Here is a 230,686-nt window from a genome sequence, read left to right on the forward strand (position 1 = left end):
AATACTGGCCGGTGCTGACGCCGGCGAAAAGCGATCCGCCCGATCCGTGGGATTTGCGCCCGCTCGATCTGGCGTCCGAAGGCAGCCCGCTGGTGCAACTGGCCGAAAAAATTGCCGGTGAGATTGATGGCTGGCTTAAAAGCGGAACAACGCTACCCGGCCATGATGCCCCGATCAGCCCCGGCGACATCATGATCCTGCTGCCGCGGCGTGAACCGTTTGCCAGCGAGATTATCCGCAGACTGAAAGAACGTGGCGTGCCGGTAGCCGGTGCCGACCGTTTAAAACTGGCCGATCAGATCGCGGTAATGGATCTGATTGCGCTGGGCCGTTTTGCCCTGACACCGGATGATGATCTGACGCTGGCGGCGCTGTTGCGCAGCCCGCTGATCGGGCTTTCCGAAGATGCACTGTTCACCCTGGCCCATGCGCGCGCCGGGCGGTTATGGGCCGCGCTGGAAGACCGCAGGGCAGACGACGTCTATCGCGACGCTTATGACTTTCTCGCCGAAATTCGTAAGCGGGTCGATAGCGAACCGCCGTTTGAATTTTACGCCCGCACCCTGAACGACAAACGTCAGGCCATGCTGGAACGACTGGGATCGGAAGCCGCCGACGCCATCGCCGAATTCCTCAATCTGGCTTTGGCTTACGAACGCAATGCGCCACCGGCACTGGAAGGTTTTCTGCATTGGTTTTCGCGCGGCGGGGCCGAGGTTAAACGCGACATGGATCGCGGCCGTGGCGAAGTGCGGGTGATGACCGTGCATGGCGCCAAGGGGCTGGAAGCCGATATTGTTTTCCTGCCCGACACCACACAGGTTCCAACCGCCCGCGGCGACAGTCTTCTGTACACGGATTGTATCCCTCTTTTTCCCACCCCTGAAAAAACCGCCCCCGTCAGCGTGCTGAACGCCAGAGAGGCGCGCCAGAACGAAGGCTTGCGCGAAAGGCGGCGTCTGCTCTATGTCGCGCTGACCCGCGCCAAGGAAAAGCTGATCGTCTGCGGCTTCGAGAATAAGCGCGGCACGGCCGAGGCTTCGTGGAACAAACTGACCGAGGCGGCGGCAAAAACCCTCTGCAGTGATACGGACGGGATCTTGAGCCTTGGCGCAGCGGGCACCACCGCCACAGTCACATCGGTATCGGCAGCGATACCTTCAGCCTCAGCCCCCCTGCCCGACTGGGCCCACAGCGTGGCCCCGGAAGAAGCGCCCAATCCCTATCTGCTGCGGCCATCGGAAGTGGCCGGGGCCGACGAGCCACCCGCCAAAAGCCCGGCAGGTGGGGCCGAGGCCGCCAAGATGCGCGGCACACTGGCCCACGCCCTGTTCGCCCATCTGCCCGAAATTGCGCCCGCCGAACGCGAGGCCGCCGCCCGGCGTTTTCTGGCCGCACGCGGGTTCGGCGGCGACGATGGCGAGGCCCTGATCCATCAGGTGCAGGCCGTGCTGAACGCACCGGACTTTGCCGACGCCTTTGCCCCCGGCAGCCGGGCCGAAGTCGCCCTGATGGCGGAACTGCCTGAACTTGCCCCCAATGCCCGCATTCATGGCCGCATCGACCGGCTTGCCGTCAGCAAAACCCATGTCTTGATCGTGGATTTCAAGACCAACCGCCGCCCGCCCAAATCTGCCGACAAGGTTTCGCCGCTCTACACCACCCAGATGGCGCTCTATCGCATGGCAGCGCGGAAAATATTCCCCGGGCGCGAGGTTAGCTGCGCCCTGATCTGGACCGAGGGGCCGGTTTTGATGCCGCTTTCCAATGCCTTACTCGATGGGCAGGTCGAAACCATCGCCGCAAAGCTGAAACCGGCAGCGGACAAGGGTGCTTGACGAAGCCACTGGGGCTTCCTAAGTAAGAACCGTTCTATTCGGGCCTCTGGCCCACATGGACCCAACATATAGGGTCTGCACACGAGGAAGTTTCCATGTCCGCACCGATCAAAATTTCCGATGCTTCGTTCCAGGCCGATGTGCTGGATGCCAAAACCCCTGTGCTGGTCGACTTCTGGGCTGAATGGTGCGGCCCGTGCCGCCAGATCGGCCCGGCGCTGGAAGAAATCGCCGGCGAACTGGAAGGCAAAGTCATCATCGCCAAGATCAACATCGACGAAAGCCCCGAAACGCCCCAGAAATATGGCGTGCGCGGCATTCCCACCATGATGCTGTTCAAAGACGGCGAAGTTGCCGCCACAAAAGTTGGCGCCGCCCCCAAATCCAAGCTGAAAAGCTGGATTGAAGGCGCACTGTAAGCCAACCTTCTCCGGAAAGATAAAAACCGCCAGGCTGCAAAGGCTGGCGGTTTTTGTTGGGTGGGATATTATCCCAACAGGCGAAAATAGTCCAACCCGGCCGCTTTACGGTCGAAGGTTACTGTCGTGCTGCACCCCCGCGATACATGCACAGCACCGATTAAAGCATCAGCGAAGTCGGCATTGTCCTGCACGACGCACCGCAGCGCTTTGCGCGCGGACGCCTCATCCTCCAGACGGATTTCGCTTGTACTGAACAACGCTTCATAGGCAGTGGCTATCTGGTCACGTTTAAAAGCGTAAACGCTTTGCAGCACCCAGAACGTTTCAGCCAGCACAATGTTACTAACGAAAGCCGGATCACTGGCCGAACAATTCTTCGCCAGAAACTGCAAGGCTTTGTCAGCTTGCGCCGCATCATCGGCGGTTAACAGACGAACAAGAACATTCGTATCTAGACCTATCATTTCTCAAGGCCTACCTTAGGATGCAGCACGGCGGCAACCTGACGTGAAGCCTGATCGATTTCGTCCAGGCTTTTCGCGGCCATATCTGCACGGTGCAGAATCCCAAGCAAACCCGTTAGCCCGGTTTTCTTGGGCTTTAAAACGACACGATCACCGTCAAGCTCGGCCTGTAATACGCCGCCAGCCACGATGCCCAGCCGCGTGCGCATATCCTTAGGCAGCACAATCTGACCACGCTCGGAAACCGTTAAATCGAAACCACGTTTATCGGGCGGCGTCACGAAATAACGCGTGGCCTTGCCTTCCTTTACTTTGCGCAGACCATACCCTTTGGCTTCGAGCCGCCGCAGGACATTGTATTGCGGACCACCGGTAGCGGCGATGACCTCGTCCATCGTTGCGCCGTGTGTAAACATTTGCTCGGCAATCTTGGTACCTGAATTAGTATTAGGCATAGTATTTATCTCCTTTAATACAGAAGATACTACTACCTAAAAATCATACCGTCAAGTAGTCCGTATCAGCCGTTATCCTTCAGCACCACACCGGCAAGGTGCAGCGAGCCACAGATCAAAATCCGTGCCGGGCTGCCATCCTGCTGCACCAAAGCGGCGGTACGTGTCATCGCCGCCTCCAGACTATCGGCGGCGGCGGCATCAAGCCCGGCGGCGCGGGCCTCGCCGCACAGGGTCGCGGCATCGCGCGTGGCGCTGTCGCCCGCAATGGCGACGGTTTCGACATGACAGGCCAGGCCCTGAAACGCCGCAAAATAGCCGGTGGAATCCTTGGTGTTCAGCATCCCGCTGATGAGATAGAGCGGTTTGGGGCTGCGGTCGGCGAAATCGGCCATAGCACGGGCAACCGCCGCAGCACCATGCGGATTATGGCCACCATCGAGCCAGATTTCGGCCCCCGCCGGGGCATGGCTGACCAGACTTCCGCGCGTCAGCCGTTGCAGACGGGCGGGCCATTCGACCTTTTGCAGCCCCTTGGCAATGGCGTCTTCCGCAGCCCAATCCAGACACCGCAACGCCGCAATGGCGCTGGCGGCATTTTCGAACTGGTGATGGCCATAGAGGCGCGGCGGCGGCAGATCGAGCAAGCCTTCGGTATCCTGATAGACCATGCGGCCATGCTCGGCCATCACGGTGAAATCCTGCCCATAGACAAAAGCCGGGGCGCGTTTGCGATCAGCCTCGGCCAGAATAACCTCGAGGGCTTCATCGGTCTGCGGCGCAACGATCACTGGCACCCCCGGCTTGATAATGCCGGCTTTTTCACCGGCAATCGCCGTGATGGTGGTACCGAGGAATTCCGCGTGATCAAGCCCGACCGGCGTGATCACCGAGGCGGCCGGCGTGATGACATTGGTGGCATCAAAGCGCCCGCCAAGACCCACTTCCAAAATCAGCGCATCGGCTTTGGCGCGTGAGAAAGCCAAAAAAGCTGCCGCGGTGGTGATTTCAAAAAAGGTAATCGGCTGCCCCTGATTGGCCGCTTCGCATTCGGCCAGCAGATCGGCCAAAGCATCTTCGCCAATCAGACCATCAGGCAAACGAATGCGCTCGTGAAAGCGCACCAGATGCGGCGAGGAATAGACCGAAACCCGTTTACCCGCCGCTTCCAGCATGGCGCGGGCAAAGGCGCAGGTCGAGCCTTTGCCATTGGTGCCCGCAACATGGATGATCGGCGGCAGTTTCTGTTCTGGATGCCCCAGATCGGCCAGAAGCCGCATCACGCGATCCAGCACCAGGTCGATCTTTTTGGGATGCAGCATCAGAAGACGCTGCAATATGGCATCGCTGTCGCCCACCATCATGGCGTGGCGCCGGTGGCTTTCACAACTTTGGTCAGGGTGATTTCCTGCGGCGGCAACCGGGTATGCGGCAAAGACCGGTTCATCATCAGATGGGTCAGGCGCGAAATGGTCTCGCGCAGGTCCTTACGCGGCACCACCATATCGACCATACCATGGTCCAGCAGATATTCGGCGCGCTGGAACCCTTCGGGCAACTGCTCCCGCATGGTCTGCGCAATGACGCGTTGCCCGGCGAAACCGATAAGCGCCCCCGGCTCGGCAATATGGACATCGCCCAGCATGGCATAAGACGCCGACACACCACCGGTGGTCGGATCGGTCAGCACCACGACATAGGGCAGATGGGCTTCATGCAGCATATCGACCGCAACGGTAACGCGCGGCATCTGCATCAGCGACAGCATACCTTCCTGCATGCGTGCGCCACCCGAGGCGACGAACAGCACGAAGGGGCGGCCTTCATTGACCGCAGCAATCATGGCACGCACCAAAGACTCGCCAACGGCAAGGCCAAGCGATCCGCCCATAAAATCGAAATTCTGCACCGCCACCATGATCGGCAGGCCATCCAGCGTGCCGCGCGCTGCACTTAAGGCATCAACCCGGCCAGTCTTGGCCCGGGCTTCGCGCAAGCGGTCGCTGTAACGCTTCTCGTCACGGAATTTCAGCGGATCAGCGACCACCTCGGGCGGGGTCAGCTCGTCATAGGCGCCCGCGTCGAAGATAGCGGCGAACCGCTCGGTCGCACCGATGCGCATATGATGACCACAGCGCGGGCAAACGCTCTGCGCCGCCGCCAAATCGCGGTGGAAGATCATCTCGCCACAGGCGGGACACTTACGCCAGAGATTCTCGGGCGTGTCGGAATGCCCCCCCATCCAGCTTTTGATGCGGGGACGAACAAAATTGGCTAGCCAGTTCATACTTCTATTCTACCGCCAAACATTACGTGTGGGAAGCTTTACTGCGGACGGCGAGCGGCATGAACCGCCACAGCCAGGCGAACGCAGAAGGAAAGCACGTCATTTACCCTGTCATCCTGTGGGCGATCAAGCCCCGCCGCCAGCTTCTCGACAATGGCCGAACCGATCACCGCACCATCGGCAACGCGGGCGATAAAGGCCGCGTTTTCTGGGGTTTTGATGCCAAAACCGACCGCCACCGGCAGACCACTGGCCGCCTGAAGCCGTTCCACCGCGCTGCGGACTTCGTCTTCGGCAAAGTTTTTGGTGCCGGTGACCCCGGCAATCGAAACATAGTAAAGAAACCCGCTAGCACCGTCCAGAACCTGCGGCAGGCGCGCTCCGGTGGTGGTCGGGGTAGCCAGACGGACGATGTCCAACCCGGAAGCCGCTGCCGGAAGGCGCAGCACGGCATCTTCCTCGGGCGGCAAATCAACGACGATCAACCCGTCAACCCCGGCTTCCGCGGCATCCTTAACGAACTTGGCCGTACCATAAGCATGGATCGGGTTGTAATAGCCCATAAGAACAATCGGGGTTTCATTGTCTTTCTTGCGAAAGCCCCGCACCAGATCGAGCACCTTGAGCATGCTCATCCCCGCCGCCAGCGCCCGCTGCGACGAGACCTGAATCACCGGACCATCGGCCATCGGATCCGAGAAGGGCACACCCAGCTCGATCAGGTCGGCACCGGCATGGGGCAGACCTTCCAGCAGCGCCGCCGTGGTATCGCCATCGGGATCGCCCGCCGTGATGAAGGGTACAAAGGCAGCGCAGTCTGCAGCCTTCAGCGCGGCAAAACGTTTTGCGATACGGCTCATATTTCTTCTCCCAGCGCCTTGGCGACCGAAAACACATCCTTGTCGCCACGCCCGGACAGGCACAGTGCGATGATCTTATCCTTGGCCATATCCCGGGCAATGCGCATGACATGTGCCACGGCATGCGAGGATTCCAGCGCCGGAATAATGCCTTCCAGCCGACTTAACGTGGTGAAGGCTTCCAGCGCCTGCTTGTCGGTGATGGCGAAATACTGCACCCGACCAGTATCCTTGAGCCAGGCATGTTCCGGCCCGATGCCGGGATAATCGAGCCCGGCGGAAATCGAATAGGCTTCGGTGATCTGCCCATCGCGATCCTGCAACAGATAGGAACGCTGGCCATGCAGCACACCGGGCGAGCCCTTGGTCAGCGAGGCTGCATGATGTGGGGTATCAACCCCTTCACCCGCCGCTTCGATGCCGTGAATCTCCACCGACGGATCATCGAGGAAGGGGTGGAACAGACCGATGGCGTTCGAACCGCCGCCGACACAGGCGGTGATCAGGTCGGGCAGACGGCCTTCACGTTCGAGCATCTGCGCCTTGGTTTCGTTGCCGATCACGCTTTGGAAATTGCGTACCATCATCGGATAGGGATGAGGGCCGGCTGCCGTGCCAATGATGTAGAAGGTATCCTGCACATTGGCGACCCAATCACGCATCGCCTCGTTCATGGCATCTTTCAGCACCCGCGAACCGGATTTGACCGCCTTGACCTCGGCCCCCAGCAGACGCATGCGGAAGACGTTGGGCTTCTGCCGCTCCATATCAATCTCGCCCATATAGACGGTGCAGGGCAGATTGAAGCGGGCCGCCACGGTCGCGGTGGCAACGCCATGCTGACCGGCGCCGGTTTCGGCGATGATACGGGTCTTGCCCATGCGCAGGGCCAAAAGCACCTGCCCCAGGCAGTTATTGATCTTATGCGCGCCGGTGTGATTGAGGTCCTCGCGCTTGAGATAGATCTTGGCACCGCCCAGATGCTCGGTCAGACGCTTGGCGAAATAGAGCTGGCTTGGCCGACCAACATAATATTTGAGTAGCCCATCGAGTTCAGCATGATAGGCCGGATCAGCTTCAGCCGTAGCATAGGCCTTCTCCAGATCCAGGATCAGCGGCATCAGCGTTTCGGAGACGAAACGACCACCATAAGCGCCGAAATGACCGTCGGCGTCAGGACCGGTACGATAGGAATTGAGCGGAACGTCAGTCACGGGAGTTGCTTTCAGGGGTTAAAGAGATGGCAGGAGTTATGTTACGGGCTGCGGCAACAAAAGCCGCAATTTTATCCGGATCTTTGACACCCGGGGCAGTTTCCACGCCGGAAGAAACATCGACCATCGCAGCCCCCGCGGCGTGTGCGGCGGCGATGACGTTGGTGGGGGTAAGCCCACCGGCCAGCAGCCAGGGGCGGGGAAAGTTCCGCCCACTGAGGATATTCCAGTCAAACGCAACACCGTTACCGCCCGTACGCACCGCCCCCTTGGGCGGGCGGGCATCGAACAGCAGCATGTCGGCGGCCTGCATCAGCGCCGCAGCCCCATCCAGATCGGCCGCTTCGGCAACCGGCACCGCCTTGATGATCTGCACACCAAACCGGGAGCGGATGTCGCCGATGCGATCAGCACTTTCCTGACCATGCAACTGCAGATAATCCGGCGCCACGGCGGTCAGCACCGCATCGATGGCCGCATCGTCTGGATTGACCATCAGCGCCACCAGACGCAAACGCCCGCGCATCAGACCGGCCAGCGGCGCAGCCTCGGCCACACTGACATTGCGCGGCGATCTGGCATGGAAAACCAGTCCGGCGAAATCAGCCCCGGCGGTTAGGACCGCCTCGGCCGTCGGCTGGCTGTTGACCCCACAGATTTTAACCAGAAGGCTCATGATTTAAGGCTTATGACCGTGTGGCGAGGGGAAATCAAGCAGACGCGCCCGCACCTATCGCGCCACGAGAGGATTGGGCGCAATCACAACCCACAATTTAGCTTGTAAGCACCCTGCGTTAGCGCGGTTCCTGATCGGTACGCCAATGATCGACGAAGCGTTTCAGCTCGGCATTATTCTCGGGCAGCACAATCATCACCCGGGCATAAAGATCGCCTGCCGGCGCGCCGTCATGCGCCGGAATACCTTTGCCTTTTAAGCGCATCACCTTGCCGGAATTAGAACCGGCCGGAACGCTTAAATAGACCTTGCCGGTCAGGGTTTCGACCGGCACCTTGGCCCCCTGCACCGCTTCGGTCAGACTGATCGGCAGATCGCATTTGAGATCATTGCCATCACGGCTAAACAGCCCGTCGGGGGCCACCTTAACATCAATCAGCACATCGCCGGCAATACCGCCCGCCACGCCCTGACCGCCGCGCCCCTTGATGCGGATCTGCTGGCCGTCACGCAAGCCGACCGGAATGCGCACATCAATCTCGGCCCCATCGGGCAGCCGGATGCGCTTGGCCCCACCACTGGCAGCATCCCGGAAGCCGACTGTAACGGTCATTTGATAGTCCTGACCGGGACGCGGACGACCGCGACGGCCGCCACCAAAACCAAAGCCGGTGAACATACCGCCACCGCCCATGATGTCGGCAAAAACGTCTTCGGGCCGCTCATAGTGCTGCCCGCCACCGCCGAAACCACCGCCAAAGCCGCCACCACCGAAACCTTGGGCGCGGGGATTGCCGTCGCCATCGATACGACCGCCATCAAATTCAGCCCGCTTCTTGGTATCGCCCAAAATCTCGTACGCGGCGCTAACTTCCTGGAAATGCCGCTTAGCCGCCGCACCGTTGCCGGCCGCGTCGGGATGGTATTTCTTGGCCAGGGTGCGAAAGGCCTTCTTGATTTCGGCTTCGCTGGCGCCTTTGGCAACGCCTAGAACTTCGTATGGATCTTTCATGGGCTTAATATAAGGGGTTCAGGGGTAAACTGTTAAGAGGGCTAAACGACAAGCAACGCAACCGGCAGGCGTCACACGTTTTTCAGTGTACCGGCATCTGAGCCAGTGTGCGGGCAGACTGGGTATCCCCTGCCGCGGCTGCCATGGCCAGAAAATTCCGCGCCTTGATCAGATCAACCGGGACCAGCTTGCCTTTGCGATAGATCTCGCCCAGCTCGGCAGCGGCCATGGGCTGGCTCGGCGCAGCGCGTTCCATCCAGATCAGCCCGGTTTTGACGTCCCGCTTGCCGCCATCGCCCGCAATCAGCATCTGGCCCAGATTATAGGCCGCCGAGGAAAGCCCGCCATCAGCTGCCTCGGCAAACAATTTGCGGGCTTTGGCGGGATTCTTCGGTACTCCCTGACCGGTGCGCAGCATCACCGCGACATTACGCAGCGCCGCCAGATCATCATTCTTAATGCCATCCCATAGATGAAAGGCCGTCGCATAATCACCGCCATCATAGGCAGCAAGACCATGGTCAAAGTCGGCCTTGACCGAATCAGGATTACTGGCGCAGGCGGCCAGCAATACACCGGTAAGGGCCAAAACGGGGGCACGACGTGCCAATATCCGAAGCAGAGTAGTCATGACGATGAGCTTACTGTCTTTTACCGGCGACGCGAAGATGCTATGCGATGAAGCATGAACCAACCTGGCACTATTGACGAGGGCGGCATTGTTGCCGCGCAGGATCCGCTGGAAATCTTCGCCAACTGGCTGAAGGAAGCGGAAAAGACCGAAATCAACGATCCGACCGCGATGGCGGTGGCAACCGTTGACGCATCCGGCCTGCCCGATGTTCGCATGGTACTGCTGAAAGCCTATGACGCACGCGGGTTTGTCTTTTACACCAATACCGAAAGCGCCAAAGGTCAGGAACTGACCGGCCACCCGCAGGCGGCCTTAAATTTTCACTGGAAATCCCTGCGCCGCCAGATCCGTGTGCGTGGCCCGGTCGAGCTGGTGACGACGGAAGAAGCCGACGCCTATTTTGCCAGCCGTGCCAAAGACAGCCAGATTGGTGCCTGGGCTTCAGCCCAGTCCCGCCCGATGGAGGGCCGCTGGATATTTGAGCGCGAGATCGCCAAATACGCCCTGAAATATGGCCTGGTGAAAGTACCGCGCCCGCCGCACTGGACCGGCTATCGTGTCCGCCCGGTACAGATCGAGTTTTGGCGCGACCGCCCCTTCCGATTGCATGACCGGCTGGTTTACCGTCGCGCAAACCTTGACGCGCCATGGTCAACGGAAAAGCTCTTCCCCTGAGTATACTGTGTACCATCACAGTAATATTATACGAACTTTATCATATTAACCCTCTCCTTTGAGAAGCGGGGCTGCAATAACTTACCTTTAACCCTTGGTTAAGGTATACAACCTAAACTTGGTAAGCTATGCTATTTAAAGTTATTTACGCAGCCTATTGTGGCACAAACCCGCCCTTAATGAACGGGCGATAAAATGCCATCCAGGGATTGCGGCCGGGGGGAGGGCGGGACCACCCCGGCGCAGGTCTGGTAAGGCTGGCATATGGCGGGGTACAGGCCATCACTGCTGAATGTTTGGCGGGGGGAAAGCCGGCGATATCGGTTTTAAGAGGGGTGTAAACATGGCGCTGGCGGTAAATGCAGGCCGCAAAGTTGCAGCGGCAGAGGACGGACCAAGCGAACAGATGGCTGGCGTCGGCAGCACAGGCCTTTTTGATTATATCCAACGCATCCAGGAGATCGACGAGATCGACGATATCCTGCTGGCGCTGCAGGATCGTCTGGCTCAGTTTGGTATCAGTTATTTTGTCTTCGCTTCGGCGGTGCGCAACACCGAAGATTTCAAACGCGGCATCATCGCCGCCCGCTTGCATCCGCAGTGGGCCAAGCGTTTTTTTGCGCAGCAGGATGCCGACGAAAACCCACTGTTATCGGGGGCGCTGTGCAATTCCGAACCCTTGTTCTGGCACGAGATCAAGATCAAACCTCAAATGGTGTCGAGTGCGGCGGCAGCTCACCTCATCCGGATTTACCGTGACGCGCGCAGCTTTGGTTTAAGCAACGGCTTGTGCGTGCCGGTCTATTATCCGGGGCGCGGATTAATCCTCGGCCATTTTGTTGGCACACGGATCATCCCGACACCAGCAACGCGGGTCAGCGTCCACGCCATGGCGCTGTACACCTGCAACCGCCTGATGCGGCTGAGCGAGCGGGATCAACCCAAAACCTCACTGCTCACCGCGCGCGAGGCCGACTGCCTGGCCTGGGCCGCACAAGGTAAAACAGATTGGGAGATTGGTGAAATACTCGGTATAAGTGAAAACACTGTGCACTGGTATATCGAGAACATCAAACGCAAGCTTGGCGTCAGCACACGCATTCAGGCGGTGGTGAGTGCCATTCAGGATGGTGCGATACAGGTCTGAGTTATTTATTTCTTGCCCACCCGATTGGGGGGGACGTCAGCCGGGAACAAATGTGTCAACCTTGCTCTCAGAAGGATAGGAGCAAGGCAATGGCATTCTTGGAAAAGACGGACATGCCATCAAGTGGTGGCGGCGGAAACGACCAGTCCAGCACACGGGAATTGGTTCTCGTAATTCTGGAACAGTTGTCCATTAGCTTCGACAAACTCTCGTGTCTGGATGAGGCTTCGCCTCATTTGGAAAAGCTAATGACGATTGCCTGCCGGTCACAATTCCACTGACACCACGCGCAAGGATTTGCGCCCCCTCAGAAATAACGGTTTTCGTCCCGCCCGATTTCACGGCGGGACTTTTTTTGCCTCGTAATGCCACCACCCCGGCTCCGGCAGCACTCCTGCGACATTTTGGACAGCTATGGAACGTAAGAATTGGGTGAAATTGCATCACAACAGCAGGAAAATACAGACAGATCATAGGGTTCTGGTTGACGAAGCGGACCGGCTCTGACAGGGTTAATTCGTCGGAACGGGATTCGACCCTATTGCATAGGTCGATAGTTCTCTCGGGGGCATTGGGATGATTAAATCCGAACTAGTTGCGCGTCTGACGGCTCGGTATCCGCATTTGTATCACCGCGATGTGGAGCGGATTGTCTCCACGATGCTTGATGAGATTACCGCGGCCTTGGCCAAGGAAAATCGCGTCGAATTGCGTGGATTTGGTGCGTTTTCGGTCAAGGTGCGGCCATCGCGTATGGGGCGTAATCCGCGCACCGGTGAACCGGTTGCGGTTGAAGAAAAACGGACGCCGTTTTTCCGGACTGGCAAGGAACTGCGCGAGCGGCTCAACGGCAAGGACGCCTGAGCCACCTTTGGCGACCACGCTCAGCATAGACACCTGAAATACCGTATCTTACGGCTGGCGAATAGCGGGCCGATGTGTCTGTGTGTCTGAAACAGAAAAGCGAATTCCCTCCATCAATGCTAGCCCCAGCACGGCCAGACCGAAGGCCAGCAATACGATGACCGAAGAGAGAATATAGGTCTGCCGGATCTTGCTTTCGGCAGCAATTTGCCGGTCGTAGCTGAGCTTTATTTCATCATCGCGAATAACCGCGATCATGTGCTCAATCTTGACACGTTCCGCCCGCAAGGACAGATCGATCGAGGCGTGGGTCACCACCTCGCTGTGGGCAGCCTTCAAGGATATCAAGACCGAGAAGTCGGCCAGCCGACGCGAAACAAAGGTATTAAGTTGCCCCAGCCGTGCAGCCTCTGGCGGGTTGTCCGCCAGAGTGGCGTTGAGCCGGTCGAGGGCCACGCGCAACCGTGCCGATTGCTCGCCATAAAACTGTACGAACACCTCCTGCCCGGACAAGGCATACCCGCGCAGTGATAATTCGGTCGAAAGAAGATTACTGTCGACATCCGCCAGATACCGCAGCGCCTGATTGGAGCGTTGACTGGCTTGCCCGAGCTGGCGCAATTCGGAGATGTTGGCGCCCATCAAAACCATACCGGCGATCAGCATAACGATCGCGCCAATCAGCATTTCAACCCCAGCCGCGCGCAAATGGCCACTGCGGACGTGGTACTTGATGGTTTGCCAGAAACTGATACCGGACAGCATAAAAAACCTGGTTCGTCGACCGGACCACTTTACCCGCCGAATACTAAAGCTTCGTAATGAGCGCCTCTAGAAACGAGATGCCCCCCGGATGCCGCCGCCATGATAATAGATCGGGGAAACCTTCTCTGTGTCATCCGCCTGACCTTTGCGGCCGATTGTGCCAGAAAAAAACAGCCCGAGCAGTCCCAACCCAAAAGACACGATAACAACCCCGGCGGAGAGGATGAAGGTCTGCCGGGCCTTGCTCTCGGACGCCTGTTGGCGTGCCACCACCCGCTTCAGTTCCTGTGTCCGCATGACAGATAGCATTTTCCCGGTATCCATACGGGCCTGACGAACCTTGGCATCCATCACCATATCCGTGGCCGGATTTGCCCTGGTCGGCTTAAAGACGATCAGGTCAGCAAACATTTTTTTGCGTCCCTCGGCAAAACCACGTAAGCGCTGCAAGACGGCGACATCTTCCGGATACTCGGCCAGCAGAACCGACAAATCCGCCAATCCATCTTCGACACTTTTCATACGCGTGCGGTGACGCCAGATGAATTCAGCCTCGCCAGTGGCGGCAAAGCTGCGCATCGATAATTCGCTGGCCAGAATATTGGTATCGACATCGCTCATTTTGAGCAGCGCCTGATAGGAACGCTCGGTCGCCAGACCAAGGCGATGCAGCGCGGACATATTCGCCCCCATCAGTAGCATGCCGCTCAGCAGCAACACCAAAGCCGCCGCCACCATTTCGGTACCAGCGGGTCGTAAATGGCCACAGCGAATGTGGTGGCAGATAGTTGTCCAGAAGCTGGTTTGTGCCGCCATGCGACATCATCCCATTGATGCGGCGCTCAGCTTACGGTCAAGGTGCTAATGCTTGGTGTAATGGTAGATTACTAAAAACGTCTATTTGTAGGGAAATAGTAAGCAAGCATCACCATAGGAATAGAAACGGTAGCCCTTGGCAATGGCTTCAGCATAGGCCGCGCGCATGGTCTCAAGCCCGGCAAACGCCGACACCAGCATGAACAGGGTCGAGCGTGGCAGATGGAAATTGGTCAGCATCATATCCACGGCGTTAAAACGGTAACCGGGGGTGATGAAAATATTGGTATCACCACTGAATGGTTTAATCCCGGTCGTATCGGCAGCGCTTTCCAGCGTCCGCACCGACGTGGTGCCAACCGCCACAACCCGCCCGCCCGTGGCGCGAACCGCATTCAGCCGACCGGCAGTTGCGCCATCGATATGGGCCCATTCCGAATGCATTTTATGGTTAGCCGTATCGTCAGTGGAAACCGGCAGAAACGTCCCGGCCCCAACATGCAGCGTGACAGTTTCGCGCCCGACGCCTGCAGCACCCAGCCGGTTAAACAGTTCCGGGGTAAAATGTAAGCCCGCCGTCGGCGAGGCCACCGCCCCTTCATGGGCGGCATAGATGGTCTGATAATCGGCCTTATCCTGCGCATCGGGGGCGCGCTTGCCAGCAATGTAGGGCGGCAGCGGCATATCTCCCTGCAGGGCGATGGCGGCATCAAGCGCCCCCCCCGCCAAGGTAAAGGCAATTTCGATCTCGCCAGCCTCATGGATCGCGGCCACTGTCGCGTCAATATCGGTCCCAAGGGTTAGGCTATCGCCCAGCGCCAGCCGCTTGGCCGGTTTGACCAGCGCCGCAAAACGATCCGGGGCCAAACGCCGGATCAGGGTGGCTTCAATCTTGGCCCCGGGGCCATCCGCGCTGCGGGGAGCGCGCCGGCCCTTGAGCCGGGCCGAGATCACCTTGGTATCATTGACCGTCAGGCAGTCGCCGGGCTTTAAAAAGTCCGGCAGATCGCGGACATGGGCATGGACCAAGGGCGCGCCGGGGCGCACCACCAAAAGGCGCGCCGCATCGCGGGGGCATGCCGGGCGAAGCGCAATGCATTCGTCCGGCAGATCAAAATCGAAATCGTCAACCTGCATGGCGGTGGGGATTAGCCGCTTACAGACCGCAAAGCAACCAGTCCCACACGAGCAAGCCCACAGGACTTAGGCAACCAGAACGCGATACCCGGACTGGGTTGCCAGGGCGTCCTTAGTCAGCAGCGCCTCAAAATAGGCAATGGTGAGCTGCAAACCGAGCTCGATTGGCGTACGCGGATGCCAGTCGAGTTGCGTTTTGGCCTTGGTAATATCGGGTTGGCGCTGTTTGGGATCGTCCGTCGGCAGCGGACGGTAAATGATTTTGGAGCGGCTGCCTGTCAGCTCGATCACCATTTCAGCCAGTGAACGGATAGTGCGCTCGTCCGGGTTGCCGATATTGATTGGGCCCGTGATGGCATCGGGGGATTCCATCAGCTTCAGCAAGCCATCGACCAGATCATCGACATAGCAGAAAGAACGGGTCTGGCTGCCGTCGCCATACAGCGTGATATTCTCGCCGCGCAAAGCCTGCACGATGAAATTGGACACCACGCGCCCGTCATTGGGGTGCATCCGTGGTCCATAGGTATTGAAGATACGGGCGACCTTGATCTTGAGCTTTTCCTGACGCCAGTAATCGAAAAACAGCGTTTCAGCGCAGCGTTTACCTTCATCATAGCAGGCGCGCGGCCCGATCGGATTGACGTTGCCCCAGTAATCCTCACGCTGCGGATTGCATTCGGGATCGCCATAAACTTCAGATGTCGAAGCCTGCAGAATCTTCGCCTTGGTGCGCTTAGCCAGCCCCAGCATGTTGATGGCGCCATGAACCGACACTTTGGTGGTCTGCACCGGATTGAACTGGTAATGCACCGGGCTTGCCGGACAGGCGAGATTGAAGATCTTATCAACCTCGACATAGAGCGGAAAGGTCACATCATGGCGCATCAACTCGAACTGCGGATTGTCGAGCATGCTGGCAATATTGCGTCGTGATCCGGTGAAGAAATTATCAACACACAGCACTTCGCTGCCTGCGGCGAGTAAACGCTCACACAAATGCGACCCAATGAAACCGGCGCCTCCGGTAACGAGAATGCGGCTGTCGATTGTCATGCTTTCTGCCTCTTTCCGATGCTGCCCTTACCCTCTATGCACAGACCGGGCCTAATACCGAAAGCGTTGATTCAAAACGCGAATACGCGTTAGTAGGTAATACTTACGGCAGTTTTGCCGGGCATGCTACGCCCCCATCGGAAAAATCTGCCGGGCAAACGTGGTTTTAGAACACGCTATGAAAGGCGGACCGAGGATGCCCCACAACAAAACGCGATTCAGAACGATTTACAGATTTTTAACCACCTTCCCTTGCGAAAAACCCTTTCACTCTTATCATCTTGATTTAACACTTTGATTCGCCGCGCGGGGCGGCATGCGCGAGGGGTTGCCGGGATGAGTCCCTTATTGGGACACAATAACAGGCCTGGCGTTTTTCCGGCTTGTAGCACAAAGCGGCGGCTATGGGCTGGAGCCGCTGTGCTTGCCCTGTCGGCGGCACCAGCCTGGGCGGGTGACTTTGCGCTGTCGGCGTCTGACCCTGTGGTCTTGCTGGTAACCGGCGGCACGGTTTCGCTGGCGATTGCGGCCGGTCTGTGGGCCCTGGCACAGCAACGCGTAACACGCCGCTTACAACGACAATTACAGTCTGTCGGGGCGCGGACCCGCGCCCTGATTGGTGAGCGTGATGCCCTGCTTGGCACTGCGCGCGAAGCATTGATTGTCTGGGGCCGTGACGGTCGTGGCACGCTGTCGTTCAGCGGCGCCGAAAAATTGCTTGATGAATGCCTCAAAGGGGCCGAAGCAACCGAATTATCGACTGCCATTGACGCCCTGAGTGATCAGGGTACGGCTTTTGCCATGACCGCCCACGATGAAGGGCGGCGGCGCATCAAACTGCGCGGGCAGGCGGTGGGTGGCATGGCCGCGGTGTGGCTTGAAACCGAAAACGCCCTCACGCTTGAAACCCTCGACTATCGGCTAATCCTCGACATGCTGCCGACGCCGGTGTGGTTGCGCGACCGGGCGCAAAAACTGATCTGGGGTAACCGCACCTTTTTGTCGGCAACCGGGGCCAGTGATATTGACGCGGCGGTGCTGGAACAAATGGCCCTGGATAAGGGCGAACGCGATCTGGCAATCCAGGCATACACCCAAAATCAGGTGCAGACGGCAGAACGGCGCACCGTCATCGGCGGCCAGCAGCGCGCCCTGATGCTGACCGAAGTCCCGGTAGATCTGGGTGTGGTCGGCACCGCCAATGATGTGACCGAAGTTGCCGCCAGCGCCGCACGGCTGCAGCAGCATATCGCCGCCCACAGCGACACACTCGACAAGCTGGCCACAGCGGTTGCGATTTTCGATGCCGATCAACATATCAGCTTTTTCAACCGCGCTTTCACCAGACTGTGGGACATTCCTGCGGTGTGGCTCGACACCCACCCGACCGACAGTGAAATTCTCGACCGCCTACGCGAAGAACGCAAACTGCCGGAACAGCGCGATTACCAAAGCTGGAAGGCCGAGCGGCTCAAGATGTTCCAGACCGCGCATGATTACGCGGCCGAGGAATTGTGGCACACGCCGGACGGCAGAAACTTACGCGTAATGGTCCAGCCACACCCCTTTGGCGGCCTGACCTTCCTGTTCGAAGACGTTACCGAACGCATCTCGCTGGAAAGCTCGATCAATACGCTGGGCAAAGTGCAGTCGGCCACATTAGATTCTTTGCGCGAGGGCGTGGCGGTGTTTGGCCCCGATGGGCGACTGAAACTGCACAACGCCGCCTTTGCCGAGATCTGGGGTCTGACCGAAAAGGATCTTGGGGGCGAGCCGCATATCCGCACCATTGCCGCAGCCTGTGCCGCAAAATTCGCTACCGAACCGATGTGGGAACAGCTGATCCAGGCGGTTGTTTCGGAAGATAGCGGCTCGAATGATTTCGGCGAGATCGAGCGGACCGACCGTACCATCTTATCGCTGCGGCTGTCGCAATTGCCCGACGGGGCCAAGCTGATCACTTTTGCCGACGCCACCGCGCGCATACGCATTGAAGGCGTGCTGCGTGAACGGGCCGAAGCCCTGGAAGCGGCTGACCGGCTCAAATCCGACTTCATTAAACATGTGTCGTACGAGTTGCGCACACCACTCAACACCATTCTGGGCTTTGCCGAACATCTGTCGTCGGAAGTGCCGGGCGTGCTCAACGAACGCCAGCGCGAATATATGCAGGCGATTGTTTCAAGCTCGAATGCGCTGAAGGATCTGGTCAACGATATTCTGGATCTGGCGCTGGTCGAATCCGGCGCGCTGCGGCTGGAACTGACGCGCATCGACCTGACCCAGCTGCTCACTGATATTGCGGCCCATGCCCGCGAATGGGCCGCCAAGGCCGGGCTGACGCTGGAACTTGAAGCCCCCGAACCGGCGGGCGATTTCTTTGCCGACGAACGGCGCATCAGTCAGGTGATCTACAACCTGCTGTCCAATGCCATCAAATACACGCCCAAGGGCGGCAGCATCGTGCTGGGCGGCAAGATTGATGGTGAGGATGTGCAGCTGTACGTCCACGACAATGGCCCCGGCATTGCGCCCGAACTCCGCGCCAATGTGTTCGAGCGCTTTGCCGCCAAGGGGACCGAGGAAAAACGCGGCGGGGCCGGGCTCGGGCTGGCGCTGGTCAACCGCTTTATCGAACTGCACAATGGCTGGGTCGAAATCGAAAGTGGTGATGGCACACAGGTGCGCTGCCACCTGCCGCGCCGACTGCACGACAACATGCCGCCCGAAAGCGAACCACCAGCTCGCGCAGCGGAATAGACCGCCCGCGTAAAGCGATGCGAACCGCTTACAGCTTGCGGATATCCGTGCAGCCACCAAGCGCGCTATGGAACAGGCGAAAATCACCCGCGGTGACCGGCCCCAACTCGGTTGATTGTGCCGCATAGGCATAAAGTGGAATTTCGTCAGCCTGCACGGCGGCGCTTTGCGCGGCGGTACGACAGAACAGCCGCAGCGTTCCCGAGGTGTGCGGCGTAAACAGGATCAGCAACCGCCCACCGGCCGCAATATTACGCGGTTCGGATTTCTCGACGGTCTGTCCACTGACAATCACCGCGGCGACGGTAACCGGCCCCCCGCTATTGCGGCCCCAGATCACCACGGTGCCATCCAGTAGAAAATAGGCGATCACAACGAGCGGCAGCAGCACAACCAGTATTGGGAAAATGAACTTTTTCGGCACAGGACACTCCACATTATGAGCGCCTTTTATGGCATCATTGACCGCAGGACGCCATTGACGGCGAAGGGGAACTAAACTAGAACAGAAATCAGGCGTTTCGCATTTGTTCGCCTTCTCAAGGTATCTCTTCTCATGGGGGCAGCATGTTGACCCGCAAACAATATGAACTGTTAATGTTCATCCACGAACGCGTGCGCGAGTCCGGTATCCCCCCCTCGTTTGACGAGATGAAGGACGCCCTCGACCTCAAATCCAAATCGGGTATTCACCGCCTGATTACGGCGCTGGAAGAACGCGGATTCCTCAAGCGGATGGAAAAGCGCGCCCGCGCCATCGAAATCATCAAGCTGCCCGACAATGTTTCCGAAACCCTGCGCCCGGCGGTCAGCCGCAACCAGGTTCAGCGTATGAGTCCGCCGCGCCAGCCTCGCGGCGATGCGCGCACACCGGAAAACCGCGCATCAGAAAATCGTCTCGCAGACACCCGCATTGGCGGCACCCCGCGCCATACTGCGCTGGAGGGGGACAGCATTTCCGTGCCGATGGTCGGCAAAATCGCCGCCGGTATGCCGATTGAAGCCTTACAGAACAAAGTCGCTGATATTCCGGTGCCCGCTGGCATGATCGGTTCGGGCGAACATTATGCTTTGGAAGTCGCCGGGGACTCGATGATCAACGCCGGGATTCTGGATGGCGATACCGTCATCATCCGCCATGTCGACACCGCCAACAATGGCGACATCGTCGTGGCCCTGATCGGCGGGACAGAAGCAACCCTGAAACGGCTGCGCCGCCATGGGGCCTCGATTGCGCTCGAAGCCGCGAACCCGGCCTATGAAACCCGGCTGTATGGTGCTGATCAGGTCCAGGTTCAGGGCAAGCTGGTTGGGCTGTTACGCCACTACTGAACGGGCAATTTTATCGGTGCCATGGCATAGACCAGGGCCGCACACCGCGACGTGCGGCCACGGACACCATTCTAATTTGGGGCGTGAACCAAACGGCATAACCGCCACCATCCAGCACATCAAAGCGATCAATCACCAGCGGGGCGGAACACAGCCAGTGAGCGGGCACCATGCTCACCACGATACGGGCATGGGCGCAATCTTCTGCCAACGCATCGACGCGCGTATCAAAAGCCATCACACGGCCATCATAAGTCGTGGCGAGGCACCCCAGATCATCACAGCGCACGCCGCGACTGTCGCTTACCGCGTCGGGAACATCGCGCGGATCAGCCTCGCGCCTAAGCCAGTCAGCCGCGGCATAACGGTCTTTAGGCTTTTGCAAAAAGATCAACGTACCCTGTCGCCCCCGCACCGCCACAGCACCGAAATTCTGCGCCACCAACAGATCAGGCGGGCGCACGGTCAGTGACCAGCAGATACCGCCAGCAATGGCGATCAGGCCAAACCAGCGCCAGCGTTTAAGCCACAGCGCGCACCACAGAAAACCGCCCATCACCGCGATCAGACTGACCAGTGGCCACACCGGCGCCAGACTGCCCGCCCCCGGCATCGCCGCCACCCAAAAGGCAATCGCGCTCATCACACCAACGCCCTTGCCCATCAGCCACAGGGGGGCAGCCTCCAGTCCGAAAGGCATCGCCACCATCGCTGCGGTAGCCGCTGGCATGATGATAAAACCCACCACCGGTTCGGCCAGCAGATTAGAAATCAGGCCGTATTGTGATGCCCTATTGAAATGAAATATCGCAATCGGGGCAGAAACCAACCCAGCAATCAGACTTACAGCAACAATACCACCAGCATAGCGCAGCAATTTCAGCGGCCAGATCGTTTCAGTCGGATGGTGTCGCCGCCGAGCGGCCAACCACTCGGCAAGTGCTATCAGACCAACCACAGAGGCAAACGACATCTGACAGCCCGGATCTGCCAGACTTTCCGGTTCGATAAGTAGAACAATGGTCGCCGCCAGTGCCACCGAACGCATTGACAAAGCGGGCCGATCGAACAAAATGGCGCAGAACATGGTGGCCAGCATGATTTCAGAGCGCACCGCAGGCGGGTCCGCCCCGCTGATAGCGAGATAAAACGCCGACCCGGCCAGCGCCGCCACGGCGGCCCATTTCTTTATGGGATAGCAGAGCGCAACGGTCGGCAGCAGCGCCAGTAACGCCCGGATCACCCAGAAGAAGATCCCCCCTGCCAACGCCAGATGCACGCCGGAGATCGACAGCACATGGGTCAGGCCGGAATTGCGATAGGCTTCCTCGGTTTCCGGTAAGACCCCGGCCCGCTCGCCGGTAATCAGGGCAGCGGCAATTGCCCCGGCATCGCCCGGCACGGCGGCAGTGATCCGCGCCGTCATGCGGTCACGAAGCCGCTCCAGCCCGGCGCTGGTACTTTCCCACAAGGTCAGGGCGCGGGGCGGCGGCACCGGATGCGGCCTGCCATAGCTATAGCCCGTCGCGCCGATGCGCCGGTAATACGCCCAGCGGGCAAAATCATAATCGCCCGGCATAGCGGGCCCCGGCGGAGGCATCAGCATGGCGGTCAGCCGCACAAAGCTGCCCGGAGCGGGCAGATCCTGGCTATAGCGGACGCTGACCCGGATGCGCGCCGGTGTCTGATTATCAGATGTCCGATAATGCAGCCGCCGGATCGGTTCGGGGGCCAGCAGCAGGCGCATCCCGTCGCCGCGCGGTTCAGCGGCCACCACCCGGGCGATCACCCGCAGCGGCCCGAACGACGCCCCCAGCACCGGGGCGGCCACCATATGGGTGCGCAGGATGGCCGCCGCAAAACCCAGACACAGCGCCGCCACCAGCAGAAAGCCAAACCGCCCGCTGCGGCCCCACCATACCGCCACCACGGCCAGCAGAACCGCCACCACTCCGCACCAGCCCGCAGGCTCCAGCGGCAGGGCAAAATAGCACCCCACGCCCGTGCCCAGCGCCACCGGCAGCCACAGCGGCCAGCGGTCATGCTCGGCATACGCTGCCGCGCGCAGGAAACGCACCGCCGCCCACGGCCAACCCAGGGCGGCGCGGATGAGCAACGCCGGATACGACCAAAATCCCCTCATCCGTGCAAAATAGCGCAACACCCACCATAGGAAAGGTGATTTTTGCGTCATCGGACCTACCCCTTGGGCGGGCTGTTTGCTAAACCCGGCGCACAAGGAACCTTCAACGACAGCGATAATGACCGATACAAGCAAGCCCGTTTTGCGTTTTGCCCCCTCGCCCACCGGTATGCTGCACATCGGCGGTGCCCGCACTGCCCTGTTCAACTGGTTTTATGCCCGCCACTGCGGCGGCAAGTTTGTGCTGCGCATCGAGGACACCGACCGCGAACGCTCGACCCCGGAGGCGGTGTCGGCGATCCTGAACGGCCTTAAATGGCTGGGCATCGATTGGGATGGCGAACCGGTCTATCAGTTCACCCGCGCCAGTCGCCATCGCGAGGTGGCCGAACAGCTTCTGGCCATGGGCAAGGCGTATCGCTGCTATGCCACGGCGGAAGAGCTTACCGCCATGCGCGAGGCGCAGAAGAAGGCCGGTCAGCCGATCCGTTATGACGGCCGCTGGCGGGATCGTGATCCGTCGGAAGCCCCGGCCGGTGCGCCCTATGTCGTGCGCTTAAAGGCGCGGCAGGAAGGCGAGACCATGGTCCATGACGTGGTGCAGGGCGATGTCCGCTTCGACAACAAACAGCTCGACGACATGATCCTGCTGCGTTCAGACGGCACGCCAACCTATATGCTGGCCGTGGTGGTGGACGATTACGACATGGGCATCACCCACATCATTCGTGGTGACGACCATCTGAACAATGCCGCCCGCCAGATGCAGATCATCGAGGCGATGGGCTGGCCGGTGCCGGTTTATGGCCATGTGCCGCTGATCCACGGGCCGGACGGGGCCAAGCTGTCCAAGCGCCACGGCGCGCAGGCGGTGGAAGAATATCGCGACATGGGCTATCTGCCGGAAACCATGCGCAATTACCTGCTGCGGCTGGGCTGGAGCCACGGCAACGAGGAGATTTTCTCGACCGCGCAGGCCACCGAATGGTTCAACCTCGACAATATCGGCAAGAGCCCGGCCCGCCTCGACTTCAAGAAGCTCGAGAACATGAACGCCCATTACATCCGCGTGAAAGCCGACGCCGATCTGGTGGCGGTGATTGAAGGCTGGATCGGGCGCGAGGCAACGCCGCGCACCCTGTCGGACACCGCGAAAACGCGCCTGACGGCCGCGATGCCGCTGCTCAAAGAACGCGCCAAGACGGTGGGCGAGCTGGTGCAGGCGGCCGAGTTCCTGTTCAGCGACGGCGCACAAACGCCGGATGAAAAGGCCGCCAAGCTCTTAAGCGATGAAGCCCGCGGGCACTTAAAGGCGTATCTCGCCACCATCGCCACCACACCATGGACGGCGCAGGATCTGGAAGAAGCCGCCCGCGTCTATGCCGAAGGTGCAGGCATCAAACTGGGCCAGATTGCCCAGCCGATCCGGGCCGCCTTGACCGGCAAAACGGTGTCGCCGCCGATCTTCGCCATGCTGGAAATTCTGGGCAAGGACGAAGCCCTCGCCCGGCTTACCGCCCCGGCAGGGTAAAACGGGCCTGATAAGCGGCCAACGGGGTATGGGATAGGCTTTATGTGTGCCCCGCCGATGCAGGCGACCGCCCCACCGGCACGGCCCCAGCCGTGCAAGACGGGGCAGATCCCGGATAACTTTTTTTAAAAGGGGCTGACAGCAGCCCCTTTTTTATGCCCACACCGGTGGTTGGATAGCGCAAAGCAGCATAGCGGCCAGACCACCGGTTTTGTTGCAAACAGAGACATTGCGCGGGGGACCTGTGCGCATGAAACGGTCCCCCCACCCCGCAGACACGCAATAAGATCGCCCGCCCGCGCAATAAATGGTCAAAAAAGCCACATTCAACGGGGCCAAAACCGCCATTTACAGCCCCTTTTCGCACCATCACGCCCCCCTCTCACCGCCCCCCCCCCGACCTCATGCTGAGCCCGTCGAAGCATGAGCTTGCCCGAAGCATGGTCTGCCATCCAGTGCCAGCCAATCCAATCCGATCTGGATGGCTGGCTGGCTCGGTGACCGGTCATGGTGAGGTTGGTGTTGGTGTTTCTGTCATCACCTTACGAAGGTGAGCGGCAGCGAACCTAAGGAAAGGGGACCCAGGTGGGGCGGGCTCATCCTTCGACTTAGCTCAGGATGAGGGGAACAAGAGGAAAACGGCAAAATCATCTTGGGCCACCGGCAAGAAAGAACTAACGTAAGTGGAGAAACTACACCCAAATCCACTATGACAGATATTGATCCCACACTGACACCTCAGGAAGAACACCTGATTAAATGCGTTGCCAAAGGTGTCCCATGGGAACCGCCATACGGATTGTGTGTCTCAGGTGTGTTGGATGACGACAATCCAGAACATGCCAGCCAGTGGCACGAAAGTAGGACCATTCGGACAGAGGTGATACGCTGTTTAGCATTGGGAGAGATATGGCCAACCCAAAAAGAACCCTGGCCGGTTCACGCCAAAGGCATACAAATTCATCACTCGCGCATTATCGGAACACTTGATTTTGAAGAGGCAAATCTTGGGCATAGCCTTTATTTTGAGAAATGCCACATTGACGAAATACCAAACTTCATACAGGCGCAAACAAAGCATTTAAGTTTTCAAGGGACGCATCTTCCAGGCATTAACGCCTGCGGGGTTAAAGTTATAGGTGACGTCTCATTGGATGATGACTTTACCGCTAACGGCCTCGTGGACTTTGATGGCGCGGCTATTAAAGGTCAATTTTCATGCAAGAATGGCCGCTTTAAAAAAGAGGAGAAAACAGCATTAAGTGTTAACTCAGCGATCATTGAAGGCTGTGTTTTCCTAGACGACGGGTTTACGGCAGATGGGCTTGTGGACTTTGTCGGTGCCGAAATACATGGACAATTAAGTTGCGAAAATGGCCGTTTTCATAACGCAGAAAGTGTAGCGTTGAATGCTAACAGTATCACAGTAGACAGTGACGTATTCCTGCGAGAAGGCTTCACCGCCGAGGGAGAAATAAATTTTCTTGGTGCCATCATAGGATCTCACTTTCAGTGCCATGGTGGAATCTTTAGCAATCCGAAAGGCTGCGCTCTTAATCTCCGCTTTGCAGAAATTGGGTCAGCTTTACGCCTAAACTCTTGCCTAGAAAAAGAAGTAAACGAGGAAAGGCTTTGGTCCGCGGCAAAAATCAGCGGCACTCTCGATATGCGGCAGGCAAAGTGCCGGACCTATTCCGATCATAAAGATGCATGGCCCGATCAAGGCAAGCTGCTGCTTGATGGCTTTACCTATGAGCGCTTTGACGAGGGCCCGACGGACTGGGAGGCCAGAAAAGACTGGCTGATGCGGCAGCCAGATGAGCATCTTGGTAAAGCGTCAGGATCAACATTTCGTCCCCAGCCGTGGGTGCAAGCAAGCAAAGTCTTGATGGCAATGGGACATGATGCCGATGCACGAAATCTCGCGTTAGTGCGGGAAATACTGCGCACACATAGTGACAATATTGGCTGGTGGCGAAGGCTCGGTCGCCACATACTCGAATACACTATTGGCCATGGCTACAAACCGTTTCGCACCCTTTGGTGGTCACTTGCCTTGTGCGTGATAGGTTGGCTGACCTTTGCTGCAGCAGGTAATCTTGGCTATATGCAACGCCAGAATAATGATCATGTACCGCCCTATAATGCAATAATCTATGCATTTGATGCGTATCTGCCGGTCGTCGATCTCGGACAGGACAAAGCATGGTTTCCGGTCAACATCCCACACGGCAGCGTACGCGCACTTGCCCCCGATGAAGGTTGGCCGGAATGCACCACGCGACTGCTTCTTGGCCACAACAGTTATCAGAGCACTCAATCACCCCCCACCCGATCCTGTGGTTTTGCCGCCGATACCAGCCTACTTTCTCGCCCCACCAGTTTTGGGCAGTGGCTGTTCCGCCACGGCATTCACCGCTTCCTCTACTGGTCTCTCGAAATCGCAGGCTGGGTGCTAATATCCTTGTTCATCGCCGGAATTAGCGGGTTGATGAAAAAGGAATAGCCGAAGACACCCGCAATAATCTGACATTGCCCGGCTTAACACTTTCTGGATGGCCGGTTCGGTGACCGGTCATGGTGAGGATGGGTGCGAAGGGCCCACCTCATTTCCCACCACCATTTTAAAAACGGGCTATCGTTTAGGGGCAAAATCCCATACCCTGCGCAATGGTGCTGTGACGCGCGGCACCGGGGCCTTAGAAACCCCTCGGTAAGTGGACAATCGCTGACCAATTTCAGCGAAACCTTGACCTATGCGGTCGGGGAGCCTGTGGCGCATGTCCAGGGTTCTTCGGAAGCTAAAGGCCATGGGGACCGTCTTACCGCGGTTTTCTAACTCCCCGACCACCAGGACAAGTGAAGGCAATACCTTTGAGGGGGCGCACCTTAAAGGCCACCCTTCGGGGATTTGTCATGAAACACACCACCACCGCCGGGATTACCTTGCCGTGTGAAGATGTCGTCCCGCCGTCATTGGTCCAAACCGCCTGCGCGCTGATCGACGATAATGCCGAATACGCATCGCAGCGCTTCTTCGCCGCCATGGCCGCGCTGCATCCCGATATACCGGGGCGCTTGCGGCACTTTCTGACCCGGCTGGAACCCAGCGGGGTGCGCCCGCTTTATGGCCACCATCTGACACTGGTGTGGCGGTCCCATCCGGCCCGGCTGGCCCGCATTGCCGCCAACGGTCAGGTCTGGACCGACATCCGCCTTGCCCGCATGCCGCAGGCCGACATCATTCGGCTGGCGCATTATTACGTCAGCGATCTGGCCGACCAGCTCCAATTGAAGGTCGATTGCACCGGAGGCGGCAATGTCTGGTATCTGCGCACGGCCTATGGCGATGCACCCCACATACGGGATTTACGCGACCGGCTCGACATCTGGGCCGGGGCCATCGAACGGCTGACCGCCAGCCTGCAACGGATGTACCCCGAACCGGGGTGAGGCGGATTTTATTGCCCCCCTCCCCCCTCTGCCGGGCACGGGATGAGGGTGCCTGTGATGGCTGGGGGCGCTATAAATAGGGCGGGCGGCCCACCGCCCGCACCATTTCAACCCAGAAGCGTTTTATCAAGTCAAAAGAAGACTTTATTGCGTATCAGTACCAAGATTGCCTAATTTTCATGCCCTGCGCCCGGCAAGGCATGAAATTAGATGACTTGACCTTGGTAACCAATTTATAGTCTCTCTCATCGGATAATTGCATACCGGTCCCATGACCGGATTTGGAGACGAATGATGAGAGAGAGCAAGGCCATTCCCGCCGATCAGGCCACCCTGATCCTCGGGGACAAATCCTATGAATTGTTGACGCTGTCCGGCAGTCTGGGGCCGGATGTCATCGACATTCGCAATCTCTATAAAGAGACCGGCTTTTTCACCTATGACCCCGGTTTCACCTCGACCGCCGCCTGCGAAAGCGACATCACCTTTATCGATGGCGACAAGGGCGTGCTGCTCTATCGCGGCTATCCGATTGAGATGCTGGCGGAAAAATCCTCGTTCCTCGAGGTTTGCTATCTGCTTTTGTACAGCGAGCTGCCGACCGAGCAGCAGATGGGCGATTTCAATAACACCATCACCCACCACACGCTGGTGCATGAACAACTGGCCGCGTTCTATCGCGGGTTCCGACGTGACGCCCATCCGATGGCGATCATGTGCGGCATTGTTGGCGCGCTGTCGGCCTTCTATCACGACTCGGTGGACGTTAACGACAGGGCCCAGCGCGAACTGGCCAGCCACCGGCTGATTGCCAAGCTGCCGACGATTGCGGCGATGGCCTTCCGCTATTCCACCGGCCACCCCTTCGTCTATCCGCAGAACAAGCTCGGTTACACCGAGAATTTCATGCGCATGTGCTTCTCGGTGCCGTCCGAGGAATATGTCGTCAATCCGGTGCTGGCCAAGGCGCTGGACACCATCTTCATCCTGCACGCCGATCACGAACAGAACGCCTCGACATCGACCGTGCGGCTGGCTGGCTCGTCGGGGGCCAACCCGTTCGCCTGCATCGCCGCCGGTATCGCCTGTCTGTGGGGCCCGGCCCATGGCGGTGCCAACGAAGCGGCGCTGAAAATGCTGCAGCAGATCGGTTCGGTCGACCGCGTGCCCGAATTCATCAAGCGCGCCAAGGACAAGAACGATCCCTTCCGCCTGATGGGCTTTGGCCACCGCGTCTACAAGAATTATGACCCGCGCGCCAAGGTGATGCAGAAGCAGTGCCACGCCGTGCTCGACGAGCTGGGGATTGAAACCCCGCTGTTAAAGGTGGCGATGGAGCTGGAACGCATCGCCCTGCAGGACGAGTATTTCATCGAGAAGAAGCTCTATCCCAATATCGACTTCTATTCGGGCATCACGCTGGCGGCGATCGGTTTCCCCACCAGCATGTTCACCGCGCTGTTTGCACTGGCCCGCACCGTGGGCTGGATCGCCCAGTGGAAGGAAATGCTGGAAGACCCGCATCAGAAGATCGGTCGCCCGCGCCAGATCTATACCGGGTCGAAGAAGCGCAACTATGTTCCGATCAAGAAGCGCAAACCCATCGCGGGCTAAGCCACAGCCCCATACGTGCGAAAAGGCGGGAAGAGACCTTCCCGCCTTTTTTGTTGTATTCACAGCACCTTAGCAGGAAACACCCCATACCATCCGACAATAACCACAAAAAATTCATGCGAATATACTACCTAAGATAGAATATAGGGAATATACCCACAGCCGCACGCGGAAATTACTCTGCCTGCTTCCTGCAATTAGGGGTGTATCATGACAAATTATGTCGTTCAGACCGGCAATTGTCTGAATGTCTCGCTCGTCGCCAACGGGGGTACGGGCTACACGTGGGTTCTGACCGCCCTGCCGGCGGGCCTGGGCCTTGTCGATATTACCACCACAGTATCCAGCAAGCTGCCTCTATACGGCGGCCCGGTGACCTACACTTTCACCTTCGCCGGCATTGCCAAGGGCAAGGGCAAACTGGCTTTTGAGCTTTTGCGGGTGTGGGAACCGCAAGACCCTGCGGACAAACAGGAAGACACCGTCGAAATCACGGATTCGCCCGCCGATGCCGCCAAGAGCGAAGCCGGGCGCAACACCTTCGCGCCGCTGGCCTATATCGCCTGCGAAGGCGAGCATGAAGGCAAGGTCGTTCTGCACAGCAGTGCCAATTGCACCACCAAATACGGCGCACCGACCGGCACCGGCGAATGCCGCACACTGTACGGTATGCCGGTTATGCCTTACGGCTTCCCGCCGGTGACCGATTATGGCATCCCGCCGCACCACCAGATCGTGCCGATGTATATCGTCGTTACCAAACCTGAGAAGAAATAATCCGTACAAAGAAATACCTGCCGGGGTTCGCCCCGGCAGCGCCTGTATTTTATCAAAACGAATAGCGCTGTGTCACATTCAGGGGGAGTAAGATGGACAATCCGATTACCGCGGTTTGGGAAATCACCATGGGCTGCAACATGCGCTGCAAGCATTGCGGCTCGTCCTGCGCCAAACCCTTACCAGAGGAACTGAACACAGCCGAGGCGCTGGCTCTGTGCGAAGATATCGGCGATCTCGGCCTCAAATGGATTACGCTGTCGGGTGGCGAACCGCTTATCCGTCAGGACTGGCCGCAACTGGTGCGCGCCTTACGCGCCCGTGGTGTCATCCCCAACATGATCACCAATGGCTGGATGTGTACGGAAGAAATCATCGACACCGCGAAGGACGCGGGGATCGGCACTTTTGCTGTCAGTCTGGACGGGCCGCGTGACGTGCATGACTTCATCCGCCGCGAAGGGGCTTTCGACCGGGCGATCATCGCGATGAAAACGATGGCGGCCAAAGGCATTGATGCTGGCGCTATCACCACGGTGCAGCGCCGCAATATTGACCGGCTTGAAGAAATCTACGACACGCTGCACACCGCCGGCGTAGAGGTCTGGCAGTTGCAGATCGGGCTGCCGATGGGCAACCTCGGCCATGGTGAGAATATCGACATGGTTCTGCCGCCGGAATCCATCGACCGTATCATCGACTTTATTCATCAGCACAGCACCGATCCTGACATGTCGATTTTTCCCGCCGACTGCCTGGGATATTACAGCGTGAAAGAAATCGAAGCCCGCACCCGCGCCAACCGCTCCGACGAACCGATTTCCTGGATCGGCTGCAACGCGGGCAAACGCAGCTTCGGCATTCTGCACAATGGCGACATTCTCGGCTGTACCTCGATCCGCGACCGCAGCTTCATCGAAGGTAATATTCGCGAACGGCCGCTGGCAGAAATCTGGCATGATCCGGAAAAATTTGCCTGGAGCCGCACCATTACCAAGAAACAGCTTAGCGGCCGTTGTGCGGGCTGCGGCTATGGTGATGTCTGCCTCGGGGGCTGCCCCAATACACGACTAACCATGCATCAGTCGATTTATGCCGAGAATGATTACTGTTCCTACAATCTGGCGCTGGGCCGCGCTGAAGCTATTCTCGATACGGTAAGCGAAGCGTCGGAATTGCACCGCATTGCCGATGGGTATCTGCAGGAGGGGGAGTATCAGCTCGCCGCGCTGGCCTTCGAGCGTTATCTGCAACGCCAGCCCAACGATATAGCGGCGCTGGGGTCCTATGGTTTTGCGTCTTACGCGCTGCGTAACTTTGAGACCGCCCGCAAGATCAACGAAAGGGCGCTCGAACTGGCCCCTGACGACATCTATGCCACCAAAGGTCTGGGGGTTGTATTGCACAGTATGGGCCAGTCGGATGCCGGCATTGCTATGCTGCGCCATGCCGTTGAATTGGCGGACCGCAAGGGTGCGGCGGACGCAGAAGTGCTCGACAGCTATCATGACCTGGCTGTGGTCTTCCTGCAGTCTGGCCGAAAAGACGAAGCCCGCGCGGTGTTGGAACGGGTCCGGGACATTGCCCCCGCCTTTGCCACCAGCCACCCCGAGCTCTATCAGGCGGCAGAATAAGCCCTCAGATTCCGGGCAACGCCAAAGGCGGGAAGAAACCTTCCCGCCTTTTTTTTCACACCAAACGCCACGCCATAGCCAGTCACCCGTGCAGCGTGTATAGAGCACCCGCACGGGCGTATGGTCGAAAAGGGCGGCAGCATGGCGGTAAAACACATTGGTATTCTGGTGTTTGACGATGTCGAGGAGCTTGATTTTGTCGGACCCTGGGAAGTTTTTGCCACCGCTGCGAACAAAGCCGAAGCCGCAGGGCTGACCGTCTATCGGCCCTTACTGATTGCGGAAAACAAAGGCCTGCGACGCTGTGCCAAGGCCTTGCGCGTACGACCCGATACCGACATTGCCAGCGCCCCGCCGCTTGCCATTCTGCTGATCCCCGGCGGTCAGGGCACCCGGCGCGAGGTCAACAATCCGCCGCTGCTGGCCTGGATCGCCAAAACGGCCGCCGCGGCAGAATGGGTGACATCGGTTTGCACCGGGGCGCTTTTGCTATGCGCTGCAGGCCCGGCACGGGGCAAAACCGTCACCACGCACTGGGCTTTTGTTGAAGCCCTTAAAGCCCGTGGCGAAGCCAAAGCGGTACGCGATGATTGCCGTTTTGTCCAGGATGGCAATCTGGTCAGCGCGGCGGGCGTTTCCGCCGGTATCGACATGGCATTGTGGCTGGTGGGTCAGCTCTATACACCGGACTTTGCCCGTCAGGTCCAGCGCGCCATACAGTATGAGCCGCAGCCGCCCTACACCGAAGCATAGGAGTCCTTGAATATGTCTTACGGATACAGATTTCAGCGCAGATCGGGCAGCAGCACCGTGCCCCCAGATGATCTGCCACAAGAAAGGCAACGCACCCGCATTGATATCCTTGAGCTGGCGCTGGTCACCTTGCTCTGTGGCCTGCTCTTGGCGGATGCCATCATCCCAGCGTTGCCTGATTGGCTGACGTCTGTCACCATTTTTGTCGCGCTATGTTGCGTGCTGCTACGCCTGAAGCGACGTTGCCATAACAGAGGCACATGGGGAAGCCGGTGAGAATGCTCTCAACAACTATTACGATCTTGCCGTAATTTATTTCTAATTCAGCCGCAAAGGCGAAGCTCAGGCGGGACGTAATCGCGTCCGCGACTTTGCACCGGAGGGGCGTCACAGCGCACCCAGAACTGTATCAGGCTGCAGAATAAAACCATCGGTGAATAGCAAACCAAAGGCGGGAAAACCTCCCGCCTTTTTTTGTTATTTGCAGATGATCTGGTGCTTATGGATACAGTTCCCGGCGCAGATCAGGCACCACGCGGGCCAGCTCGGCCGCAACCTCGGCCGAGAAAATATCGGCCCCCTTGTCACCGATATGGGTGTAGTCGAACACGATGCTGGGCCGCCCCTGCGGGGTTTCCACCACCTCGGTCGCTTTCAGGTCAACCGGGGCTTTGGATTCTTCCGGCGTGGCGCTGATCGTGGTGCCTTTGGCGGCAGCGTCCAGCACATAGCGCGGTGGCAGCATTTCGGCCAGTTTTGTCGCCTCCACCGGCCCCATCTTCTGCACCGCGGCACCGGATACGGCATGCAGATCGACCAGCGGCACCTCCATCTCTTTGGCCACCGTGATCGCGGCATCGGCCCACGGCTTCAGATCATCCTGCAGCGAGCCATCCTTGAACGAGCGGCGCGTCAGCGGCGTCACCAGCACCGGAATGGCCCCGGCGGCGCGGGCCTCTTTGACATACAGGGCCAGATTGGCGGGAAATTCCGTGTACAGATCGGTTGAGCGGCCCGGCTTACCCGGCTGATCGTTATGGCCAAGCTGGATCAGCACATAAATCTTGCTGTAGCCCGGCGTTTTCATTTCCGACAGCGCCAGCGCCCACGATCCTTCGGCGCGATAGCTGAAGCTGCTGCGCCCGCCGCGGGCCAGATTGATGCACGACACGAAGGACGACAGATGATGGGCACAGAAAGCCCCGCCCCAGCCACTGCCGACCTGCATGGTGGAATCGCCGACCAGAATGATTTTCTTCGCATTGATCGGTTTAACCGCCGCGCGTTCGGCCACATCGGTCACGGCGGGCGGCTGGGCCGCCGCTGGCGGGGCGGGCAGATGGGTCGGCTCCTGTGCCAAAGCGGGCAGCAGCATCGCCGCCCCGGCCATCAAAAAATACGCAAAAACGTTCACCAGAATATCCCCCTGTTTTGTTATCCATACCGCGTTATGACACCGGTTACTTTTACCCTATAACACAGGCCCCACTCGCTGTCAGCGGCCCCGCTGCCGGTGCACGAAAACTTGAGCGGTAAGGCCGGGGGTAAGCGCTGACGGGGTGGCAATTTTGCGGCGCGGTAAACTTTTGGCAAACGCACAGCGTTGACAAAATGTGAATGGCGAAAATAACCGCGCAATTCCGGCGATAATACGCACACGGATTTTACCAAGCATTTTAAGGGTGCGGAAACGCTATCCCGCGCCACCACCGCGCAAGCCACGCCCAGCGCCGTATAGTCAGCGCCAGACACCCGTTCACCCCACCCAGGAGAAACCGATGATCCCTGCTGAACAGACCTATGGTTTTTATACCCCGACGGTCGCCCTGATGGGTGTGGGCTGTTCCAAGGATGCCGGTACCCAGGCCAAGGCGCTGGGGGCCAAACGCATTTTGCTGGTGACCGATGCCGGCATGGTCAAGCTGGGCCACGCCGACCGTATCCGCAAACTGCTGGAAGCTGCCGGTCTGGCGGTAACTGTATTTCCCGGTGCCGATCCCAACCCCACCGACAAGAATGTGCATGACGGTTTGGGCGTGTATCAGTCCAATGGCTGCGATGGCATTGTCTCGCTCGGCGGCGGCAGCTCGCATGATTGCGCCAAGGGTATTGGCATTGTGGCGGGCAATGGCGGTCATATCCGCGATTACGAAGGCCTCGACAAATCGGTCAAACCGATGCCGCCGTTTCTGGCGATCAACACCACCGCCGGCACCGCCAGCGAGATGACGCGGTTTTGCATCATCACCAACACCGACACCCATGTGAAGATGGCGATTGTCGACTGGCGCTGCACCCCGACGGTGGCAATCAACGATCCGCTGCTGATGGTGGATATGCCACCATCGCTGACCGCCGCCACCGGCATGGATGCGCTGACCCACGCGATCGAGGCCTATGTCTCGACCATTGCCACCCCGATTACCGACGCCTGCGCCATCAAGGCCATCACCCTGATATCCGACTGGCTGCGCCCCGCCGTGGCCCATGGCGGCAATATCGAGGCGCGCGACCGCATGGCCTATGCCGAATATCTGGCTGGTATGGCGTTCAACAATGCCAGTCTGGGCTATGTTCACGCCATGGCCCACCAGTTGGGCGGCTTCTACAATCTGCCCCACGGCGTGTGCAACGCCATCCTGCTGCCCGAGGTCTGCGCCTATAACCTGATTGCCTGCCCGTCGCGCTATGCCGATGTCGCCGTGGCGCTGGGCGAGGACATCATGGGCCTGACCGATGTCGAAGCGGGCGAGAAGGCCATCGCCGCCATCCGCCGCATGGCCAAAGATGTCGGCATTCCCAAAGATCTGTCGGTTCTGGGCGTCAAGGAACAGGATTTGGAAGTCATGTCCGAGAACGCCAAGAAAGACGCCTGCCAATTGACCAATCCACGCACCGCCACCCTCAATCAGGTGGTCAAGATTTTTCAGGCGGCTTTGGTGCGGGATTAGCCGCCGCATTCTCTCCCCTCCCTGTTGCATCGAAAGACACTGGCCACCCTCAGGGGTGGCCTTTTTTTCGCCCGCAGTCCGCGCCCAGGCGAACGGCGTTCTTGACGAACAGTGTTCGCGCACGTACGCTGCTGGCATGAAAACACCCGCCCCCAGTCGCCGCAGCCGCCCCGCCAAAGCCCCGTTAAGCCGTGACGCCATTGTGGCGACCGGCCTGACGGTTCTGAAGGCGGATGGCTTTGCCGGGCTGACGCTTCGGCGCATTGCCACGGCGCTCGATACCGGCCCGGCCTCGCTCTACGTCTATTTCCAGAATTTTGACGATCTGCGCAGCGCCATGCTGGAAGCGGCGCTCAGCGTTATTCCCGATCCGCCCGCCACCGGGCTGTGGCGTGACCGGCTGAAATCCATACTGGTCGCCTACAGCGAACTGCTGATTGCCACGCCGGGGCTGGCGCAGCTGGCCCTTGCCGCCATCCCGATTGGGCCGAAAACGCTGCATTGGTGCGAAATCATGCTGGCCCTGATGAACGAAGGCGGCGTGCCCGATGCCGTGGCGGCATGGGGGCTGGATTTGCTGATGCTCTATGTCACCGCCGCCGCCGCCGAGACCACGCTGAAGGTCGAACCGGACCGGGGCGTCAGCCGCGTGTCCGCCGCCATGGGGGGGCTGTCGCCGGCGGAGTTTCCCAACATCCACGCCCAGCTGGGGCCGTTGGTCAGCGGCACCAGCGTCGAACGCAGCGCCTGGTCGATTGATGTGATTATCGACGGGCTGATCTCGGCCGAACCACCCAAGCTGGGGTAGCCGCGCCGCCCCATCACGTCTCCTCCCCCGTTACTACGGGGGAGGTGGCTTGCGAGCAGTAGCGAGCAAGACGGTGGGGGCGGTGGTGAGTTTGCCCCCATCCCGCGGGCGCCAAATGCGCCCGCGGACGTCCCCCGCATAAAGCGGGGGAAGAGACGTTTCAAATTGTCCGTACACTGATAACTGTCATTCCCGGCGAGAACGGATTGCGCAGCAATCCGTTTGAGGGAAGGCAAACCAGGTGCATCCGCATTTGCACCTCTGACAAATCACATCACGACATTTTTTGAGATACAAGTGACAGAAACAACTGGATCCCCTTCCCTCGATCTCGCTACCGCTCGCCCTCGCCGGGGATGACAGGTTTGTGCGCGCCACACATTTCCTCCCCCATAGTAACGGGGGAGGAGAAGGATTCACTTCCCCAGAAACTCCACCACGGCCTTTGCTGCCCTAAGGGACGGAGGCTGGCCACCCAGCCCCATGGCCTGCATGGCGGCGTGTTGGTCTGCACACTGACGATCACGCAAAGCCTTATCGGTAAAGCGCGCAATCACCGCATCGCTTAATTTTTCCGCTGTGCAATTGCCCTGAATAAATTCGGGCATCACTTCGGCATCGGCGATCAGGTTGGTCAGGCTGGCATACTTCACATGAATAAACCGGCGCACCAGCGCGGCGGTGATCGGGGCGACGTGATAGCCCACCACGGTCGGCGTGTCCGACAGCGCCAGTTCGGTCGTCACCGTACCCGACGCGGCCAGTGCCACATCGGCGGCAGCAAAGGCGGCGAATTTATCGGCCTCGCCTTCAATATAGTGCAGCGGCGCGGGCCATTCCCGCGTGCCTGCCCGCACCCGGTCCGCCACATGCGGCACCAGCGGAATAAACGTCACCAGCCCCGGCACAGCCGCCGCGACACGCGCCACAGCCGCGCGGAAGGGCTCCAGCAGATGGCTCACCTCGCCATTGCGGCTGCCGGGCAGCACGCCCAGCAACGGCGCATCGGGCGCAATGCCAAGGCGCGCACGCAATTGCGCACCGCCCACCATCTTGGTGGCGCGTTCCACCGCCGGGTGGCCGACAAACACCGATTTCAAGCCATATTTTTCAAAGAACGGCGGCTCGAACGGCAGCAGCGCCAGCACCAGATCAAGATATGTCGCCATCGCTTTGGCGCGATAGGACCGCATGGCCCAGACCTGCGGGGCAACGTAATTGATGATCTTAATCTCGGGCGCGGCCTTGCGAATGCGGCGGGCCACACGCTGGGTGAATTCCGGGCTGTCGATGATGATGACCGCGTCGGGGTTGGCGGCAACGGCAAAGCCGACCACCTGCCCGATCAGGCCAAGGATCTGTGGAATGCGCGGCACGATCTCGATAATGCCCATCACCGAGGTGGCTTCGAGCGGGAATAACGTCTGAAACCCTTGCGCGGCCATGGCCTCGCCACCGACACCGCAGAACTCGACCGCCCCGCCGGTGATCTGGCGTAACGACGCCATCAGTTGCGCACCAAGCAGGTCGCCCGAGGGCTCCCCACACACGATCATCAGACGTAACGGTTTCATGGCTTATTTTCCGCTGTGTGGTCTCACCCTTCGGGCGGGCTCACCCTTCGACAAGCTCAGGGTGAGGGGGGATGAGTAAGACCCGCTTCGACTTAAACACAGACTTCGGGCGGGCTCATACTTCGACAAGCTCAGTATGAGGTCTTTTTTGTTTACTTATTCGGCACCCTCATCCTGAGCCATCCTCCTGAGCTTGTCGAAGGAGGCCAAAACTATCGCCAGCCTATACCGCAATACCGGTGACGAACAGGCCAAGACGGTCGGCGGTTTCCACCACACCGGCGCGGTTCAGGATCAGGGCGCGCCCGGCTTCCACCGCAATGCCCGCCAGCCCGGCGGCGGCGGCATGTTCCACCGTGGTTACGCCAATCACCGGCAGGTCGGTCTTGCCATCCTGAATGGGTTTGACCGCTTTGACCAGCACGCCACGGCGGCGCAGCGCACTGCCCCGGAAATGCTCGGGCAGGGCCGCAATACGGCCCAGCATAGCGTCGGTGCCTTCGGCAGCTTCCACCGCCAGTGCCAGCCCATCGCACACCACGGCCGCCTGACCGACATCCAGCGCCCCCAGGGCGTGGACAATGGCCAGCGCCCTGGCAATGTCCTTGTGCTGATCGGCGGTGGGCTGGTGGGCCCCAATCGGGCCGATGGGAGCCAGCAGGCTTGGTGCGGCCTCGGTCACGCTGAGCACCCGGAAGCCTTTTTCGGAAAAGATCGCCGTCAGGGTATCCAGAATGGCGTTATCGCCCAGCCGGGCCGCCGCCGCGATGCGCGGGGCCACCCGCATACCCAGCAGGTCCAGCTTCAGTTCGGAGAATTTCGGGCGCTGAATTTTGCCGACCATCAGCATTTCGGTGCAGCCCGCATTTTGCAGCGCCTTGATGGTTTTACCCGCCTCGCCTAAGCCCGCCCAAACATGGGGCAAGGCTTCGATGCGGTCATCGGCCGAACCGGTCAGCCCGACGATGAACACATCACGGCCCGCCGCACGGGCGGCTTCGGCCACCGCCAAAGGCAGATCGCCGCCCCCTGCAATAATGCCGAGCGCGCCGGTCATCAGCCTTCCGCCCCGCGCCAGGCCTTGGCGATGGGATGACGGGCCGGGGCCTCGATAAAGGCGATGACTTCGGCCACTTCCGGCACGGTGCCAAATTCGGCCTTTGCGTTTGCAACACGGTCGGCGAACGCGGCATCATCGGCCAGAAAGATCATCTCGAACATGTGGCGCAAGGCATGGATCGAGCTGCGCGGCACCCCGCGGCGCTTGATACCGATCAGGTTGAGGCCCGCCAGCTTGCAGTGCGCGCCATGGGCAATGCCATAGGGGATGATATCTTCATTGGCACCCGACACGCCGCCCAGCATGGCGCCCTTGCCGATACGGCCAAACTGCTGCACCGCCGACAGACCGCCGGTCAGCACATAATCGCCAATGGTGACATGCCCGGCCAGCAGCGTGTTGTTGGCCAGCGTGACATGGTTGCCGATCACGCAGTCATGGCCGACATGGCTGCCCGCCATGAACAGATTGTGCGAACCGATCACAGTGACGCCATGGCCCTTCTGGCTGCCGGAATGCAGCGTCACACCTTCACGGATGACATTGTCTTCGCCGATTTCCAGCCGCATGCCGGTATCGTCATTGCCATGGATCTGGGCTTCGTCGCCCACCACCGCACCGGGGTGGATCAGGCTGCGCGCACCGACGGTGGTTTCGCCCATGACCGTGGCGTGGGGCAGAAGCCGCACGCCATCGCCTAAACGCACTTTGGGGCCAACATACGCGAAGGGGCCGACTTCAACTTCGGCCCCTAAGACTGCCCCATCTTCAACAACAGCTGAGGGATGGATTTTCATATATACTGCCTGTTACTTTTCTTCGGCTTTGACCGGCACCGAAATCATGGCGCTGAACTCGGCCTCGGCCATCAGATTGCCGTCAACATACGCCTCGCCCGCGAAACGGAACACCGGCCCGCGGCGACGGATGGCTTTGACCTTCATTTCGAGCATGTCGCCCGGACGCACCGGCTTGCGGAAACGCGCCTTTTCGATGGTCATGAAATAGACGATGTTTTCACCGGCTTCCTGACCCATCGAATACATCACCAGCGCGCCCGATGTCTGGGCCATGGCCTCGATGATCAGCACACCCGGCATCACCGAGAAGGACGGGAAATGGCCCATAAAATAGGGTTCGTTGATGCTGACCGCTTTAATGCCGGTGGCGCTTTCAAACGGAACAATGTCCCGCAGACGTTCGACAAGCAAAATCGGGGCGCGGTGCGGCAAGAGCTTCTTGATGTCTTCGACATCGAGCTCAATCGGCTGCCCTGCAGTATCAGTCATGTTGGTCTCGCTTCGGTTTCTTGATCAATGCCGCCACGGCATACAATTCGCGTATCCAGTCCATCAGCGGCTTGGCAGGTACGCCGGCGTAATTGTGACCCGCTTCCAGCACCTGACCCGTGGTCAGCGCCGTGCGGCCCGCAAGCTGCGCCCCCGTCCCGATCCGGCAATGGTCGGCAATGCCAACCTGACCGCCGAACACAACGAAATCGCCCAGTTCGCTGGAGCCCGAGATACCGCATTGCGAGACAATAATGCAATGGCGCCCAACATGTACGTTGTGACCAATCTGCACCAGATTGTCGATCTTCGTCCCCTCACCGATCACAGTATCGCTTAAAGCACCCCGGTCGATGGTGGTGTTGGCACCAACCTCAACCTTGTCCTGAATAATAACGCGGCCGAGCTGGGCAATCATGGCGTGGCCGTCAGCCGAGGAGGCAAAGCCAAAGCCCTTTTCGCCGATCACCGCACCGGAAAGGATGGTGACGCGGTCGCCAATATAGCTGTGGCTGATCGTAACATTGGCCCCGATGGCGCAATGGCGGCCAATGCTGACGCCACGGCCAATCACCGTGTTGGCGCCAATCTGGCTGCCGGCACCGATTTCGACGCCCGGCCCGATCACCACACCGGCACCAAAGACCACATCCGCACCGATGACCGCCGTAGGATCGATCGCCAGTGATGGCGCAAAGGCCTTCTCGACATCGGGATAAAACAGCAAAGCCGCCGCGGCAAAAGCATGCTGGACCGAGGCGCAGGGGATCAAAACCGTATTGGCCGGCGCCGTAACCCGCCCCAGATTTTCGGGCACCAGACAGAAGCCCGCGTTGGTTTGGCAAAAATCGCTGGCGGTTCGCTTGCCACCGACAAAAAAGGCCAGCTGGCCCGGCCCGGCACCATTTAAAGCCGCCAGATCGGCGACCGGTGCATCCCCCGGCGCGCCGGGTGGCAGCGCCACGCCAATCGCCTGACACAGCGCCGACAAAGTGAAGGGGCCCAGGTTTTCGTAAAAGCGTGAATCAGCCATGGATCAGTCCATTTTAAACGCCATATGTCTGCTTTGACCGGCGGGTCAAAACAGACACATGTTTTTCATATCCAACGCACTTCTTATGCGAACACGGGAAACCCGTTTTCAGAAAGAAGCCAGATACAACGTCCGTCTTACCTTGCACCCTGGGGTGCACCCGGCTGGGCCGGGGGCGCCGCCAGTTCGACCTTAACCGAGGTCATCTTCATATCCAGACGCTGAATAACCACGCTGGTCATATCGATACCATTAATGCCGAGCAGGACCGAGGAACGATCCAGCAAAATGGTGGCACCACGTTCGCGCATCACGCCCTGCAGAACCGGGCCGAGGGCCTGTTCAATCTGGGACTGGGCCTTCATCACGCCGCCCTGGATCATCGCACCGCGCTTCTGGACCTTGTCCTGAAAGGACGCGACCTTGGTCTCGAAATCCTTAATACGGCGGGCTTTGACATCGGCAGCCAGAATGGCCGACTGCTGCTGAAGGGCGACTTGCTCCTTCTGCAGGCTGGCTTTCTCGGCCTTCAGATCGCCGGAAACCTGATTGTTGAGGGCTTCGACCTGACGCTGCATGTCGTGGCCGACCTTGGATTCGGCCATCACGCGGCGCAAATCGACCATCAGGATGCGGGCCGCCGGGGCCCCGCCCGCGGGCGGTGTGGCCGGTGCGGCCATCGCCGTATCGCCAAGCGCAGCGGCAAAAAACAGACTGCCCAGGAACAACCCAGCCGCAATCAGACGGCGCGAATGGAAACTTGTCTTCATCATGGATTTAGAACCCCGTACCGGCACTGAAATGGATGATTTCCGTCTTGTCGTATTTCGCCTTGGCAATCGGCAGGCCTAAGGCAATCTGCACCGGGCCGAACGGCGACTTCCAGGAGATGGCAATACCGGCAGAGGCGCGGAAGGCAAGATTGTCTTTGATGCACATGCTGGAAGAACATGTCCGGCTGAGGCCCTGGGTCTGGCCCAACGTACCGAAATCGGAGAACAGCGCGAACTTCATACCGTAATCGGCGGGCAGATAGTCGGGCAAGCGAATCTGCGCTGAACCGACAGCATAGAAGTCACCACCGACCGCGCCGTAACTGCCGCTGACCACCGTGTCACGCGGACCGATACCGGCGATCTTAAAGCCGCGGAAATCGTCACCCCCCTTGAAGAAGCGCTCCTGAATCGGCACGGCGGTGCCGCCATAGCCCTGCAGGAAGCCCGAGGACAGCGTCAGCGAACCGACATAGTCATCGCCGATCAGTTTGCGATAGGTGGTCAGTGAGGTTTCCGTCTTGAGGTACTTCATCGTACCGCCGAAGCCGGCCAGATCCTGGTTGAACGAGAACAGATAGCCGGAGGTCGGCTTCATCGCGTCATCCAGCGTGTTGTAATAGAACGAATAGCCGATCGCCGAGGTAACACGGTTACCCACCGCCGAAGTCACGGCGTAAGACGCGCTCGAATAGGCGTTCACCTGACTGAAACGCAGGGTGTAATGCAGACCGACGCTGCCATATTCCGAGGTCGGGAAGCCGATACGGAACGATGCGCCGGTGACGTCACTGCGATAATCGGCCTGATTATACTGGGTGACCATCTTGTAGAGGTCGACACCGGCGGCCAGCGGACGATCCATGAACCACGGCTCGGTATAGCTGACCTGGAACTGCTTCGACACTGTCGACGCCGCGATCGAGGCACGCAAATACTGGCCGCGACCAAACATATTGCGCTCGGTATAGGCCACTTCGCCGATGAACGAATAGCTCGACGAATAACCGGCACCAACCGACAACTCGCCGGTCGAGGTTTCGGTCACCGCCACGTCCAGATTGGTGCGGTCGGGGCGCGAGCCGGTCGAATTCTTGATCGACACATCCTGGAAGAAGCCCAGGGCGCGAATACGGGTGCGCGAACGATCGACCAGTTCACGGTTAAAGGCATCGCCTTCGGTCAGACGCAGCTCGCGACGGATGACTTTGTCGAGGGTGCGGGTGTTGCCGGTGATGTTGATCTTCTCGACATAGACGCGCGGGCCCTGTTCGATATTCATCAGCACGTCGATGGTGTGCTTGTCCGGATCACGGCGCAAACGCAAATTCACATCGGCGTTGGCATAGCCTTTGGTCCCCACGGCGTTGACCAGTGCGTCCTTGGCTTTGCTGACGCGGTCTTCGTCGTACAGGTCGCCGTCTTTGATCTGCACCAGCGGGCGCAACGCCTGCGACGGCAGTTCCTTGACGTGGGAGACAATCTCGACCTTGCCGAAATTGTATTTCTTGCCCTCGTCCACCGTGAAGGTGATGTAGAAGCTCGAATGATCCGGCGTCAGCTCGGCCACCGCCGAAACCACGCGGAAATCGGCGTAACCCTGACTGACATAATAGCGGCGCAACTGCTCGCGGTCATACATCAGCCGGTCAGGATCGTAATTGTCGTTGCTCGACAGAATGCGCCACCAGGCCGATTCTTCGGTGACAACCTTGGTGCGCAGCACATCATCGCTGAACGCCTTGTTGCCCGAGAAGGTGATGCGCGACACGCCGGTCGAAGGGCCTTCCACAACCGAATAAATCAGGTCAACGCGGTTTTGCGGACGCTGAATGATCTGCGGATTGACCGACGCGGCAAACCGGCCATTACGGCGATACAGCTCGATAATGCGCTGGACATCGGACTGCACCTTGGCGCGGGTGAAGACCAGACGCGGATGCAGCTGAACTTCTTTTTCCAGATCCTTGGTGGTGACCTTGGAATTGCCCTCGAAATCGACCTGATTGATGATCGGGTTTTCGGCGACATGCAGGGTCAGGGTGCCATTGTCCCAGGCAATCTTGACGTCAGAGAACAGCCCGGTGGCATAAAGCGCCTTCAGGGCCTTGTCGCCAGCCTGATCGCTGTAGGTGTCCCCCTCGTGCAGGGTGATATAGGACAGCACGGTGGCCGGCTCGATACGCTGCGCCCCCGTCACCGCCAAACGCCGGATAACGCCAAGCACTTCGCTCGACGGTGCCGCCGAAGCCGGCGCCGGCGCGCGGCGCGCGGGCCCGGAGGATTGCTGTGCCAATGCCGCCGCCCCGAACAGGACGAACGCAGAAGCCCCCATCATCAGGGTTGCCACCCCCATACGGGCCGGGGCAGCACATTTTACTGGTGCCTGACGCACACGGGAAAACAGGGAATTTGCGTTCATCAACACGTTTCTAACCTGCCTAAAATCCGAGAAGCGCAATACAAGCGCCCCGGCGTGGGGGAGGAGAATGGGAAAAAGTTGCTACCGGATCAAGTCGTTCAATGTAGCAAAAACCATCAAACCCAAAACCAGCAACAGCCCAACCCTGAAACCGAACTCCTGGACCTGCTCTTTTAGCGGACGGCCCAGCACCAATTCGCATGCATAGTACAGAAGATGCCCACCGTCGAGCAGGGGAATCGGAAAAAGGTTGATTAGACCGATGCTTACAGAAATGAAAGCTATGAGATAGAAAAGATCATAAATCCCGTAAGACGCGGCAGACCGCGCCATCTTCGCCATTCCGACCGGGCCACTCAACTGTTTGGTATCGGCCTGATGCGAGATCATTCGCCACACATATGTCAGTGACATATCGGCGATCCACCAGCACTGGCTGGTCGAGGCAATCGGCGCCCGCCACGGCGAAAGCGGAATATATACCGAGTTTTCCGGGCTGGGCTCGGGCGGGGAAACACCCATCCCCATGGTGCGGATTGCCATGCCAAAGGCGTCTTTATTGTCGATCTGGCGCGGGGTCAGATGGACCGTAAAACTCTGATTTTGGCGATAACTGGGGCGCTGCACGACCAGTGTCATCGGCTCGGTGCGATGCCCGGCAAGATGATGGTCAACCGCGGCATGCAGTTCGGCGAACATGCGGATCTTATAGCCGTCGATGGCGCTGATATGGTCGCCGGGCTGCAATCCGGCCTCGGCCGCCGGGGAACGGGGCGACACCGCCCCCACCGTCGAGGACAGCGCCTTGGCCCCCGGATAGATAAACAGCACCGAAAATAATACGATCGCCAGCAGGAAATTGGCCACCGGACCGGCCACCACGACCAGTGCGCGCGACAGAATCGGCTTGAGGTGGAACGCGACGGCCTTCTCGGCCTCGGTCATCTCGGCGATGGCCTCGTTGTCCGGGGTCGATGCGGCACCGGCATCCCCGACGAATTTGACATAGCCACCCAGCGGCAGCCACGACACCTTCCAGCGCGTGCCTTTACGGTCGTTCCAGCCGAAAATCTCACCACCGAAACCGATGGAGAAGACGTCAACCCCCACGCCGCAAGCCCGCGCCATCAGAAAATGGCCCAGTTCATGGAAGAACACCACGAAAGAGACCACCACCACGAAGGCTGGCAGTCCCAATGGCGCCCAGGTAATCACGTCATGCAGCCAAGCCGACATTCATTCATCCATCCATCACCGACCGGACCGGGCAGCGCCCGGCCGACGGCCCCATTTCAACAAACTGCCGTTACACCATCATCCGCCGGCACACCGCAGCGGCCCGTTCGCGCGCCGCCGCATCCACGGCCAGCACCGCGCTTAAGCTATCCGCCCGGGCGGCAGCATCCGGGCTTTCGTTCAGTGTCCGTTCGACCACGCGGGGGATTTCCAGAAAGCCGATCTTGCGTTCGAGGAAAGCGGCCACCGCCACTTCATTGGCGGCGTTTAAGATTGTGGTCGCCGCCCCGTCCATCCGCATCGCCTCAAGCGCAATGGCCAGCGCCGGGAAGCGCACCGGATCGGGCGTCTGAAAGGTAAGCTGGCCCAGCGCGGCCAGATCGAGCTTACGCGAGCCGGAAATGATGCGTTGCGGCCAGGCCAGCGCGTGGGCAATCGGCGTGCGCATATCGGGGGCCGACAGATGGGCCAGCGTCGAGCCATCGGTATAGGTGACCAGACAATGCACCGTCGACTGGGGGTGGATCACCGCATCAAGCTTTTCCGGCGGCAGATTGAACAGGAAATGGGCCTCGATCAGCTCCAGCCCCTTATTCATCATGGTGGCGCTGTCGACCGAGATCTTGGCCCCCATCGACCAGTTGGGATGGGCCACCGCCTGCTCCGGCGTGGCGGCGCGCATACGCTCGACATCCCAGTCGCGGAACGGCCCGCCCGACGCGGTCAGGGTCACCTTTTCGACCTCGGCCTCGCCCGAGCTGCCATAAACCTGAAAGACCGCGTTATGTTCCGAATCAACCGGCAGCACCAGCGCACCGCTTTTGGCGATGGCCGCGCCGAAGACATGGCCCGCCGCCACCACACATTCCTTGTTGGCCAGCGCCAGCGCTGTGCCGCGCGATACCGCCGCCAGTGCCGGCTCGATCGCCGCCGCGCCGATAATCGCCACCATGGCCATATCGGCAGGGCGCGACGCCGCCGCGATGATGGCCTGACGCCCGGCCGCGATTTCGATCCCGGTGCCGGACAGACCGTCTTTAAGTTCCTGATAGTGGCGTTCGTCGCCGATCACCGCCAGGGCCGGTTTCACGCACTTTGCCTGTTCGATCAACAGCTTGACGTTACTGCCGGCGGTCAGCGCCACGATTGGAAAGACATCCTTGCCATAGGTCTTGCGGGCGGTGGCGACCACATCCAGCGTGTTAACGCCAATCGAACCGGTCGAACCCAGAACCGTCAAACGTCTGGCCAGCACCTCGTCAAGCGAGAGGGCAGAGGCAGGGTGACGACGAGCGGCAAGCGCTTTCATGGGTGAACTCCCAATAACGAATCAAGATTCAGGTGAAAAACAAAAATCGTCACGGCCAGAACGGCAACCGCCGCCAGGGTGGAATCGATGCGATCCAGTACCCCGCCGTGACCGGGGATCAGATCACTGCTGTCTTTGACGCGGAAGCGGCGTTTGAAGGCTGACTCGAACAGATCGCCAACATGGGCCGCCACCGCCAGCCCAGCGCCCAACGCCGCCGCCAGCCCGACCCGGCCGCCGACGATCAGCGCGATCACCACCGCGACAATCGCCGCCGCGGCCACGCCACCGAAGAAACCGGCCCAGGTCTTGTTGGGGGAAATTTTCGGGGCAAGCTTGGCCCCGCCGATCAGATTGCCCGCCACCAGCGCGCCGGTATCGGTGGCCCACACCATCAGGAACAGGCACAGGATCAGCCAGCTGCCATGGGGCAGACCACGCAGCGCCACCAGCGCCAGCGCCGGAATGCCGAGATACAGCGTGCCAGCAGCATGCCATAACGGGTGATTGCGCCGGGCGGCCTGAAAGGCGGCAATGGCGATCACCGCCACGCTTAAGACCAGCGCCGCGGGCCAGATCCGGCCGTAAAACAGGAAATCGGCCAGCGCAAACACGATGGCCGCGATGCTGAAACCGGTGACGCGCGAGGGATGGCCACTGACGATCTTATGCCATTCACGCATCGCCAGCGCACTGGCCAAGGCTGCCAGTGCCGCCACCGACCAGGTGCCGACAAACAGTGCCGCCAGCGCCAGCGCGGCCAGCAGAACGCCAAACACCGGACGGGCGACCCAGTCACGACGCCGTTTCGCGGCCTCGGCAGACAAATCCGCCGCGCCCGCCGGGCTGCTTTCTGAAATGCTCTCGTCCGATCCAGTCACGCTACGGCTTCCGGCAAGGCACCAAAGCGCCGTTCACGCTGGGAAAAAGCCGCCAGCGCCTCCATAAACGCCGCACGACCAAAGTCCGGCCACAGCGTATCGACAAACAACAGCTCGGCATAGGCCGACTGCCAGAGCAGGAAATTGCTAAGCCGCCGCTCGCCCGAGGTGCGGATCACCAGATCCGGTTCCGGCGTGCCTGCGGTGAACAGGCGGCCTGAGAGCATTTCCGGCGTAATGGTTTCGGGATCAAGCCGGCCTTCGGCGGCCTCGCGCGCCAGATCACGGGCGGCAGCGGCGATTTCTTCCTTGCCGCCATAATCAAAGGCAAAGGTCAGATTGAGGCCGTGATTGGCTTTGGTGCGGCCTTCCGCATCCTCGATCATGCTACGGATATCATCGGCCACCCGCGAACGGCTGCCGATAATGCGCATATGGACGCCGCGGCCGATCAGCTCGTCGACATCTTTCTGGAAATAGAGCCGAAACAGCCCCATCAGCGCCCCGACCTCGGTCGGGGGGCGCTTCCAGTTTTCTGACGAGAACGCATAAAGGGTGAGGTTTTCCAGACCAATATCACAGGCCTGGCGCACGACCTCGCGCACAGCCGAGACCCCGGCGACATGCCCCGCCTGACGGGGCAGATGACGCTTTTTCGCCCAACGGCCATTACCATCCATGATAATGGCAACGTGACGCGGCAAGGGTTTTTGGCTGGTGGGGGCCATTCACACTCCACTGTTCACTGAGAACCGGTCGATAGGGAAACACGTTTCCGGCCGTCGCCCGCTACCCGCTACGTCCGCCCACACGACCTGCCTGAAAGCTAGTCCAAAAGGCAACCCATGCTGGCCTGATGCGCCGGTTAATACAAGGCCAGTGCACTACACCTGCATAACTTCGCGTTCTTTACCTTCGAGCATCTTATCAATCTCGCCGATCGCACCATCGGTGAATTTTTGTAGCTCGTCGCCAAACTTGTGCTGCTCGTCTTGGCTGATGTGATGGTCTTTTTCCAGCTTCTTGAGCAGATCCATACCGTCACGGCGGACATTGCGCACGCTGACACGGGCCTGTTCGGCATATTTGTGGGCCAGCTTGACCAGTTCCTTACGGCGATCTTCGTTGAGTTCGGGGATCGGAATCCGCAACAACTGGCCATCGATCTGCGGATTGAGGCCCAGACCGGAATCCCGAATCGCCTTATCGACCGCCTTAACCATGCCCTTATCCCAGACCTGGACCGTGAGCATGCGCGATTCCGGCGCCGATACCGTACCAACCTGCGTGATCGGCATGCGGTTGCCATAGGCCTCGACGTTAACCGGATCGAGCAGCGCAGGACTGGCCCGCCCGGTGCGCAGGCCCGCCAAATCCCCTTTGAGGCCGCTGACAGCGCCCTTCATACGGCGATTATAATCGTCCTTGTCATATGTTGCAGGCATAAATTCCTCCCAATCCGATCAGGGGTCATAGAATTACGCGTAACGCCGCCCGGAACAAGTGTGCGGGCGGGTTATCCGCATAAAAACGTAAAATGCGGCCATCCAGATCAAGCCCCATGAGGCGTCTGGCCAGCCGTGCGATTACTCGCCAGCGATAATTGTCGAACGACCTTCGCTGCGCAGAACGCCCGAGAAAGAACCCGGTTCGTGAATCGAAAAGACCACAATCGGAATACCATTATCGCGCGCCAGACTGACCGCGGCAGCGTCCATCACCTTGAGATCACGCGCCAGCATATCGCGATAGGTCAGCGTGTCATAGCGCTTGGCATTCGGGTTCTTCTTCGGATCGGCGTCATATACACCGTCAACCTGTGTGGCTTTCAGGATCGCCGAGCAGTCCATCTCGGCGGCGCGTAAAGCGGCCGCCGTGTCGGTGGTGAAGAAGGGATTACCGGTACCGGCGGTGAAGATCACCACGCGGCCACGGTTCAGATGGTGAATGGCGCTGCGATGGGTATAGGTTTCGCAGATCATGTTCATCGGAATGGCCGACTGCACAACACATTCGACCCCGATGCGGTTGAGCGCGGCCTGCATGGTGAGGGCATTCATCACCGTGGCCAGCATGCCCATATAGTCGGCGGTGGTACGCTCGACGCCTTTGGCGGCACCGGAAACCCCGCGGAAGATGTTACCGCCACCGATCACCATACAGATCTGGGTTTCGGTCAGCGCGGCGTCTTTAATGTCGGCAGCAATGCGATCAACGGTCGGCATATCGATGCCAAATGCCTGATCCCCCATCAACGCTTCGCCGGACAATTTCAACATCACACGATGGAACTTCGGCGAATTTGACGACATATTTTTCCCTCGGCAGAAACGTCCGCGAAATACGGCGGACAGGTATAGCAGGTAAGAAACCGCCCTGTCTCGGTTAAGACAGGGCGGGGGTAAAACTTCAGTGGCCGGCCAGCTTGCTGACTTCTTCGGCGAAATCATCCGCCTTTTTTTCGATGCCTTCGCCAACCTTGTAGCGAACGAAGCCGGTCACTTCGACCGGGGCACCAATATCCTTGGCGGCTTCCTTCAGCACGTCTTCGATCTTGGCCTTGCCGTCGATGACGAAGACCTGCGACAAGAGCACATTCTCTTCGTAGAACTTGCGCATCGCACCTTCGAGCATCTTCTCGACGATGTTAGCGGGCTTACCGGCGCTCTTCTGGGCGACGATGTCGGTCTGGACCGAACGCTCATGCGCAACGACATCCGCCGGCAGGCTTTCGACCGACACGGCCAGCGGGGCCACGGCGGCAATGTGCATGGCAAGCTGGCGGCCCAGATGGGTCAACTTCGCCTTGTCGCCTTCCGACTTCAGCGCAACCAGCACGCCGATCTTGCCCGCTTCCGGGGTCACAGCGCTGTGGACATAGGTCGCGACCACACCCGGATTGACCGACAAAGCCTGCACGCGGCGCAGGGCCATGTTTTCACCGATCTTGGCGATCAGGTTGGTCAGGGTGAGCTGAACCGTATCGGTACCGGCAAACGGCGCCGCCAGCAGCTTTTCGGCATCGCCATCAACAGTGAGCGCAATCTCGGCAGCCTTCTTGACGAAATCCTTGAATTCGTCGTTGCGGGCAACAAAGTCGGTCTCGGCATTGATCTCAACGGCAACAGCAGCGCCATCTTTGGCGGCAATACCAACCAGACCTTCGGCAGCAGCGCGACCGGCCTTCTTGGCGGCCTTGGACAGGCCCTTCTTGCGCAGCCAGTCGATGGCAGCTTCCATATCGCCGCCCGTTTCGGTCAGGGCACGCTTGCAATCCATCATGCCAACGCCGGTCTTTTCGCGCAGATCTTTGACTGCCGCTGCGGTAATATCCGCCATCACATCCTCCGTCGAATTGGGGTTTTGCGAACGCCACCCGGCCCAGTGGACCGAGTGGCGCCCGAAATCATTGATACAGGTCGATTAAGACGCTGCCACGTCAGTCGCAGCCTCGGCCACCACGTCCACCGGCGCTTCGTCCGGCAGGATGTCGGCTTCGCCGAGGTCAACGCCCGCCGCCAGCTGGCTCTCGGACAGACCATCGATCGCCGCACGGGCAACCAGATCGCAATACAGGGCCAGCGCGCGCGAGGCGTCGTCGTTACCGGGAATGGGGAACGAGATGCCATCGGGATTGCTGTTGGAGTCGAGAATGGCAACAACCGGAATGTTCAGCTTGCGCGCTTCGGCGATCGCGATCGATTCCTTGTTGGTGTCGATGACGAACAGCATGTTGGGCAGGCCGCCCATTTCCTTAATACCGCCCAGCGAACGCTCAAGCTTTTCCTGCTCGCGGGTCAGCATGAGAATTTCTTTCTTGGTACGGCCCGAGGTTTCGGGCGCGCCGAGAATTTCTTCGATGGTGCGCAGGCGCTTGATCGAATTCGAAATGGTCTGCCAGTTGGTCAGCGTGCCGCCGAGCCAGCGGTGGTTGACATAATACTGGGCGCAGCGCTTGGCCGCAGTGGCAACGGTATCCGACGCCTGGCGCTTGGTGCCGACGAACAGAACGCGACCGCCCGCCGCCGTCGTGTCGCGAATGGCCACCAGGGCCTGATGCAACAACGGAATGGTCTGGGTCAGGTCAATGATATGGATGTCATTGCGCGCACCATACAGGTACGGCGCCATCTTCGGATTCCAACGCTGGGTGCGGTGACCGAAATGCGCGCCCGATTCCATGAGCTGGCGCATTGAAAATTCTGGCAAAGCCATGTTCTTACTTTCCTTTTCCGGTTAACCTTACGCGAGGATGTCACCCTTTCGGGCACCGGATGGGGCACGGGGAACACCCCCGCGAACCCGCCTCGCGTGCGGAATGGGCGGGTTATAGGGGCAGACGGCCCCCTGTGCAAGATTGTTTGCGACAGCCGGACGCACAAATTCCACGTCGATTACAACCATAAGCTATTATGAAGTGCATCCAACCAGGACATAGGCGGCATCTGTAATGTGAATGCAGCCCCCCTAGCGTGGATCGAGGATAGTGGGCGGCATGGCATCAACTTGGGGGGAGCCGACTTTTGTCACAGTACCTGCGTTCTAACCGTGAAGTTTCGTTTACCATATCCCGATCTGCCGGAAAAAGCTGGCCGCTGGCGTTGTTGATCGGCACCAGCCTTGCCGGGTTCACCCCCACCTGGGCCAACACAGCCTGGGCCAACCCTGCAGAAACCGCCCCCACGGGCTTCAACCAGTACCATCCGCAGGCCCAGGCCCACCGCATCACTGCGGCCGAGGCCCCGACCATCGACGGCGATCTGTCCGATGCGGTCTGGCGGCAGGCGCCGGTGATCGACCGTTTCTATCAGGTTGACCCAAAGGAGGGCGCACCGGCCAGCGAACGCACCGAAGTGCGTATGCTCTATGACGCCGGGACACTTTATATTGCCATCAAGGCCTATGACAGCGAACCGGGCAAGATTGTTTCCCGCATCAAACAGCGCGATGGCGACATCACCAAGGATGACAGCGTCCGGATTTATCTCGACCCCAACCACAAGGGACGTGACGCCTTTGTTTTCGGCATCTCCCCCTCCGGGGCGCGCTATGACGCCCTGCTGAAGAACAATTACGAATTCCTCGACAGCTGGAACACGATCTGGACCGCGAAAACCCGCATCACCGCCGATGGCTGGCAGGCGGAAATCGCCATTCCGTTCCGCAGCATTTCCTTTCGCGACAAGGGAGACTGGGGGCTGGATATCTGGCGCACCATCCGGCGCAAATCGGAATATGTGCGCTGGTCCAACGTCAACAAAACGCTGGGGGATTACAACATCAGTCAGGAAGGCACGCTGTCCGGCATCGGCGATATCGACACCGGTATTGGTCTGGATGTGCAGGCCTTCGCGCTGGGCCGCTATCAAAACAGTGACAGTGGTAAGGATGGTTTCAGCCTGCGCCCCAGCGGCAACATCTTTTACAAGATCACCCCATCGCTAACCGGCACACTGACCGCCAACACCGATTTTTCCGATGCCCCGCTGGATGACCGCAAGGTCAACACCTCGCGCTTCTCGCTGTTTTATCCGGAACGGCGCGATTTCTTCCTGCAGGACGCCCCGAGCTTTGAATTTGGCGGCGTGCCGCTGTCCGACGATTATAATGCCATGCCGTTTTTATCGCGCAACATTGGCATTCTGAATGGCCATGGCGTCAACATTCTGGGTGGGGCCAAGATTTCCGGCAACGAGGATGGCTATGGCATCGGGGCGCTCAGCGTGCGCACCGCAGGCACGGCAGAAACCGGCGAACAGCAGCTGTCGGTTTTGCGTCTGACCGCGCCGGTGCTGGCCGAATCCAAAGTCGGCATGGTGTTTACCGATGGCGATCCGTCGGGGGCGGCCACCAACCATGTGGCGGGAACCGATTTTCAGTATCTCAACTCGCATCTGTTCGGCGACAAGATCCTGCAGATGGATGGCTATTACGAACGCAGTTTCGACAGTATCAAAGGCGATGGCGACAGCCTTGGCGGTGTCATCTCCCTACCCAACGAACCATGGGGGGCCTATTTCCGCTTCAAGCAGGTCGGGCAGAAATATAACCCGGCGCTGGGCTATGTCTCGTGGAACAGCATCCGCGATTATCACAGCCAGCTGAGCTATGAACAACGTTACAACGACAGCGTATTGCGTTCGGTTACGGTGGTGCCGTTTCTGGAAGGAACCACCGGGCTTGATAACAAGCTGGAAACCTATGATTACGGTATGCTGGTGCAGCTGATCACGGCCGATGCCGACACGCTGCAACTTAAATATTATCACTATGATGATCGTCCGCACAGCGACTATAATCTGCCCCACAGCATTACCATTGCGGCGGGCGAATATTATCAGACTTCGTACTTCGCCGAGCTGACGACATCAAAAGCCCGTCCGATCTATCTGGACATGGTCGCCGAATATGACGCCAATTATTATGACGGGCACCGGCTTTATATCGATACCACCCTCAAGACATCGCCCAGCAATGATGTCGAGTTTGACATCGAACATGTCATGAAGATGATCGAAGTGCCCAATGGCGATGTGACCGTGCATATCGGCATGATCGACGGGGCATGGAACTTCACCCCCGATATGACGCTGCGGGCGCAGTTACAATACGACAATATCAGTCAGGACTTTGCCGCCTCGCTGCGCTATCGCTGGGAATGGCAGCCCGGCACCGAACTTCTGCTGGTATATGGCGAAGACGCCCTGCTGGACGAGGGCTATCATGCCAAGACCTCAACCTTCTCGGTCCGGGTCGGCAAAACGTTTCGGTTTTAAGGCTGAACCATCAGCAGACAGACAAAGGCCGGTTTCACACCGGCCTTTTTTTCTTAAACCGACTCGACCTCCACCACGGCGTATTTTATTTGCGTGATGGCCCCCGGCAGCCTTCGGGCTTAAACCGACTCGACCTCCACCACGCCTGGCAGCCCGCGGAGGGTTTCCTTCATATCCATCGTGACCTGATAGCGTTTGGGCAGCGCGATTTCGACTTCCTCGCCCGTTCCGCCCGGCACAATCAGCGAAACGATTCCCTTGCCCGGCTTACGCAGCTCGCCCGCCAGCGCCGACAGCGACGTGGTATCACTTAAGCGGATGCATAATCCCTCGCCCGCACCGGAGGCCGCGGCATCCAGATCACTGATCGCCAATGCGCGCAGCTTGAGATCCTCGCCCTCCCAATCGGCTGACACCACCACCTGCACCGCGCTGCCTTCTTCCAGCAACGGGCGCGCGGCAATCAGCACTTCGGAAAACAACATGACCTCGAACATGCCGGACGGATCGGACAGCGACACAAAGGCGTAGGGCTGATCGTTGCGCCCGCGCCGTTCGCGTTTATGGATCACGGTACCGGCGAGCACGGCGCGAAAGGCCGAGCGGCGGCGGTCTTCCTGCAACTGGGCAATCGGCACGATACCCAGTCGTTTCAGCGCCACGCCATAGGCATCAAGCGGATGGCCCGACAGATAAAAACCGATGGCGGAAAATTCTTCACTTAAGCGTTCATGCGCGGTCCAGTCCTTGACCGGCGGCAGCCGCAACTCGGCATCCTGCCCGCCACCCGCGCCACCAAACAGGCTGGCCTGACCGCTGGAGCGTTCTTCGGCTTTACGCGCGGCACGGCTTAAAATCAGCTCGGCCGATTCCAGCATCTGTTTGCGGTTGGGATTGAGGCAGTCGAACGCCCCGGCGCGGACCAGATTTTCATACGCCCGCTTGTTGACCATGCGCGGATCAACGCGGGTGGCAAAATCGGCCACCGACTTGAACGGCCCGCCTTCGGCCCGCAACGCCACGACATGATCCATCGCCTGTTTGCCCACGCCCTTGACGGCAGCCAGCGCGTAATAGACCTCGCCCGCGGCAGCATCGCAGGCAAAGGTGGCATCAGAACGGTTGATATTGGGCGGCAAAACCTTGACGCCGAGGCGCTGAGCCTCCTGCCGGAAGACGTTAAGCCGGTCGGTCACCCCGATATCGAGCGACATCGACGCGGCCAGAAATTCGACCGGATAATTGGCTTTCAGATAGGCGGTCTGATAGGCGACCTGGGCGTAAGCGACGGCGTGCCCCTTGTTGAAACCGTAACCGGCGAATTTGGCGGCCTGATCGAAAATCTGATCGGCCACTTCAGGCAGAATATCGCGCTTCTTGGCACCCTCGATAAAACGGGCGCGCTGCTTATCCATTTCGGAGGCGATTTTCTTACCCATAGCGCGGCGCAGCAAGTCGGCTTCACCAAGGGTGTAACCAGCCAGCTCGCGGGCGATACGCATGACGTCTTCCTGATACGTCATCACGCCATAGGTTTCTTTTAAGATCGGCTCCATCGCGGGATGGAGATATTCCGGCGCTTCCTTACCATTTTTACAGGCGATGTATTTCGGGATCGAATCCATCGGCCCCGGTCGATACAGCGCCACCAGGGCGACCAGATCATTGATATGGTCAGGCTTCAGCTTGCGCATCAGATCGCGCATGCCGGTGGATTCAAGCTGGAACACGCCGACGCTGTCGCCCTTGGCCAGCATGTCGAAGCTTTTCTGGTCGGTGAAGTCGAGACTTTGGGCGTCCAGTTCAATGCCACGTTTGGCCAGCAGCTTCTGGGCCGTGGCAATCACTGTCAGGGTTTTAAGGCCGAGAAAGTCGAACTTGACCAGACCGGATTTTTCCGAATCCGCATAGTCGAACTGCGATACCGGCACGTCGGATTTCGGATCGCGATAGAGCGGCACCAGCTGGGTCAGCGGCCGGTCGCCAATCACCACACCGGCCGGATGGGTCGAGGTGTGGCGGTAAAGCCCTTCGACCTTCTCGACAATCGAGAACAGCTTGGGCACCTGCGGCTCGGTCTCGGCAATCTGCTGCAGCCGGGGTTCCATCGCCAGCGCATCTTTCAGCGCGATCGATTTACCCGGCGGGGCCGGGATCAGTTTGGAGATCTTATCGACCAGCCCAAGCGGCATTTGCAGCACGCGGCCCACGTCACGCACCGCAACGCGGGCCTGCAGCGACCCCAGCGCCATGATATGGCCGACTTTATCGGCACCGTATTTGTCGCGCACATAATACACGACTTCTTCGCGACGCTCCTGACAGAAGTCGATGTCAAAGTCCGGCATCGAAACGCGTTCCGGGTTGAGGAAACGTTCGAACAGCAGACCAAAACGGATCGGGTCAATGTTGGTGATGTCGAGTGTCCAGGCCACCAGCGAGGTACCGCCGGAACCACGCACGCCCACCGGAATGCCCTGTGCGCGCGTCCACTTCATGAAGTCGGACACGATCAGGAAGTAACCCGGGAAATCCATCTTGATGATGACATCAAGCTCGAATTCGAGCCGGTCGATATAGACCTGATCTTCGGCATATTTGCCGTGTTTTTCGAGCTTGCGCTTTAACCCGTCAAAGGCCTGCGCCCGAAGCTCGTCCGCCGCGGGCAGGCCCGATACCGGCTCGAATTTCGGCAGCAGCGGATCGCGTTTCTTGGGGCGATAGGCGCAGCGGCGGGCGATTTCAACGGTGTTGGAAATGGCTTCGGGCAGATCGGCGAACAATCTGGCCATCTCGTCCGACGATTTGAACCAATGTTCGGGCGTCAGGCGGCGACGTTCTTCCTGGGTAACGAAATTGCCTTCCGAAATGCACAGCAAGGCATCCTGGGCTTCGTAATAATCCGCCGTCGGAAAATAGACATCGTTGGTGGCGACCAGCGGCAGATCGTGACTATAGGCCAGATCGATCAGCGTGCTTTCGATGGCGCGCTCTTCCGGCATGCCGTGGCGCTGCAATTCGACATAAAGCCGCCCCGGAAACAGCGCGGCCAGCTTTTCCAGCAGCACACGGGCGGCATCGGGCTGATTGGCGTTGAGCAGTTTGCCCACCGGGCCATCCACCGCACCGCCGGTCAGCGCAATCAGCCCTTCGGTGTTGTCCTGAAGCTGGGCCAGCGTGATGTGGGGCCAGTCGCCCTCCTCCACATCCAGATAGGCGGCGCTGATCAGTTTGAGCAGGTTGAGATAGCCCGCCTGGTTCTGCACGAAAATCGGCAGATAGGGCGGTTTGGGCCGCGAGCCTTTGATCTGCTCGTTCGACGGATCAAACGCCACCAGACAACCGACGATCGGCTGAACCCCGTTCTTGCACAGGGTGTCCGCAATCTCGAACGCGCCAAACAGATTGTTGGTGTCGCAAAAAGCCGCTGCGGGCATGTCATAGCCGCGGGCCAGCTTGGCCAGAGTTTTCTGACGCACCGCCCCCTCGAGCAATGAAAACTCGCTCTTCACCCGAAGATGGACAAATTGTGGGGTCTTTTGCTCTGCCATGGCACGCCTTTACCTAATGACGTACAGGTAACGCTGCCGAGAGGCTTTGGCGAGAGCCCGGCACGCCCAAGACCGCCGCATCCACAAAAAGTTTCGTCACCAGCAATCGCAGCAGCACAGTCCTACAGAGATCATAATGGCTCGGCACCGAGCTTTTCCCGCCAGAAACGCTCCCGCTCCACCAGCCATTTCTGCCTGGCAAAGGCGGGCAAACCTTCTTCTGGCTCCTGCAAACATTCCAGAACGTCATAGGATAAACCATCTGCCCCCTGCGCTGCCCAGACCGCCTGCAGGGTGCGGCTCAGAAAACCGCCATTCCGCAGAGAAAATGCCATCTGGTTCTGTTGTGCGGCCATGTTTCGTGACTGCCCGACCCAGATCTGACCGGATGCGGCACAGCGCAGCGCGTAAATCCCTACAACAACATCTCTCTTCTTACAGGCTGCGGCAGCCGCCTTCCGGGCAACACTATCCATAACCACGCTCCTTTTTATCCGGATAAAATTGACAAAGCCATTATTACCCGGATAAAAATACAAAATGCAAGTCAGGATTAGCGCGAAATGCCCGTATTAACCTACACAGCCTTTTGTAATGGTCGCCAGATTGCCACCGGAGCATTGGCTGAAATCGTCACCGCCATCGCACAGGCCGCATCTGCCACCCTCGCCGACGCCGTTCAGGTTTTCACTGACAGCAATGGCGAGATCATCGAACTGGATCTGCGCGGCAGCCCGGCAGAGATTGTCGCCCGTCATCACCAACCCACAGCCGAAGCGCCACCCGCCACCGGCCAGACAGAAGCCACACAGCAAACCGTAACCGGCACCCGGGGGCGGCCGCGTCTAGGTGTCGTACCACGCGAAGTCACTTTACTGCCACGCCACTGGCAATGGCTGAGCGAACAGCCTGGCGGAGCCTCGGTCGCCTTACGCAAACTGGTCGAACAGGCCCGCAAGCAGAGCGAAAGTCTCACCCAACATCGCCACGCCCAGGAAGCCGCGTACCGCTTCCTGACAGCCATTGCCGGAAACCTGCCCGATTATGAAGAAGCCTTGCGGGCTTTATTTGCTGGGGATCGCGACCAGTTCGCATCGACAATGGCATCGTGGCCACCGGATATTGGCCGCTACGCCCAGAAGCTGGCGTTTAACGTTTAACAGCCGACACCCATCCGTATCAGCCGATCACCATGCCGGACGCGGCATTAACCAGAATGTAAGAGGACGCCATAAAAACCATCAGCCCAACGCCCGCCGCCATATCGCGTAACCAGATCATATTAGCCTCCCGTTTTCGATAGTAGGACGCTAGCGTTCATTGTTTGTTCCGTCAAGAACAAAAACGGAACGCGCGGCACTGCAGCGCGGAAAAGCGGCGCGCTGCGACCACATTCATCCAGATATGATGGCGATCACGCAGAAGGGATTTCCCTCAACACGGGTAAAATTCTATTCCGAACAATAAGATAGAAAAAACTGGGATGGGGCAGAGAACATGACACAGCACAAAACCCGCGCAGGGTTTACACGGCGCGATGCGCTGGCGTTCAGCGCGGCAACCTTGGGGGTCAGTGCGGCGGCGGGGGCCGTACAGACCGGCGCGGCCACCAAAGACGCCGAAAGCACGCTGACGCTGTGGTATCAGCAACCGGCCAAAGTGTGGACCGAGGCCCTGCCGATCGGCAACGGGCGGCTCAGCGCCATGGTCTATGGCGGCACGGCGCGCGAAGAACTGCAACTGAACGAGGAAACCCTGTGGGCGGGTGGCCCCTATCAGCCCGCGCATAAAGGTGCCGCCGCCCATCTGGCCGATGTGCGCCGCCTGATTTTTGACGGCAAATACAAAGACGCCGAAACGCTGATTGATGCGGAAATGATGGGCGTGCCGCCGCGCCAGATGTCGTATCAGACTATCGGCAGCCTGATCCTGACCGAGGAAGATGGCCCCGTCACCGGTTATCGCCGCAGTCTGGATCTCGACAGCGCGCTGGCCCGCACGGTTTACAGCCGTGGCGGCGTACGCTTCACCCGCACCTGCCTTGCCAGTCCGGTTGATGATGTGATTGCGCTGGAAATCCGCGCCGATACACCCCATGCGATTGCGTTCAAACTGGGTTTCACCACACCGCAAAAGGCTTCGGTTTCATTCGACGGCACCGACATGCTGCTTTGTGGTGTGAACCAAAGCCAGCAGGGCATCCCCGCCCGCTTACGCTTTGTCACCCGCGTGCGCGTGCTGAACGAGGGCGGCAAGATCGAGACATCCGGAGATACGCTGACCGTAAGCGGTGCCAGCTCTGTGGTGATCCTGATCGCGGCGGCGACGAATTTCAAAAACTACCACGATGTCAGCGCCGATCCCGATGCCATCGCCAAAGCCGTCATCGAAAAGGCGGCCATCAAACCGTTTGACGCGATCAGAAAGGCCCATAGCGCCGAACATCAGCGCCTGTTCCGCCGGGTGCAGCTGCATCTGGGTAGTGGCGCGGATATTCTGCCGACCAATGAACGCATTGGCGCCGAACCGGTGAGGGATGATCCGGCCTATGCGGTGCTATATTATCAGTATGCGCGCTATCTCATGATCTGCAGTTCACGCCCCGGCACCCAGCCTGCGGGGTTACAGGGGTTATGGAACGACAAGCTGAGCGCGCCCTGGGGCGGCAAATACACCATCAATATCAATACCGAGATGAATTACTGGATTGCCGAACCGGGCAACTTACCTGAATGCGTCGAGCCACTGGTGGCGCTGGTCAAAGATATTGCCGAAACCGGCGCAGTCACCGCGCGCGAACAGTATGGCGCACGCGGCTGGGTCTGCCACCACAACACCGACATCTGGCGCGCCACAGCGCCGATTGATGCGGCCAAATACGGCACCTGGCCGATGGGCGGGGCATGGTTGTGTCTGCATCTGTGGGACCATTACGACTATAGTCTTGATACAGAGTTTCTGGCCGGGGTGTACCCGCTGCTGAAAGGTTCCTGCCAGTTCTTCCTCGACACTCTGGTGGCCGAACCCAAGCATGGCTGGATGGTGACCTGCCCGTCGATGTCGCCCGAACACACCCACCCGTTCGGCACCATGATCTGTGCCGGCCCGGCCATCGACACGCAAATCCTGCGCGATCTGTTCGACGCCACGGTAAAAGCGACGCATATTCTGCATACAGATGATGCCTTCGCCGCCGAGGTCACCGCCCTGCGTGCCCGCCTTGCCCCCGATCATATCGGCAAAGCGGGGCAGTTACAGGAATGGCTGGAGGATTGGGATATGGAGGCCGATGACCTTCATCACCGCCATGTCTCGCATCTTTATGCCCTGTTCCCCAGCCATCAGATTTCGCCGCAGGCCACGCCCGAACTGGCGGCGGCGGCGCGCAAATCACTGGAAATTCGCGGGGACGAGGCCACCGGCTGGGGCACCGCGTGGCGCATCAATCTATGGGCGCGTCTGGGCGAAGGCGATCACGCCCATAAAATCCTGCGCTTCCTGCTCGGGCCGCAACGCACCTATCCCAATATGTTCGATGCCCATCCGCCGTTTCAGATTGACGGCAATTTTGGCGGCGCCAATGGCATCACCGAAATGCTGCTGCAAAGCCGGGGCGATACGCTGTTCGTGCTGCCTGCCCTGCCCGCCGCGTGGCCGACGGGATCGGTCAGCGGCCTGCGCGCCCGTGGCGGCATCGGCGCCGATCTGGTGTGGGCCAAGGGCAAACCGACCAAGCTGACACTGACGGCGAAGGCCGACAAAACCCTCACCCTGCACCATAACGGCAAAAAAACGCAGGTCGCACTAAAAGCCGGTAAATCACAGCGCGTTAAGGTGTGATGACGGGGGGCACGACATCCACCGTCAGTGACAGCCATAACGTCTCCTCCCCCGTCGTAACGGGGGAGGTGGCTGGCGTAGCCAGACGGTGGGGGTGAAGACGCGTGTGGGACAGATGCGAAATGCCGAACTGCGAACCACTGCGCAGGCCAAATTTCTGCGTCGGAATATGCCCCATGCCGAAGCGCTGCTGTGGTCCCGGTTGCACCCCCTCCGTCATGCCTTTGGCATGACACCTCCCCCGCATCGCTGGCGCTTGCAGGGGAGGAGAAAAAATTCATCCTTCGACTTAGCTCAGGATGAGGAATTTTCTACCGCACAAAACACGCCCTCATGCTGAGCTTGTCGAAGCATGAGCCCTCATCCCGAGCCCGCCTGAAGAAAGTAAAACGCCCCCTACTGCGCCACCAGCACGCCGTCTTTGAGCATCAAAGCGCGGTCCATACGGGCGGCAAGGTCGCTGTTGTGGGTGGCGATCAGGGCAGCGACGCCTTCGGTACGCACGGCCTTGAACAGGGTATCGAACACGCCTTCCGCCGTTTTGGGATCAAGGTTGCCGGTCGGCTCGTCCGCCAGCAGAATCCGTGGCCGATTGGCCAGCGCCCGGGCAATGGCAACGCGCTGCTGTTCGCCACCGGACAATTGCGCCGGGCGATGGCTGGCGCGATCTGCCAGCCCCATCAGCCCCAGCAGCCGCAGCGCTTCAACCTTAGCCGCCGCCTTGGACTTGCCGGCGATCATCTGCGGAATGACGACATTTTCCAGCGCCGAGAATTCCGGCAGCAGATGATGGGCCTGATAGACGAAACCGATGGTCCGCTGACGGATCATCGTGCGAGCCCGTTCACTGGCGCGGCTGACCGGCTGCCCCTCGATATAAATCTCGCCAGCGGTCGGCGCTTCCAAGAGCCCCGCAATATGCAGCAGCGACGACTTGCCCGCCCCGGACGGGCCGACCAGCGCAACGATCTCGCCCGCCATCAGGGTGGCATTTAAGCCGCGGAAGATTTCCAGCGTACCGGCACCTTCGCGAAAACTGCGGGTGACGGCTTCCAGCCGCAAGGCTTCGGATGCCGCCACGGATTGGCCCATCTCACTCATAACGCAACGCCTCCACCGGATCGAGTTTGGCCGCCCGCCACGACGGATAAATGGTTGCAAGGAAGGTCAGCGACAGGCTCATCGCCACCACGGCGGCCACCTCGCTGAAATCCATTTCGGCTGGCATTTTGCTTAAGAAATACACTTCGGGGTTAAACAGCGTGGTACCGGTCAGCGTCGATAAGGCTTGCCGTATCGCCTCGATATTGGCGCAGAACGCCACCCCGATCAAAAGCCCCACCAGCGTGCCGATCACCCCGATGGAAAGCCCGGCAATCAGGAAGATGCGCATCACCGAACCGCGGCTGGCCCCCATGGTGCGCAAAATCGCAATGTCGGCGGATTTATCTTTGACCAGCATATAAAGGCCGGAAACGATGTTGAGCGCCGCCACTAAAATGATCAGCGTCAGGATCAGGAACATCACATTGCGTTCGATCTGTACCGCATCGAAAAAGGTCGAATCCCGGTCATGCCAGGTGGTCACGCGGGCATAAGGGGCCACCACACGGTTCAGCGCGGGCACCAGATCATCGACCGTATCGGCGTTGGTCGTCATGATTTCGATGCCGCTGACGGCGTTGCCGACATTGAAGAACAGCTGGGCCTCGGACAGCGGCATGAAGATATACATTTTGTCATACTCGCTCATGCCCATCTTGAAGATGCCCGCCACACGATAGGATTTGATGCGCGGCGTGGTGCCAAAGGGCGTCACATCACCCTGCAGCGACATCAGGGTAATTTTCGATCCGACCTCAAGCCCCAGCCGCTCGGCCAGCCCGGCGCCGATCACCACACTGTCGCCACTGTCGAAATTGTTCAGCGCGCCGGGTGCCAGGGTCGAAGACACCATGGAAAAGCTCTTCAGATCCGCCGTCTTCATGCCGCGGACCAGCACACCGGCATTGACATCCCCGGCGCTGGCAACCAGCTGGGCATCAATCACCGGGGTGGCCCGCGTGACGCCGGGCACCTTTAACACATTGGCGGTGATGCGGTCATAGTCGGCAATGCCGCCGCCGACGCCCTGCACCACGGCATGGCCCTGCACGCCCAAGATGCGGGCCAGCAGGTCGTGCCGGAAACCGTTCATCACCGACATGACGATGATTAACACCGCCACCCCGAGCGCAATCCCCACCAGCGAGATGATCGAAATAACCGAAACAAAGCCTTCGGTCTTTTTGGCGCGCAAATAGCGCAGCGCCATCATCCATTCAAAGGGGGCAAAAGGGCGGCTGGCCGCCACGGGGGGGGCAGAATCGGACATTTGGGCACTTTCGGCGAAAGGTCGCTTGCGCTAGTTGTTGTCGCAAGCCTTTTAACGGCCCCACACTGGCATAGCAACGAACGGATTAGTCATGCAACGCGCCCTCAACGTCCCCCGCACCGATTTTCCCGAATGGTATCAAGCAGTTGTGCGTGATGCCGATATGGCCGAAACCTCGCCGGTGCGCGGCTGCATGATCATCAAGCCGTGGGGCTATGGCGTGTGGGAGCGGATTCAGCGCCTCTTGGACCAGCGGATTCGCGACACCGGGCACGAGAACGCCTACTTCCCGTTGTTCATCCCGATGAGCTTCATCGCCAAGGAAGCCGAGCATGTCGCGGGCTTTGCCAAGGAAATGGCGGTCGTCACCCACCACCGGCTGAAAGTCATCGACGGCAAGTTGCAGCCCGATCCCGATGCCAAGCTGGAAGAACCGATGATCGTGCGCCCAACCTCGGAAACCATCATCGGCGATGCTTTCTCGCGCTGGATCAAAAGCCATCGCGACCTGCCGGTGCTGATCAATCAGTGGGCGAACGTGGTGCGCTGGGAAATGCGCACCCGGCTGTTCCTGCGCACGGCGGAATTCCTCTGGCAGGAAGGCCACACCGCCCACGCCACGGCGGACGAAGCGCTGGCCGAAACCATGAAGATGCTGGAAGTCTATCGCGAATTCGCCGAGGGGCCGATGGCGATGCCGGTGATGGCCGGTGAAAAGCCCGCCAACGAACGCTTCCCCGGCGCGGTTTCGACCTTCTCGATCGAAGCCATGATGCAGGATGGTAAGGCGTTGCAGGCGGGCACGTCGCATTACCTTGGCCAGCACTTCGCACAGGCCCAGAATATCCGCTTCCAGAATGATGCCGGTGAAATGGCCTTCTGCCATACCACCAGCTGGGGCGTTTCCACCCGTCTGATCGGCGGGCTGATCATGACCCATGGCGATGATGATGGCCTGCGTCTGCCGCCCGCGCTGGCACCGCAGCAGATCGTCATTGTGCCGATGCTGCGGGGCAAGCCGGAAGATGGCGCGCTCTTGGAATACTGCGACGCGATTGCCAGGGAACTGAAGGGCAAAGTGTGCTTAAGCGAGACCATCCGCGCGCAGATCGATACCAAGTCACAGAAGTCGGCGGAAAAGCGCTGGAACTGGGTGCGCCGTGGGGCCCCGGTGATCGTCGAAATCGGCGGGCGCGATATGGCAAACGGCACGGTGACCTTTATGCGCCGCGATACCCTTCGCGATGGCGACAAGGTTATTTCGCACAACGCACCGCGTGACGAATTCATCAACAAGGCCGCCGATCTTCTGACTGAGATTCAGAATGGTCTGTTCGCCGAAGCCAAAGCCAAACGCGATGCCGCCATCGTCACCGGCATCACCAGCTATGACGATCTGGTGGCCTATTTCAGCGGCGACGAAAACGCCACCAAGGGCTGGGTCAAGGCAAGCTGGGCACGGCCCGAAGGCGCAGAACTCGAAGCCATTGCCGAGAAGCTGAAAGCGTTGAAACTGACCTTGCGCAACGCACCGCTCGACCAGCCGTCAAGCCATGGCAAGTGCCTGTTCACCGGCCGTGACGGCGTCGAAGAAATCTTTGTGGCACGGGCGTATTAAACAAGCCACCCCTCCTCATCCTGAGCCCCACTCCCCTCATCCTGAGCCCGTCGAAGGATGAGCCTGTCGAAGGATGAGTGCCAGAACACACCCCATCCGGTTACCGCCGGGTGGGGTTTTATTTTGCCCACCTTCTCCTCCCCCGTCATTCACGGGGGAGGTGTCATGCCAAAGGCATGACGGTGGGGGCGCGGGCAGCCAGAGCAAAAACCACTTCCCGAACACGCCCCGCAGCTCCCTCAACATCACTAAAAACATCGCGGTTGCTCAAACGCAGAATATGCCAGCCCTGTGCGATCAGAAAATCATTCCGCGACATGTCACGCACAGAAACAGCAACGCTTTCATGAACACTGCCATCGACCTCGATCACCAGACGCGCCGCGACACAAGCAAAATCGACGATAAAAGGGCCAATCGGATGCAGCCTGCGGATATGTAAACCGTGGGAACGGCGCAACCGGGACCACAGCAACGCTTCGGCGTGCGTCATATTCCGGCGCAGAAATTTGGCCTGTGCGGTGCTGCGCTGTTCGTCGTTTCGCATAATGAACCTACGTTTCTCCTCCCCCGTCTTTTACGGGGGAGGTGTCGAGCGATAGCGAGACAGAGGGGGCAAACATCAAGCCCACCCTCAGCCGCGATCACGCCCCCACCGTCTGGCTGCGCCAGCCACCTCCCCCGCAAGCGGGGGAGGAGAACACATCACTTGCAGTGCCAAACGAACCAGTCATCCTTGGCGAGAATGACGATTTTACACCCATAGTTAGTTAACAAAGAAAAGACCGTCAGAATTATCAGAAAAGAAAGCGATAGAAGATTTTGCCGCTCGCCCACCTATAAATTTTATCCCACCCCGCTCCTTAGAATCTAAAATGTACGAGAAACGCGTTTGATGCCACAGCTTATCAAATATAGTCTTATAGTTCGCACATCCCCCCGCGCCAAAAGGCCGGTTGCGTGCGAAGGCCCCGGCGCACATGCTGGCCGGTGCAAGGGGATGCGCCATGGACCCGTATTATTTGACCGATGCCGAGATTGACCGGCTGATTGAGGATGATCTGCCCTATGGCGATCTGACCACGCGGCTGCTGGCCCTTGGCGATCAACCCGGCGGCATCAGCTTTACCGCGCGTGATCCGCAAACCGTCAGCGGCATAGACGAAGCCGCCCGCATCTTCACCCGCCTTGGTGCCACGATGGATTTTGCCATTGCATCCGGCACAGAAGCCCCATCCGGCACGCAGCTGCTCAAAGCCCATGGCCCGGCAGCGGCGCTGCATGCGGGCTGGAAGGTCAGCCAGATTGTGATGGAATGGGCGGGCGGCATTGCCAGCGCCACAGCCCGCATTGTGGCGGCAGCCCGCAGCGTGAGCCCGGCCATCACGGTCGGCGTCACCCGCAAAAGCGCGCCCTATACCAAAAAACTGGCGCTGAAGGCCGTGCTGGCGGGCGGCGGATCGGTGCACCGCTTCGGCCTGTCGGACAGCATTATGCTTTTTGCCGAGCACCGCGCCTTTTTACCCGACGATGTGCCCGCGGCCATCGCAACGTTGCGCGCCCGCGCACCGGAACAATCGATCGCCGTGGAAGTCTCGTGCATAGAAGAAGCGCTCGCCGCCGCCACGGCTGACATTATCCAGCTCGAAAAATTCAGCCCCGAACAGCTGGCCGAACTAAAGGCCCGTCTGCCCAAGCGGGCCGATGGCCGCCCGCTGATTGCCCCGGCCGGTGGCATCACAGCCGCCAATGCCGCCGCCTATGCAGCCGCGGGGGCGGATGTGTTGGTCACCTCCGCCCCGTTCCAGGCCCGGCCAACCGATATTCAGGTCAGCCTTGGCCCGGCCCGCCCCTAGGGTCAGTTTAACGCCGTTACCAGCCGCAGATTGAGGATCGTACCGGCGACATCATTCTGGGCATAGATGTTCTGATTATAGGTCAGCTGCAGCGCCATAGTGTCGAACTGATAGCCGATCAGTGGCCCAATGCCGGAATTGACCACCTTGCAGCCTTTCTTGGCCGCACAGCCCACCGCACCGCTGCCACTGTCATTGGTCAGCTGATTTTCCTGATGCGCCCCAACGCCAAACGTCCATTTGCCGATGGTCTTGGCGACGGTGTAATCGACCGCAATCTGCTGGCCGGAATGATAGTCGGTCTTGTGGTTCTTGAAGTTATAATCGTAATGCGCGCTGATGCTGAGGTTCCAGCCATCCTGCAGCCAGCTGACACCCAGAGACGGCTCCAGCGTCCAGAAGCCGTTACCCGAACCAATGCCGCCACCGCCGGGCGGGTCCGCCGGGGACGAGGTCGCATCATCGGCATACACCGTCAGATTGGTCGCGACGTGGAAATTTTCCGGCAGGGTCCAGGAAAGCTGAAACGGAATGAAGATGGTGTTGAAGGTGCCCCAATGGGCATTGTCCGACAGGCTGGCTGTATTGGGCGATTTGAAATTGGTGTAGTCGAAGGGCTGTGCCACCGCCATTGAAAGATCGGCACCAAAAATCTGATAGCCGGTCTGCCACAACACGACGGGCACCTCGACCAGCACATCAAGCTTATTGCCGGTCTTATGCCCGCCGGGGCCAAACTGGTCATAAGCGGCCCAGTAGTTATGCATCACCCCGTAAACACCCGGCGGCAACGCAGCCCCCGCAGCCATACCTTCGTCGGATCCCCGCAGATGCGGGTCCCACAATTCCATCGCCTGAGCAGATTGGGCCACAGACAGAATGCCAAGAACGGCAACGCTGGCCAGCAAGACGGATTTTGTTAGCATGGGGGGCTCCATTCGTCTGGTATGCGAGGCAGCGAAGGCTGCCCCGCGCGAAGGGGCCATCATCGGCGTTAGGTATCAGATTTCTATGACTTTTCTGCCTGTTTGCGCCTGATCCGGCGACACGTCAGGCCGCCAAAACATGGCAGACATAAACAGGGTGCACCCGCGCTAGCAGAGATTCGCGAAGGTTCGCCGTCAACGGCATGGCAATCTGGCCACATATGCGGCGAAAAGATGGTTAGTGACTGCAAAATTGTTGAAAGCGGGGGCTGCACTTTTGTCGCAGGGCGCGCCATGACAGCGCAGTCAATCTAATCAAAACAAGGGTATAGATTTTGGCCTGCCCAGCCATAAGCCCATACAGGGATTACCGAAATTTCGTGACATCTTTGCAAAACTCCTTTATGTAGTTGCCTCACAAAGCGGACGGGAAGCCATTCCAAAAAAGAACGGCCAAGTTCGGGGAGAGAATTCTGAGGGTTTGATAGAAAAAGGCCGGGTTCGCCCGGCCTTTTTCGTTGTTGACACCTCGGGTTCATTGACCTCATCTGCCCGTCCCACAGTATTCGTGTCGGACACTCCAAATGATCGCAAATTTTTTCGGGCTTGAACCCGGCGCTGCCGCCTTGCGCCGCGAGGTGCTGGCAGGCACCACGACCTTCCTGACCATGGCGTACATCATGTTCGTCAACCCGAAGATCCTGGCCGGGGCGGGGCTGGACGAAGGGTCCTGTTTTGTGGCGACGTGCCTTGCCACCGCGCTGACCACCGCGATCATGGGGCTGTATGCCCGCCTGCCGGTGGCGCTGGCCCCCGGTATGGGGCTGAACGCCTTTTTTGCCTTCACTGTGGTGCCCAGCTTTAACGGCGACTGGCGGTTGGCTCTGGGCTGCGTTTTTCTGGCCGGTGTCCTGTTCGTACTGGTGTCGGTGACCCCGGCGCGCGAATGGCTGATCAACGCCCTGCCCAAAAGCATGAAGCTGGCGATTGCCGCCGGGATCGGGTTCTTTCTCGGTCTGGTCGGACTGTCCGATGCCGGCATTGTCGTGGCCAGCCCCGACACCCTTGTGCAGGCCGGCCATCTGACCGATCCCAAGGTGCTGATTGCGGCCGTGACCTTCATCATCATCTTTGCGCTGGCGGCCCGTGGCGTAGCCGGATCGGTGCTGATCGGCATTGTGGTGGCGACGATTGCCGCGGTGCTGATGGGCCTGCAGCAGGTGCACGGCATCGCCAGCATGCCGCCCTCGCTGGCCCCGACCTTCGGCGCGATGCATTTTACCGGTGCACCAACTGCGGCCATCGCCACCAGCGTCTTTGTCTTTCTGCTGGTCGAGATGCTCGACACCTCGGGCACGCTGACCGCGGTTGCCCATCAGGGCGGGCTGTTCGAGGCCGACGGCAAGCTGAAAAACGCCCGTAAGGCTCTGACCACCGATGCAGTGGGCTCGATCATCGGGGCCACACTGGGCACCTCGCCGGTCACCGCCTATATCGAAAGTGCTTCCGGTATTCAGGCCGGGGCGCGCACCGGTCTGGCCGCGGTGGTGGTGGCGCTTTTGTTCCTTGCCAGCCTGTTTCTGGCCCCGCTGGCCGCAAGCGTGCCGATCTATGCCACGGCACCGGCACTGGTGTTTGTCGCCGCCCTGATGGGGCGCGGCCTGAAAGATATCGACTGGGATGATCTGACCGAAGGCGCCCCGGCCATCCTGACCGCGCTGGCCATTCCGCTGACCTATTCGATTGCGGCGGGGATCGGCATCGGCTTTATCGCCCATACCGGCATCAAGCTGGCAGCCGGACGCTGGCGCGAAGTCAATCCGGCGGTCGCCACCATCGCGGTGCTGTTCGCCATCAAGGTCGCACTGACGTAAAGCCCCCCGAACAGATCAGGGGCAGGATCTATCAATTACAGGGGGCTGCGACAGACGCCGTCAGGTCGTAACGCTGACATTGTTGCCAGCGTCCCATATGGTCGTCGACGAGCTGCCCGATCCCGAGGAATGGGCATCGCCGCCAATGATGCGCTGAGCGGCGGGCGACAGATCGACCGTGTCGGTCACCGTGGTAGACGAGGACGACGAACCCGAGGCGGCCGCCGCGATCTGTGCCAGTGTCTCGTTACTGGTATCGCTGCTGGTGGTGTTGGTGTTCGCCGTCGTGACCGTGCTGCTGGTACTGCTGGTCGAGGTCGACGAGGAGCTGTCGGACGAGGCCGCGGACGCACTGCGCGCCAGCGCCATCAGCGAGGCACGATACTGGCTGACATCGGTATAGGGCGTCGAGCCGGAACTGTCCTGCGTATTGGCCACGGCGTTGTAATAGACCTTTTGTTCCATCGAGCTCATGGCATCGAACTTCTTCAGCTCGGCCTGTGCCGCCGCCGCGATGGCCGCGCTGCTGCTGTCGCTGCTGCTGCTGGCGCTATTGACGACCGAAGCCACCATCTGCTGCAGATATTCTTTCATCACACCAATCGAACTGCGATTGGTCTCCATCCACAGACGCTGGTTATTGGGGTCCATGCCATTGAGCTTGCCGGACAACGACATATCCTGCAGGCCCATATAGGCGCGGAACTGTGATTCAAGATCGTATTTATTGCCGACATTGAGCACCACCGAAGTCAGCGACAGAAACTGCCCCTTGTGCTGCGAAAACATCGACGATGTATCAGCGGCATGTGCAACAGCACGACCGCCGCCCGATGTTGAATCCGAGGAGGTCCCATTGCCAGTCTTGCTGACCGATTGACTAGAGGACTGCATCGCCGCGGCTGCTTCTGCAGTCGCCGCAGCGCGAGAGGCTGCACTTGCACTGCCACTGGACGCCGCAACATTGCTGGCGACCGAGGAACCGGAGGCAGTAGTGGCTGTAATCGCGACACTCATTGCTGTGCCCTTACAGAGAGCTACTATCATACTATAGTATAAAGATATTAACCCATGGTTGCAAGCCTAGACACAAATTATCGCAAATACTCTGGAAACATCCAAAGCACCCGGACACAACCCCAGAAAGAAGTTTACGGTATTTCCGACTTCACAGCCAGGTTAAAACAACCCTGGTGATCGGTTTTTTATTCCAGGCATCATCCGCAGCCCCACGGGCAGCCCGGCGGACGGCTTCCGACAGGGCATCCTCGGTATCGCGCTTCGGCTTATAGCGCCGCAGCGCGGCATCGACCGCATCACGCACCGCCGATTGTACTATTTCGGGAATACCTTCCATGACGAAGGTCGGCTCGGCCGCTATCCGCCCCTTGTCATCCAGCACCAGCGAGATGGCGATCAGACCGGCATAGCTGAGCGAGCGGCGTAAGCGGGCCAGCCCCTCGCCTTCCGGCACCAGCACCGCGCCATCGACATGGATACGGCCCGAGGGAACCTCGTCCACCACCTCGACCGGGCCGGGGGCCAGCCGCAGCATCTGGCCGTTGGCACCCGGCACCACGGTTTTGACGCCCAGCGCATGGGCCAGACGGACATGGGCACTTTGGTGGCGCAACTCGCCATGGACCGGAATGGCAATCTTTGGCTTCAGCCAGCCATAAAGCTGTTTGATGTCGTCCTGCGCCGGATGGCCGGAGACGTGAACGAAATGATCCTCGGCCGACAACACCTCGACCCCCAAAGCGGTCAGGTGGTTCTGCATGGCGAAGATGCCCAGCTCGTTACCGGGAATGACGCGCGAGGAGAAGATCACCTTATCGCCTTCGCCCAGCTTGACGTAAGGGTGGTCGCCGGTGGCAATGCGGGCCATGGCGGCGCGCGGCTCGCCCTGACTGCCGGTACACAGATAAAGCACCGTATCAGGCGACATATGCCCGGCGGCTTCTTCATCGGTGGTCTTGGGGAAATCTTTTAAGTAACCACAGGCTTGCGCCGCTTCGACCATCTTGTGCATGGCCCGGCCGACCAGCACCACCCGCCGCCCGGCCGCTACCGCCGCCTTGGCCACTGTTTCCAGACGGGCGACATTAGAGGCAAAAGCGGTCACCGCCACCCGGCCCTTCAGGGTGGCGATCAGATTGCTTAGCCCGACACGGACATCGGCTTCCGAGCCGGAATGGCCCATCACCATGACATTGGTGGAATCGCAGACCAGCGCCAGCACACCGTCATCGCCCAGCCGTTCCAGCGCCGACCTATCGACATTTTCGCCGAGCAGCGGACCATCATCGATCTTCCAGTCGCCGGAATGGACCACGGTGCCCAGCGGCGTATGGATCGCCAGCGCGTTGGGTTCGGGGATCGAGTGGGTCATGGTGACAAACTCGATCTCGAAGGGACCGAGCGTGACCCGCCCTTTGAGCGGCACCGCGTTGAGTTTGGCTTTGGTCAGGCCCGCTTCGGCCAGCTTGGCGCCGATCAGGCGCGCGGTAAACGGTGTGGCATAGATCGGGCAGCGCAGATCCGGCCACAGATGGGGAATGGCCCCGATATGATCTTCATGGCCATGGGTGGCGATCAGACCAAGGACATCGGCGCGCCGCTCGGCCAGAAAGCTGACATCCGGCACAATGACATCGACACCCGGCGCGGCGCCTTCACGGCCGAACAGCACACCGCAATCGGCGATGATCCACTTTTCTTCGCCGGGGGGGCCGAAACCATAGGCATTGAAATTCATGCCAATTTCGCCCGAGCCACCCAGCGGCAGGAAAACCAGCGCGTCGTCTTCGTTATGTGTCATCACGCCAGCAATCTCATTTGACCAACCCGGATTTGTTACGTTCGTAGACCAGCACCAGACCACGAATGGTCAGGTCACGGTCCAGATAATCAATCATCTGCGACTGGCGATGGAACAGACTGGCGAGGCCCCCGGTGGCAATCACCGTCATCGGCGCGGCATATTCGGCCTTGATGCGGGTGACGAGGCCTTCCATCAGCCCGATATAGCCCCAGTAGAGGCCGGACTGCATCGCGGGCACGGTATCCTTGGCAATAACATGGCTGGTGCGCGCCACCGCTACCCGCGGCAGCATGGCGGCGGCTTCGTGCAGCGCCTGGGCCGACAGATGTAAGCCGGGGGCGATCACGCCGCCTTCATGGCAGCCATCAGCCGAGACAACATCGAAATTGGTCGCGGTGCCAAAATCGATGATGATCATCGCACCGGTATAGCGCTCGTAGGCCGCGACCGCGTTGACGATGCGGTCGGCGCCCATGGTTTCGGGATGGTCGATATTGATGCGGATACCGGGATCAACGGTGGGATCGCCGATCACCATCGGCTCACAATGGAAATAACGCCGGCAGAGCTGGCGCAAATCGAACATCGCTGCCGGCACCACGTTGGAAATGATCGCCGCGTCGAAATCGCCAAACGACAATGCATTGAAGGCCAGCAGTGGCGACAGAAACACCGCATATTCATCGGCGGTACGGTTCCGGTCGGTGACAACCCGCCATTCGTGGCGAACCGTCATACCATCGCAGACAGCGAAAACGATATTGGTGTTGCCGACATCAATGGCAAGCAGCATGGGAACCCTTTCACGCCCGGCTGAAGGCTTCAGCCCTCAGGTAAAGAACACATCACCGGCAGAGATTTTACGCGTAGCCCCCGCTTCATCCAACAGCAAGGCACCGTTTTCATCCAGACCGGCAAACAAACCGTTGCGAACACCCCGTCCGGCCTCACCGGCATGGGCCAGCCGGACCGTGACCGGGGCCCCCAATCCAACCGCGCGGGCCAGCCAGGCCTCGCGCAAAGGGGCAAACCCGCTTTTCAGCCAGAGCCCATACCACTTGGTCCACGTCTCGGCTAGACGGAAGAGTGCAACCTGCGCGGTTGGCACCACGCCGCCCAGCGCCGCCAGCGAGGTGGCGCCATACGCGGTTTTGTCCGGATGAGAGGTAAGATTAACCCCGATACCGACCACCAGCACCGGCGCGCCCAGCTGGGTTTCGCTTTGCGGCAGGGTTTCGGTCTCCAGAAGTATGCCGACAATCTTCAGCCCGCCAGCCAGCACATCGTTGGGCCATTTGACCTCGATCCGGACCGAGGGAGCAAAACTGGCCAGCATGTCCGAGGCCGCCAGCGCCGCCGCAAACGACAACTGGGAAAAGTCGGCCCCGGGCGGACAGATCGCCAGCGAGGCAAACAGATTACCGCTTTGCGATTGCCAGACATTGCCACGACGGCCCTTGCCCTGGCTCTGGCGCTCGGCCGTCACCCAAAACGGCGGCGCCGCCCCCTCGCGGGCGCGGCGCAACGCTTCCGAATTGGTGGAATCGGTCTCGGGTAACGCAATCAGGCCGTAACCGTCAGGCCAACGGCTCACGGAAACAGGGCTTTCGCGGCCAGATCTGCCGCCTGCACCAAAGGACCGGGCAGGAAGACGAACAGCAGCGAGATCAATGCCGTCACCGCAATGACAATCTGTACCGCCACACCTTCGTCACGATCCAGCGCAGCGGCCGGTGGATCGAGATAGATCACCTTGACGATACGCAGGTAATAGAAGGCGGCAACACAACTCGACAGAATGCCGATCAGCGCGGCGATATAAAGCCCGGCCCCGATCGCAGCGAGGAAGACATACAGCTTGGCGAAGATGCCCATCAGCGGCGGCAGCCCCGCCAGAGAGAGCACCAAAGCCGACAGGGCAAAGGCGAGCTTCGGACGGCTGCGCGACAGCCCGGCCAGATCGGCAATCGTCTCGACCGACGCACCGTCACGGCGCATGGTCTGGATACAGGCAAAGGTGCCGAGATTGGCAATGACATAGAACGCCAGATAGGTCAGCGCCCCGGAAACACCGATCAGCGTACCCGCCGCCAGCCCGAGCAGCGCATAGCCCATATGGCCGATGGCGCTGTAGGCCATCAGGCGTTTGATGTTGGTCTGGGCGATACCGGCGAACGCCCCCAGGATCATCGACAGCACCGAAGCGAAGATGATGATCTGACGCCACTGCATGAGCGCATCGGGGAAGACGGTGATCAGCACCCGTAAGGTCATCGCCAGCGCCGCCACCTTGGCCGCGGTGGCAAAGAAGGCGGTTACCGGGGTCGGGGCGCCCTCATAGACATCGGGGGCCCACATGTGGAACGGCACCGCCGACAGTTTGAAGGCAAACCCGGCAATCAGGAAAACCAGCCCGAACACCAGCCCGAGATTGAGCCCGGCTTTGACCGCCACCGCGACCGCGCTGAAGCTGAGCGCGCCGGAAAAACCATAGATCAGCGAAATGCCGTACAGCATCAGCCCCGAAGACAATGCCCCGAGCACGAAATATTTAAGGCCCGCTTCGGTCGAACGGCGGTTACCGCGCTCGAACGCCGCCAGCACATAGAGCGCCAGACTTTGCAGCTCGAGCCCGAGATAGAGGATAAGGAAATCCCCCGCCGCAATCATCACCATCATACCAAGTGCGGCCAGCCCAATCAGCACCGACAGCTCAAAACGGCTCTGTTTGGCCGCGGCGAAGAAACGATCGGCCAGCACGATGCACACCAGCGCTGCCCCGGCCACCAGCCCTTGGGCGAAGCGGGCAAAGCCATCCACCAGGAAGCTGCCATGGAAGGCGTGGGCATCGGGCGTGAAAGCCACCAGCACCCCGGCGACCAGCAGGATCAGCGCCATGAAGGCCGAGACAAAGGCCGACCGCGCGTGGAAGGCCCCGGCGATCAGCGCGATCAGCGCGCCCACAGCCACCATCAGTTCCGGCAGAATTGCAATCAGATCGGTCTGGCTCACCGCATATCTCCATGGCCGGAAGGAATGCCCGCAGGAAGTACCGTGACATGATCGGCCGCCACCGCCGCATCATAACGGGCAATCAGATGCGCCACCGACGCATGGGTAACGTCGAAGATCGGTTTGGGATAAACGCCCATGATGATCGTTGCCACCACGAAGGGGACCAGGATCACCACCTCGCGGGCGGAAAGATCCTTCAGGGCCGACAGCGAAGGCTTGACCAGCGCACCGAAGATCACCCGCTTATAGAGATACAGCATATAGGCGCAGGACAGGATGGTGCCGATGGCGGCAATCAGCGCCACCGTGCTCGACACCTGGAAGGCACCGATCAGCGACAAAAACTCGCCGATAAAGTTACCGGTGCCCGGCAGCCCCATATTGGCCAAGGCGAACACCATGAAGATGGTGGCATAGACCGGCATACGTTTGACGATACCGCCATAGTCGGCAATCAGGCGGGTGTGCATACGCTCGTACACCACGCCAACGCAGAGGAACAGTGCCGCAGACACCACGCCGTGGCTCAGCATCTGGAAGATGGCACCATCAATGCCCTGACGGTTGAAGGTGAAGATGCCCAGCGTGACAAAGCCCATATGGGCGACCGAGGAATAGGCGATCAGCTTCTTGATGTCTTCCTGTGCCAGCGCCACGAACGAGGTATAGACCACCGCAATCAGCGACAGCGTGAAGACGAAGGGGGCAAAGGCGCTGGATGCCGAGGCGAACATCGGCAGCGAGAAGCGTAAAAAACCATAGCCACCCATTTTCAGCAGAACCGCGGCCAGCACGACCGAACCGGCGGTCGGGGCCTCGACATGGGCATCGGGCAGCCAGGTATGGACCGGCCACATCGGCAGCTTGACCGCAAACGAGGCGAAGAAACCGACCCATAACAGCTTTTGCAGCCAGATCGGGAAATGCGCGGTTTCAATCAGCACCGAAATATCCGACGTGCCGGTGGTGTAATAGATCGCCAGCACCGCCAGCAGCATGAACAGCGAGCCGAGCAGCGTGTAGAGGAAGAATTTGAAGCTGGCATAGACCCGGCGCGGGCCACCCCAGATGCCGATGATCAGGAACATCGGGATCAGGCCACCTTCAAAGAAGATGTAGAACAGGAACAGATCGAGCGCCGCGAACACGCCCATCATCAGCCCTTCCAGCATCAGGAAGGCGACCATATATTCGCGCACCCGGCTGGTGACCGAGGTCCAGCTGGCCAGAATACAGAACGGCATCAAAAGCCCGGTCAGCACCAGGAACAGCATCGAGATGCCATCCACCCCCATGCGGTAGGTAATGGTGCTGGCAAGCCAGGGCGCCTGTTCAACGAACTGGAAGTGGGCGGTCGCACCATCAAACTGCGACCACATCACAATGCTGAGCAGCGCCACCACGATGGTAAAGCCCAGCGCAACCCAGCGCGCGGCTTTGGCAATCCCCGCCTCGGATCCCCGCAGGAGGAGGAGACACAAAGCCCCGACCATCGGCAGGAAGGTCAGGATACTGAGGATATGAGAGAGAAGAAGGCTCATAATCCGCCCCCCGTCACCACGAACCAGCTTGTCAGAATGACGATGCCAGCCAGCATGGCGAAAGCGTATTGATAGATATACCCCGATTGCAGACGGCCAGCCCCCTTGGCCCCGTCCAGCACGCGGGCGGACACACCGTCAGGCCCCAGCCCGTCGATAATCTTGCCGTCACCGATCTTCCACAACAGCCGCCCCAGCGCCAGAGCGGGCCGGACAAACAGAAAATCGTAGAGCTCGTCGATGTACCATTTGTTGTAGAGAAAACGGTAGACGAAGAAATTCTGCGCCTGCAGCTTCGCGGTCAGGGCCGGTTTGGCGATGTAGAAGTAATAGGCGATGGCAAAGCCCACCAACATCATGGCAAAGGGCGACAGCTCGACCCACACCGGCACCTCATGCGCCGCCGCCGCGGCCAGCACCAGCGTGCCGTGCCAGAAGCTTCCAGCCGTCGCACCAATGAAGTGACCGTCGAACGCCAGACCGGCGAACAGCGCGCCGAATGCCAGCACACCCAGCGGGATCAGCATAGTGAGCGGGGCTTCATGGACCTTTTCCAGCGGCATGCCATGGGCCCCATGGGCCCCGTGATATGTGCCGTAGAACACCATGAAGAACTGACGCCAGGAATAGAACGCCGTCATCGCTGCCGCGATCACCAGCAGCACAAAGGCGTAGTGCGCCACCGGCGAGTGGGACAGATAGGCGGTGGTAATGATGGCATCTTTGGAGAAAAAGCCCGCCGTGCCGATCAGGGTGAAGGGAATGCCAAAGCCGGTCAGCGCCAGATTGCCGATCAGCATCATTGCCCAGCTGAAGGGCAGCGCTTTGCGTAAGCCCCCCATCTTGCGCATGTCCTGTTCGTGGTGCATGGCCACGATCACCGCGCCCGCCGATAAGAACAACAACGCCTTGAAGAAGGCGTGCGTGAACAGATGGAACATCGCCACATTATAGGCGGACAGCCCGGCCGCTGCGAACATATAGCCCAGCTGCGAGCAGGTCGAATAGGCGATCACCCGCTTGATGTCGTTCTGGAACAGACCAACCGTGGCGGCAAAGAAGGCCGTCGTGGCCCCCACCACCGTCACCACTTCCAGCGCAAACGGCGCGTGGGCGAACAAGGGCGATGCGCGGCAGACCAGAAACACGCCCGCCGTCACCATGGTGGCGGCATGGATCAGGGCCGACACCGGGGTTGGGCCTTCCATGGCGTCGGGCAGCCAGGTGTGCAGGCCAAGCTGGGCCGACTTGCCCATGGCACCGACGAACAGCAACAGGCAGATCGTGGTCAGAATATCGACATGCATGCCTGCGAAGACGAAGCTTTTGCCTGCAACCGCCGGGGCCGCGGCGAACACCGCATCAAAGTCGAGCGTTCCGAACACCAGATAGATCGCCAGCACGCCCAGCGTGAAGCCAAAATCGCCGACGCGATTGACGACAAAGGCTTTCAGCGCCGCAGCATTGGCGCTGGGCTTGGTGTACCAGAAACCGATCAGCAGATAGGAGGCCAGCCCCACCCCTTCCCAGCCGAAGAACAGCTGCAGGAAGTTGTTGGACGTCACCAGCATCAGCATCGAGAAGGTGAAGAAAGAAAGATAGGCGAAGAAGCGCGGCTGCCCCTCTTCCTCCTGCATGTAGCCAATCGAATACAGATGCACCAGCGACGAGACAAACGTCACCACCACCAGCATCACCGCCGTCATGGTATCGACGCGCACCGCCCAGTCGATATTGAGCCCGCCCGAGGATATCCAGGTGGCGAGCGTCTGCACCCCACCGCCGCCCAGAAGCGCCACGTTGATAAACGCGACGACGGACAGCGCGGCCGAGGCAAACAGGCCCACAGTGGTAACAAGGCCTGAAAGCCGCGCGCCAAGCAGGCGGCCGCCGAGACCAGCGATGACCGAAGTCAGAAGGGGCAGAAAGACGATGGCGGCGTACACGCTTTATCCTTTCAAAAGATTGGCGTCTTCCACCGCAATGGTGCGGCGGCCGCGATAGTAGATGATCAGAATGGCAAGACCGATGGCGGTTTCAGCAGCGGCGACCGTCAGCACGAACAGCGTGAAAATCTGACCGGCCAGATCGCCGCGAAAATGCGAGAAGGCGACGAAGTTGATGTTAACCGCCAGTAGGATCAGCTCGACCGACATCAGGATGACGATCAGATTCTTGCGGTTGAGGAAGATGCCCGCCACCCCGATGGTGAACAACAGGGCGGCCAGCACCAGATAATGACCCAGACCGATAAGCATCTTCAGGCCCCCTTTCCCGGTACGATATCGACAAGGCTGACCGCATCGGCCGCCTCGCGCGAGACCTGGCTCCAGCCCGACTGATGCTTGACACCCGGCACCTTACGCAGCGCCAGCACGATGGCGCCGACCATGGCGGTGAGCAGCACCAGCCCGGCAAGCTGGAAGGCCAGCACATAATCGGTATAGAGCACCTGCCCGATGGCAGCGGTGTTGGCCACTTTCGACGCCACCTGCGTGACCGGTGCCGCCGACGCTGCCGCGCCCCAGCGCATCGCCACGATCACCGCCAGCTCAACGGCAAGGATCGCGCCGACAATTGCGCCGATCAGGACATAGCGCTGGGCGCCATGGGCGGCTTCAGGCTTGTGCACATTCAGCATCATCACCACGAATAGGAACAGCACCGCCACCGCGCCGACATAAACAATCAGCAACAGCATGGCGAGGAACTCTGCCCCCAGGAGCAGAAACAGGCCGGACGCGTTGAAGAAGGCCAGGATCAGACACAAAACGGCATAGACCGGATTGCGCGCCGCCACCACCGCCAGGGCCGAAGCCAGCAAAACGGCAGAAAACATATAGAATGCGATAGCCATCAACATGCTTGTGAGTTCCTACCTGTACGGCGCATCTTTTTCGATATTCTGCGTGATGACCTGGCCCCAGCGTTCGCCATTACCGATCAGACGGTCCTTGTTGTAGAACAGCTCTTCCCGGCTCTCGACGGCGAATTCAAAATTCGGGCCTTCGACAATGGCATCCACCGGGCAGGCTTCTTGACACAGGCCGCAATAGATGCATTTGGACATATCAATGTCGTAACGCGTGGTGCGGCGCGAGGCATCAACCCGCGGTTCGGCCTCGATCGTGATGGCCTGCGCCGGGCAGATCGCTTCGCACAGCTTGCAGGCGATGCAGCGCTCTTCGCCGCTGTCATAGCGGCGCAAAGCATGCTCCCCCCGAAAGCGCGGCGACAGACTGCCACGTTCGTAGGGATAGTTCAGCGTCTTCTTAGGCGCGAAAAACAGCTTCATCGCCCGGATAAAGCCGATGACCATATCCCAGAGGAAGATCTGTTTGGCGAGACGGTTGCGTTTGCTCATGATCCCCTCACGCCTTAAAAACCAAGGTCCAGGCCGCTGCCAGCACCACCCAGACCAGGGATATCGGCAAGAACACCTTCCAGCACAGACGCATCAGCTGATCGTAGCGATAGCGCGGCACCATCGCCTTGACCATGGCGATGAGGAAGAACAGGAAGACCACTTTGATCAGCAGCCAGAACACACCCGGCACCGCCGTAAACGGCCACACCGACAAGGGCGGCAACCATCCACCTAAGAACAGGATCGACATTACCGTGCACAGCAGCACGATGTTGACATACTCGGCGATCATGAACAGCAGATAGGGGGTGGAGGAATATTCCACCATAAAACCGGCCACCAGCTCAGATTCCGCCTCCAGCAGATCAAAGGGCGGGCGCTGGGTTTCGGCCAGCACCGAGATGAAATAGATCACCGCCATCGGGGCCAGAATTGAACAGATGAACCAGCCATGGCTCTGGGCCCGCACGATGTCGGACAGATTGAGGCTGCCGGAGAACAGAATAACGGTGACGATAACAAAGCCGATTGAGACTTCGTAGGACACCATCTGCGCCGTGGCGCGTAACGCCGACAGGAACGAGTATTTCGAGTTGGCCGCCCAGCCACCGATGATGGTGGCATAGACACCCAGCGACGAGATCGCCAGCAGATAGAGCATGCCGACATTGATATCGGCAAACACCCAGCCCTCGTTCACCGGCACCACGGCCCAGCCTGCCATCGCCAGCACAAAAGCCAGGAACGGCGCGAGCAGATAGAGCCACTTGTTGGCCATGGCCGGGATGATCGGCTCTTTAAACATGAACTTGAAGAAGTCGGCAAACGACTGCAACAGGCCAAAGGGGCCAACCACGTTGGGGCCTTTGCGCATCTGCACCGCCGCCCACACCTTGCGGTCGAACAGCAGCAAAAACGCCAGCATCACCAGCAGAACCACAAACAGCACCACCACCATGGTGGCCTGACTTAAGGTCCAGGCCCAGCCATAAGGCAGATCAAAGCCAAGCAGCGTGCGACAGAGCCAGGTATAGAAGCCGATCAGCGCCATGCTATTTAAGCCCCCGCCTCTTCTGGATTGCCGCTTTGCGCCGCGCCGGTGACGAACTGCTTGCTGCATTCGGCCATGGTCTTGCTGGCCCGCGCGATCGGGTTGGTCAGGTAATAATCGCGGATGGTGGTGCCCACCGGCTCAAGCGGATCGAGCAGCCCTTCGGCACCGATATTTTCCCACAACACCGGATCGGCATGGGGCAGTTCCGGCAAGCTGCCGATGGCGGCAAACTGCGGAGCCACCGCCGCAATAGCGGCGCGCAAGCCTGCCTTATCGGTATAGGGCAGCGGACGGCCCAGCGCCGCAGCCAGTTCGCGGATAATCAGCCAGTCTTCCCTTGCCTCGCCCGGCGGGAAGGTCGCACGATGGGTTTCCTGCACCCGGCCTTCGAAATTGGCGTAGAGCCCGTCCTTTTCGCTGTAGGCGGCACCGGGCAGCACCACATCGGCAAAGCGCGCCCCGGCATCGCCGTGGCTGCCAAGATAAATCACAAAGGCGCGGCCCAGACGGTCCACCGGATATTCGTCAGCGCCAAGCGAGAAGATCACATCAATCGCACCGGTCTGCGCGCCATCGACGATACCGGCGACATCACGCCCGCCTTCGCCCGGCACAAAACCAAGATCGAGACCGGCCACGCGCGAGGCAGCGGTGTGCAGCACGTTGAAGCCGTTCCAGTCGACACCGATCATGCCGGTGGTCATCGCCAGCTTGGCGGCCAGCCGTAAGATCACATCGCCATCATGGCGGGCCAGCGCACCGGCCCCCAGAATCAGCATCGGCTTCTGCGCGGCACGAAGAACTTCCGTAAACGGATGTTCGCCGGTGGCCAGTTGGGCCAGAATTTCCACGCTGTCGCCCAATTCCTCAACCGGATAGGTGGCGGCGATGGGGGCGCCCAGCCGGGCTACCTTGAGATTACCGTAAAGCCAGGCCTTGCGCAGGCGGGCGTTGAGCACCGGGGCTTCCACCCGCGGGTCAGTGCCGATCAGTAGCAGCGCATCGGCCTGTTCCACCGCAGCGATGGTGGTGTTGAACAGATAAGACGGGCGGGGCCCGGCCAGTTTGACGCCATCCTGACGGCAATCGATATTGGGCACGCCCAGACTGTCCATCAGATCTTTCAGCGCCTTAATTTCCTCGGCCCCGGCCAGATCACCGACAATCGCGGCCATGCGTTCCGGTGCGGTGGCGCCCATGCGCGCCGCCACGGCAGCAATCGCCTGCCCCCAGCTCACCGGCTTTAATTTGCCGTCTTCGCGTACATAGGGCTTGTCGATCCGCCGGTTCATCAAACCATCGGCAATGAAACGGGTCTTATCGCCGATCCATTGCTCGTTCACCGCCTCGTTGACGCGGGGCAGAATGCGCAGCACCTGATCGCCGCGAGTATCAATGCTGATGGCGGCCCCTTGCGCGTCCATCACATCGATGGATTCGGTATGGCTCAGCTCCCACGGCCGGGCGCGAAACGCGTAAGGCCGGCTGGTCAGCGCACCGACCGGGCACAGATCAATGATGTTCCCCGACAGCTCGGAAGAAAACGCCTTGTCGAGATAGGTGGTGATTTCCATATTGGTGCCGCGCCCCGTGGCACCCAGCTCGGGCACGCCCGCCACTTCGGTGGCAAAGCGCACACAGCGGGTGCACTGAATGCAGCGGGTCATCGCCGTACCGATCAGCGGCCCCATATTCTTTGGCTTTACCGCGCGCTTGTCTTCGTGGAAGCGATCAAAATCACTGCCACCATAATGGAACGCCTGATCCTGCAAATCGCATTCGCCGCCCTGATCGCAGATCGGGCAGTCGAGCGGATGGTTGATCAGCAACAGCTCCATCACACCGGCGCGGGCTTCGCGCACCTTAGCCGATACGGTTTCGATCTTGGCCGGGGTGCCATCGCGGTTAGGGAAAATATCTTTGACCTGCAGCGAGCAGGACGCCACCAGCTTGGGCGCCCCCACCCATTCGACCAGACACATGCGGCAATTGCCGGCCACCGACAACCGCTCGTGATAGCAAAAGCGCGGAATTTCCGCCCCCGCCTGCTCACAAGCGGAAAGGAGCGTGATCCCATCATCTGCTTCGATGGTTTTGCCGTCGATGATCAGCGTGCGCGTCATGAGCGGACCTTCTTGTTGAGCGTCGGCCGGTTGCGATGGGGCAGACGAACCTCGGCCTTCTGACCGGCCGGGGTGTAGACATAATCCTGAATTAGTGCGCGCCAGCGGGCATAGCCCTTGCCTGCCAGATGGGTATCATCCAGCGTTACCGACGGATCAAGCCGGCCACCTTCGGCGACGAAATGCGGATAGAGGTCGACAAAGGTAACCTTACGCGTCTCGGCCACCTTCTTGATCAGCTTGTTGACGGCACGCACCTGCTCGTCAAACTGCGGCTGGCGCGGCAACACACTTTCCAGAAAGATCTTGCTGCGCGGCAGCTCGGTTTGCAGCCGGGCAATGATGTGGTCGATATTGGCGGCAATCTCCGGGATCGGGCGGCCATATTCTATGTCGTTGGTGCCGATCAGCACGAAAATGCGATCCGGCTTGGCTTTGATTACCTGATTTAAGCGATATTCCAGCCCCAGCGTGGTGTCGCCGACGATGCCGAAATTGCGAATGGTCAGATTGGGCCAGGCGTCAGACCAGCGACCGAAATCGGTCAGGCTGTCGCCCACAAACGCCACACCGCCATTCATCACCGGCAGCCCGGAAAACTGGGTCACGCGGGCGGCATAATCGGCATAGGTCCAGGCGTGCAGATATTCCCCCGGCGGCGGCGTCTTAACGCCGACATCTTCGGTTTTGGGACGCACCGCGGCGATGGATGCGCTGTCGGCTGGCGATGGCACCGGAACCGGCACCTTGACCGCATCGGCTGCCACCGCAGAACCACCTGCCAGACATCCCGCCAGCATCCCCGCCCAAACCCATACCGGCATATGCCCAGACTTCATCATTACGCTCCTACCGCCGTCCGCGAAGACGCATGGAAGGCGGCAATACGCCTTTCCATCTCGGGACGGAAATGACGGATCAGCCCCTGAATCGGCCACGCGGCACCATCGGCCAACGCGCAGATCGTGCGCCCTTCCATCTGTTTGGTGACCTGATAGAGCAGGTCGATCTCTTCGACTTTGGCATCGCCGATGACCATGCGGTTCATCAGCTTTTCAATCCAGCTGGTGCCCTCGCGGCACGGTGTGCACTGACCGCAACTTTCGTGGGCATAGAAATGCGCCAGCCTTGCGATGGTCCGGACCACATCGGCCGATTTATCGAGCACGATCACCGCCGCCGTGCCCAACCCGCTTTGCACATCGCGTAAGGCATCGAAATCCATCGTCACGGTATCGCAGATTTCCTTGGGCAAAATCGGCGTCGATGCCCCACCGGGGATCACCGCCAGAAGATTATCCCAACCACCGCGCACACCACCGGCATAGGTTTCAATCAGCTCACGCAAACCGATGCCAAGGGCTTCTTCGACATTGCACGGCCTGTTGACGTGACCGGAGATCGAGAAAATCTTGGTGCCCGTGTTGCGCGGCCGCCCGAACCCGGCAAACCATGCTGCGCCGCGGCGCAGGATCGTCGGGGCTACAGAAATGCTTTCGACATTGTTCACGGTGGTCGGGCAGCCATAAAGGCCGGAGCCAGCCGGGAACGGCGGCTTCATCCGCGGCTGACCTTTACGGCCCTCGATACTTTCGAGCTGGGCGGTTTCTTCACCGCAGACATAGGCGCCCGCACCATGATGGACGACCAGATCGAAATCCCAGCCGTGAATATTGTTCTTGCCAATCAGCTTGGCGGCATAGGCTTCATCGACCGCGCGCTGCAACGCTTCGCGCTCGCGAATAAATTCGCCGCGCACATAGATGAAGGCGGTATGGGCATGCATGGCAAACGAGGCCACCAGCGCACCTTCGATCAGGATATGCGGATCATGGCGCAAGATATCGCGGTCTTTACAGGTGCCCGGTTCGGATTCATCGGCATTGATGACCAGATAATGCGGTTTGGCACCGACCGTCTTGGGCATGAACGACCATTTCATCCCGGTCGAAAAACCTGCGCCACCACGGCCCCGTAAGTCCGATTTCTTGATCTCGTCGATGATCGCGTCAGGGCCACGATCGAGCAGCGCCTTGGTGCCATCCCAGATCCCGCGCCGCCGCGCACCGGCAAGGCCCGGATCATCGAAACCATACAGGTTCTTAAAGATACGGTCTTTATCAGCCAGCATCAGACAGCATCCTTCTGCGGTTCGGACGCATGGCGGCCATTTTGCGGGCCGGTCTTCGGGGTCTCACCACGGCGCAGGGCCTCGATAATCTCGGCAGCCTGATCTGCGGTGAGGTCTTCGTAATTGTCGGAGCCAATCTGCACCACCGGCGCATTCACACAGGCCCCAAGGCATTCGACCTCTTCCCAGGACAGCTTGCCATCGGCGGAAACCGTGTTGGGCTTTTCGGCAATATGCGTCTTGCACACCTTGACGATGTCGTCCGAACCGTTGAGGCAGCATGGCACACAGGTGCAGACCTGCACGACATGGGTGCCGGCCGGGGCAAGACGAAACATGGTGTAGAAGCTGGCCACTTCCAGCACACGGATCGGTGCCATGCTGAGCAGGCTGGCGACCACGTCGATCATCGGCTGGGTGACCCAGCCTTCCTGCTCCTGCCCGATCCACAGGGCGGCGATCACCGCCGAAGCCTGACGGCCTGCCGGATATTTGGTGACTTCTTTTTCAACGCGGGCCAGATTTTCTGCCGTATAGGCGAAACTGGCGGGTTGATCGTGATACAGACGGCGCGCGCTCACCGGTCCACCTCCCCGAAAACAAGATCAAGCGAGCCGACGATGGCAGAGACGTCCGCCAGCATATGGCCTTTGCTTAAGGCATCCAGCGCCTGCAAATGGGCAAAGCCCGGGGCGCGGATCTTACAGCGATAGGGTTTGTTCGAGCCATCCGACACCAGATAGACGCCAAACTCACCCTTGGGTGCTTCGACCGCGGTATAAACCTCGCCCTCGGGCACACGGAAACCTTCGGTGAACAGCTTGAAGTGATGGATCAGCGCTTCCATCGAGGTTTTCATCTCGGCCCGGGTCGGCGGCACCACCTTGCGGTCGTCAGCATGGACCGGCCCCTTGGGCATCTTTTCGATGCACTGTTTCATGATCAGGGCGGACTGGCGCATTTCTTCCATGCGCATGACATAACGGTCGTAGCAATCGCCGTTCTTGCCCACCGGCACCTTGAAGTCGAGATCACTGTAACATTCGTAGGGCTGATTGCGGCGCAAGTCCCACGCCACACCGGCCGAACGCAAGAGCACGCCGGTAAAGCCCCAGGTTTCGGCAATCTCACGCGTGACCACGCCGATATCTACGTTACGCTGCTTGAAGATACGATTGTCGGTCAGCAGTTCTTCAATTTCATCAAGACGGGCGGGGAACTGTTCGCAAAAGGCATAAATGTCTTCGGCAAGCCCATCGGGCATATCCTGATGCACGCCACCGAAACGGAAATAGGCCGCATGCATACGTGCGCCCGAAACCCGCTCGTAAAAGCCCATCAACTTTTCGCGCTCTTCAAACCCCAACAGCGGCGGGGTCAGCGCGCCGACATCCATCGCCTGGGTGGTAACGTTAAGCAGATGCGATAACAGACGGCCGATTTCGGAAAACAGCACGCGGATATATTGCGCCCGCGGCGGCACCTTCAGCCCCAGCAGCTTTTCCGCCGCCAGACAGAAGGCATGCTCCTGATTCATCGGCGCGGTGTAATCGAGCCGGTCGAAATAGGGTAAGCCCTGCAGATAGGTCTTGTACTCGATCAGCTTTTCGGTACCGCGATGCAGAAACCCGATATGCGGATCGGCACGCGCCACCACTTCGCCGTCCAGTTCAAGGATCAGGCGCAGCACACCATGGGCCGAAGGATGCTGGGGCCCGAAATTGAGTGTGATATTACTTTCCGTCTCAGCCATACCGATTTGCCGCTTTGTTCGCTTTTGACGTTATTCGCCTTTGACCGGACCAGCCCCTTCCCATGGGCTGGTAAAGTCGAAGTTGCGATATTCCTGGACCAGCTGCACCGGGCGATACACCACCGCCTTGGCTTCGTCGTCGTAACGGGTCTCGACGAAACCGGTGAGCGGGAAATCCTTGCGCAGGGGGTGCCCCTCGAAACCATAATCGGTCAGAATGCGCCGAAGATCGGCGTTACCGGAAAAACCGATGCCATACATGTCGAAGGCTTCGCGCTCGAACCAGCCGGCGGTCAGAAACACCCTGGTGGCGCTGGGCACATCTTCACCCTCGCCGATTTTAAGCTTAACACGGATGCGGCGGTTCGACCGCAACGACAAGAGGTGATAGACGACATCGAAGCGCTTTGCGCGCGCCGGCCAGTCGACCCCACAGATATCGAGCAGCAGGGCAAAACCCTCGCCATCACGCAAATAGGTCAGCAGCCCGATAAGATGCGCCGCATCGGTTTCCACCGTCAGCTCGTCATAGGCGATGGTGCTGTTCAGCCCCGCGCCGGGCAATGCGGCCCCAAGCTGATCGGCCAGGCTCTGATGAAGATCCGCGCTCATCGTTCGATCGTCCCCGTACGACGGATTTTCCGCTGCAACATCATCACAGCATAAACCAGTCCTTCCGCAGTGGGTGGGCAGCCGGGCACATACACGTCCACCGGCACAATGCGATCACAACCGCGCACCACCGAATAGGAATAGGAGTAGTAGCCACCGCTGTTGGCGCAGGAGCCCATCGAGATGACATACCGTGGCTCGGGCATCTGGTCGTAAACCCGACGCAAAGCGGGGGCCATTTTGTTGCACAGCGTACCGGCGACGATCATGGCATCTGACTGACGGGGCGAACCACGCGGGGCAAAGCCGAATCGCTCCAGATCGTAACGCGGCATCGACGCCTGCATCATTTCGACCGCACAGCAGGCCAGACCAAAGGTCATCCACATCAGCGAACCGGTGCGGGCCCATTCGATCAGCGCATCAATATTGGCGACCAGAAAGCCCTTTTCCGCCAGCTCGGCCTGAACCGCCTTGAAATAGGGATCATCCGGGGCCACCGCACGTGGCAAACCGCTGGCAGAGGTGGATCTTGCGGGAATCACTCCCATTCCAGGGCTCCTTTTTTCCACTCGTAAATGAAGCCGACCGTCAGCACGCCTAAGAACACCACCATCGACCAGAAGCCGAACAGGCCGATATGCCCCAGACTGACCGCCCACGGATACAGAAAGGCCGCTTCAAGATCGAACAGGATGAACAGGATGGTGACGAGATAGAATCGGATGTCGAACTTCATGCGCGAATCGCCAAACGAATCGAAACCGCACTCGTAGGCCGACAATTTATCAGGATCGGGCTTTTGCGGGGCGATCAGGTACGGCGTTACGATCAGCCCCAGCGCCATAACGGCGGCAATAGCAACGAACAGAACAACCGGCAGATATTCCAGCAGCATCCGTTCCATGGGTCTTCAAGCTCCATTAACCAGCTAGCACCCTGCCAGCGCAGCAACTTTTGCTCAGGTTTAACCGTATTCGAGGCCGAGCCGAAGCGTTATAGTTTAGAATGGGTTTAGATCAGTTAACGCTGCGGTCAAACAAAAAAATACGCATTCCACCGGCTACATTTCATTGCGAAATGCAGTGTGGCGATGATGTTGCGGTAAGAAGGTAAAATATTCACGTACAAATAGCATAAAAGCCAGACATGGGATCATGCCTGACTTCTGCTTTTTAAGTCCAATCTTACAGCTGGAATATTCCAGCGAAAGAATGGCGGGAGCGACGGGGCTCGAACCCGCGACCTACGGCGTGACAGGCCGTCACTCTAACCAACTGAGCTACGCCCCCGCGGACGTCTCGCCAACCACGTTTAGGAAGCGGCGAGGGCCGCGATGTAGGGCCTTAACGAAAATAAGTCAAGCGTGGTTCCGATAATCCGATGCGATTTTTTAAACAGTTCAGCTAACTCTGGAAAAATACTGCAAATCAACCGACTACATCGCACAGGTGCAATTGCAGCAGCAGCCAGATCTTTGACCACGCCACCCTTGTCGTTACTGTCCACCACCGGGGCCACCACCGCCTTGTGGGCCACCTTGCGGGCCGTTACCACCCTGAGCCGGCCCCTTATCATCCGCCCCTTTGGCACCCTTCTTAGCGGCCTTCAGGCGCGGGTTCAGTTCCTGCGGCGTCAGGATGCCATCGGCATTGGCATCAAGCTGTTCGAACAGCGTGCGCGGGCCACCGGAGAATTCGGAAAAATCCACCACCCCATCGCCATTCCAGTCCGCCAGCGGGGTTGCCGCCGCGCCAAACTGCTTCCAGCGCTGATCGTTGACGGCGCGATACTCCTCCAGCTCCAGAACGCCATTATGGTTGGTATCGGCCGCCGCATATTCCGCTTTCAGGCCGTTTTCCAGCTCGGCGCGGGTGATTTTACCGTCGTGATTGGCATCAAAACGCAACAAGGTCTGCACCGGTGAAAATTTATCCAGCGCCGTGCTTTGGCTGCTGGCGGCCTCGGCGGCTTCATCGTCATAGCTCATGCCATGTGATTCGGTCGGGGCAGAGCCCGAGGAGGAACAGGCCCCCAGCGCCAGGGACAGCGGCAAAGCCAGCGCCAATGCCAGTACCGGCCCGCGGGCCAGTGGGGGCAATGATTTTGGCAACGTTATGACCGGGGTCTTCGTCGCAAGCTTACGCATGGGGGTATCCTTTTGAGCCGGGGCAGGTTTTACGCGAGGCTTGTCGCAAAAATATCCTGATGCAAGCCCATCTACGATGAAACTTTTGGCAGAATAACCGGTTTTGCGGCGCGTGTATCAAAACAAAACCCCGTGGCAGCCGCCACGGGGTTTGTCCTAAAAAGCCAAAGAGACAGGCGCTAGCCTAAGCGGTCCACCAGCTCGAAACAGAGCCGGGCATTGTGATAGGGGCACTTCCACGGCCCAACCAGACAGACATCCCCATCTTCGGACGCCAGCAGCGGGCGGCCATCCGGGGTCAGCTTGGCGTGCCATTCGCCATGGACATGGTCGACGACCTTGTCCTTGATGTAGCCCCACAGCCGCTGGGCGGCCTCCAGGAAGCGGGCATCCTGTGACAGCTGATAGGCGTTATAGAAACCGACCGTGGCCTCAGCCTGGGCCCACCAATGTTTCTTGGGGTCGATCAGGGTGCCATCCGCCTCGGCTTCATAGAAGATACTGCCGTCGCTATCGAGACCTTCGGCATAGACGGTCCCGGCAATAGCCACCGCCCAATCCCGTGCCTTTTGCAGAATCGCGGCATCGCCCAGCACCTCGGCCGCCTCGACCAGCAGCCAGCTCGCCTCGATATCATGGCCATAGGAAAGGTGCGGCGACTGCAACGACCAATCCATATCGAAGAACAGCTTCAGATGACGGGTACGGGCGTCGAGAATATGATCGAAGAACACGTTCATCAGCTCGGTCTGGCGGGCGACCAGCTCAGGATCACGCCAAACCCTGAGAAGGTTGGTGTACCCCTCCATGATATGCAGATGGGTGTTCATGGATTTGGGACTGTTGAGGTCCTTTTCGCTGAGGCGCTGATCGGCCAGTGCCGACCAGTCGCGGGCGCGGGCCTCGATATACCCGCCATGCACGGCATCATGACTGTGGGCTTCAATCAGGTGGAACAACTGCTGCGCCATCTGCAGACTTTCCGGATTGCCGGTGGCGCGATGATATTCCGCCAGACCGTAGATCCCGAACGCCTGAGCATAAATCTGCTTGCGGTCGGATTCGACCTTGCCAGCCCCATCCAGCATCCAGAATAACCCGCCATGTACCGGGTCGACAAAATTCTGCCGGATATAGGCAAAGGCGTGATCGGCCACCGGGCGCCAGGTATCCCCGAACATGCGCAGCGCGGTCGAAAAGGTCCACAAAATGCGGGTGTTGAGCACAGCCGAGCGCGAGGCATCCGGGTCCACCGTCAAATCCTGACCGATAAAACCGTAAAAGCCACCGCGCGGATCCACTGTGCGTTTGGCCCAAAACGGCAGGATGTTCCCCACCAGTTCGTCGCGGACATTTTCGCGCCAGGCCACATTGTCTATCGTCATACCAGATCACCTTCGACGTATATGAAGACGGGTGGGGCATGCCGGATAGCGACACTCTGCCGGTACCACCACAAGGCGGGCAACCGGCAAAGCGTGACGCGGTATCACGGCGAACACCGCCCCAGTTATTAACAAACCCAGCCGCAGCGCTGGGAGACGCTGCGGCCGGGTGGACCGATTAAAGAGCCGCGGCGGTTAGAACCGCAGCCCTCCATAGCCCAAAAGCTTGGAAGGTTTTGTTTTCTGGCCCCCGAGAATCCCCATCCCAATCCCCGCCCAAAGCGTCGGCAGACGAACCAGACCAGCCGGATCCGTCATGCTTTACAGACTTTGGTGCGACCAATTGGAACTTTCCCAATGGCAGAAAACCGTCTCTCCCCGGTTATTTTTTTTAATTTATGACATAGTTTTCTGCCGGATGTAAGCGTTTTCCATTGATGCGCACCAGCGCTATCATTTCAGGAAAAACCAAGGATTTGCCTGCTTTGAGGGGACGTGCGTCATCATCGCCGCAAACACTACTCCAAAAGGAGCACAACACCGCTACAATTGGAAGTACCCCCTGTTGAAATGGGTTATGTTAGCGTAACCAAAGGACAGATGTCCGCGAATCGATTACTGAATGATAAATTGTATTTGTATGACATGATCGCCATACCAATACGCTAGGGGAAACGCCGCCGCGCCTTGCCGCGCAGCCAAGAGAACATAAGAAAAAATGATCTTGGAAAAGGACAGTAAAAAATGGCCCTTGGATCGCATGGTCGATCCAAACCATGTTCTTGTCCGCCTTGCTGATATGATTGACTGGCCCCCGTTTGAGGAGCGCTTTGCCCAGGAATATTTACCGCCCCGGCAAAAACCGGCCTTTCCGGTTCGCCTGCTGCTTGGCCTGTCCTTGCTGCGCCAGATTTACCGCATCCCGGACGAGACCCTGCCCCAGCGCTGGACCGAGAATCCCTATTATCAGTATTTCTGCGGCGAGACCGTGCTGCAGCACAGCCCGTCCTTTGACCAGACCCTGATTCACACCCTGCCCGCCCCGGCGGATCGCGGGTTCAAGACACTGGTGCGCGAGAATCTGTCCGGTACCTTTGCCGACCAGGGTGTGCATGGCGAAGCGTTCGATTTGGAACGGCTGCTGGCCTCGGGCCAACTGATTGCCAAGGCGCCCCCCGCCAGCGCCCAGCCGCCAGCCCCGACCAAACCGCCCAGTATCTATGACGTGGCCAAAGAGGCCGGGGTTTCGATCAAGACCGTATCGCTGGTGATCAATCACCGCCCCAATGTCAGCACCAAAACGCGGGCGCGGGTGCTGGATGCGATCAAGGTGTTATCGTACCACCCCAATGTCTTTGCCCGGGGCCTGGCCAGTGACCGCTCCTATCTGATCGCACTGCTCTACGACCACCCATCGACCACCTATGTCACGCAGCTGCAGATCGGCGCGCTCGACCGCAGCCGCGAGGGCGGCTACCATCTGGTGGTCGAACCGATGAGCCCCTATGCTGGCGACCTTAATCAACGCATCCAGAATCTGATCGCCAGTTCGGGCCTGCACGGTGTCATTCTGCCGCCCCCCTTGTGCGATAATCAGCAGATTATCAACGCCCTGCTGCACGCCCAGATACCCAGCGTACGCATTTCGCCCGGCCGACCGATTCCCGGCATTTCTGCTGTGGGGATTGACGAAAAAAAAGCCGGTTATGACGTGGCCGCCTATCTGATCAGTCTGGGGCATAAGCGGATTGGCTTTATCAAGGGCCACCCCGACCATGGCGCGGTGATGCGCCGCTATGACGGCTATCGCGCCGCACTGGCCGCCTTCGACATCCCTTTTGTCGAGGAGTATTGCGTGCAAGGGTTTCTGACCTTCCAGTCCGGCATGGAAGCGGCGGAGCAATTGCTTGATCTGGACGAACGTCCGACAGCGATTTTTGCTGCCAACGACGACATGGCCGCCGGTGCCATGGTGGCCGCACAGAAATTTAAGCTGAAAATTCCCGACGATCTGTCGATTGCGGGCTTTGATGATTCCATGTCGGCCAAGATTGTCTGGCCGCAACTGACCACCTGCCGCCAGCCGGTGCGGGAAATGGCCTCGGAAGCGGTCAGTATGCTGTCACGCAAAATGGATGCCGAAACCGGTACGGTGGAAAAGATCCTCAATCATGAACTGATCGTGCGCGATTCCACCTCGCGTCCACCGGATGGCGGCCCCCACTAACCACCCTAGCGGTGGCTGTAGGTAATTTCGATCCGCGCCAACTGCGCCACGGAACGGAACTGGATCTTGAGAAATTTCAGCTTGTCGGCGCTGCCATAGCGATACAGCTTGGGCCGCCAGTAATCATAATTGGTCTCGGCCGAGGAAAAACTTTCCGGCCGTACCGACAGATCCTGCCAGCTGTTGCCGTCGAGCGAGCCCAGTACCGTCAGGCCGACATCGTCAAACTGTTCAAAGGCGTAAAGCAGAAATTCACGAAACCGCCCCGGCACGCTGTAGACCAATTCCGAGCCTTTTTGACCGGAAATACGGTTGCGGATTTCCTTGAAACTGCGATCCGAACCGGTGACCGGGGTGATCATGCAGGAATAGACCACTTCGTCGAGATTCTTCATGCAGTCGATCTTGGCTTTATACCGCGCCTCGACCGGGCCGACGATGTTGGACGGGGCCGACACCCCGGCGCTGTTGACGGCAAAGACACGATAGTAATAGCGCGAACCAACGCGCACCGTCGTATCGTTGAACAGCGGGAAATAGGGCACATCGCCATCGCCGACATTGGGGCCGACACGATCCCATGGCCCGTCGGGGTTCTGCGCCCGCTCCACCACATAGCTGGTGGCCCCCATCGTGCCCTGCCAGCTGATCGCCGTCGGGGTTTCGATCGGCAGTAATAACGGGGCAGCCGCCACCGAGATCGGCGGGGCCGTGACATTCTGAATTTCATAGGCTTTGCGCCGCACCGTCATCATCATGCGGGCTTCGTCATAGGACTGCCCCGACGGAAAGCCCGGCCAGTGCAGCGCTTTGTAGATGCCGCCGAACGGTTCGGAATGCCAATAAAAACCACCTTCGCGATTGCGAAAACGCAAACACCAAATCAGCGCCCCGGACACCCCGGCAGGCCGCGCAATGATGCGGTCAAGCACCGACAAGACGGTGGGGGCGGCAGCAAAGCCAAATTCGCCAATCAGATAGGCTTTGCGCCGTGCAATCAGGCGGATGTTGTTTTCGATATGCTGCGGGATCAGCGCCGGATCGGTCTCGTAATGATGCGTAGTAACGATATCGATGGCCGGTTCGTCTAAAATGGCGGGCTGGACCGAAGGCCGCAAATTGCTGAAATCAGCCCGGCCGCCATCCATCACCAGATGGTTGGGATCGAGCGATTTGATAAAACGGGCAATCTCCACCGTCCATTCGGGCGGCGCGAACAATTCGTTACCGGTTTCCCAGCACAGGATCGCCTTATCGTCGCGATATTTCTGGCCGCTTACCGTATTGGTGCGCTCAATCAGAAAGCGGATTGTTGCCTTGAAATCATCCATGATCTGGGTGTCGGTCCAGAAATCGTCCGGATCACGCCCACGGAACGCGGCATAACTTTGCCGCCCGCCCATCCACTGCCAGTTGTTGACCAGCGGCACGATGATGCGCACGCCATATTCATTGGCCAGCGCCATCATCGTATCAAGGCAGCAAAAAGCTTCTTCGCTGAACTGGCCGGGGGCCAGGACATAGCTGGGCGCATCGGCCGGAAACGTCTCACTCCGCACGGGAATGGTATAGATGCGAAGCGCCCGCCCACCCATTTCGCGAATGGTGGCGAAAACATCGCGCATTTCAAATTCGTCGGGCAGCCGATACGGATTGGCCTGCCGAAACCGCATATCGTCTTCAATATAATTAAGATTGGGAACGTTGAACGAGATGAAGCGATAGGGCGCATCGCCATCCATCAACATGCCACCCGCAGCGCTAATGAAATTTTCAAAACCGTCAGCCGGGGATACAGGTTGGGACATTATTACCGCCGCCCGTTAAATGGTGAAGCTTTACGTCCCGGCACAACAGCTGATGGACGGGTGCTCGCAAGAGTAGCCTGCTCGCCTTACCCGATCAACTGGCAAGCCGCTGCCGGCCCAGAAATCTCCAGGACCGGCAGCATCGCATTATTTGCGGCCAAGAATTTCGAGATTCCGGGCAATCATGGCCGAACGCTGCGCCACACACCCTGCCGAGGTTAAAGGATCGGACGGCGTGTTAAGAACATAATCCACCAGACGGTCAACCGTTGTGGTTGCAACATGCAGACGTGTATCAGATGAGGCGTAATAGATAAAAACCTCGCCCTTTTCGGTCTCGATCCAGCCATTGCTGAATGCCACATTGGAAACATCACCAACGCGCTCGGCCCCATGGGGGGACAGGAAATGCCCGCCTGGCGCATGGGTGACAACCCAAGGCTTATTAAGGTCGGTCATGAACATATAGAGCACATAGCGTAGGCCCGCCGCCGTGTTGCGCACACCATGGGCCAGATTAAGCCAACCCTTTGCGGTTTTGATCGGGGCCGGACCCTGACCGTTCTTCACTTCCTTGATGGTGTGATAGACTTTGGCATCGACGATGACATCGCCCGAAACCACCGCCTTCGTCATATCATCGACCAGACACCAGCCAATGCCACCACCGGCACCAACAGAAATAAATCCATCCTGCGGCCGGGTATAAAGGGCATATTTTCCGTCAACGAATTCAGGATGCAGCACCACATTGCGCTGCTGGCCCGAATGCGAAATCAGATCCGGCAGCCGCTGCCACGTCTTCAGATCATGGGTGCGGGCAATACCACACTGCGCTTCGGCAGCCGAGGTATCGTTCGGCTGGCCCTTGTCTTTGCGTTCGGTGCAGAACAGGCCATAAATCCAGCCATCTTCATGGCGGGTCAGGCGCATATCATAGACATTGGTGTCGGGCTCGCCACTGGGCGGCAGGGCAATCGGAAAATCCCAGAAGCGGAAATTATCAATGCCATTATCGCTTTCGGCCACCGCAAAGAACGACTTGCGGTCATTGCCTTCCACCCGCGCCACCACGACATATTTGCCATTGAACAATATAGCACCGGCGTTGAACGCCGCGTTGACACCAATGCGCTCCATCAGGAACGGATTGGTTTTGGGGTCCAGATCATAGCGCCAGAACACCGGGGCATGCGCCGCCGTCAGCACCGGGTTTGCCCAACGCTGATAGACACCATTATTTTCCGCCAGCGGCGTATTGGGGCAGGAGATGAGGGCTTCATGCTGGCTGTTCAGTTCGGCCAGACGTTTGGTGAAATCGGTTTGCATCACAACAGTCTCTCTTCGTGTAGTAAAATCAGCGGAGCTTGGCTTAACGGAGCTTGACGGGGCAGACCGCCGGATGGCGCGGCAGCGGCTGGGCGATTTTCACCCCGGACGACACAGTTTTGCGCAAAGCGGCAGGCAGACCATTCAGCATGACCGTGCGGTCATAGCCCAGAAAGTTCGCAACATCTTCGGGCTTGTTACAGCTGGCGCAGGGCTCTTTCATGCCATAAGCGCCATTGAGATATTCCCCGCCCCACAACAGAACCCAGGCCGGATTAATCTCGTCCAGCACCTTGCGTTCCGGAATCTTGCCCACTTCGGTGATGGCGAACGGCGTCTTATCACCGAACGCGGCTTTCAGGTTATCACGGCCAGCGGCATATTTCGGGCTTAGGCGATCATCTTCATAAACATCGATACCGGCGACATCGGGCTTATGGCGTGCGGGAACATATTTGGTGGCATCCGGGGTATCGCGGTCGGAACCCCAGACCCAGATCAGGTTATCAAGGTGGTGCACGGTGACCAGACGCTCGTACAGCGCATCCCACAACGCCGGATACTGATCCTTCTTACCCCACCAGAACCAGCCGCCATTCATTTCATGATACGGCCGCCACAACACCACGACACCGGCATCTTTTAAGCGCTGCAACTGTTTGGCAATTGCATCGACATCGGCGAGCCACAGCTTGTTTTCCTTGCTGCCCGGCGTCAGTACCGCCTTCAGCGTGTCGGCATCCATCGGGTGCTGGGTGCAGTCGAAGAATTCGCCCCGGATACAGATTTCGACCGGATTGCGCTCGTGCCAGGTCAGCGCCACCAGACCGCCGGATTTGGACTGACGCACCGCGCGGTCGAGCACATAATTGCCATAGGGCGGCACCGCCATGGCATTCATCATCTCAAGGCCAATAATGGCCGGGCGCTTGCCAACCTGCTGTTCAATACGGTCGGCGGAATCGCAGTCGAGATAGACCTCGAACTCGTTCACCTGCACACCGGCCAGCGTCTTGTGCTGCTGGGCCAGACCGTGAATATAGTTCAGCACAGCGGCCTTTTTTGCGGCAATGTCAGCCGAAGCCGGGGCGGCATACACCGGCGACAGAACCGCGGCTGAAAGGCCAAGCCCCAGGCACAATGCCCGCAGACCGGATTTCAGGCTGCCGGCGCTCTTAGAAATGTTGCCCATCATTTTCTCCTCTGATTGCGTTGACAGCTCACAGCGCTTTGAGCACCGCAGCATGATGGCGGATGACTTCAATGGTCGACGTATCACTATCAAAAACCGAATTGCAGCCCTGCGGCTCCTGCGGCGGATCACCGACATACGATGTATCGCCCGACAGCCACTTGAAATCTGCGTGCTGGGCACGGCCTTCACCCGCCCAGGCCCAGAAATTGCTGCCGCCAAACGCACCATGCGCGCGGGCATTGTCTTCAAACAGGCCATACAGCATGGTGTAATAGCGGTCACGGAAGCTGACCGGGTTTTGCGGATCATAGCCCCCGCCATCACGTGGAAAGCCGAATTCTTCGCACACGGCGGGCTTTTTGAGCGCGGCCGCCATCTTCAGATGCGCATCAACATAGCGGCGAACCTTTTCGGCCCCACTGTCATAAGTTCCGACCATGTCATCGGCCTTGATCCAGCCCCAGTTCAGCGGCCAGATGTGGAAGGTCAGGTAATCAACATGACGCGAGGCGGTCGATTGGGTGACACAAGCCTCGCTTTCGAGACAGCCCATGATCCCTTCATTGCCGGTGGAAATCAGATGGTGCGGATCAAGGCTTTTGATATAGCCCGCAGTCTGATCGACCCAGGCATAAAACGCAGGCAGATCGGTCTTTTCCGCACTGCCGCCGGGGCGCGGCTCGTTCGCCAGCTGCCAGGCCATGATCGCCGGATCATCCCGATAGATCCGCCCGGTCACCGTATTGCGACGACGGATCAGCCCCGCGACATAGCCACGATACCGTGCATTGGCTTTGTCGCTTTTGTAAAACTGCGCACTGAAATCGGCAAATTCCGGCCAGGGATGTTTGGGATCGCCCAGATCAATGTACTGGCCGCCATTGGTCCAGTACTGATAGGTCACCATACCGCCGGACCATTCCCAGAAATTGTTCAGGAACACCACCGCGGTCATACCGCGCTTGCCAATTTCCGCCAGCGCCGTATCCAGACCACGCAAAATGGCCTCGTCATTATGGCCGCTTTCATCCTGAATCGCGGGCCGCAGCGAATTTTTGAGCGGTGAGATTTCCGCCGCCCCCAGAATACGCACATTTGTGATGCCCAGCGCCAGCAGAGCATCCAGCTCACGCCTCAGCCGCGCCTGACCACCGGCTGTCATGCCAAGATAGGCCGCATACCACAAATTCGTCCCGGCATAGCGATAGGGCTTGCCGTTTTTCTGGAACTGTCCGCTCTGTACCGTAACGAAGCTCTGCGCCTTTGTGGCCGCAGCCAAAGCCGAACCACCAAGGCCCGCAACAGCGCCCGCCATTGCCGCGCTCAGTAACGCATGACGTCTGGTAATCATGTTCGCTTCCCTCATCCACCGATTTTCTGTTCAAACGGCACTGCGGGTAACCCGTCCGCATTATAGAGCGTGCTGATCGGGGAATCTGCCCAGCCATAACGCACTTTGGTCACCTGAAATTCTGCGGGCAAGCTCAGTTCGACATTCGGCCCGGCGATTTTTCCGCGCACATAGCGACACGAATTACCAGAATCGCACAGGGCAAAACCAACCACATCATCCGAGCCATAGCCGATCAGGCCACTGCCGACATTGTCGAAATGCACCACAACATGATCACCGACCAACCGCGCCGACAGCGGCGTCGGCCCGGCATCGACAACCTTCTGGCCATAAAGCTGATGGCGGGCGGTAAGGGCCAGACGACGGCCGACTTCCTGCTTGACCACCGGATGTAGATTGAAGCGGTCGCCCATATCAATGATTGGCACCAAATAGGTATCGGGCGTATGCAATGCGACCTGACGCTGGATTTCGCGAATATTGGCCCAGGACGATTCCCCCGGTGCCGTAACCGGCATGCCGTAATTGGGCAGCTGTACCAGCATAAACGGCGTGTTCTTGCCAAACTGCACGCGCCAGCCGGTTATCATATTGGCCAGCAGGCGGTCATAACGGTCATCGCCGACATTGGATTCGCCCTGATACCACAACACGCCTTTGAGCGGCACCTTGCCAATCGGCGCGATCATCGCGTTGTAGAGCATGGTCTGGCCGATCTCTTTCAGCCACGGCGCATGCGGAATTCGCCCCGCCTTATAGCCCTCGACCGAGGTGTGATAGCGCCAGCGCGGCCCAACCGCGACCACACTGCCATCGGCAAAGCGCAATTGCCGCGCCCCAGCCGGCCCCCACGGGCCATCACCGCCATAAAACCCCACCGCAATCACATTGGCCCCGGCTTTCAATGTACCGGGGGCGAGGTGATAGGTCCGTTCGGTGCCCCAGCCTTCCATGCTGCCGACATCCTTACCATTGACCCAACTGGTATCGACCTGATCGATCGGCCCCAGCACCAGATCCGCGCCTTGTTTTGCCTGCGCGTCACTGACCGTGACGGTGGTGCGCAGCCAGACGATGCCATAGAAGCTGGCCAGATCGGCCGCGCCCAGATCACGCATCGGGCCAGCGGGCACCACCTCGTGCCAGGCGCTGTCATCATAGGCCGGATCGTGCCAGGCGGGACTGGCGGCACTGGCCGGATCATGATCCAGCCACCAGCCCAGCATCGATTTGTGCCAGTCCGCCATGGCGGCCTCGGGCGATATTGCGTAGATCTTCAACGCTTTTAGTGCGCCATCATACCCACCGGATTGTGCCAGCGCATCGGCCCCCATCCAGGTTTCGATGGTGGAACCACCCCAGGCCGCATAGATCAGCCCGACCGGCACCTTGACCTGGGGCTGCAATGCCCGGCCGAAATAATAACAGACGGCAGAAAAATCCCGCACCGACTGGGGCGACGTCACCTCCCACTGTTCCTGGGTCGTAAAATCCTGTTGTGGTGTGGCGTTGAAGGCGCGTTGCACCCGGAACAGACGGATATTGGTATTGCTCGCGGCATTGGCATCGGTATCGCCCTGCATTGCCAGATGGACCGGCCATTCCATATTGGACTGGCCCGAGCACAGGAAGTTATCGCCGACCATCACATCCGCAGCGCTTTGGCTGTGGCCCGCCGCATCGCTGACCGAAAGCGTGTACGGCCCGCCCGCACCATGGGCCGGCAACACCGCCCGCCAGCGCCCCTTTTTATCGGCTTTTACCGTCGCGGTGTTGCCATCGAAAAGAAGGGTCAGGCGTGCGCCGGGCGCCGTCCTGCCCCACAGCGGGATCGCCTGATCGCGCTGCAGCACCGCATGATCCTGAAAATTGGCGGCCAATAACGATGACGGCTCCGCCCCGACACAGGCCAGTGGCGACAGCGCCGCGCCCAGAAACAAGGATGCCAGAAATACAGACTGACGCATGCGATCTCCCCGTTTTGGCCGGACTTGTGCCAGCCTTTTTATGCAGGCCTTGGATTGCCTGCCGACATAGTTTTGTAAGCTCTTTCATAAAGCTATAGTAAGCGCTTTACCGTTTCGCAAGAAGAAGACGGCCTTCCGGCCCCATTGGGCGCGGAATTCACGCAAGTATGACATAGATGACAGCACAAATCGCCGGAGAAAGCGCCCGCCTAATAGCGGCGTAAAAGCTCCAACATCGATCGGTCGAGCTTCAGCCCCTTATAGTCTTCATAGGCGACATCGGCCCGGCGGCTTTCCAGTGGCCCGAAATCGCCGCGCAGGTTCCACAGGCACCAGCCCCAGCCCGCGTCCTGCCAGTTTTTAAGACTATCCTGCATCCAGGCCAGCGCGACATCATGCGGGGTATGGCGGAAAACGCCCCATTCGCCGACAAAAATGCCGACACCAAGCTTTTCCAATGCCTGCCACGGGGCAATATAGTCGTGCCACAGCGACTGGCGATCGACCATGCCCCAGCTTTCTTTCAGTGGCCAGGTCGGCACTGGCCAGCTGGCGCTATCCTTGACCCAATCGGCCTTGTAATGGGTAAGGTGGAACGGCTCGTACCCCCGGCCGGACTGCGCAATGCCTAGGGATGCCAGTTTCGGCGTCGGGTTACGCCCACCGCCCCGGCCGTCGGCAAGGATTAAACGATGGGGATCTGCCCCATGGATGGCCTCGACCGCCACCGCCACACTACGGTAATAAACCTCTTCGCTGATATCCGGCGGCTCGTTGACCAGATTGAACGACAGTTCGCGTGAGGCGATCCCCCGGTATCGCTCGGCAAACATGCGCCATTGTCCGGCAAAAAGCGCCCGTGCCGCCTCGCCCTCCTTGCCATCGCCCCACAGATCAAGCGCTTCCTTCGGCGGATTGACACAGAAACCGGGGGCACGGTGCAGGCAGAGGGTAACGTGGATGCCACGGGCACGGCCCAGAGCTATAGCCTGATCGATTTCGCGTAAACGGGCCTCGCGATAACCGCCCTTTTCATCGGTCCAGATGCGGTAATCCAGCGGCAGGCGCACATAGTCGAAACCAAATTCGGCAACAAAATCAAAATCCGCCTCGCGGAACGGGGCGTCATGCTCCAGAATAAACTTTTCCAGCAAATTAAAACCCCGCCAGCGCGGCAGTTTTTGCGCGCTGACGGGGATTGCAGTGGCCGCACAGGCGGGCAACATCAAAGATGCAGCCGCGCCAAGGGCGGTAAACAGTGCCTGGCGGCGCGGAATGACCAATTTACGAAGATCTGTCATGTCGCCACCCCGGTTTAATTCTTAGAAACGATACCGCCCGCCGAAGGAAACTTCCACAGCGCGCTTGTACAAGGTGAAGGTTCCGTTGGTGCGGGCATAAAGCTCGATACCATCGGTCACTTCATTGGAATATTCAGCACCGACCTTCAGGGCATTCTGGGAATCGCCCGCCCAGCTGTAGGTGAAGGAAGAACCCGACAGCTCGGTGAACGAACCGGCCGTGACTTCCTTCAGGCTATCGAAATCATGCGCCACGGCCAGGGTGAATTCCAGTTTCTGCTGGTCATCCGCCGTCGGCTGAAGGGCATGGATCCGTACGCCGATATCGCCAACAAAAGTGCTCTGATTAACGCCAACATACTGCAGCGCCAGCAGGCTGGCTCCGGTTTCACTCGCTCCATCCTGATGGTAACGACCGAAAACGCCACGGATATAGGGCGAAATCAGATTATCATAGAGGCTCTTGCTGAGCTGGACCGAACCACCCCACGACCAGCCCGACGGCGTCGACTTTGCCGTGCCATAGTCGGTGATCTCACGCTTCGCGGTCGCATTATACATGTTGTAGAACAAGGTAGCATCGATGCGGCCATACTGCAGATCGGCACCACCATAGACACCGAAGTTAATGGCGTTGGAGTCTGCACTGGTGGTTTCACCCTTTACCGCCATCGACTGGTACATATACGAACCGGCAAGGCCGATCACCGCATTGTGCCAAGCCATGCGATATTCCGCACCCGCATTAAAACCACCCGACGCCAGGGCATAACCGGTGCCATCGCGACCGAGGTTTTCATAGCTACCAACCGGGGCAAGCCAGGCGCTAAACTCGCCATCGCCCTTGACCGGCGCACCACCTGCGGACGGCAGATTGGTTTCAAGACGATCATACAGAGCGTAGTTGAAGTTGTTCACATTCGAACGGTTGGCGGTCAGAATATGGCCGAAGGTCTGCGCGCTGGAGGCCTTTTCCGTCACCACGCTGTAGCCGGTGTCGGTCTGGGTTACACCGACGATGGCACTTGAGGTGCTGCCGCTGGTCGAAACCGTGCTGAACGAACCGCTGACTGACGACGCCGACACGACATTGTAAATCGCGTTACCATAGGTGCCGTCCGCCAGGTTGACCACCAGCGAACCATTAAGGCTTGCCGTGCCCGTAACATTCAGCGTGGACGCCCCGGTCGGTGTTACGTTGATTTCCAAAGTGCCGGTCGAGCTTTGTGTGTAGTTGGTTACCGTCAGCGTGCCGACAGAACCATCAGTTCCACCTGGCTGAACTACGCCGCCATTATTGTTGACCGTGCCATAAACCGTGCCATAACCCGCAAGCGTTCCCGAGCTGCCAGTCGTGCTGACCAGATTAACCACAGCAGAAGAACTGGTCGGATCGCCAAAGATCGCCGTGGAATGGTCAGCATCGCCAACCATCAGCGTCGCACCAGCGTCAACCGTGAAGGTGCCAGTATAGGCATTAGAAGCGGTGTTCTGACCATTGATAACCAGCGTACCTTGCGCCAGCTCGAAGGTATTCGTCGAATCGCCAGAAATTGCACCACCAATCGTGCTGGTGTAACCACTGGTGAGCTTCAGATAAATCGACGAACCAGACCCCATATAGATGTTCGTGTTATCGCCAAATTCAATGTCGGAAGCCGCACCCCAGCTTGCGCCGAAATACAGTGCCGTATTCTTTTCCAGCGTCAGATTGCCGTTCAGCAACGTATCGCCAATAATATACGTGGTGCCTGAAGCAATCGTCACATCGCCGTTTGACTGGATCATGCTGTCCAGCGCCTGCCAGCTCCAGGGATTGCTGATGTAGAGCGATCCGCCGCTTTCGACCTCGATAACATCCGCCCCGGTCGCACCGCCAAAGACGCTGCTGGAAAGCGCTGACAGATTGGCCGTGCTGGTCCAGACCAGACCAAGATCACCAGTGGGTATCGCGCTGGATGAAGACGTAAAATATCCCGTGCTACCAGACGTTACGACGACGGTATCACTGACACCATCATCAATCGCATACGGGCTGTTGCTCGACGACAGCGTAACCGTGCTAGCGTCGGCTACTGCCACCAGTCCAAGGCACGCAACGGTCACAGCCGCGACGCTCACAGAGTGGCGCAGCAGACCGCGAAAATTCTTTGCATGGATTTGCATTGTTTTCTCCCAAAACCAGCGGCCAAGCCGCCATTTTGTTGGATCTCTTTAAGCCCGAGGTTCCGGGCGGCATTGAATCCGCCCGGAAATCACCCAGTTTCTTAGAACTTGAAGCGCAATTGCGTGGTGTAGCGCGTATCGGCCACATACCAGCTGCGGTTCACACGACGTTCGCCTTCACCCATATAGAGGCGGGTGGTCGACTTGGTCAGGTTCGAGGCCTCAAGCGTCCAGCTGACATCGTCGGTCAGATTGTAGGTCATGTTCCAATCAAGCGTCCCGACGCCATACTGGTACACCGGCAGGGCGTAATGGATGACGGTGCCTTGCTGACCAGCATAGTTGATGTCGTTGACGTAGTTGTACGTGCCCGAAGTCTGATAGGCGGCGGTCGAAACCAGGAAATCACTGCGCCAGTTATAGGCCAGACGCATTGACAGCGGCCCCTTGTCGAACATCAGCGAGGCGTTGATGGTATCCTTCGACATACCGATCAGGGGCAGACCTTCGATTTTGGTCCCCTTCATATCGTAAGCAAGCGAGCCCGGCTGCTGGCTGTCGATATAGGTGTAGTTGAAGTCGACACCCAGACCATTGAACGGTTCCGGCAGGAAGTCAGCATATTTGGTAAAGCCGAGTTCGAAGCCCTGAACCTTCGCGGTCTGGTCTTCGTTGAAGTACTCGGTCACCGACGCAGAAACCGTGCAGGTCGCTCCGGAGGTCGTTGCGGTGCAGTAACTTGAGCTACTCGGATCGCCACTGTTGACAGACGCGTTGAAGGTAACCGTTTCGTTGGCCTGCATCGTCGAAATGTAGTTATGGATGCGCTTATGGAAGGCCGAGAAATGCGCCATACCGCCGGTCGTGAAGTAATATTCCAGCGACAAGTCGAACTGATCAGCCTTTTCCGGCTTCAGGTTCGGGTTGCCCCAGCTGCCGCTGAAATAGCTGGTGTAGGTACCGACATAGGAACCGCTGACCGTGCCGTGCGGATTCATCTGGGCAAAGGTCGGGCGGTTGACCGCCTGCGAGAAGGCCAGACGGATATGCAGCTGATCGGTCGGCAGGAACTGAATGTTGACCGACGGCAGGACGTCGACTTCCGAATGCCCACCTTCAACAAACGTCGGTGACGTATCCGAGGACAGCAGCAGCGTGCTGCTGGAATCCAGCGCCGAATCTTCCAGATAGGGCGACCAATGGAAGCCAGCCGCATGGTCACGATAGGCCACAACACGGACACCGAAGTTACCGTTTAACGGGGCCAGGAAGTTGTCGTCATTGGCAAAGGTCGCCATGACATAGCCGGTTGCGGTTTTCTCGCCTAAGCGGGCCATTGTGCCATGCTTAAACTCGGCTTCGTCTTCGTCTTCATACGTCCCATAGGCACTCTGCAGCGCTTCGACATCTTTTGCAGCCGCAACAGTCGGGAAATAGACCGACGACGGCAGACCGATCTTGCCACCGAACATATCAGACAGATCAATCGACTCGCCGTAGGACGTGTTATCCGACAGATACTTATGCTCGCCGGAGTCATAATACGGCGAAAGCTCGCGGTAATTCCAGGTCGTCTCGTTATCGTTTTCTTCACGATAGGTCAGCTTGAGGCCGCTTTTGATAGTGCGGAAGAAGCCGGTATCACTGATGGTGTAGATCGTGTCGAGATAACCAGCATATTCTGTGCCCTTATTGCGCAGCTTATGCGGCATCGTCGCCAGCCAGCCATAGTTCGATGCGTTCGACAGATCGACCGACGAATTGTCAAACGACATCTTCGGCAGTGTGGAGTCGCCATAGGAACTGAGCTGCAGGCTGTAGTCGGACACAAAGGCATACAGTGTGGCAGCGTAATCGTGCTGATTCGAACCCGAATTGACATACTGCAGCGCGAAATTCATGCTGAAGTTATCCGTCGGATGCCACTCACCCGCCAGCGAAATATCCGACGTTGTATTGACGGTGTGGGAATATTGCGTCTGGAACTGATAGGGAATCGGCTCGTAGCCCCAGCTGTTTTCGCTGGTCAGACCGATACCGGAAAAGCCCCACATGAAGCTCGACAAACCCGTGGTCGAGGTCAGGTTACCATATTGGTCAAACGTATTGGTGCTGCCCGGGGTTGGAACCGACACGACGCTCGAACCATCCATGCTCATCGAATGGGTCAGCGAATTCATCGTATAACGCGAACGGAATGCCGTTAAGGACAGCAACATGTCATCGCTGGGCCGCCACTGTGCCGCAGCATAAAGGCCCAGACGGACGCGGTCATCGGTGCGACGGTTGAAGCTGATACCACCGGGGATATAGGCCTCCGTTGAGCCGGCATCCGACAGCGACGGCAGCGAGGTCGTCGTGCTGGAGGTGTAGGTCGGGTTATAAACGCGCGGATAATACGGCAGCACCTGCACGCCATCGGCCTGCGTGGTCAGATCCGAATAGGTCACGTTCACCAGAAGGCCGATCTCACCGATTTTGGTATCCCAGCGATCGCTGATCAGTCCGCCACCGCCGACATGGCCCTTCTTGGCATTGTCCGCATAGTTGCCGCTGACCGTCAGATTGGCGGTAAAGCCATCGAAGTCGAACGGCTGACGGGTGCGCAGGTTGACCACACCGCCGAAACCACCTTCAGGCAGGTTTGCCGACAGGCTCTTGAATACGTCAACACCCTGGGCCAGTTCCGGCGGAACGTCTTCCCAGGCGAGGTTACGACCGTTGGCAGCGCTGAAGCTGTCACGACCGTTGAGCAAGCTGACAGTGCTGGTCAGACCACGGATCGAAATGCCAGTGCCTTCACCAAGGTAGCTTTCACTGGTGCCGCCAGTCGAGATGCGGGTGATATTCACACCCGGTAAACGCTGCAGCACTTCGGTGATGCTGTTGTCGGGAAGCTTGCCGACATCCTCGGCAGCAACCGAGTCGACAACGACGTCCGACTTTTCTTTGATGGTGATGGCCGAGGCCAGAGCGGCACGCTGACCGGTGACAACCACGGTTTCCATGGCCTCGCCGTCCTGCGCATACGCGGCGACGGATGCGACAAGCATGACTGCGGCCGTGCAAAAGAGCTGAGTCTTCCACTTAGTGTTCATTTATAAACCTCCCCTGCATGAGAACGTCCTATGCATACGGTTATTCGGAGTTTCGGCCCGGGTGCGGGCATAGCGCTTCATTCGAGCGCATCCTTTCGAAGCTGTTCCTGTCCCAACGTGTCTGTCCGCTCTTGTCCCGAGCGGTTTTAGTTACAGAACTTCTACCGGAGGAAGTAAGCGCTTTCCAATTAAAAGTAAAAGCGCTGTCAATTTCTTTCCATATTGTTGCCTAAAAGGCACCAAGAAAAAACCTTCAAAAAAAACAATGAAAATCAAAATGTTATATTGATCATGCTCGTTTGCCGCACACAACCGCAACCGTTTCGCAGACACAATATCAACACAAAGTTGACAACCTTTTGGTGTACATATTAAAGAAGAAACTTCAAATTGTTCTAAAATCCACCGCAGATTTCATCACCACGTCCTGCAATGCCATTTTCAACGTCCCGAAACAAGACATCGGAAAACGCGAGTGGGCCGGAACGAGGTTACCGTTCCAGCCCACACACATTTCATTATGGCACAATAAAGACGGCTTTAGTCGATTGCGATCTGTACCACCAACTTGCCGAAGTTCTCGCCACGCAACAGGCCAAAGAATGCCTGTGGAGCCTTCTCAAGCCCAACCACGACATCTTCGCGGAATTTGATTTTCCCGTCGGCAACCCAGCCTTTTAAGTCAGACAGCATCGCCGCAGATTTGGCGAAGTGATCTGAAACAATGAAACCCTGCATTGTGATGCTGCGTTTCAGGATTGCGCCCATCAAAAGCGCTAAACGATCCGGACCGGGCGGTAAGCCATCATTGTTATAGTGTGAAATCAACCCGCACAGCGGTACACGGGCGAATTTGTTGAGCAGCGGTAACACCGCATCAAACACCACACCACCGACACTTTCGAAATACACGTCAATGCCGTTCGGCACCAGGGCCGCCAGACGCGCGGCCAGATCGGGGGCGCGATGATCAATACACGCATCAAAACCAAGTGTATCGACGGCATAGCGGCACTTCTCAGCACCACCGGCAATGCCGACAACATGGCAACCTTTCAGCTTAGCAATCTGCCCCACGACTGCACCGACCGCCCCGGTTGCCGCCGCTACCACGACGGTTTCACCAGCCTTGGGCTGACCGATATCCAGAAGACCGACATAGGCCGTCATGCCCGGCATACCAAGCACGCCCAGCGCCAGCGAGGGGTGATCCATCGCCCCCAGCTTGACCAGCCCCGCACCATCAGACAGGGCATAATCCTGCCAGCCGGCATAGGCCAGCACCAGATCGCCCTGCTGATAACCGGCATGGTTCGAACGTTCAATACGGGCAACGGTAGCCCCACACATCACATCATCCAGCGCCACCGGCGGCACATAAGACGGTGCATCGCTCATCCGCCCACGCATATAAGGATCAAGCGACAGGTAGAGATTGCGCAACAGAACCTGCCCCATACCCGGTACCGGCACGGCAGCTTCGACGAAACGAAAGTCGGTTGCCACCGGCGCACCTTTGGGGCGGGCGGCCAGCAGAATGCGGCGATTAATCGTGTTCATGACAGAATCCTTTCACGGATTATCAGTATGCGGCTTCAAGGATCGCCCGACTAACCTGCAGTGTAATATCCTGCCGCTCGCCAAGGGCCACCATGTCATGGCTTTTCAGGTTTTCGACAATCTTGTCGATGTCATCACGACCGATGCCATAATCGGACAGATGGGTCTTTACCCCCAGACTTTCAAAGAATGCCCGGGTCTTGGCAATGGCCTGATCGATACGCGCCTCTTCATCGCCTTCGGTAAGGTCCCACACCCGCGCACCATATTGCAGCAGCTTTTCGCGCTTGCCTTCGCGGCGGTTCTGTAACAACGCCGGTAGCACCACGGCTAAAGTGCGGCCATGATCGACTTCGTACAGCGCCGTAATTTCGTGACCGATCAAATGGGTTGCCCAATCCTGCGGTGCACCGGCACCGATCAGACCATTAAGCGCCAGGGTGGCTGTCCACATGAAATTGGCGCGAATATCATAATTCTCGCCCTCGCTCAGCACCTTGGGGCCGATCTCGATCAACGTCCTCAGCAAGCCTTCCGAGAAGCGATCCTGCACCATGGCTTGAGCCGGATAGGTCATATACTGCTCAAAAATATGGACAAAGGAATCCACCACACCATTGGCAAGCTGGCGAACGGGCAACGTATAAGTCTTGGTCGGATCAAGAATCGAGAACTGCGGAAACGCATTGGGGTTAAAGAAACCCAGTTTGGTTTTGGTTTCGTGCCGGGTAATAACGCTGGCGCAATTCATTTCCGATCCGGTGGCTGGCAAAGTCAGCACCGTGCCAAACGGCATGGTATTGGCAATGGCGCGGAACTTGACCTGTGGAATATCCCAGGTGTCGCCGGGATAGTTCACCGCCGCTGCAACGAATTTGGTGCCATCGATTACCGAGCCGCCACCGACAGCAAGCAGGAAATCATATTTTTCGCGGCGGATCAGTTCGACCGCCGTCATCATGGTCTCAAACGTCGGATTGGGCTCGATACCGGAAAATTCACCGACGACACGCCCTTTAAGCGCCACCTTGACCTCGTCCAGCGTACCGTTCTTTTTAACGCTGCCACCGCCATAGAGGATCAGCACACGGGCTTCGGGTGCAATCAACGTGTCGAGCGCAGCGACCTTTCCCTGACCAAAAACGATTTGGGTTGGATTGCGATATTCAAAATTGTTCATCTTAAGAACTCCATACGCGAGCCGCCATAGCGACCATGAGGGGATTTTGGAGGAAGATTTTACAAATTCAGCAGTGTACGGATAGTCATATCCGAACCGTTAAAGGCTGAGCCGTCACGGCGCAGCTTTGTCAGCAGCGTGGCGCCAAGCCATACTTCATACAGCGCATCCGCGGTGCACTCGGGGTCTACGATGTTCTGCAAGGAGCCATCGATCAGACCGGCCCGAATACAGCCGACGATCTCGGCAAGGATGGCATTTGTGCCCCGTCGCAGCACGCCACGCATGGCTTCAGACAGATCGGCCACCTCGGCACCCAGTTTGACCACCAGGCATTTGGCCGCTGAAGCATCCGCACACTGTGTGCTTACCCATGCCTTATTGTACCGTAGCAGCCGTTCGGCAGCAGGAAGTGACGGATCACGCAACAGGTCTTGCAAGCGGGCCAGATAGCCATCGAAGTAGAATTCGAGCAGCGCCTCACCGAACGCCTCCTTCGAGGCGAAGTAATAATAGAAGGATCCTTTGGGCACTGCCGCTGCCGCCAGCAACTGGCTGAGTCCGACGGCAACGAAGCCTTTGTCCTGAATAAGCTGCTGCCCCACTTCGAGGATGTGGCGGCGAACGTCTGTGGCTGTGCTCATGACGCGCTTATAACAATTATTAGACCGGTCGTCTAGTGCTAATATATGGCCATCAGCAAGGCGCCACACCATGGTTAAGCCCTCATCGCCTGGGCGGACAACCTGCTGGAATGTGGCGCTTTTTACGCATTGCGGACGCCTGCCAGCGCACTATGCTAGGGAAAAAGGAACCCGTATGCCTACTCCCTTATCCGATGATGAACGGGCCGAAATTGTCCGCCGCGCCCTCGCCCTGCAGATTACCGCCACACCGGACAAAGCCGCCCACCCCCTTGGTGCGCTGACACGGGCGGATGGCACCCGGCTGAACCTTCATGTCGTGCATGCGGTCGATGCCGTGATTACCGACGGCATCGATGTCGTACTGATCAACCGTAAGAACCCACCCAGTCAGGGTATGCCCGCCCTGCCCGGCGGTTTTATCGACCCACAAGCCGGGGGCCGCGCCGAAAACGCGCTGGCGGCGGCAGCGCGCGAAGCTATGGAAGAAGCTGGCATCCATTTACACGGCGGACACCTCATCGGGGTGCGCAACTTCCACCGCCCCGGCGACATCCGCTTTGCCTGGGGTGACCTGCCAGCCTATGGCATCAGGAAAGACGATGCCTTTCTGGTTTCCACCCAGGCGGTGCGTTTTGATGTGCCGGACCTGACCGTCACCAAACTGGAAGCGGGCGATGATGCCCTGCCCGGTTCGGCCCGGCGGGTGAAGCTGTGCAGCCTTACCCGTGCCTTCATGGGCGTGGGCGATCATTACGACATGATTGTTGCGGCGCTGGCAGAGCGCGGGATTACCAGCGCAAATTAGCCGACAACAATACGCTGCCAGGGGTGACCTGCAGCGCAGTGGCGACATTTTCCTGTGGCTTAAACCGCGTGGTAATCAGCGCATTGTACCCCAGCGAAAGACCGGCGCTGGCGGCCACATCCCACCAATGGTGCTTGTTGGCATCAACCCGCGAATAGCCGACGAAGCCCGCCGCGGCATAGGCCGGCACGCCATATTCCCAGCCATAGCGCTGCCAGAGGTATTGCGCCGGTGCAAAGGCGATTGCCGCCGTATTGGATGGAAACGAACCAAAGTTTGAATGATCCGGCCGCTGTTCACGAACGATCTGCTTTAAGCCATAGGCCGTGCCGACCGTCAGCGCCGTATCCAGCACAAGCTGCACAACCCCTTCGCGGTCCTGCTTATACAGGCTGATCACCCCGGCGGCGAGTGGTACAGCAAGGGCAACAGCCGTTCCGGCTTTTTCGGTTGTGCTGCTTTTCGACGCCGTTGCCGCCCCGGCAGCATCGCCCCCGGTAGCCATCAATATAGCAGCGAGACTGAAGCTGGTGACTTTACAAACCCAAATCCGATTGGTTTGGCTGTTCATGCATTTACTCCGTCGGTTTGAGTTTTGCGTAAGGATGTAAAAACGATGCAGCCAATCAGGATAGCTGCCAGAACCAGCGAGGATGCAATCCGATCCAAATGCAGCCCACCCATCGCCACAGGCTTGGTTAAGAAATCACCGAGCGTGGCACCTAGTGGCCGCGTAAGCACGAAGACCACCCAGAACAAAAGTGGTAGGGATGTTCTTGTCAAAAGATACGGCACGCTTGCGGCCACCAGATAGACGGCAGCAGTGACAACAATCAGAAGACCAAAAACCAGTGCCCCACCACCAAAGCCCACCCCTTCGGTATCGGCCAGAAAATCGCCCAGCGCGGTGCCCAATGTGTTGGAGAACACAATGCTCGCCCAATAGAAGTACTCGGCATTGCGTGAGGTGATGCGGACGACCGAGATACTGCCCGTGAAAAATTTCCATAAACCCAGCGTCAGCAGAACCAACACCAATAGCAGCAGCGCCGATTGCGTGTAGCCGAGCCCCAGTGTGCGATCCAGATAGTCAGACAAGGTCGTACCCACGGTTGTGGTGGCGACAATGACAAACCAATAGACCGCAGCCTGATAACGGCGGGCTGAAAGCTGAGCGGTCAGAGCAACCAGAAAAATTCCGGCAAAGATAAGTGTGCTGACGGCATAGCCAAGATGTAATGTCATCGACAGGGTGTCACCGCCGGTTTCACCCAACGTCGTGGCGGCAATTTTGGCCGCCCAAAATCCTAAGGTAACCGCGGGAACTTTGTTAGACCGAGCAGCTTTGTACATAGATCAAGGAAACTCACCTTGCCAGGTTACTGTCGGAAACACCCTGACATTCGATTTTTAAGGCAGTATTATGTGGTATTGATTATGCCTATTTTACAGGCGTAACAGTGCCTTAAACTTCCCGGCGTCTGATTGACGGCAGATTACGAAAAGGTAAGCCTGATGCGGTTGCTGGTTATTGAAGACGAAAAGCGGATTGCCGAGCTGGTTCAGGCCGCGCTGGAGAAGGCCGGCTTTACGGCAGATACGGTCGGCACCGCCCAGGACGCGTGTGCCGCCAGAGCCGCATTTGCCTATGACCTTATCATTCTGGATTTAGGCTTACCGGATCACGATGGTCTCGACATTCTTACCGAGCTGCGCGGGGGGGATCATCCGGTCCCTGTTTTGGTGCTGACGGCACGCGATACCGTTGAAGACCGCGTGGCCGGGCTGAATGCGGGGGCGGATGATTATCTGATCAAACCCTTTGCCATGAGCGAACTGCTGGCCAGGGTCAAAGCCCTGCTGCGTCGCCCGGGGCAGGCCCTTGGCGTTACCCTGGAAGTCGGCAATATCGTTTTCGATACGATTGGCCGCGAAGCCCGAAGCAATGGCGGCATTCTTGCTCTGTCCCGGCGAGAGCTGGCTGTATTGGAGCATTTGATGCGCCGGGCCGGGCGGGTTGTGCCCAAAGATGTGCTGGAGGAAAAGCTCTACGGTATCGACGAGGAACTGGAATCCAATGCCATCCCGGTCCACGTTTCACACCTGCGGAAAAAATTGATCGAGGCACAGGCGACACCACACATTCATACCGTCCGCGGTGTCGGGTATCTTTTGGTAGAACCGTCATGATCCGTAAGCCCCCCTCGCTGCAAGTTCAGCTCGCCCTGCAACTGCTTGCCATATTCGCGGTGGTAACGGCCCTCGGGGTTGGCTTGCTCATCTGGCAGGGCGTACAAACCGCTGCCAGTTTTTCAAACGACACCTTACGTGTGCGTGCTGAAGAACTGGCGCAAACGGTGGGGCGATCGGCAGACGGTCACTATAACCTGACCTTATCTTCGGAACTTCGCCACCGCTATGGTGATCCACATGGCGAAAACCTCTATGCCGTACGCTTTGCCGATGGAAGCCGGCAGCCAGCTATGGCCCCGTTCAGCGCAGCAACCGCCTCGCTCTCACCGAAACAAAACACCCCGCTGTTTTTCCAGTTCGAGGATTTTGACCATACCGGTATATCCTATTACGGGCTGAGCATCCGTAAACACACCCCCGTTGGCGCGGTTATTATCGCCGTTGCGCACGCGTCCGATACCAACGAAGTGGCCGAGGCCATCATACGGCAGTTTGTGCTGAAAGTGGCATGGCTTATCCCACTGTTTGCAGCCATCACACTGGCAGCCGGGATCATGAGTCTGCAACGGGGGCTGGCGCCGGTGAAGGAAGTCTCGCACCAGGCGGCCACACTTACCCCCGGCGAAGACGGTATGCGTCTAATAACCGAGCGGCTACCCCGCGAACTGGTCCCGTTAGTGGATGCTTTTAATGCCGCCTTGGGACGACTTGAAAAAGCCTTTCTGGTTCAGCGCCAGTTTACCGCCAATGCCGCGCACGAACTGCGTACGCCACTGACCGTACTGACGGCAGGATTGGACGCATTACCAGACACCCAGGCGGTCGGAAACTTACGCCAAGACGTGGCCCGCATGAACCGGCTGGTCGAACAGCTGCTGCGGGTTGCCCGACTGGATGCGGCACCGATTGTCAAAAGCCCTGTCGATCTGTGCCAGCTTGCGGCGCAAACCGTGGCCTTTCTGGCCCCCTGGGCCATAGCGCAAAACTGCGAACTTAGTCTGGATACACCAGGACACCCCGTTATAATTCACGGCAATGCCGATGCCTTGAGCGATGCGCTGCGCAACCTGATCGAAAATGCCGTGCGCTTCACCCCGGCGGATATGGACGTCTGCATCACAGTCCGGCCTGAGGGGATGATCACAGTAGAAGACCACGGCCCCGGTATTCATCCCGAGGATCTGCCACATCTGTTTGAACGGTTCTGGCGCGGCAAAGCCAACAAGCCCCAAGGGGCCGGGCTGGGCCTGTCCATTGCCGCGGGCATTGCGCATCAGCATGGCGGCCGGATCGAGGTCGAAAACCGGCCATCCGGCGGAGCCATCTTTAAACTGGTGCTCACCCCTGCCAGTATCGCCACCTAAATCCTGGATACAGCAAAACCATCAAGGCTGTATTTGCCTTGATTTTGCTCAGGTTTCTATTTTCGGATTTCCCCGAAGGGGTGATTGGTGCCCAGAAGAGGACTCGAACCTCCACACCATTGCTGGCGCTAGCACCTGAAGCTAGTGCGTCTACCATTCCGCCATCTGGGCACAGATCGGGGCGCTCTGTTTATTCAGAGCGGCAGGGGATGTCAACGGACATTCTGTGCTTTTCTGTTAATTTTTCTTTGTAATGACGAACCACACCGTATGGGCGATTAGTACAATCCTTCTCTCAAGTACTTGTCAGCCGGCAAAAGCCCGGAAATAGTGGTTTCATCGTTAAGGGGGAAGTTGCCATGCCTGACGCCATCACGACCCAAAGGATCACCCCGTTGATCCGCCACACCAATCGCCAGATGATCCGAACTGCGATATTCTTAAGCCTTTTGCTCGTGCCCGCTGCCGCGGCAGAACCGGCGACAACCGGCTCGGCGGATGCACTGCTAGCGCACATGACCGGTCACTGGGTGCTTTCCGGCACAATCGAGGGACAGAACACGGTCCATGATATCGAGGCCGACTGGGTACTGAACGGCTATGTCCGCCTGCACGAAGTTTCGCGCGAAAAGACACCGCAAGGCAGTCCGGCTTATGAAGCCATTGTCTTCATCGCCCGCCAGCCGTCTCCCAAAGCGGCTACAAACAGCCAGGGCGGCCAATATGTCTGCTTCTGGCTCGACAATTCGGTCATTTCCGGTCCGAACAGCCCCGGCACGGCCATAGCAGCAGGAAATAGCCTGCCCTTTTCCTTTGCGGGCGGCAGCTTCCTCAACACCATGACCTACCAGCCCGCCACCGACAGCTGGCAATGGCAGATGGACGGGGCGGACAAGGCGGGCACCAAAAGCCCCTTCGCCGCACTGTCTCTGATCCGGGCGAAATAACCCGCCCCCTCGCACAATGGCCTCCAGCCTCGTATAGTGAGGACCGAAATCGTTAATATTGGCAGCAATGCCGGTTACGACAACAGATGAGGGGGCCCTTAATCCATGTTGATTACCACAACGGAAACGGTACCGGGCTATCGCCGGGTACAGACACTGGGCGAAGTTTTCGGGGTTGTCGTGCGCTCGCGCGGCCTGGGCGGCAACATTCTGGCCGGATTGCGTTCGATCTTCGGCGGCGAAATTCGTGAATACACCCACCTGCTAGAAGACGCCCGTAAACACGCCCTAGAACGCATGACCCAGAACGCGATCGCCATGGGGGGCAACGCCGTGGTGATGATGCGGTTTGATTCTTCCGAAATCGGCGAAATTATGAGTGAGATTGTGGCTTATGGCACTGCCGTGGTGCTGGAGAAAGAATAATGCTGCGTAACATTGTGCTTGCGTTGGGGGCCACGATGATCGTGGCCGGGGCGGGTGGTCTGTTCACCCATTATTTCGCCTTTGCGATCATTCTGATCGTGTGGGGGGCGATGATCGCCTTTGCTATCGTGTACGAACGGTTCTCGTCCGCCTATCGCAAGGTCTCGGCCAAAGCCCCGACGGGGAAGAACTGGGTGCAGACCAACGAAAAACTGATCGACAAGAAATCCGGCACCGCCGTGGTGGTCTATTATCAGACCTGGACCGGCGAACGGCTCTACGTTCCCTTGCACACGCCGCAGGCGGAGGAAAAGGCATGAACGAACTGGTTACGGTTTTCGGGGCATCGGGTTTTATCGGCCGACATGTCGTGCGAGCCTTAGCGCTGGACGGCTGGCGCATCCGTGCGGTGTGCCGCCAGCCCAATCAGGCCGAGTTTCTGATGACATCCGGCGTGCCCGGCCAGATCGAACTTTATCGTGGCAATGTCCGCGATCCGGACAGCATAGCGGCGGCGTTGCACGGCGCCGATGCGGCCGTCAATCTGGTGGGGGTGCTGTATGGCCAGGGCCGCCAGAATTTCGAGGCCATGCATGTTGATGCGGCGGCCCATATCGCCGAGGCTGCCCATGCCGCCGGGCTGGGCAGCCTGATCCATATGTCGGCCATCGGGGCCAACCGGACCGCGCCGTCGCGCTATGCCCAGACCAAGGGCGAAGGCGAGATGCGGGTGCGTGAAGCCTTTGCCGATGCGGTCATTCTGCGCCCCTCGCTGGTGTTCGGGCCCGAGGATGATTTCTTCAATAAATTCGCCTGGCTGGCGCAGTTTGCGCCTGCCCTGCCGCTGATCTCGGGCGGACACACCCGCTTTCAACCGGTTTTTGTCGGCGATGTCGCCGCAGCGGTGGCCCGCGCACTGACCGACAGCACCGTGCGCGGCAAAACCTTCGAGCTGGGCGGACCCACGATTTACAGCTTCAAAGAGCTGCTGCGCTATATCCTGGCCTTGTGCGGGCGCAAGCGGCTTTTGCTGCCGCTGCCCGGCCCGGTGGCCAAAATTATTGCCTTTTTCCTGCAGATACCAAGCAGTTTCCTGCCCATTGCTCCACAGCTCACCGTCGATCAGGTTCGGCTGCTGACCCATGATGCCGTGGTGGCCGATGGGGCCTTTACGCTGGCCGATCTCAGCATCCGGCCGCGGGCGGTAGAAGATATCGTGCCGGGCTATCTCAAGCGCTTTAATCCATTCGTAGACTGACATTGTGCACAAAAAACAGCCGGCAGTCCGATGAGGGGCTGCCGGCTTTTATATCGGTATAGCATCAGCCCTTTAACGCCGCGCGCACCCCGGCACCATAATCGGGATGAACCTTGTCAAACAAGGAGAGCTGGCGCTCGACGATTTCGCCTGGCACCCCCGCCATCGCTGCCGCGATATTGGCAAACAACCGCGCTTTCTGGCCGGCATCAAACAGCTGGAATAATGCCCGGGGCTGAATAAAATCATCATTGCCATCGCGATGATTATAGCGCTCTGCATCCCCGGAAATCTTCAACGGCGGCTCGGAAAATTCCGGCTTCTGCACCGGTCCGCCGAAAGAGTTCGGCTCGTAATAGGCATCCGGATTGGGATTGTTAGCAAAGAATCGCATCGCCCCATCCTTGTGATAGTGATGCACCGGGCACTGCGGGGCGTTGACCGGCAAGGCTTCGTAATGCGTGCCCAGACGATGCCGATGCGCATCGGCATAGGAGAAAAGCCGCCCCTGCAACACCTTGTCGGGCGAGAAGCCAATTCCCGGCACGATATTCGACGGGCTAAACGCCGCCTGTTCAATCTCGGCAAAGTAATTATCGGGATTGCGGTTGAGCTCCAGAATTCCGGCCTCAATCAGGGGATAGTCCTTGTGCGGCCAAATTTTGGTCAGATCGAACGGATTATAGGGCGTCTTTTCGGCGTCAAGCTCCGGCATGATCTGGACACAGAAACGCCAGCGCGGGAAATCGCCCTTTTCGATCGCACCATACAAATCTTCCTGCGTCGATTCCCGGGTCTTGCCTACCACGGCGGCGGCCTCGGCATTGGTCCAGTGACGATGGCCCTGCATGGTCTTGAAATGGAATTTAACCCAGAAACGTTCATTCTTCGCATTGATGAAGCTGAAAGTATGGCTGCCATAACCGTTGATATGGCGCACATCGGTGGGCAGACCACGATCCGACATCAGGATCGTCACCTGATGCAGGCTTTCCGGCGACAGCGACCAGAAATCCCACATCGCCGTCGGCGAGCGCAAATTGGTGCGCGGGTGACGCTTTTGGGTATGGATGAAATCCGGAAATTTATACGGGTCACGAATAAAGAAGACCGGCGTGTTGTTGCCGACCATATCCCAGTTGCCTTCCTCGGTATAGAATTTCAGCGAAAAACCGCGCACATCGCGTTCGGCGTCTGCGGCACCGGCTTCGCCTGCCACCGTCGAAAACCGTGCCAGTACGGGTGTTTTCTTGCCCACGGCACCAAACAGCTTCGCCTTGGAATAGGCGCTGATGTCATGGGTTATCATCAGGGTGCCAAAAGCACCCCAGCCTTTGGCATGCACCGTCCGTTCCGGGATGCGCTCGCGGTTCTGATGGGCAAGCTTTTCAATCAGCTGATAATCCTGCATCAGCACAGGCCCTCGCGGGCCAGCGGTGAGCGTATTCTGATTATCGGCGATCGGATTTCCGGCGGATGTCGTCAGTGTCGGCTTGTCAGTCATGGCGTGCTCCCGGTCAATCGGCGGCACAACGGGGCCTTTAAAGGGCCCTGACGCGCCCATATTTTATGGTGCGTCAGCATAGTGACCTCAGGCAAAAGAAATTTGATAAATCGCAAGATGCAGACGATGTGTGATCAGTTTTCCGTGCGGCTGGCAATGATTTTATCAATGCGCAGCCCATCGAGGTCAACCACCTCGAACTGCCACGGGCCATGATGGAAAGCTTCACCCACCACCGGGATATGACCCAGTGCGTTCAGCACAAAACCGGCTACAGTGGCATAACCGGCATCGGCATCCACCACCACGCCCAGACTGTCGCCGAATTCGTCGATCGGCATCGATCCCGAAATCAGATAGGAACCATCCTTACGCAGCACCAGATCGGGCTCATCTGCGGCAGCCCCGGTGGCCCCGGTGATGGCTTTGAGGATATCGCCGGTGCTGAGCACGCCTTCAAAGCTGCCATATTCGTCGAACACCAAAGCGATATGCACCCCGGCGGCCCGGATCAGCGCCAGCCCGCCAAAGGCATCGGCGCTGTCCATCACCACGGGGGCCGGCTTGACCAAAGCACGCAAATTCAGCCCCTCGCCACAGGCAAGCTGCGCCAGCGCATCGCGCACCACGACCACACCAGTCAGGGCATCGGCATCGCCATCGCGCACGGGCAGACGGCTAAAGGGGGTCTCCAGAATCTGCTGGCGTAACACGTCGGTATCCGCCGCCAGATCCAGAAACTCGACCTCGCGCCGCGGCGTCATTAGCGCCCGCACCCGCCGGTCGGCAAAGCGCATTACGCCAGCGATCATCTCGCTTTCACCGCTTTCGAGTACACCGGCGCTGGTGGCTTCGGCGATGATGGTTTTCACCTCTTCCTCGGTGACCTGAGATTCCAGCACAGCGCGGCTGCCCAGCAGCTTCAGCAGCAACCGACCGGATTTATCCAGCAGCCAGACCAGCGGGGCGGCGGCCCGCATCAGCCGGATCATTGCCGGGGCAACACGGCAGGCCATCTTCTCGGGCGCGGCAAGGGCGATCTGTTTGGGCACCAGTTCGCCGATGATCAGCGACAGATAGGTGATGATGGCGACCATCGCGCCATAGCCGACGGCATCGGCAACGACTTCGGACCAGCCCTGCCGACCCAGCCATCCGGCCAGCCGCACGCCCAGCGTGGCACCCGAGAACACCCCGGACAGGATGCCCACCAGAGTGATGCCAATTTGAACAGAGGATAAAAACGGTCCCGGCGCACCGGCCAGCCGCAGCGCCGCTTCGGCACAGCGTGAGCCTTGTTGCGCCAATCGTTTCAGGCGCATCGGACGGGAAGAAACTACGGCGATCTCGGTCATGGCAAACAGCCCGTTGACCAGGATCAGCACGACAATAACAGCAATTTCCAGAAACAAAGGGTCCTCGCATTTGCCCCGTCATGACGGGGCCCCATTAAGGCCCTATCATGACAAGACAATGCCGTAAGGACAATATTAGCCGAGGAACAAATACGCCGCGAGCACCAGACCGGCAGCAATCCGGTACCAGCCAAAAGGTTTTAAGCCGAACTTGCCGATGAACGCGATAAAGCCCTTAACCACGATATAGGCGACGACGAACGACACCACGAAGCCAATGGCGATTTCCGCCCCCGCCGAGGACGTCATCAGCGACCATTTCTTGTACAACTCGAACACCGTGGCACCGAACATGGTCGGCACCGCCAGGTAAAAGGTAAAGGCCGCCGCTGCTTTACGATCCACGCCCAGAAGTTCGCCGCCCAGAATGGTCGCACCGGAACGCGATACGCCGGGAATGATCGCCAGTACCTGACACAGGCCAATCTGAAACGCTTTTTTGAGCGGCAGGGCATCGCCATCAAGATAGCGAGCTTTGGGCGAAATGCGCTCCAGCCCCAGAATGAGCAGACCGCCCAAGATCCAGCTTGCCGCAATCACCGGCATGGCAAAGGTTGGCTGCAGCAGATAGCCGTTGATGTATTTGATAAAAGCCGCACCGATGACCGCCGCAGGCAGAAAGGCCAGAATAACAGCCAGAGTAAAGTGCTGCGCCGATTTATGGCTGGGCAGACCGGTCAGCACCGCCCAGAATTTGCGCCAGTAAACCGCCACCACCGACAGAATCGCGCCGAACTGAATGACAATGGTGAAAGCTTCCCAATGATTGTCGGGCAGGCCCAGAAGATGCTCGGCCACCAGAAGATGCCCGGTGGAGGAAACCGGCAGGAACTCGGTCAGCCCTTCAATGATACCAAGCAGGACTGCGTTAATCAGATCGGACATACGTGCCTCAGAGGATATAGACAGGCGAGGATAAAAAATATCGCCCGCAAGTAGCAAGACATTAAAGCGGAGACTACAGTCATACCGTCAGCCCCGGCGAATTACCAACAGCAATAGCATGGGGCACAACCATCTCAGAGGTGAAAATGGTGAAATTCCCGTTAGTTGCGGCCATTGGTCTTGCACTGCTGGCCACCCTTCCAGCGGTCGCAGCCCAAGCACAGACACCATCATCCACCCCGCAGCTGATCGAGCGGGCCAAACTGTTCGGCAATCCCACACGCACCGGCGGACAGCTTAGCCCCGATGGCAAATGGCTGTCCTGGATCGCACCCAAGGATGGCGTACTCAACATCTGGGTGGCCCCGCTTGCCCACCCGGAACAGGCCAAAGCACTGACGGATGAAAAGAAACGCCCAATCCGCGGCTATTTCTGGACGCCGGATTCCACCGCCATCCTGTTTGTCAACGACAAGGGCGGTGACGAGAATTTCCTGCTTTATAAAGTGACTGTAGCTGACGGCGCGCAAAGCACACTGACCCCGTTTGAAAAAACTAGGGTCATGATCATATACGTCAGCAACCGTCACAAAGACCGCATTCTGATCGGCCTCAACAACCGCGATCCGCGCTGGCACGATGTTTATAGCCTTGATCTCAATACCAATGCCCTGACACCAGTGCTGATCAATGAAGGTGGTTATGCCGGTTTTGCCGCCGACGATACGCTGACGGTTCGCATCGCTATCAAAATGCGCCCCGATGGCGGCAGCGATTTTTATAAGGTGTCGAACAATAAGGTTGCAGACACACCTTTTACGTCTACCGGTCTGGAAGACAGCATGACAACCAACCTCGCGGGCTTCACCAATGACGGCAAGACGCAGTACTGGATCGATTCCCGCGGGCGGAACACCGCAGCCCTGATCGCCGAAGACGTTGCCAGCGGAAAAACCACAATTCTTGGCCAGAGCCCAAAGGCCGATATCGACGGCACGATTTCCGATCCCAAAACCGGGGTGGTGCAGGCCTATTCCGTCAATTACCTCAAAAACGAGTGGACGGTTCTGGACAAGCGCATCGCGGGCGATCTGTCTTTCCTCAAGAGCCGCTTACCCGGCGAGAGGTATATTTCCTCGCGCACCGATGCCGATGACAAATGGCTCATCGCCAATGACCCGGTCACCGCCCCGGCCAGCACCTGGCTGTATGACCGTAAAGCAAAAACGCTGACTAAGCTCTATACCTCACGCCCGGAACTGGAGGGCGCACCACTGGTACCGATGCATCCGGTGGCAATCAAAACCCGCGACGGGCTGACCGAGGTTTCGTATCTGACCCTGCCCAGTGGCAGTGATAAAAATGGTGATGGCATCCCCGATAAAGCCCTGCCCATGGTGCTGTTTGTCCATGGCGGGCCGTGGGGACGTGACGAATATGGCTACCACCCCTACCACCAGTGGCTGGCCAATCGTGGCTATGCCGTATTGTCGGTGAATTACCGCGGCTCGACCGGTTTCGGTAAAGACTACATCAATGCCGGCAACCTCGAATGGGCCGGAAAAATGCATGACGATCTGATCGACGCGGTAAACTGGTCGGTCAGCAAGGGTATCGCCCAGAAGGATAAAATTGCCATCATGGGCGGTTCTTATGGCGGTTATGCCACGCTGGTGGGCGTTACCTTCACGCCGGATGTCTTTGCCTGTGGCGTTGATATTGTTGGCCCGTCCAATCTGAACACCCTGCTCAAGACCATTCCGCCATACTGGGAAGCGGGCAAGGTGCAGTTCTATAAGCGAATGGGCGATCCCACCACGGAAGACGGCCAGAAACTGCTGCATGACCGCTCGCCTCTGTTCAAAGCGGATCGGATCACCAAACCGCTGCTGATCGGACAGGGGGCCAATGACCCGCGCGTCAATCAGGCCGAAGCCGATCAGATCGTCGCCGCGATGAAGCAAAAGAACATTCCGGTGACCTATGTCCTGTTCCCGGATGAAGGTCATGGCTTTGCCCGACCGGAAAATAACATGGCCTTCAATGCCGTGGCCGAGGCTTTCCTTGCCGCCCATCTTGGGGGCCGTGCGGAACCGATCGGCGGCGATGTCAAAGCCTCAACCGCACAGGTGCGTGAAGGCGCGGGCTTTGTGCCGGGGCTTGAAGCCGCGCTCCAACACTAAAGATTAAGACCAGAAGCGGGCTTTGTGCCCGCTTCTTTTTTACCGGCCATATATGTCACTAATAATGACCTATTTACAGGTGAGAACGCTGTCACTGCCGTCACGCGGAAACATTAGCAAAAATATAAGTCAGTATAGCTGTCTATAACGGCATTTTTTACTGGTGAAGCCGGGGATTTGAGATTACCCAATGGGCACCATGGCAGAAAAAATGCTCAAATTCGTCACCGTCCATCGCGCCGCGCCCAAAAAGCGTGAACCCGCCGCCCGCCTGCGCGATTTTGACGAGATTTATCCCGTTCAACCCTCGGAACAAGCGGCGGCACAGGCGGCGCGCTGCTCGCAATGCGGCGTGCCCTTCTGCCAAAGCCATTGCCCGCTGACCAACAACATTCCCGACTGGCTAAAACTGGCCGCCGAAGGCCGGCTGGAAGAAGCCTATGAATTCAGTGCCGCCACCAACCCGATGCCGGAGATTTGCGGCCGCATTTGCCCGCAGGATCGCTTGTGCGAAGGGGCCTGCGTCATTGAACAGGCGGGCCACGGCACCGTCACCATCGGTGCGATCGAAAAATACATCACCGACACCGCCTTTGCCCGCGGCTGGGTTACCCCCATCGCGGTGGGACCAGAGAAAAATCAGTCCGTCGGCATTATCGGTTCCGGCCCGGCCGGGCTGGCAGCGGCAGAAGCTTTGCGCAAAACCGGCTATCGCGTCACGGTGTACGAGCGCGCCGACCGTGCCGGTGGCCTGATGATCTATGGCATTCCCAATTTCAAACTGGATAAGGCGCTGGTCATCCGCCGGGTTCAGCGCCTGATCGACGCCGGGGTTCAGTTCAGCCTGAATTGCGAGGTTGGCAAAACCGTCAGCTTTGCCGATTTACGTCGCCGCCACAGCGCGGTTTTTCTGGCCACCGGGGCCGCCAAAGGCCGCGGCCTTGAACTGCCTGGTGCCAACCTCAAGAAGATCGTTCCAGCGCTGGACTATCTGACCGCCGCAGGCCGCCATGGCCTGGGCGAGCGGCTGCCCGCCACTCTGTCGGCCAAGAACAAAGATGTGGTGGTGATCGGCGGTGGCGATACCGCGATGGATGCATTGCGCACCGCGCTGCGTCAGGGCGCCAAATCGGCGGTCTGCCTCTATCGCCGAGACCGCACCAACATGCCCGGATCCCGCCGCGAAGTCGCCAACGCTCAGGAGGAAGGCGCCATCTTCCATTGGCTGTCGACGCCCAGAACGTTTACCGGCATCAGTGCGGTTGACGGCATCATCGCCACCCGGATGCGCCTGGGGCCACCCGATGCCACGGGGCGCAAACGGCCGGAAGAAATTCCCGGCAGCGAGTTCACCCTGCCCGCCGATCTGGTCATTCTGGCGCTGGGGTTCATGCCGGAAGATTTGCCCACCCAATTTGCCAGCCCGGAGCTGGCGGTCGATGGTGACGGAACCTTGCAGGTGCAGGAAACCGAAACCGCGCTTGCCGGCGTTTTTGCCGGAGGTGATGCCGTTCGTGGGCCATCGCTGGCGGTATGGGCGATCAAGGATGGCTTGCAGGCCGCCAACGCCATCGACCGGTATTTACAGAACAAAGCGCGCGCCAGCAGAGCCGCGGAGTAACAGCGATGAACCAAGCCGAAAAAGACGTTGCCCGCTATCGGACCAATGCCGAAAAACTCGAAACCGCCGGTCTCTATCACCCGGATATGGAGCATGATGCCTGTGGCGTCGGCCTGATTGCCGCCATCGACGGCAAGCCCCGCCGCGAAGTGGTCTTACGCGCCATCGAAGCCCTGAAGGCGGTGTGGCACCGCGGTGCGGTCGATGCAGACGGCAAAACCGGCGACGGCGCGGGCCTGCACATTCAGGTGCCGCAAAGCTTCTTCCTCGATCAGATCAAACAAACCGGCCATGTGCTGCGTTCACCCCGCATCGCGGTAGGTCAGATATTCCTGCCGCGCACCGACGCCAATGCGCAGGAGATCTGCCGCACCATTGTGGAATCGGAAATCCTGCGCGCCGGGTTTTATCTGTATGGCTGGCGTCAGGTGCCGGTTGATATTTCGGTCATTGGCGAGAAAGCCAATGCCACCCGCCCGGAAATCGAACAGGTGATGTTTGATGCCGGTGACAGCGAAGATCTTGAAGCCCTCGACCGCCGACTTTATCTGTGCCGCCGCCGCATTGAAAAAGGCGTGCGTAATGCGGCGATCAACGATTTCTATATCTGCTCGTTGTCGACCCGCTCGGTGATCTACAAGGGCATGTTTTTGGCCGAGCAACTGTCGAATTTTTATCCCGATCTGAAAGATGATCGTTTTGTCTCAGCCTTTGCCATCTTCCATCAGCGCTATTCGACCAACACTTTCCCGACCTGGCGTCTGGCCCAACCTTTCCGCATGCTAGCCCATAATGGTGAAATCAACACGCTGAAGGGCAACGCCAACTGGATGAAGAACCACGAGGTCAAGATGGCCTCGGATCTGTTCGGGGCGGCGGGCGATGACATCAAACCGATCATTCAGCCGGGCAGCTCGGATTCTGCCGCGCTGGATGCGGTGTTCGAGGTGATGGTGCGCGCCGGTCGTACCGCGCCACTGGCCAAATCGATACTGGTGCCGGAAGCCTGGTCAAAACAGGCTTCCACCATGCCGGAAAGCCACCGTGCGCTGTATGCCTATGCCAACGCGGTGATGGAGCCATGGGATGGCCCGGCCGCACTGGCCGCCACCGATGGCCGCTGGGTCATTGCCGCGATGGACCGCAACGGCCTTCGCCCGATGCGCTATTCGCTGACCAAAGAAGGGCTGCTGTTTGTCGGTTCGGAAACCGGCATGGTGGTGCTGAACGAGGCGTCGGTCACCCGTAAAGGGCGGCTGGGGCCGGGGCAGATGATTGCGCTCGATCTGGTGACCGGAAAATTCTTTGAAGACCGCGCCATCAAAGACAAGCTGGCAGGCGAATACCCCTATGAACGCTGGACCAAGAATGTCGTCGATCTCGACCCCATCATCGACAAAGGTGGCGAGAAGCGCATCTTCGACAAGGATGATCTGAAGCGCCGCCAGATTGCCGCGGGCTTTAGCCATGAAGACATGGAAAGCGTGCTGCAGCCAATGATCGACGGCGGCAAGGAACCGCTGGGATCGATGGGCGATGACACGCCGCTGGCAGTTTTGTCGGAACGCTATCGCCCGCTGTCGCATTATTTCCGCCAGAATTTCAGTCAGGTTACCAACCCGCCGATTGACCCGTTACGCGAAGCCCGCGTGATGAGCCTGAAAACACGTTTCCGCAACTTAGGTAACGTGCTGGTGCATGACGAAAAACAGACTGAAGTTTATGTGCTGGAAAGCCCGGTAATCTCCACCGGCATGTTCGAGCGCATGAAGAACCATCTTGAAGGCCGGTTCTACGAAATCGACTGCCTGTTCGAACCAAGCCACGATGGCGCACTCGGCGAGGCCATCGAACGCATCCGGGCGGAAGCCGAAGAAGCCGTGCTGCAAGGCTATGGCCATCTGATCCTGACCGACGAGCGCGTGACGGAAGGTAAAGCCGCCGTACCGATGATTTTGGCCACCGGGGCGGTGCATTCGCATCTGTCCCGCCGGGGCCTGCGCACCTACACATCGATCAATGTGCGTTCAGCCGAATGTCTCGACACGCATTATTTTGCCGTGCTGATCGGCGTCGGGGCCACCACCGTCAACGCCTATCTGGCGCAGGAATGCATTGCCGAGCGTCATGCCAAAGGCCTGTTCGGCAAACGATCCTTAGAAGACTGCGTGCGGCGTTATCTCGATTCCGTCAGCGCCGGACTTTTGAAGATTATCTCTAAAATGGGCATCGCGGTGATCTCGTCTTACCGCGGCGCCTATCTGTTCGAAGCGGTCGGACTGTCGCGTTCTATGGTGGCGGATATTTTCCCCGGCATGTCGAGCCGGATTTCCGGTATCGGCCTGTCCGGCATTGCTAAGAAAACCGCCCGTCAGCACGCGCTGGCTTTTGCGCCGGGCAGCCATATGTCTGTGGGCGGATTTTATCGCCTGCGCAGCAGTGGCGAAACCCACGCCCACAATGCCGAAACCATCCGGTTATTACAGGAAGCGGTGACCACCGAATCCTATTCGACCTATCGGCGCTATGTTGAAACCATACGGGCCCAGCCCGCAGTGAATTTGCGCGATCTGCTCGATTTTCGCCCCAACGCGCACCCGACTCCGCTGGACGAGGTGGAATCCATCACCGAAATCCGCAAGCGGTTTTATACCCCCGGCATGAGCCTTGGTGCGCTGTCGCCGGAGGCCCACGAAGCCCTCAACATCGCCATGAACCGCATCGGGGCCAAATCCTGTTCGGGTGAAGGTGGCGAAGACCCCATTCGTTTTCACCCCAAGGAAAACGGCGACAACCCCAATTCAGCCATCAAACAGGTGGCCTCGGCCCGCTTTGGCGTGACGGCGGAATATCTCAACCAGTGCCGCGAAATCGAAATCAAAGTGGCGCAGGGTGCCAAACCCGGCGAAGGCGGTCAGTTACCCGGCTTCAAGGTGACGGAATTTGTCGCCCGCCTGCGCCACGCCACACCGGGCGTGATGCTGATCTCGCCGCCGCCCCATCACGATATTTATTCGATCGAAGATCTGGCCCAGCTGATCTATGATTTAAAGCAGATCAACCCCACCGCGCGGGTCTGCGTCAAGCTGGTGTCGGCCACCGGCATCGGCACCATTGCCGCCGGGGTGGCCAAGGCCAAGGCCGACGCCATCGCCATTTCGGGCCATAATGGCGGCACGGGGGCATCCCCGCTTAGCTCGATCAAATATGCCGGCATTCCATGGGAAATGGGCCTGACCGAAGCCCATCAGATTCTGACGCTGAACAATCTGCGCCACCGCGTGACGTTGCGCACCGATGGCGGTTTGCGCACCGGGCGGGACATCGTCATGGCCGCGATGATGGGGGCAGAAGAATTTGCCATCGGCACCGCGGCACTGATTGCGCTGGGCTGCATCATGGTGCGCCAATGTCATTCCAACACCTGCCCGGTCGGCGTCTGCACCCAGGATGAGGAACTGCGTAAAAAGTTCGCTGGCGCCCCCGAACGCGTGGTCAACCTGTTCAGCTTCATCGCCGAGGAAGTGCGCGAAATTGTTGCCGCACTGGGCTTTAAGCGGTTGGAGGAACTAATCGGTCGCACCGATCTTTTGTATCAGATCAGCCGCGGGGCGGAGGAGCTCGACGATCTCGATCTGAATCCGCTTCTGGTCCAGGCCGACCCGGGCAGTTATTCGCGCCATTCCACCCGCAAGGAACGCAACGCCGTTCCCGATACGCTGGATGCGCAGATTGAGGTCGATGCCGCCCCGCTGCTCGATCACGGCGAGAAGATGCAGCTGACCTATAATGTGCGCAACACCATGCGCTCGATCGGGGCGCGTATCTCGTCACACATCGTCAAAAAGTGGGGCATGAATGTGCTGGCACCAGGCCATCTTACGCTGCGCTTGCGCGGCTCCTGTGGCCAGTCGCTGGGGGCCTTTGCCGTACAGGGCTTAAAAATCGAAGTCTTCGGTGATGCCAATGACTATGTTGGCAAGGGTCTGTCGGGAGCAACCATCGCGCTGCGCCCGATGCCCTCGGTCAGCTTTGCCCCGCGCGATAACACCATCATCGGCAACACGGTGCTGTATGGCGCCACGGCGGGCAAATTATTCGCTGCGGGCGGCGCAGGCGAGCGTTTTGCCGTGCGCAATTCCGGCGCGGTGGCGGTGGTGGAAGGCGCAGGCTGTAACGCCTGTGAATATATGACCGGGGGTATGGTCGCGATTCTCGGCCCGGTGGGCGATAATTTTGCGGCGGGCATGACCGGCGGCATGGCTTTTGTCTATGACACCGATGGGCGTTTTGAGGACAAGCTCAACCCCGACAGCATTGTGTGGCAGCGGGTCGAAATGCCCTATTGGGAAGAAACCCTGCGCGCGCTGATCAGCGAGCATCAGATGGAAACCGGCTCGGAATTTGCCGGTGAAATCCTCAGCCGCTGGGATGACGAACTGAAACGCTTCTGGCAGGTGGTGCCCCGTGAAATGGTGGACCGCCAGACCCACCCGCTTGCCCAACCCGAACGCACCGCAGCGGAATAACGTTCAAGGCTTGCCCTGAACCAACCCATCGGCTACATACCCCCCCAGGGTATATAGCCGATGAGGTCAGCCGATGCAGCACGACACCAAAATTCTCGCCCGGTTAAACCGCATTGAAGGTCAGGTGCGTGGCGTTGCCCGCATGGTGGTGGAAGAACGTTACTGCATCGACATCCTAACCCAGATCCGGGCCACCAAGGCCGCGCTGGCGCGGGTAGAGCGCGAGGTGCTCAAAGCGCATGCCGAGGGCTGCATTACAGCCGCGATTGCCAGTGGCGATGCCGTGGAACAATCCCAGAAGTTTTCCGAGTTGGTTGAGTTGCTGCTTGCGCAGGATAAGTGACGATGGAAAAAGTGTTCGATCCGGTTTGTGGTATGTCGCCCGATGCCACCGTGGCGCGCTCCAAGGGGCTGCACAGTATCTATGGCAGCAAGGATTATTATTTCTGCAGCGCGGGCTGCAAGGCGCGCTTCGAAGCCGAGCCGCTGAAATATCTTGGCCGCGACCCGGTATGCCGCATGACGCCGAACAAATTTCTGGCACGCGACAAGGGTAACACCTACACCTATCAGGGTACGGAATATTTCTTCTGCTGCGCCCGCTGCAAAGAAAAATTCAGTGCCGCACCCGAACAATATTTACGGGACGCCCCGCCACCGCCCCACACCAAAGCGGATGCCAAGGCGCTTTATACCTGTCCGATGGACCCGGAGATTGTGCAGCATGGCCCCGGCACCTGCCCCAAATGTGGCATGGCGCTGGAACCGATGGCCCCCAGTCTGGAAGATGACGACAGCGAATACCGTTCGATGCGCTGGCGCTTCTGGTTATCCCTGATCCTGACGCTGCCGGTGGTGGCGCTGGCGATGTCGCCCTGGTTGCCGCCCTTGCCGGTGCCCGCCATCTGGATCGAAGCCGTGCTGGCGGTTCCGGTTGTGCTGGTCTCGGGTGGGTTCATCTTCACGCGCGGGGTGCGCGGCATCCTCAGCGGTCACGCCAATATGTTCACCCTGATCGGGCTGGGCATGCTGGTCACGCTGGCCGCCAGTCTGGTGGCGCTATTCTGCCCCGGACTAATCCCCAGCGCCTATCAGAACATGCAGGGGCCACCAGTTTACTTTGAAACCGCCACCACCATCGTCACGCTGGTGCTGCTGGGGCAGATGCTGGAATTAAAGGCCCGTGCCCGCACGGGGGCCGCACTGAAAAGCCTGTTGCAACTGGCCCCGAAAACCGCCCGGCGCCAAACCACCCGCGGGTTCGAGGATGTGGCGCTGGCCGAGATTGCCCTTGGTGACGTGCTGCAGGTCCGCCCCGGCGAGGCAGTGCCGACAGATGGCGTGGTGATCGAGGGCACAAGCGCGCTCAACGAGGCGATGATGACCGGGGAATCCCTGCCCGTGGCCAAAGCAGTCGGCGATGCGGTGATCGGTGGCACCCTGAATGGCGAGGGCGTGCTGCTGATCCGTGCGCAAGCGGTCGGCGCAGCCACGATGCTGGCCAAGATCATCGCACTGGTGGCCGAAGCCCAGCGCAGCCGGGCCCCGATGCAGAATCTGGCCGACAAAGTCGCCGCCTGGTTTGTACCGGTGGTGGTGCTGGCCGCGCTGCTGGCAGCCGGGGCGTGGCTCTATTTCGGAGCATCCTTTGCCATGGCGGCGATGGCGGCAACCTCGGTGCTGGTCATCGCCTGCCCCTGCGCATTGGGTCTTGCCACGCCGATGTCGGTGATGGTGGCGGTGGGCAAGGGGGCCCGCGCGGGGGTGCTGATTAAAAACGCTGCCGCACTGGAAGCTTTGGCACGGGCCAAAACACTGGTGCTCGACAAGACCGGCACCCTGACCGAGGGCAAGCCCAGGCTGATCGCCGTTCGCAGTGTAAACTGTCAGGAAAACACCGTGCTGACGCTGGCCGCCGCGCTGGAACAGAACAGCGCCCATCCGCTGGCCCACGCCATCTGCAGCGCGGCGACGGAACGCGGCCTTACCCTGCCCCACGCCACCGTTTTTGCCTCGATCGCCGGGCAGGGTTTACGCGGCCTGATCGACGGCGTCACCGTGATGATCGGCCGGGCCGAGTTTTTGCCCGCCCCGGTATCGGCCGCTTTAAGCACCGAAGCCGAACATCTGCGCGAGCAAGGCGCCAGCGTGATGTTCGTTGCCGCAGCCGAGGATGTCGTCGGCCTGATCGCGGTGATGGACCCGCTGAAAGAAAATGCCGCTCAGGCAGTCAAAGCACTGACCGCCACCGGCCTGAAACTGGTGATGGCTTCGGGCGATGCCGAACCGACGGTGCGCGCGGTCGCCGGGCGTATCGGCATTGAACATTTCGCTGCCGGAATGACACCACAAGGCAAGATGGACCTGATCGTTCGCCTTAAAAAAGATGGCCCGGTCGCCTTTGCCGGGGATGGTGTCAACGACGCCCCGGCGCTGGCTGCCGCCGATATCGCCATTGCCATGGGCACCGGATCGGATGCCGCCATTGCCGGCGCCGCCATCACCCTGCCCCAGGGCGAGATGACGGCGCTGTTGCGCGCCCGGCGGCTGGCCCGCGCCACCTTACGCAATATGAAGCAGAATCTGTTTTTCGCCTTTGTCTATAACGTCATCGGCGTGCCGCTGGCGGCGGGCGCGCTGTACCCGTTCACCGGTGGGCTTCTGTCACCCATGATTGCAGCGGCGGCGATGAGTGTCAGTTCGGTCTCGGTGATTGCCAATGCGCTTAAGCTTGCTCGCGTGAAATTGTAGCGCATCGGCGCCGGGATGGACTAAAACAGCCGCAGCCGGCGTTTACCGGCATGGGGTTATTTTCTAAGGACATCTCATCATGACACGACATTCGATGCCGATCGCCTGTGCGGCGGCTTTGGTGCTGCTGATTGGGGCGGGCTTTGGCGCCGAAGGCGACCACGCCAAAGGCACGGGCTATCTGACCGGGGCCGACAAAATCGATTCCACCCAGTTTCTGGCCCCGCCACCGGCGGTGGGCAGCGTGCAGTTTGCAGCAGATGAAGATGTTTTTCTGCGCATGCGCGCGCTGGAAGGTTCTGAGCGCTGGAAGCTGGCCACCAATGATGATGATTTATCGACCGATGCCTTGATGCGGGATTTTTCCTGTGCGCTGGGTGTGACCTTTGACAGCAAGACAGCACCAAAGTTTGCCGCGCTGTACAACAAGGCGGCCAATGATGCCGGAAATGCCATTGGCTCGGGCAAGGAATTCTTCAAGCGCCCGCGCCCGTTGCAGCATAACGATCTGCCGCTGTGCGTACCGCATGACAAATATGCATCGAGCTATTCCTACCCCTCGGGCCATTCGACGCTAAGCTGGACCTTTGCCTCGATCCTGATGGCGGTGGCACCGGATCGCACCGGGGCGATTGCGGCCCGGGCTCGCGGCTTTGGCGAAAGCCGGGCGGTGTGTGGCGTGCACTGGGCGTCGGATGTTGAGGCCGGACGTCTGGCCGCCTCAAGCGTATTTGCCGCCCTGCAGGGCAACAAAGCGTTCCGGGGGGATCTGAAAGCCGCGCGGGAAGAAATCGACCACCTGCGCGCCCATGCGCCCAAGCCCGCCGCCGATTTCTGCAAGGTGCAGGACAGCGCCGCCAAACGGCCCTGGTAAGCCAAATTCGCGTAAAAATAGTGACAGACTGTCGCCCGCCAGACTTCCCGCCCTGACTATGGCTTGAAGCTGGCGGGTGTTTTGTTCTACAGCCGCCCCGTTGAAATGTGGAAATGCTCGGAAAGGGCGGCTATGCGTTCGCTGAAAAAAATGTGGCACGGCAATGGGGAACGCAAACCCTGGCTGACCCGGATTTTTCTGGTGCTGTTCACCCTGTTGGTGCCGCTGCCCATTCTGTATCTGATCATCTTCCGCTTTGTGCCGGTGGTGGGCACACCACAGATGGTGCTCTATCTCGTCACCGGGCGCGACGTGCGTTATTCTTGGCAGAGCTATGGCGAGATTTCCCCGGCGTTAAAACGCTCGGTCATTGCCTCGGAAGATCAGAAATTCTGTACCCATCATGGCTTCGATATGGACAGCATCGAGCAGACCATCGAAAGCCACGACGCCAACCCGCACAAGCGTATGCGCGGGGCCAGCACCTTAAGCCAGCAGGTTGCCCGCACCCTGTTCCTGCTGCCGGTGCGCAGCTGGGTGCGCAAAGGCATGGAAGCCTATTTCACCGTGCTGATCGAGGCCCTGTGGCCGAAGAAGCGGATCTATCACGCCTATCTGAATCTGGTGGACTGGGGTAACGGCAATTTCGGCGCGCAGGCCGCCGCGCAGGATTATTTCCATGAGCCCGCATCAGAGCTGACCAAAATTCAGGCCGCGCGCCTTGCCACCATTTTGCCCAACCCGGATGTGTGGCGCGCTGACAAACCCGGTGCCTTTGTCGCCAAGCGCTCCAAGGTTATCAAAGGCCGTGCCGCCGATGTCCGCCGCGACGATCTGGATTTCTGTGTGCGCTGAAACACACCAGCCCGCAGAAACCATGTGGGCATACACGTATCAGTAGAATACACATACCATTATAGTTATAGATAATTTTGGTGCGGCACAGGAACTAATACCTAATCTGTGCCACTTCTGTATAATAGCCAGATTCGTACCATGTACGAAATGTCCGCATATATTCATGGCAAACTGAGGGGATTACCGCGTGTTTTTTAAAACCATACACCGGGCGAATTTGCGCCGGGTCTTATTGCTGTCCGCAAGCCTGATGGCGTCATCTGTTACATTTGCAGAAATGGATGCAGACACCACAATTGCTGCCGATACGACATTCGACGCAACACAAACATATACCGCCCCGCTGACGATTACGTCAGGCGCTTCCCTCACCCTTGGTGACGGAAGTGCGGGCAGCACGGTGTCACTGACCACTCCGAGCATCACGGATAACGGCTTGCTGGTGATCGAGACCAATAACACGTCCACCTTATCGGCCCCGATCAGCGGCAGCGGTTCACTGTATCTGGCCAGCGGCAGCACACTCGTCCTGACCGGTGCAAACACCTATACCGGCACCACCACGATCAATTCCGGAGCACTGCTGCAAATCGGCAGCGGCGGCACCACCGGCAGTGTTGCCGGGAATATTATCGATAACGGCAGCGTGATTTTCAACCGCACCAACGACTACACCTATTCCGGCACCATTTCCGGAACCGGCATGGTGGAGATTGCCCACGGCATTGTCTATCTCACCGGCATGAACACCTATACAGGCGGCACCACGATTGATACCGGAGCCGTGCTGGCCCTTGGTACTGGCGGCACAACCGGTTCCATCACGGGCGATGTCGTCGATAACGGCATGCTTTATTTTACCCGTTCGGATGCCATCACCTTTGCGGGCGATATTTCCGGTTCCGGCGCCGTCGAACTCACCGGCGGAAACGCGGTTACCCTTACGGGCAGCAACAGTTATACCGGATATACATTTCTTGAAGATAGCAGTACACTAATTGCCGGAAGTTCCACGGCGATTTCCGCGAACTCCACATTTTATGTTGATGACGGTGGTACGCTGGCTCTCAACAATTATGACACCACGATCAAATCGATATCCGGCTCTGGCACAATCACACTGGGCAGCGGCGATCTGACTATTTCCAGCGGAGGATCCTTCTCTGGCGTGATTTCCGGCACCGGCGCACTGGATGTAGCGGGCGGCACACTGATCCTGACCGGTGCAAGCACCTATATCGGTGGCACCACGATTGACAGCGGGGCTACTCTGCAAATTGGCAATGGCGGCACCACCGGCAGCATTATAAGCCCGATTGTCGATAACGGCACACTGGTCTTCAACAGAACGGATGCCATAACATATAGCAACGTCATTTCTGGAAGTGGCAACGTAACGATTACTACAGGCACGCTCAACCTCACGGGTGCAAACACCTATACCGGTACCACCACCATCAATTCCGGAGCAATGCTACTCCTCGGTAATGGCAGCACGAGTGCCACTACGGGGTCGATAGTCAGTGATGTTGTGAATAACGGTACTCTAGAATTCAACCGATCTGACAGCATAACCTATGCCGGGAACATTTCCAGTTCCGGTGATGTCAGCATCAGTGCAGGGGGCTCAGTTACCTTTACCGGCAGTAACAGCTATTCCGGATACACCTACATTACCAATGGCACACTGATTGCCGGAAGTGCTAATGCCCTATCCTCCAACAGCATCATTTCCATTTCGAGTACAGGATCGCTGAACCTCAACGGGTCCAATGCTTCTGTTCCGGCACTTTTTGGTTATGGCACGGTCACCCTGGGCAGTGGAACACTGACACTCACAGACAGTGGAAGCAGCAACTATGCAATTTACGAATATGCCGGCATTATTTCCGGCACCGGCGGCGTGACACTCTCGGCAGGGACGCTCTATCTCACTGGTGAAAACACCTATACCGGCACCACCACCATCGCCAGCGGCGCATCTTTATACATCGGCCATGACACCACCACCGGCAGTGTCGCCGGCAATATCGTCGATAATGGTACCCTGAATTTTTACCGCACCGACGATATCACCTACAGCGGCACGATTTCCGGCAGTGGTGACGTGCATAAGTGGGGTAGCGGGGTTATGACCCTGACCGGCAGTAACAGTTATACCGGGACGACATATATTGGTGGCGGGACACTGCGCCTTGGATCTGAAACCGCATTGCCATTGACTACAGCGGTTACGATTTATGGCACACTCGACCTTAATGGTTACAACAGCACGATCAATTCTCTGGAGGGCTCAGGATCGGTGACACTTGGCAGTGCTACACTGACGCTCAACAATGGTGGTAATTACTCTGGTGTTATTTCCGGCACCGGCGGGCTCAGCCTCAGCAACAATACCCTGACACTGACCGGCGAAAACACCTATACCGGCACCACCACCATCGCCAGCGGGACATTATTATATATCGGCAATAATGGCACCACCGGCAGCATCGCCGGTAATATTATCGATAACGGTACACTGCGGTTTTATCGGTCAGACGATATCACCTATAGCGGTGCTATTTCCGGCAGTGGCGAGCTAACCAAACTTGGTGCCGGTGTTCTGACCCTAACCGGTACAAACAGCTATAGCGGCATAACAGAGATCGCTAACGGAACCTTACGCGCCGGTTCCACCACAGCCCTGTCCGCGCAAAGCATCATAACGATTGATGCGGGGGCTACGCTGGATCTGGCCAGTTATAACAGCACAATTTCAGGTCTGACGGGGAGCGGCAGCGTGACACTGGGCAGTGCAACACTGACGCTCAACAACGGCGGCCTCTACACCGGTGTAATTTCGGGTACCGGCGGGCTCAGCCTCGGCAGCGGCACGCTGACACTGGCGGGTGATAACAGCTATACCGGAACCACTACCATCGCCAGCGGGGCGACACTGCAGCTTGGGGTTGGCGGCACCACCGGCAGCGTTGCCGGGAACATCGCTAATAATGGCAGCCTGACCTTTAACCGATCAAATACACTCAGCTATGCCGCTGTGGTGTCGGGGACAGGCAGCTTGACCGTCAATAGCGGAATGCTAATCCTAAACGGGATCAACACCTACACCGGTGCCACCATCGTCAATGCCGGAACGTTGCAGATCGGCGATAAAAACCACAGCACCGCCAGCATTGTCAGCAGTGTTACAGTAGAAAATGATGCAACATTATCCGGACACGGAACGATTTACGGCAGTGTCACCGCAGAAGATGGGGCAACCATAAAACCGGGTGGCTCGATCGGCACCTTGTCGATTTCCGGCAATTTTGTCATGGCGTCTGGCAGCACACTGGAAGTCGAAATGTCCGGCGATCAGTATTCAACCGTCGCCGTCACCGGTACAGCCGCCATCGGCGGCACGCTTGTGATTGATGCGGATACGGACCTGACACCCGGTACGACCTATACCCTTGTCTCTGCCAGCAGTGTCAGCGGCAGTTTTTCGAGTGTTGAGGTTTCCGGTCTCGACAGTGATACCGTCTATAGCCTGACTGCCACGGGCACATCGCTGTCACTGACCAGCACATCCTCTGCCCCATCGGTCTCAGGTCTGTACAGCGATCTTGTTACCGCCAGCTTTGCAACACTGCATACACTGAACACAACACTGCTGGAACACCCGCAACAGGAACAGGCCGGTATTGCCGCATGGGCAACTTCGTTCGGTCATGCCGCAACGCAGGAGCATACGGGTGATGCACAAAGCTTCAGCACACGAGGAGCAGGCATTATCGGCGGCTTTGATGTCCGGCAGGAAAGTGGTTTCCACTACGGCATTGCCGCCGCCTTCGATCAGACGGCGCTTTCGGTTCAGTCCGGTGGTGGAAAGGGGCTGACAAACACCGCCTATTTTGCTGCCAATGCAGGGCTCACTCTTGCGTATGGCCAGGTTGATGGCGGCCTGTTCTACGCCTTCGACAAAACAGGGGCCTATCGGGATGAGATGAAATCTGCACCTGACAGCCACAGCTTCGGCGTTATGGCGCAATACAGCATCCGTCTTGATGATGTCATGCCCTATGCCCGCCTCAGCTATGTCCGCCTGTATCGCGACGCCACCACGGAAATCGGCGGCAGCGATAACATTGCGGTTGCGCAGAGAAACTACAACTCGCTACGCAGTGACATCGGGGCACAGTACAGCCACGATTTCGATCTTGGCGATGCGGTAAAACTGACACCGGAAGCAGGTTTGGGTCTGTCCACGGAGCTGGCCAGCTCTTCGCGTAAGGCCATCGCACAGCTCAGCAGTGATACATCAAGCTGGATAGCGCCGAATTATGCCAAGCCTGATAACTTCTCCTATACCGCACGGGCGGGGCTGACCCTGAAAATTGATCAGGATCTGGCATTTTCGATCTATGCCAGTGGCCGTAAGGGTAAGCATGGTGAAGAAGGCATGCTGGGGCTTAATGGCAGCTTCCGCTTCTGATCCAGATATCAAAAAAAGGCCGGTGGTATCTCCACCGGCCTTTTCGTTTACGCCTACCAGAACTGCTTATTTTGCGGCTTTGGCAATAATGGTTTCGACATAGACTTTCGTCTTATGCCACGCGGCAGCATCGGCAATCATGGTTTCGACGCCACGCGTTTTCTTCCAGCCCAGAACCCCGCCCGCTTTGGTGCTATCGGCAATCAGGGTGGCCGGGTCACCGGCGCGCCGCTCCACCGTACCCGGTGCAAAGTCGGGGCGGTTCAGTTCTTTGCGGGCGGCATCAACAATTTCCTGTACCGAGTAGCCTTCGCCGCTACCCAGATTGAAAATATTGTTTTCCCCACCCTTCAGCAGGTAATGCAGCGCCCGAACATGGGCGTCGGCCAAATCCATGACGTGGATATAGTCGCGCACCGCCGTGCCGTCGCGCGTCGGATAATCGGTGCCGAAAATCTTGAAACCACGGGCCAGATCCAGCACATCCTGCACCGCCTTGGGCGCATCGATCAGCCCCAGTACCAGACGCGGCAGAAGATGGGTTTCGGGGAAATGAGTTTCCCCTAAGCCTGCTTCTGGTGCCGCACCCGCCACGTTGAAATACCGCAGCGTGGCCGAGGTGATGCCATCGATTGTCCGAAGATAGGTTTCGGCTTCGAGCTTCGACTGACCATAGGGATTGATCGGCTTGGTCGGACGGGTCTCGACGATGGGATCGGGTTCCGTCACTTCGCCATACACCGCGGCGGTAGAGGAAAACACCACATGCTTCACACCACATGCGGCGATCGTGTTGAAGAAGATCTTCGCCTTGTCGCGATTATTGGTGAAGTATTTTTCCGGGTTCTTAACCGACTCCCCAACCTCGATAAAGGCGGCGAAGTGTAAAGCAGCGACGGGCTTAAACTCGGCACAGACCGCGCGGACAAAATAGGCATCGCCGACATCGCCCTGACGGAACGGGCCGGATTTGTCCGCCGCCCATTTGTTGCCGTTGACCAGACTGTCGATCACCACCGGAGTGAAGCCTGAGGATTTCAAAAGATGCGCGACATGGCTGCCGATATAGCCCGCGCCCCCCGAAACCAGAACGACCTTGTTTTCTGCCATGATATTTCGCCTTTTACTGAGCTTTTTTCAGGCCGTAGGTCGAGATCAGGCGGCCTTGCGGATTTTCCTTGGACACAAACGCCCACCAGTCATCGGTCTGATCCTTCGCCACCAACGCAATGATCGAACCACCGAAACCACCGCCGCAAATGCGCGCGCCATTGACGCCGAAACGGTTGGAGGATTCAACCAACGCATCGATTTCCGGGATGGTAACTTCAAAATCATCGCGCTGTGAAATATGGCTTTGCGCAATCAGCGCCGCCTGGGTCTTCACATCGCCCGCTTCCAAGGCTTTGACGAATGCCAGCACACGTAGGTTTTCGGTCACGACATGGCGGGCACGCTTACGGATCAGCGGATCGGCCAAAGCTTCTACCTTGGGCAGGTCTGCTTCGGTCAGTTCACACAGAGTCTGTACTTTAAGCGCATCCCGCGCTGCAGTGCATTCTGCTACGCGCTGGCGATAGCCGCCACCTTTGGCCAGATCATGCTTCTTGCCGCAATCGACCAGCATCACCACCTCGTCGGGGGGCAGCGGATACTGCTGATAGGCCAGCGTCTTGGTGTTGAGCAATAAAGCCTGACCGGGACGTCCGACCGAGGACGCAAACTGGTCCATCTTACCGCACGGCACGCCGACAAAATCATGCTCAGCGACATGGGCCATCAGGGCGATTTCTTCATCGCTTAAAGTCAGTCCGTACAGCCCTTTGAGCGAGCGGATCACCGACACGCACAGCGCCGCTGATGACGAGATCCCGCTGCCAAACGGTACTTCACTTTCGATATGGATCGACAGCGCAGGCAGCTTGACCTTTTCCGCCACGGTTTTGACCGAACCCATGACATAATCGGTCCAGCCATCGCGCGGGGGCTCGGCTGTGTTCAGCACCAGCTTCTCGTCCGGGAAGCGGCCACTGGTCAGCGTCACCGATCCGGCAGGGCCGGTTTCTTCGGTGACGGTGGCCGTGGTGTAGAACGGCAGCGGCGTGGGCAGCACATGCCCGCCATTGGTGGCGTAATCGGTATGTTCGCCGATCAGATTGGCGCGCGCGGGCGCCTTGGCGGTAAAGCTGCTCACAGGGAACCCTCCAGTTTAACATTACGCAGATTTTCAGCCGCCTGTTCCGGCAGCATATCGACCAGATACGAGCCAGCCCCCTGCTCGACGCTGGCCAGGAATTTCAGCTTCGTCGCAGTGCGCAAGCTCGGATAGAATTCAACATGGAAGGGGAAGAAAGCTTCCATGCCGCGCGGGGCGGCGTAGGCCAGCATGACATAGGGGCAATCGCGGCCGAAGAAGGCATCGTATTGGCGTTGCACCTGACCAAGCAGAGCGGCGAAATCGCGAACCTCGGCATCGGTCATGTCGGACGGGCGGGCACGGAACGTCTTGGGCGCAATCCACACTTCATAAGGCAGGCGTGCGAAGGGCGGAATAAAAGCCGTGACGGTTTCAGTCTCGCCCACCGCATAGGTCTTGCTTTGCGTCAGCGGCTGGATCGAATAGCCGTCCTTGAAGCTCTGCGCCATGGTGCCGATGACTGGCGGCATGAAGGGGAAGGCATAGATCTGGCCGTGGGGGTGCTGCAGTGTGCAGCCGGCTTCCTCGCCACGGTTTTCAAACGGCATTACCACTTCGACGTCGGGCAACTCGGCCATCAGGCGATTAACGCGGTCGCCCCAGACGCGGATCAGAAGCTCACGCCGTTCCGCCGGTAAGGTACCCATCTTGCCGGTATGGTCGGCGGAATAGACGATGACCTCGCAATTGCCGGCAACACTGTCGATCGCAATGCCAAGCGCATCCAGCCCGGCAATCGGTTCGGGCTTGGGGCAATGCTTCTGCAGCGAGGAAAAGCGGTTGTCGAACACCGCCACCGAGAAATCCTTAACCGGGATCTCGCCATCGGGGGCTTCCGGGCACAAAGGACAGGCATTGGCGGCGGGCTTAAAAGTCCGGGTCTGGCGATGCGCGGAATAGACCACCCATTCGCGGCGCACCGGGTGCCAGCGGCGATGGGAATGACCAAGGACATGCTGGCCCTCGCCCTCCGGCCACGCGGGCGGGTTGGAGAAATCACCATATAAATGCAGGCTGCGCCCGTCAGGCATGGTGAAAGTCTGAGACTTTAATTTCGAATCGCTCATCACAAACCGGCCATATGTGTTTTCGTGGCAGCTCACCCCGGCACGGCCGGAGCAAAACGCCCTCTGATCCAGACTGTTAGGAACCGTGAAGAACCCCGTTTTCAGGCAAATCCGCGCCACCGGCCTTACGGTAGGCAGCATGTCTCAAATAGAGGCGAAAGCCCCGCCGCAAGGCTCCTACCCGGCGGGGTCCGTACCTATGATTTATATTATAATTTGCCCCATCCCTGTCAAGCATAGCCATCTGGCCAGCCCTGGGACAGATCCGCGCCCTTAAAATCCGCAAGCGACAACCCATTAAATTTTGTGGCGATTACCCATCCGCAGCGGACACACAGCTATCTTTAAAAAAGCATGATAAACTCACTTTGCGACGGCGTTACGATACCGTAAAGTACCCGCCATGCGACGCATCATTCATCTTGTTTTTTCGCCGGCTTCGCGGCTGGCGCGTCTTATGATTGGGGAAAAGCGCCTCGCCTGCGACTATTTGCTGGCGGAGGATGCGTCGGCGCATCTGCCTGTCTTCGTCGATCAGGATGAAACCCGCTGCGAGGGCCTGTGGGCCATCGTCGATCATCTTGAAGGCGAATATGAAAACTATCCGCTGTTCCCCGAAGATACGGCCACACGGCGCGAGGCCTTGCGCTGGCTTGATCTGATGATGGGCGTGTTTCCCGAAATCGTCACCCGGCGCATCGTGTTTGAAAAAGCCAATCCGCGTTTTACCGGTGCCCCGTCACGCTCGACACCGGATATGAACGTCATCCGCAAAGGGCGCGAGGAATTGCACAAAGCCCTGACCGCTTATGGCGCCATTGTCGAGGAGCGCGGCAACCTGACCAGCAAGGCCTGCACCATCGCCGATCTGGCGCTGGGGGCCAATCTGTCGGCGCTCGACTATTTCGGCGAAGTGAAATGGAATGATTATCCCGCCATGCGGGAGTGGTATATGCGCATCAAATCGCGCCCGGCTTTCCGCTCGCTTCTGGCCGACCGCGTCCCCGGCCAACCGCCGGTGATGCATTATGCCGAACTCGACTTCTGAAATCCCGACGCCTGCCGACACACTGACCGCGATCCGGGCGGCGGCAACAGCGGAAGGCTTTGACCTGATCCGCATAGCCCCGCCGACACTGCCTGCGGATGCTGGGGGCCGCCTGCGTCGTTTTCTGGCAGCCGGATACCACGGCACCATGGAATGGCTGGCACGCAACGAAGAAAAGCGGGCCGATCCCCAAACCCTGTGGCCCGAGGCTAAAAGCGTCATTATACTGGCGATGCGCTATGATCCGCCTGCGGACGGACGCGGGGATAACGCCATAGCCGCGTATGCGCTGGGCGATGATTATCACGATGTCATCAAGAAACGCCTTAAAACACTGGCCGGATGGATGGTCACGGCGTTTGGCTGCGAGGTCAAAGTGTTCGTCGATACCGCGCCGGTACTGGAAAAATCCCTGGCCGAACAGGCCGGGCTCGGCTGGCAGGGCAAACACACCAGCCTGATCAGCCGCGAGCTCGGCAACTGGTTTTTCCTCGCTGAAATTTTTACCACGCTGGAACTGCCACCTGATCGTCCGACTACGAATCATTGTGGGGCCTGTCATGCCTGTCTTGCGATCTGCCCGACCGGGGCGCTGACCGGACCGGGCGAAATGGATGCACGGTTGTGCATCTCGTACCTGACCATCGAGCATAAAGGCCCCATACCACGCCACTTACGGGCCCCAATTGGCCCGCGCGTTTATGGCTGCGATGCCTGTCTGGCGATTTGCCCATGGAACAAGTTTGCCAAAATGGGGGCTGATCCGCAGCTCATGCCCCGCCCCGGCCTTGCCGCGATGGACGTGCAGGATTTCATCGGCCTTGATGATGCCGGCTTCCGGGCACTGTTCCGAGCCTCGCCGATCAAACGCATTGGCCGGGACCGTTTCATCCGCAACGTGCTGATCGCGCTTGCCAACACACCCCGCCACGACCTGATGGCCGATATTATCCGGCTTCTGGATGATGCCTCGGCGCTGGTACGTGGCGCCACAGTGTGGGCGCTGGGCGAACTCGATCCGCAGGAAGCCATGCGGCAGAAAACACTGCGCCTGCCCGCCGAAACTGATGCAGATGTGCGGACGGAATGGAATGCGATTAATGCACCGTGATCGGTTTGGGGTCCGGCCCCATTTCCTGAATCAGCTTCTTGGCCGCCAGCGCCGCATCGCCCCGGCCCCTGGCCGCTTTCTGCCAATCCTTGCGCGCCCCGACGCGGTCGCCCGCCTCGTATTTCATGCTGCCGCGTTCAACCAGCGCCGCCGGATAATCGGGATAAAGCGTCAGCGCACGCAAAATATCCGACGCCGCATCGGTTTGATGGCCCAGCGCACGGCGGGCACTGGCACGCAACGACAACAGATCCGCCCGATCCTGATCGATCAGAATTGCGGCGGACAGATCGGCCTCGGCCCCATACCAATCCTTGACCAGAGCGCGGGCGCGGGCCCGACCGGCATGCATTTCAACATCATTGGGTGTCAGCGACAAAGCGGTCGTGAAAGATGCCACCGCCTTGCGCGGCTGACCGGCCAGTAACCAGGCATTACCGGCCTGATCGGCCAGCGCCGCCCGCTCGTCTGAAGCGCCAATGTCCTTGCCCTTGGACAGGCTGTCGAGCCGGCTGGCCGCATCGCCATAGCGCTTGAGCGCAATCATCGCCAGCGCCAGACAATGGGTAGCCGGGGCCGCACCGCCGCCCGCCTGCCATTGGGTCGCTTCAACCAGCGCCTGCTTGGGATTCTTCTGCGTCAGACGGATACAGCCGTTATAATCGTTGAAATTCTCTGCCGCGGCCGGAACCGCAAGGGCCGCTGCGGTACAGAACAGAACAATCAAGCGTTTCATTGTGCGATCTCCGCATAAAGGGCGGCGATCGTCTCGCCCAGCAAGGTCAGATCAGACGGTGTCGACAAACGGTGGTCACTGTTTTTCAAATATGTCAGCCGCACATCGCCTGCGATACTCTCGACCAGTTTAAGGCTACGCTGCCACGGCACGCTCTGGTCCTTCATGCCGTGCAGAATACGAATGGGGAAATCCACCGTGATCGTTTTATCGAGCACCGTGTTGGCCCGCCCGCTTTCAATGAAGGCCCGCGTGATCGGATAGGTGCCGGTCTCGTCGGTATAATCCCACGCTCCGGTCTCCCAGATGGTTTTCTGCACCTCGGGCGGCAAGACATCCCACATCAGATCATCGGTAAAATCCGGGGCCGGCGCCAGCCAGATGACACCGGCGATATGTTCAGGCCGCGCCCGCATCAGCAGATTGGAAATCCACCCGCCCATGCTGGAGCCGATCAGAATCTGCCGGCCCGAGGTAAAAGTGTCGAAAACCGCCAGCGCATCATCCCGCCAGCGCGTAATCGTCGCCGCCGCGAAGTCACCGCTGGAACGACCATGGGCCGAATAATCAAAGCGCAGGCAGGCCTTGCCGTGACGGGCCGCCCAATCGGCAACATAGGCCGCCTTGGTGCCGGTCATATCGGAGCGGAAGCCCCCGACCCAGACCAGACCGACATTGGGCCCCGGCCCTGTGCCATCCGTATGGATATAAGCGAGCTTTTCGCCCTCGTGATCGAGAAAACCAACATCCGTCATGGCGCAAGGATCCTTATTTTCCAAAGCCCGTCTCGTCATCGCATATTTTTTCGTGGGCGAACACTGTATAAAGCTTTAAGCAAGAAACCGCGTTACGCTGAGGCGCTGCATCCGGCGTATGGTTACGCCCCGGACGCAGGCGTGCAGGAATCTCGTGGAGGTTGGTATGTCGCATACGGTACTGGCCAGGCATTTGGTCAAAACCAGCCATTTTCTGGTCTTTTTGTTTCTTGCCAGCCTTACCCTGGTGACGACACCCGCCACCGCGCAGGATATGCCCCCCCACGCCGCCCCGACGACCCACGTGCAGATTGTGCCGCTGCCACCGGTGGGATCAGAAAATTTCGATCCCGTGCGCATTACCGACGCCTATCTGGCCAAGGTAAGCGGTGCGGCCCGGGCCAAATCCGACGCCTATTTCGAGGGCGGTTATATTCTGTCGGTGGTGGATATGATCTACGCACTGGCGGTGGCCGCTGGTTTCCTGCTCACCGGCTTTGCCGCCCGGCTGCGCGATGGATGTCGCAACCGGATATCACGCCGCTGGTTACAAACACCGGCCTTCGTCGCCGCCTATCTTGGGATCAGCACGGCGGTGACACTGCCGCTGACGATATATGAAGGCTTTTTCCGCGAACATGCCTATGGCCTGTCGAACCAGAGTTTCGGCGGCTGGGTCGGGGATTTTGCCATTCAGTTCGCACTCAGCCTGATCGGGCTCAGCCTGCTGATCAGCCTGATTTATGCCGTGGCAAAAAAAGCCAAAAAACTGTGGTGGCTGTGGGGCACCGGGCTCAGCATTGCCTTTTTTGCCTTCCTTCTGGTGATCCAGCCGGTATTTATCGAGCCGTTGCTGAACCATTACAGCCCCCTGCCCGACAGCGGCATGAAATCGGCGATTATCTCACTGGCGCATGCCAACGGCGTGCCAGCGAAGAATGTCTATGTCTATGACGCCTCGCGCCAGACTAACCGGATTTCCGCCAATGTTGCGGGCTTTCTTGGCACCACGCGTATCGCGCTGAACGACAATCTGCTCGATCAGTGCAGCCCGTCGGAAGTGCTGGCCGTGCTGGGGCACGAGATCGGCCACTATGTCATGAACCATGTCGGGCTCATGCTTCTCGAATTTGCGTTTTTGCTGGCGGCACTGTTTGCGCTGGTGGCCCATTCTTTCCGCGCGCTGATGAAGCGTTTTGGCGTGAAATGGGGCATCAGCGGCGAAACCGATCCGGCTGGGTTACCGCTGATGGTGGCGCTGTTCTCGTTTTTCATGTTCTGGGCCACGCCGGTGTTCAACACCATCACCCGCACGGCGGAACAACAGGCCGATGTATTCGGCCTCAACGCCGCACGTCAGCCCGACGCCTTTGCCGAGGTTGCGCTGAAACTCAGCACCTATCGCAAGCTTGACCCCACCGCATTCGAGGAGTTGTGGTTTTACGACCACCCGTCAGGACGCACCCGCATTCTGACGGCTATGCGCTGGAAAAAGGCCCATATGGCCGATCCCGATATTGCCTCTGGCCCGATCTCGCCGGGCCAGGGCGCTGGGCCAAATTCAGGCTGGAAGTAACGGACGCAAACGATACCCGTCACACCACATGCCATCCCCGGCGTGGGCGAAGGTACGTGGGACCACCATGAACGAAATAAACCCGCGCACCTTACGGCAGCGCGGCGCCCAGCTTCGATAAAAACTGATTGGCGATGATGCGCTTTTCATCATCCCAGTCGGCCAGATGACCGACCGCAAGCTGGGCCTGACTTTTCAGGATCACACCGTCTTCGAGAATCTTGAGGCCATTGGCCACCAGCGTCGAACCGGACGAGGTGATATCGACAATGATTTCGGCCGTACCCGCGGTGGGCGCGCCTTCGGTGGCCCCGGAACTGGGCACAATGCGGTAATCGGCAATCCCGGCGCGGGCAAAAAAGCGGCGGGTCAGCCGGGCATATTTGGTTGCCACGCGCAGGCGGCGGCGATTTTTCAAAGCAAACGCAGCGCAGACATCGTCGAGGTCTGCCATGGTGAACACGTCGATCCAGCTGCGCGGCACCGCCACCACCACATCGGCGAAACCAAAACCGAGCGGCTTGAGCAACGACACCCGACCTTCAATATCGGGCGAGGTTTCGCGGATAAGATCTTCACCGGTGACGCCAAGATGGACATCGCCCGACACCAGGCCGGCGGCAATTTCGGACGACGCCAGCAACATAACATCGATACCGGGCAAGCCATCGACCACGGCGCGATAGCCGCGCGCGCCCGAGACCTGGGTCATTGAAATGCCGACCTTGGACAGCCGCGTGCTGAGCTGATCGCGCAGACGGCCTTTGGACGGAATGGCCAACGTCAAGGGTTCACTCATTGGGCACCTCCCCGGGCGGCAAAAATCTTTTCAGGACTCAAAGCGCAGCCTACGGCGGTGGTACCGCGCGGCCCTCCCAACGCCTCCATCAGCGTGTCATAACGGCCGCCACCGGCCACTTCCAGTGCGCCGCCCCCGGCGCGCGCCCAGAACTCGAACACAAAGCCGGTGTAATATTCGAGGTTACGACCAAAATGACCGACAAAGGTAATCTTACCCGACGGCACACCGAGCTTTTCCAGGGTTACCAGCCGCTGTTCCATCGCCTTGATCGGTTTTTCCATGGTGATGAAGACAGACTTGGTCAGCTTGCGAACCTCGGCCAGGGCCTGCGGCGCGGGGCCTTTGATGGCAAGAAACCCTTTGATCATATCGGCGACTGACGCCTTGAGCCGGGGCGAGGTACCATCGGAGGCCTGCAAAATCAGCCGGTCGATAATTTCCTCGCGGGAACGCCCAGCCATCGGAGCCTCGACCTCTTTATCGAGCAGTGCCTCGATGGCGGGGCGCAGCTCGGCGGACTTCAGACTATGCAGATCTTCAATGACCCGTTCGGCATCATTGCCCGCGCCCTTGACCATGCGGTCGAGCAACGCTTCGAAATAGCCGGTGCGCCAGAAATGGCGTTTTAAGCGCCCGCGCCATTGTTCCGGCACCTCCAGCGCATCGACTAGGGTGGAGAACATCTGCAGATCACCGATGATCATCTGGAAACTGCGCAGACCAGAGGCGCGTAGCGCCTCCACCGTCAGGGTGAGCATTTCGGTTTCACCGGCGACGCGATCTTCCAGCCCCAAGAGTTCGGCACCGGTCTGGGCAAATTGCCCCGGCTCGTTTTCGGCGCGATAGCGGAAGGTCGGCCCGCGATAGCACAGCCGGGCCGGTAAGGGCCGTTTGCTGTCGACAGCATATTTACAGGCCGGAATGGTCAGATCGGGGCGCAGGCATAATTCGCTGCCAGCCGGATCGGTCAGCTCGAATGTCCGCCTACGGATTTCCTCGCCGGAGCGGTCGACGAACAATGTCGCCGGTTGCAGGATTGATGGCTGGATACGACCATACCCCTTGTCCTGAAACACCCCCAGGATCGACGTGCTGATATCTTCCAGCGCGGTGATCTTGTCCTGCTCCAACGTCGGAAATGTCGGCATACCTTACGCCCCTCTTAGCAAACCCTGCACCTGCGCCACCAGATCAGTGCGGGGCACCGAAACCTGTGCGGCGCGTGCGCCAACCCATTCGGCCCGGCTCTCCATCGCTTTGGACAGCTCGGCCCCCTTCTTGAGATCCTTGATCGTGACCTGACCGGCGGTGCGCTCGTCCGAGCCTTCCATCACCACCAGGGCCGCGCCGCGCTTGTCGGCATATTTCAGCTGATCGGGCACCTTCTTGTTGCCGACATAGGTTTCTGCCCGGATACCTGCGGCGCGTAAATCCCGCGCCAGTGCGAAACTCTCGGCTGGCTCGCCCATATTGAGCACGACCACCAGCGGGGCCTCTTCGCCGGATAACCCGCGCTGGGTCATGGCGGTGAGCAGACGGCTGACGCCGATGGAAACGCCGGTGGCCGGGACGGTCTGACCGGTGAAGCGTGCGACGAGATCGTCGTACCGCCCGCCCCCCGCGACAGATCCAAAGACAACTTCCTGACCTTCGTCATTTTTGACTTTAAAGGTCAGCTGCGCCTCGAACACCGGGCCGGTGTAATAGTCGAGGCCACGGATGATCGAGGTATCGGGAACGATTTGATCCGTGCCGAAACCGTTCAGGCGGCACAGCTGCACAATGGTTTCGATCTCGGCGATCGCGTCGACTGCCGCATCACTCTCGCCCAGAACATCTTTGAGCTTGACCGCGAAATCCTCGGCCTGACCGATGGCCAGAAACGCCAGAATCTTAGCGGCAGCCACGTCTGACAATTCGGCACCCTTGGTAAAGTCGCCGGATTCATCTTTGCGTCCCGCCCCCAGAAGCGCCCGCACCCCGGCATCACCCAACCGGTCGAGCTTGTCGATGGCGCGCAGCACAATCCCGCGGCGGGCCGTTTCTGAAGCGGGCAGATCGGCGGCCACCATCAGGCAATCGAGCAGTTTACGGCTGTTGAGCTTGACGACATAGTCGCCACGCTTGAGCCCGAGCGCCTCGAGCGTATCGGCCAGCATCATCAACAGTTCGGCGTCTGCCGCGGGGGAGTTGGACCCCACCGTGTCGGCATCGAACTGGATAAACTGGCGAAAACGCCCCGGACCGGGCTTTTCATTGCGCCACACCGGGCCGACCGCATAGCGGCGGAACGGCTTGGGCAGGAACTGGAAATTCTCGGCGACATGGCGGGCCAGCGGCGCGGTCATGTCATAGCGCAGCGACAGCCACTGATCATCGTCGTCTTTGAGCGAAAACACCCCGGCATTGGGCCGGTCGACGTCGGGCAGGAACTTGCCCAGCGCATCGGTATATTCGAAAGCTGGGGTTTCCAGCGGTGAAAACCCATAGGATTCATAAACTTGGCGAATAATGGCGATCAGGCGCTGCTCGGCGGCGATCTCGCCGGCCAGCCGATCACGAAAGCCGCGCGGAAGGCGCGCTTTGGGACGGATTGGTTTCTGATTCATGATGACCCTGCTACTCAACGGACTTGTATCGGCTCCGTCCCACATCGGCAAGGAAAAGACCGCACGCCGATAGGTTTTGCCATTTTATTGCGCCAACGGCATGACAAGACGGCAAAAAAGTCCGTTTTTTTTATACGAAACGGGCTTCTATTGCCTTGCGCTGGTGCCGCCTCAACGGCGGCAGGATAAACCGGGCGCAAGCAAATCGTAACCATAAATTGCACGCAGACGCACACCACCCTGAATTGCACCCGAAGACGAATCGGTGTTGGGGCAGGGCAGATGGTCTTTAACTGTGCATCAGCGGGAGAAATCTGTCTGCATCAGTCGGTCTGCAATGGTCTGGATCAGACCGGGCCAGTCGCCACGCTTTTCCTGACGCAGCAGCCGGGCCGTAGGATACCACGGGCTGTCGTCCCGCCCGACCAGCCAGCGCCATTCGGCCACCGCGGTCAGCATGAGCCAGACCGGCTTGCCCAGCGCCCCGGCCAGATGCGCCACCGAGGTATCGACCGAGATCACCAGATCCATCTCACCGACCAGCGCAGCGGTATCGGAAAAATCATCCAGCCTGGCCCGCTGCACCTTCAGTTCGGGCATCGTCGCCAGCAGCCTGGCATCGGCAGGGCGGATATCTTTTTGCAGCGCATAGAAAGAGAAAGGCAGCCGCAGCAACGGCGCCAGAATTTCCAGCGGAATACTCCGATTATGATCGTTGGTATGTTCGGGGTTGCCCGACCAGGCCAGACCAATGCGCGGGCGCTGTTTTTCGCCCAGCATACGGCGCCACAGAATAGTTTTGGCCTTGTCTGCCGCCAGATAGGGGACATCTGCCGGAATGGTCTCAAGCCTGGTGCCGAAAACCAGCGGCAGGCTCATCAGCGGGGTATGCCAGTCAAACGGCGGCAACACACTGCCGGGACCAACCAGTTCGGCATCGGTTTTCAGGCTGCCCATCAGGCCGCGCAGGGCATCGGGCACCTCGAACAACAGCTTGGCCCCGGTTTTCTGGAGCAGCGGCACATAACGGCAGAACTGAATGGAATCGCCGAGGCCCTGCTCGGCATGGATCAGCAGGGTTTTGCCAGCGATATCTTCACGCCCGAGCCAGGCCGACTGGTTGAAGCGCCGCTGCAGATCGTCCGAGAAGTTGAGAAACGCGCGCCGCGGCACCTCGCACTTCCAGCGATATTCATAGAGCTTGAAACCCTCGGTAAAATTCCCAGCCTGCAATAGCGAGATCGATTTGTTGGCCAGCGCTTCGGCATAGTCCGGGCTGAGCGCAATGGCGCGATCATAGCTGGCCAGCGCTTCATCCGGCCGGGCCAGTTCGCGCAGGACATTGCCGCGGTTGGTATAGGCCTCGGCATTCTTCGGGTTCAGCGCAATGGCACGGTCGAGACTGGCCAGTGCGTCTTCGAGCCGCCCCAAAGAAATCAGCACATTGCCACGGTTATTATAAGCCTCGCCATGGCGCGGTTCGAGCGCGACCGCTTTATCAAGTGCCGCCAAAGCCTCCTCATACTCCCGGTTACCGACCAGCAGACAGGCCCGGTTATAATGGGCCGCTGCATCGTTGGGATCGAGTAGTGCCGCCGTATCATAGGCCGTCAGCGCATCCTGCAACCGCCCAAGCTTTTCCAGCACCCGCCCGCGGTTAAGATGGGCCGGGGCGCAGCCCTGCACCAGCGCGATGGCCGCATCAAAGGCGGCGAGGCTTTCTTCCAGCCGCCCCCGGTTCATCAGCGCGGTGCCCCGGTTGATATGGGCTTCGAGATAATCAGGACGGATTTTCAGCGCCCGATCAAAATCGGCCAGCGCTTCCGCCGGGCGGCCGAGCCGCAACAGGATGGTGCCGCGGTCATAATAGCCTGCTGGCGATTGCGGTTGCATGGCGATGATGCGCGAGAAACTTTCCAGCGACGGGATAATCTTGCCCAGACGGGCCTGCACATCGGCCAGCTTACGCCAGACATCAATATCGGACGGATCCAGCGCCACGGCCTTTTCAAAGCTGTCCATCGCCTCGTCCAGACAACCAAGCCCCATCAGCCCCAGACCGCGATTGAACAGCACGCCGGGCTGATTGGGGTTAAAGCCCAGCGAACGCCCCAGCAGCAGTACGCATTTTTTCGCCTCGCCCATCTGAAGTTCCAGTGTGCCCAGAACATTGAGCAGCTGCAGATGTTGGGGGAACTGGCGCACCAGCTCGCGGTACAGACTTGCCGCTTCCGGCAAACGGCCAGCATTCTGCAACGCCACAGCGGCGCGCAAAACGGCATCAGGTCCAGATTGGTTCGTATCAGTCATGGTCACACACTATCATACTGGGTGTATTGAAACTGTATCACGGGTAAGCGCCCCGGCCGCGGCGGCAATCGGGCTTTGCCAGTCGCCCTGCTCCGGCTGGCGCAAAAGCCGCGCCCCCGGATACCATGGCGTGTCATCCCGGTTAAGAAGCCAGCGCCAGTCCGCCACCCAGGGCAGCAGCAGGTAGAGCGGCTTGCCCAGCGCCCCGGCCACATGGGCCACCGAGGTATCAACCGACACCACCGCATCCATCAGCGCCACCAGCGCGGCGGTTTCGCCATAATCGGTCAGCGCCGCACTATGGTAATGAAGCTGTGGCCGGGATTTTACCAACGCGGCATCGTCGGGCCGCAGTTCCTTCTGGATAAGATGAAACGCATACGGAAGATCGAGCATGTCACCGAACTCGGCCAGCGCAATACTGCGATTGCGGTCATTGGCGTGTTCGGGCTTACCCGACACCACCAGACCAATGCGGGGGCAGATCTTCGGCCCCAATCGTTTTTGCCAGCGTTCCAGCGCATCCGCCGATGCCGACAGATAGGGGATCGTGGCGGGAATGCTGGTCACCACGGTGCCAAATGCCTGCGGCAGGCCCATCAGCGCGGTGTAGTACTCAAATTCCGGCAGCGCATCACCGCGGGCAACCAGCGTGATATCGCCTTCAAGGCTTTTCATCAGCGGCAGCAACGGACGGGGCACTTCAAAAAGCACTTTGGCACCACGGGCGGCCAGCAGCGGCAGATAGCGGCAGAACTGCACCATATCGCCAAAGCCCTGTTCGGCATGCACCAGAATCCGCTTACCGACGATATCTTCTGTGCCGGTCCAGCGCGGCACGGAAAAACTGCGCTTATCCTTGGCGAAAACGTCCCGCTGCCAGCGCCATTCATAAAGTTCCCAGCCGGTTTTGAAATTGCCCTCGGCCAGTTCCAGCAGCGCCAGATTCCACGACATCGACGCATTATCAGGGGCCAGAGCAATCGCCCGCAAAAACGCCGCCCGTGCCTCCGCAGTATTTTTCAACGCTTGCTCGGCCAGCCCGTAATTACAGTGATATTCCGGTGAAAGCGGATTGCGCGCAATGGCGGCCCCAAGATGCGCCACTGCGGCCGCATAATCATCCCGCGCCATGGCCATCAAACCCAGATTGGCGTGGGCTTCGGCAAAATCGGGTTTTAAGGCCACCGCCTTTTGATAGGCTGATTCAGCCTCTGCCACACGGCCCAGCGTTTTCAGCACGGTGCCACGATGCTGATGGGCCTCGGCTATCGTGACATCCCGTGCGATGGCGCCATCGAGCGCCGCAAGAGCGGCATCAGGCTGCTGATCGGTCAGCAACGCCGCCCCCAGATTGACCAAAGCGTCGACATTGTCGCCATCTGCCGCCACCGCCTGACGAAACGCCGCCAGCGCTTCGCTGTTACGGCCCAGTCCCTGCAGCACCACGCCGCGGTTATTGGCAGCCGGGCTATGGGCGGGATGACAGGACAAAGTCTGATCATAGGCCGCCAGCGCCTCTGTCAGCCGATTACACTGCTGCAGAAGATAGCCCATGCGATAGGCGATGCCGGCCATCACAGTCTGATCTGCGGGCAAAAGCGCTAATGCGTCACCATACGCGGCAATGGCATCTTCCAACCGCCCCAGCGTGGCCAGCGTAGCCGCCCGGTTGACATGGGCGTCAAGATAGTCCGGTCGCATCGTCAGTGCACGGTCGAAATCGGCCAAGGCCTCGGCCGGGCGCTTCAGCATCAACAGCAGACTGGCGCGGTTATAGGAAATTTCGGCCGTGTTACCCAGCGCCCCGGCGACTGTCACACAGTCCAGCGCAGCGGACAGATCGCCCGAGCGCTGCAGCGCCACTGCCAGATCGCTGAACAGATCCGCTGTCGGTGTCAGATGACACGCCTGGGCCAGCAGTGCCGCGGCCTCCGTATTCTGTCCCTGACGCAAAGCGCGCTGTCCGGCATCCTGCAGGGCGGCCGCCTGTTGCGTGGGGGGGGGCGGATCGGCGGGCGCACCCGTCATGGCGTCCCCGCAACGAACTGTGACCGGATGATATTGACCAATCCCGCAATCGGGCTTTGCCAGTCACCCTGCACCGGCTGGCGCAACAACCGCGCCCCCGGATACCACGGCGTGTCATCAGCCCCAACAAACCAGCGCCAGTCCGCCACCCAGGGCAGTAACAGGAAAAGCGGTTTGCCCAGCGCACCGGCAACATGGGCAACCGAGGTATCAACCGACACCACCGCATCCATCAGCGCCACCAGCGCGGCGGTTTCACCATAATCGGTCAGCGCATCGCTATGATTGTGCAGCTGTGGCCGTGATTTCAGATAGTCTGCATCATCGCCCCGCAGCTCTTTCTGAATAAGATGGAATTCGCACGGAAGATCGAGCAAGCCCCCCAGACGGGCCAGTGCAATACTGCGGTTACGATCATTGGCGTGTTCGGGCTTACCCGACACCACCAGACCAATGCGCGGGCGGGTTTTCGGCCCAAGCCGGGTGTTCCAGCGTTCCAGCGCATCCGCCGAAGCCGACAGATAGGGGACAGAGGTGGGAATGCTTGCCACCTCGGTACCAAAAGCCAGCGGCAGGCTCATCAGTGCGGTGTAGTAATCAAATTCCGGCAGCGCTTCGGTTCTGGCGACCAGCGTGATATCGCCTTCAAGGCTGGCCATCAGCGGCAGCAGGGGCCGGGGGACCTCGAAAATCACCTTAGCCCCACGGGCGACAAGCAGCGGCAGATAGCGGCAGAACTGCACAGTATCACCAAAGCCCTGTTCGGCATGCACCAGTATCCGCTTACCGCGGATATCTTCCTTGCCAAGCCAGCGCGGCACCGCGAAATCATGTTTTTCTTTGGCAAAAACCTCACGCTGCCAGCGCCATTCATAAAGTTCCCAGCCGGTTTTGAAATTGCCCTCGGCCAGTTCGAGCAGCGCCAGATTCCAGTGCATCGAGGCGTTCCTGGGCTCCAGCGCAATCGCCCGCGTGAAGGAAGCCCGCGCGCCAGCAAAATCGCGCAACAGCTTCTGTAAGTTACCGAGATTGTTATAGCCTTCGGCAAAATCGGACCGGATGGCGATGGCACCGTGATAGGCAGCCAAGGCCTCGTCCCAGCGCCCCATCTCGATCAGCACATTACCACGGCCACTATAGGCTTCGACCAGCTCAGCCTTAAGCGCGATAGCGCGATCATAGGCATCCAGGGCTTCGGCCTGCCGGTTGAGATCGGCCAGAACATGGCCACGGTTCAAATGGGCCTCGGCATAATCCGCCCGCAGCGCAATCGCCCGGTCACAGGCCGCCAACGCCTCCACCAGCAAAGCGCGGTTACGCCGCACATTGCTGCGGTTATCTTCATCAAGGCCATGCACCAGCACGCCATCCTGATAGAAGCTGGCCATCTCTTTCAAAACGCAGGCGCGGTTATTATGGCATTCGGCAAAATCGGGATTAAGGCTTAAAGCGCGGGTAAAGCTTTTCTCGGCCCGTTCCAGCTGCCCCAGCTTCCACAACGCATTGCCGCGATTATTCCACCCCGCCGCAGATTCCGGACGTAGTGCCACCCCGCGTTCGTAATCGCCCAGCGCAGCCGCAAACGCGCCTTGCTGCATCCGTGCATTACCGCGATTGACATAGGCTTCGGCATATTCCGGGTTCAGCGCCAGCGCCTGACCATAGGACGCCAGCGCGTCCTCCAGCCGCCCCAGACTTTTCAGCGCATCGCCACGCCCACCATGGGCCATCGCTGAGCCGGGGGCCGCCACAATCGCCGCATCGAAGGAGGCCAACGCCGTTTCAGCCTGCCCCATATCACGTAAAGTGCAGCCCCGGTTAATCAGCGCTTCGGGATAGTCGCTTTTTAACGCCAGTGCCTGATCGCAATCGGCCAGCGCCTCGGGATACCGTTTGAAGGCCCGCAGAAGGATGGCGCGGTTATTATAGGCGGCAATATAGCGGGGATCGGCGGCAATGGTCCGGTTGTACGCCTCCAGCGCCAGATCCGGTTTGCGCAACCCCTGCAGGCAGAGACCCAGATTATAGGCACCATCGGCAAAATCGGGTTTTAACTGCACCACCTGCGCAAAGGCCCCGGCAGCTTCTTCCAGCCGTCCCATCTCGCGTAAGAGCACGCCGAGGCTCTGATAGGCTTCAGCAAAATCAGGCTTCAGCGTAATGGCACGGCAGAAGGCGGCCAGCGCGGCCTCGGGCTCGCCCAACTTCTGGCGGGCCAAACCAAGGTTAATCAGTGCCCCGGTGGATTCGGGGATTTGCGCCAGAACCTGTTCCAGAAACCCAACCGCCGACGCCGCATCACCAAGCTGCAACAGCGCCGTGCCGAGCAAAAACAGCAATTGGAAATTTTCGCCCCCCTGGGGCAGCAGGCTCTGATACAAGGCCGCAGCAGCGGCGACATCGCCGGCATTGTGGCGGGCTATCGCGGTGGCCAGTTGGGCCTCGAATTTCTTTTCCGGCTCAGTCATGCCCACGGCTCGCTTAAAGCATCCCTGGTTTTAGCCATCGCAACGCCACAGCCATACGAAGATCGCCTGATTCGGCGACCGGCCCTCATCCTTGCGACGCAAGTCTAAAGAGTTTGTTACGGTTAATACACAACCAAGAACGCAAAAGCCCTGACCAACTCTACCTTCAGGCGTATTCAAAACGGCCGGGGGCGGCAAAACCGTACCGTTTCACCGCCCCCAACAGGTTTATCCGACTGTTATATAAAGCCGCCGTTACGCCGCAGGGGCTTTCCAGCGCAGCACAGGCTTACGGGCCGCCAGGGTTTCATCCAGCCGACGACGTGGCGTCAGACTGGGGGCCGCGGTGAACCGTTCGGTATTGCCCGCCTTAGCCTCGCCCGCCAGAGCCCGCATCACGGCAATGAACTTGTCGAGACTTTCCCTGGATTCAGACTCGGTTGGCTCGATCAGCATGGCGCCATGGACAACCAGCGGGAAATACATCGTCATCGGGTGGAAGCCCTCGTCGATCAGCGCCTTGGCGAAATCGAGGGTCGCCACCCCGCTACCCTGCAGGAAGCTTTCATCAAACAGCGCCTCATGCATGCAGGGGCCGGGATAGGGCGCGCTCATCACATCCTTCAGGCTGGCAAGGATGTAATTGGCCGACAGCACGGCATCTTCGCTGGCCTGACGGATGCCATCCAGACCAAAGCTCAGCATGTAGCTTAACGCCCGCACAAACATACCCATCTGACCGTGGAAGGCGCACATGCGCCCCAAAGGCTGGGCCCCGGCGGGGGCATCGGCCACATCCTCGATCAGCCGGAACCCCTGTTCGTCATGGACCAGCAGCGGCAGCGGAGCATAGGGGACCAGACGCGCCGACAACACCACCGGCCCGGCCCCCGGCCCGCCGCCACCATGCGGGGTCGAGAAGGTTTTATGCAGGTTGATATGCATGGCATCAACGCCCAGATCCCCGGGGCGCACGCGGCCCGCGATGGCGTTGAAATTGGCCCCGTCGCAATAGAAATAGCCGCCCGCCTGATGCACCAGTTCGGCGATGCGAATGACATCGCGTTCGAACAGACCGCAGGTGTTGGGGTTGGTCAGCATGATGGCGCCGACATCAGGGCCAAGCTTGGCCAGCAGGGCCTCGACATCAACCCGACCATCGGCCCCCGCCTTGACCTGATCGACGGTGAAGCCGGCAAAAGCCGCCGTGGCTGGATTGGTACCATGGGCCGATTCCGGCACCAACACGCGGGGACGGTGCTCGCCGCGCGCCGCAATGGCGGCACGGATCGCCAGCATACCGCAAAGCTCACCATGGGCTCCGGCCTTGGGCGACATCGCCACCGCTGGCATGTTGGTGAGCTTTTGCAGCCAGCCGCTTAGCAGCGCAATCAACGCCAGCGCCCCTTGTGTGGCAGCGCGCGGTGCCAGCGGATGGACATCGGCAAAGCCGGGCAGCCGGGCCATCTTTTCATTGAGCCGCGGATTATGCTTCATGGTGCAGGAGCCGAGCGGATAGAATCCGGAATCAATCGCATAATTGTTGCGCGACAGCCGCACATAATGGCGCACCGCTTCGGGTTCCGACAAGCCCGGCAGACCAATCCCCCCTTTGCGCCGAGCCCCGCCCAGACGGGCATCCGAAACCACAGTATCAGGCAGATCGACACCACTGGCCCCAGCGCGCGCCAGTTCGAAAATCAAGCCTTCCTCGTGATCGAGGCCCTTATCGCCGGAAAAGGTCATCACAACACCTCCTGCAAATGCGTGGCGAAGGCGGCAATGTCTGCTTCGCTGATGGTTTCAGTGGCGGCAACAATGAGGTAATTTTCCATCCCATCTCTGGGCAAAAGTCGTGACGCCGGCACCCCGGCCAGAATGCCCTTAGCCACCAGACATTCCGTGACCGGCGCGGCCGCTTTGGGCAGACGGATGGTGAATTCGTTGAAGAAGGCTTCTGTTACCAGTTCAACGCCGGGAATTTTGGTCAGCGCGTCGGCCAGCATGCCGGCGCGGGCATGGTTCAGTGCCGCCAGCCTGACCAGCCCCGCCTCGCCCAGCAGGGTGAGATGAATGCTGAACGCCAGCGCGCACAGACCCGAATTGGTGCAGATATTACTGGTGGCCTTTTCACGGCGGATATGTTGCTCGCGCGTTGACAGGGTCAGCACAAACCCGCGCCTGCCATCGGCATCGACCGTTTCGCCGCACAAACGCCCCGGCATCTGGCGGACATATTTTTCCCGGGTGGCAAACAGGCCGACATAGGGCCCGCCAAAGTTCAGACCGTTACCGATGGACTGGCCCTCGCCCACCACAATATCGGCCCCCATGGCACCGGGGGATTCAATCAGGCCAAGCGACACCGCTTCGGTGACCACCACAATCAGCAACGCGCCTTTGGCATGGGCGGCTTCGGCAATCGGCGTCAGATCCCGCACCGTACCAAAGACATCGGGGTTCTGCACCACCACCGCCGCCACACTGTCATCAAGGCTGTCGAGCGGCACATCCGCCACGCCGGGCTGAACCACACTATGGTGGATGGTGGCATGCAAACCGGCCAGCGTATCGATGGTCTGGGCATAATGCGGATGCAGGGAACCGGCCACCAGCACCTTGGATTTACGCGTCACACGCAACGCCATCAGCACGGCTTCGGCAGCTGCGGTCGAGCCGTCATACATCGAGGCGTTGGCCACCTCCATCCCAGTCAGCAGCGCCACCTGGGTCTGAAACTCGAACAGATATTGCAGCGTGCCTTGCGAGATTTCCGGCTGATAGGGTGTGTAGGAGGTGAGGAATTCCGAGCGCTGGATCAGATGATCGACGCTGGCGGGAACATGATGACGATAGGCCCCGGCACCACAAAAACACGCCGCATCGGTCACGCTGTGGCTTGCCAGCCGTTTCAGATCGCGCTCGACCTCGATTTCGCCGCTATGCGACGGCAGGTCGAAATCCTGCGGCGGGCATATCGCCGCCGCAGGCACATCGGCATAAAGCGCATCGACAGAAGGCACACCGATACGCGCCAGCATGGCGGCACGGTCGGCAGACTGTAGCGGCAAATAGCGCATCTAGAGCCCTTTCACAAAAGCAGCATAGGCTTCGGCAGGCATCAGCCCATCCAGCGCCGCGGGATCAGCGATTTTGATCTTGAAAATCCAGGCTTCCCCTTCGGGGGCAGCACCGAGCCTGGCCGGATCTTCGCCCAGCACGGTATTATGTGCGGTGATTTCCCCCGCCACCGGGCTGTACACCTCGCTGGCGGCCTTGACAGTTTCCACCACCGAAACCACATCCCCCTTGGCCAGCACCTTGCCCACCTCTGGCAGTTCGACAAACACCACATCGCCCAACAGTTCGGCGGCGTATTGGGTGATGCCCACCGTACCATCGGCGGCAATCCATTCATGCTGATCGGTGTAACGCACAGTCATCGATTTAAATCCTTTTATAACGCTGAGTAACAAACGGCATGGCGGCGATGCGGGCCGCAATCGGCCGCCCCCGCACAATCAGATCAACCGGGGTATCGGCCGCGGCGAAGGCGCTGGCGACAGAACCCATGGCAATGGAGGCATTGAGCGAGGGGGCAAAGCCACCGCTGGTGACCACACCGATAGCATTGCCGTCTTTGGTGGTGATTTCGGCACCTTCGCGGGCGATCCCAGCACCTTCTAGCCGTAAGCCAACACGGCGACGGACCGGGTTGCCGCCCAGCGTCTTTTCCGCGCCCGGAAAATCCTTGTCCTGACGACGGCGCTTGCCAACCGACCAGATCAGTCCGGCTTCGGCCGGATCCGTCTGGCTGTTGATGTCGTGCCCATACAGACAGAGCCCGGCCTCCAAACGCAAGGAATCCCGCGCCCCCAGACCAATCGGCAAGACATCCGGGTGGGAGAGCAGCAGGCGGGCAACGCGTTCCGCCCCATCGTTGGGCAGCGATATCTCGAAACCATCCTCGCCGGTATAACCACTGCGGGTGATGATAGCGGGCACCCCGGTCAGTTCGGTACGGATGCCCTGCATAAAGGTCAGCGCCCGAACCTCGGGCTGAAGCCCCGCCAGCACATCTTCGGCCGCGGGCCCCTGCAATGCCAGCAAAGCACGATCGAGGGGAGCAAGCTCCGCTCGCCCGGCCAGCAGTTCGGCGATATAGGCAAAGTCAGCCTGTTTGGTTGCCGCATTGACGACCAGATGCAGCGCCGCTTCACCCGCCAGCCGCAGGATCATGAAATCGTCGTTGATGCCCCCCGCCGCATTGAGCAAAAGGCCATAGCGCTGCTGGCCGGGCTTAAGCCCGATCAGATCAGCTGGTGTCAATTGCTCCAGCGCCTCAGCGGGGGCCGGGCCGGAAAGACTGGCCTGCCCCATATGCGAGGTATCGAACAGCCCCGCCTTGGCACGGGTGTGCAAATGTTCTTTGAGAATCCCGGTGGCATAGTGCACCGGCATGGCATAGCCCGCGAACGGCACCATTTTGGCGCCCAGTTCCCGGTGCAAATCGTAAAGCGGTGTACGCTGAAGTTCGGTTTCGCTCATGGCCCCGGCTCAGAAGTTGACACGTATCCCGCCCCGAAGATCGAAGCAGAACCAACGCGCCCCTTCTGTCATCCAACCTGAGAGAGTTGACCGGGTTCAGCCTTACAGCGGACCGGGATTACCCCTTCGGTGAGAATGGCTTTCACCATTCTGCTTTCCAGAAGTGTTCCCCTCTGCGGTCCTTTTGCCTGAGAGTTTCCGGGGCGGTTGCTCCTTCGGCCCCCGGTCTGCGTTAAGCCGGGTGTCTCCCGCAGGGGAGTATGATACCGCCCCACACCGGTTCGATATGGGATTCGGTAGAACCATTCTTAAAGCCCGAGAGCAATCTGTCAACGTGAAGGCTGCCCACTGGCAAACAACCGCTTAAATGAAGAGCCCCTCCGGCCTTAAAGCCATAGAAGAAACAGGGGCTCTGCCGCGGTGGACAAAAAAAGGCCGTACCCGCCATCAGGCAGATACGGCCCCGATATGGGTGATGAGAAGGCGGTTTAGAACTTGTACCGACCACCCACCGAAAGTTCGACCGCGCGTTCGTTGGCGGTGAACTGGCCATTCAGGCGACCATAGACTTCGATGCCTGCCACAACCTCGTCGGCAAATTCCGCACCGACCAAGAGTGAGTTGGCATTATTGCCCCGCCACACATAGCTGAAGGAAGAACCATCGATATTGGCAAATTGCCCCTCGACCGTTTCCCTGGTGGTGGAGAAATCATGCATAACACCAACGGTGAACTCGAGCTTGGCTTTCAATTGAGGCGTCGGGGTAATCGCATGGATCTTGAAGCCGACATCGCCGGTAAACGCATTCTGATTAATCGCACTGTAGTTAAGCGCGAATTCCTCAGCGCCATTTTCCACCACACCGTCGATGTGGTTTCTGGAATAGGTACTGCGGATATACGGCGTCAAAAGATTGTCGAAGATGTTCTGGCTGATCTGGAACGAACCACCATAGGACCAGCCCGAGGGCGACGCCTTGGCCGTACCATAATCACCCATGTTCCGCTTCATGCTGACATCATACAGATTGTAGAATGCCACGGCATCAACCCGACCCAGCTCCAGATCGGCACCACCATAAATCGCCAGATTGAAGGTGTTAGATGTGGAATCGGAATCTTCCTTTTTGATCTTCATCGAACCGTGTGCGTAGGAGAACGCCCCACCGACCACCGCATTCATCGCCGGGAAGTGATATTCACCACCACCGACCAGACCACCATACTGAACATCATAACCGGCATCATCCTTGCCGACATCGTCGATCCGACCAAAGGGCGCCGCCCAGACCCGGATCTCGCCATCGGCTGCCGCAGCCGTACCACCAGCCGCAGGCAGGTTCGCCTCAATCTGGTCATACAGGGTGCGGGTGAAGCTGGCGACCAGCGCACGGTTTGACGAAACCGCATGCCCGAAGGATTGCGCGGCCGAGGCCTTTTCCGTTACCAGCGAATACCCGGTTGAGGTTTGTTCAACACCGATAATCGCACTGGAATCGCTGCCAACATAGCTGACAGACGAGAAGCTGCCCGAAGAGGACCCCGCAGAGACAATCTGATAGACCGCGTTACTATAGGTGCCACTTGCCACATTGACCACCAAAGTACCGTCAAGCGTAGCCGCACCGGATACAACAAGTTTGGAAGCGCCGGTCGGCGTCACCTGCACCGACAATTCACCGGTCGAGGTTTGTGTGTAGTTACCATGGATGGTCAGTGTCCCGGCGACTCCGGTGGTTCCCGGACGGACGATACCATCATTGGTCACCGAGCCATATATCGTGCCAAAGCCCGACAACACGCCCATCGAACCACCGGATTGAGATATGGTAATTTTCGTCGCCGCCCCCGTTGGGTCGCCGAACACCGCCGTAGAATGGGAGGAATCGCCAACCATAAACGTCGCACCGGCATTAATCGCGACGGAACCATAGTAAGCAGACGACGCCGTATTAATCCCATCAACAACCATAGTGCCATTGTAAAAATATAAGGCAGCCGTCGAATCCGATGATGAAATCTTGCTGATCGTATTGGTTACCGTATGGGGTTCGTAGAAATAGATCGAAGTACCCGACCCCATGATGATATTCGTGCTGGTTCCAAGCAGGTTCGTTGCATAAGCCCAGCTGACGCCGAAGTTTACCGACGCATTATCTTCGAGCGTAATATTGCCGTCGAATGTATTAGAACCAACGATATTGGTTGAGCCATGAGCAATGATGATGTCACCCGAGACGTCAAACATAGACTCATACACCTGCCACCACCATGGATTATCGAGATATAGCGTGGCCCCCTTTTCGACCTGAATAACATCGCTACCGGTCTCGCAACCACTACCACTATAGGAACACGTGCTTGTCCCCGAAAAATTAGCAGACGATTTCCACACCAATCCCTGATACCCGCTGGGTATCGAATTATAGGAAGCTGTCAGATAGGCGGCACTGCCCGATTTCACGACAACCGTATCACTGGTTCCGGAATCAATTGTCACCGGACTATTACTGGATGACAGCGTAATCGTCTCGGCATTAACGCCCGCGCTGAAACCAAAGCCCGCCGCCGCAATCGCCAAGGCACTGACGGTCAAGCGAAGCTGGCTGCGCATGTCTTTTGCAGGATAGTGCAACATTGTTTTCTCCCCAACTCAGCGGCTTTTTAGCCGCCGGTTTCGTGCGTTTATTCGGTTATGCCGTCGCCATACGCCGGGATACGCACAAGCCCCGGCGCTGGCAGACCGGCACTTAGAGCTTCACACGCAATTGCATCGTGTACCGCGTATCGGCGGTGTACCAGCTACGGTTCACCAGACGTTTGGCCCCGTCATCTGTTCGCCCCTCATCCATATATAGGCGCGTGACGGAATGCGTCAGATTGGATGCTTCAATCGTCCAGCTGATGTTGCTTGTGATATTGTAGCTGAGGTTGGCGTCGAGGGTTCCCATTGCATACTGGTAGACCGGCAAAGCGAATGTCGTCGTCGTGCCCATCTGCTCAACACTGCCGAAGTTGATATTTTCAACGTTGTTGTAAATACCAGATGTCTGCCAGGCCGCCGTTGAAACCAGGAAGTCACTGCGCCAGTTATAAGCAACACGCGCCGAGAACGGCCCCTTGTCGTACATGCCCGATATATTGATGGTATTTTTAGACAGCCCCGTCACCGGCAGGCCGGTAATGGCTGCACCATGCATATCAAAGGCAAGCGCACCAGGTTGCTTGCTGTCGATATAGGTGTAGTTGAAATCGATACCAAGCCCATCGAATGGTGCCGGCAGGAAGTCGGCGTATTTCTGCGCGCCGAGTTCGAAACCTTCCACCTTGGCAGTCTGCTTTTCGTTGAAGTTCTCGGTTACCGAGGCATCAACCGTGCAATAGGTTCGGCTTGTTGTCGCGGTACAATAGTCCGACTTGGAGATATCACCTTTTACAACGGTAACATCAAACGTTGTCGGGATAGCCACCTGCTCGGTCGAAATGAAATTGTGGATGTTCTTATAGAAGGCGGAGAAGTGCACCATACCGCCAGTGGTGAAGTAATATTCGACCGCAGCATCAATCTGTTCGGCCTTTTCCGGTTTCAGATCCGGGTTACCCCAACTGGCGGTAAAGGCGCTGGTGTAGGTGCCGGAATAGGTCCCGTTAACATAACCGCGTGGATTCATCTGGGCAAATGTCGGCCGGTTGACCGCTTGCGAGAAGGCAAAGCGAACGTGGGTTTGCGGCGTTGGCAGGAACTGAATGTTCAGCGATGGCAGGACATCAATCTGCGAATGACCGCCCGCAACCCCCGTTGCTACCAAATCAGAAGATACTGTTACGGTACCCGCCGCATCCAGTGATGCACTCGTCAAGTTCGGTGTAAAGCGATAGCCCGAGGCATGGTCGCGATAGGCAGCGACACGCACACCAACATTGCCGTTAAACGGAACGACAAAATCATCATTGGCGAAGTTGGCCATGACATAGCCAGTCGCCGTGGTTTCGTTTTGCTTGGCAAGCGTCGTCTTGTCAAATATGGCGAGCGCCTTGCTGCCATAATTGTCGGTTGGGTTATATGTTTCCTGTAAGTAAGCAGGGCTTTTTGCTGCGGCCACTGTCGGGAAATAGAGCGACGTCGGCAACCCGACCTTGCCACCAAACATATCAGACAGATCAATCTGTTTTCCCAGCGAAGTATCATCGCTCAGATATTTAATATTGGTCGGATCGGCGATATACCAAGGTGTCAGCTCCTGCCAGTTATACTTGGTTTCATTATCACGCTCGCCGCGGCTGGTGATCTTCAGGCCGCTTTTAATTGCGCGGATGAGACTGGTGTCGCTGACGGTGTAGGTCGTATCGAGATAGAAGGCGACCTCACGACCATAGTTATGCAGCTTGTGTGGCATGGTATCTTCCCATGCGTAATTTGCTGCATTGGTAAGATCGACAGTATCCTCTGAAAAGGTCAGCTTGGGCAGTGTCGAGCTGCCATAGGAGCTAAGCTGCATGCCGTAGTTAGCGATGTAGGTATAGAGACCTGCGGTATTGTCATCCTGTTTGGCAGAGGAATCGACATATTGCAGGGCGAAGTTTGCCCCAAAGCTGTCGGTCGGATGCCACTCGCCGCCAATAGAAATATCGCTCGTGGTGTTGACGCCATGCGAATAGGTTGTCTGCAGGGTGTACGGAATCGGCTCATAACCAAACGTGTTCGCGTTGGTCAGACCGGTTCCCGGGAATCCCCACATAAATCCCGACAGCCCATCGGTATAAGTGAGGTTACCCTGAGAGTCGAAGGTGTTGGTGCTGTTAGGTGCCAGGAACGTCTCGATCCCCGACCCCAGGAACATACCGTAAGACAGTGAATTTAACGTATAGCGGGACTGGAAGGCCGTCGCAAAGAGCAGCAGGTCTTCGCTTGGCCGCCACTGCGCCGCAGCGTAAAGACCAAGACGAACCCGGTCATCGTTTCGCTGGGTGAAACCGATACCGCCCGGTACATACACCTCTGACGAGCCGCTATCCGATAGCGAGGGCAGCGTCGTGCCGTGGGTTGAAGTATAGGTCGGATTATAAACGGTCGGCACATAGGGCAGAACCTGCACACCATCCGCCTTGGTGCTCAAATCGGAATAAGTGATATTGAGCAGCAGGCCGATTTCGCCGATCTTGGTATCCCAGCGGTCACTGATCATGGCGCCGCCACCAACATGGCCCTTCTTGGACCAGTCGGCATAGTTACCACTGATGGTCACGTTGGCCGTCAGACCATCAAAATCAAACGGCTGACGCGAGCGCAAATTGATCACGCCGCCAAAACCACCTTCGGGCAAATTGGCCGACAGGCTTTTGAAAACATCAATACCCTGCGCCAGTTCCGGCGGGATGTCTTCCCACGCCAGATTACGCCCGTTAGCGGCGCTGAAACTGTCACGGCCGTTGAGAAGGCTGACGGTGCTGGTCAAACCACGGATGGTGACGCTGGAGCCTTCACCCAGATAGTTCTCGCTGCCGCCACCGGTCTGAATGCGGGCGATGTTCACACCAGGTAAGCGCTGCAACACCTCGGTGATGCTGTTGTCCGGCAGCTTGCCGACATCTTCCGCCGCGACGGAATCGACAACAACGTCGGCCTTCTCCTTGATGGTGATGGCCGTGGCCAAAGCCGCGCGCTGACCGGTGACAACCACCGTTTCGATCTGATCGTTTTTGCTTTCTTGTGCCAGGGCGCCATTCAATGACAGGGCACCAAACAGCAATGCCGCCGTGCAGGCAGTGCAATAAAGCTGGCTATGCATCTTGGGTAACATTCGCTTCCCTCCTCGTCGCTTTATTTTTTTGAGCAGGCGATGGCGGGTGGCTGCGAGGCAGCCCAATATTCTAACTTCCCCCACAGACCGTCCCCCCGGCCACCGCACACGCATATATATTATCACGATAGTAAGCGCTTACTATTACCCAGAGGGGAATTCTATCGTGTGTTGCATTTATGTGATGGTAACGTTTTCGTACCAGCGCGGAGCAAGCCGTCCCGGTTTTAGCCAAACCGCGCGACGTGTGAGGAATTTATTCCTTACTGTGTATTTAAGTATCCTATTTTCTTCAAACGCTTACATTTTTCAGTAGGCGGATCATTCCGGCGTAAATGCCGACATTTTGCTGCGAAATGCAAAGCCGTCCCCGCCCATCGACGCCCCACTACGACACAGAAAGCCGTGCCAGAATGGCGCGGCTTTCTGTGTGCTTTCCGAAATTTCGCTTAAGAAAAGCGTCAGGCTTTCGCCGGGAACACCGCACCATGATAGCGGGCGGCGATAAAATCGCGCGTTTTCTGTGATGTCAGCGCCTTTGCCAGCGCCGTGATTCGCGGATCGGTTTTGTTGTCTGCGCGCGCCACCAGATAGTTGACATAGGGGCTGTCGGCCCCTTCGATAATCAGCGCGTCCTTCTGCGGATTGAGCTTGGCATCCAGGGCATAGTTGGTGTTGATCAACGCCATATCGACCTCGCCGAGCACCCGTGGCAACAGCGGCGCCTCCAGCTCCTTAAAGACAAAGCCCTTAGGGTTGCCGATAATATCACGCACCGTGGCACCAATATTGTTTGGGTCTTTCAGCTGGATCAGGCCATGGCGGTGCAACAGAATAAGCGCCCGCCCGGTGTTGGTAGGATCGTTGGGCAGGGCGATCACCGCACCATGCGCCAGCGCCGAAACGCTGGTAACTTTGCGCGAGTAACCGCCAAAGGGTTCGACATGCACACCCACCACCGGCACCAGATGGGTGCCATGGTCGCGGTTAAACGCGTCGAGATAAGGCAAAGTTTCGAAATAATTGGCGTCGAGATATTTCTGATCGACCTGCAGGTTGGGCTGCACATAATCATTGAACACCTTGACCGCCAGCGTTACCCCCTGCTGCGCCAGATCCGGCGTAACGCTTTGGAGAATTTCCGCATGCGGAACAGCCGTTGCCGCCACCGACAGGGTCTTGCCCCCTGAGGATTTAGAACAAGCCCCAAGCAGCGCCGCTGCCGAGCCACCGACCAGAAAAGACCGCCGCGAAACCATATGATATCCCCTCGTCTTCGTGGTTATTTCGATAATCTGCGGCGGTGGAACCGGGCCACCAGCACATCGCCCAACATCTGAATAATCTGCACCAGAACGATGATCAGCACCACCGTCACCACCATAACGTCCAGCTCAAAACGCTGATAGCCATAGCGCACTGCCAGATCACCCAAACCACCGGCACCGACCACGCCCGCCATCGCGGTATAGGAAACCAGCGCAATTGCCGTCACCGTCACCGCAGCAATCAAGCCGGGCATAGCTTCGGGAAGCAGCGTATGCAGCACGATTTGGCGGCGCGTCGCCCCCAGCGACAGGGTTGCCTCGACCACCACCGGGCTAACCTCGCGCAAGGCGGTTTCCACCAGCCGGGCAAAAAATGGCGCCGCCGCCAGCACCAGGGGCAACACGGCTCCCTGCACCCCAAGCGAGGTGCCCATCACCGCCAGCGTAACCGGAATGAGCAGAATGAACAAAATGACAAAGGGGATCGAGCGCAATACATTGACGGTGATGCCCAACAATCCGTAGACGACCTTATTGGCAGCCAGACCATTGGGACCGGTGAGCGCCAGACCAATTCCCGCCCCCAAGCCGATGATGACGCTGAACACCAGCGACAGCACCAGCATTGCCAGCGTGTCGCCACTGGCGAGCAGAATTTCCAGCGTATCAATATGGCTGAAGAAATCCGGGCTGAATATGCGTTCCATGCCTTACAGCTCCTGCACCTGAATGCCGCGTGCGCTTAAACGCTCTAGCGCGGTGCTACGATCCGCCCCCACCAACGCCACGATCAGATGGCCAAACCGACCCGCCTTCAGCTCAGCAACCTGCCCACCCAGAATGGCCAGCGAAACCTGCAAGCCCTGTGTGACGGCGCTTAAGAAATCGCTCTGCACCACATCGTCAAAATAGACCAGACGCACATGCGGTCCACCCGGCACCACCTCGGGCGGATAGGGCAACAGATGGCGGCACAAGGCTTTGGCTTCGTCGCTTTGGGGGCTGAACAACAGCTCGGCCACTGGCCCGATTTCGGCTAGGCGGCCATGACTTAAGATCGCCACCCGATCACAGATACGCCGCACCACATCCATCTCGTGGGTGACCAGCACAATGGTCAGCCCCAGATCGCGGTTCAGCTTCTCCAGCAGGGTTAGCACGTCACTGGTTGCTTCCGGATCGAGCGCGCTGGTAGCCTCGTCACACAACAGCACATCGGGTTCGTTGGCCAGTGCCCGGGCAATGCCAACACGCTGTTTCTGACCACCGGAAAGCTGGGCGGGATATTTATCGGCGTGCTGGCTAAGCCCCACCTGATCGAGCAGCGCATCGGCCCGTGCCAACCGTGATGCCGGGGTGCCACTGCCAGCCAGTTCCAGCGCATACAGAACATTCTGCCGCGCGGTCTTGGACGAAAGCAGACCAAACTGCTGAAAGATCATGCCAATCTTGCGCCGCCGTGCCACCATGGCGCGGGTATCCAACGCAGCCAGATCCTCATCCTCGAAAAACACCGTGCCATGGCTTGGCCGCTCCAGCCGGTTAATCATGCGGATCAGGGTAGATTTACCGGCCCCGGACGGCCCGACAATGCCGAAAATCTCGCCGCGCGTGATAGCGAACGAGATGTCCTGCAAAACCGTATTATGGTCACGGAAGCTCTTACTGACGCCGGAAAAGCGGATTACAGCCTCGGACGGAGAGGAACACACCAATTCGATCACCAACCCATTGCCTTTTTAAGGGGCCGTCGCACGCAACACGCATACCGTGCCGCAGATACATTTCACGCCACAGTGCCGGGAATATGCCCGCACTGGCTAGATATAGCTATATATGTACGTACTATTTTGTAAAGCACAGAGAAAATTACATTAATACGATCCGGTGCACACATCGTAAGCCATTTGCATACGGCATGGCCGGTTGCCTTGGTTTTGCCATGTTTAGCAGGCACATAGGCGCCTGCTGCACCAGTGACCCAAAGCGTCTGCGCAGCCATCAATCAGTTTTCGCACCCCTCGGCATCGTCCATTTCCCACGAGCCTTACATCTCTAAGGTTATCCTTTGACATTTCCCGATCTACCCGACGTATTTGTCCGTGCACTGACAGCACGGGACTACCAGACGCCCACACCCGTGCAAGAGGCGGTTTTGGCCCCAGAAGCTGCTGGTCGTGACCTTTTGGTTTCGGCCCAGACCGGCTCGGGTAAAACCGTTGCCTATGGTCTGGCCATGGCCTCCACCCTGCTGGAGGCAGATGTACTGCCCTCCGCCGACGCACCGCTGGCATTGATCATTGCCCCGACGCGCGAACTGGCCTTGCAGGTGGAGACCGAGCTGACCTGGCTGTATGCCAACACCGGCGCGCGTATTACCGCCTGCGTTGGCGGCATGGATCCGGTGCGCGAGCGCCGTCAGCTCGAACGCGGGGTGCACATTGTCGTTGGCACGCCGGGCCGTTTGCGCGATCACATCGAACGCGGCGCCTTGCAGCGCGACGCCCTCAAAGTGGTGGTGATCGACGAAGCCGACGAGATGCTCGATCTTGGCTTCCATGACGATCTGGAATTCCTGCTGAAAGGTACGCCGGAAGAACGGCGCACCTTCCTGTTTTCGGCTACCCTGCCCAAGCCGATCGTCAAGCTGGCGCAAAATTATCAGCGCGATGCCCTGCGCATTGCCATGGTCAGCGAAAATGGCGGCCATGCCGATATCGAATACCGCGCCGTCAAGGTGCCCCATGCCAAAGTCGATCGCGCCGTAACCAATCTGTTGCGCTTTATCGATCCGCCTTGCGCCATTGTGTTCTGCGCCACCCGTATGGGCGTCACCCGTCTGGGCGAAACCCTGGCCAGCCGTGGCTTTGCCGCCGTCTCACTATCGGGTGAAATGGGCCAGAGCGAGCGTAACCGCGCCCTGCAGGCCCTGCGTGAAGGCCGTGCCCGGGTGTGCGTAGCGACCGACGTGGCCGCCCGCGGCCTGGACGTGCCGAACCTGACACTGGTTATCCATGCCGACCTGCCCAACGATGCCGAAGTGCTGCAACATCGCAGCGGTCGCACCGGGCGTGCAGGCAAAAAAGGCACCAGCATTCTGTTGGTACCGCCGTCCCGTCGCCGCAGTGCCGAGGAGATGCTGCACCGCGCGCAGGTACAGTACACTTGGGTCAATCCGCCGACGCCGCAGGAAATCTATGAAAGCGACAGCGAACGGCTGTTGAAAATCCCGCAGTTCAGCGAACCGGCCACCGCCGAGGACGCCGAGATTGCTGCGGCGATACAGGCCTTTTACAGCCCGGCGGAAGTTGCCACCGCGCTGACCAAGCTGTACCGCCAGCAGCTGCCCGAACCGATCGATCTTGACGAATATGTTGAAGATCCCCGTGCCCGCGCCCGCCGCGAGGCCGAAGGCGACGATGGCCCGCGCAAGCGTGCCCCCTATGAAAAGGGTGCCCGCGATAAGGGCCCCCGTGACAGGGGGCCCCGTGAAAACAGCCGGGATAAATACACCCCAGGGGCCAGCCGCGAACCCTATCAGAAGCGTGCCCGCAAGCCTGAAACCGGCCACAGCCTGACCGAGGGCGCGGTCTGGTTCCGCATCAGTGTCGGGCGCGAACGTAACGCCGATCCCAAATGGCTGCTGCCGGAAATCTGCCGCCAGGGCGAGGTGACCAAAAAAGAAATCGGCGAGATCCGCGTTTTTGATACCGAAACGCGCTTCCAGCTCGATGCCAGTGTCGCCGGTGAGTTCACCGCCAAAGTCGCTGCGCGCGAAAAAGGCGGCGTCAGTATCTATCCGGCAGACAGCGGTGAGCCCGATCAATCGAGCGTGCCGGAAGCCGCACCGCGGCCACGGGCGGAAACGCACCGCCGCAAGCCTGAAGCCTCGGGTTATGCCCGGCGGGTATCGGGCAAGCACGCGGCCCCCGGCGCAGACGAAGGTGCCGCCCCACCCAAGCGCAACAAGAAGCCTTATGTGGCTAAGACGGCGGCCGTTGCTGCCCCGGATGCCGCCCCGAAAGCCGCGATGACGCCGGAAGATCTCGAACGGCGCGAACGGCGTAAAGAGCGCAAAAAGGCTAAGCGCAAGCTGGCGGCCGAGGCCAAAAATAACGCGGAACCCACCACGCTGTAAGTGATACAGGGCCATCCGTTATATCAGACGATGCCGCCGGCGCTTCCACGCCGGCGGTTATTTTTTACCCCGGTCACCACGACGAAAATACCGTATTGAATATAAAGGTAATTTATTTACCACCAAATATAACACTTATCATTTGTTGTATTTTTATAATTGCACCATAATCCGTTATATTATACATTACTGATAATATAACGGATGTGAGACGTATTATACAGCAGAACACAGCCAAGGTTATTGATTTCGCAGAAGTCCGCCGCCAGCGTCAGACCAGCGCCAAAACCGTGCCTGATGTCATGCCCATGATGGTGGTGTGGGTTCCGGTGTGGTGCTACGTCCCCATGGTTCGCCCTTTCGGCGCTTGAGGCCCCCGTCATGGCAAACCAGGCCAGCCAGCACGACAGCGAGACCGAGCGGCGCGACGAAACCGCGGCACTGGCCGAAACCATTGGCAGCAATCTAAAACGTCTGCGCTCCCGTCAGGGCTATTCGCTGGAGCGCCTGGCACAGGCATCGGGCGTCAGCCGCGCCATGCTGGGCCAGATCGAGCAGTGTAAATCGGTCCCCACGATAAGCCTGTTATGGAAGGTAGCCAAGGCACTCAACGTGCCATTCTCGGCTCTTAACGCCGACCATCCGCTACAGGAGACGGTTGTGCTGCGGGCCAGCGATGCCAAGCTGCTCACCTCGCATGATGGCAGCTTTGTCTCGCGTTCGTTGTTCCCCTACGACGGGGCGCGCAAGGTCGAATTCTACGAGCTGGAACTGGCCCCCCATTCCGAGGAACGGGCCGAGGCCCACGCCCCCGGAACCATTGAAAATATCATTGTCAGCAAAGGCGAAGCGGTTATTGCGGTGAACGGCCATACCCATGTGCTGAAAGAAAAGGATGCCATCCAGTTCGCCGCTGACGCGCCGCACATCTATCGCAATGCCAGCCCGGCCAAAGCGATTATGTATCTGGTGATGAGCTACGCCGACCCGGTAAACGGATAAGACAAAGCCCGGTGGAAACCACCGGGCTTTCACACGAAACCAGCTTTTTATAAGCGGTTTACTTCATGGCTTCGGGCATCGTGCACATGCACATCATGTTGCCGCACATCATCATCATCGGCATGCCCATTTTCATCATGCCATTGATGGTTTCACAGCACTGCATCATCATGTCACTGGTCATGCCGGCCATCGGCATCATGGTGCAGACCATTTTACCGTCCATCATTTCGCAGCTCATGGTGCAGTTCATCATCTGCATCATTTGCGGCATCATCTGGGGCATCATTCCCATCATCGGGTTCATCATCGGCCCCATCATGCCCATCATCGGCCCCATCATGCCCATCATGGGGTTCATCATCCCCATCATCGGATTCATCATTCCGGCCATCGGCGCCATCTGCGGCATGGCGTTCGGCATCATGTTCATCATTGGCATAGCAGGCATCATCATATTCTCCGGTTTACGGCATCAAACGCGCTCCCCTCTGGCACGCGCTGGCCGCCAATCTGTTGCCGGAATAGCTAGACCTGCATTCCTAACGCCACAATGACAATTCTCTTAAGAGCTGTATTTTGCTCCAATATAATACCCCGAACAGATGTTTTATTGGCATCCGTCGCTATATTGGACAGCCAGACTTTAAATCTTAATCAAGGTTACCGACCACACCGGCAAAACCGGCTCAGGGCATGGTGCTGACAGCACAAAGCAAAGACGGCCCCACAGGGCCGCTTGCGCAATGCTTGATCTATAGAAGGAAAGTGGTGGGTGATACAGGGCTCGAACCTGTGGCCCGCTGATTAAGAGTCAGCTGCTCTACCAACTGAGCTAATCACCCGCCGAGGCGCGGGCGTCTATAGCAAAAGGGTTTTGCCCTGTCTACGCCGCGAAACCTTTTTGTCATAAAAAAAGCCTGAAAAATCATCACCCCTTGGTTGCGCTGAATGCGCACCGACGCAAAAGCCCTGTAAAACCCACATATTAGGCGGTTTATCCTTCGTAGCGCGGGTGGCTTACAGCCCCGCGATCAACGTCAGCCAATCGTCTTCACCCATCACCCGCACACCATGTTTTTGTGCGTCAGCCAGTTTCGAACCTGCACCGGGGCCCGCCACCACCAGATCGGTCTTTTTCGAGACCGAGCTGGCGACCTTGGCCCCCAACGATTCGGCACGGGCCTTGGCCTCGGCCCGGCTCATTTTCTCCAGCGAACCGGTGAAGACCACGGTTTTACCGGCCACCGGCGAACCGGTGGCCACCGGGGCCGCAACCTCGGTCACGGTCACCTCGCCCTGCAGGCGGGTGAGCACGGCGCGGTTATGCGGTTCGCCTAAGAAATCCTGCAACGATTCCGCCACCGCAGGGCCAATGCCGTCGATGGCGGCCAGATCCGCCTCGGCCGTCTCGGCCGCCATCGCGGCCAGCAAGCCATCCAGCGTGTGGAAGGTGCGGGCCAAAAGCTTAGCCGTAGTTTCGCCGATGTGCCGGATACCCAAGCCATAAAGGAACCGGTCCAGCGGCACCGTCCGCCGCCGGTTGATGGCACCGAACAGGTTCTTCGCGCTTAAAGCCCCCCAGCCTTCGCGTTTGGCAATATCCTCGCCATGGTCGGCTTCAAGGCGGAAAATATCCGACGGCTCCTTAACCAGACCGTCATTGTAAAACGCCGTCACCGCCTTTTCGCCCAAACCTTCAATGTCGAAGGCATCACGGGACACAAAATGGATCAGCCGCTCGGCCGCCTGCGCCGGGCAGGTCAGCCCGCCGGTGCAGTAATGGGCCGCCTCGCCCTCCTCGCGCACGGCATGGCTGGCGCACACCGGACAGACCGTGGGAAAGACAAAGGCCGTGGTGCCTGCCGGGCGTTTGTCTTCGACCACCCGCACCACCTGCGGAATGACATCGCCGGCCCGCTGCACCACCACGGTATCACCAACGCGCGCGCCAAGACGGGCGATTTCATCTTCATTGTGCAGCGTGGCATTGGACACCACCACACCGCCCACGGTAACGGGCTTCAGCTTGGCCACCGGCGTCAGCTTACCAGTACGGCCGACCTGCACCTCGATCGCCTCGATTACCGTCTCGACCTGTTCGGCGGGGAATTTGTGGGCGATGGCCCAGCGCGGAGAGCGGGCGATAAAGCCCAGCCGCTTCTGCAGGGCCAGATCGTCAATCTTATAGACCACGCCATCGATATCGTAATCGAGGCTGGCACGCTTTGCCCCCAGCCCCTGATAAAACGCCATCAGTTCGGCAGCGTTGGTGCAGCGCCGGATCTCGTCATTAACGACGAAGCCATATTTTTTAAACGCCTGCAGCATGCCCCAATGGGTTTCAGATGGCATGTCACTGACATCCCCCCAGGCATAGGCAAAGAAACGTAATTTACGTTCCGCTGTGATGGCCGGATCAAGCTGGCGCAGCGACCCGGCAGCGGCATTGCGCGGATTGGCGAAGACCTTGTCGCCCTTTTCTTCCGCCCGCGCATTGAGCGCAAAAAAGTCTTCATGCGCCATATAGACTTCGCCACGAACCTCGAGCAACGCCGGTGCCCCGGCGATACGCTTGGGCACATCCTGCAGCGTCATCAGATTCGCGGTAATATCCTCGCCTTCGGCACCATCCCCACGGGTTGCCCCCTGCACAAAGACACCATTTTCATAGCGTAAGTTTGCCGATAGCCCGTCGATTTTAGGTTCGGCGACAAAAGTCAGATCCGCCCCCGCCTCAAGGCCCAGAAAACGGCGGATGCGGGCGGTAAACTCCGTCACATCCTCTTCCGAAAAGGCATTGTCGAGCGACAGCATCGCCACGCTGTGGCGGACCTTGGTAAATTTTTCTGACGGTTTGACACCAACGCGCACCGACGGACTATCGGCCCGCACCAAATGCGGAAAACGTGCCTCGATCGCCGTATTACGGCGGCGCAAGTCATCATAATCGGCATCCGTCAGGGCCGGGGCATCTTCGCGGTAATAGAGCAGATCGTTTTGCGCAATCGCCCCGGCCAACCGGGCGAGTTCCGCCGCGGCCTCCATCTCGGTCAGTTGGTCGACAGGGATGTTTTCGATCGGATTCATGACGTCTCTCTTACGCGGGTGTTTGCCGGTCTTGTGCCACAGCGCGGGCTGTCTTGCATCGGCCTTTATACCGTCCGCCTACGGCCAATGTCGCCTCAGCTGCGGCGGCGCGCCTTAGGCGCGGCTTCCTCGATCAGGCGGCGGGCGGCGGCACGCGCTTCTTCGGTTATCTCGGCCCCCGATAGCATGCGCGCCACTTCTTCAAGCCGTGCATCATCGTCGAGCAGGACCACCTTGGTTTTGTCCCTGGCGCGGACAATGCGGAAATGGCGGGCCGCACGGGCCGCCACCTGAGGCGAATGTGTCACCAGCAACACTTGTGTCTTACGCGCCAGCCGCTGTAACCGTTCGCCCACTGCGTCAGCCACAGCACCACCGACGCCACGATCAACCTCGTCGAACACCAGCGCAGCGGGCGGGCCTTCTTCAGCCAGCGCCACCTTGAGGGCCAGCGAGAAGCGCGCCAGTTCACCGCCCGACGCGATTTTAGCCAGCGGCCCGAACGGCGCCCCGGCAACGGTGGCCACTTCAAAGGCCACCCGCTCCACCCCGGTGGCCGATGGCTCGCACGGGCTGAGCGTCACCCGGAACTGGGCATGCCCCAACTTCAGGGGCTTTAATTCGCCCGCCACCGCCGCGTCCAGTCGGCCAGCGGCCACCTTACGGGCGGCCGACAAGATCTCGGCCTCGGCCCGAAAGGCCGTATCGGCCGCCTTGACCGCCGCATCGGCGGCTTTCAGCGCATCATCGCCCGCATCAATCAGTTCCTGACGCGCCGCAAAGGCTTCCAGTTTGGCGGGCAGCTCATCGGCTGTGCAGGCAAATTTCCGGGCTGCGGCGCGGATGGCGAACAACCGTTCTTCCTTGCGCTCCAGCTCGGCCGGGTCGGCCTCCAGCTTCGACAGGAATGCCGACAGCTCGCGCGCGGCTTCTTCGGCCGAGGCACAGGCACTTTCCAGTGCCGCCGCCGCCGCTTCGGTTGCGGCCTGTGCTTCGGGGGCCAGCCGCGCCACCCGGCGCAAAGCCCCGACCAGCTTGCTTTCGGCCCCATCTTCGCCCGACAGCAACTCGGCCGCCGCAGCAACAGATTCGGCGATATGGGCCCCGTTCATCAGCAGCGCGCGTTCGGCGGCAAGTTCCGCCTCCTCGCCCACCACCACATCAAGACTGGAAAGCTCGGTCACCGCGGCGGCGAGATATTCGGCGTCGGCAGCAGCCAGTTGCTGTTCGGTGCGCAAAGTTTCGCGCGCCAGATGGGCCGCCTTCAACGCCTCGAACCGGGTGGCCACGCCAGCCAGCAGTGCGCCATGATTACCGAATGCATCGAGCAGCCCGCGATGGGTCGCCACGTCAAACAAGCCGCGATCATCGCTCTGGCCATGCACTTCCAGCAGCAGCGCGCCCAGTTCTTTGAGAAATTGCACACCGACCGGTTCGTCATTGACGAAAGCCCGCGAACGGCCATCGGCGGCAAGGGTCCGGCGCAGCACCAGCTCGCCCTCGGCCGGAATTGCCTGTTCGGCCAGCAACGTCCGGGCCGGATGTTTGGCCGGGGGATCAAATAACGCCGTGACCGAGCCCTGGGCCGCACCGACACGAACCGAGGCACGACCGCGACCGCCGGTGGCCAGCCCCAAAGAATCCAGTAAGATAGATTTGCCTGCCCCGGTTTCACCGGTCAGCACATTGAGGCCGGGGGCGAAATCCAGCGCCGCCGTTTCGATCAGCACAATGTCGCGAACCGTCAGCGCTGCCAGCATGGCTTAAAGCAGATCCCTCAAGCGATGTTTTCAAGCCGCATCGATGCAGCCCGGCCACGTAAAGTTCAAGCCTTCAGCTTTTCGGCGCAAACGCCTTGCTGATCCAGGAATTATTGTCTTCACGCGGCTTCAGATTATGCCCTTTGAGCAGATTGTATGAGTCTTCATACCACTGGCTGCCGGGATAATTGTGGCCCAGCACGGCGGCAGCGGTCTGCGCCTCTTTTTCGATGCCAAGGGCATAATAGGACTCGGTCAGACGCTCGAGCGCCTCGGAAATCTGGCTGGTACGCTGATACTGCTCGACCACAACGCGGAAGCGGTTGATCGCCCCGATATAATCGCCATTGCGCATGTAATAGCGGCCGATCTCCATCTCCTTGCCGGCGAGATGGTCCAGCGTCAGGTCGATTTTCAGCGTCGCATCATGGGCATATTCGGTATTGGGGAAACGCTGCACCACGTCCTGCAAGGCGACCAGCGCGTTTTGCGTCTTGTCCTGATCGCGCTGAACGTCAACAACCTGTTCGTACAGCGAAATCGCCTTCAGATAGAAGGCATAACCAACGTCGCGGCTGCCGGGATGCAGCGAGATATACTGCTCTGCCTCGGCAATCGCCTCGGGATACTTGCTCGCCTGATAATAGCAATAGGCCGTCATCAGCGACGCGCGGCGGGCCCAGACCGAATAGGGATGCTGGCGCTCAACCTCGGAGAACTGCTTGGCAGCCTCCTCCCAATCGTCGTTACGCAGCTTTTTCCAGGCATCGGAATAGATCTGATAGATCGGCCGTTCCTGATAGACCGGGTCCTTGTCACTGGAGAAGGGCATGTCGTCGCCCTTGAACCAGCTGCAACCGGAAAGCAGTAATGCCCCGCTAAAAATTGCGGCGAGGGGAACGATTTTACGCACAATACCCTGGCTAAGCATGATGGCACTTTCCGTGTTGCGGGAGATTTAAAAGCCGACCCAACCTCTTATGCCACTGTCGCGCAAGGCTGGTCCAGAGGTAAACGTCAGAAAAGTCCCCAGCTACGGTACGCTAATGACCCGGTAATTCTCCGAATCGGCCAGGAAAAGCCGCAACAGGGCGTTGTTGAGGCCGTGGCCAGAGCGGATACCGGTGAAACGGCCCAGAATCGGCGCCCCCGCCAAAGCAAGGTCGCCAATGGCATCCAAAATCTTGTGGCGGACAAATTCGTCGGCAAAATGCATCTTATCGGGGTTAAGAACTTTGTCTGGCTCCAGCGCCAGGGTATTTTCCAGACTGGCCCCACGCCCCAGGCCCATCTGGTGCAACGCCTCTAGCTCGCGCACAAAACCAAAGGTACAGGCCGGGGCGATTTCTCGCTTAAACCCTTCTGCAGAAAAGGGAAAATCATAATGCTGCCGACCAATAACCGGCTCGTCATAGTCCAGCAGGAACTCGAAACTGCGTTCCGCAGCCGGGCTTAACACCGCCTGCGCATCCTTGTGCGTGACTTCGACGCGCCGCAAAACCTCGATCATCTGGCGACGGCCAAACTGAGGCTGCAACCCGGCATCCTCGATCAGGGCGAGATACCCCGCCGCGCTACCATCGAGAATCGGGGGCTCAGGCCCTTCCAGCGCCACCACCACATCATCGACCCCGGCACCGGCAAGCGCCGCCATGACATGCTCGATCACCCCAACCCGCACCGGCCCCACCGCAATCACAGTCCCCAGCTTGGTCTCACACACACGATCAAATCGGGCGGGGACGTCCGCCCCCCCCAGATCATCGCGGCGAAACACAATGCCGGTATCGGGTTCGGCCGGAAGCAAATGCATGCGGACCGGCATGCCGGCGTGCAAAGCGATACCTTCGGCATGGACAGCTTTGGCAAGGGTGTGACGGCGAGAATACGCGTTCATCGAAATTCCTGACTTTTAACGGCCCGAACGCACGCATCGGGTAGAGACGCTTTCCGATACCATGCTTTGCAGGCACATGCAGACGGTTTTGTACCGAAATATTAAGACGAACAATCCTGAACCATATTCCGGACAAAAGAGAGTGTTTTGCAGCAAAAAAAACGCTGCCGAAAACCAAGCACCGAGCCGTGGGGAAAAGAAAAAACACACAGGGAATATCCCCTGACAACATCGCCACCACACGTTCACATTGATTCTGACACCCAAAACATGCCAACGATGATGCAGAAATATGCCAGAGTGGCCGCTGGGTATAATCGGAGAGATGCGTCGATGGCGCAAGGCACACGTCAGAACACCATGCGTCCGGGCAAGCAGTATTCGGGTATCCGGGAATTCCTGATCGTCATCACTCTGTTTGTGGTGATAACAGCCGCTTTTTTGTGGCCATGGCTGGTTCATATATCCAGTTACCTGCCCGGGCCCGCAGAGGACAATCTACTCGAATTCTGGGGCAGTTGGTACATTTCGGCGGGGGCCGAGCCCGGTCACTTTTATGCCACTAACCTGATCCGCTATCCCGAGGGGGTTACGTTTTATGCCAATATGTCTGCCTATCCGCAGATGTTCTTTGTGCTGGCACTGGCTAAGCTGTTTGGGGCCGGACATAGCCAGCTGGTTCTTTATCAAAATCTAACGCTGCTGCTGTCATTCCCGCTGGCAGGCACGGCCACCTATTATCTGGTACGCCATTTCACCCCATATAAACCAGCGGCATGGATTGGCGGTTTCATATTTGCCTTCAACCCATCACATGTCATGCACGCCATGCACCATGTCAGTGTTTCAACGATCGAATTTATTCCAGTCTTCGTGTTGGTCTATTTCATCGCACTGGAGCGGAAAAGCATTCCGCTGCTGTTTGCCTGCATTCTGCTATTTGCTCTTAATGCGCTGACCTTTTGGTATTATCTGTTTTACGCGGCATTTTTCGTTTTATTCCATACGTTATACCTTACTGTAAAAGGAAACAGGATTCCGCAAGGCTGGACGTTACTCCAGCCCGCAGCCACTGTACTGGGCGGCACGCTGCTTTTGTTGCCCCTGATCGTACCAATGCTGACAGAAGCAGCTCCGGCCATTATGCATTTCAAAGCCGGTAACGATTACGTTGCTGATATCGCCGGGTTCTTTACATTTTCACCGACACACCTGGCCAGAGGATGGGTGCAGACATTAAATAATCGCTTGAGCGGCAATCCGTGGGAAGCGACTGTATATCTCGGCCTGGTCAACATTCTGATTTTCGTATGGGCGATATTCAGGCTACGCCGCCAGCCCGGGGCACCGATTGGCTATGCAGCTATTGGTATTCTGGTCTTTGCCATTATGGCCTGCGGCAGTTCACTACACATACTGGGGTTTGATTACAGTCAGATCCATCTCCCCTATAATGCACTAACAATTTTGCCCTTCTTCTCCAACCTTCGGTCACCATCCCGAATTATCGTTCTGGTCTATCTGCTTCTGGCCATTGCAGTGGGATATACACTGGCAAAAATTGCCCAAACGCCCCCCACCGGACGCGGTAAATTGTATTTCGCGGTACTCAGCCTGCTCATACTGATCGATTTCTACCCTGCCGCACTGGAAACAACCCCAGTACGATGCCCTGCAGGGCTGGAGCAATTGAAGGCAGAACCGGCACAGAGTTACGCCGTGGTTAACCTGCCGCTGACCTATACGAGCGGGGAAACGGCGCTGTTTGAACAAACCTGTCATGGTCACCCGGTTGTACATGCAACACAGGCCCGCATTCTGAAAGAAAGCCTCGTCGACAGACTGGGAACGCATAATCTGGATACGCAAAAGAGACAACTTCGTCAGAACAAAGTGAAGTACATTATTCTGGACAAGCATTCCGATTGGCCACGTGGTGAACCCGCGCGCGAAGATTATCTGCGCACATATACGCTCCGGTCGGATACACCAGATTTCACCATTTTACAGGTTTACTGACGGTGCACATGCAACTATCCAAAATCTTACGATTATGGCGCTACACGTCACTGCGGTTTATCATTGTCGGGGCAATCAACACAGCCTTTGGCTATGGCGTGTATGTTTTGCTTGTTCTGGCTACCATTCCCTACCAGCTCGCCACGATACTGTCGACCATACTGGGCATAATCTTTAACTTCTTCACGACAGGACGTATTGTTTTTAACAATACCGACCTTCGAAAGGTTGTGTCTTTTTTTGCAGCCTACTTTGTTGTGCTCATCATCAATCTGGTACTACTTACCGCGTTGGTCGAAGCGGGTTTTTCAAAGTTTTTTAGCCCGGTAGCGGTGTTACCGGTCTGCGTTCTCGTATCATTCCTGCTCAACAAACACTTTGTATTCAGGCCCAAGCCATGAAAACCATTTCGATTGTGACACCGACCTACAATGAAGAAGATAACGTCGAAGAATGTTATCAGACGATCAAAGCGATCTTTGAGGAAAAACTGCCGCAATACAGACGTGAACATATCTTCTGCGATAACGCCTCATCTGATCGTACCCCTGAGAAGTTGCGCGCATTCGCAGCATCTGACCCGCACGTTAAGGTCATTTTCAACATGCGCAATGTCGGGATCATTCGTTCCGGATATAACGGTATTAAGTCAACATCCGGCGATGCGGTTATCATGTTTATGCCTGCTGATCTGCAGGACCCGCCGGAATTAATTCCGGAAATGGTCTCCTATTGGGAGCGTGGGATCGAAATAGTCTACGGCATTCGCGCCACGCGCAGTGAAAATCTGCCCATGCGGACAGCACGTAAATTATACTACAAGCTGATCAATACATTATCGACGTTCAAAGTCCCTGCGGAGGTTGGTGACTATCAGCTGGTTGACAGGAAAATCATTGATGCCATGTTGCAGATTGATGATTGCTACCCCTTTGCCCGGCTGATGACCTTTGAAATCGGAGGCCGCAGTGTCGGGATTCCGTATCACTGGAAAGCACGCCGCCACGGGGTTTCCAAAAACTCGCTAGCGCAACTGCTGGATCAGGGTCTGAATGGTTTTGTAACCTTCAGTGTCGCACCGGTTCGCATGGCATTATACTGCGGCTTTATTGTCGCGTTCCTGAGCCTGATTTACGCCTTTCTCAATTTTGTCTGTGGGCTGATATTCTATGGGAAAATCGCACAGCAAGGCATTGTCACGCTGATTGTCGCCATGTTCTTCTTTGGTGGTGTCCAGTTGTTCTTTCTCGGCTGGATTGGTGAATATATTCTAGCGATTTATGGCCAGGTTCGTCGCCACCCACTAGTGGTAGAGCGTGAGCGGATCAATTTCGATCCCACTCCAAATACGCCGTCAGTTACGGGTTCTTCAGCAAAGCCCTAACCAACACGGTCTTTTTTCGACATCAAACGAACAATACGGGTATAAAAAACGCCGGGCTTTCGCCCGGCGCTTCTTGCGCGATGGAATGCTTTAATACGGCTTAATCAGTTGGTCTGGCGGCGCAGGAACGCCGGAATTTCAAACTGATCATTCTGCTTATGTTCGGCAAACAGATCGTCGGGCTGTGCAGCGGCCTGCGGAAGCGGGGCTGCATTCTGAACCGGGCGCGGCGGCTCTGCCGGGCGGGCCAAACCCTGCACCGTCGGCGCGGCAGGGCGCAGCACCGGTTCCTGACGAGCCTCAGGTTCCGGCTCGCGCATCTTGCGACGACCAAGGAACCAACCATGACGTTCCGGCTTAGGTGCCGGCGCGGTGGTGCGCATCGGCTGCGCCGCACTCGGCTGAGACATTCCACGCGGCGGCATCATCGGGGCTTCTTCCGGTTCCACCGGCGCCGGTGTCATCACCTGTGGGCGCCTGGGTTCCATCGGCCGCACCTCGGCCCGGGTTTCGACCTGCGGAGCATCGCCAACCAGACGATGGACCATCGGCTCGACCACCGGCGGCGGTGCAACAACATCTTCCATCACGGCCGGCGCCTTGACGTCGGCGCTGCGAGCCAGATCGTCGACCAAACGATGAACAGGATTGACGGCGATCGGGGTTACGGGCGCAGCGGGTCGCGCTTCGGGCTTTGCCTCGAAAGCCCGCTGGCCCGCCTTAAAATGCGGGCGCAGCGGCTCGACATTTTTTGGCATCTGTTGCGCGTCGATGCCAGTGGCGACGACAGAAACGCGAATGCGTCCTTCCATGTCATCGACCATGGTGCTGCCAAAAATTATATTAGCGTCTGGATCAACCTCGGCCCGCACACGGTTAGCGGCCTGTTCGACCTCGAACAGGGTCATATCCGGCCCGCCGGTGATGTTGATCAGCACGCCGCGCGCGCCTTTCATCGACACATCATCGAGCAGCGGATTCGAGATCGCCAGATCGGCGGCCTTCTGGGCGCGGTCATCGCCCTCGGCCTCGCCGGTGCCCATCATCGCCTTACCCATCTCGGTGATGACACTCTTTATATCGGCGAAATCGAGGTTAATCATCCCCGGCATCACGATCAGATCGGTCACGCCACGCACACCGGCATGCAACACATCGTCGGCCATGGCGAAGGCCTGTGCGAAGGTGGTGCGGTCTGATGCGATGCGGAACAGATTCTGATTGGGGATGACGATCAGGGTGTGAACATACTGTTGCAGCTCGGCAATGCCCTTTTCGGCAATGCGCATGCGACGCTCACCCTCAAAGGCGAATGGCTTGGTCACCACACCGACGGTCAGAATATCGGCTTCGCGCACCGCGCGGGCAATTACCGGCGCGGCACCAGTACCGGTGCCACCGCCCATACCGGCAGTGATGAAGACCATATGCGTGCCGGAGAGCTGTTCGAGAATCTCGTTCAGCGACTCCTCAGCCCCGGCGCGGCCCACCTCGGGCTGCGCACCAGCGCCCAACCCCTCGGTCACCTTCGCGCCGAGTTGGATGCGCCTTTCGGCTTTGGACTGTGCCAAGGCCTGGGCATCGGTGTTTGCCACGATGAAGTCCACGCCTTCCAGCTTGGACGTAATCATGTTGTTGACGGCGTTGCCGCCGGCACCGCCCACACCCAGAACAGTGATCCGCGGATGTAACTCCGCCGGTTCGGGAGCTTTAAAGCTGATCGCCATTTTCGTTCTCCATCGCAAGACGCTCGTTCAGTCCAGACACAGCATACCCAAGCGAATCACTACCACTAATTTGAATCATCCAAAGAGGCCTTTGGTCAACCGCGAGAGCATGCTTTTCTGTACGTTTTCTTGAGGTAACACCGGCATTCGCGGATTTATCAGTTCGAAATCGCGTGAAGCACCGGCGAGAATCAATCCGGCCGCACAGGCGTACTCCGGACCTGCCGCATTAATCGGCAAACCAATGTGACTCTGTGGCTTGCCAATACGGACCTGTTTGTTGAGGACCTGTGACGCAAGTTCGCGCACACCGGCCATTTGCGCCGCCCCGCCAGTCAGCACCGCGCGCCGCCCGGCAGCAACATCGAAACCGGCTTCGCGCAGGCGAGCATGCAGTACAGAGAATATCTCTTCCAGTCGCGCCTGAATGATACGGGTCAGCATCGAGCGGGGAACACGCTGGGCATTCTCCTCGCCCTCCTCGCCCATCTGCGGCACGGCAATCAGATCGCCGGGGCCAGCCTCATGCTCGCCCAGCGCCGCACCATAGAGCACTTTGATGCGCTCGGCCGAGGACATCGGGGTCGACAGCATGCGGGCCAGATCGGCACTGACCTGCAAACCACCCATCGGCACCACATCGACATGGGCCAGATAGCCTTCCATGAACACCGCGACCGAGGTCACCCCCCCGCCCATATCAATGACGGTGGCGCCAAGTTTCTTTTCATCGTCCGACAGCACCGACAACGCGCTGGCATAGGCGCCGAACAGCGCCGCCGAGATTCCCATGTGGCAGCCGACGACTGCCAGCTTCAGGTTGGTCAGCGGCGGGGCTTTGACCGCCACGGCCTGCATCGTCACGCCCAGCCGCTGGCACGCCAGCCCGGACGGATCGCGCACGCCGCGTGCATCATCGACGATATAGCCGGTCGGCTCGCTCTGAATGATTTCGTACCCTTCGGCGACACAGCGGCTGCGCCCGGCGTTCAGCAAGGCCCGCAAATGGGCGTCGGCGACCTGTGCGCCGTCAACATTCATCGCCGCATTGGCCGAAACATCAACCGGCCCGCCACAATTAACCGAGACCAGCACATCCTGCACGCGGACATCGGCCATGGTCTCGGCCGCCGTGACGCAATCGCCAACCGCGGTCTCGACCTCGGCCAGATCGACCACCACGCCCTGACGCACACCACGGCTTTCGCGCACGGCATTACCGATAATCTTCAGGCTATCCTGTTCAGCCCGCGCAATCAGACAGGCAACCTTAGACGAGCCGATATCGAGCGCCGTCACCAGCCCGCTGCGATACGGGGCGCGCGCTGCGGTCATCCCCGCCGACATTGCGTTATTTCCGGTCTCACTCATCAGATTGCCCGCCCCTCCTCGTTCGTCTTTGGAGGAACCGCAGTATCGGGTGGATTGGCCACCGCAGTACCCGGCGGCACTTCGGTCTGACGCTGCACCGGGACATTGCCGAAATAGTAGAATGTCGGGCTACGCAAATCGATTTCATTCAAACTCCGGCTCAGGATGTCGTTCGACACGATCAGCCGCTCCAGCTCGTCCAGCTCTTTCTGCCAGCCATATTCGGGCAGCTTGACCGTGACAAAACCGTTCAGCACCAAATTCCAGCGCCGTTCCGACTGGTAATGATAGGCCAGCACCTTGGAGGCGATGGCGGGATGGCGGCGCACAGCTTCAATAAACCCGGCCGCAACCTGCGGGGCCGCCGCACCCCACAGCAAAGGCAGGCGCGAGAATTTTTCGGTATCGCGATTGGTGATGGTGCGGCCCAGCCGGTCGACGACATAGGTACCGCCATAGGTCTGCCAACGGGCATAGGGCACCTTCTCGACCACGGCGACATCGATTTTGCCCGGATAGACCCGGCGCACCGTTGCATCGGCGACCCATGGCAACCCGAGCAGCCGCTCGCGCGCACCATAAAGATCGGCATAAAACACCGGCACGCCAACGGCAAAGCCCAGTGCAGCGCGCACATCGGCATTCGTGGTATGGCCGGTACCGGCAATATCGATGCTACTGATGCCAAACCCCGAGCGTATCAGGGTGGCCGCCACGGCTTCATCGACCGCACGAATGGTCCGCCCGATCACGCCGCTGATCAGAATGATAATTACCAGAGCCACAACAGACAGGATAACCCCCATGAGGAACATGGGGTGACGCAGCGAAAACATGTCCGCCACCGGTGCAAACAGACGTCCCCACAAGCCAGCCGCATCGCTGTGCCGCCCTGCTGAGGATGGAGCCGCACGGCCAGCCCGGCGCGCCGGGGCGCGCGCAGGTTCCCGTCTTGGCTCGATCTGTCGTGCTACCCTCACCTGCCGCAAGAAGCATCCTCCACCAGTTTACGGCACAGCTGCCCATAGCTCATGCCGCAGAACTTCGCCTGTTCGGGCACCAGCGAGCGGGCCGTCATACCCGGCTGATTGTTGACTTCCAGAATGATCAGGCGGGGCGTATCGCCGGTATCGTCATAGCGAAAATCGGTGCGCGACACGCCGCGGCACCCGAGCGCCACATGGGTGGCAATCGCCAGCCGTTTGGCTTCGTCCGCGACGTCGGCCGGGACAGGTGCGGGCAGCGTGTGTTTTGATCCGCCAGCGGAATATTTCGCCTCATAATCATAAAATTCGAGTCCCGTGGTGATTTCGGTCACCGCCAGGGCATAAGGGGCTTCGCCACAATCCATCACCGCCACGGTCAGCTCGCGGCCGGGGACAAACTCCTCGACCATCAGCTTGTCGGTCAGCGCCCAGGACGCATCGGACAGTTCCTTGGGCGGACGATTATCGCCCTTACGCACGATGAAAACACCAACCGACGAGCCTTCGTCCACCGGCTTGACCACATAAGGCGGTTCCAGCAGGTGATGATCGGCAGCTTCGGCGCGGGTGCAGGTGACCGATTTGACCACCGGCAGACCGGCTGCGGCAAAAATATCCTTGGCGCGGGCTTTATTCATCGCCAGTGCCGAAGCCAGCACACCGGAATGGGTGTAGGGAATGTGCAGCATTTCCAAAAGTCCCTGCACACAGCCATCCTCGCCCAGACGACCATGTAGCGCGTTGAACGCCGCGTCAGGTTTTTCGGCCAGCAGACGGGCGACAAAATCCGGTTCTTTCGGATCAAGCTCGACCACATCAAAGCCTTCGCCACGCAGGGCTTCGGCGCAGCCTGCCCCGGAGATCAGACTGATCTCGCGTTCCGAAGAAAAACCGCCCTTTAATACAACTACTTTTTTGACCGTCATGGCTGCCCTACGCGTTTGATTTCCCATTCCAGTTCGATACCGCTGGTGGCCAGAACCCTGGCGCGGACCTCTTCGCCCAAGCCCTCGATATCGGCAGCTGTGGCAGAACCGGTGTTGATCAGAAAGTTACAGTGCATATCCGAAACCATCGCACCACCGCGGGTCAGTCCGCGACAGCCGGCTTCGTCAATCAGTTTCCAGGCACTTTGCGCTGGCGGATTTTTAAACGTCGATCCACCGGTGCGCGATTTGACCGGCTGGGCCGCTTCGCGTTTGGCCATCAGTTCGTCCATACGGGCGTGGATAGCAGCGGGCGCGTCCAGCGTTCCTTCTAGCACAGCCTCCGTAAAAATGGTACCGGCGGCAAGGTTCGACTTGCGATAAACAAAATTCATATCGCCCGCGTTGTAGCAATGGATATTGCCCTCAGCATCAATCGCTGTGGCGGAAACGAAAACATCCTTCAGCTCGCGGCCATGGCAACCGGCATTCATGGTGAGCGCACCGCCGATGGTGCCGGGAATGCCGCGCAGAAATTCAAAACCGGCAACGCCTGCATCAGCGGCCACACGGGCCACGTTGGCATCCAAAGCCATGGCACCCACGATAATCTTTGTGCTCTCCACCCGCACCTGACCGAAAGCCGATGGCAGGCGGATCACCACACCGGGGATGCCACCATCACGGATCAGCATGTTGGAGCCAACGCCCAGCACGAGTACCGGCAGATCGGCAGGCTTATTCTTCAGAAAATCTGCCAGATCGTCCGTATCGGCCGGACGGAACAACATTTGCGCTGGCCCGCCGACGCGGAACCAGACAAGGTGAGATAGCGGCGCGTTTTCGGTATAGCTGCCGCGCACTACAGGTAATTGTGGCAGGGGCGTAAAGCTCATGCCTTGCCCCCCGGATTGCGTTTTTCGAGCGCATCCTGCAGCCGCCCGGTCCAGCCCGAGATCGAACCAGCCCCCAGACAGACAATCGCGCCGCCATCCTGCACAAAGGGGGCAACCGCGTCAGCCATATCAGCCTCGCCTTCAATGGTCAGAACCTTGCGGTGACCGTGGGCACGTAAGGCTTCGGCATAGCTGTGATGGTCGAAACCGGGGATCGGCGCTTCGCCTGCCGGATAAACCGGGGCAATGATCGCGGCATCGGCATCGTTGAGGCAGGTAGCAAACTGCTCGAAAGTATCGCGCAGGCGGCTGAAGCGGTGGGGCTGCACCACGGCGACAATCGGACCAGTATAGGCCTGACGGGCCGCTTTCAGCGCCGCCGCAATCTTGAAGGGGTTATGGCCGTAATCGTCGATGATCGCCGCACCGTGCCAGCTGCCGACCTTGGTAAAGCGGCGCTTGACCCCGGCAAAATGCGCCAGCGCCGAACGGATGACGGCATCAGAAACGCCCAGTTCACGCGCCACAGTGATGGCGGCTAGCGCGTTCTGCACATTATGCTCGCCGGGCATCGGCAGGATCAATCCTTCCAGCGTATCCTGCAGCCCCTGACGACGATCCGTAAAGACTGCATCGAAATGCGACGCGCCTTCGCCAAAACGTAAGTTGATCGCCCGCACGTCGGCCTGTGGCGAGAAGCCATAGGTCCGTACCCGGCGATCAACGATATGGCCAACCATTGCCTGCACGGTGGGATGATCCAGACACATCACGGCAAAACCATAGAACGGCACATTTTCGACAAAGCGGCGGAAGGCCGCGCGCAGATTGTCGTACGAGCCATAGAAGTCGATATGGTCGGGATCGACATTGGTCACCACCGCCACGGTCGACGGCAGACGCAGGAACGTGCCGTCGCTTTCATCCGCTTCGACCACGACCCATTCGCCATCACCTAAGTGGGCATTGGTGCCATAGGCATTGATGATACCGCCATTGACCACGGTGGGATCAAGCTTGCCGGCATCCAGAAGCGCGGCGACCATCGTCGTCGTGGTGGTTTTACCGTTGGTACCCGCCACCGCGACGCAGGATTTAAGCCGCATGATCTCGGCCAGCATTTCGGCGCGGCGTACCAGCGGCAGACCGGCGGCACGGGCGGCATCAAACTCGACATTGCCCGGCTTGATCGCCGAGGAATAGACCGCAACCTGGGCGTCTTTAAGATTATCCGCACTCTGACCAATGGCAATTGCAATGCCCATCTCTTTCAGACGCTTGACGTTGGCATTTTCGACCGCGTCAGAACCCTGCACTTCATAGCCAAGATTGTGCATGATTTCGGCAATACCGCTCATACCAATACCGCCGATACCAATGAAATGGATCGCGCCGATATCGAGCGGAACACGGGTCTGTGCGGGCTTAGTCACGTTTCTTCTCCAAACTTACCACCAGATCGGCCAGAGCCTCGGTGGCGTGCGGCTTGGCCAGGGCGCGGGCGTTTGCGGCGCGGTGGCTCAAGTCGGCGGGATCGGCAAAAATCTGCTGCAAATGATCGGCAAGCTTTTGCGCCGTAAAATCTTTCTGGGCCACGCGCCAACCACCGCCCACCGTCACCAGCGCTTCGGCATTGGGGGTCTGATTGTCGTCGAGGGCATAGGGCAGCGGCACCAAAATAGCGGGGCGGCCAATCGTGGCCAGCTCGCTCACCGTACCGGCACCGGAACGGCCAATGACCAGATGCGCGCGCGCCATCTGAGCAGGCATGTCATCAAAGAACGGTTTCAGCACCGCCGTGATGCCCTGCTTTTCATACGCCGCCTGCACGGCGTCGATATCTTCGGCGCGGCATTGCTGGACCAGATCAAGCCGGGCGCGGAAAGCTTCGGGCAACAGCGCCAGCGCTTCTGGTACCACATCACTAAACACCCGCGCACCCTGACTACCACCGAAAACGGTCAGACGGATTGGACCATCGGTCGTGGGCGGATCATAAAGCGCGGGGCTGATCGCCAGTACCGCCGGACGCAACGGATTGCCGGTATACACCACGCGGCCCATATGCTTGGGCAGAAACCGCACCAGCGGAAAATTCGCCGCGATGATATCGACCCGGTTCATCAACAACCGGTTGGCGCGCCCCAGCAGAGCATCGGGTGATACAATCGCCGTGGGGTAGCCCGCCGCCACCGCCGCCAGCATCACCGGCACCGATGGATAACCACCAAAGCCGATCACCGCTGCGGGGTTCAGCCGCCGGAAATGCCTGGCGCTAGATAAGAACCCAGCCGCAATCTTGAACGGCGCCAACGCCAGCTTGACCAGCGATCGGCCTGATAATGCCGCCGACGGCACGGTGACAATGCGCGCCCCGGCGAGCGCACCGGAAAATTTCTTGCCGCGTGCATCGGTCATCAGCACCACATCGTGGCCGCGGGCTTGCAGCACGCCCGCCAGTGCCTCAGCCGGGAAAAGATGGCCCCCGGTACCGCCAGCGGTGAGGACATACACACTCATGCCTTGGCCCCTTCCCAGTTGGCGGACTTTTCCTGCAGCATGAGCTGCGGGCGGTTACGGGTCAGCCCGAGAGCAAAACCCATGGTGATCGAAATCGCAAACAGCGACGAGCCACCATAGGAAATGAACGGCAATGTCATCCCCTTGGACGGCAACAAACTGACCGCCACCCCCATATTGATAAAGGCCTGCAGCGCCATCACCATGGCAAGCCCGGCCCCGGCCAGTTGTACGAACGGCTCGCGCGCGGTGGCCGAACGCAGCATCAGCCTTACAGCCAGCACGCAGAACAGCGCCGCGATAATGGCGCAGAGGATAAAACCAAATTCCTCGCCCGCCACGGCGAAGATGTAATCAGAATGGGCTTCGGGCAGACGATATTTGACTGTACCCGCCCCCGGCCCGGTACCCAGAAAACCACCGTGGGCAAAGGCGCGCAGCGACAGCCCGGCCTGATAGCCCGCCTCGGACGGATCCAGAAACTGCTCGATCCGGTGATGAACATGGTCGAACACCAGATAGGCAATGCCGACCAGAGCGGCGGTCACCGCCCCGATCACCCAGATCCATTTGGTGGACAGACCGGCGAAAAACAAAAGTGCCGCCCACAAGGCCACCAACAGGAAGGTCTGACCGACATCCGGTTGCAGCACCAACACCAGCACCGCAGGCAACAATACCGCCAGACTGACGGCGGGGCGTGAGTAATTCTGCGTCAGCGGCGAGGTCAGCAACCCCGCCGTCAGCACGGCAAAACCTGGCTTGATGAATTCAGACGGCTGCAATGCCAGCGGCCCGAAATCGAGCCAGCGGCGTGCACCATGGACCTCGGTTCCCAGAAACAGCACCGCCAACGAGCCAAGCAAACCAATGCCAAACACCACAATGGCAAGCGAGCCAATCTGCGATGGCTGCAGCGAGGAAATGCCGATCAGAATGGCAATCGCCAAACCAGCAAAGGCAATCTGTTTGAAAGCAAATACAAAGGTGCCTGCCGACATCGGACCGCCATAAACTGTGGGGCTGGCCGCTACTGCCAGCATCAAGCCAATCGCCATCAGCCCCAAAATCAGGAAGAAGCTGATGCGGTCGACGGTCCACCACCATTCCGACAAAGGTCCACGACTTGCCCGACTGATCATGACGCCACCTTATAGGATGCAGCGATGAAACGGGCGGCCAGTGTCCGAAACGCCTCGCCCCGGTCTTCATAATCGCGGAATTGATCGAACGAGGCACAGGCCGGTGACAACAGCACCACCGGATGGGCAGAGCCGGAAACCGCAGCCGCTTCACAGGCCGCAGCCAGCGCCGCCTCGAGCGTACCACTGATGACATGATCGACATCATCGCCCAGCGTGGCAGCAAAACTTTCCGCCGCCTCACCGATCAGGAAAGCTTTACGGATACGCGGGAACAAGGGTGCCAGCGCCGCGATACCATCGGATTTGGGCCGACCACCGGCGATCCAGAACACATCTTCGAAACAGGCCAGCGCTTTGGCGGCCGCATCTGCATTAGTCGCCTTGGAATCGTTGACCAGGCGAATGGGGCCCAGCCGGCCGACATCTTCAATGCGGTGTTTAAGGCCGGGAAAGTCGGCAATAGCGGCGGCGGCCATGCGGCTGCTTTTGACAAAGCCCCGGGTGGCAGCAAAGGCCAGTGACGCGTTCTGCCAGTTATGGCTGCCGGGCAAATGGGCGGCATTCAAAAGATCCATGATCTTGGCGGTGTGGCTCGACTGAGCCTCGTACATCTCGCCCGACAGCACAAAGATGCCACGGCTTAAGATCTTGCCCGAGGAAACCGGAATTGCCCGCCCCCCCGCCGCAACCACGGCGGTGAAAATAGCGGCGGAATAGCTGTCGTCGACCCCGATAACGCGCAGGCAGTCGGTTGCGGCCTGTTTTAAAAGACGCGCCTTGATGGCGGCATAGTTTTCCAGCGTACCATGACGGTCGATATGATCGGGGGTGATATTGCACAGCACGGCAACATCGGATTTGAGGCTGGGGGCCAGATCAATCTGGAAGGATGACAGCTCCAGCACATAAACGCATTTGCCCGCCGGACCGGCCAGATCCAGCACCGGGGTGCCGATATTGCCGCCGATGATGGCCTGATACCCGCAAGCATTCAGAATATGGCCAATCAGCGCCGTGGTGGTCGATTTACCATTGGTGCCGGTGACTGCAATGACCGGGGCGCGACCGGCTTCTTCGGCATTGGGGCGAATTTCACGGGCGAACAATTCGACATCGCCAATCACCTCAACGCCAGCCTCGTGCGCCTTGAGCACGACCTCATGCGGTGCAGGGTGGGTCAGCGGCACGCCGGGACTAAGGACCAGACTATTTAAATCCTCCCACGGCCATTCCTGCCACGGACGGATCTCGAAGCCCAGTTCATTGGCTGCTGCGCGGGCATCCTGACGATCATCCCACACCACTACGGTGGCACCGCCCAGACGCAAGGCTTTGGCCGCGGACAGCCCGGAACGGGCCAGTCCGAAGACGGCGCAATATTTGCCTTGTGCGGAACGGAGCGGGATCATCCTTGCCTCAGCGCAGTTTCAGGGTGGAAAGCCCGACCAGGGCCAGGATCACCGCAATGATCCAGAAGCGAATGACGACGGTCGGTTCTTTCCAGCCGAGCTGTTCAAAATGATGGTGGATTGGCGCCATCTTGAAAACACGCTTACCGGTAAGCTTGAACGACACAACCTGCACAATGACCGAAACGGTTTCAAGCACGAACAGACCGCCGACAATGGCCAGCACGATCTCGTGCTTGACCGCCACGGCAACCGCACCCAGTGCGCCGCCCAGCGGCAGCGAACCGGTATCGCCCATGAACACCGAAGCCGGTGGTGCATTGTACCACAGGAAACCAAGCCCGGCACCGATTAACGCGGCCAGGAACACCGCCAGCTCACCGGAATTGCGGATATACTCCAGTTGCAGATAGGTTGAGAATTTTTCATTACCGACCAGATACGCGATCAGCACAAAGGTAGCCGACGCAATGATCACCGGCATGATCGCCAAACCATCCAGCCCGTCGGTGAAATTCACCGCATTGGCCGAACCGGCAATCACCACCGCGCCAATGGCCAGATAAAAGAAGCCGAAAGGCAACAGGATCTGCTTAAAGAACGGAATCGCCAGCGTGTTGCGATACATCGGGTCTTCGACCTGAACGATCAGATAGGTGGCAATCGCGGCAATAGCAAACTCGATCACCAGCCGCGCTTCGCCGCTGAGGCCCGCAGTCGAATGCTTGGTCACCTTCTGATAATCGTCGGCAAAGCCCAGCAGGCCATAGGCCACCGTCACCCCGATCACGATCCAAACATAGGCGTTGGAAAGGTCAGCCCACAGCAAGGTGGCGACCAAACCGGGGATCAGGATCAGCAACCCGCCCATGGTCGGCGTGCCTTTTTTCTCGATGATGTGGCGCTTGGGGCCATCCTCGCGGATCGGCTGGCCCATGCCCTGTTTCTTTTTTAACCACGGGATCAGGCGTGGGCCGAGCCAGAAGGCGAAGAACAAGGCCGTCAGCACGGCACCGCCGGAACGGAAGGTCAGATATTTGAACAAGCGCAGGAACGCGTATTGGTCCGCATGCGGTAAATAGAACAGGAAATGGAACATCTTTTACCTCTCACACACCTTTAAGCGCGTCGATCACGACCGCCATGCGGCTGCCATTCGAACCTTTGACCAGAACTGTATCGCCGGGCGTCACCGCCTGAGCGACCAGCGGAGCCAACGCGGCAGAATCTGCCGCAAAAGCCCCACGCATAGAAACCGGGAGCTTTTCCCACAGGGCATGCATATTGGGCCCGCACAGGAAAACCGCATCCGCCTTGGACGCCACCACCGCGTCAATCAGACCGGCATGCAGGGCCGGGGCCATCTCGCCCATTTCCAGCATGTCGCCCAGCACGGCAATCTTGCGCCCCACTGCCGCCGCCAGCAGCGACAACGCCGCCGCCATCGACGCCGGATTGGCGTTGTAACTTTCGTCAATCACCGAAACACCGCCCAGATCAAGCCGTGCCCCGCGCCCTTTAAGCGCTGCAAACCCGGCCAGCGCCGCCGCCGCCGCTGCAACATCGCCATCCAGCGCCGCCACCGCCAACAGGGCCGAAACCGCCCCCATGGCATTGTGCTTCCCCGGCGCGCCCAGACGGAAGGAAATTCTGCGGCCGAGAATATCGGCCTCAACCACCGCGCCACCGGCATCTTCGCTGTAGGAGACCAGCCGCCCTTCACCGCTGGTACCAAAGCTTAAGATGTTGGTCACGCCCGCCTGACGGGCCCGCGCCGCCAAACGGCCGAACAGTTCACTGTCGGCGGGCAACAAGGCCGGACCGCCAGGGACCAAACTTTCAAAGATTTCCGACTTGGCATCGGCAATTGCCTTACAGCTACCGAAAAATTCGATATGCGCTGGGGCAATCGTGGTGATCAGCGCCAGGTGCGGGCGCACAAAAGAATTGAGATTACGGATTTCACCGTAATGGTTCATGCCCACTTCGATCAGACCGTAATCGCTTTTGGGCGGCATCTGCGCCAGCGTCAGTGGCACACCCCAGTGATTGTTCAACGAACCACCCGAGGCATGAACCGACCCGATGGCGCCGAAAGCCAACCGCATCAGTTCTTTGGTGGTGGTTTTGCCGACGCTGCCGGTAATAGCCAGCACTTTGCCGCCAAAGCGGGCCCGCGCCGCCACGCCAAGATCTTCCAGTGCACGCTGGGTATTTTCCACCACCAGAAGCGGCGCATCAGCCGGCAGCCCGGCTAAGCGGCGCGAGACCAGCGCCGCACCGGCACCATGCACCAGTGCATCGGCAACGAAGTCGTGACCGTCGAGCCGGTCGCCCTTGATGGCGACATAGAGATCGCCGGCAGCAAGTTGCCGCGAATGCAGCGACACCCCACCAACGCAAAAATTGCTGCTGGCTTTACCCAATGTCGCGGCTTCTAATTCCGCCGTGGTCCATAATGGACTCATGCATGCCCCCCGGTTGCAAGCGCGGCAGCCAAGGCTTCCTCGCGGTCAGAGAATGGGTGGACCACCCCTTTGATGATCTGTCCGGCTTCATGGCCCTTACCAGCGATGACCAGAACATCGCCCTCGTCCAGCGCGGCCACAGCGCTGCGAATGGCTTCGGCGCGATCGCCGATTTCGGTGGCACCGGGGCATCCGGCCAAAGCGTCCTGACGGATAGCGGCAGCGTTTTCACTACGCGGATTATCGTCGGTAACGATGACTTTGTCCGCAAAGGTGATCGCGGCTTTGCCCATCAGCGGGCGCTTGCCCTTGTCACGATCACCACCGCAGCCGAACACCACCACCAGCTTTGCATGCGTATGTGGGCGCAGCGCTTTCAGCACCACTTCCAACGCATCCGGGGTATGGGCATAATCGACATAGATTGGCGCACCGGCCCGCGACACCGCCATTTTTTCAAGCCGACCGGGCGCACCCTTGACGCTTTCCAACGCGGCAAACACCGCTGCGGGTTCGTCACCCAGCCCGATGGCAAGGCCTGCGGCCACCAGTGCATTGGAAGCCTGAAAGCCACCCGCCAGTGGCAGATTCACTTTATAATTCTGACCATCAAAACGCAGCGCAAGCACCTGACCGTCGCCATACGGCGTGCGCCCGATAAGTTGCAGCGTGCTTTGCGTTTCGCCAACCGTCAGCAGCTGAAGTTTGCGCGCCTGCGCTGCCGCGATAAAACTGTCGGCATAATCGGCATCGGCGTTGATCACCGCCACGCCACCATCAACAACCAGCTCGCTGAACAGACGGCACTTGGCATCGCGATAGGCTTCAAAGCTGGAATGATAATCCAGATGGTCGCGCGTCAGGTTGGTAAAGCCCGCCGCCAGTATCTTCACGCCATCAAGGCGCGCCTGATCCAGACCATGGCTGGACGCTTCCATCGCCAGATGGCTGACACCTTCGCCCGCCAGTCGCGCCAAGAGCTGATGTAGCTCGACCGGGCCCGGCGTGGTGTTCGACAGTTTGATTTCCCCCGCCGACGACAAAGCCCCGATGGTGCCCAGACTGGCGGCAGATTTACCCAGCACGGTCCAGATGTGACGCAGGAACACCGTTACCGAGGTTTTGCCATTGGTGCCGGTGACCGCCGCAACAGTGGCTGGCCCGGCGCCATAAAAGGCCGCCGCCAGATGGGCCAGGGCCAACCGCGGATTTTCAGCCGGATAAAAGACCATGCCATATTCGCGGGCGATATCACCGATTTCCGGCGCACCCAGCACGGCGATAGCCCCGCGCGATGCGGCATCGGCAATAAACACCGCCCCATTGGCTTTGGCACCGGGGATGGCGGCGAACAGATAACCGGGATGCACGTCACGGCTGTCACTGGCGATGCCGGTGAAGCTGTGCTGGGCGACCAACGCCGACATGTCCACATCAATACGCATCACTACTCCTACTACTGGCAGCGGTCGCAGTGGGAAGCTTCATCGGCACACCCAGAAACGGCGCGATACGGGCGATAATCCGCCCGGCGAGCGGGGCAGCCGTATTACCGGCCAGCGCACGTGGGGCGGCCTTGGTGCCATGGGGCTCGTCGACCAGAACAAAAACGACATAGCGCGGATTAGAAACCGGAAAGACACCAACAAACGAAGTTCGCAGCAGACCGGCGCGATAATGCCCGCTGGCATCAAGCTTTTCTGCCGAGCCGGTTTTACCACCGACGTCATAACCTTCGACATTGGCCTTGCGCCCGGAACCGTTGGTAACGACATAGCGCAGCAGCCCACGCATAGTAACGCTGGTTTCCGGCGAGAGGATCTGTTCGCCGCGGGCATCCTGCGGATGCTTAAGGAACGTTGGCGTCACCTTCCGCCCGCCATTGACCACCGCCGCCGCGGCTGCCGCATACGCCAGCGGGCTTACAGATATGCCATGACCGAAACCGATTGTGGCGGTTTCGGTCGGTCCCCAATTGCGTGGGTATTGCGGTCTGGCGGATTCGGGCAACTCGGTTCGTAGTGGAGTGAGCAGCCCGAATTTTTCAAGGAAGGCTTTTTGTCTGACCCCGCCGGATCGTAGGGCAATCTGTGACGCACCAATGTTCGACGATAACGCCAGCACATCGCGTGCCGCCAGGGTGGGCGGCATTCTTTCGGCTTCATGAATAACATGACCGCTGACGCTGAAATTACGGTCGATTGGAAACACTTCGTCGAGCTGGAAGGTATGATCTTCTATGCCAAGAGCGAAGGAAAGCACTTTGAACACCGAACCCAGTTCATAGGTGTCCTGCACCATAATGTTGCGCGCGGCATTGCCATCCATATCGCGCCGGTCATTGGGATCAAAATCCGGCAGCGACACCATACCAAGCACTTCACCGGTATCGACATTCATCACCAGTGCCCCGGCGGACTTGGCAGAAAACTCTTGCTTGGTGGCTTCGGCTTCGTGGGCCAGCACAAACTGCACCCGCATATCGAGCGAGGTTTCAATCCGTGTTCCCGGCATGGCGTTGACCAGACGCGGCTCCAGCCCACGCTCCAGTCCGGACAAGCCTTTACCATCGCTGTTGGTCACGCCAAGGACCTGCGCACTCATCCGACCATCGGGATAATTGCGCTTGCCCGCCGCAATGAATTCAATCCCGGGTAATTTTTTACGCTCGATCTGGCTGCGCACATCGGCGGGCATCTGCCGGGCGATCAGCACGTAATTCGTCCGCTTGGCCAGCATGTGGGCCAGCTTACCCTCTTCCATACCGGTGACGGCCGACAAATCCTTGACCACGCGCGTGGCATTCTCGTTGCGCTCGGCAGTGGCGGCAGTCTGCTGCGCTGCGGTGGAATGTTCCGTCACACGATGCTTGACCGTGAAATTGGCTGGATTGGCATAAAGATCATAAACCCGCACATCACGGGCCAGCAATTCGCCATTACGGTCGACCAGATCGGCGCGCGCCAGCATGCCGCTATTGCTACGGGCTGGCTCGGTCGGCGCCGCAAACAGCGTCACTTCGGCCAGGCGCAGACCGATCACCATATAGGCCGCGATGCAGATGAAGGCACCGATGCAGATCCGCCGTTGCAATAGAGTTGGCTTGGCGTCCATGGCGGCCATCAGTTCTCCTGATGAGCCGCGATTGTCACCACCCCCGGCGTGCCCGGCTGAGTGACGATTTCACCATCGTGGATTTCGGCCCCACCCACATCACGACGCGGCAGCATCTGTAGCGAGGATAACTGCACCGTGGCCGTATCGTTCATCCCGAGGAAGTTTTGCGCCAACGCCTGAATACGATCCGGGCTCGACAACGCCATGTACTGGGTCTGGGCATCTTCGAAGCGAACATTCTCGGCGGCGATCTGCTTTTCAGTCGCTTTGAGATGCGCGGTGGCCACACGAGTCTGTTCGACCACGCTATAGTTGGCCCACACCATCGCACCGGCCAGAGCCGCGAAGGAAATATTGATCAGGAAAGGACGAGACAGCATGACACGACCTTTCTTCACGCAACGAGCTTTTCCGCAGCCCGCATTTTTGCGGAACGGGCGCGCGGATTGGCTGCGGTTTCAACAGTACCGGGCAGAACGGCATTACGATGCAACAGCGTAAAGCGGGCGGGTACCGCGTGCTGCTCGGGGACATGGCGCGAGCCACGCGGCGCCGTATCACTCTGCCCACGGAGGAATTGCTTAACGATGCGGTCTTCCAGCGAATGGAACGACACCACCGCCAGTCGGCCACAGGGGCCGAGCGCCGTTTCGGCCGCCTTCAGCGCACCGGACAATTCGTCAAGCTCGCCATTCACATAGATGCGCAAGGCCTGAAAGGTACGCGTCGCCGGATGGATCGCCTGCGCCTTAGCCTTTGGCCCCAGCACATTGGCAACCAGTTCAGCCAGCTCCAGTGTGCGGGTGATCGGACGCGCTTTGACAATGGCGCGCGCAATGGCACGGGCACGATGTTCTTCACCGTAGCGGGCAATAATCGTCGCCAGCATCTTTTCGTCGAGGGTGTTGACGACGTCGGCGGCAGTATCCCCCGCCGCGCTCATGCGCATATCGAGCGGACCGTCGGCACGGAAGGAAAAGCCCCGTTCCGGCTCATCGAACTGGAACGACGAAACACCAAGATCCAGCACCACCCCAGAGGCCTTGTCGAAACCGGCTTCAGCGACATGGACATCCAGATTGGAAAATGTGCCATGCACCAAGATCAACCGACCAGGGTACTGTTCGGCCAGCGCCGCACCGCGGGCAATCGCCGCCGGATCGCGATCAATGCCCAGCACCGTGCAATTGCAGCTTTCCAGAATTGCCCGGGTATAACCACCACCACCAAAGGTGCCATCAACATAGAGACCGCCATCATGGGGGGCTAACGCCTCCAGCACCTCGGCCAGCATCACAGGGACATGACCACTCATAGCGCACCCTCCGGCTTCGGCGGGCTCGCAGCGGCTGCGGCCATGGCCGCATATTTGGCCTGCGCTGCGGCCTGCTGCGCCAGCATGCGGGCGCGGATGCGGGCGGTACGCTCGGCATCAAAGGCGGCGAACTGCTCAGGTGTGCAGATTTTGAACGTCTTGCCACCACCAACAAACATCACCTTGTCCTGCAGACCGGCATTGGCGATCAGCTCGTCTGGCAGACGGACGCGGCCATTGGCGTCGAAAATCAGCGACGACGTATGCGCATTAAAATATTCGAGATCATCGTTCATATCCGCATCAAACAGCGGATTGACGGCGGCATATCTGGCCTGGGTCTCGTCATAGAATTCCTGCCCGAAACATTCGATGACTGGCTCGATCACCGGCTTGCAGACATAGATTCCGTGCGTACCCTGCAGCTCTAACGCCTGACGAAAAACCGAGGGTATGCAGACCCGACCTTTGCCGTCGAGCGTACCCGGTATCGTCGATGTGAACTGCTTACCCCCCATGGGAATAACCGCCGCTCCAAAACCAGCCCCCCAAAATGGGCTGGCGGCGCACGATTGCGTCAACCCACGCCCGGATATGGGATGGCATGGGTTTACATGGGATAGGCCAAAAAGTCAATTTGCGAGATTCTGAAAAAGCTAAGCAAATTAAAGACTTGTTTGCTTCATCGCGAATCCGTACAAAACAGCGTAAACGTATCTGTAACACGCGACCACAAGCCTTAGCGGGCAGCACACAAGAGCTTGCGGCGCACACACGAACAAAAAGAGAACCCACAACTCCCGTGCAGGCTGATTAAACAGTTTTTAACGTTTTTGGGTAATTTTCCTAAAACTCGCTATGAGGGGAAAATAGTGCCCGAATCGCAACTGTTGCGTCCAATTGGCCGGGTGAATAGCCCACGCCAAATGCCACTGGACGACGATTGGGGGGCAGTATCGGCCAGCATCGCATTGGACACGGGGCAATTTAGCCCCGACGCCCTGGCGGGGTTAAGCGATTTCTCCCACATCGAAGTACTTTTTACCTTCCACCGAGTCGCGCCGGACACACGTATTACCGATGCCCGCCACCCGCGCGGGAGAACCGACTGGCCATTGGTCGGCATCTTCGCGCAACGGGCGAAAGACCGCCCCAACCACCTTGGTGCCAGCATTTGCGAACTGATCCGGGTTGAGGGGCTGACGCTGCATGTGCGCGGCCTGGATGCCATCGACGGCACCCCCGTGCTCGACATCAAACCCGTGATGCGCGAGTTTCTACCCCGCACGCCCGTGCACCAGCCCGGCTGGGCCAGCGAATTGATGAAGGGCTATTGGTAAGGCGCCCGCTGTTTCCGGATCACCCACACCAGCAGGGCCAGCATTACCGCCACCAGCAGGGCGTGCGGAAAAACCAGACTGCCTGGGTGAAGTACCGGCCCGGTGAAAAAGCCAAGCCAGCAATAGGTCAGCAAAGCGCCACCCACAGTTGTCGCACGATGCAGCCCCGACCAATGCCGGCTGCGCGCCGCGCAAAATCCCGCGAACAGCATAACAAGTAAAAGCCCCACCTGCGCACCAGACACGACAGGCCAGCTAAGTTTCAATACGTCGCGCCCCTGTCCATACACCAGCACAAAGGCCGAACTCAGAACGAAACTGCACCCGCCCACCAGCCACGGGCTGATGGCAAAACGATGGCGGGGTGGCGTAAGACGCGGCAGGAAAAACGCCACCACACCACACAAAACCGCCCCCGCCGCACACACCCCCATCTCGGACGGACGCGCCATAAAATGCAGCCATTTCGAGCAGACAAGAAAAACCGTCACCGCCCCCAGCGCATAAAGGCTAGCCATCACGATCACGCCTTTACGGCTCAGCCACGTACCTTGCGGATGCGGGCAAAGCGCCTCGACCAGCGCGATGGGAACCATAATGCTCCAGATCGCGTGGATACCCAGAACATACACCGTGAACGGCAAAGCCAGATCCAGCGCCGGAATGTAGCCGAAATCCAGAAGATGCAGCCCGAGATACCCCGGATTAAACAGGGTCTGATCCAGAATTCCTTCCTCGATCAGACCATAACCAACGGCGAGCAAAAGGATCGTCGCATACCCACGCCCGCTGTGCCGGGCAAGCTCACGGATCAGCACAGCACCCGTGCCATACAGCAGCATCATCAGGGGCAGAAGCACCACCTGAGCCATTGACAGACTGCCACACAGATACTCGGCCACCAGCGGGGCCAGAAACAACAACAGCCACACCGCCGCCACCGGCCTCAGTCTGCCCCGCCACAAGATTTTAGCGCCAATGCGTTCACAGATCTGCGCCACCCAAACGGTACCTGCCATTAACGCCTCCTCATTTTCACTGGACCATACCCCCGAACCAGTATATTGTCTATTATTAGACTATCTATTTTGGGAACATTTATGACGACGGTTTCTACACCCCATACCGCAAGCCCAAGCCGGGAATCCCCCTCGCTCACCAGCACCGGCTACCTGCTTCATCTGGCGATCAGCCGCTTAAGCGAAGGCATTGTGGTTGCCATTGCGGGCAGCGGCCTTCATGTCGGCCAGCTGGCAATACTGGGCGCACTGACCGATGCCGGTGCGATGAGCCAGCGCAAACTGGCGGAAATGACCAAGATCGAAAAATCGTCGCTGGTATTGTTTCTGGATGCGCTGGAGGGCGAAGGCTGGGTACAGCGCAGGACCAACCCGCAGGACCGCCGGTCGCACAATGTCCATCTGACACCCAAGGGTGCCGCCAAGTTCCGCACACTGGGCCCTAAATTAAAAACAGCGCAGGATAGCTTTTTAGCGCCGCTGACACCCGATGAACAAACGCACCTGACCGATATGCTGCAGCGTCTGGCAGCGGGCACCAAATAACGCCCGACATACGCCAGCAGGCATCCACCCGCGCCCCGCGCAGCCGTCGCGGCAATGCCGCGAGCGGTAAAAAATAATCGTCAGACGGTCTGTAAGCCGGGTTCTGTACCTCGTCCTATAAAGGACGGGGCGATGACCATTCCTCTAGGACGTTTGTTACCAAACGCCTCAAGCAACCTACCCGGACGACACCCCGGAAAAGGGCATATGCCGTCCCTATTTGGTCTTGCTCCCGGTGGGGTTTGCCTTGCCGTTCCCGTTACCGGGTCCGCGGTGCGCTCTTACCGCACCATTTCACCCTTACCATCGCGCCCCGGGGGGCGTGATTTCGGCGGTTCGTTTCTGTGGCGCTATCCCTGGGGTCACCCCCGGCGGACGTTATCCGTCACCGTCTTTCCGTGGAGCCCGGACTTTCCTCTCACCACCTTAAGGCGGCAAGCGGCCATCCGACCGTCTGACAGGGTCAAGTATGCCCGCCGCCGCTCAAGGCTGCAAGTCTTATAGCAAATTATGCCGATTTCCTCCGTCCACGGAGCGCTGCCACGACCTTGGGCGGGCGACCACGACGCGCCGCGACCGGCTTAACCGCCGACACAACCACAACCTTACCGGCAGCAGTTTTTTTGGCTCCAGCTTTTCGGGCTACGGTATGACGGCCCAGTGCTTTTTTGGTGACGGCTTTGCGCGCAGCAGCCTTGCCCGCAGCCCGCTTGGCACCAGCAAGAACCGCTGCCGGTCGTGCCGCCGCCTTGCGCCCGCCCCGCCGCGTGGTGGCGCGTTTGGCCTTGACCTTAGCCGCAGCCCCTTTGGGCTTGCCACGCAGCTTAGCAATTTCCGTAGCCGCCCATGCCTCGAAATCCTCGAGATAAAGGTCCATCGGCGTCCAGATCGGGAAGGTAATCTCGTGAATGCCAAGATACTGGGCGCGGTGATGCACATCGCACAACACCCACAGATTATGCTCGGAATGATCGACCCATGCGGCGATCTTTTTCTGGTCAAACGGCTTTTCGTAATGCCAGACCGGATCACTGGGGTGGCGATGGGCCAGAAATGGCCGCAACCGTGTATTGAATTTCTTCACGTCAACCGCGTTGGCCAGCGCCCATTCGATAACATGGTGATGGGTTTCCATCTGCTTGGCCCCCCAGCGATTAGCCCGGGGATTTTTTAAAGTAGAGCGACGCACGCCACAGACCAGACACGGCAGATCGAGATCTTTGGTCATATGCTTATGAACCGCAGCATATTCGGGCGTTTCATTACGCTTGTTGTGCGCCGGGTAGAATTGCAGCTCGTTGATGGTGTGGTTCTGGACGTGCTGCTTGACGGTCTTGAACTGAGAGAGATGTTCGTTGATGCGCCGGATGTCGCCCCGGTTAGCCGTTGACCTTGCCATTATTGCTCCCGCAAGATTGCTTCACAGCAACCTTAACGCGAACAAAGACGCAAAACCATAATTTAGTTGCAGTCTTTAAACGCCCCGCTATGAACCGCTTGCGCGCAGCAATCCCGCCAGCCGCCGCCCACATTCGACATCCCACCAGCCATCAATACGACTGGGGCGAAAACGGCGCTGAAACGCCCGGATCACCGCATCGCGCGGCACATCACAATCCGGTGGCAGGCCATAACCGTAGCGGGCCAGATCCTCTACCGGCAGCGGCGCCAGACTTTCACTATCCGCAGGCCACAGGCCGATCCCTGCGGCAGCCAGACGGTCCCAGGGGAATAATTCGCCCGGATCATTTTTGCGCGCCGGTGCAACATCGGAATGACCGACCACACCGCGTGGCCCAATAGGATGGCGGCGCAAAATTTCGCCGCCAAGCTCGGTCAGGCTTTCCAGCTGATCATCCGTATACGGGACATAACCGAATTCATGACCAGGATTGACCAGTTCGACACCGATGGAACGGGCATTGACGCCCGACTTACCAGCCCAGAACGACACCCCGGCATGCCAGGCGCGCTTTTCTTCCGGCACCAGGGCGTAAACACAGCCCTTGCGGTCAATGACATAATGGGCGGAAACCTCGGCGGCAGGATCACACAGCCGGGCAATGGCTTCATCAGCCGTCGGCATCCCGGTGTAGTGCAGCACAAGCGTATCGATCACGGTGCCGGCAGGGCGATCATCGCAATTGGGCGAACGGCTCATGACGAGGCGGTAGACCATGGGCAAAACTTATCTATCCGCCGCACACCCCACGTCAACCAGCGCGGCATCAACCGGGGCGGCAGCAGCAATCTGGAAATCGGCAGAAAAAACGCCTGCGGTTTCCCACAGGCGTCATCTCAGGGACCAAAGGCCAATTAATGGCTGCAGCCGCAGCCGCCGTGACCGTGGCCACCGCAGCAACCGTCTTCTTCGTCTTCCTCGACAACCTGAACCGGCGCGGCATGATGATGACCGTGGCCGCCACAGCAGCCACCCGCCATCTCCTCAACCTCAGCCTGGTGGGCATGACGGTGACCATGGCCACCACAGCAACCAGTATCCTCGGCCGCCTCGACCTGGATTTGCTTGGCCTCGGGCTTGGCGCCAAAACCGAAGAGCTTCAACATCGCACGCATCCTTTCAAAGGGCAAAACCTGCTAGTCATTATCATTTAAATTGGGCACAGATCAAGTATCTCTTACTTGCCACGTAGGGAATAGGGTTTTACAGATGACGATCATGCACTGCAACCCACACATTTTCCACCCTAAACATGTAAAAGCGCTATCCCTGATCTGGCAAAGGCGGCTGATTTTCGGCATCGGAGGCCTTGCGGTGGGGCTAGCGGCGGTAGCGCTGGCCATAGGATCAGATGCGGCACAGGCTGCATTTCGCCATATTACCGCACGCTGGCGCTATAGCGGGCTTCTGATCACCCCACTGGGTTTTGGACTGACGGTCTGGCTGACCAGCCGCTATTTTCCCGGCACGCAGGGCTCAGGCATCCCTCAGGCCATCGCCGCCCGCGCCCTAAAGGCCCCGCAGGCGCGTGGCAAACTGGTTGGCCTCAGCACCGCGGTGGGAAAAGTGGTGATGACGCTAGCAGGTTTGCTGTTTGGGGCATCTGCCGGGCGCGAAGGCCCCACCGTGCAGGTTGGGGCATCGATCATGTTCCTGACCGGAAAATTATCGCCCCGCAGGCAGGCGGGGCTGATCCTCGCCGGGGCTGCTGCGGGCGTGGCTGGTGCCTTTAACACGCCGCTGGCAGGCATTGTTTTTGCCATCGAGGAGATGAGCCAGTCCTTCGAAATGAAAACCAGCAATCTGATACTCGGCACGGTCATTCTGGCCGGTTTCACATCGCTGGTGCTGATGGGCAACTACACATATTTCGGCATCAGCCATGATGTCCTGCATTTTGGCATCGGCTGGCTAATGGTGCCGCTGTGCGGCGTGACAGGCGGTCTGCTGGGGGCTGTGTTCGCCAAACTGATGCTGATCGTCCCTACGCAATTGCCGGGCAGGATTGGGGCGCGGATCCGCCGCCACATCGTCCTGTTTGCCGTCGTGTGCGGGCTGATCGTTGCGTTGTGCGGGCTTTATACAGGCTATGCGACCAGTGGCACCGGCTATGACTATGCCAGAGGGACTTTAAACGGCCAGCACCCGATGGCGTTTCTCTATACGCCGCTCAAATTCCTTGCGACCATCGCGACCACCATCAGTGGCCTGCCGGGTGGCATTTTCTCCCCCTCACTCTCGATCGGGGCAGGACTGGGGGCGGATATCGCCGAGCTATTCCCCCTCGCCCCATTAAGCACCATCGCACTGCTGGGTATGGTGGCATACTTCACCGGCGTCACACAGGCACCGATCACCGGCTTCGTCATTGTCATGGAAATGACCGACAATTCCGGCATGCTGCTGCCCCTGATGGCAACCGCAATGATCGCAAAATATTCTGCCAGAATGATCTGCCGCGAAGGCGTTTACCACGCACTGGCCAAACGCTTTGTCGCGCGGGCACAAGAAGCTTTGGCGTCTTAGGATCAAGGCTTCCGGGGCCGCAGCCCCGGAACGCACCGGATAAAGAGAAATCAGATAAACAAGCCGTACAGCGCATAAGCAACCGCGCCAATCAGCGCCGCCGCCGGCATGGTGATGAACCAAGCCATCACGATGTCCTTGGCCACATTCCAGTGCACGGCCGATTCGCGCTTGGCCGCACCAACACCGACAATAGCACCGGTGATGGTATGGGTGGTCGAGACCGGCACGCCCATATAGGTGGCCAGAAACAATGTCATCGAGCCTGCGGTTTCGGCGCAGACACCCTGGAACGGCGACAGCTTGGTGATACGCGAGCCCATAGTGTGCACGATACGCCAGCCACCGAACAACGTGCCCAGTGCCATCGCGCTCTGGCAGCTGAGCACCACCCACAGTGGCACATGGAAGCTGCCGCTTTCGACACCATGAGCCAGCAGCAAGGCGGTAATGATACCCATAGTCTTCTGCGCATCATTACCGCCATGGCCCAGCGAATAGAGCGAGGCTGACAGAAACTGGATATGGCGGAAGATGCCGTCCACCCGGGCGGGCGGCACCCGGCGCTTGAAGATGAACCAGGACACCATCAGTACCAGCAGCAGCGCCAGCACCATGCCAAGACCCGGCGACAGGAAGATCGCAGCGATGGTTTTGCCCAGCCCCGACCATTCGATCACACCGAACCCGGCTTTACAGACACCGGCCCCGACCAGACCGCCGATCAGCGCATGCGAGCTTGAGGACGGAATCCCGGCAATCCAGGTAATGACGTTCCAGGCAATGGCACCGATCAGCGCGCCAAACACCACCTGATCGGTGATGATACTCGGCGTGACAATACCGGTGCCAATGGTGTGGGCAACATGCATGCCGAACACCAGAAAGGCGATGAAATTGAAGAACGCGGCCCAGAACACGGCATAGCGCGGTGCCAGCACCCGGGTCGACACGATGGTCGCAATCGAGTTGGCAGCATCATGCAGGCCGTTGAGAAAATCGAAGACCAGCGCGGTAAGGATCAGTAGGATCAGAAGCGGTGTAATCACCGGTGTGGCCTCACCTTACGCCTGCTCAATGGCTATGCTGCTGATGTAGTTGGCCACATCTTCAAAGCGGTCCATGACCTTTTCGAGGTGATCGTACACCTCGATCCCGACGATGAACTCCATCGCGTTGCCGTGACGGTGGCGAAGATACAGCGCCTTCATGCCGCGGTCATAGAGATCGTCGGCCTTTTCTTCGAGCTTGATCAGGCTTTCGGTGACGACGTTGAGCTTGACCGACTGATCGCGCAGCGCGTCGAGCAGCCCGACCGCTTCGACCGTCTTGTTGGCGGCCTCAACGATAACGGCGCCCATTTCGGCCATTTCCGGCTCGAAGCTTTCCACTTCATAAAGCTGGATCGCCTTGATGGTCTTTTTCATCTGGTCGATAGAATCGTCCAGCGCGGTGATCAGCAGCTTGATGTCGCTGCGATCAAACGGGGTGATGAACGAGCGGCGCGTCAGTGTCAGCACATCACGGGTGATGACATCGGCCTTATTCTCGAACTCCACCACCCGGCGGCAGCCTTCTTTCAGCTCGACCTTGCCGCTGAGCAGCAGGCTGAAGGCTTCCGCGCCCTCGACAATGGTCTGGGCGTGCCGATTGAACAGCTCAAAGAAACGATTTTCCTGAGGCATTAAGATTTGAAACCAACCGAGCATCCGTCCACCTCGTTTACGTAACTGCTTCTCGAATCTGTCTTAGGCGTGGGCTTGTCCTGCCAGAACTGCCCCCGCAAGGTCTACAAAAAATTTTAAAGTTGCAAAACTCCCGGTAGAAAAAGTATCGCAGGGCAAAAAATACATTTGTCTTAAGGGACCGATAAGGCCCAAAAAGAATGTAAAAACAAAGCTGGATAAGCGGGGCGAGGATTTTGGGTATGGTTAATGTAACAACCTATATGCGTGTGGAAATTTGTCCAGCCTTTGAAGTTGCGCGGCGGCCATGGCACCTTCTGATGGTGCCGGTGCTGGCATTACTAACATTTCTGCCGCTGACCGGCGGCGCGGCCTACGGCGCAAGTGCCGGATCGATTCTGGCCCAATCGCAAAAGCTGGCGGACTGGCAGCTTGCCCATCTCGATACCACCTATGTTGCCACCCAGCCTGACGACCAGATGGCGCCGCGCGGCTGGGTTTATGCGGTTTTCTATGCCGGGCTCACCGCGCTGGCCGATGTCTCGCCCGAGCCACGCTTTGCCGATGCCATCACCACAGCGGGGGAGCGTCAGCATTGGGCACTGGAGCGCCGCCCCTTCCATGCCGATGATTACGCCATCGCCCAAAGCTGGATCTGGGCCTATCAGCAACAGCCCGATCCGGCCCGACTTGCTGCCAGCCGGGCCCGTTTTGACGCCATCATCGCCGCCAACCCGCAGGACAGTCTGGCGTATGGCAGCAATCCGCCGCCCTTCGTCGAAAGTGCCTGTCAGCGCCGCTGGTGCTGGGCCGACGCCCTGTTCATGGGCCCGCCCGCCTTTGCCGCACTCTCCGCCGTCACCGGGGACGCCCGATACCTGAACTTTGCCGACCGCGAATTCTGGGCAACCACCGAATTCCTGTTTAACCAGCAGGAAAGCCTGTTTTCCCGCGACAGTCGGTATTTCACCCAACACGGTCCCCATGGCGAGAAGGTGTTCTGGAGCCGCGGCAATGGCTGGGTCTATGCCGCGCTGGCCCGCCTGTTGGAGATCCTGCCGCCGGATTACCCCACCCGCCCACGCTATGTGGCGCTGTTCCGCCAGATGTCGGCTCGCCTGATTGACCTGCAAAAGCCAGATGGCTACTGGCCGGTCTCGCTGATCGGCCCGGCGGCTGGCACCCCACCGGAGACCAGCGGTACGTCCTTTTTCACTTATGGCCTGGCCTATGGCGTGCGCAAAGGGCTGCTGACCGATCCGCGCTATCGTCAGGCGGCGATGCGGGGCTGGGCCGCGCTGGAGCGGGCGATCCAGCCTGATGGCCGCTTAGGCTGGGTGCAGCAGATCGGCGTTGGCCCCGACACGGTCAAGGCCAGTGACACCCAGGCCTTTGGTGTGGGGGCATTTCTGCTCGCCGGGGCCGAGATGTACCGGCTGGGGCTGGAAGACGCCCGCGCCGCCACGGTGCAACTTCAGCCCGTAGGCATGGGCTACGCCTATAACAACATCAACACGGTTTCGATGGCACGCGATGCGCTGATCAGTCACGGCGGCTATCAGTTTGCCTTTTTCTATGGCCCGGTCAGTGGCGATCAGGTCCCCCTGATGGTGGCCCGCCGGGCGATGGCCCCGGCAGCCGGTGTGGACGCGAACAGCCATAAGCGTAAAGGCCGCCACGCAAAACACATGGATACGGGCTGGCACGTGGTGGCGACGCCGTTCACCGTGCCAGATGTCTTTTCCAATTCCGGGGCGCGGGACGATCACAATCTGATTGCTGCCGGGATCGACGCCAAAGGCTTTCTGCATCTGGCCTGGGGCATGCACAACATCCCGCTGAATTATGCTGTCAGCGCCAGACCAGTGCTGGGCCGCCGTTTCGGCGTCAAACAAAAGCTGACACTGCTGCGCCGGACCATGCTGGGCCGTAACGAGGAAGAAGTCACCTATCCGGAGTTTTTTCACGCCCCCGATGGCGCCTTGATGTTCGCCTATCGCGATGGCGGAGCCGGCGGCGGTTCGGGCAACGGCAACGAATATATCAACCGCCTTGATGGCCAAACCGGACGCTGGCAGCGGGTGGCGAACCCGATGGTCGACGGCATTGCCAGCAGTATGAACGCCTATCTCAACAGCTTCGCCTATGATGGCAAAGGCGTGCTGTTCGCCAGCTGGACGTTGCGCGAAACGCCCGACTGGCAAAGCAATCACGATCTGTTTGTGGCTCGCTCGGAAGATGGCGGCAAAAGCTGGATCGCCGCCGATGGCGCAAACCTTGGCCCCACCATCACCCGCCAAAGCGCCATGGCCCATGCCCGGATACTGGCCTTGCCGCAAGGCTCCAGCTTAATCAATCAGACCGCTATGACGGTGGCACGGGATGGCACGCCATTGATTGCCAGCTGGTGGGCCCCGGATGCGGCAAACGACAATCACCGACGCGAATACATGCTGGCCTGGCCACAGGATCACCACTGGCAGATAAGCCCGATCACCACCCGCGGCGATTACGAAGCGCAGGATCTCAGCTCGCAGCATGTCCGCGAACTGGCCCGCCCCATTGTGCTGATGGACAAGGCCGGGCGCGTGCTGGTCATCACCCGCTACAGCGCAGCGGGCAAGCCCATTACCGATGGCAGCAACCGTATCCAGGTTTACTGGTCAACCAACAAACGGCATTGGGCGCATATCGATTTGTGCGATGACAATCCCGGTTCGTGGGAACCGGTCTACGACCAGGCCCTGTGGCAACGTCAAAACACGCTGGACTTGTTCTATCAGCCCGCTGGGCTGGATATGAACAAAAGCCCAATTTCGTCCCCCATCGCAGTGCTGCACTGGGATGAGGCCGCATTTTTTACCAGTATTGCAGTACCGTAATCCAAAAGCCCCCCGTCAAAGCCCGGACGATCTGGCGCCCACGCAGCGATGGGGGTACATAGACAGGCCTGTTCTGGCCGAAGATGTGAGGTTTTAAGACATGAAACGCCTATTCGCCGCCCCGATTTTTGCTGGCCCCGTCCTGATGGGGCTTTTGGCCCTGGCGGCCCCGGCCTATGCTACGCCGACAAGCCCGGTCGCCGCCGTGGAGCAGCCGCAAGACGTCCAGACAACGGACATTGACGGTTTCCGTTCGGCCAAATTCGGCATGGACGAAAAGGCTCTGCTGGGTGCCATCGCCACCGATTTCGGCATTAAGGCCAATCAGGTCCAGCATGAAATCCACCCGCTGGAAAAGACCGCGATCCTCAGCGTCAAGGTTGACAACTTATTACCCGATACCGGACCGGCCCTGGTTTCCTATGTGCTGGGCTATCGCAGCCATAAACTGATTCAGGTCAGCGTGCTGTGGCATCAGGTCAATGGCAGGGCGGTGGCCGCCGCGGCCATGACGTTGCGCGATTATTTCCGCAGCCTGCCGCTGGTGCCGGAAAAGACCGTAATCGATGGCAAGATGCAGGATGGCAGCGTGTTGGCCTTCCGTGGCGTCGATGCCAAAGGCCGCATGGTACTCGAGGTATTCTCGGCTGGTCAGACAGGTCAGGCCGAGCAGCCGGCTGTAGCGGAAAAGGGTGCCAAGAAGGCAAAAGCGGAAAAAGCCCCGGCGGAGAAGGATAAGAAGGCTGAAGAGCGCCCCGACGTCTTACGGCTGCTCTATATTGAATCGCCGGAAAATCCCGACACATTTCATCTTAAGCCCGGTGAGTTCTAAATAGAAAAAATCCCCCTCATGATCCCCATGAGGGGGATTTTTTATCAGATCACCGCGCGGTATGCCGCCACGAAATGGGGAATGTTCGCCGCCGTCAAACCGGCCACGTTGATACGCCCCGACGACGCCATATAGATCCCGAACTCGCTTTTAAGCCGTGCCACTTGCTCGCCCGACAGCGGCAGCAAAGAGAACATGCCGCGCTGCGTACCGATAGCGGCAAAGGCCGCATCGGCTTCGACCAGCTGGGTGCGCACATCGGCGATACGACGGCGCATCATCTCGACCTCGGCATACCAGTCGTTACACAGCCGGGCGTCATCCAGAATAGTCTGCACCACTGCACCGCCATGATCGGGCGGCATCGACCAGTTGGTGCGCGCCAGCGCCAGCAGGTTAGAGAACACCGTTTCGGCCACCGCCGCATTGGTCGCCCGCACAAACAAGGCGCCGACCCGTTCGCGATACAGCGCAAAATTCTTATCGCAGGAATAGGCCACCAGCACCTCATCGCAACGGCGCAGGAACTGACGCGTCACCGCCCCATCGGCATCAAAGCCGTCGCCCAGGCCCTGATAGGCCAGATCGATCAGCGGAATAAGACCACGTTCGGCCACCAGATCCGCCAGCACGGTCCATTCTGCCGCCGTATACCCAGCCCCGCTTGGGTTATGGCAACAGCCGTGGAACAGCACAATGTCACCCGCCGCCGCCTTTTGCAGCGCAGTGACGGTTTCCTCAAACAAAACTTTCTGTGTCTTCTGATCGAAAAACGGATAGCGGCAAACCTCGACACCGGCCGCGGCGGCCAGCCCATAATGGTTGGGCCAGCTTGGCGTGCCGACCCACAGCTTTGCGCCGGATTTCGACGCAGCAATCAAATCCAGCGCCAGACGCAGCGCCCCAGTACCACCCGGGGTCTGAATCGCCATGGTGCGCCCATTGGCTTCGGTGCCGAGCACCAGCGTCTTCAGCGCGTGAGCATAAGCGATATTCCCCTCCGGCCCGAGATAGGATTTGCTGGTCTGTCGCTCGAACAGAATGCGCTCGGCCTTCTTGACCACATTAAGAACGGGGGTATTACCCGCGACATCGCGGAAAACGCCGACGCCGACGTCGATTTTTTCGGGGCGCGGATCGCTGCGATATTCGCCGATCAGCTTAAGCAGGGGATCCGCCGGTTGGGGCTGGAAATGGGCAAAGAAACTGTTGTGTGACGTCATAGCCTGACCTGTCGAATATGAAAGAAAGCACCCGCCATCATAGGACAGTCGGGGGGAATTATTCTGTCGCGTTTAGCGCATCAGGCAGGCCCCACGAAAGTTTTTTCCCGGTTTAAAGATAGCAAAAAACAAATTTTGCTGAAATTTACGCGCCCCAAACTGATCCGTTCAGAGCGCGCCACCGTCATAAACGGCAACCGGCTTCCGGTATGGCAGGCAGCCGCACCCACTGATAGCCGGTGAGCATGCGCCCGCGCGGGGCAAAGTGAAATTCGATGACGTTACCGTCGCGTTCGATCGCCACCATCATAGGCTCTGCCGCATTTTCCTGCGCGGTATCCAGCGGCGTCGCCCGCACGACCACATCACCCTCATTAAGGCCGGATTTGGCCGCCGGGGAGCCCGCCTGCAGCCCCTTGATCACACGGGGCTGCTGCATCAGGCTGGCCATATCAAAGCCAAGTTCAAAAGCCGGCATTTTTTCCGAAACACGGGTAAAGCAGGGGCCGAATGCATTGGATGGCAGCATCAGTTGTTTGCCCGCCAGCATCGCCGTGTTATCGGCCACCACCTGCGGCCCAAGATCCCGGGTCAGCAGTTTCAGCCAGGCATCAACTGTCACCGGCTGGCCCGCATTACGCGCGGCGATAAATTCGTGCATCACCGTATCGAGGTTGCGCTTGCCGCCGGTTTTCGCTTTCAGCTCAGCATTGACCAGATCCATATAAAGCCCACCGCGAACATAGGATTGCAGCCGCGCCCGCGCATCGGTCCAGAAGCTGGCGGTAGCTTCCTTCATCGGCATATCGCTGCGCAGATTGCTGTAATAGGTCCGCGCCGTTTGATTAACGTCAGCGATATAGGCGTTGCTATCGATCATACCGGTCATGAACAAAGCGCGGCTTTGATACGACACCGCAAGGCCTTCTTCGTACCAGCTTTCGGGATCAAGCCCGCCCATAAAAACATGGACCATTTCATGCGCGGCAAGATTCTGCACCTCAGACAGCGGCGTATCCTTCATAAAGGTCGCCATCAGTGCGCCGGGCAGCTCGGTACCACTGATCCGGCTGATCTGACTGCCGCGCAGCAAAACCGTAAAATCATGTTGCTGCGGCGGACCAAACAGGGTGAGCATGTTGCCATAGACCTTGCCCGCCCATTGCAAGAGCATCATCTGGTCATAAGGCGTGTCGGCAGTCGAAGCAGCATGGAACGGCCCGCCGGTTTCTGGCAGGCGTTGCAAACGCCCCGCCATAAAATAGGTACTGCGCAACGCCTCGGTCGTGATAGGGTTTTGCGCCGCATCCGGCGACAAACTGCTGATGGCATCCGCACCACGGGGCAGCGCCGACAAATCCCAGTTCAGGGTGACGTGATATTTCGTATCGCCATCTGGCAGTAGCAGGAAGGTGTTGCCCGCCGCACTTACCCCGCGTGTTTCAGACCGCACTTCCCACGAGGGGCCGGGCAGCATTTCATGCGAAACCGCTGCGGTATAACGAATTGTTACCATCCCTTTTGTTGGCCGCGATGGCGTCCAGATTCGCACGTTGGCGCCAAGCGGGGTGGCCTCATCGGTTTTGCGCAACCCGGACGACATCGTCAGTGTCAACGGACCGGCATCATCCTGCGCCGCAAGCGGGCCGATACGATCCGCAATATGGAACAATGGCCCCAGCGTTTCCGATACGGTGAGCGGTGCCAGCGGCGCACCATCCGTATCGAAACGGGTTTCCACTGCCACAGCAGAAACAACGCCATCCAGCATGACAGGCTTTAGCCGAACATGGATTGCGGGATTACCCTGTGCAGCGGCAAAACTGCCCAGCAAGGCCAGAAGACTGCAACTGGTACGAAAAGTCATTTTGCTTTTTCCGATGGGGCCACAACGGGGGGCGGCGGCGCAAAGGGCACAATGCCATAGGCCTGATAGATTTCGGACGGATAATAAATCGTGCCGCTTTTGACCACCATACGGATCTTATCAAGTTGCGTCAGATCCTGCGACGGATCGCCCGGCACCAGAAAGAAATCAGCCTGTTTGCCACGGGCAATGGTGCCGAAATTCTGGTCGCGGTTAAGATAGGCGTCGCAATCATATGTCGCAATGCGCAGCGCCTCGGCCGGGGATATGCCAGCTTTCGTATAAAGTTCCAGCTCGCGATGCAGCGTGAAACCATTGGCCGCATCGGTTCCCGGCCATAGCTTTATGCCCGCGTTATGGAACAGTTCCATTGTCGCCAGCACCTTACGAAACGCTTTATCATACGTCGCTTTTTCCGCATCATCCTTGAAGTTGACATAGGAACGCTTCTTGTAACGCTGTACCCCAATCGGCAGATGATCGATATAGGCCGCCGCATTGGCAGGCACCTCCCCGGCGCGGCTCATCATCAGCTGCTCAACAATCGAGATCGTTGTATCCCAGCCAACATTATGCTGACGCATCAGATCCAGTGTGTGCTGCACCGGGGCGCTGTTCAGATCCAGATCGGCGGCACGGGCCATCGCCGTCAGCCGCAAAGGGGTACGCGTATCCTCGCCGGGTTTGAGCAGCCAGCCTAGCATGAGCTGATTGACGTGGGTAATCTCGTTATACCCGGACTCGATCATCTGATCCGGCGTGGCAAAAGCCGGGACATGGCCGACCACATGCAGACCCAACCGATGCGCCTCGGCTGCCAGAGGCGCAACAAAGGCTGGGTTCATCGAATTATATATCTTGATCTGATTATAACCACGGTCGGCATACCAGCGCACGGCCCGCAAGCCTTCGTCCAGCGTCGCGATCACAATACCGTCACGTGCAGAATAGGGACTGCGCCCTTCGATAAAGCCAGACGGAATGATATGCGGCCCGATCAGCGCGCCACCGTCAATCGACCGCATCATGGCCTGTAAGTTGACATTATTATTGCCCAGATCACGCACCGTGGTTACGCCACCCGCAATCAACAACGGCCCATCCCAGGCAGAGACATGAGCGTGCATGTCGTGCATGCCGGTAACCAGCGTACCACCCTGACCATCAATGATGGTTTCGCCATCAGTAACCGCCGGTGCACCATTGGGCTCGACCGTGGTGATACGGTCGCGATAGATTACAACGGCGGACAGTGGGCCAACCTGCAATGTCGCCGGGTCAAAGATATGGACATTACGAATGCGCACCGGGCCATCATAGTGGTGAGCGGTCTGCTGCTGCAGCCGCTGTAACCGCTCCAGCGAGAGATCCTCACCTAAGGCAACCAGCTTTGCCGCCTCACCCTCATACCCCTGACGCACCACCAGATCGGGTGACACGGTGGCGAACAGCCGACGCTGACGATCCAGCAGAATGACATCCGGTGTCATATCAATGCCGCTTAAGATATAGGCATCAACCGTAATGGCGGTTTTACCACTGCCAAGCGCAACGCTGCGGATTTTTTCAACTGTAATGCGGCCTGTTGGCAAAACATCCAGACGTTGCCCCGGCGCACGCAATGCCGCGGCAGCATAGAGCGCCAGTGCCCATGGGTTGGTGTCATTGGCAATATAAAGCTTAGGGGTGGCGCGTTTTTCCTCGCCATGATCGGCCTGGCTGGTCCAGCGTTGTACGCCATCGGCCCACTGCATCTGCTCATGCACCGTCCCGCCCATCAGCGAGGTGCCATCAATCGCCCAACGCAGTGGTACCCCATCCTTGCCAAGCTGAATTGTCTCGTGATGTTTGGGGCCACGACCATTCTCGTCGATATGATAATCAACATCGACAGAGCTGCCGTTGTGCTTTACCAGCACATAACCGACATCTTCCCCATTGGCGATGGCACTGAATTTCTCAGTCTCCGTCGCAGACGATGCCACACCGGTCGTAGCCATTGCAGGCGTCAAAGCAATAAACGCCATTATGGCAAGAGCAGAATAAGTACGTCGCATAACCATCTCCACCGGGTGCTTAAGGCTGCCGACACGCAAACCGGGCGCACATATTAGATGTACTAAACTTCCACCCAAGTTTGGCGACTGTCCAGTATCCGATCGTGCGTTACAGCATGCCGTGGCTTAATAGCGTGTATAATCGCCTTATTTTATCTCCACAGGAACGCATTCCAGCTTCAAAGTTGCATAGAATATCAGCAGTCATTTGGGGCACAGAAGCACGATTGACTGCAACCGCAGGAGTACTATATCCCAGACCCGTGCGAAAAAATAATTCAATACAACGATTAGTAATGCACAGGATAGCTGAGCCATGCGGTAAAATCGGATCTTGCGCAAAATTCATCTGCAATACCCCCCGAACGACGCAAATTACGCCAGCAGATGAATGTTAAATCATCCGCATGCACGACAACGCCCCTACACACCGCAATACAGAACGCGAAAAGACACAACCAAAACAAGAACAGCTATCTATAAAACAGCTTGATTATCGGCCTTACACGGATCACTGCATGAAATTAGAGCAGCGCCTGAACAGAAACTGTGCCTTTGCCAATTGCCAATGCTATTTATACAGATGCTCATACAGCCAGGCCGATGCCGCAATATCCTGCACGGCATGGCCGAGCGATTTGTACAGCGTGATTTCATCGCCATTACAGCGGCCAGCACACGTTCCGTTCAGCACCGCACCAATTTCACCCAGAATGTGATCATCGCCGATAGCCCCGGCGTTTTTGGCTTCGAGAAATTCCGCGCCATGCAGCAGGACGTGCTCACGATGGTCGACGAAAAAGCGGCTGTTCACCACCAGATCACAATCAATCTCACGTGGCCCCGGCGTGCTGGAGCCGACGACATTGACATGCGCCCCGGCCGACACCCAGGCACCATGCAGAACCGGTTCGACCGCTGGTGTCACGGTACAAATGATTTCGGCCCCCTGCACAGCGCTTTGCGCATCCTCCGGTGCCATCACGCGCCAGCGCCCGCTGGCATTCAGCTCCTGCGCCATGGCCGCGGCCCGCGCGGGCACCATGTCCCAAACCCGAACCTCACGTAATGGGCGTACCGTGGCGATGGCTTCGATATGGGCACGGCCCTGCTTGCCGCAGCCCAGCACTGCCAACACCCCGGCATCATGGTGGGCCAGCGCATCGGTGGCCACAGCACTGGCGGCAGCGGTACGGATTCGCGTGACCTCCTCACCATCAACCAAACAGACCGGCTGACCGCTTTCCTGGGAAAACAGCACGATCATGCCGGCATGCTGCACCTGGCCAGCCGCATTGGGAAAAACACTGACCAGCTTGGCACCAAAATAGCCGCTACGCCGATCAGCGGCAGGCATTAGAGCGAAAATATGCCCGGGCTTGACCGGCACGAAGCTGCGCAGCAGCTGGGCGACATCTCCCCCCGATAAAGACTGCATCGCCTCACGTACCACGGCGATCGCAGTTTCAAAGCTTAAATTGCGACACACCGTTTCGCCGTCAATCAAAGGCAACTGATTCATCATTACTCCCAACCATGTGCGGGCCCCACAAGCAATCTGATCGCTCGGTTCACGGCTGTAAATGGATGTTTAAGGCGCTGTCGGCATAAAAAAGCGACCAACACAGTCTATGCGCTCCGCACACGCCGCAATTGTACAACGGGATGTATAATCTAAAATTATACCGATACACGCATTATTAATGTGTATCATTTATAGGTCTTTCAGGCATATATTCATCATCGGAACCCGCCATTGATCGCATTGCATGTGATATTCTTGACGGGCTCAGCCAAAACATCTTTTATGCAGCACCCACGCTATGGCGGACAATTTCTATGCGCGACGCATTGGACAATATTGACTATAAAATCCTCGCTCTGATGCAGAAGGATGCCTCACTTTCGACCGCCGAGCTGGCGGAAAAGGTTGGGCTGTCGCAATCGCCCTGCTGGCGCCGGGTCCAGCGCCTGCGCGAGGAAGGCTATATCAAAGCCCAGGTCGCCTTGGTTGATTGGCAGAAACTCGGCTTTCTGATGCAGGTTTTCGCCCAGGTCAAAATGTCGACACAGGCCGATAAACAGTGTGAGGATTTCTTTCGCGCCGTCGCCGAGATCCCCGAAATCATGGAATGTTACACCCTGTTCGGCGAAAAGGATGTCATGCTGAAGGTCATTGCCCCCAGCGTGAAATGGTATCAGGACTTTGTCTTTTCGACGATTCTGAAGCTGCCCGGCGTGCTCGATATTCAGTCCACGGTGACGCTGCTCGAAGCCAAATACACCACCGCAGTCCCCCTCAAAGTCCGCCCCACGGTTTAGACGGCGCGGGCGGATTCGCTTTGGTCATTGGCCGCAGCCAACGCCACCGGCGCGGGGGCCGACTGCAGCGATGCATCCAGCGCCGCAATCAGGGCGTAAATCGCCATATTGTACGGCGCGTCAATGCCATAACGCTGCGCCAACCGCACAATGGTGCCGGTCAGATGCTCATATTCCAACCGGTTGCCAGCCATGCGGTCATAGAGCATCGAGGTGCCGCCCTTGGGCGATAATTCGGTACAATAGTCGGCAATCCGCGCAACCTCTTGCGGTGTGAAATGCGCGCCTGCGGCATTACCAACCAACGCCGCTTCACGAATAATCTGTGCCGACAGATCGCGAATGGCCGGATCACGAAACACCCCGAAACGTTGCATGGTCAGCGCAGTAATCGGATTAAGCGCCACATTACAGATCAGCTTGCGCCAAGCCGCCGTGATGAAATCCGCCTGCGGATGAATATCAATACCGCCCGGTGCCAGTAAATCAACCAAAGCGGCGGTATTATCGGTCTGCGGCACTTCCAGCTTGGTACCAAAGAAGTGCATCACATGACCACGGGCCACCCGCTCCGCTGAAATATAGACAATCGAGGGGATCACCACCGCCGATCCCACCAGCGGACGGACGATTTCCACACCATCAACGCCGTTTTGTAGCAGCACAATGCGGGTATTCGGCCCGACCATATGGTCGAACCAGCCCTGAGCCCCGGGAGTGTCCTGGGTTTTGGTGGCGACGAAGACCCAATCCATCACCCCAGCCGCTGCCGGATCGGTGATAATATCGGCAGGCACGATATAGGCGTTGCCATCATGTTCGACGGTCAAATGGTCCAGCGCGGTCCGCACACACAGACTTAATCGGTGCCCTGCCCGGGCCAGCGCCGCGGCAACAACGCTGCCGATTGCACCGGCACCGATAACAGCCACCCTGGCAATCGGGGCAGAACCCTCTTGAGCACGCATGGCGCACACCACCTTGACTTCCATCTACGGCAACAAAATATCGCCGAATTAGAAGATTTTCTTTCCCTTCTAGGGGCTTGAGTGGCGTAACAGCAGAATGACTATGCACACAATAACATATAGGCGCATAATTTATCCCACCACTCTAAAAAGCCGTCAAAAAATGCCAAAAGGGTGGGCGTGCCTAAGCTCGCGGCAATTTGTTCGGGGATTATCATCCTCCATGCCCCCGGCGGCCTTTTCGCCAGCGGCCGCTGGCACTAAACTGCCGCCCAGCACGCGCAAAAAACATTGCGCCCAAAGTCCCTTCACGAAACATTCGGGATACGCCTGATGAAATCTTGGTACAGCCTGCCACTTGCCCTTTTGCTGGCCCTGCCGGCAACGGCCTATGCCGCCAATGCCCAATCGGCTAAAATCTTCGACGCCAAAATGATGGCGACGATGGACCGGCTTGATGATCCGCATTTTTCCCCCGACGGGCACTATGTGCTCTATTCCCTGCGCCAGGTCGATTATGCCGCCAACAAGGGTGCCCTGTCGCTGTGGCTGCTTGATGTAAACAGCAAAGCGGCGCGACGGCTGGCCATTTCGGAAGGCGGCGCCTCAAGTGGCCGCTTCTCCCCCGATGGCAAAAGTATCTATTTCCTGTCGTCGCGTGCCGGCGGCGTAACCCAGATTTTCCGTACCGATATCAGCGGTGCCAGCGCCGAACAGGTCACCAACCTGCCACTGGGTGTCGAGGCATTCAAAATAGCCCCCGACGGCAAAAGCCTGGTGATCGCACTGGCGGTCTTTCCTGACTGCCAGACACTGGCCTGCACCAAGGAAAGGCTTGACGCCAAGGCGGCAAACAAAAGTGCCGGTCAGGTCTATGACCGCCTCTTCGTGCGCCATTGGGATACCTGGGCCGATGGCACCCGCAATCATCTGTATGCAGTTAAACTCGACGACGCAGGCAAGGCTGGCGAACCAGTGGCGCTGATGACCGGTTTCGACGGCGACAGCCCGACCAAACCGTTTGGTGGCGACGAAGATTTCACCATTACGCCCGACAGCAAATCGGTGGTCTTCTCGGCCAAATGGGCCGGTAAGGACGAACCGTGGAAAACCAATTTCGATCTGTGGCGCGTACCACTGAACGGTGGGGCCAAGCCCGAAGACCTGACGACCGCCAACAAGGCATGGGATGCCGCCGTGGCGTTTTCTGCCAATGGCCATTGGTCCGCCTGGCGGGCAATGAAGCGCCCCGGGTTCGAGGCGGACCGTTTCGCCATTATGCTGCGCGATGAAAAAAGCGGGACCGTGCGCGAACTGACGGCAGGCTGGGACCGTTCCGCCGAGAGCATCGCCTTTGCACCGGATGGTAAAACGCTCTACGCCACAGCCGAAGACATGGGTCAGGACAAACTGTTTGCCATTGATATTGCCAGTGGGGCCATCCGCGCACTGACCGATCAGGGCACGGTAAGCGCCTTTGATGTTGGCCCCAAAGGGATCGTCATTGCACAGAGCAGCCTGAAAAGCCCGAACGAGCTTTACACCCTGCCGCTGAACGGCGGCGCAGCGGTACAGATCAGCCATGTCAGCACCACGGCGCTGGGCGGCGTGGCCTGGGGCGAGCCGGAACAGTTTTCCTTCCCCGGCTGGAACAAAGAAATTGTCCACGGCTATGTCGTCAAACCGGCGAATTTCAAAGCCGGTAAAAGCTATCCGGTGGCGTTCCTGATCCATGGGGGTCCGCAAGGCTCGTTCGGCAATGGCTGGAGCTATCGTTGGAATCCGCAGGTTTATGCCAACGCGGGTTATGCCGTGGTGATGATCGATTTCCATGGTTCAACCGGTTACGGACAAGCCTTCACCGACAGCATCAGCCAGCATTGGGGCGATCGCCCGCTGGAAGATCTGCAAAAGGGCTGGGCCTATGCACTGGCGCATTATCCCTATCTCAACGGTAACAAGGCCTGCGCATTAGGTGCATCCTATGGCGGCTACATGATCAACTGGATCGCCGGTAGCTGGAACGAGCCATGGAAATGTCTGGTCGATCATGACGGTGTGTTCGATGCCCGTGGTATGGGCTATGCGACCGAAGAATTATGGTTCGACGAATGGGAACATGGCGGCACCTTCTATGACAAGCCGGAAGCCTATGAAGCGTTCAATCCGGTAACCAAGGTGAAGAACTGGAAGAAGCCGATGCTGGTCATCCATGGCGGCCACGACTTCCGCATTCCGGAAGCGCAGGGTCTGGGCAGCTTCACCGCGTTGCAACGTCAGGGCATTGAAAGCAAGCTGCTCTATTTCCCCGACGAGAACCATTGGGTGCTCAAGCCGCAGAATTCGGTGCAGTGGCACACCGAAGTTTTAGGCTGGCTGGATCGCTGGACGAAATAAAATTCCAGCAGACAAAAAGAAAACGGGCGGTGATATCACCGCCCGTTTTATATCCGAAAGGAACCGTGATTACGGTGTGCCGACCATGATGCCGCGGCCGTGCGGTGCCAGATAGAGCGTACCGAATTTCCGCATATCGCCGGCAATGGCGCGGAAAGTGCCGAACTGATGGGCATCGTCATTGATACGGACCCAATTGGCCCCTTCATCATCCGAACGCCACAGACCTTCCTTGCCCTTGACCTTACCCCACAGGTAGATCGCCGGATAATCGCCCACTTTGGCAGGCGCACCGAAACTGACAGACCAAGCTTCGGTCACCGCTTTGACATTGCTGACCGGGGTGGCAGAATCCTTCGAATGGAGCAGACCATAGGGCGCTGCCAGCCACAGATCACGCATCCGCCCCGGCACCACGGCCAGTTGGGCATTCTGCCATCCTTCAACCTTGGGCAGGCCACCAACGATGGTTTTGAAGCTGGCCCCACCATCGACACTGATCAGGATGGTCGTGGTCGTGCGGTCAAAGACATAGAACACACCATCGATCGCTTTATCCGAGACCGGGGTCAGCACCAGATCATGGTTGCTCGGCCAACCCGTCACCGGCTGCCAGCTCTTACCCAGATCCTTTGAGTAATACGCCCCATCCTTTTCCGGTGCCCATAACAATGACGACGCCTTGGCCGACACCGCAATCACGCCGGGGCTGCGCCACGCTTCGCCCTGCGCCAGAGGCTTGTACGGCGTGCTAGGCAGCACATTCCAGCTTAACCCACCGTCGGTGGAATAGAGCCCGTGTGTCGGATCATTACTGGTGGACCGCACCAAAAAACTGGGTTTCAGCCCGGCATAATCGATACCGAAATTGGATTCGGTCACCGGCAGGAACAGACTGTTGACTGGTGTTTTGCTCGCATCCGACCAGCCCGCACCGCCGACATCAGCCATTGCCACCAGCACCTGAGCCCCGGCGGTGGGCGAGACCATCTGCATGGTGGCGGTTTCTTCAAAATTGGCCGCAGCAAAATCAAAACCAACCTTGGCAGCGCTTCCGGCCACAGTCAGATTTTTGCTTATCCACAAACCATAGCCGGTGCCATAGATCATTTCGTTCGGGTTGAAGGGATTGAGCTTCACATCCGAAATCCAGTGCCCCATACGGTCTTCACCACGCATGAAGCTGACCAGCCAGGGATAGGCCGATGCATCGTGATGCGATTTATCGCCCAGCGTTATCCAGTGCGCCCCGCCATCTTTGGAGAGAAACACATCGTCACCCACCGACCAACGGTCGAGCGAGGATACCGCCACCGTACCATCGGTCCCGACATCAATACCGGAATAGCCAAAATTCGTGCCCGGAACCGGTGAAACCTCATGCCAGGCGCCGCTGGCATCGCGTTTGTAAACTGCGCCACGCACCGCATGGCTCGGATTGACCGCGCCTTGACCGTCGCCACTGGCAAAGGTGACATACAGCGCGCCATCAGCGGCAAACACCGCCCGTTGAGGCACCATATCGGGGGTACCGGCCACCGGCTTAAAGCTGCCACCATCATGGCTGACCAGCAGCGCGCCCTTATCATCGGCATTGCCGATATAAACGTCGCCGTTTTTCGGATCGATCAGCACCAGCGAAACCGATTTGGCCGCCGAGCTTTCTTTATAAAAATATTTGCCGCCGTCGGTGCTTTTCCACAATCCGTCCTGACTGGTGCCAAGATACAGTGTGTCACTATTCTTCGGATCGACCACCAGCCGCTCGCCGGTGCCACGACCATCCCAGTTACCGCCAAGATGCAGGTTCAGTTCGGTCTTCTGCCAGGTTTTACCCTGATCATCAGAACGCAGCACCGCGGCTTTACGCGCCCAATCGGGCAGATAGAGACCACAGGCGGCATAAAGCTTTTGGGGGTTGTTAGGATCGACGGCAATGGCCAGCACGCCCATCAGATCGCCATCGGCCTTGTTTAAATGATCAAGCAAAGGTAGCCAGCGCTTAGCGGCATAGTCATAACGATACACCCCACCAACGTCCGTACGGGCGTACAGAATATCTTTCTGCTTGGGGTGATAGAGAAAACCATCGACATAGCCGCCCGCACCAAACGGCACGGTCTGCCAGTGATAGCTTGCGGCATCCTCAGCCGGTGCGCTGGCAGGCAGCGCTAGACTTAAGCCAGATAGAAAAGCGGCGAACAGGCCCGCCCGCCACGATTTTGTAATGGCCATGAACATTTCTCCCCACGAGAGCCTTTTGTCACGACCAAAGGGCTACACCGGGGCGCGTTCCGGCGCAATTGACTAAACTTTTGCGCCGGAAAATTATCGGCGGATCCGCTACCAGCCACCACCCAGGGTATGAAAAAGCTCGACCTGACCATCGAGCAGACGGGCATCACTGTCGGCTAGCTCCTGTTCAGCCAGCAGATAGTCACGATCCGCCTCAAGCCGGGCCACCACACTGGCGCGCCCCAGCTTCTGCAGTTCATCGGTATCGTGCCGATAACGTGCCCGGCTTTCGACCGCCTGACGCAGCTCGGCGTTACGCTCCAGATCACGGGAATAGCCCGACAGCGCAATCTCAGTATCGCGCAAAGCCGCCAGCACGACCTTGTCGAAATTGGCATAGGCCGCATCCGTCCCAGCCTCGGCCTCGCGAATGCGGGCGCGCGCCGCGCCCTGGTTGGGGAAATTCCAACTGATCAGCGGACCAAAGGAATATTTATAGGTATCGCTGTGCAGGAAATAGCGATCCAGTCCAAGCGAACCTCCCGACAACCCCAGCACGATTTTTGGATACAGATCTGCGGTGGCCACACCGATTCTGGCCGTGGCGGCGTGCAGCTGATCTTCGGCTTCACGCACATCGGGACGGCGGCGTAACAGGGTGCGCCCATCGCCGGTGGGGATCGGCTGGTCCAGCACCGGGGGGCGCTGGCAAGCCATCACTTCCGGCGGCAACTGCCCAGGCAGCAGACCGATCAGCGCCGCAAGGCGATATTCGGCGGCTTTCTTTCGCGCATCGAGCACCGGAATGGAGGCCCGCGTACGCGCATCCTGGACCGAGAACAAATTGTGGCTGGAGGGCAGACCACGCCCTGCGGCAATCATGCGGTCGTTAAGTTCGCCAAGCTTGTGCTGTGTCTTACTGATATCGGTAGCGATGGTAATCTGACGGCCACTGGAGCACGCCTCCAGATAGGCCCGGGTGGTTTCAGCGATAATCCCGATACGAACCGTATCATATGCCGCCTTGGATGCTGAAACACTGGCATCCGCCGCTTCGACGGCGCGCTGCACTTCGCCGAACAGGTCAATCTGATAAGACAGCGAACCCTCGATATCATACGTGAAAGCCGATGACAGTGGCGAGCCAAAGATCAGATGTTCTTCCGCCGACATCTGACCGTAACCCGGCGCCGCCGAGATTTTCGTCTGCGGCAATTGCTTATCCTTGGTCTGGGACAAAATGGCCTGAACCTTACGGATATTGGCCGATGCCATTTTCAGATCAGCATTATTGCGTAAGGCATCTTTGATCAAACCATCTAGGACCGGATCGTTATAGAGATGCCACCACATGGCCGGCGGCTCATTTCGCGCGAAGCTGCCAGAGGCGGCCTCCTGAAATGCCGGGGCCGCGTCGGCCTTATTGATCACCGCAGCAGGGGGGCGGGCATAATCCGGCCCCTGAGTACAGCCACCCAGTA

Annotated in this window: 182 protein-coding genes, 3 tRNA genes, 1 other RNA gene and 2 riboswitches (2 of these 188 running past the window's edge); of the genes, 55 read left to right on the forward strand and 131 right to left on the reverse strand. The window is 58.9% G+C overall.

Annotation, left to right across the window (positions count from 1 at the left end; genetic code table 11):
- Window positions 1-1,838 carry the 3' portion of a double-strand break repair helicase AddA gene (addA, locus tag ACZ5RI_RS13605; protein ID WP_464513742.1) on the forward strand. Its footprint begins 1,570 nt before the window's first position, so the window shows 1,838 of its 3,408 coding nt (coding positions 1,571-3,408); the start codon falls outside the window, past its left edge; the stop codon is at window positions 1,836-1,838.
- A 95-nt stretch (window positions 1,839-1,933) separates the two neighbouring features.
- On the forward strand, window positions 1,934-2,257 hold the full coding sequence (gene trxA, locus ACZ5RI_RS13610) for a thioredoxin TrxA (RefSeq protein WP_464513743.1): 324 nt from the start codon (window positions 1,934-1,936) through the stop codon (window positions 2,255-2,257).
- Window positions 2,258-2,325: 68 nt separating this feature from the next.
- Here the strand turns inward: trxA and ACZ5RI_RS13615 are convergent, their stop codons facing one another.
- The 9 genes from ACZ5RI_RS13615 to ACZ5RI_RS13655 form a co-directional block, all read right to left on the reverse strand.
- Window positions 2,326-2,724: a PIN domain-containing protein gene (locus ACZ5RI_RS13615; protein WP_464513744.1), complete on the reverse strand. Its 399-nt coding sequence runs from the start codon at window positions 2,722-2,724 to the stop codon at window positions 2,326-2,328.
- Window positions 2,721-3,179, reverse strand: coding sequence for an AbrB/MazE/SpoVT family DNA-binding domain-containing protein (locus tag ACZ5RI_RS13620; RefSeq protein ID WP_464513745.1), 459 nt, complete (start codon window positions 3,177-3,179; stop codon window positions 2,721-2,723). The genes ACZ5RI_RS13615 and ACZ5RI_RS13620 overlap by 4 nt, the downstream gene beginning before the upstream one ends.
- Window positions 3,180-3,244: 65 nt before the next feature.
- Window positions 3,245-4,543 (reverse strand): bifunctional folylpolyglutamate synthase/dihydrofolate synthase, encoded by a 1,299-nt coding sequence (locus ACZ5RI_RS13625; protein WP_464513746.1) that lies wholly within the window; start codon window positions 4,541-4,543, stop codon window positions 3,245-3,247.
- Window positions 4,540-5,466, reverse strand: a complete 927-nt coding sequence (gene accD, locus ACZ5RI_RS13630) for an acetyl-CoA carboxylase, carboxyltransferase subunit beta (protein WP_464513747.1) — start codon at window positions 5,464-5,466, stop codon at window positions 4,540-4,542. The genes ACZ5RI_RS13625 and accD overlap by 4 nt, the downstream gene beginning before the upstream one ends.
- 38 nt (window positions 5,467-5,504) lie before the next feature.
- A complete protein-coding gene (gene trpA, locus ACZ5RI_RS13635) occupies window positions 5,505-6,326 on the reverse strand; it encodes a tryptophan synthase subunit alpha (protein WP_464513748.1) in 822 nt (273 codons plus the stop codon).
- Window positions 6,323-7,540, reverse strand: a complete 1,218-nt coding sequence (gene trpB / locus ACZ5RI_RS13640) for a tryptophan synthase subunit beta (RefSeq protein ID WP_464513749.1) — start codon at window positions 7,538-7,540, stop codon at window positions 6,323-6,325. The genes trpA and trpB overlap by 4 nt, the downstream gene beginning before the upstream one ends.
- The gene (locus tag ACZ5RI_RS13645; protein ID WP_464513750.1) at window positions 7,533-8,216 is read right to left on the reverse strand and encodes a phosphoribosylanthranilate isomerase; all 684 of its coding nucleotides are present in this window, start codon (window positions 8,214-8,216) and stop codon (window positions 7,533-7,535) included. Before ACZ5RI_RS13645 ends, trpB begins: the two co-directional genes overlap by 8 nt.
- 118 nt (window positions 8,217-8,334) lie before the next feature.
- The gene (locus ACZ5RI_RS13650) at window positions 8,335-9,228 is read right to left on the reverse strand and encodes a DnaJ C-terminal domain-containing protein (RefSeq protein ID WP_464513751.1); all 894 of its coding nucleotides are present in this window, start codon (window positions 9,226-9,228) and stop codon (window positions 8,335-8,337) included.
- Between the two features lie 82 nt (window positions 9,229-9,310).
- Window positions 9,311-9,859, reverse strand: coding sequence for a tetratricopeptide repeat protein (locus tag ACZ5RI_RS13655; RefSeq protein WP_464513752.1), 549 nt, complete (start codon window positions 9,857-9,859; stop codon window positions 9,311-9,313).
- 54 nt (window positions 9,860-9,913) lie between these two features.
- Here ACZ5RI_RS13655 and pdxH point away from each other — a divergent pair, with 54 nt between their 5' ends.
- The 3 genes from pdxH (at window position 9,914) to ACZ5RI_RS13670 (ending at window position 12,548) form a co-directional block, all read left to right on the forward strand.
- Window positions 9,914-10,537, forward strand: coding sequence for a pyridoxamine 5'-phosphate oxidase (gene pdxH / locus ACZ5RI_RS13660; RefSeq protein WP_464513753.1), 624 nt, complete (start codon window positions 9,914-9,916; stop codon window positions 10,535-10,537).
- Between the two features lie 343 nt (window positions 10,538-10,880).
- Window positions 10,881-11,684, forward strand: coding sequence for a helix-turn-helix transcriptional regulator (locus tag ACZ5RI_RS13665; RefSeq protein ID WP_464513754.1), 804 nt, complete (start codon window positions 10,881-10,883; stop codon window positions 11,682-11,684).
- Window positions 11,685-12,260: 576 nt separating this feature from the next.
- Window positions 12,261-12,548: an integration host factor subunit beta gene (locus tag ACZ5RI_RS13670; RefSeq protein ID WP_464513755.1), complete on the forward strand. Its 288-nt coding sequence runs from the start codon at window positions 12,261-12,263 to the stop codon at window positions 12,546-12,548.
- Window positions 12,549-12,596: 48 nt separating this feature from the next.
- Here the strand turns inward: ACZ5RI_RS13670 and ACZ5RI_RS13675 are convergent, their stop codons facing one another.
- The 4 genes from ACZ5RI_RS13675 to ACZ5RI_RS13690 form a co-directional block, all read right to left on the reverse strand.
- Window positions 12,597-13,313 (reverse strand): CHASE3 domain-containing protein, encoded by a 717-nt coding sequence (locus ACZ5RI_RS13675; protein ID WP_464513756.1) that lies wholly within the window; start codon window positions 13,311-13,313, stop codon window positions 12,597-12,599.
- Between the two features lie 66 nt (window positions 13,314-13,379).
- A complete protein-coding gene (locus tag ACZ5RI_RS13680; RefSeq protein ID WP_464513757.1) occupies window positions 13,380-14,129 on the reverse strand; it encodes a CHASE3 domain-containing protein in 750 nt (249 codons plus the stop codon).
- An 81-nt stretch (window positions 14,130-14,210) separates the two neighbouring features.
- Window positions 14,211-15,266 (reverse strand): tRNA preQ1(34) S-adenosylmethionine ribosyltransferase-isomerase QueA, encoded by a 1,056-nt coding sequence (gene queA, locus ACZ5RI_RS13685; protein ID WP_464513758.1) that lies wholly within the window; start codon window positions 15,264-15,266, stop codon window positions 14,211-14,213.
- Window positions 15,267-15,332: 66 nt separating this feature from the next.
- Window positions 15,333-16,322, reverse strand: a complete 990-nt coding sequence (locus tag ACZ5RI_RS13690) for a UDP-glucuronic acid decarboxylase family protein (protein WP_464513759.1) — start codon at window positions 16,320-16,322, stop codon at window positions 15,333-15,335.
- 420 nt (window positions 16,323-16,742) lie between these two features.
- Between ACZ5RI_RS13690 and ACZ5RI_RS13695 the strand changes: the two genes are divergently transcribed.
- Entirely contained in the window at window positions 16,743-19,082 is a 2,340-nt protein-coding gene (locus tag ACZ5RI_RS13695) for a PAS domain-containing sensor histidine kinase (RefSeq protein WP_464513760.1), read from the forward strand.
- A 28-nt stretch (window positions 19,083-19,110) separates the two neighbouring features.
- Here ACZ5RI_RS13695 and ACZ5RI_RS13700 read toward each other — a convergent pair whose 3' ends face one another.
- Window positions 19,111-19,506: a hypothetical protein gene (locus ACZ5RI_RS13700; protein WP_464513761.1), complete on the reverse strand. Its 396-nt coding sequence runs from the start codon at window positions 19,504-19,506 to the stop codon at window positions 19,111-19,113.
- Window positions 19,507-19,649: 143 nt separating this feature from the next.
- On the opposite strand from ACZ5RI_RS13700, the gene lexA reads away from it, so the two are divergent.
- A complete protein-coding gene (gene lexA, locus ACZ5RI_RS13705) occupies window positions 19,650-20,414 on the forward strand; it encodes a transcriptional repressor LexA (RefSeq protein ID WP_464513762.1) in 765 nt (254 codons plus the stop codon).
- A gap of 10 nt (window positions 20,415-20,424) precedes the next feature.
- Here lexA and ACZ5RI_RS13710 read toward each other — a convergent pair whose 3' ends face one another.
- The gene (locus ACZ5RI_RS13710) at window positions 20,425-22,608 is read right to left on the reverse strand and encodes a ComEC/Rec2 family competence protein (RefSeq protein ID WP_464513763.1); all 2,184 of its coding nucleotides are present in this window, start codon (window positions 22,606-22,608) and stop codon (window positions 20,425-20,427) included.
- Window positions 22,609-22,675: 67 nt separating this feature from the next.
- Between ACZ5RI_RS13710 and gltX the strand changes: the two genes are divergently transcribed.
- The 7 genes from gltX to ACZ5RI_RS13745 all read left to right on the forward strand — a co-directional run bounded on the left by gltX (window position 22,676) and on the right by ACZ5RI_RS13745 (window position 32,319).
- Window positions 22,676-24,088, forward strand: coding sequence for a glutamate--tRNA ligase (gene gltX, locus ACZ5RI_RS13715; protein ID WP_464513764.1), 1,413 nt, complete (start codon window positions 22,676-22,678; stop codon window positions 24,086-24,088).
- A gap of 709 nt (window positions 24,089-24,797) precedes the next feature.
- Window positions 24,798-26,594, forward strand: a complete 1,797-nt coding sequence (locus ACZ5RI_RS13720; protein WP_464513765.1) for a hypothetical protein — start codon at window positions 24,798-24,800, stop codon at window positions 26,592-26,594.
- 410 nt (window positions 26,595-27,004) lie between these two features.
- Window positions 27,005-27,541: a hypothetical protein gene (locus ACZ5RI_RS13725; RefSeq protein WP_464513766.1), complete on the forward strand. Its 537-nt coding sequence runs from the start codon at window positions 27,005-27,007 to the stop codon at window positions 27,539-27,541.
- Window positions 27,542-27,835: 294 nt separating this feature from the next.
- Window positions 27,836-29,155, forward strand: coding sequence for a citrate synthase (gltA, locus tag ACZ5RI_RS13730; RefSeq protein WP_464513767.1), 1,320 nt, complete (start codon window positions 27,836-27,838; stop codon window positions 29,153-29,155).
- Between the two features lie 210 nt (window positions 29,156-29,365).
- The gene (locus ACZ5RI_RS13735; RefSeq protein WP_464513768.1) at window positions 29,366-29,932 is read left to right on the forward strand and encodes a protease inhibitor I42 family protein; all 567 of its coding nucleotides are present in this window, start codon (window positions 29,366-29,368) and stop codon (window positions 29,930-29,932) included.
- A gap of 92 nt (window positions 29,933-30,024) precedes the next feature.
- On the forward strand, window positions 30,025-31,566 hold the full coding sequence (locus tag ACZ5RI_RS13740) for a radical SAM protein (RefSeq protein ID WP_464513769.1): 1,542 nt from the start codon (window positions 30,025-30,027) through the stop codon (window positions 31,564-31,566).
- A 141-nt stretch (window positions 31,567-31,707) separates the two neighbouring features.
- On the forward strand, window positions 31,708-32,319 hold the full coding sequence (locus tag ACZ5RI_RS13745) for a DJ-1/PfpI family protein (protein ID WP_464513770.1): 612 nt from the start codon (window positions 31,708-31,710) through the stop codon (window positions 32,317-32,319).
- Window positions 32,320-32,818: 499 nt separating this feature from the next.
- Here ACZ5RI_RS13745 and ACZ5RI_RS13750 read toward each other — a convergent pair whose 3' ends face one another.
- A complete protein-coding gene (locus ACZ5RI_RS13750) occupies window positions 32,819-33,733 on the reverse strand; it encodes a rhamnogalacturonan acetylesterase (protein WP_464513771.1) in 915 nt (304 codons plus the stop codon).
- A 364-nt stretch (window positions 33,734-34,097) separates the two neighbouring features.
- Between ACZ5RI_RS13750 and ACZ5RI_RS13755 the strand changes: the two genes are divergently transcribed.
- The gene (locus tag ACZ5RI_RS13755) at window positions 34,098-35,270 is read left to right on the forward strand and encodes an iron-containing alcohol dehydrogenase (RefSeq protein ID WP_464513772.1); all 1,173 of its coding nucleotides are present in this window, start codon (window positions 34,098-34,100) and stop codon (window positions 35,268-35,270) included.
- A gap of 136 nt (window positions 35,271-35,406) precedes the next feature.
- Entirely contained in the window at window positions 35,407-36,078 is a 672-nt protein-coding gene (locus tag ACZ5RI_RS13760) for a TetR/AcrR family transcriptional regulator (protein ID WP_464513773.1), read from the forward strand.
- 416 nt (window positions 36,079-36,494) lie between these two features.
- Here ACZ5RI_RS13760 and lpxB read toward each other — a convergent pair whose 3' ends face one another.
- The 15 genes from lpxB to rpsB all read right to left on the reverse strand — a co-directional run bounded on the left by lpxB (window position 36,495) and on the right by rpsB (window position 51,870).
- Window positions 36,495-37,652, reverse strand: a complete 1,158-nt coding sequence (gene lpxB / locus ACZ5RI_RS13765; RefSeq protein ID WP_464513774.1) for a lipid-A-disaccharide synthase — start codon at window positions 37,650-37,652, stop codon at window positions 36,495-36,497.
- 223 nt (window positions 37,653-37,875) lie between these two features.
- Window positions 37,876-38,709, reverse strand: a complete 834-nt coding sequence (locus tag ACZ5RI_RS13770) for an LpxI family protein (RefSeq protein ID WP_464513775.1) — start codon at window positions 38,707-38,709, stop codon at window positions 37,876-37,878.
- Window positions 38,709-39,509 carry an acyl-ACP--UDP-N-acetylglucosamine O-acyltransferase gene (gene lpxA / locus ACZ5RI_RS13775; protein WP_464513776.1) on the reverse strand — a complete coding sequence of 267 codons (801 nt, stop codon included), beginning with the start codon at window positions 39,507-39,509 and terminating at the stop codon, window positions 38,709-38,711. Before lpxA ends, ACZ5RI_RS13770 begins: the two co-directional genes overlap by 1 nt.
- Window positions 39,510-39,521: 12 nt before the next feature.
- The gene (gene fabZ, locus ACZ5RI_RS13780) at window positions 39,522-40,001 is read right to left on the reverse strand and encodes a 3-hydroxyacyl-ACP dehydratase FabZ (RefSeq protein ID WP_464513777.1); all 480 of its coding nucleotides are present in this window, start codon (window positions 39,999-40,001) and stop codon (window positions 39,522-39,524) included.
- A complete protein-coding gene (lpxD, locus tag ACZ5RI_RS13785) occupies window positions 39,994-41,034 on the reverse strand; it encodes a UDP-3-O-(3-hydroxymyristoyl)glucosamine N-acyltransferase (RefSeq protein ID WP_464513778.1) in 1,041 nt (346 codons plus the stop codon). The genes fabZ and lpxD overlap by 8 nt, the downstream gene beginning before the upstream one ends.
- Before the next feature lie 137 nt (window positions 41,035-41,171).
- On the reverse strand, window positions 41,172-41,807 hold the full coding sequence (locus ACZ5RI_RS13790) for an OmpH family outer membrane protein (protein WP_464513779.1): 636 nt from the start codon (window positions 41,805-41,807) through the stop codon (window positions 41,172-41,174).
- 4 nt (window positions 41,808-41,811) lie between these two features.
- Complete coding sequence (bamA, locus tag ACZ5RI_RS13795; protein ID WP_464513780.1) at window positions 41,812-44,229, reverse strand: outer membrane protein assembly factor BamA; 2,418 nt, start codon at window positions 44,227-44,229, stop codon at window positions 41,812-41,814.
- An 81-nt stretch (window positions 44,230-44,310) separates the two neighbouring features.
- On the reverse strand, window positions 44,311-45,465 hold the full coding sequence (locus ACZ5RI_RS13800) for a M50 family metallopeptidase (protein WP_464513781.1): 1,155 nt from the start codon (window positions 45,463-45,465) through the stop codon (window positions 44,311-44,313).
- Between the two features lie 70 nt (window positions 45,466-45,535).
- Entirely contained in the window at window positions 45,536-46,774 is a 1,239-nt protein-coding gene (dxr, locus tag ACZ5RI_RS13805; RefSeq protein WP_464513782.1) for a 1-deoxy-D-xylulose-5-phosphate reductoisomerase, read from the reverse strand.
- Window positions 46,771-47,655 (reverse strand): phosphatidate cytidylyltransferase, encoded by an 885-nt coding sequence (locus tag ACZ5RI_RS13810; protein ID WP_464513783.1) that lies wholly within the window; start codon window positions 47,653-47,655, stop codon window positions 46,771-46,773. The genes dxr and ACZ5RI_RS13810 overlap by 4 nt, the downstream gene beginning before the upstream one ends.
- Window positions 47,652-48,383: an isoprenyl transferase gene (locus ACZ5RI_RS13815; RefSeq protein WP_464513784.1), complete on the reverse strand. Its 732-nt coding sequence runs from the start codon at window positions 48,381-48,383 to the stop codon at window positions 47,652-47,654. Before ACZ5RI_RS13815 ends, ACZ5RI_RS13810 begins: the two co-directional genes overlap by 4 nt.
- A 156-nt stretch (window positions 48,384-48,539) precedes the next feature.
- Entirely contained in the window at window positions 48,540-49,100 is a 561-nt protein-coding gene (gene frr / locus ACZ5RI_RS13820) for a ribosome recycling factor (RefSeq protein ID WP_464513785.1), read from the reverse strand.
- Between the two features lie 141 nt (window positions 49,101-49,241).
- Complete coding sequence (pyrH, locus tag ACZ5RI_RS13825) at window positions 49,242-49,967, reverse strand: UMP kinase (RefSeq protein WP_464513786.1); 726 nt, start codon at window positions 49,965-49,967, stop codon at window positions 49,242-49,244.
- Between the two features lie 97 nt (window positions 49,968-50,064).
- Entirely contained in the window at window positions 50,065-50,994 is a 930-nt protein-coding gene (tsf, locus tag ACZ5RI_RS13830; RefSeq protein WP_464513787.1) for a translation elongation factor Ts, read from the reverse strand.
- Window positions 50,995-51,078: 84 nt separating this feature from the next.
- Complete coding sequence (gene rpsB / locus ACZ5RI_RS13835) at window positions 51,079-51,870, reverse strand: 30S ribosomal protein S2 (protein WP_464513788.1); 792 nt, start codon at window positions 51,868-51,870, stop codon at window positions 51,079-51,081.
- A gap of 308 nt (window positions 51,871-52,178) precedes the next feature.
- On the opposite strand from rpsB, the gene ACZ5RI_RS13840 reads away from it, so the two are divergent.
- Complete coding sequence (locus ACZ5RI_RS13840; RefSeq protein WP_464513789.1) at window positions 52,179-54,431, forward strand: carbohydrate binding family 9 domain-containing protein; 2,253 nt, start codon at window positions 52,179-52,181, stop codon at window positions 54,429-54,431.
- A 119-nt stretch (window positions 54,432-54,550) separates the two neighbouring features.
- On the opposite strand, the gene dnaE is transcribed toward ACZ5RI_RS13840, so the two are convergent.
- A complete protein-coding gene (dnaE, locus tag ACZ5RI_RS13845; RefSeq protein WP_464513790.1) occupies window positions 54,551-57,982 on the reverse strand; it encodes a DNA polymerase III subunit alpha in 3,432 nt (1,143 codons plus the stop codon).
- Window positions 57,983-58,113: 131 nt separating this feature from the next.
- On the reverse strand, window positions 58,114-58,521 hold the full coding sequence (locus ACZ5RI_RS13850; protein ID WP_464513791.1) for a GIY-YIG nuclease family protein: 408 nt from the start codon (window positions 58,519-58,521) through the stop codon (window positions 58,114-58,116).
- A 24-nt stretch (window positions 58,522-58,545) separates the two neighbouring features.
- On the opposite strand from ACZ5RI_RS13850, the gene ACZ5RI_RS13855 reads away from it, so the two are divergent.
- Complete coding sequence (locus tag ACZ5RI_RS13855; RefSeq protein WP_464513792.1) at window positions 58,546-59,142, forward strand: DUF2239 family protein; 597 nt, start codon at window positions 58,546-58,548, stop codon at window positions 59,140-59,142.
- A 337-nt stretch (window positions 59,143-59,479) separates the two neighbouring features.
- A complete protein-coding gene (locus ACZ5RI_RS13860) occupies window positions 59,480-61,822 on the forward strand; it encodes a glycoside hydrolase family 95 protein (RefSeq protein WP_464513793.1) in 2,343 nt (780 codons plus the stop codon).
- Here the strand turns inward: ACZ5RI_RS13860 and ACZ5RI_RS13865 are convergent.
- The 3 genes from ACZ5RI_RS13865 to ACZ5RI_RS13875 form a co-directional block, all read right to left on the reverse strand.
- On the reverse strand, window positions 61,812-62,069 hold the full coding sequence (locus tag ACZ5RI_RS13865) for a hypothetical protein (protein WP_464513794.1): 258 nt from the start codon (window positions 62,067-62,069) through the stop codon (window positions 61,812-61,814). The genes ACZ5RI_RS13860 and ACZ5RI_RS13865 overlap by 11 nt on opposite strands.
- 149 nt (window positions 62,070-62,218) lie before the next feature.
- The gene (locus ACZ5RI_RS13870; protein WP_464513795.1) at window positions 62,219-62,923 is read right to left on the reverse strand and encodes an ABC transporter ATP-binding protein; all 705 of its coding nucleotides are present in this window, start codon (window positions 62,921-62,923) and stop codon (window positions 62,219-62,221) included.
- The gene (locus ACZ5RI_RS13875; RefSeq protein ID WP_464513796.1) at window positions 62,916-64,196 is read right to left on the reverse strand and encodes a lipoprotein-releasing ABC transporter permease subunit; all 1,281 of its coding nucleotides are present in this window, start codon (window positions 64,194-64,196) and stop codon (window positions 62,916-62,918) included. Before ACZ5RI_RS13875 ends, ACZ5RI_RS13870 begins: the two co-directional genes overlap by 8 nt.
- Before the next feature lie 91 nt (window positions 64,197-64,287).
- On the opposite strand from ACZ5RI_RS13875, the gene proS reads away from it, so the two are divergent.
- A complete protein-coding gene (gene proS, locus ACZ5RI_RS13880; RefSeq protein ID WP_464513797.1) occupies window positions 64,288-65,814 on the forward strand; it encodes a proline--tRNA ligase in 1,527 nt (508 codons plus the stop codon).
- Window positions 65,815-65,977: 163 nt separating this feature from the next.
- On the opposite strand, the gene ACZ5RI_RS13885 is transcribed toward proS, so the two are convergent.
- The gene (locus ACZ5RI_RS13885; protein ID WP_464513798.1) at window positions 65,978-66,361 is read right to left on the reverse strand and encodes an endonuclease domain-containing protein; all 384 of its coding nucleotides are present in this window, start codon (window positions 66,359-66,361) and stop codon (window positions 65,978-65,980) included.
- A gap of 460 nt (window positions 66,362-66,821) precedes the next feature.
- Between ACZ5RI_RS13885 and modD the strand changes: the two genes are divergently transcribed.
- A complete protein-coding gene (gene modD / locus ACZ5RI_RS13890; protein WP_464513799.1) occupies window positions 66,822-67,670 on the forward strand; it encodes a ModD protein in 849 nt (282 codons plus the stop codon).
- 2 nt (window positions 67,671-67,672) lie between these two features.
- On the opposite strand, the gene ACZ5RI_RS13895 is transcribed toward modD, so the two are convergent.
- A complete protein-coding gene (locus ACZ5RI_RS13895; protein WP_464513800.1) occupies window positions 67,673-68,596 on the reverse strand; it encodes a SphA family protein in 924 nt (307 codons plus the stop codon).
- Window positions 68,597-69,180: 584 nt separating this feature from the next.
- On the opposite strand from ACZ5RI_RS13895, the gene ACZ5RI_RS13900 reads away from it, so the two are divergent.
- Window positions 69,181-70,470, forward strand: coding sequence for an NCS2 family permease (locus tag ACZ5RI_RS13900; protein WP_464513801.1), 1,290 nt, complete (start codon window positions 69,181-69,183; stop codon window positions 70,468-70,470).
- A gap of 60 nt (window positions 70,471-70,530) precedes the next feature.
- On the opposite strand, the gene ACZ5RI_RS13905 is transcribed toward ACZ5RI_RS13900, so the two are convergent.
- From ACZ5RI_RS13905 to ACZ5RI_RS14010, 22 genes are all read right to left on the reverse strand, one after another.
- Window positions 70,531-71,487, reverse strand: a complete 957-nt coding sequence (locus tag ACZ5RI_RS13905; RefSeq protein WP_464513802.1) for a hypothetical protein — start codon at window positions 71,485-71,487, stop codon at window positions 70,531-70,533.
- A gap of 151 nt (window positions 71,488-71,638) precedes the next feature.
- Entirely contained in the window at window positions 71,639-73,291 is a 1,653-nt protein-coding gene (locus ACZ5RI_RS13910; RefSeq protein ID WP_464513803.1) for a ribonuclease J, read from the reverse strand.
- Window positions 73,292-73,304: 13 nt separating this feature from the next.
- Window positions 73,305-74,087, reverse strand: a complete 783-nt coding sequence (locus ACZ5RI_RS13915) for a type III pantothenate kinase (protein ID WP_464513804.1) — start codon at window positions 74,085-74,087, stop codon at window positions 73,305-73,307.
- A gap of 36 nt (window positions 74,088-74,123) precedes the next feature.
- On the reverse strand, window positions 74,124-74,888 hold the full coding sequence (locus tag ACZ5RI_RS13920; protein ID WP_464513805.1) for a biotin--[acetyl-CoA-carboxylase] ligase: 765 nt from the start codon (window positions 74,886-74,888) through the stop codon (window positions 74,124-74,126).
- The gene (nuoN, locus tag ACZ5RI_RS13925) at window positions 74,885-76,267 is read right to left on the reverse strand and encodes an NADH-quinone oxidoreductase subunit NuoN (RefSeq protein ID WP_464515608.1); all 1,383 of its coding nucleotides are present in this window, start codon (window positions 76,265-76,267) and stop codon (window positions 74,885-74,887) included. Before nuoN ends, ACZ5RI_RS13920 begins: the two co-directional genes overlap by 4 nt.
- Before the next feature lie 35 nt (window positions 76,268-76,302).
- A complete protein-coding gene (locus tag ACZ5RI_RS13930) occupies window positions 76,303-77,850 on the reverse strand; it encodes an NADH-quinone oxidoreductase subunit M (protein WP_464513806.1) in 1,548 nt (515 codons plus the stop codon).
- Window positions 77,847-79,796, reverse strand: a complete 1,950-nt coding sequence (gene nuoL / locus ACZ5RI_RS13935) for an NADH-quinone oxidoreductase subunit L (protein WP_464513808.1) — start codon at window positions 79,794-79,796, stop codon at window positions 77,847-77,849. Before nuoL ends, ACZ5RI_RS13930 begins: the two co-directional genes overlap by 4 nt.
- Window positions 79,797-79,799: 3 nt before the next feature.
- Complete coding sequence (gene nuoK / locus ACZ5RI_RS13940; protein WP_464513809.1) at window positions 79,800-80,108, reverse strand: NADH-quinone oxidoreductase subunit NuoK; 309 nt, start codon at window positions 80,106-80,108, stop codon at window positions 79,800-79,802.
- 2 nt (window positions 80,109-80,110) lie between these two features.
- Window positions 80,111-80,713, reverse strand: a complete 603-nt coding sequence (locus ACZ5RI_RS13945; RefSeq protein ID WP_464513810.1) for an NADH-quinone oxidoreductase subunit J — start codon at window positions 80,711-80,713, stop codon at window positions 80,111-80,113.
- A gap of 12 nt (window positions 80,714-80,725) precedes the next feature.
- Entirely contained in the window at window positions 80,726-81,214 is a 489-nt protein-coding gene (gene nuoI, locus ACZ5RI_RS13950; RefSeq protein WP_464513811.1) for an NADH-quinone oxidoreductase subunit NuoI, read from the reverse strand.
- A 7-nt stretch (window positions 81,215-81,221) separates the two neighbouring features.
- Entirely contained in the window at window positions 81,222-82,268 is a 1,047-nt protein-coding gene (gene nuoH / locus ACZ5RI_RS13955) for an NADH-quinone oxidoreductase subunit NuoH (protein ID WP_464513812.1), read from the reverse strand.
- A 5-nt stretch (window positions 82,269-82,273) separates the two neighbouring features.
- On the reverse strand, window positions 82,274-84,394 hold the full coding sequence (gene nuoG, locus ACZ5RI_RS13960; RefSeq protein ID WP_464513813.1) for an NADH-quinone oxidoreductase subunit NuoG: 2,121 nt from the start codon (window positions 84,392-84,394) through the stop codon (window positions 82,274-82,276).
- The gene (locus tag ACZ5RI_RS13965; protein ID WP_464513814.1) at window positions 84,391-85,233 is read right to left on the reverse strand and encodes a GDSL-type esterase/lipase family protein; all 843 of its coding nucleotides are present in this window, start codon (window positions 85,231-85,233) and stop codon (window positions 84,391-84,393) included. The genes nuoG and ACZ5RI_RS13965 overlap by 4 nt, the downstream gene beginning before the upstream one ends.
- A 2-nt stretch (window positions 85,234-85,235) precedes the next feature.
- Window positions 85,236-86,525, reverse strand: a complete 1,290-nt coding sequence (nuoF, locus tag ACZ5RI_RS13970) for an NADH-quinone oxidoreductase subunit NuoF (RefSeq protein WP_464513815.1) — start codon at window positions 86,523-86,525, stop codon at window positions 85,236-85,238.
- Window positions 86,525-87,106, reverse strand: a complete 582-nt coding sequence (gene nuoE, locus ACZ5RI_RS13975; RefSeq protein WP_464513816.1) for an NADH-quinone oxidoreductase subunit NuoE — start codon at window positions 87,104-87,106, stop codon at window positions 86,525-86,527. The genes nuoF and nuoE overlap by 1 nt, the downstream gene beginning before the upstream one ends.
- Window positions 87,103-88,278: an NADH-quinone oxidoreductase subunit D gene (locus ACZ5RI_RS13980; protein WP_464513817.1), complete on the reverse strand. Its 1,176-nt coding sequence runs from the start codon at window positions 88,276-88,278 to the stop codon at window positions 87,103-87,105. Before ACZ5RI_RS13980 ends, nuoE begins: the two co-directional genes overlap by 4 nt.
- 30 nt (window positions 88,279-88,308) lie before the next feature.
- On the reverse strand, window positions 88,309-88,890 hold the full coding sequence (locus tag ACZ5RI_RS13985; protein WP_464513818.1) for an NADH-quinone oxidoreductase subunit C: 582 nt from the start codon (window positions 88,888-88,890) through the stop codon (window positions 88,309-88,311).
- Window positions 88,887-89,441: a NuoB/complex I 20 kDa subunit family protein gene (locus ACZ5RI_RS13990; RefSeq protein WP_464513819.1), complete on the reverse strand. Its 555-nt coding sequence runs from the start codon at window positions 89,439-89,441 to the stop codon at window positions 88,887-88,889. Before ACZ5RI_RS13990 ends, ACZ5RI_RS13985 begins: the two co-directional genes overlap by 4 nt.
- Window positions 89,432-89,797 carry an NADH-quinone oxidoreductase subunit A gene (locus ACZ5RI_RS13995; protein ID WP_464513820.1) on the reverse strand — a complete coding sequence of 122 codons (366 nt, stop codon included), beginning with the start codon at window positions 89,795-89,797 and terminating at the stop codon, window positions 89,432-89,434. The genes ACZ5RI_RS13990 and ACZ5RI_RS13995 overlap by 10 nt, the downstream gene beginning before the upstream one ends.
- Before the next feature lie 308 nt (window positions 89,798-90,105).
- A tRNA-Asp gene (locus ACZ5RI_RS14000) sits at window positions 90,106-90,182 on the reverse strand.
- Between the two features lie 206 nt (window positions 90,183-90,388).
- Window positions 90,389-91,039 carry an EF-hand domain-containing protein gene (locus ACZ5RI_RS14005; RefSeq protein ID WP_464513821.1) on the reverse strand — a complete coding sequence of 217 codons (651 nt, stop codon included), beginning with the start codon at window positions 91,037-91,039 and terminating at the stop codon, window positions 90,389-90,391.
- A gap of 179 nt (window positions 91,040-91,218) precedes the next feature.
- Complete coding sequence (locus ACZ5RI_RS14010) at window positions 91,219-92,424, reverse strand: AGE family epimerase/isomerase (RefSeq protein ID WP_464513822.1); 1,206 nt, start codon at window positions 92,422-92,424, stop codon at window positions 91,219-91,221.
- A gap of 718 nt (window positions 92,425-93,142) precedes the next feature.
- Between ACZ5RI_RS14010 and ACZ5RI_RS14015 the strand changes: the two genes are divergently transcribed.
- Window positions 93,143-94,651, forward strand: coding sequence for a LacI family DNA-binding transcriptional regulator (locus tag ACZ5RI_RS14015; protein ID WP_464513823.1), 1,509 nt, complete (start codon window positions 93,143-93,145; stop codon window positions 94,649-94,651).
- Window positions 94,652-94,656: 5 nt separating this feature from the next.
- Here ACZ5RI_RS14015 and ACZ5RI_RS14020 read toward each other — a convergent pair whose 3' ends face one another.
- The 11 genes from ACZ5RI_RS14020 to ACZ5RI_RS14070 all read right to left on the reverse strand — a co-directional run bounded on the left by ACZ5RI_RS14020 (window position 94,657) and on the right by ACZ5RI_RS14070 (window position 112,253).
- Window positions 94,657-96,459, reverse strand: coding sequence for a glycoside hydrolase 5 family protein (locus ACZ5RI_RS14020; protein ID WP_464513824.1), 1,803 nt, complete (start codon window positions 96,457-96,459; stop codon window positions 94,657-94,659).
- Between the two features lie 147 nt (window positions 96,460-96,606).
- Entirely contained in the window at window positions 96,607-97,788 is a 1,182-nt protein-coding gene (locus ACZ5RI_RS14025; RefSeq protein WP_464515609.1) for a glycoside hydrolase family 130 protein, read from the reverse strand.
- Between the two features lie 43 nt (window positions 97,789-97,831).
- Window positions 97,832-98,980, reverse strand: coding sequence for a glycosyl hydrolase (locus tag ACZ5RI_RS14030; protein ID WP_464513825.1), 1,149 nt, complete (start codon window positions 98,978-98,980; stop codon window positions 97,832-97,834).
- Between the two features lie 28 nt (window positions 98,981-99,008).
- Window positions 99,009-100,334, reverse strand: a complete 1,326-nt coding sequence (locus ACZ5RI_RS14035) for a glycoside hydrolase 5 family protein (RefSeq protein WP_464513826.1) — start codon at window positions 100,332-100,334, stop codon at window positions 99,009-99,011.
- A gap of 11 nt (window positions 100,335-100,345) precedes the next feature.
- A complete protein-coding gene (locus ACZ5RI_RS14040) occupies window positions 100,346-102,304 on the reverse strand; it encodes a sialate O-acetylesterase (RefSeq protein WP_464513827.1) in 1,959 nt (652 codons plus the stop codon).
- 209 nt (window positions 102,305-102,513) lie between these two features.
- Complete coding sequence (locus ACZ5RI_RS14045; protein ID WP_464513828.1) at window positions 102,514-103,605, reverse strand: glycoside hydrolase family 5 protein; 1,092 nt, start codon at window positions 103,603-103,605, stop codon at window positions 102,514-102,516.
- A 21-nt stretch (window positions 103,606-103,626) separates the two neighbouring features.
- Window positions 103,627-105,771: an autotransporter outer membrane beta-barrel domain-containing protein gene (locus tag ACZ5RI_RS14050; RefSeq protein WP_464513829.1), complete on the reverse strand. Its 2,145-nt coding sequence runs from the start codon at window positions 105,769-105,771 to the stop codon at window positions 103,627-103,629.
- A 101-nt stretch (window positions 105,772-105,872) separates the two neighbouring features.
- The gene (locus ACZ5RI_RS14055) at window positions 105,873-108,824 is read right to left on the reverse strand and encodes a TonB-dependent receptor (RefSeq protein WP_464513830.1); all 2,952 of its coding nucleotides are present in this window, start codon (window positions 108,822-108,824) and stop codon (window positions 105,873-105,875) included.
- 585 nt (window positions 108,825-109,409) lie between these two features.
- Entirely contained in the window at window positions 109,410-110,429 is a 1,020-nt protein-coding gene (locus tag ACZ5RI_RS14060) for an NADP-dependent oxidoreductase (RefSeq protein ID WP_464513831.1), read from the reverse strand.
- 22 nt (window positions 110,430-110,451) lie between these two features.
- The gene (locus ACZ5RI_RS14065) at window positions 110,452-111,609 is read right to left on the reverse strand and encodes an iron-containing alcohol dehydrogenase (RefSeq protein WP_464513832.1); all 1,158 of its coding nucleotides are present in this window, start codon (window positions 111,607-111,609) and stop codon (window positions 110,452-110,454) included.
- 59 nt (window positions 111,610-111,668) lie between these two features.
- The gene (locus tag ACZ5RI_RS14070; RefSeq protein WP_464513833.1) at window positions 111,669-112,253 is read right to left on the reverse strand and encodes a TetR/AcrR family transcriptional regulator; all 585 of its coding nucleotides are present in this window, start codon (window positions 112,251-112,253) and stop codon (window positions 111,669-111,671) included.
- 175 nt (window positions 112,254-112,428) lie between these two features.
- Between ACZ5RI_RS14070 and ACZ5RI_RS14075 the strand changes: the two genes are divergently transcribed.
- The gene (locus ACZ5RI_RS14075) at window positions 112,429-113,061 is read left to right on the forward strand and encodes an NUDIX domain-containing protein (RefSeq protein ID WP_464513834.1); all 633 of its coding nucleotides are present in this window, start codon (window positions 112,429-112,431) and stop codon (window positions 113,059-113,061) included.
- Here the strand turns inward: ACZ5RI_RS14075 and ACZ5RI_RS14080 are convergent.
- Window positions 113,045-113,632, reverse strand: a complete 588-nt coding sequence (locus ACZ5RI_RS14080; protein WP_464513835.1) for a phosphatase PAP2 family protein — start codon at window positions 113,630-113,632, stop codon at window positions 113,045-113,047. The genes ACZ5RI_RS14075 and ACZ5RI_RS14080 overlap by 17 nt on opposite strands.
- On the reverse strand, window positions 113,629-114,414 hold the full coding sequence (locus ACZ5RI_RS14085) for a COG4705 family protein (RefSeq protein WP_464513836.1): 786 nt from the start codon (window positions 114,412-114,414) through the stop codon (window positions 113,629-113,631). The genes ACZ5RI_RS14080 and ACZ5RI_RS14085 overlap by 4 nt, the downstream gene beginning before the upstream one ends.
- Window positions 114,415-114,576: 162 nt before the next feature.
- Between ACZ5RI_RS14085 and ACZ5RI_RS14090 the strand changes: the two genes are divergently transcribed.
- Together ACZ5RI_RS14090 and ACZ5RI_RS14095 are read left to right on the forward strand one after the other, a co-directional pair.
- Window positions 114,577-115,251, forward strand: a complete 675-nt coding sequence (locus ACZ5RI_RS14090; protein WP_464513837.1) for a response regulator — start codon at window positions 114,577-114,579, stop codon at window positions 115,249-115,251.
- The gene (locus ACZ5RI_RS14095; protein WP_464513838.1) at window positions 115,248-116,618 is read left to right on the forward strand and encodes a sensor histidine kinase; all 1,371 of its coding nucleotides are present in this window, start codon (window positions 115,248-115,250) and stop codon (window positions 116,616-116,618) included. The genes ACZ5RI_RS14090 and ACZ5RI_RS14095 overlap by 4 nt, the downstream gene beginning before the upstream one ends.
- Before the next feature lie 85 nt (window positions 116,619-116,703).
- On the opposite strand, the gene ACZ5RI_RS14100 is transcribed toward ACZ5RI_RS14095, so the two are convergent.
- Window positions 116,704-116,789: transfer RNA gene (locus ACZ5RI_RS14100), tRNA-Leu, on the reverse strand.
- Window positions 116,790-116,977: 188 nt separating this feature from the next.
- On the opposite strand from ACZ5RI_RS14100, the gene ACZ5RI_RS14105 reads away from it, so the two are divergent.
- The 4 genes from ACZ5RI_RS14105 (at window position 116,978) to ACZ5RI_RS14120 (ending at window position 119,249) form a co-directional block, all read left to right on the forward strand.
- Entirely contained in the window at window positions 116,978-117,565 is a 588-nt protein-coding gene (locus ACZ5RI_RS14105; RefSeq protein WP_464513839.1) for a hypothetical protein, read from the forward strand.
- A 105-nt stretch (window positions 117,566-117,670) separates the two neighbouring features.
- The gene (locus ACZ5RI_RS14110) at window positions 117,671-117,991 is read left to right on the forward strand and encodes a heavy metal-binding domain-containing protein (RefSeq protein ID WP_464513840.1); all 321 of its coding nucleotides are present in this window, start codon (window positions 117,671-117,673) and stop codon (window positions 117,989-117,991) included.
- Complete coding sequence (locus tag ACZ5RI_RS14115; protein WP_464513841.1) at window positions 117,991-118,311, forward strand: hypothetical protein; 321 nt, start codon at window positions 117,991-117,993, stop codon at window positions 118,309-118,311. Before ACZ5RI_RS14110 ends, ACZ5RI_RS14115 begins: the two co-directional genes overlap by 1 nt.
- Window positions 118,308-119,249 (forward strand): complex I NDUFA9 subunit family protein, encoded by a 942-nt coding sequence (locus ACZ5RI_RS14120; protein ID WP_464513842.1) that lies wholly within the window; start codon window positions 118,308-118,310, stop codon window positions 119,247-119,249. Before ACZ5RI_RS14115 ends, ACZ5RI_RS14120 begins: the two co-directional genes overlap by 4 nt.
- A 64-nt stretch (window positions 119,250-119,313) precedes the next feature.
- On the opposite strand, the gene ACZ5RI_RS14125 is transcribed toward ACZ5RI_RS14120, so the two are convergent.
- From ACZ5RI_RS14125 to ACZ5RI_RS14135, 3 genes are all read right to left on the reverse strand, one after another.
- Window positions 119,314-120,753, reverse strand: coding sequence for a catalase (locus ACZ5RI_RS14125; RefSeq protein ID WP_464513843.1), 1,440 nt, complete (start codon window positions 120,751-120,753; stop codon window positions 119,314-119,316).
- 134 nt (window positions 120,754-120,887) lie between these two features.
- Window positions 120,888-122,165, reverse strand: coding sequence for a hemolysin family protein (locus ACZ5RI_RS14130; RefSeq protein ID WP_464513844.1), 1,278 nt, complete (start codon window positions 122,163-122,165; stop codon window positions 120,888-120,890).
- Window positions 122,166-122,243: 78 nt separating this feature from the next.
- Entirely contained in the window at window positions 122,244-123,053 is an 810-nt protein-coding gene (locus ACZ5RI_RS14135; RefSeq protein WP_464513845.1) for an undecaprenyl-diphosphate phosphatase, read from the reverse strand.
- A 146-nt stretch (window positions 123,054-123,199) separates the two neighbouring features.
- On the opposite strand from ACZ5RI_RS14135, the gene ACZ5RI_RS14140 reads away from it, so the two are divergent.
- The 8 genes from ACZ5RI_RS14140 to ACZ5RI_RS14175 all read left to right on the forward strand — a co-directional run bounded on the left by ACZ5RI_RS14140 (window position 123,200) and on the right by ACZ5RI_RS14175 (window position 140,346).
- Window positions 123,200-125,236: a S9 family peptidase gene (locus ACZ5RI_RS14140; protein ID WP_464513846.1), complete on the forward strand. Its 2,037-nt coding sequence runs from the start codon at window positions 123,200-123,202 to the stop codon at window positions 125,234-125,236.
- 199 nt (window positions 125,237-125,435) lie between these two features.
- Window positions 125,436-126,857 (forward strand): NAD(P)-dependent oxidoreductase, encoded by a 1,422-nt coding sequence (locus ACZ5RI_RS14145; RefSeq protein ID WP_464513847.1) that lies wholly within the window; start codon window positions 125,436-125,438, stop codon window positions 126,855-126,857.
- A gap of 5 nt (window positions 126,858-126,862) precedes the next feature.
- Window positions 126,863-131,386: a glutamate synthase large subunit gene (gene gltB / locus ACZ5RI_RS14150; protein ID WP_464513848.1), complete on the forward strand. Its 4,524-nt coding sequence runs from the start codon at window positions 126,863-126,865 to the stop codon at window positions 131,384-131,386.
- Window positions 131,387-131,459: 73 nt separating this feature from the next.
- Window positions 131,460-131,729, forward strand: coding sequence for a metal-sensitive transcriptional regulator (locus ACZ5RI_RS14155; protein ID WP_464513849.1), 270 nt, complete (start codon window positions 131,460-131,462; stop codon window positions 131,727-131,729).
- 2 nt (window positions 131,730-131,731) lie between these two features.
- Window positions 131,732-134,137 carry a heavy metal translocating P-type ATPase gene (locus tag ACZ5RI_RS14160; protein WP_464513850.1) on the forward strand — a complete coding sequence of 802 codons (2,406 nt, stop codon included), beginning with the start codon at window positions 131,732-131,734 and terminating at the stop codon, window positions 134,135-134,137.
- Window positions 134,138-134,216: 79 nt separating this feature from the next.
- On the forward strand, window positions 134,217-135,011 hold the full coding sequence (locus ACZ5RI_RS14165) for an acid phosphatase (protein WP_464513851.1): 795 nt from the start codon (window positions 134,217-134,219) through the stop codon (window positions 135,009-135,011).
- A gap of 132 nt (window positions 135,012-135,143) precedes the next feature.
- Window positions 135,144-135,866, forward strand: a complete 723-nt coding sequence (gene mtgA / locus ACZ5RI_RS14170; protein ID WP_464513852.1) for a monofunctional biosynthetic peptidoglycan transglycosylase — start codon at window positions 135,144-135,146, stop codon at window positions 135,864-135,866.
- A 253-nt stretch (window positions 135,867-136,119) separates the two neighbouring features.
- A complete protein-coding gene (locus ACZ5RI_RS14175) occupies window positions 136,120-140,346 on the forward strand; it encodes an autotransporter-associated beta strand repeat-containing protein (protein ID WP_464513853.1) in 4,227 nt (1,408 codons plus the stop codon).
- Window positions 140,347-140,412: 66 nt separating this feature from the next.
- Here ACZ5RI_RS14175 and galE read toward each other — a convergent pair whose 3' ends face one another.
- Genes galE through galT form a run of 3 tightly spaced genes read right to left on the reverse strand, consistent with a single transcriptional unit; the run spans window position 140,413 to window position 143,610 of the window.
- A complete protein-coding gene (galE, locus tag ACZ5RI_RS14180; protein ID WP_464513854.1) occupies window positions 140,413-141,456 on the reverse strand; it encodes a UDP-glucose 4-epimerase GalE in 1,044 nt (347 codons plus the stop codon).
- A 13-nt stretch (window positions 141,457-141,469) separates the two neighbouring features.
- The gene (gene galK / locus ACZ5RI_RS14185) at window positions 141,470-142,540 is read right to left on the reverse strand and encodes a galactokinase (protein WP_464513855.1); all 1,071 of its coding nucleotides are present in this window, start codon (window positions 142,538-142,540) and stop codon (window positions 141,470-141,472) included.
- Window positions 142,537-143,610, reverse strand: coding sequence for a galactose-1-phosphate uridylyltransferase (galT, locus tag ACZ5RI_RS14190; RefSeq protein WP_464513856.1), 1,074 nt, complete (start codon window positions 143,608-143,610; stop codon window positions 142,537-142,539). Before galT ends, galK begins: the two co-directional genes overlap by 4 nt.
- A gap of 457 nt (window positions 143,611-144,067) precedes the next feature.
- Here galT and ACZ5RI_RS14195 point away from each other — a divergent pair, with 457 nt between their 5' ends.
- The gene (locus ACZ5RI_RS14195) at window positions 144,068-144,658 is read left to right on the forward strand and encodes a glutathione S-transferase family protein (RefSeq protein ID WP_464513857.1); all 591 of its coding nucleotides are present in this window, start codon (window positions 144,068-144,070) and stop codon (window positions 144,656-144,658) included.
- The gene (gene queG, locus ACZ5RI_RS14200; protein ID WP_464513858.1) at window positions 144,639-145,769 is read left to right on the forward strand and encodes a tRNA epoxyqueuosine(34) reductase QueG; all 1,131 of its coding nucleotides are present in this window, start codon (window positions 144,639-144,641) and stop codon (window positions 145,767-145,769) included. Before ACZ5RI_RS14195 ends, queG begins: the two co-directional genes overlap by 20 nt.
- Here queG and ACZ5RI_RS14205 read toward each other — a convergent pair.
- Window positions 145,756-146,505: a hypothetical protein gene (locus ACZ5RI_RS14205; RefSeq protein ID WP_464513859.1), complete on the reverse strand. Its 750-nt coding sequence runs from the start codon at window positions 146,503-146,505 to the stop codon at window positions 145,756-145,758. The genes queG and ACZ5RI_RS14205 overlap by 14 nt on opposite strands.
- Window positions 146,502-147,260 (reverse strand): alpha/beta hydrolase, encoded by a 759-nt coding sequence (locus ACZ5RI_RS14210; protein WP_464513860.1) that lies wholly within the window; start codon window positions 147,258-147,260, stop codon window positions 146,502-146,504. The genes ACZ5RI_RS14205 and ACZ5RI_RS14210 overlap by 4 nt, the downstream gene beginning before the upstream one ends.
- A 166-nt stretch (window positions 147,261-147,426) precedes the next feature.
- Between ACZ5RI_RS14210 and ACZ5RI_RS14215 the strand changes: the two genes are divergently transcribed.
- Window positions 147,427-148,836: a M48 family metallopeptidase gene (locus ACZ5RI_RS14215; protein ID WP_464513861.1), complete on the forward strand. Its 1,410-nt coding sequence runs from the start codon at window positions 147,427-147,429 to the stop codon at window positions 148,834-148,836.
- Window positions 148,837-148,927: 91 nt separating this feature from the next.
- Here the strand turns inward: ACZ5RI_RS14215 and hisG are convergent, their stop codons facing one another.
- From hisG to ACZ5RI_RS14290, 15 genes are all read right to left on the reverse strand, one after another.
- The gene (hisG, locus tag ACZ5RI_RS14220) at window positions 148,928-149,635 is read right to left on the reverse strand and encodes an ATP phosphoribosyltransferase (RefSeq protein WP_464513862.1); all 708 of its coding nucleotides are present in this window, start codon (window positions 149,633-149,635) and stop codon (window positions 148,928-148,930) included.
- Window positions 149,632-150,786 (reverse strand): ATP phosphoribosyltransferase regulatory subunit, encoded by a 1,155-nt coding sequence (locus ACZ5RI_RS14225; RefSeq protein WP_464513863.1) that lies wholly within the window; start codon window positions 150,784-150,786, stop codon window positions 149,632-149,634. The genes hisG and ACZ5RI_RS14225 overlap by 4 nt, the downstream gene beginning before the upstream one ends.
- A 3-nt stretch (window positions 150,787-150,789) precedes the next feature.
- Complete coding sequence (gene hisS, locus ACZ5RI_RS14230) at window positions 150,790-152,247, reverse strand: histidine--tRNA ligase (RefSeq protein WP_464513864.1); 1,458 nt, start codon at window positions 152,245-152,247, stop codon at window positions 150,790-150,792.
- 300 nt (window positions 152,248-152,547) lie between these two features.
- On the reverse strand, window positions 152,548-154,557 hold the full coding sequence (locus tag ACZ5RI_RS14235) for a tetratricopeptide repeat protein (protein ID WP_464513865.1): 2,010 nt from the start codon (window positions 154,555-154,557) through the stop codon (window positions 152,548-152,550).
- Window positions 154,558-154,569: 12 nt separating this feature from the next.
- Window positions 154,570-156,588, reverse strand: coding sequence for a tetratricopeptide repeat protein (locus ACZ5RI_RS14240; RefSeq protein ID WP_464513866.1), 2,019 nt, complete (start codon window positions 156,586-156,588; stop codon window positions 154,570-154,572).
- Window positions 156,585-159,056, reverse strand: a complete 2,472-nt coding sequence (locus ACZ5RI_RS14245; RefSeq protein ID WP_464513867.1) for a tetratricopeptide repeat protein — start codon at window positions 159,054-159,056, stop codon at window positions 156,585-156,587. Before ACZ5RI_RS14245 ends, ACZ5RI_RS14240 begins: the two co-directional genes overlap by 4 nt.
- A gap of 255 nt (window positions 159,057-159,311) precedes the next feature.
- On the reverse strand, window positions 159,312-160,802 hold the full coding sequence (gene gcvPB, locus ACZ5RI_RS14250; protein ID WP_464513868.1) for an aminomethyl-transferring glycine dehydrogenase subunit GcvPB: 1,491 nt from the start codon (window positions 160,800-160,802) through the stop codon (window positions 159,312-159,314).
- Window positions 160,802-162,136 carry an aminomethyl-transferring glycine dehydrogenase subunit GcvPA gene (gcvPA, locus tag ACZ5RI_RS14255; RefSeq protein ID WP_464513869.1) on the reverse strand — a complete coding sequence of 445 codons (1,335 nt, stop codon included), beginning with the start codon at window positions 162,134-162,136 and terminating at the stop codon, window positions 160,802-160,804. The genes gcvPB and gcvPA overlap by 1 nt, the downstream gene beginning before the upstream one ends.
- Window positions 162,137-162,499: a glycine cleavage system protein GcvH gene (gene gcvH / locus ACZ5RI_RS14260; RefSeq protein ID WP_464513870.1), complete on the reverse strand. Its 363-nt coding sequence runs from the start codon at window positions 162,497-162,499 to the stop codon at window positions 162,137-162,139.
- Window positions 162,500-162,503: 4 nt separating this feature from the next.
- A complete protein-coding gene (gcvT, locus tag ACZ5RI_RS14265) occupies window positions 162,504-163,604 on the reverse strand; it encodes a glycine cleavage system aminomethyltransferase GcvT (RefSeq protein WP_464513871.1) in 1,101 nt (366 codons plus the stop codon).
- 59 nt (window positions 163,605-163,663) lie between these two features.
- A riboswitch (glycine riboswitch) is annotated at window positions 163,664-163,770 on the reverse strand.
- A riboswitch (glycine riboswitch) is annotated at window positions 163,771-163,865 on the reverse strand.
- A gap of 227 nt (window positions 163,866-164,092) precedes the next feature.
- Window positions 164,093-166,243 carry an autotransporter family protein gene (locus ACZ5RI_RS14270; RefSeq protein WP_464513872.1) on the reverse strand — a complete coding sequence of 717 codons (2,151 nt, stop codon included), beginning with the start codon at window positions 166,241-166,243 and terminating at the stop codon, window positions 164,093-164,095.
- A gap of 112 nt (window positions 166,244-166,355) precedes the next feature.
- Window positions 166,356-169,406 (reverse strand): TonB-dependent receptor, encoded by a 3,051-nt coding sequence (locus ACZ5RI_RS14275; protein ID WP_464513873.1) that lies wholly within the window; start codon window positions 169,404-169,406, stop codon window positions 166,356-166,358.
- A 461-nt stretch (window positions 169,407-169,867) separates the two neighbouring features.
- Complete coding sequence (locus ACZ5RI_RS14280; protein ID WP_464513874.1) at window positions 169,868-170,665, reverse strand: MetQ/NlpA family ABC transporter substrate-binding protein; 798 nt, start codon at window positions 170,663-170,665, stop codon at window positions 169,868-169,870.
- Window positions 170,666-170,688: 23 nt separating this feature from the next.
- Window positions 170,689-171,381 carry a methionine ABC transporter permease gene (locus ACZ5RI_RS14285; protein ID WP_464513875.1) on the reverse strand — a complete coding sequence of 231 codons (693 nt, stop codon included), beginning with the start codon at window positions 171,379-171,381 and terminating at the stop codon, window positions 170,689-170,691.
- 3 nt (window positions 171,382-171,384) lie between these two features.
- Window positions 171,385-172,389 carry a methionine ABC transporter ATP-binding protein gene (locus tag ACZ5RI_RS14290; RefSeq protein WP_464515610.1) on the reverse strand — a complete coding sequence of 335 codons (1,005 nt, stop codon included), beginning with the start codon at window positions 172,387-172,389 and terminating at the stop codon, window positions 171,385-171,387.
- 353 nt (window positions 172,390-172,742) lie between these two features.
- Here ACZ5RI_RS14290 and ACZ5RI_RS14295 point away from each other — a divergent pair, with 353 nt between their 5' ends.
- From ACZ5RI_RS14295 to ACZ5RI_RS14305, 3 genes are all read left to right on the forward strand, one after another.
- A complete protein-coding gene (locus tag ACZ5RI_RS14295) occupies window positions 172,743-174,812 on the forward strand; it encodes a DEAD/DEAH box helicase (RefSeq protein WP_464513876.1) in 2,070 nt (689 codons plus the stop codon).
- A 381-nt stretch (window positions 174,813-175,193) separates the two neighbouring features.
- Window positions 175,194-175,814, forward strand: coding sequence for a helix-turn-helix domain-containing protein (locus ACZ5RI_RS14300; RefSeq protein ID WP_464513877.1), 621 nt, complete (start codon window positions 175,194-175,196; stop codon window positions 175,812-175,814).
- 65 nt (window positions 175,815-175,879) lie between these two features.
- Window positions 175,880-176,371, forward strand: a complete 492-nt coding sequence (locus ACZ5RI_RS14305; RefSeq protein ID WP_464513878.1) for a hypothetical protein — start codon at window positions 175,880-175,882, stop codon at window positions 176,369-176,371.
- Window positions 176,372-176,583: 212 nt separating this feature from the next.
- Here the strand turns inward: ACZ5RI_RS14305 and ACZ5RI_RS14310 are convergent.
- The 5 genes from ACZ5RI_RS14310 to lpxC all read right to left on the reverse strand — a co-directional run bounded on the left by ACZ5RI_RS14310 (window position 176,584) and on the right by lpxC (window position 182,561).
- Window positions 176,584-176,659, reverse strand: a tRNA-Lys gene (locus ACZ5RI_RS14310).
- A gap of 175 nt (window positions 176,660-176,834) precedes the next feature.
- The gene (ligA, locus tag ACZ5RI_RS14315) at window positions 176,835-178,904 is read right to left on the reverse strand and encodes an NAD-dependent DNA ligase LigA (RefSeq protein WP_464513879.1); all 2,070 of its coding nucleotides are present in this window, start codon (window positions 178,902-178,904) and stop codon (window positions 176,835-176,837) included.
- Window positions 178,905-178,999: 95 nt separating this feature from the next.
- A complete protein-coding gene (locus tag ACZ5RI_RS14320; protein ID WP_464513880.1) occupies window positions 179,000-180,664 on the reverse strand; it encodes a DNA repair protein RecN in 1,665 nt (554 codons plus the stop codon).
- A gap of 73 nt (window positions 180,665-180,737) precedes the next feature.
- Window positions 180,738-181,595: an outer membrane protein assembly factor BamD gene (locus tag ACZ5RI_RS14325; protein WP_464513881.1), complete on the reverse strand. Its 858-nt coding sequence runs from the start codon at window positions 181,593-181,595 to the stop codon at window positions 180,738-180,740.
- A 102-nt stretch (window positions 181,596-181,697) separates the two neighbouring features.
- Complete coding sequence (gene lpxC / locus ACZ5RI_RS14330) at window positions 181,698-182,561, reverse strand: UDP-3-O-acyl-N-acetylglucosamine deacetylase (RefSeq protein WP_464513882.1); 864 nt, start codon at window positions 182,559-182,561, stop codon at window positions 181,698-181,700.
- A gap of 147 nt (window positions 182,562-182,708) precedes the next feature.
- Between lpxC and ACZ5RI_RS14335 the strand changes: the two genes are divergently transcribed.
- From ACZ5RI_RS14335 to ACZ5RI_RS14345, 3 genes are read left to right on the forward strand one after another with little or no spacing between them, the layout of a single operon-like run.
- Window positions 182,709-184,580 (forward strand): DUF6311 domain-containing protein, encoded by a 1,872-nt coding sequence (locus tag ACZ5RI_RS14335; RefSeq protein ID WP_464513883.1) that lies wholly within the window; start codon window positions 182,709-182,711, stop codon window positions 184,578-184,580.
- A gap of 8 nt (window positions 184,581-184,588) precedes the next feature.
- Entirely contained in the window at window positions 184,589-184,981 is a 393-nt protein-coding gene (locus ACZ5RI_RS14340; protein WP_464513884.1) for a GtrA family protein, read from the forward strand.
- Window positions 184,978-185,964 (forward strand): glycosyltransferase family 2 protein, encoded by a 987-nt coding sequence (locus ACZ5RI_RS14345; protein WP_464513885.1) that lies wholly within the window; start codon window positions 184,978-184,980, stop codon window positions 185,962-185,964. The genes ACZ5RI_RS14340 and ACZ5RI_RS14345 overlap by 4 nt, the downstream gene beginning before the upstream one ends.
- A gap of 104 nt (window positions 185,965-186,068) precedes the next feature.
- Here ACZ5RI_RS14345 and ftsZ read toward each other — a convergent pair whose 3' ends face one another.
- The 16 genes from ftsZ to ACZ5RI_RS14425 all read right to left on the reverse strand — a co-directional run bounded on the left by ftsZ (window position 186,069) and on the right by ACZ5RI_RS14425 (window position 204,362).
- Window positions 186,069-187,691 carry a cell division protein FtsZ gene (gene ftsZ / locus ACZ5RI_RS14350; protein ID WP_464513886.1) on the reverse strand — a complete coding sequence of 541 codons (1,623 nt, stop codon included), beginning with the start codon at window positions 187,689-187,691 and terminating at the stop codon, window positions 186,069-186,071.
- Window positions 187,692-187,766: 75 nt separating this feature from the next.
- Complete coding sequence (gene ftsA, locus ACZ5RI_RS14355) at window positions 187,767-189,062, reverse strand: cell division protein FtsA (protein WP_464513887.1); 1,296 nt, start codon at window positions 189,060-189,062, stop codon at window positions 187,767-187,769.
- A complete protein-coding gene (locus ACZ5RI_RS14360) occupies window positions 189,062-189,898 on the reverse strand; it encodes a cell division protein FtsQ/DivIB (RefSeq protein WP_464513888.1) in 837 nt (278 codons plus the stop codon). The genes ftsA and ACZ5RI_RS14360 overlap by 1 nt, the downstream gene beginning before the upstream one ends.
- Window positions 189,899-190,038: 140 nt before the next feature.
- Window positions 190,039-190,974, reverse strand: a complete 936-nt coding sequence (locus tag ACZ5RI_RS14365; protein WP_464513889.1) for a D-alanine--D-alanine ligase — start codon at window positions 190,972-190,974, stop codon at window positions 190,039-190,041.
- Window positions 190,971-191,870 carry a UDP-N-acetylmuramate dehydrogenase gene (gene murB, locus ACZ5RI_RS14370; RefSeq protein WP_464513890.1) on the reverse strand — a complete coding sequence of 300 codons (900 nt, stop codon included), beginning with the start codon at window positions 191,868-191,870 and terminating at the stop codon, window positions 190,971-190,973. The genes ACZ5RI_RS14365 and murB overlap by 4 nt, the downstream gene beginning before the upstream one ends.
- Window positions 191,867-193,228 (reverse strand): UDP-N-acetylmuramate--L-alanine ligase, encoded by a 1,362-nt coding sequence (murC, locus tag ACZ5RI_RS14375; RefSeq protein WP_464515611.1) that lies wholly within the window; start codon window positions 193,226-193,228, stop codon window positions 191,867-191,869. The genes murB and murC overlap by 4 nt, the downstream gene beginning before the upstream one ends.
- A gap of 67 nt (window positions 193,229-193,295) precedes the next feature.
- Entirely contained in the window at window positions 193,296-194,390 is a 1,095-nt protein-coding gene (gene murG, locus ACZ5RI_RS14380; protein ID WP_464513891.1) for an undecaprenyldiphospho-muramoylpentapeptide beta-N-acetylglucosaminyltransferase, read from the reverse strand.
- Complete coding sequence (locus ACZ5RI_RS14385) at window positions 194,387-195,532, reverse strand: FtsW/RodA/SpoVE family cell cycle protein (protein WP_464513892.1); 1,146 nt, start codon at window positions 195,530-195,532, stop codon at window positions 194,387-194,389. The genes murG and ACZ5RI_RS14385 overlap by 4 nt, the downstream gene beginning before the upstream one ends.
- A complete protein-coding gene (gene murD, locus ACZ5RI_RS14390) occupies window positions 195,529-196,944 on the reverse strand; it encodes a UDP-N-acetylmuramoyl-L-alanine--D-glutamate ligase (protein ID WP_464513893.1) in 1,416 nt (471 codons plus the stop codon). Before murD ends, ACZ5RI_RS14385 begins: the two co-directional genes overlap by 4 nt.
- A 7-nt stretch (window positions 196,945-196,951) precedes the next feature.
- On the reverse strand, window positions 196,952-198,043 hold the full coding sequence (gene mraY, locus ACZ5RI_RS14395) for a phospho-N-acetylmuramoyl-pentapeptide-transferase (RefSeq protein ID WP_464513894.1): 1,092 nt from the start codon (window positions 198,041-198,043) through the stop codon (window positions 196,952-196,954).
- A gap of 10 nt (window positions 198,044-198,053) precedes the next feature.
- Window positions 198,054-199,412, reverse strand: coding sequence for a UDP-N-acetylmuramoyl-tripeptide--D-alanyl-D-alanine ligase (locus ACZ5RI_RS14400; protein ID WP_464513895.1), 1,359 nt, complete (start codon window positions 199,410-199,412; stop codon window positions 198,054-198,056).
- The gene (locus ACZ5RI_RS14405) at window positions 199,409-200,857 is read right to left on the reverse strand and encodes a UDP-N-acetylmuramoyl-L-alanyl-D-glutamate--2,6-diaminopimelate ligase (RefSeq protein ID WP_464513896.1); all 1,449 of its coding nucleotides are present in this window, start codon (window positions 200,855-200,857) and stop codon (window positions 199,409-199,411) included. Before ACZ5RI_RS14405 ends, ACZ5RI_RS14400 begins: the two co-directional genes overlap by 4 nt.
- A complete protein-coding gene (locus ACZ5RI_RS14410; RefSeq protein WP_464513897.1) occupies window positions 200,847-202,535 on the reverse strand; it encodes a peptidoglycan D,D-transpeptidase FtsI family protein in 1,689 nt (562 codons plus the stop codon). The genes ACZ5RI_RS14405 and ACZ5RI_RS14410 overlap by 11 nt, the downstream gene beginning before the upstream one ends.
- A complete protein-coding gene (locus tag ACZ5RI_RS14415; protein ID WP_464513898.1) occupies window positions 202,535-202,909 on the reverse strand; it encodes a hypothetical protein in 375 nt (124 codons plus the stop codon). Before ACZ5RI_RS14415 ends, ACZ5RI_RS14410 begins: the two co-directional genes overlap by 1 nt.
- Before the next feature lie 14 nt (window positions 202,910-202,923).
- Window positions 202,924-203,844, reverse strand: coding sequence for a 16S rRNA (cytosine(1402)-N(4))-methyltransferase RsmH (gene rsmH, locus ACZ5RI_RS14420; RefSeq protein WP_464513899.1), 921 nt, complete (start codon window positions 203,842-203,844; stop codon window positions 202,924-202,926).
- Window positions 203,841-204,362, reverse strand: a complete 522-nt coding sequence (locus tag ACZ5RI_RS14425) for a division/cell wall cluster transcriptional repressor MraZ (RefSeq protein ID WP_464513900.1) — start codon at window positions 204,360-204,362, stop codon at window positions 203,841-203,843. Before ACZ5RI_RS14425 ends, rsmH begins: the two co-directional genes overlap by 4 nt.
- A gap of 408 nt (window positions 204,363-204,770) precedes the next feature.
- Here ACZ5RI_RS14425 and ACZ5RI_RS14430 point away from each other — a divergent pair, with 408 nt between their 5' ends.
- Window positions 204,771-205,184 (forward strand): SAM-dependent methyltransferase, encoded by a 414-nt coding sequence (locus ACZ5RI_RS14430; protein ID WP_464515612.1) that lies wholly within the window; start codon window positions 204,771-204,773, stop codon window positions 205,182-205,184.
- Here the strand turns inward: ACZ5RI_RS14430 and ACZ5RI_RS14435 are convergent.
- Window positions 205,175-206,203, reverse strand: coding sequence for a hypothetical protein (locus tag ACZ5RI_RS14435; protein WP_464513901.1), 1,029 nt, complete (start codon window positions 206,201-206,203; stop codon window positions 205,175-205,177). The two genes, ACZ5RI_RS14430 and ACZ5RI_RS14435, sit on opposite strands and share 10 nt — an antisense overlap.
- A gap of 81 nt (window positions 206,204-206,284) precedes the next feature.
- Between ACZ5RI_RS14435 and ACZ5RI_RS14440 the strand changes: the two genes are divergently transcribed.
- Window positions 206,285-206,749, forward strand: coding sequence for a MarR family winged helix-turn-helix transcriptional regulator (locus ACZ5RI_RS14440; protein WP_464513902.1), 465 nt, complete (start codon window positions 206,285-206,287; stop codon window positions 206,747-206,749).
- Window positions 206,750-206,825: 76 nt separating this feature from the next.
- On the opposite strand, the gene rnpB is transcribed toward ACZ5RI_RS14440, so the two are convergent.
- The 3 genes from rnpB to ACZ5RI_RS14455 all read right to left on the reverse strand — a co-directional run bounded on the left by rnpB (window position 206,826) and on the right by ACZ5RI_RS14455 (window position 208,928).
- Window positions 206,826-207,207, reverse strand: an RNA gene (rnpB, locus tag ACZ5RI_RS14445) — RNase P RNA component class A.
- Window positions 207,208-207,257: 50 nt separating this feature from the next.
- Window positions 207,258-208,148, reverse strand: coding sequence for a hypothetical protein (locus ACZ5RI_RS14450; protein WP_464513903.1), 891 nt, complete (start codon window positions 208,146-208,148; stop codon window positions 207,258-207,260).
- 87 nt (window positions 208,149-208,235) lie between these two features.
- Window positions 208,236-208,928: an N-acetylmuramoyl-L-alanine amidase gene (locus tag ACZ5RI_RS14455; protein ID WP_464513904.1), complete on the reverse strand. Its 693-nt coding sequence runs from the start codon at window positions 208,926-208,928 to the stop codon at window positions 208,236-208,238.
- Window positions 208,929-209,068: 140 nt separating this feature from the next.
- Between ACZ5RI_RS14455 and ACZ5RI_RS14460 the strand changes: the two genes are divergently transcribed.
- Together ACZ5RI_RS14460 and ACZ5RI_RS14465 are read left to right on the forward strand one after the other, a co-directional pair.
- Entirely contained in the window at window positions 209,069-209,365 is a 297-nt protein-coding gene (locus ACZ5RI_RS14460) for a hypothetical protein (RefSeq protein ID WP_464513905.1), read from the forward strand.
- A gap of 55 nt (window positions 209,366-209,420) precedes the next feature.
- On the forward strand, window positions 209,421-210,737 hold the full coding sequence (locus tag ACZ5RI_RS14465; protein ID WP_464513906.1) for a chloride channel protein: 1,317 nt from the start codon (window positions 209,421-209,423) through the stop codon (window positions 210,735-210,737).
- 50 nt (window positions 210,738-210,787) lie between these two features.
- Here ACZ5RI_RS14465 and ACZ5RI_RS14470 read toward each other — a convergent pair whose 3' ends face one another.
- Both ACZ5RI_RS14470 and ACZ5RI_RS14475 read right to left on the reverse strand, forming a co-directional pair.
- Window positions 210,788-211,786: an anion permease gene (locus tag ACZ5RI_RS14470; protein WP_464513907.1), complete on the reverse strand. Its 999-nt coding sequence runs from the start codon at window positions 211,784-211,786 to the stop codon at window positions 210,788-210,790.
- 15 nt (window positions 211,787-211,801) lie between these two features.
- Entirely contained in the window at window positions 211,802-212,446 is a 645-nt protein-coding gene (locus tag ACZ5RI_RS14475) for a DUF47 domain-containing protein (protein WP_464513908.1), read from the reverse strand.
- A gap of 218 nt (window positions 212,447-212,664) precedes the next feature.
- Between ACZ5RI_RS14475 and ACZ5RI_RS14480 the strand changes: the two genes are divergently transcribed.
- Complete coding sequence (locus ACZ5RI_RS14480; RefSeq protein ID WP_464513909.1) at window positions 212,665-215,304, forward strand: glycoside hydrolase family 88 protein; 2,640 nt, start codon at window positions 212,665-212,667, stop codon at window positions 215,302-215,304.
- 100 nt (window positions 215,305-215,404) lie between these two features.
- Window positions 215,405-216,136, forward strand: coding sequence for a hypothetical protein (locus ACZ5RI_RS14485; RefSeq protein ID WP_464513910.1), 732 nt, complete (start codon window positions 215,405-215,407; stop codon window positions 216,134-216,136).
- 44 nt (window positions 216,137-216,180) lie between these two features.
- On the opposite strand, the gene ACZ5RI_RS14490 is transcribed toward ACZ5RI_RS14485, so the two are convergent.
- The 4 genes from ACZ5RI_RS14490 to ACZ5RI_RS14505 form a co-directional block, all read right to left on the reverse strand.
- The gene (locus ACZ5RI_RS14490; RefSeq protein ID WP_464513911.1) at window positions 216,181-217,359 is read right to left on the reverse strand and encodes an amino acid aminotransferase; all 1,179 of its coding nucleotides are present in this window, start codon (window positions 217,357-217,359) and stop codon (window positions 216,181-216,183) included.
- A 184-nt stretch (window positions 217,360-217,543) separates the two neighbouring features.
- Window positions 217,544-219,226, reverse strand: coding sequence for a hypothetical protein (locus ACZ5RI_RS14495; RefSeq protein WP_464513912.1), 1,683 nt, complete (start codon window positions 219,224-219,226; stop codon window positions 217,544-217,546).
- Window positions 219,223-221,226, reverse strand: a complete 2,004-nt coding sequence (locus ACZ5RI_RS14500) for an amidohydrolase family protein (protein ID WP_464513913.1) — start codon at window positions 221,224-221,226, stop codon at window positions 219,223-219,225. The genes ACZ5RI_RS14495 and ACZ5RI_RS14500 overlap by 4 nt, the downstream gene beginning before the upstream one ends.
- 628 nt (window positions 221,227-221,854) lie before the next feature.
- Entirely contained in the window at window positions 221,855-222,808 is a 954-nt protein-coding gene (locus tag ACZ5RI_RS14505; protein ID WP_464513914.1) for an ornithine cyclodeaminase family protein, read from the reverse strand.
- 314 nt (window positions 222,809-223,122) lie between these two features.
- Between ACZ5RI_RS14505 and ACZ5RI_RS14510 the strand changes: the two genes are divergently transcribed.
- Window positions 223,123-223,605, forward strand: coding sequence for an Lrp/AsnC family transcriptional regulator (locus tag ACZ5RI_RS14510; RefSeq protein ID WP_464513915.1), 483 nt, complete (start codon window positions 223,123-223,125; stop codon window positions 223,603-223,605).
- On the opposite strand, the gene ACZ5RI_RS14515 is transcribed toward ACZ5RI_RS14510, so the two are convergent.
- On the reverse strand, window positions 223,602-224,573 hold the full coding sequence (locus ACZ5RI_RS14515; RefSeq protein WP_464513916.1) for a 2-dehydropantoate 2-reductase: 972 nt from the start codon (window positions 224,571-224,573) through the stop codon (window positions 223,602-223,604). The genes ACZ5RI_RS14510 and ACZ5RI_RS14515 overlap by 4 nt on opposite strands.
- Window positions 224,574-224,906: 333 nt before the next feature.
- On the opposite strand from ACZ5RI_RS14515, the gene ACZ5RI_RS14520 reads away from it, so the two are divergent.
- Complete coding sequence (locus tag ACZ5RI_RS14520) at window positions 224,907-226,970, forward strand: dipeptidyl-peptidase 5 (protein ID WP_464513917.1); 2,064 nt, start codon at window positions 224,907-224,909, stop codon at window positions 226,968-226,970.
- 69 nt (window positions 226,971-227,039) lie between these two features.
- On the opposite strand, the gene ACZ5RI_RS14525 is transcribed toward ACZ5RI_RS14520, so the two are convergent.
- The gene (locus ACZ5RI_RS14525; protein ID WP_464513918.1) at window positions 227,040-229,205 is read right to left on the reverse strand and encodes a WD40/YVTN/BNR-like repeat-containing protein; all 2,166 of its coding nucleotides are present in this window, start codon (window positions 229,203-229,205) and stop codon (window positions 227,040-227,042) included.
- Window positions 229,206-229,313: 108 nt separating this feature from the next.
- On the reverse strand, window positions 229,314-230,686 hold the 3' portion of the coding sequence (locus ACZ5RI_RS14530) for an efflux transporter outer membrane subunit (protein WP_464513919.1). 67 nt of this gene lie beyond the right edge of the window; 1,373 of the gene's 1,440 nt are visible here — the last part of the coding sequence; its start codon lies off the right edge, out of view; it ends in the stop codon at window positions 229,314-229,316.

The sequence above is a fragment of the Micropepsis pineolensis genome (assembly GCF_055392125.1).

Excerpts from the sequence above, each read along its gene's own strand:
- ftsZ (WP_464513886.1), bottom strand. The coding sequence starts at position 187,691 with ATGGCGATCAGCTTTAAAGCTCCCGAACCGGCGGAGTTACATCCGCGG.
- ACZ5RI_RS14080 (WP_464513835.1), bottom strand. The coding sequence starts at position 113,632 with ATGAACAGCCAAACCAATCGGATTTGGGTTTGTAAAGTCACCAGCTTC.
- ACZ5RI_RS14280 (WP_464513874.1), bottom strand. The coding sequence starts at position 170,665 with ATGGTTTCGCGGCGGTCTTTTCTGGTCGGTGGCTCGGCAGCGGCGCTG.
- ftsA (WP_464513887.1), bottom strand. The coding sequence starts at position 189,062 with ATGAGTGAGACCGGAAATAACGCAATGTCGGCGGGGATGACCGCAGCG.
- ACZ5RI_RS13885 (WP_464513798.1), bottom strand. The coding sequence starts at position 66,361 with ATGCGAAACGACGAACAGCGCAGCACCGCACAGGCCAAATTTCTGCGC.
- ACZ5RI_RS14415 (WP_464513898.1), bottom strand. The coding sequence starts at position 202,909 with ATGCTGTCTCGTCCTTTCCTGATCAATATTTCCTTCGCGGCTCTGGCC.
- ACZ5RI_RS13620 (WP_464513745.1), bottom strand. The coding sequence starts at position 3,179 with ATGCCTAATACTAATTCAGGTACCAAGATTGCCGAGCAAATGTTTACA.
- trpA (WP_464513748.1), bottom strand. The coding sequence starts at position 6,326 with ATGAGCCGTATCGCAAAACGTTTTGCCGCGCTGAAGGCTGCAGACTGC.
- ACZ5RI_RS13915 (WP_464513804.1), bottom strand. The coding sequence starts at position 74,087 with ATGCTGCTTGCCATTGATGTCGGCAACACCAATATCGTTTTCGCTGTC.
- ACZ5RI_RS14075 (WP_464513834.1), top strand. The coding sequence starts at position 112,429 with ATGCCTACTCCCTTATCCGATGATGAACGGGCCGAAATTGTCCGCCGC.
- ACZ5RI_RS13965 (WP_464513814.1), bottom strand. The coding sequence starts at position 85,233 with ATGAAGTCTGGGCATATGCCGGTATGGGTTTGGGCGGGGATGCTGGCG.
- ACZ5RI_RS14425 (WP_464513900.1), bottom strand. The coding sequence starts at position 204,362 with ATGGGGGGTAAGCAGTTCACATCGACGATACCGGGTACGCTCGACGGC.
- ACZ5RI_RS14195 (WP_464513857.1), top strand. The coding sequence starts at position 144,068 with ATGATTGGGGAAAAGCGCCTCGCCTGCGACTATTTGCTGGCGGAGGAT.
- ACZ5RI_RS14405 (WP_464513896.1), bottom strand. The coding sequence starts at position 200,857 with ATGCGTATTGATGTGGACATGTCGGCGTTGGTCGCCCAGCACAGCTTC.
- gcvPA (WP_464513869.1), bottom strand. The coding sequence starts at position 162,136 with ATGCGCTATTTGCCGCTACAGTCTGCCGACCGTGCCGCCATGCTGGCG.
- ACZ5RI_RS13865 (WP_464513794.1), bottom strand. The coding sequence starts at position 62,069 with ATGCGGGGGAGGTGTCATGCCAAAGGCATGACGGAGGGGGTGCAACCG.
- murD (WP_464513893.1), bottom strand. The coding sequence starts at position 196,944 with ATGATCCCGCTCCGTTCCGCACAAGGCAAATATTGCGCCGTCTTCGGA.
- ACZ5RI_RS14300 (WP_464513877.1), top strand. The coding sequence starts at position 175,194 with ATGGCAAACCAGGCCAGCCAGCACGACAGCGAGACCGAGCGGCGCGAC.
- tsf (WP_464513787.1), bottom strand. The coding sequence starts at position 50,994 with ATGGCGGATATTACCGCAGCGGCAGTCAAAGATCTGCGCGAAAAGACC.
- ligA (WP_464513879.1), bottom strand. The coding sequence starts at position 178,904 with ATGAATCCGATCGAAAACATCCCTGTCGACCAACTGACCGAGATGGAG.
- ACZ5RI_RS14015 (WP_464513823.1), top strand. The coding sequence starts at position 93,143 with ATGATCTTGGAAAAGGACAGTAAAAAATGGCCCTTGGATCGCATGGTC.
- dnaE (WP_464513790.1), bottom strand. The coding sequence starts at position 57,982 with ATGGCAGAGCAAAAGACCCCACAATTTGTCCATCTTCGGGTGAAGAGC.
- lpxA (WP_464513776.1), bottom strand. The coding sequence starts at position 39,509 with ATGAAAATCCATCCCTCAGCTGTTGTTGAAGATGGGGCAGTCTTAGGG.
- ACZ5RI_RS14410 (WP_464513897.1), bottom strand. The coding sequence starts at position 202,535 with ATGGCCGCCATGGACGCCAAGCCAACTCTATTGCAACGGCGGATCTGC.
- ACZ5RI_RS14285 (WP_464513875.1), bottom strand. The coding sequence starts at position 171,381 with ATGGAACGCATATTCAGCCCGGATTTCTTCAGCCATATTGATACGCTG.
- frr (WP_464513785.1), bottom strand. The coding sequence starts at position 49,100 with ATGCCTGCAACATATGACAAGGACGATTATAATCGCCGTATGAAGGGC.
- ACZ5RI_RS13680 (WP_464513757.1), bottom strand. The coding sequence starts at position 14,129 with ATGGCGGCACAAACCAGCTTCTGGACAACTATCTGCCACCACATTCGC.
- queA (WP_464513758.1), bottom strand. The coding sequence starts at position 15,266 with ATGCAGGTTGACGATTTCGATTTTGATCTGCCGGACGAATGCATTGCG.
- murG (WP_464513891.1), bottom strand. The coding sequence starts at position 194,390 with ATGAGTGTGTATGTCCTCACCGCTGGCGGTACCGGGGGCCATCTTTTC.
- ACZ5RI_RS14095 (WP_464513838.1), top strand. The coding sequence starts at position 115,248 with ATGATCCGTAAGCCCCCCTCGCTGCAAGTTCAGCTCGCCCTGCAACTG.
- ACZ5RI_RS14360 (WP_464513888.1), bottom strand. The coding sequence starts at position 189,898 with ATGTTTTCGCTGCGTCACCCCATGTTCCTCATGGGGGTTATCCTGTCT.
- ACZ5RI_RS14240 (WP_464513866.1), bottom strand. The coding sequence starts at position 156,588 with ATGACGGGTGCGCCCGCCGATCCGCCCCCCCCCACGCAACAGGCGGCC.
- mtgA (WP_464513852.1), top strand. The coding sequence starts at position 135,144 with ATGCGTTCGCTGAAAAAAATGTGGCACGGCAATGGGGAACGCAAACCC.
- ACZ5RI_RS14275 (WP_464513873.1), bottom strand. The coding sequence starts at position 169,406 with ATGTTACCCAAGATGCATAGCCAGCTTTATTGCACTGCCTGCACGGCG.
- fabZ (WP_464513777.1), bottom strand. The coding sequence starts at position 40,001 with ATGACTGATACTGCAGGGCAGCCGATTGAGCTCGATGTCGAAGACATC.
- ACZ5RI_RS14460 (WP_464513905.1), top strand. The coding sequence starts at position 209,069 with ATGGCTGCAGCCGCAGCCGCCGTGACCGTGGCCACCGCAGCAACCGTC.
- nuoK (WP_464513809.1), bottom strand. The coding sequence starts at position 80,108 with ATGCTTATCGGTCTGGGTCATTATCTGGTGCTGGCCGCCCTGTTGTTC.
- ACZ5RI_RS14050 (WP_464513829.1), bottom strand. The coding sequence starts at position 105,771 with ATGCAAATCCATGCAAAGAATTTTCGCGGTCTGCTGCGCCACTCTGTG.
- ACZ5RI_RS13770 (WP_464513775.1), bottom strand. The coding sequence starts at position 38,709 with ATGACCGGCGCGCTCGGCATTATTGCAGGGGGCGGCGATCTGCCTTTG.
- ACZ5RI_RS14060 (WP_464513831.1), bottom strand. The coding sequence starts at position 110,429 with ATGAACACGATTAATCGCCGCATTCTGCTGGCCGCCCGCCCCAAAGGT.
- nuoF (WP_464513815.1), bottom strand. The coding sequence starts at position 86,525 with ATGCTGGCTGATAAAGACCGTATCTTTAAGAACCTGTATGGTTTCGAT.
- ACZ5RI_RS14435 (WP_464513901.1), bottom strand. The coding sequence starts at position 206,203 with ATGGCAGGTACCGTTTGGGTGGCGCAGATCTGTGAACGCATTGGCGCT.
- ACZ5RI_RS13900 (WP_464513801.1), top strand. The coding sequence starts at position 69,181 with ATGATCGCAAATTTTTTCGGGCTTGAACCCGGCGCTGCCGCCTTGCGC.
- ACZ5RI_RS13990 (WP_464513819.1), bottom strand. The coding sequence starts at position 89,441 with ATGGGAGTGATTCCCGCAAGATCCACCTCTGCCAGCGGTTTGCCACGT.
- ACZ5RI_RS14035 (WP_464513826.1), bottom strand. The coding sequence starts at position 100,334 with ATGATTACCAGACGTCATGCGTTACTGAGCGCGGCAATGGCGGGCGCT.
- ACZ5RI_RS14210 (WP_464513860.1), bottom strand. The coding sequence starts at position 147,260 with ATGACGGATGTTGGTTTTCTCGATCACGAGGGCGAAAAGCTCGCTTAT.
- ACZ5RI_RS13945 (WP_464513810.1), bottom strand. The coding sequence starts at position 80,713 with ATGTTGATGGCTATCGCATTCTATATGTTTTCTGCCGTTTTGCTGGCT.
- lexA (WP_464513762.1), top strand. The coding sequence starts at position 19,650 with ATGTTGACCCGCAAACAATATGAACTGTTAATGTTCATCCACGAACGC.
- ACZ5RI_RS13870 (WP_464513795.1), bottom strand. The coding sequence starts at position 62,923 with ATGAGTGAGATGGGCCAATCCGTGGCGGCATCCGAAGCCTTGCGGCTG.
- gltX (WP_464513764.1), top strand. The coding sequence starts at position 22,676 with ATGACCGATACAAGCAAGCCCGTTTTGCGTTTTGCCCCCTCGCCCACC.
- ACZ5RI_RS14400 (WP_464513895.1), bottom strand. The coding sequence starts at position 199,412 with ATGAGTCCATTATGGACCACGGCGGAATTAGAAGCCGCGACATTGGGT.
- mraY (WP_464513894.1), bottom strand. The coding sequence starts at position 198,043 with ATGTTCCATTTCCTGTTCTATTTACCGCATGCGGACCAATACGCGTTC.
- ACZ5RI_RS14030 (WP_464513825.1), bottom strand. The coding sequence starts at position 98,980 with ATGGGCAACATTTCTAAGAGCGCCGGCAGCCTGAAATCCGGTCTGCGG.
- galT (WP_464513856.1), bottom strand. The coding sequence starts at position 143,610 with ATGAGCGATTCGAAATTAAAGTCTCAGACTTTCACCATGCCTGACGGG.
- ACZ5RI_RS13910 (WP_464513803.1), bottom strand. The coding sequence starts at position 73,291 with ATGACACATAACGAAGACGACGCGCTGGTTTTCCTGCCGCTGGGTGGC.
- ACZ5RI_RS14305 (WP_464513878.1), top strand. The coding sequence starts at position 175,880 with ATGGCTTCGGGCATCGTGCACATGCACATCATGTTGCCGCACATCATC.
- ACZ5RI_RS14270 (WP_464513872.1), bottom strand. The coding sequence starts at position 166,243 with ATGTTGCACTATCCTGCAAAAGACATGCGCAGCCAGCTTCGCTTGACC.
- ACZ5RI_RS14515 (WP_464513916.1), bottom strand. The coding sequence starts at position 224,573 with ATGCGTGCTCAAGAGGGTTCTGCCCCGATTGCCAGGGTGGCTGTTATC.
- accD (WP_464513747.1), bottom strand. The coding sequence starts at position 5,466 with ATGAACTGGCTAGCCAATTTTGTTCGTCCCCGCATCAAAAGCTGGATG.
- ACZ5RI_RS14215 (WP_464513861.1), top strand. The coding sequence starts at position 147,427 with ATGTCGCATACGGTACTGGCCAGGCATTTGGTCAAAACCAGCCATTTT.
- ACZ5RI_RS14385 (WP_464513892.1), bottom strand. The coding sequence starts at position 195,532 with ATGATCAGTCGGGCAAGTCGTGGACCTTTGTCGGAATGGTGGTGGACC.
- ACZ5RI_RS14020 (WP_464513824.1), bottom strand. The coding sequence starts at position 96,459 with ATGTCCCAACCTGTATCCCCGGCTGACGGTTTTGAAAATTTCATTAGC.
- ACZ5RI_RS13625 (WP_464513746.1), bottom strand. The coding sequence starts at position 4,543 with ATGATGGTGGGCGACAGCGATGCCATATTGCAGCGTCTTCTGATGCTG.
- ACZ5RI_RS14500 (WP_464513913.1), bottom strand. The coding sequence starts at position 221,226 with ATGGCTACGACCGGTGTGGCATCGTCTGCGACGGAGACTGAGAAATTC.
- lpxD (WP_464513778.1), bottom strand. The coding sequence starts at position 41,034 with ATGGCTGATTCACGCTTTTACGAAAACCTGGGCCCCTTCACTTTGTCG.
- ACZ5RI_RS14005 (WP_464513821.1), bottom strand. The coding sequence starts at position 91,039 with ATGCGTAAGCTTGCGACGAAGACCCCGGTCATAACGTTGCCAAAATCA.
- ACZ5RI_RS14320 (WP_464513880.1), bottom strand. The coding sequence starts at position 180,664 with ATGCTGGCAGCGCTGACGGTTCGCGACATTGTGCTGATCGAAACGGCG.
- hisG (WP_464513862.1), bottom strand. The coding sequence starts at position 149,635 with ATGAGTGAACCCTTGACGTTGGCCATTCCGTCCAAAGGCCGTCTGCGC.
- ACZ5RI_RS14115 (WP_464513841.1), top strand. The coding sequence starts at position 117,991 with ATGCTGCGTAACATTGTGCTTGCGTTGGGGGCCACGATGATCGTGGCC.
- ACZ5RI_RS14125 (WP_464513843.1), bottom strand. The coding sequence starts at position 120,753 with ATGACTGACAAGCCGACACTGACGACATCCGCCGGAAATCCGATCGCC.
- ACZ5RI_RS14485 (WP_464513910.1), top strand. The coding sequence starts at position 215,405 with ATGAAACGCCTATTCGCCGCCCCGATTTTTGCTGGCCCCGTCCTGATG.
- ACZ5RI_RS14235 (WP_464513865.1), bottom strand. The coding sequence starts at position 154,557 with ATGACTGATACGAACCAATCTGGACCTGATGCCGTTTTGCGCGCCGCT.
- ACZ5RI_RS14110 (WP_464513840.1), top strand. The coding sequence starts at position 117,671 with ATGTTGATTACCACAACGGAAACGGTACCGGGCTATCGCCGGGTACAG.
- ACZ5RI_RS13650 (WP_464513751.1), bottom strand. The coding sequence starts at position 9,228 with ATGAAAGATCCATACGAAGTTCTAGGCGTTGCCAAAGGCGCCAGCGAA.
- lpxB (WP_464513774.1), bottom strand. The coding sequence starts at position 37,652 with ATGAAACCGTTACGTCTGATGATCGTGTGTGGGGAGCCCTCGGGCGAC.
- ACZ5RI_RS13615 (WP_464513744.1), bottom strand. The coding sequence starts at position 2,724 with ATGATAGGTCTAGATACGAATGTTCTTGTTCGTCTGTTAACCGCCGAT.
- ACZ5RI_RS13675 (WP_464513756.1), bottom strand. The coding sequence starts at position 13,313 with ATGCTGTCCGGTATCAGTTTCTGGCAAACCATCAAGTACCACGTCCGC.
- ACZ5RI_RS14175 (WP_464513853.1), top strand. The coding sequence starts at position 136,120 with ATGGCGTCATCTGTTACATTTGCAGAAATGGATGCAGACACCACAATT.
- ACZ5RI_RS14120 (WP_464513842.1), top strand. The coding sequence starts at position 118,308 with ATGAACGAACTGGTTACGGTTTTCGGGGCATCGGGTTTTATCGGCCGA.
- ACZ5RI_RS13790 (WP_464513779.1), bottom strand. The coding sequence starts at position 41,807 with ATGATGAAGACAAGTTTCCATTCGCGCCGTCTGATTGCGGCTGGGTTG.
- ACZ5RI_RS14245 (WP_464513867.1), bottom strand. The coding sequence starts at position 159,056 with ATGACTGAGCCGGAAAAGAAATTCGAGGCCCAACTGGCCACCGCGATA.
- modD (WP_464513799.1), top strand. The coding sequence starts at position 66,822 with ATGGACCCGTATTATTTGACCGATGCCGAGATTGACCGGCTGATTGAG.
- trxA (WP_464513743.1), top strand. The coding sequence starts at position 1,934 with ATGTCCGCACCGATCAAAATTTCCGATGCTTCGTTCCAGGCCGATGTG.
- ACZ5RI_RS14340 (WP_464513884.1), top strand. The coding sequence starts at position 184,589 with ATGCAACTATCCAAAATCTTACGATTATGGCGCTACACGTCACTGCGG.
- dxr (WP_464513782.1), bottom strand. The coding sequence starts at position 46,774 with ATGAAAGCGCTTGCCGCTCGTCGTCACCCTGCCTCTGCCCTCTCGCTT.
- ACZ5RI_RS13800 (WP_464513781.1), bottom strand. The coding sequence starts at position 45,465 with ATGTCGGCTTGGCTGCATGACGTGATTACCTGGGCGCCATTGGGACTG.
- nuoG (WP_464513813.1), bottom strand. The coding sequence starts at position 84,394 with ATGACGCGCACGCTGATCATCGACGGCAAAACCATCGAAGCAGATGAT.
- ACZ5RI_RS14090 (WP_464513837.1), top strand. The coding sequence starts at position 114,577 with ATGCGGTTGCTGGTTATTGAAGACGAAAAGCGGATTGCCGAGCTGGTT.
- ACZ5RI_RS13985 (WP_464513818.1), bottom strand. The coding sequence starts at position 88,890 with ATGAGCGCGGATCTTCATCAGAGCCTGGCCGATCAGCTTGGGGCCGCA.
- queG (WP_464513858.1), top strand. The coding sequence starts at position 144,639 with ATGCCGAACTCGACTTCTGAAATCCCGACGCCTGCCGACACACTGACC.
- ACZ5RI_RS13665 (WP_464513754.1), top strand. The coding sequence starts at position 10,881 with ATGGCGCTGGCGGTAAATGCAGGCCGCAAAGTTGCAGCGGCAGAGGAC.
- ACZ5RI_RS14055 (WP_464513830.1), bottom strand. The coding sequence starts at position 108,824 with ATGCTTGTCGCATCCGTCGCCGCGTATGCGCAGGACGGCGAGGCCATG.
- ACZ5RI_RS14475 (WP_464513908.1), bottom strand. The coding sequence starts at position 212,446 with ATGCTCGGTTGGTTTCAAATCTTAATGCCTCAGGAAAATCGTTTCTTT.
- ACZ5RI_RS13655 (WP_464513752.1), bottom strand. The coding sequence starts at position 9,859 with ATGACTACTCTGCTTCGGATATTGGCACGTCGTGCCCCCGTTTTGGCC.
- ACZ5RI_RS14135 (WP_464513845.1), bottom strand. The coding sequence starts at position 123,053 with ATGTCCGATCTGATTAACGCAGTCCTGCTTGGTATCATTGAAGGGCTG.
- ACZ5RI_RS14045 (WP_464513828.1), bottom strand. The coding sequence starts at position 103,605 with ATGACAGATCTTCGTAAATTGGTCATTCCGCGCCGCCAGGCACTGTTT.
- ACZ5RI_RS13645 (WP_464513750.1), bottom strand. The coding sequence starts at position 8,216 with ATGAGCCTTCTGGTTAAAATCTGTGGGGTCAACAGCCAGCCGACGGCC.
- lpxC (WP_464513882.1), bottom strand. The coding sequence starts at position 182,561 with ATGAACGCGTATTCTCGCCGTCACACCCTTGCCAAAGCTGTCCATGCC.
- ACZ5RI_RS14325 (WP_464513881.1), bottom strand. The coding sequence starts at position 181,595 with ATGCTTAGCCAGGGTATTGTGCGTAAAATCGTTCCCCTCGCCGCAATT.
- ACZ5RI_RS14505 (WP_464513914.1), bottom strand. The coding sequence starts at position 222,808 with ATGATGAATCAGTTGCCTTTGATTGACGGCGAAACGGTGTGTCGCAAT.
- ACZ5RI_RS14165 (WP_464513851.1), top strand. The coding sequence starts at position 134,217 with ATGACACGACATTCGATGCCGATCGCCTGTGCGGCGGCTTTGGTGCTG.
- bamA (WP_464513780.1), bottom strand. The coding sequence starts at position 44,229 with ATGAACGCAAATTCCCTGTTTTCCCGTGTGCGTCAGGCACCAGTAAAA.
- ACZ5RI_RS14155 (WP_464513849.1), top strand. The coding sequence starts at position 131,460 with ATGCAGCACGACACCAAAATTCTCGCCCGGTTAAACCGCATTGAAGGT.
- ACZ5RI_RS13995 (WP_464513820.1), bottom strand. The coding sequence starts at position 89,797 with ATGGAACGGATGCTGCTGGAATATCTGCCGGTTGTTCTGTTCGTTGCT.
- ACZ5RI_RS13980 (WP_464513817.1), bottom strand. The coding sequence starts at position 88,278 with ATGGCTGAGACGGAAAGTAATATCACACTCAATTTCGGGCCCCAGCAT.
- ACZ5RI_RS14365 (WP_464513889.1), bottom strand. The coding sequence starts at position 190,974 with ATGACGGTCAAAAAAGTAGTTGTATTAAAGGGCGGTTTTTCTTCGGAA.
- galE (WP_464513854.1), bottom strand. The coding sequence starts at position 141,456 with ATGGCAGAAAACAAGGTCGTTCTGGTTTCGGGGGGCGCGGGCTATATC.
- ACZ5RI_RS14430 (WP_464515612.1), top strand. The coding sequence starts at position 204,771 with ATGCCACTGGACGACGATTGGGGGGCAGTATCGGCCAGCATCGCATTG.
- ACZ5RI_RS13895 (WP_464513800.1), bottom strand. The coding sequence starts at position 68,596 with ATGCTAACAAAATCCGTCTTGCTGGCCAGCGTTGCCGTTCTTGGCATT.
- ACZ5RI_RS14450 (WP_464513903.1), bottom strand. The coding sequence starts at position 208,148 with ATGGCAAGGTCAACGGCTAACCGGGGCGACATCCGGCGCATCAACGAA.
- gltA (WP_464513767.1), top strand. The coding sequence starts at position 27,836 with ATGAGAGAGAGCAAGGCCATTCCCGCCGATCAGGCCACCCTGATCCTC.
- nuoN (WP_464515608.1), bottom strand. The coding sequence starts at position 76,267 with ATGGTGGCTGTGGGCGCGCTGATCGCGCTGATCGCCGGGGCCTTCCAC.
- ACZ5RI_RS13735 (WP_464513768.1), top strand. The coding sequence starts at position 29,366 with ATGACAAATTATGTCGTTCAGACCGGCAATTGTCTGAATGTCTCGCTC.
- ACZ5RI_RS14025 (WP_464515609.1), bottom strand. The coding sequence starts at position 97,788 with ATGCAAACCGATTTCACCAAACGTCTGGCCGAACTGAACAGCCAGCAT.
- ACZ5RI_RS13690 (WP_464513759.1), bottom strand. The coding sequence starts at position 16,322 with ATGACAATCGACAGCCGCATTCTCGTTACCGGAGGCGCCGGTTTCATT.
- ACZ5RI_RS13755 (WP_464513772.1), top strand. The coding sequence starts at position 34,098 with ATGATCCCTGCTGAACAGACCTATGGTTTTTATACCCCGACGGTCGCC.
- ACZ5RI_RS14140 (WP_464513846.1), top strand. The coding sequence starts at position 123,200 with ATGGTGAAATTCCCGTTAGTTGCGGCCATTGGTCTTGCACTGCTGGCC.
- ACZ5RI_RS14510 (WP_464513915.1), top strand. The coding sequence starts at position 223,123 with ATGCGCGACGCATTGGACAATATTGACTATAAAATCCTCGCTCTGATG.
- rpsB (WP_464513788.1), bottom strand. The coding sequence starts at position 51,870 with ATGGCTTTGCCAGAATTTTCAATGCGCCAGCTCATGGAATCGGGCGCG.
- proS (WP_464513797.1), top strand. The coding sequence starts at position 64,288 with ATGCAACGCGCCCTCAACGTCCCCCGCACCGATTTTCCCGAATGGTAT.
- ACZ5RI_RS13745 (WP_464513770.1), top strand. The coding sequence starts at position 31,708 with ATGGCGGTAAAACACATTGGTATTCTGGTGTTTGACGATGTCGAGGAG.
- ACZ5RI_RS14465 (WP_464513906.1), top strand. The coding sequence starts at position 209,421 with ATGACGATCATGCACTGCAACCCACACATTTTCCACCCTAAACATGTA.
- ACZ5RI_RS14440 (WP_464513902.1), top strand. The coding sequence starts at position 206,285 with ATGACGACGGTTTCTACACCCCATACCGCAAGCCCAAGCCGGGAATCC.
- ACZ5RI_RS14490 (WP_464513911.1), bottom strand. The coding sequence starts at position 217,359 with ATGACGTCACACAACAGTTTCTTTGCCCATTTCCAGCCCCAACCGGCG.
- murB (WP_464513890.1), bottom strand. The coding sequence starts at position 191,870 with ATGAGCTTTACGCCCCTGCCACAATTACCTGTAGTGCGCGGCAGCTAT.
- ACZ5RI_RS14065 (WP_464513832.1), bottom strand. The coding sequence starts at position 111,609 with ATGAACAATTTTGAATATCGCAATCCAACCCAAATCGTTTTTGGTCAG.
- ACZ5RI_RS13875 (WP_464513796.1), bottom strand. The coding sequence starts at position 64,196 with ATGTCCGATTCTGCCCCCCCCGTGGCGGCCAGCCGCCCTTTTGCCCCC.
- ACZ5RI_RS13720 (WP_464513765.1), top strand. The coding sequence starts at position 24,798 with ATGACAGATATTGATCCCACACTGACACCTCAGGAAGAACACCTGATT.
- murC (WP_464515611.1), bottom strand. The coding sequence starts at position 193,228 with ATGAGCGGTATTGCCGAAATCATGCACAATCTTGGCTATGAAGTGCAG.
- ACZ5RI_RS14455 (WP_464513904.1), bottom strand. The coding sequence starts at position 208,928 with ATGGTCTACCGCCTCGTCATGAGCCGTTCGCCCAATTGCGATGATCGC.
- ACZ5RI_RS14085 (WP_464513836.1), bottom strand. The coding sequence starts at position 114,414 with ATGTACAAAGCTGCTCGGTCTAACAAAGTTCCCGCGGTTACCTTAGGA.
- ACZ5RI_RS14105 (WP_464513839.1), top strand. The coding sequence starts at position 116,978 with ATGCCTGACGCCATCACGACCCAAAGGATCACCCCGTTGATCCGCCAC.
- ACZ5RI_RS14225 (WP_464513863.1), bottom strand. The coding sequence starts at position 150,786 with ATGCCGACATTTCCGACGTTGGAGCAGGACAAGATCACCGCGCTGGAA.
- ACZ5RI_RS14345 (WP_464513885.1), top strand. The coding sequence starts at position 184,978 with ATGAAAACCATTTCGATTGTGACACCGACCTACAATGAAGAAGATAAC.
- gcvPB (WP_464513868.1), bottom strand. The coding sequence starts at position 160,802 with ATGACCTTTTCCGGCGATAAGGGCCTCGATCACGAGGAAGGCTTGATT.
- ACZ5RI_RS14480 (WP_464513909.1), top strand. The coding sequence starts at position 212,665 with ATGGTTAATGTAACAACCTATATGCGTGTGGAAATTTGTCCAGCCTTT.
- ACZ5RI_RS14010 (WP_464513822.1), bottom strand. The coding sequence starts at position 92,424 with ATGACGATAGACAATGTGGCCTGGCGCGAAAATGTCCGCGACGAACTG.
- hisS (WP_464513864.1), bottom strand. The coding sequence starts at position 152,247 with ATGAATCAGAAACCAATCCGTCCCAAAGCGCGCCTTCCGCGCGGCTTT.
- ACZ5RI_RS13815 (WP_464513784.1), bottom strand. The coding sequence starts at position 48,383 with ATGGCCCCCACCAGCCAAAAACCCTTGCCGCGTCACGTTGCCATTATC.
- ACZ5RI_RS13725 (WP_464513766.1), top strand. The coding sequence starts at position 27,005 with ATGAAACACACCACCACCGCCGGGATTACCTTGCCGTGTGAAGATGTC.
- ACZ5RI_RS14160 (WP_464513850.1), top strand. The coding sequence starts at position 131,732 with ATGGAAAAAGTGTTCGATCCGGTTTGTGGTATGTCGCCCGATGCCACC.
- ACZ5RI_RS13760 (WP_464513773.1), top strand. The coding sequence starts at position 35,407 with ATGAAAACACCCGCCCCCAGTCGCCGCAGCCGCCCCGCCAAAGCCCCG.
- pyrH (WP_464513786.1), bottom strand. The coding sequence starts at position 49,967 with ATGTCGTCAAATTCGCCGAAGTTCCATCGTGTGATGTTGAAATTGTCC.
- nuoI (WP_464513811.1), bottom strand. The coding sequence starts at position 81,214 with ATGAGCAAACGCAACCGTCTCGCCAAACAGATCTTCCTCTGGGATATG.
- ACZ5RI_RS13930 (WP_464513806.1), bottom strand. The coding sequence starts at position 77,850 with ATGAGCCTTCTTCTCTCTCATATCCTCAGTATCCTGACCTTCCTGCCG.
- ACZ5RI_RS14495 (WP_464513912.1), bottom strand. The coding sequence starts at position 219,226 with ATGACTTTTCGTACCAGTTGCAGTCTTCTGGCCTTGCTGGGCAGTTTT.
- ACZ5RI_RS14205 (WP_464513859.1), bottom strand. The coding sequence starts at position 146,505 with ATGAAACGCTTGATTGTTCTGTTCTGTACCGCAGCGGCCCTTGCGGTT.
- ACZ5RI_RS14040 (WP_464513827.1), bottom strand. The coding sequence starts at position 102,304 with ATGCGTCAGTCTGTATTTCTGGCATCCTTGTTTCTGGGCGCGGCGCTG.
- ACZ5RI_RS13740 (WP_464513769.1), top strand. The coding sequence starts at position 30,025 with ATGGACAATCCGATTACCGCGGTTTGGGAAATCACCATGGGCTGCAAC.
- rsmH (WP_464513899.1), bottom strand. The coding sequence starts at position 203,844 with ATGAGTGGTCATGTCCCTGTGATGCTGGCCGAGGTGCTGGAGGCGTTA.
- gcvH (WP_464513870.1), bottom strand. The coding sequence starts at position 162,499 with ATGACTGTGCGTTACACCGATCAGCATGAATGGATTGCCGCCGATGGT.
- pdxH (WP_464513753.1), top strand. The coding sequence starts at position 9,914 with ATGAACCAACCTGGCACTATTGACGAGGGCGGCATTGTTGCCGCGCAG.
- ACZ5RI_RS13670 (WP_464513755.1), top strand. The coding sequence starts at position 12,261 with ATGATTAAATCCGAACTAGTTGCGCGTCTGACGGCTCGGTATCCGCAT.
- ACZ5RI_RS14145 (WP_464513847.1), top strand. The coding sequence starts at position 125,436 with ATGGCAGAAAAAATGCTCAAATTCGTCACCGTCCATCGCGCCGCGCCC.
- gcvT (WP_464513871.1), bottom strand. The coding sequence starts at position 163,604 with ATGAGCGAAACCGAACTTCAGCGTACACCGCTTTACGATTTGCACCGG.
- ACZ5RI_RS14525 (WP_464513918.1), bottom strand. The coding sequence starts at position 229,205 with ATGGCCATTACAAAATCGTGGCGGGCGGGCCTGTTCGCCGCTTTTCTA.
- ACZ5RI_RS13860 (WP_464513793.1), top strand. The coding sequence starts at position 59,480 with ATGACACAGCACAAAACCCGCGCAGGGTTTACACGGCGCGATGCGCTG.
- ACZ5RI_RS14520 (WP_464513917.1), top strand. The coding sequence starts at position 224,907 with ATGAAATCTTGGTACAGCCTGCCACTTGCCCTTTTGCTGGCCCTGCCG.
- ACZ5RI_RS14070 (WP_464513833.1), bottom strand. The coding sequence starts at position 112,253 with ATGAGCACAGCCACAGACGTTCGCCGCCACATCCTCGAAGTGGGGCAG.
- ACZ5RI_RS13710 (WP_464513763.1), bottom strand. The coding sequence starts at position 22,608 with ATGACGCAAAAATCACCTTTCCTATGGTGGGTGTTGCGCTATTTTGCA.
- ACZ5RI_RS13855 (WP_464513792.1), top strand. The coding sequence starts at position 58,546 with ATGCCCGTATTAACCTACACAGCCTTTTGTAATGGTCGCCAGATTGCC.
- ACZ5RI_RS13905 (WP_464513802.1), bottom strand. The coding sequence starts at position 71,487 with ATGAGTGTCGCGATTACAGCCACTACTGCCTCCGGTTCCTCGGTCGCC.
- nuoH (WP_464513812.1), bottom strand. The coding sequence starts at position 82,268 with ATGGCGCTGATCGGCTTCTATACCTGGCTCTGTCGCACGCTGCTTGGC.
- gltB (WP_464513848.1), top strand. The coding sequence starts at position 126,863 with ATGAACCAAGCCGAAAAAGACGTTGCCCGCTATCGGACCAATGCCGAA.